The organism is Streptomyces sp. NPDC102441 (assembly GCF_044765585.1).
Lineage (GTDB): Bacteria > Actinomycetota > Actinomycetes > Streptomycetales > Streptomycetaceae > Streptomyces.
Window position 1 is genome coordinate 1 of the sequence record NZ_JBIWKH010000007.1, and the last position, 228695, is coordinate 228695.

At 70.2% G+C, this 228695-nt stretch carries 198 protein-coding genes, 7 tRNA genes, 5 pseudogenes and 1 riboswitch (1 of these 211 running past the window's edge); of the genes and pseudogenes, 61 read left to right on the top strand and 149 right to left on the bottom strand.

Annotation, left to right across the window (positions count from 1 at the left end; genetic code table 11):
• The first annotated feature begins 150 nt into the window (after positions 1–150).
• From ACIREO_RS16480 to ACIREO_RS16490, 3 genes and pseudogenes are all read left to right on the top strand, one after another.
• Positions 151–1587, top strand: coding sequence for a BNR repeat-containing protein (locus ACIREO_RS16480; protein ID WP_404110017.1), 1437 nt, complete (start codon positions 151–153; stop codon positions 1585–1587).
• A 190-nt stretch (positions 1588–1777) separates the two neighbouring features.
• Positions 1778–2818, top strand: a pseudogene (locus tag ACIREO_RS16485) (glycoside hydrolase family 2 TIM barrel-domain containing protein); the annotation flags it as partial.
• Positions 2819–2867: 49 nt separating this feature from the next.
• The gene (locus ACIREO_RS16490; protein ID WP_404111049.1) at positions 2868–4331 is read left to right on the top strand and encodes an alginate lyase family protein; all 1464 of its coding nucleotides are present in this window, start codon (positions 2868–2870) and stop codon (positions 4329–4331) included.
• 201 nt (positions 4332–4532) lie between these two features.
• Here ACIREO_RS16490 and ACIREO_RS16495 read toward each other — a convergent pair whose 3' ends face one another.
• The 6 genes from ACIREO_RS16495 to ACIREO_RS16520 all read right to left on the bottom strand — a co-directional run bounded on the left by ACIREO_RS16495 (position 4533) and on the right by ACIREO_RS16520 (position 15201).
• Positions 4533–7103: a glycosyl hydrolase family 95 catalytic domain-containing protein gene (locus ACIREO_RS16495; RefSeq protein WP_404110020.1), complete on the bottom strand. Its 2571-nt coding sequence runs from the start codon at positions 7101–7103 to the stop codon at positions 4533–4535.
• Between the two features lie 105 nt (positions 7104–7208).
• A complete protein-coding gene (locus ACIREO_RS16500; protein WP_404110023.1) occupies positions 7209–9737 on the bottom strand; it encodes a glycoside hydrolase family 2 TIM barrel-domain containing protein in 2529 nt (842 codons plus the stop codon).
• A gap of 265 nt (positions 9738–10002) precedes the next feature.
• Positions 10003–12009, bottom strand: coding sequence for a beta-galactosidase (locus tag ACIREO_RS16505; protein ID WP_404110026.1), 2007 nt, complete (start codon positions 12007–12009; stop codon positions 10003–10005).
• A 147-nt stretch (positions 12010–12156) separates the two neighbouring features.
• On the bottom strand, positions 12157–13035 hold the full coding sequence (locus ACIREO_RS16510) for a carbohydrate ABC transporter permease (RefSeq protein WP_404110029.1): 879 nt from the start codon (positions 13033–13035) through the stop codon (positions 12157–12159).
• Positions 13032–13943: a carbohydrate ABC transporter permease gene (locus tag ACIREO_RS16515; RefSeq protein WP_404110032.1), complete on the bottom strand. Its 912-nt coding sequence runs from the start codon at positions 13941–13943 to the stop codon at positions 13032–13034. The genes ACIREO_RS16510 and ACIREO_RS16515 overlap by 4 nt, the downstream gene beginning before the upstream one ends.
• Before the next feature lie 7 nt (positions 13944–13950).
• Positions 13951–15201 (bottom strand): extracellular solute-binding protein, encoded by a 1251-nt coding sequence (locus tag ACIREO_RS16520; protein WP_404110035.1) that lies wholly within the window; start codon positions 15199–15201, stop codon positions 13951–13953.
• A gap of 360 nt (positions 15202–15561) precedes the next feature.
• On the opposite strand from ACIREO_RS16520, the gene ACIREO_RS16525 reads away from it, so the two are divergent.
• The 6 genes from ACIREO_RS16525 (at position 15562) to ACIREO_RS16550 (ending at position 24420) form a co-directional block, all read left to right on the top strand.
• Positions 15562–16557: a LacI family DNA-binding transcriptional regulator gene (locus ACIREO_RS16525; RefSeq protein ID WP_404110038.1), complete on the top strand. Its 996-nt coding sequence runs from the start codon at positions 15562–15564 to the stop codon at positions 16555–16557.
• A gap of 859 nt (positions 16558–17416) precedes the next feature.
• Positions 17417–18826 (top strand): glycoside hydrolase family 43 protein, encoded by a 1410-nt coding sequence (locus ACIREO_RS16530; protein WP_404110041.1) that lies wholly within the window; start codon positions 17417–17419, stop codon positions 18824–18826.
• Between the two features lie 204 nt (positions 18827–19030).
• Positions 19031–19477: an AbfB domain-containing protein gene (locus tag ACIREO_RS16535; protein WP_404110043.1), complete on the top strand. Its 447-nt coding sequence runs from the start codon at positions 19031–19033 to the stop codon at positions 19475–19477.
• Positions 19474–21018 carry a family 43 glycosylhydrolase gene (locus ACIREO_RS16540; RefSeq protein ID WP_404110045.1) on the top strand — a complete coding sequence of 515 codons (1545 nt, stop codon included), beginning with the start codon at positions 19474–19476 and terminating at the stop codon, positions 21016–21018. The genes ACIREO_RS16535 and ACIREO_RS16540 overlap by 4 nt, the downstream gene beginning before the upstream one ends.
• Before the next feature lie 347 nt (positions 21019–21365).
• The gene (locus ACIREO_RS16545) at positions 21366–22427 is read left to right on the top strand and encodes a LacI family DNA-binding transcriptional regulator (RefSeq protein WP_404110048.1); all 1062 of its coding nucleotides are present in this window, start codon (positions 21366–21368) and stop codon (positions 22425–22427) included.
• Positions 22428–22818: 391 nt separating this feature from the next.
• Positions 22819–24420, top strand: a complete 1602-nt coding sequence (locus tag ACIREO_RS16550) for a sigma-70 family RNA polymerase sigma factor (RefSeq protein WP_404110051.1) — start codon at positions 22819–22821, stop codon at positions 24418–24420.
• 240 nt (positions 24421–24660) lie between these two features.
• Here ACIREO_RS16550 and ACIREO_RS16555 read toward each other — a convergent pair.
• A pseudogene (locus ACIREO_RS16555) lies at positions 24661–24837 on the bottom strand (IS1380 family transposase); the annotation flags it as partial.
• Positions 24838–24916: 79 nt separating this feature from the next.
• Positions 24917–25540 carry a TetR/AcrR family transcriptional regulator gene (locus tag ACIREO_RS16560; protein WP_404110054.1) on the bottom strand — a complete coding sequence of 208 codons (624 nt, stop codon included), beginning with the start codon at positions 25538–25540 and terminating at the stop codon, positions 24917–24919.
• Positions 25541–25663: 123 nt separating this feature from the next.
• Between ACIREO_RS16560 and ACIREO_RS16565 the strand changes: the two genes are divergently transcribed.
• Complete coding sequence (locus tag ACIREO_RS16565; protein WP_404110057.1) at positions 25664–27115, top strand: amidase; 1452 nt, start codon at positions 25664–25666, stop codon at positions 27113–27115.
• 443 nt (positions 27116–27558) lie between these two features.
• Here ACIREO_RS16565 and ACIREO_RS16570 read toward each other — a convergent pair whose 3' ends face one another.
• Positions 27559–28920: a peptidase C39 family protein gene (locus ACIREO_RS16570; protein ID WP_404110060.1), complete on the bottom strand. Its 1362-nt coding sequence runs from the start codon at positions 28918–28920 to the stop codon at positions 27559–27561.
• Positions 28921–29104: 184 nt separating this feature from the next.
• Between ACIREO_RS16570 and ACIREO_RS16575 the strand changes: the two genes are divergently transcribed.
• Both ACIREO_RS16575 and ACIREO_RS16580 read left to right on the top strand, forming a co-directional pair.
• Positions 29105–29719 (top strand): uridine kinase, encoded by a 615-nt coding sequence (locus tag ACIREO_RS16575; RefSeq protein ID WP_404110063.1) that lies wholly within the window; start codon positions 29105–29107, stop codon positions 29717–29719.
• Between the two features lie 367 nt (positions 29720–30086).
• Positions 30087–32000 (top strand): AAA family ATPase, encoded by a 1914-nt coding sequence (locus ACIREO_RS16580; RefSeq protein ID WP_404110066.1) that lies wholly within the window; start codon positions 30087–30089, stop codon positions 31998–32000.
• Between the two features lie 45 nt (positions 32001–32045).
• Here the strand turns inward: ACIREO_RS16580 and ACIREO_RS16585 are convergent, their stop codons facing one another.
• The 13 genes from ACIREO_RS16585 to ACIREO_RS16645 form a co-directional block, all read right to left on the bottom strand.
• Positions 32046–33131, bottom strand: a complete 1086-nt coding sequence (locus ACIREO_RS16585) for a hemolysin family protein (RefSeq protein WP_404110068.1) — start codon at positions 33129–33131, stop codon at positions 32046–32048.
• Positions 33128–34495 carry a hemolysin family protein gene (locus ACIREO_RS16590; RefSeq protein ID WP_404110070.1) on the bottom strand — a complete coding sequence of 456 codons (1368 nt, stop codon included), beginning with the start codon at positions 34493–34495 and terminating at the stop codon, positions 33128–33130. Before ACIREO_RS16590 ends, ACIREO_RS16585 begins: the two co-directional genes overlap by 4 nt.
• A gap of 187 nt (positions 34496–34682) precedes the next feature.
• Positions 34683–35162, bottom strand: coding sequence for a PH domain-containing protein (locus ACIREO_RS16595; RefSeq protein WP_404110073.1), 480 nt, complete (start codon positions 35160–35162; stop codon positions 34683–34685).
• Positions 35163–35202: 40 nt separating this feature from the next.
• Positions 35203–36051, bottom strand: coding sequence for an ATP phosphoribosyltransferase (gene hisG, locus ACIREO_RS16600; protein WP_404110076.1), 849 nt, complete (start codon positions 36049–36051; stop codon positions 35203–35205).
• 64 nt (positions 36052–36115) lie between these two features.
• Entirely contained in the window at positions 36116–36388 is a 273-nt protein-coding gene (locus ACIREO_RS16605; RefSeq protein ID WP_328539883.1) for a phosphoribosyl-ATP diphosphatase, read from the bottom strand.
• A 35-nt stretch (positions 36389–36423) separates the two neighbouring features.
• Positions 36424–36909 carry a 6,7-dimethyl-8-ribityllumazine synthase gene (ribH, locus tag ACIREO_RS16610; RefSeq protein WP_404110081.1) on the bottom strand — a complete coding sequence of 162 codons (486 nt, stop codon included), beginning with the start codon at positions 36907–36909 and terminating at the stop codon, positions 36424–36426.
• Positions 36910–36967: 58 nt separating this feature from the next.
• Complete coding sequence (locus ACIREO_RS16615) at positions 36968–38254, bottom strand: bifunctional 3,4-dihydroxy-2-butanone-4-phosphate synthase/GTP cyclohydrolase II (protein WP_404110084.1); 1287 nt, start codon at positions 38252–38254, stop codon at positions 36968–36970.
• On the bottom strand, positions 38251–38895 hold the full coding sequence (locus ACIREO_RS16620) for a nicotinamide riboside transporter PnuC (RefSeq protein ID WP_404110087.1): 645 nt from the start codon (positions 38893–38895) through the stop codon (positions 38251–38253). The genes ACIREO_RS16615 and ACIREO_RS16620 overlap by 4 nt, the downstream gene beginning before the upstream one ends.
• On the bottom strand, positions 38892–39512 hold the full coding sequence (locus ACIREO_RS16625; protein WP_404110090.1) for a riboflavin synthase: 621 nt from the start codon (positions 39510–39512) through the stop codon (positions 38892–38894). The genes ACIREO_RS16620 and ACIREO_RS16625 overlap by 4 nt, the downstream gene beginning before the upstream one ends.
• Positions 39513–40613: a bifunctional diaminohydroxyphosphoribosylaminopyrimidine deaminase/5-amino-6-(5-phosphoribosylamino)uracil reductase RibD gene (gene ribD / locus ACIREO_RS16630; RefSeq protein ID WP_404110093.1), complete on the bottom strand. Its 1101-nt coding sequence runs from the start codon at positions 40611–40613 to the stop codon at positions 39513–39515.
• A 162-nt stretch (positions 40614–40775) separates the two neighbouring features.
• Positions 40776–40906: riboswitch (FMN riboswitch) on the bottom strand.
• Positions 40907–41085: 179 nt separating this feature from the next.
• Positions 41086–41283 carry a DUF397 domain-containing protein gene (locus ACIREO_RS16635; protein WP_404110096.1) on the bottom strand — a complete coding sequence of 66 codons (198 nt, stop codon included), beginning with the start codon at positions 41281–41283 and terminating at the stop codon, positions 41086–41088.
• On the bottom strand, positions 41280–42146 hold the full coding sequence (locus tag ACIREO_RS16640; protein ID WP_404110099.1) for a helix-turn-helix domain-containing protein: 867 nt from the start codon (positions 42144–42146) through the stop codon (positions 41280–41282). Before ACIREO_RS16640 ends, ACIREO_RS16635 begins: the two co-directional genes overlap by 4 nt.
• Positions 42147–42601: 455 nt before the next feature.
• A complete protein-coding gene (locus ACIREO_RS16645) occupies positions 42602–42958 on the bottom strand; it encodes a hypothetical protein (RefSeq protein ID WP_404110102.1) in 357 nt (118 codons plus the stop codon).
• Between the two features lie 184 nt (positions 42959–43142).
• On the opposite strand from ACIREO_RS16645, the gene ACIREO_RS16650 reads away from it, so the two are divergent.
• Positions 43143–43613: a hypothetical protein gene (locus ACIREO_RS16650; RefSeq protein ID WP_404110104.1), complete on the top strand. Its 471-nt coding sequence runs from the start codon at positions 43143–43145 to the stop codon at positions 43611–43613.
• 10 nt (positions 43614–43623) lie between these two features.
• Here the strand turns inward: ACIREO_RS16650 and ACIREO_RS16655 are convergent, their stop codons facing one another.
• On the bottom strand, positions 43624–44004 hold the full coding sequence (locus ACIREO_RS16655) for a hypothetical protein (protein ID WP_404110106.1): 381 nt from the start codon (positions 44002–44004) through the stop codon (positions 43624–43626).
• Between the two features lie 69 nt (positions 44005–44073).
• Here ACIREO_RS16655 and ACIREO_RS16660 point away from each other — a divergent pair, with 69 nt between their 5' ends.
• Positions 44074–44466 (top strand): helix-turn-helix domain-containing protein, encoded by a 393-nt coding sequence (locus tag ACIREO_RS16660; RefSeq protein ID WP_404110108.1) that lies wholly within the window; start codon positions 44074–44076, stop codon positions 44464–44466.
• 190 nt (positions 44467–44656) lie between these two features.
• On the opposite strand, the gene ACIREO_RS16665 is transcribed toward ACIREO_RS16660, so the two are convergent.
• On the bottom strand, positions 44657–45196 hold the full coding sequence (locus tag ACIREO_RS16665) for a hypothetical protein (protein WP_404110110.1): 540 nt from the start codon (positions 45194–45196) through the stop codon (positions 44657–44659).
• A gap of 649 nt (positions 45197–45845) precedes the next feature.
• Here ACIREO_RS16665 and ACIREO_RS16670 point away from each other — a divergent pair.
• The 7 genes from ACIREO_RS16670 (at position 45846) to ACIREO_RS16700 (ending at position 53811) form a co-directional block, all read left to right on the top strand.
• The gene (locus tag ACIREO_RS16670; RefSeq protein WP_404110111.1) at positions 45846–46343 is read left to right on the top strand and encodes a hypothetical protein; all 498 of its coding nucleotides are present in this window, start codon (positions 45846–45848) and stop codon (positions 46341–46343) included.
• Positions 46344–46447: 104 nt separating this feature from the next.
• Complete coding sequence (locus ACIREO_RS16675; protein WP_404110114.1) at positions 46448–46858, top strand: VOC family protein; 411 nt, start codon at positions 46448–46450, stop codon at positions 46856–46858.
• Positions 46859–47016: 158 nt separating this feature from the next.
• Entirely contained in the window at positions 47017–47511 is a 495-nt protein-coding gene (locus tag ACIREO_RS16680; RefSeq protein WP_404110116.1) for an ATP-binding protein, read from the top strand.
• A 48-nt stretch (positions 47512–47559) separates the two neighbouring features.
• Positions 47560–48054: an SseB family protein gene (locus ACIREO_RS16685; RefSeq protein WP_404111052.1), complete on the top strand. Its 495-nt coding sequence runs from the start codon at positions 47560–47562 to the stop codon at positions 48052–48054.
• Positions 48051–48698, top strand: coding sequence for a hypothetical protein (locus ACIREO_RS16690; RefSeq protein ID WP_404110119.1), 648 nt, complete (start codon positions 48051–48053; stop codon positions 48696–48698). Before ACIREO_RS16685 ends, ACIREO_RS16690 begins: the two co-directional genes overlap by 4 nt.
• The gene (locus tag ACIREO_RS16695) at positions 48698–53332 is read left to right on the top strand and encodes a putative T7SS-secreted protein (RefSeq protein WP_404110121.1); all 4635 of its coding nucleotides are present in this window, start codon (positions 48698–48700) and stop codon (positions 53330–53332) included. The genes ACIREO_RS16690 and ACIREO_RS16695 overlap by 1 nt, the downstream gene beginning before the upstream one ends.
• Positions 53329–53811 (top strand): hypothetical protein, encoded by a 483-nt coding sequence (locus ACIREO_RS16700; protein WP_404110124.1) that lies wholly within the window; start codon positions 53329–53331, stop codon positions 53809–53811. Before ACIREO_RS16695 ends, ACIREO_RS16700 begins: the two co-directional genes overlap by 4 nt.
• A 112-nt stretch (positions 53812–53923) precedes the next feature.
• On the opposite strand, the gene ACIREO_RS16705 is transcribed toward ACIREO_RS16700, so the two are convergent.
• Positions 53924–55123, bottom strand: coding sequence for an ROK family transcriptional regulator (locus ACIREO_RS16705; RefSeq protein ID WP_404110126.1), 1200 nt, complete (start codon positions 55121–55123; stop codon positions 53924–53926).
• 141 nt (positions 55124–55264) lie between these two features.
• Between ACIREO_RS16705 and ACIREO_RS16710 the strand changes: the two genes are divergently transcribed.
• The 4 genes from ACIREO_RS16710 (at position 55265) to ACIREO_RS16725 (ending at position 59026) form a co-directional block, all read left to right on the top strand.
• A complete protein-coding gene (locus ACIREO_RS16710; protein WP_404110129.1) occupies positions 55265–56494 on the top strand; it encodes an MFS transporter in 1230 nt (409 codons plus the stop codon).
• A 256-nt stretch (positions 56495–56750) separates the two neighbouring features.
• Entirely contained in the window at positions 56751–58133 is a 1383-nt protein-coding gene (locus ACIREO_RS16715) for a uracil-xanthine permease family protein (protein ID WP_404110131.1), read from the top strand.
• 129 nt (positions 58134–58262) lie between these two features.
• Complete coding sequence (locus ACIREO_RS16720; RefSeq protein WP_404110134.1) at positions 58263–58457, top strand: hypothetical protein; 195 nt, start codon at positions 58263–58265, stop codon at positions 58455–58457.
• Between the two features lie 179 nt (positions 58458–58636).
• On the top strand, positions 58637–59026 hold the full coding sequence (locus ACIREO_RS16725) for a hypothetical protein (RefSeq protein ID WP_073797238.1): 390 nt from the start codon (positions 58637–58639) through the stop codon (positions 59024–59026).
• Between the two features lie 114 nt (positions 59027–59140).
• On the opposite strand, the gene ACIREO_RS16730 is transcribed toward ACIREO_RS16725, so the two are convergent.
• The 4 genes and pseudogenes from ACIREO_RS16730 to ACIREO_RS16745 all read right to left on the bottom strand — a co-directional run bounded on the left by ACIREO_RS16730 (position 59141) and on the right by ACIREO_RS16745 (position 60283).
• Positions 59141–59407: a hypothetical protein gene (locus ACIREO_RS16730; RefSeq protein WP_404110136.1), complete on the bottom strand. Its 267-nt coding sequence runs from the start codon at positions 59405–59407 to the stop codon at positions 59141–59143.
• A gap of 75 nt (positions 59408–59482) precedes the next feature.
• Positions 59483–59850 (bottom strand): annotated as a pseudogene (locus ACIREO_RS16735) (transposase); the annotation flags it as partial.
• Positions 59846–59932 carry a hypothetical protein gene (locus ACIREO_RS16740; protein WP_404111054.1) on the bottom strand — a complete coding sequence of 29 codons (87 nt, stop codon included), beginning with the start codon at positions 59930–59932 and terminating at the stop codon, positions 59846–59848. The pseudogene ACIREO_RS16735 and the gene ACIREO_RS16740, both read right to left, overlap by 5 nt.
• A 195-nt stretch (positions 59933–60127) precedes the next feature.
• Positions 60128–60283 (bottom strand): DUF6131 family protein, encoded by a 156-nt coding sequence (locus ACIREO_RS16745; protein WP_404110139.1) that lies wholly within the window; start codon positions 60281–60283, stop codon positions 60128–60130.
• A gap of 222 nt (positions 60284–60505) precedes the next feature.
• On the opposite strand from ACIREO_RS16745, the gene ACIREO_RS16750 reads away from it, so the two are divergent.
• Positions 60506–61375, top strand: a complete 870-nt coding sequence (locus ACIREO_RS16750; protein WP_404110142.1) for an SDR family oxidoreductase — start codon at positions 60506–60508, stop codon at positions 61373–61375.
• A 106-nt stretch (positions 61376–61481) separates the two neighbouring features.
• Here the strand turns inward: ACIREO_RS16750 and ACIREO_RS16755 are convergent, their stop codons facing one another.
• On the bottom strand, positions 61482–62666 hold the full coding sequence (locus ACIREO_RS16755) for a zinc-dependent alcohol dehydrogenase (protein ID WP_404110145.1): 1185 nt from the start codon (positions 62664–62666) through the stop codon (positions 61482–61484).
• Between the two features lie 570 nt (positions 62667–63236).
• On the opposite strand from ACIREO_RS16755, the gene ACIREO_RS16760 reads away from it, so the two are divergent.
• The gene (locus tag ACIREO_RS16760; RefSeq protein ID WP_404110147.1) at positions 63237–64496 is read left to right on the top strand and encodes a polyprenyl synthetase family protein; all 1260 of its coding nucleotides are present in this window, start codon (positions 63237–63239) and stop codon (positions 64494–64496) included.
• A 233-nt stretch (positions 64497–64729) separates the two neighbouring features.
• Here ACIREO_RS16760 and ACIREO_RS16765 read toward each other — a convergent pair whose 3' ends face one another.
• From ACIREO_RS16765 to ACIREO_RS16790, 6 genes are read right to left on the bottom strand one after another with little or no spacing between them, the layout of a single operon-like run.
• On the bottom strand, positions 64730–65956 hold the full coding sequence (locus ACIREO_RS16765; protein WP_404110150.1) for a beta-ketoacyl-[acyl-carrier-protein] synthase family protein: 1227 nt from the start codon (positions 65954–65956) through the stop codon (positions 64730–64732).
• Positions 65953–66213, bottom strand: coding sequence for an acyl carrier protein (locus ACIREO_RS16770; RefSeq protein ID WP_404110153.1), 261 nt, complete (start codon positions 66211–66213; stop codon positions 65953–65955). The genes ACIREO_RS16765 and ACIREO_RS16770 overlap by 4 nt, the downstream gene beginning before the upstream one ends.
• The gene (locus tag ACIREO_RS16775; protein WP_404110156.1) at positions 66177–67223 is read right to left on the bottom strand and encodes an NAD-dependent epimerase/dehydratase family protein; all 1047 of its coding nucleotides are present in this window, start codon (positions 67221–67223) and stop codon (positions 66177–66179) included. Before ACIREO_RS16775 ends, ACIREO_RS16770 begins: the two co-directional genes overlap by 37 nt.
• Complete coding sequence (locus tag ACIREO_RS16780) at positions 67220–68794, bottom strand: AMP-binding protein (RefSeq protein ID WP_404110159.1); 1575 nt, start codon at positions 68792–68794, stop codon at positions 67220–67222. Before ACIREO_RS16780 ends, ACIREO_RS16775 begins: the two co-directional genes overlap by 4 nt.
• Positions 68791–69747, bottom strand: a complete 957-nt coding sequence (locus ACIREO_RS16785; RefSeq protein WP_404110161.1) for an alpha/beta fold hydrolase — start codon at positions 69745–69747, stop codon at positions 68791–68793. Before ACIREO_RS16785 ends, ACIREO_RS16780 begins: the two co-directional genes overlap by 4 nt.
• Positions 69741–70763 carry a 3-oxoacyl-ACP synthase III family protein gene (locus ACIREO_RS16790; RefSeq protein WP_404110164.1) on the bottom strand — a complete coding sequence of 341 codons (1023 nt, stop codon included), beginning with the start codon at positions 70761–70763 and terminating at the stop codon, positions 69741–69743. Before ACIREO_RS16790 ends, ACIREO_RS16785 begins: the two co-directional genes overlap by 7 nt.
• Positions 70764–70915: 152 nt before the next feature.
• Here ACIREO_RS16790 and ACIREO_RS16795 point away from each other — a divergent pair, with 152 nt between their 5' ends.
• Complete coding sequence (locus ACIREO_RS16795) at positions 70916–78358, top strand: SDR family NAD(P)-dependent oxidoreductase (protein ID WP_404110166.1); 7443 nt, start codon at positions 70916–70918, stop codon at positions 78356–78358.
• Between the two features lie 132 nt (positions 78359–78490).
• Here ACIREO_RS16795 and ACIREO_RS16800 read toward each other — a convergent pair whose 3' ends face one another.
• The 5 genes from ACIREO_RS16800 to ACIREO_RS16820 all read right to left on the bottom strand — a co-directional run bounded on the left by ACIREO_RS16800 (position 78491) and on the right by ACIREO_RS16820 (position 84941).
• Positions 78491–80197, bottom strand: a complete 1707-nt coding sequence (locus tag ACIREO_RS16800) for a flavin monoamine oxidase family protein (protein WP_404110169.1) — start codon at positions 80195–80197, stop codon at positions 78491–78493.
• Between the two features lie 45 nt (positions 80198–80242).
• Positions 80243–81040, bottom strand: coding sequence for a carbon-nitrogen hydrolase family protein (locus ACIREO_RS16805; protein ID WP_404110171.1), 798 nt, complete (start codon positions 81038–81040; stop codon positions 80243–80245).
• A 211-nt stretch (positions 81041–81251) separates the two neighbouring features.
• Positions 81252–81710 carry an Lrp/AsnC family transcriptional regulator gene (locus ACIREO_RS16810; RefSeq protein ID WP_104790440.1) on the bottom strand — a complete coding sequence of 153 codons (459 nt, stop codon included), beginning with the start codon at positions 81708–81710 and terminating at the stop codon, positions 81252–81254.
• A gap of 129 nt (positions 81711–81839) precedes the next feature.
• Positions 81840–83300, bottom strand: a complete 1461-nt coding sequence (locus tag ACIREO_RS16815; RefSeq protein ID WP_404110174.1) for an aldehyde dehydrogenase family protein — start codon at positions 83298–83300, stop codon at positions 81840–81842.
• Between the two features lie 174 nt (positions 83301–83474).
• Entirely contained in the window at positions 83475–84941 is a 1467-nt protein-coding gene (locus ACIREO_RS16820) for a GuaB1 family IMP dehydrogenase-related protein (RefSeq protein WP_404110177.1), read from the bottom strand.
• Between the two features lie 294 nt (positions 84942–85235).
• Between ACIREO_RS16820 and ACIREO_RS16825 the strand changes: the two genes are divergently transcribed.
• Complete coding sequence (locus ACIREO_RS16825; protein WP_404110180.1) at positions 85236–86282, top strand: terpene cyclase; 1047 nt, start codon at positions 85236–85238, stop codon at positions 86280–86282.
• Positions 86283–86318: 36 nt separating this feature from the next.
• On the opposite strand, the gene ACIREO_RS16830 is transcribed toward ACIREO_RS16825, so the two are convergent.
• The 4 genes from ACIREO_RS16830 to fmt all read right to left on the bottom strand — a co-directional run bounded on the left by ACIREO_RS16830 (position 86319) and on the right by fmt (position 90702).
• Entirely contained in the window at positions 86319–87305 is a 987-nt protein-coding gene (locus tag ACIREO_RS16830; protein ID WP_404111057.1) for a sugar-binding transcriptional regulator, read from the bottom strand.
• Positions 87306–87443: 138 nt separating this feature from the next.
• Complete coding sequence (gene rpe / locus ACIREO_RS16835) at positions 87444–88127, bottom strand: ribulose-phosphate 3-epimerase (protein ID WP_404110183.1); 684 nt, start codon at positions 88125–88127, stop codon at positions 87444–87446.
• 136 nt (positions 88128–88263) lie between these two features.
• Complete coding sequence (locus ACIREO_RS16840) at positions 88264–89697, bottom strand: RsmB/NOP family class I SAM-dependent RNA methyltransferase (protein WP_404110186.1); 1434 nt, start codon at positions 89695–89697, stop codon at positions 88264–88266.
• 72 nt (positions 89698–89769) lie between these two features.
• Entirely contained in the window at positions 89770–90702 is a 933-nt protein-coding gene (gene fmt, locus ACIREO_RS16845; protein WP_404110188.1) for a methionyl-tRNA formyltransferase, read from the bottom strand.
• Between the two features lie 307 nt (positions 90703–91009).
• Here fmt and ACIREO_RS16850 point away from each other — a divergent pair, with 307 nt between their 5' ends.
• Complete coding sequence (locus ACIREO_RS16850; protein ID WP_404110190.1) at positions 91010–91522, top strand: hypothetical protein; 513 nt, start codon at positions 91010–91012, stop codon at positions 91520–91522.
• A 56-nt stretch (positions 91523–91578) separates the two neighbouring features.
• Here the strand turns inward: ACIREO_RS16850 and ACIREO_RS16855 are convergent, their stop codons facing one another.
• The 14 genes from ACIREO_RS16855 to pyrR all read right to left on the bottom strand — a co-directional run bounded on the left by ACIREO_RS16855 (position 91579) and on the right by pyrR (position 108298).
• The gene (locus ACIREO_RS16855; protein WP_404110193.1) at positions 91579–93723 is read right to left on the bottom strand and encodes a primosomal protein N'; all 2145 of its coding nucleotides are present in this window, start codon (positions 93721–93723) and stop codon (positions 91579–91581) included.
• A gap of 123 nt (positions 93724–93846) precedes the next feature.
• Complete coding sequence (gene metK / locus ACIREO_RS16860) at positions 93847–95055, bottom strand: methionine adenosyltransferase (protein ID WP_404110196.1); 1209 nt, start codon at positions 95053–95055, stop codon at positions 93847–93849.
• 240 nt (positions 95056–95295) lie between these two features.
• Positions 95296–96498: a bifunctional phosphopantothenoylcysteine decarboxylase/phosphopantothenate--cysteine ligase CoaBC gene (gene coaBC / locus ACIREO_RS16865; protein WP_404110198.1), complete on the bottom strand. Its 1203-nt coding sequence runs from the start codon at positions 96496–96498 to the stop codon at positions 95296–95298.
• A gap of 188 nt (positions 96499–96686) precedes the next feature.
• Complete coding sequence (gene rpoZ, locus ACIREO_RS16870) at positions 96687–96959, bottom strand: DNA-directed RNA polymerase subunit omega (RefSeq protein ID WP_003970369.1); 273 nt, start codon at positions 96957–96959, stop codon at positions 96687–96689.
• Positions 96960–97059: 100 nt separating this feature from the next.
• Entirely contained in the window at positions 97060–97677 is a 618-nt protein-coding gene (gene gmk / locus ACIREO_RS16875) for a guanylate kinase (protein ID WP_404110201.1), read from the bottom strand.
• A 38-nt stretch (positions 97678–97715) separates the two neighbouring features.
• Entirely contained in the window at positions 97716–98039 is a 324-nt protein-coding gene (locus ACIREO_RS16880; RefSeq protein ID WP_014157387.1) for an integration host factor, read from the bottom strand.
• 245 nt (positions 98040–98284) lie between these two features.
• Positions 98285–99124 carry an orotidine-5'-phosphate decarboxylase gene (pyrF, locus tag ACIREO_RS16885; protein WP_404110203.1) on the bottom strand — a complete coding sequence of 280 codons (840 nt, stop codon included), beginning with the start codon at positions 99122–99124 and terminating at the stop codon, positions 98285–98287.
• Positions 99121–100230, bottom strand: coding sequence for a quinone-dependent dihydroorotate dehydrogenase (locus tag ACIREO_RS16890; protein WP_404110205.1), 1110 nt, complete (start codon positions 100228–100230; stop codon positions 99121–99123). Before ACIREO_RS16890 ends, pyrF begins: the two co-directional genes overlap by 4 nt.
• Before the next feature lie 57 nt (positions 100231–100287).
• On the bottom strand, positions 100288–103596 hold the full coding sequence (gene carB, locus ACIREO_RS16895; protein WP_404110207.1) for a carbamoyl-phosphate synthase large subunit: 3309 nt from the start codon (positions 103594–103596) through the stop codon (positions 100288–100290).
• Positions 103589–104731 carry a glutamine-hydrolyzing carbamoyl-phosphate synthase small subunit gene (gene carA, locus ACIREO_RS16900; protein ID WP_404110210.1) on the bottom strand — a complete coding sequence of 381 codons (1143 nt, stop codon included), beginning with the start codon at positions 104729–104731 and terminating at the stop codon, positions 103589–103591. The genes carB and carA overlap by 8 nt, the downstream gene beginning before the upstream one ends.
• On the bottom strand, positions 104728–105321 hold the full coding sequence (locus tag ACIREO_RS16905; protein ID WP_404110212.1) for a hypothetical protein: 594 nt from the start codon (positions 105319–105321) through the stop codon (positions 104728–104730). Before ACIREO_RS16905 ends, carA begins: the two co-directional genes overlap by 4 nt.
• Complete coding sequence (locus ACIREO_RS16910) at positions 105318–106604, bottom strand: dihydroorotase (RefSeq protein WP_404110215.1); 1287 nt, start codon at positions 106602–106604, stop codon at positions 105318–105320. The genes ACIREO_RS16905 and ACIREO_RS16910 overlap by 4 nt, the downstream gene beginning before the upstream one ends.
• 2 nt (positions 106605–106606) lie before the next feature.
• On the bottom strand, positions 106607–107623 hold the full coding sequence (locus ACIREO_RS16915; protein WP_404110217.1) for an aspartate carbamoyltransferase catalytic subunit: 1017 nt from the start codon (positions 107621–107623) through the stop codon (positions 106607–106609).
• 90 nt (positions 107624–107713) lie between these two features.
• Positions 107714–108298, bottom strand: a complete 585-nt coding sequence (pyrR, locus tag ACIREO_RS16920) for a bifunctional pyr operon transcriptional regulator/uracil phosphoribosyltransferase PyrR (protein WP_404110220.1) — start codon at positions 108296–108298, stop codon at positions 107714–107716.
• 221 nt (positions 108299–108519) lie between these two features.
• Between pyrR and bldD the strand changes: the two genes are divergently transcribed.
• Positions 108520–109020 carry a transcriptional regulator BldD gene (gene bldD, locus ACIREO_RS16925; protein WP_014157378.1) on the top strand — a complete coding sequence of 167 codons (501 nt, stop codon included), beginning with the start codon at positions 108520–108522 and terminating at the stop codon, positions 109018–109020.
• Between the two features lie 170 nt (positions 109021–109190).
• On the opposite strand, the gene nusB is transcribed toward bldD, so the two are convergent.
• From nusB to ACIREO_RS16990, 13 genes are all read right to left on the bottom strand, one after another.
• Positions 109191–109622: a transcription antitermination factor NusB gene (gene nusB / locus ACIREO_RS16930; protein ID WP_073751719.1), complete on the bottom strand. Its 432-nt coding sequence runs from the start codon at positions 109620–109622 to the stop codon at positions 109191–109193.
• A 2-nt stretch (positions 109623–109624) separates the two neighbouring features.
• Positions 109625–110191: an elongation factor P gene (gene efp, locus ACIREO_RS16935; RefSeq protein ID WP_014044814.1), complete on the bottom strand. Its 567-nt coding sequence runs from the start codon at positions 110189–110191 to the stop codon at positions 109625–109627.
• A gap of 75 nt (positions 110192–110266) precedes the next feature.
• A complete protein-coding gene (locus tag ACIREO_RS16940; protein ID WP_404110223.1) occupies positions 110267–111373 on the bottom strand; it encodes a M24 family metallopeptidase in 1107 nt (368 codons plus the stop codon).
• Between the two features lie 69 nt (positions 111374–111442).
• Positions 111443–112258, bottom strand: coding sequence for a Pro-rich N-terminal domain-containing protein (locus ACIREO_RS16945; protein WP_404110227.1), 816 nt, complete (start codon positions 112256–112258; stop codon positions 111443–111445).
• A 107-nt stretch (positions 112259–112365) separates the two neighbouring features.
• Positions 112366–112809: a type II 3-dehydroquinate dehydratase gene (gene aroQ, locus ACIREO_RS16950; protein WP_404110229.1), complete on the bottom strand. Its 444-nt coding sequence runs from the start codon at positions 112807–112809 to the stop codon at positions 112366–112368.
• Positions 112806–114452, bottom strand: coding sequence for a 3-dehydroquinate synthase (gene aroB, locus ACIREO_RS16955; protein WP_404110232.1), 1647 nt, complete (start codon positions 114450–114452; stop codon positions 112806–112808). The genes aroQ and aroB overlap by 4 nt, the downstream gene beginning before the upstream one ends.
• Positions 114449–115633: a chorismate synthase gene (gene aroC, locus ACIREO_RS16960; protein WP_404110234.1), complete on the bottom strand. Its 1185-nt coding sequence runs from the start codon at positions 115631–115633 to the stop codon at positions 114449–114451. Before aroC ends, aroB begins: the two co-directional genes overlap by 4 nt.
• Positions 115634–115781: 148 nt before the next feature.
• Positions 115782–116618, bottom strand: coding sequence for a shikimate dehydrogenase (locus ACIREO_RS16965; protein ID WP_404110237.1), 837 nt, complete (start codon positions 116616–116618; stop codon positions 115782–115784).
• The gene (mltG, locus tag ACIREO_RS16970) at positions 116615–118297 is read right to left on the bottom strand and encodes an endolytic transglycosylase MltG (protein WP_404110240.1); all 1683 of its coding nucleotides are present in this window, start codon (positions 118295–118297) and stop codon (positions 116615–116617) included. Before mltG ends, ACIREO_RS16965 begins: the two co-directional genes overlap by 4 nt.
• Positions 118298–118397: 100 nt before the next feature.
• A complete protein-coding gene (ruvX, locus tag ACIREO_RS16975) occupies positions 118398–118871 on the bottom strand; it encodes a Holliday junction resolvase RuvX (protein WP_404111060.1) in 474 nt (157 codons plus the stop codon).
• An 8-nt stretch (positions 118872–118879) separates the two neighbouring features.
• On the bottom strand, positions 118880–121549 hold the full coding sequence (gene alaS, locus ACIREO_RS16980; RefSeq protein ID WP_404110243.1) for an alanine--tRNA ligase: 2670 nt from the start codon (positions 121547–121549) through the stop codon (positions 118880–118882).
• Positions 121549–121845, bottom strand: coding sequence for a hypothetical protein (locus ACIREO_RS16985; protein WP_404110246.1), 297 nt, complete (start codon positions 121843–121845; stop codon positions 121549–121551). Before ACIREO_RS16985 ends, alaS begins: the two co-directional genes overlap by 1 nt.
• Positions 121846–121852: 7 nt before the next feature.
• Positions 121853–122302, bottom strand: coding sequence for a DUF948 domain-containing protein (locus ACIREO_RS16990; RefSeq protein ID WP_404111062.1), 450 nt, complete (start codon positions 122300–122302; stop codon positions 121853–121855).
• 238 nt (positions 122303–122540) lie between these two features.
• Here ACIREO_RS16990 and ACIREO_RS16995 point away from each other — a divergent pair, with 238 nt between their 5' ends.
• Complete coding sequence (locus ACIREO_RS16995) at positions 122541–124730, top strand: ATP-binding protein (protein WP_404110249.1); 2190 nt, start codon at positions 122541–122543, stop codon at positions 124728–124730.
• Positions 124731–124744: 14 nt separating this feature from the next.
• Here ACIREO_RS16995 and rpsD read toward each other — a convergent pair whose 3' ends face one another.
• Positions 124745–125359, bottom strand: coding sequence for a 30S ribosomal protein S4 (rpsD, locus tag ACIREO_RS17000; protein ID WP_404110252.1), 615 nt, complete (start codon positions 125357–125359; stop codon positions 124745–124747).
• A 188-nt stretch (positions 125360–125547) separates the two neighbouring features.
• On the opposite strand from rpsD, the gene ACIREO_RS17005 reads away from it, so the two are divergent.
• A complete protein-coding gene (locus ACIREO_RS17005) occupies positions 125548–126249 on the top strand; it encodes a DUF2470 domain-containing protein (protein WP_404110255.1) in 702 nt (233 codons plus the stop codon).
• A 10-nt stretch (positions 126250–126259) separates the two neighbouring features.
• On the opposite strand, the gene ACIREO_RS17010 is transcribed toward ACIREO_RS17005, so the two are convergent.
• From ACIREO_RS17010 to ACIREO_RS17025, 4 genes are all read right to left on the bottom strand, one after another.
• Positions 126260–127633: a replication-associated recombination protein A gene (locus ACIREO_RS17010; protein WP_404110258.1), complete on the bottom strand. Its 1374-nt coding sequence runs from the start codon at positions 127631–127633 to the stop codon at positions 126260–126262.
• Positions 127634–127677: 44 nt separating this feature from the next.
• Entirely contained in the window at positions 127678–128313 is a 636-nt protein-coding gene (locus ACIREO_RS17015) for a vitamin K epoxide reductase family protein (RefSeq protein WP_404110261.1), read from the bottom strand.
• Between the two features lie 418 nt (positions 128314–128731).
• Positions 128732–129994: a histidine--tRNA ligase gene (hisS, locus tag ACIREO_RS17020; RefSeq protein WP_404110264.1), complete on the bottom strand. Its 1263-nt coding sequence runs from the start codon at positions 129992–129994 to the stop codon at positions 128732–128734.
• Positions 129995–130009: 15 nt separating this feature from the next.
• Positions 130010–130696, bottom strand: coding sequence for an MBL fold metallo-hydrolase (locus tag ACIREO_RS17025; RefSeq protein WP_404110267.1), 687 nt, complete (start codon positions 130694–130696; stop codon positions 130010–130012).
• A gap of 147 nt (positions 130697–130843) precedes the next feature.
• Between ACIREO_RS17025 and ACIREO_RS17030 the strand changes: the two genes are divergently transcribed.
• A complete protein-coding gene (locus tag ACIREO_RS17030) occupies positions 130844–131632 on the top strand; it encodes a peptidylprolyl isomerase (protein WP_404110270.1) in 789 nt (262 codons plus the stop codon).
• Between the two features lie 189 nt (positions 131633–131821).
• On the top strand, positions 131822–133051 hold the full coding sequence (locus ACIREO_RS17035; RefSeq protein WP_404110272.1) for a DUF349 domain-containing protein: 1230 nt from the start codon (positions 131822–131824) through the stop codon (positions 133049–133051).
• 90 nt (positions 133052–133141) lie between these two features.
• On the opposite strand, the gene ACIREO_RS17040 is transcribed toward ACIREO_RS17035, so the two are convergent.
• The 17 genes from ACIREO_RS17040 to pgsA form a co-directional block, all read right to left on the bottom strand.
• Entirely contained in the window at positions 133142–134311 is a 1170-nt protein-coding gene (locus ACIREO_RS17040) for an alpha/beta hydrolase (protein WP_404110275.1), read from the bottom strand.
• A gap of 139 nt (positions 134312–134450) precedes the next feature.
• Positions 134451–135080 (bottom strand): class I SAM-dependent methyltransferase, encoded by a 630-nt coding sequence (locus ACIREO_RS17045; protein WP_404110278.1) that lies wholly within the window; start codon positions 135078–135080, stop codon positions 134451–134453.
• Positions 135081–135159: 79 nt separating this feature from the next.
• The gene (locus tag ACIREO_RS17050; protein WP_404110281.1) at positions 135160–137820 is read right to left on the bottom strand and encodes a RelA/SpoT family protein; all 2661 of its coding nucleotides are present in this window, start codon (positions 137818–137820) and stop codon (positions 135160–135162) included.
• Between the two features lie 168 nt (positions 137821–137988).
• Complete coding sequence (locus ACIREO_RS17055) at positions 137989–138546, bottom strand: adenine phosphoribosyltransferase (protein WP_404110284.1); 558 nt, start codon at positions 138544–138546, stop codon at positions 137989–137991.
• The gene (gene secF, locus ACIREO_RS17060) at positions 138543–139670 is read right to left on the bottom strand and encodes a protein translocase subunit SecF (RefSeq protein ID WP_404110287.1); all 1128 of its coding nucleotides are present in this window, start codon (positions 139668–139670) and stop codon (positions 138543–138545) included. The genes ACIREO_RS17055 and secF overlap by 4 nt, the downstream gene beginning before the upstream one ends.
• Position 139671: 1 nt before the next feature.
• Positions 139672–141426 (bottom strand): protein translocase subunit SecD, encoded by a 1755-nt coding sequence (gene secD / locus ACIREO_RS17065; RefSeq protein WP_404110290.1) that lies wholly within the window; start codon positions 141424–141426, stop codon positions 139672–139674.
• A gap of 147 nt (positions 141427–141573) precedes the next feature.
• A complete protein-coding gene (yajC, locus tag ACIREO_RS17070) occupies positions 141574–142071 on the bottom strand; it encodes a preprotein translocase subunit YajC (RefSeq protein ID WP_404110293.1) in 498 nt (165 codons plus the stop codon).
• 168 nt (positions 142072–142239) lie between these two features.
• Positions 142240–143325, bottom strand: coding sequence for a Holliday junction branch migration DNA helicase RuvB (gene ruvB / locus ACIREO_RS17075; protein ID WP_404110296.1), 1086 nt, complete (start codon positions 143323–143325; stop codon positions 142240–142242).
• Between the two features lie 80 nt (positions 143326–143405).
• Entirely contained in the window at positions 143406–144032 is a 627-nt protein-coding gene (gene ruvA, locus ACIREO_RS17080; protein WP_404110299.1) for a Holliday junction branch migration protein RuvA, read from the bottom strand.
• Positions 144029–144562, bottom strand: a complete 534-nt coding sequence (gene ruvC, locus ACIREO_RS17085) for a crossover junction endodeoxyribonuclease RuvC (protein WP_033304357.1) — start codon at positions 144560–144562, stop codon at positions 144029–144031. Before ruvC ends, ruvA begins: the two co-directional genes overlap by 4 nt.
• Positions 144563–144681: 119 nt before the next feature.
• Positions 144682–145434: a YebC/PmpR family DNA-binding transcriptional regulator gene (locus ACIREO_RS17090; RefSeq protein ID WP_404110302.1), complete on the bottom strand. Its 753-nt coding sequence runs from the start codon at positions 145432–145434 to the stop codon at positions 144682–144684.
• A gap of 60 nt (positions 145435–145494) precedes the next feature.
• Complete coding sequence (gene pdxT, locus ACIREO_RS17095; RefSeq protein ID WP_404110305.1) at positions 145495–146127, bottom strand: pyridoxal 5'-phosphate synthase glutaminase subunit PdxT; 633 nt, start codon at positions 146125–146127, stop codon at positions 145495–145497.
• A 6-nt stretch (positions 146128–146133) separates the two neighbouring features.
• Positions 146134–147054, bottom strand: coding sequence for a pyridoxal 5'-phosphate synthase lyase subunit PdxS (pdxS, locus tag ACIREO_RS17100; RefSeq protein WP_404110307.1), 921 nt, complete (start codon positions 147052–147054; stop codon positions 146134–146136).
• Between the two features lie 160 nt (positions 147055–147214).
• Complete coding sequence (locus tag ACIREO_RS17105; RefSeq protein WP_404110310.1) at positions 147215–147760, bottom strand: hypothetical protein; 546 nt, start codon at positions 147758–147760, stop codon at positions 147215–147217.
• A 97-nt stretch (positions 147761–147857) separates the two neighbouring features.
• Positions 147858–149018, bottom strand: coding sequence for a glycosyltransferase family 4 protein (locus ACIREO_RS17110; RefSeq protein ID WP_404110312.1), 1161 nt, complete (start codon positions 149016–149018; stop codon positions 147858–147860).
• Positions 149015–149938, bottom strand: a complete 924-nt coding sequence (locus tag ACIREO_RS17115) for a phosphatidylinositol mannoside acyltransferase (protein WP_404110315.1) — start codon at positions 149936–149938, stop codon at positions 149015–149017. The genes ACIREO_RS17110 and ACIREO_RS17115 overlap by 4 nt, the downstream gene beginning before the upstream one ends.
• Positions 149935–150621: a phosphatidylinositol phosphate synthase gene (pgsA, locus tag ACIREO_RS17120; RefSeq protein ID WP_404110318.1), complete on the bottom strand. Its 687-nt coding sequence runs from the start codon at positions 150619–150621 to the stop codon at positions 149935–149937. The genes ACIREO_RS17115 and pgsA overlap by 4 nt, the downstream gene beginning before the upstream one ends.
• A 277-nt stretch (positions 150622–150898) precedes the next feature.
• On the opposite strand from pgsA, the gene ACIREO_RS17125 reads away from it, so the two are divergent.
• Together ACIREO_RS17125 and ACIREO_RS17130 are read left to right on the top strand one after the other, a co-directional pair.
• Positions 150899–153124, top strand: a complete 2226-nt coding sequence (locus ACIREO_RS17125) for an elongation factor G-like protein EF-G2 (RefSeq protein ID WP_404110320.1) — start codon at positions 150899–150901, stop codon at positions 153122–153124.
• 156 nt (positions 153125–153280) lie between these two features.
• Positions 153281–154951 carry a hypothetical protein gene (locus ACIREO_RS17130; protein WP_404110322.1) on the top strand — a complete coding sequence of 557 codons (1671 nt, stop codon included), beginning with the start codon at positions 153281–153283 and terminating at the stop codon, positions 154949–154951.
• 24 nt (positions 154952–154975) lie between these two features.
• Here the strand turns inward: ACIREO_RS17130 and ACIREO_RS17135 are convergent, their stop codons facing one another.
• The gene (locus tag ACIREO_RS17135) at positions 154976–155548 is read right to left on the bottom strand and encodes an HIT family protein (RefSeq protein ID WP_404110324.1); all 573 of its coding nucleotides are present in this window, start codon (positions 155546–155548) and stop codon (positions 154976–154978) included.
• A gap of 66 nt (positions 155549–155614) precedes the next feature.
• On the opposite strand from ACIREO_RS17135, the gene ACIREO_RS17140 reads away from it, so the two are divergent.
• Positions 155615–156292, top strand: coding sequence for a potassium channel family protein (locus tag ACIREO_RS17140; RefSeq protein ID WP_404110327.1), 678 nt, complete (start codon positions 155615–155617; stop codon positions 156290–156292).
• Between the two features lie 36 nt (positions 156293–156328).
• On the opposite strand, the gene thrS is transcribed toward ACIREO_RS17140, so the two are convergent.
• The gene (gene thrS / locus ACIREO_RS17145; protein WP_404110330.1) at positions 156329–158305 is read right to left on the bottom strand and encodes a threonine--tRNA ligase; all 1977 of its coding nucleotides are present in this window, start codon (positions 158303–158305) and stop codon (positions 156329–156331) included.
• A 104-nt stretch (positions 158306–158409) separates the two neighbouring features.
• Positions 158410–158738: pseudogene (locus ACIREO_RS17150) on the bottom strand (hypothetical protein); the annotation flags it as partial.
• Between the two features lie 193 nt (positions 158739–158931).
• On the opposite strand from ACIREO_RS17150, the gene ACIREO_RS17155 reads away from it, so the two are divergent.
• On the top strand, positions 158932–159657 hold the full coding sequence (locus tag ACIREO_RS17155) for a 3'-5' exonuclease (protein WP_404110332.1): 726 nt from the start codon (positions 158932–158934) through the stop codon (positions 159655–159657).
• 62 nt (positions 159658–159719) lie between these two features.
• Here the strand turns inward: ACIREO_RS17155 and ACIREO_RS17160 are convergent.
• Positions 159720–159791: transfer RNA gene (locus ACIREO_RS17160), tRNA-Val, on the bottom strand.
• Positions 159792–159830: 39 nt separating this feature from the next.
• Positions 159831–160277, bottom strand: a complete 447-nt coding sequence (locus tag ACIREO_RS17165) for an SRPBCC family protein (RefSeq protein WP_404110333.1) — start codon at positions 160275–160277, stop codon at positions 159831–159833.
• An 89-nt stretch (positions 160278–160366) separates the two neighbouring features.
• Here ACIREO_RS17165 and ACIREO_RS17170 point away from each other — a divergent pair, with 89 nt between their 5' ends.
• Positions 160367–162787: an SCO7613 C-terminal domain-containing membrane protein gene (locus ACIREO_RS17170; RefSeq protein ID WP_404110336.1), complete on the top strand. Its 2421-nt coding sequence runs from the start codon at positions 160367–160369 to the stop codon at positions 162785–162787.
• Positions 162788–163088: 301 nt separating this feature from the next.
• On the opposite strand, the gene ACIREO_RS17175 is transcribed toward ACIREO_RS17170, so the two are convergent.
• The 3 genes from ACIREO_RS17175 to ACIREO_RS17185 form a co-directional block, all read right to left on the bottom strand.
• Entirely contained in the window at positions 163089–163214 is a 126-nt protein-coding gene (locus ACIREO_RS17175) for a hypothetical protein (RefSeq protein WP_404110338.1), read from the bottom strand.
• A gap of 144 nt (positions 163215–163358) precedes the next feature.
• Positions 163359–163430: transfer RNA gene (locus ACIREO_RS17180), tRNA-Val, on the bottom strand.
• Positions 163431–163484: 54 nt separating this feature from the next.
• Entirely contained in the window at positions 163485–163940 is a 456-nt protein-coding gene (locus ACIREO_RS17185) for a TIGR02611 family protein (RefSeq protein WP_404110341.1), read from the bottom strand.
• Between the two features lie 190 nt (positions 163941–164130).
• Between ACIREO_RS17185 and ACIREO_RS17190 the strand changes: the two genes are divergently transcribed.
• Together ACIREO_RS17190 and ACIREO_RS17195 are read left to right on the top strand one after the other, a co-directional pair.
• On the top strand, positions 164131–164544 hold the full coding sequence (locus ACIREO_RS17190; protein WP_003959770.1) for an SsgA family sporulation/cell division regulator: 414 nt from the start codon (positions 164131–164133) through the stop codon (positions 164542–164544).
• 445 nt (positions 164545–164989) lie between these two features.
• Positions 164990–165547: a CGNR zinc finger domain-containing protein gene (locus tag ACIREO_RS17195; RefSeq protein WP_404110344.1), complete on the top strand. Its 558-nt coding sequence runs from the start codon at positions 164990–164992 to the stop codon at positions 165545–165547.
• An 84-nt stretch (positions 165548–165631) separates the two neighbouring features.
• Here the strand turns inward: ACIREO_RS17195 and ACIREO_RS17200 are convergent, their stop codons facing one another.
• The 3 genes from ACIREO_RS17200 to ACIREO_RS17210 all read right to left on the bottom strand — a co-directional run bounded on the left by ACIREO_RS17200 (position 165632) and on the right by ACIREO_RS17210 (position 167769).
• Positions 165632–165787, bottom strand: coding sequence for a hypothetical protein (locus ACIREO_RS17200; protein WP_164493806.1), 156 nt, complete (start codon positions 165785–165787; stop codon positions 165632–165634).
• A gap of 168 nt (positions 165788–165955) precedes the next feature.
• A complete protein-coding gene (locus ACIREO_RS17205) occupies positions 165956–166975 on the bottom strand; it encodes a LacI family DNA-binding transcriptional regulator (protein ID WP_404110347.1) in 1020 nt (339 codons plus the stop codon).
• 332 nt (positions 166976–167307) lie between these two features.
• A complete protein-coding gene (locus tag ACIREO_RS17210; RefSeq protein ID WP_404110350.1) occupies positions 167308–167769 on the bottom strand; it encodes a hypothetical protein in 462 nt (153 codons plus the stop codon).
• Between the two features lie 155 nt (positions 167770–167924).
• Between ACIREO_RS17210 and ACIREO_RS17215 the strand changes: the two genes are divergently transcribed.
• A complete protein-coding gene (locus ACIREO_RS17215) occupies positions 167925–168440 on the top strand; it encodes a DsbA family protein (protein WP_404110353.1) in 516 nt (171 codons plus the stop codon).
• A gap of 18 nt (positions 168441–168458) precedes the next feature.
• On the opposite strand, the gene ACIREO_RS17220 is transcribed toward ACIREO_RS17215, so the two are convergent.
• From ACIREO_RS17220 to ACIREO_RS17230, 3 genes are all read right to left on the bottom strand, one after another.
• Positions 168459–169298, bottom strand: a complete 840-nt coding sequence (locus ACIREO_RS17220; RefSeq protein ID WP_404110356.1) for a GNAT family N-acetyltransferase — start codon at positions 169296–169298, stop codon at positions 168459–168461.
• A 64-nt stretch (positions 169299–169362) separates the two neighbouring features.
• Entirely contained in the window at positions 169363–170184 is an 822-nt protein-coding gene (locus tag ACIREO_RS17225; RefSeq protein ID WP_404110359.1) for an aminotransferase class IV, read from the bottom strand.
• Positions 170181–171233, bottom strand: coding sequence for a chorismate-binding protein (locus tag ACIREO_RS17230; protein WP_404110361.1), 1053 nt, complete (start codon positions 171231–171233; stop codon positions 170181–170183). The genes ACIREO_RS17225 and ACIREO_RS17230 overlap by 4 nt, the downstream gene beginning before the upstream one ends.
• A 144-nt stretch (positions 171234–171377) precedes the next feature.
• Here ACIREO_RS17230 and ACIREO_RS17235 point away from each other — a divergent pair.
• The 5 genes from ACIREO_RS17235 to ACIREO_RS17255 all read left to right on the top strand — a co-directional run bounded on the left by ACIREO_RS17235 (position 171378) and on the right by ACIREO_RS17255 (position 171823).
• Positions 171378–171450 (top strand) — tRNA-Gly (locus tag ACIREO_RS17235).
• 37 nt (positions 171451–171487) lie between these two features.
• Positions 171488–171561, top strand: a tRNA-Cys gene (locus ACIREO_RS17240).
• A gap of 1 nt (position 171562) precedes the next feature.
• Positions 171563–171634, top strand: a tRNA-Val gene (locus tag ACIREO_RS17245).
• Positions 171635–171653: 19 nt separating this feature from the next.
• A tRNA-Val gene (locus ACIREO_RS17250) sits at positions 171654–171725 on the top strand.
• Positions 171726–171748: 23 nt separating this feature from the next.
• Positions 171749–171823, top strand: a tRNA-Val gene (locus ACIREO_RS17255).
• A gap of 151 nt (positions 171824–171974) precedes the next feature.
• On the opposite strand, the gene ACIREO_RS17260 is transcribed toward ACIREO_RS17255, so the two are convergent.
• The 5 genes from ACIREO_RS17260 to ACIREO_RS17280 all read right to left on the bottom strand — a co-directional run bounded on the left by ACIREO_RS17260 (position 171975) and on the right by ACIREO_RS17280 (position 175677).
• On the bottom strand, positions 171975–173324 hold the full coding sequence (locus ACIREO_RS17260; RefSeq protein WP_404110363.1) for an OFA family MFS transporter: 1350 nt from the start codon (positions 173322–173324) through the stop codon (positions 171975–171977).
• A 129-nt stretch (positions 173325–173453) separates the two neighbouring features.
• Positions 173454–173759, bottom strand: a complete 306-nt coding sequence (locus tag ACIREO_RS17265; protein WP_306104662.1) for a zf-TFIIB domain-containing protein — start codon at positions 173757–173759, stop codon at positions 173454–173456.
• Between the two features lie 64 nt (positions 173760–173823).
• A complete protein-coding gene (locus tag ACIREO_RS17270) occupies positions 173824–174786 on the bottom strand; it encodes a phosphotransferase family protein (protein ID WP_404110365.1) in 963 nt (320 codons plus the stop codon).
• 238 nt (positions 174787–175024) lie between these two features.
• Positions 175025–175231: a hypothetical protein gene (locus ACIREO_RS17275; protein WP_404110367.1), complete on the bottom strand. Its 207-nt coding sequence runs from the start codon at positions 175229–175231 to the stop codon at positions 175025–175027.
• A 188-nt stretch (positions 175232–175419) separates the two neighbouring features.
• Entirely contained in the window at positions 175420–175677 is a 258-nt protein-coding gene (locus ACIREO_RS17280; protein ID WP_404110369.1) for a hypothetical protein, read from the bottom strand.
• A gap of 205 nt (positions 175678–175882) precedes the next feature.
• Here ACIREO_RS17280 and ACIREO_RS17285 point away from each other — a divergent pair, with 205 nt between their 5' ends.
• Positions 175883–177199, top strand: a complete 1317-nt coding sequence (locus ACIREO_RS17285; protein ID WP_404110372.1) for a serine/threonine-protein kinase — start codon at positions 175883–175885, stop codon at positions 177197–177199.
• A gap of 45 nt (positions 177200–177244) precedes the next feature.
• Here the strand turns inward: ACIREO_RS17285 and ACIREO_RS17290 are convergent, their stop codons facing one another.
• The 8 genes from ACIREO_RS17290 to ACIREO_RS17325 form a co-directional block, all read right to left on the bottom strand.
• Positions 177245–178069, bottom strand: a complete 825-nt coding sequence (locus ACIREO_RS17290) for a TrmH family RNA methyltransferase (protein ID WP_404110375.1) — start codon at positions 178067–178069, stop codon at positions 177245–177247.
• On the bottom strand, positions 178062–179309 hold the full coding sequence (gene cobA / locus ACIREO_RS17295) for a uroporphyrinogen-III C-methyltransferase (protein WP_404110378.1): 1248 nt from the start codon (positions 179307–179309) through the stop codon (positions 178062–178064). The genes ACIREO_RS17290 and cobA overlap by 8 nt, the downstream gene beginning before the upstream one ends.
• Positions 179310–179526: 217 nt before the next feature.
• Positions 179527–182751 (bottom strand): nicotinate-nucleotide--dimethylbenzimidazole phosphoribosyltransferase, encoded by a 3225-nt coding sequence (gene cobT, locus ACIREO_RS17300; protein ID WP_404110381.1) that lies wholly within the window; start codon positions 182749–182751, stop codon positions 179527–179529.
• A 331-nt stretch (positions 182752–183082) separates the two neighbouring features.
• On the bottom strand, positions 183083–184297 hold the full coding sequence (cbiE, locus tag ACIREO_RS17305; protein ID WP_404110384.1) for a precorrin-6y C5,15-methyltransferase (decarboxylating) subunit CbiE: 1215 nt from the start codon (positions 184295–184297) through the stop codon (positions 183083–183085).
• Positions 184298–184424: 127 nt separating this feature from the next.
• Positions 184425–185063 (bottom strand): GNAT family N-acetyltransferase, encoded by a 639-nt coding sequence (locus tag ACIREO_RS17310; protein WP_404110387.1) that lies wholly within the window; start codon positions 185061–185063, stop codon positions 184425–184427.
• A gap of 140 nt (positions 185064–185203) precedes the next feature.
• Entirely contained in the window at positions 185204–186070 is an 867-nt protein-coding gene (locus ACIREO_RS17315; protein WP_404110390.1) for a MetQ/NlpA family ABC transporter substrate-binding protein, read from the bottom strand.
• Positions 186071–186140: 70 nt separating this feature from the next.
• Positions 186141–186812: a methionine ABC transporter permease gene (locus tag ACIREO_RS17320; protein WP_404110393.1), complete on the bottom strand. Its 672-nt coding sequence runs from the start codon at positions 186810–186812 to the stop codon at positions 186141–186143.
• A complete protein-coding gene (locus ACIREO_RS17325; RefSeq protein WP_404110396.1) occupies positions 186809–187864 on the bottom strand; it encodes a methionine ABC transporter ATP-binding protein in 1056 nt (351 codons plus the stop codon). The genes ACIREO_RS17320 and ACIREO_RS17325 overlap by 4 nt, the downstream gene beginning before the upstream one ends.
• Before the next feature lie 574 nt (positions 187865–188438).
• Between ACIREO_RS17325 and ACIREO_RS17330 the strand changes: the two genes are divergently transcribed.
• A complete protein-coding gene (locus ACIREO_RS17330) occupies positions 188439–188798 on the top strand; it encodes a hypothetical protein (protein ID WP_404110399.1) in 360 nt (119 codons plus the stop codon).
• 2 nt (positions 188799–188800) lie between these two features.
• Positions 188801–189262, top strand: coding sequence for a hypothetical protein (locus tag ACIREO_RS17335; RefSeq protein ID WP_404110402.1), 462 nt, complete (start codon positions 188801–188803; stop codon positions 189260–189262).
• A gap of 34 nt (positions 189263–189296) precedes the next feature.
• Here the strand turns inward: ACIREO_RS17335 and ACIREO_RS17340 are convergent, their stop codons facing one another.
• The 3 genes from ACIREO_RS17340 to ACIREO_RS17350 form a co-directional block, all read right to left on the bottom strand.
• Positions 189297–189800 (bottom strand): GNAT family N-acetyltransferase, encoded by a 504-nt coding sequence (locus ACIREO_RS17340; protein WP_404110405.1) that lies wholly within the window; start codon positions 189798–189800, stop codon positions 189297–189299.
• A 37-nt stretch (positions 189801–189837) separates the two neighbouring features.
• On the bottom strand, positions 189838–190401 hold the full coding sequence (locus tag ACIREO_RS17345; protein ID WP_404110408.1) for a sigma-70 family RNA polymerase sigma factor: 564 nt from the start codon (positions 190399–190401) through the stop codon (positions 189838–189840).
• Positions 190402–190521: 120 nt separating this feature from the next.
• Positions 190522–191682 (bottom strand): glycerophosphodiester phosphodiesterase, encoded by a 1161-nt coding sequence (locus tag ACIREO_RS17350; RefSeq protein WP_404110410.1) that lies wholly within the window; start codon positions 191680–191682, stop codon positions 190522–190524.
• Between the two features lie 232 nt (positions 191683–191914).
• Between ACIREO_RS17350 and ACIREO_RS17355 the strand changes: the two genes are divergently transcribed.
• Positions 191915–192586, top strand: coding sequence for a lysophospholipid acyltransferase family protein (locus ACIREO_RS17355; protein ID WP_404110412.1), 672 nt, complete (start codon positions 191915–191917; stop codon positions 192584–192586).
• 47 nt (positions 192587–192633) lie between these two features.
• Here the strand turns inward: ACIREO_RS17355 and ACIREO_RS17360 are convergent, their stop codons facing one another.
• Positions 192634–194181, bottom strand: a complete 1548-nt coding sequence (locus ACIREO_RS17360) for an MFS transporter (RefSeq protein WP_404110415.1) — start codon at positions 194179–194181, stop codon at positions 192634–192636.
• The gene (locus tag ACIREO_RS17365; protein ID WP_404110417.1) at positions 194178–194729 is read right to left on the bottom strand and encodes a TetR/AcrR family transcriptional regulator; all 552 of its coding nucleotides are present in this window, start codon (positions 194727–194729) and stop codon (positions 194178–194180) included. Before ACIREO_RS17365 ends, ACIREO_RS17360 begins: the two co-directional genes overlap by 4 nt.
• A gap of 109 nt (positions 194730–194838) precedes the next feature.
• Between ACIREO_RS17365 and ACIREO_RS17370 the strand changes: the two genes are divergently transcribed.
• The gene (locus ACIREO_RS17370; RefSeq protein ID WP_404110420.1) at positions 194839–195339 is read left to right on the top strand and encodes a hypothetical protein; all 501 of its coding nucleotides are present in this window, start codon (positions 194839–194841) and stop codon (positions 195337–195339) included.
• Positions 195340–195369: 30 nt separating this feature from the next.
• Here the strand turns inward: ACIREO_RS17370 and ACIREO_RS17375 are convergent, their stop codons facing one another.
• Together ACIREO_RS17375 and argH are read right to left on the bottom strand one after the other, a co-directional pair.
• Positions 195370–196341: an aldo/keto reductase gene (locus ACIREO_RS17375; RefSeq protein WP_404110422.1), complete on the bottom strand. Its 972-nt coding sequence runs from the start codon at positions 196339–196341 to the stop codon at positions 195370–195372.
• 63 nt (positions 196342–196404) lie between these two features.
• The gene (argH, locus tag ACIREO_RS17380) at positions 196405–197838 is read right to left on the bottom strand and encodes an argininosuccinate lyase (RefSeq protein ID WP_404110425.1); all 1434 of its coding nucleotides are present in this window, start codon (positions 197836–197838) and stop codon (positions 196405–196407) included.
• Between the two features lie 238 nt (positions 197839–198076).
• Here argH and ACIREO_RS17385 point away from each other — a divergent pair, with 238 nt between their 5' ends.
• A complete protein-coding gene (locus ACIREO_RS17385) occupies positions 198077–198778 on the top strand; it encodes a L,D-transpeptidase (protein WP_404110427.1) in 702 nt (233 codons plus the stop codon).
• Here the strand turns inward: ACIREO_RS17385 and ACIREO_RS17390 are convergent.
• Genes ACIREO_RS17390 through argC form a run of 5 tightly spaced genes read right to left on the bottom strand, consistent with a single transcriptional unit; the run spans position 198772 to position 203641 of the window.
• The gene (locus ACIREO_RS17390) at positions 198772–199317 is read right to left on the bottom strand and encodes an arginine repressor (RefSeq protein ID WP_404110430.1); all 546 of its coding nucleotides are present in this window, start codon (positions 199315–199317) and stop codon (positions 198772–198774) included. The two genes, ACIREO_RS17385 and ACIREO_RS17390, sit on opposite strands and share 7 nt — an antisense overlap.
• A 25-nt stretch (positions 199318–199342) precedes the next feature.
• Entirely contained in the window at positions 199343–200542 is a 1200-nt protein-coding gene (locus ACIREO_RS17395; protein WP_404110433.1) for an acetylornithine transaminase, read from the bottom strand.
• Positions 200539–201465 carry an acetylglutamate kinase gene (argB, locus tag ACIREO_RS17400; protein ID WP_404110436.1) on the bottom strand — a complete coding sequence of 309 codons (927 nt, stop codon included), beginning with the start codon at positions 201463–201465 and terminating at the stop codon, positions 200539–200541. Before argB ends, ACIREO_RS17395 begins: the two co-directional genes overlap by 4 nt.
• Entirely contained in the window at positions 201462–202616 is a 1155-nt protein-coding gene (gene argJ, locus ACIREO_RS17405) for a bifunctional glutamate N-acetyltransferase/amino-acid acetyltransferase ArgJ (RefSeq protein WP_404110439.1), read from the bottom strand. Before argJ ends, argB begins: the two co-directional genes overlap by 4 nt.
• Positions 202613–203641, bottom strand: coding sequence for an N-acetyl-gamma-glutamyl-phosphate reductase (gene argC, locus ACIREO_RS17410; protein ID WP_404110442.1), 1029 nt, complete (start codon positions 203639–203641; stop codon positions 202613–202615). The genes argJ and argC overlap by 4 nt, the downstream gene beginning before the upstream one ends.
• A gap of 226 nt (positions 203642–203867) precedes the next feature.
• Here argC and ACIREO_RS17415 point away from each other — a divergent pair, with 226 nt between their 5' ends.
• The gene (locus ACIREO_RS17415; protein WP_404110445.1) at positions 203868–204047 is read left to right on the top strand and encodes a hypothetical protein; all 180 of its coding nucleotides are present in this window, start codon (positions 203868–203870) and stop codon (positions 204045–204047) included.
• Between the two features lie 96 nt (positions 204048–204143).
• On the opposite strand, the gene ACIREO_RS17420 is transcribed toward ACIREO_RS17415, so the two are convergent.
• The 4 genes and pseudogenes from ACIREO_RS17420 to ACIREO_RS17435 form a co-directional block, all read right to left on the bottom strand.
• Positions 204144–204587, bottom strand: a complete 444-nt coding sequence (locus tag ACIREO_RS17420; protein ID WP_404110448.1) for an STAS domain-containing protein — start codon at positions 204585–204587, stop codon at positions 204144–204146.
• Position 204588: 1 nt separating this feature from the next.
• Complete coding sequence (locus tag ACIREO_RS17425; RefSeq protein ID WP_404110450.1) at positions 204589–205863, bottom strand: PP2C family protein-serine/threonine phosphatase; 1275 nt, start codon at positions 205861–205863, stop codon at positions 204589–204591.
• Positions 205860–206663, bottom strand: a complete 804-nt coding sequence (locus ACIREO_RS17430; RefSeq protein ID WP_404110453.1) for an alpha/beta fold hydrolase — start codon at positions 206661–206663, stop codon at positions 205860–205862. Before ACIREO_RS17430 ends, ACIREO_RS17425 begins: the two co-directional genes overlap by 4 nt.
• A gap of 220 nt (positions 206664–206883) precedes the next feature.
• Positions 206884–207039: pseudogene (locus ACIREO_RS17435) on the bottom strand (AAA family ATPase); the annotation flags it as partial.
• Positions 207040–207338: 299 nt separating this feature from the next.
• Here ACIREO_RS17435 and ACIREO_RS17440 point away from each other — a divergent pair.
• Positions 207339–207944, top strand: a complete 606-nt coding sequence (locus ACIREO_RS17440; RefSeq protein WP_404110455.1) for a dihydrofolate reductase family protein — start codon at positions 207339–207341, stop codon at positions 207942–207944.
• A gap of 328 nt (positions 207945–208272) precedes the next feature.
• Complete coding sequence (locus tag ACIREO_RS17445; RefSeq protein ID WP_404110456.1) at positions 208273–208905, top strand: SRPBCC family protein; 633 nt, start codon at positions 208273–208275, stop codon at positions 208903–208905.
• Positions 208906–208971: 66 nt separating this feature from the next.
• On the opposite strand, the gene ACIREO_RS17450 is transcribed toward ACIREO_RS17445, so the two are convergent.
• Positions 208972–209370 carry a DUF5997 family protein gene (locus ACIREO_RS17450; protein WP_404110459.1) on the bottom strand — a complete coding sequence of 133 codons (399 nt, stop codon included), beginning with the start codon at positions 209368–209370 and terminating at the stop codon, positions 208972–208974.
• A gap of 58 nt (positions 209371–209428) precedes the next feature.
• Here ACIREO_RS17450 and ACIREO_RS17455 point away from each other — a divergent pair, with 58 nt between their 5' ends.
• The gene (locus ACIREO_RS17455) at positions 209429–210211 is read left to right on the top strand and encodes a LysR family substrate-binding domain-containing protein (protein ID WP_404110462.1); all 783 of its coding nucleotides are present in this window, start codon (positions 209429–209431) and stop codon (positions 210209–210211) included.
• Positions 210212–210604: 393 nt separating this feature from the next.
• Here ACIREO_RS17455 and ACIREO_RS17460 read toward each other — a convergent pair whose 3' ends face one another.
• From ACIREO_RS17460 to ACIREO_RS17475, 4 genes are all read right to left on the bottom strand, one after another.
• The gene (locus ACIREO_RS17460; RefSeq protein WP_404110465.1) at positions 210605–211756 is read right to left on the bottom strand and encodes a serine hydrolase domain-containing protein; all 1152 of its coding nucleotides are present in this window, start codon (positions 211754–211756) and stop codon (positions 210605–210607) included.
• A 93-nt stretch (positions 211757–211849) separates the two neighbouring features.
• Positions 211850–212425, bottom strand: coding sequence for a histidine phosphatase family protein (locus ACIREO_RS17465; protein ID WP_404110468.1), 576 nt, complete (start codon positions 212423–212425; stop codon positions 211850–211852).
• 69 nt (positions 212426–212494) lie between these two features.
• Positions 212495–212932, bottom strand: coding sequence for a GNAT family N-acetyltransferase (locus tag ACIREO_RS17470; protein WP_404110470.1), 438 nt, complete (start codon positions 212930–212932; stop codon positions 212495–212497).
• Positions 212929–214389 (bottom strand): PLP-dependent aminotransferase family protein, encoded by a 1461-nt coding sequence (locus tag ACIREO_RS17475; protein ID WP_404110473.1) that lies wholly within the window; start codon positions 214387–214389, stop codon positions 212929–212931. Before ACIREO_RS17475 ends, ACIREO_RS17470 begins: the two co-directional genes overlap by 4 nt.
• Here ACIREO_RS17475 and ACIREO_RS17480 point away from each other — a divergent pair.
• Complete coding sequence (locus ACIREO_RS17480; protein WP_404110476.1) at positions 214388–215362, top strand: DMT family transporter; 975 nt, start codon at positions 214388–214390, stop codon at positions 215360–215362. The genes ACIREO_RS17475 and ACIREO_RS17480 overlap by 2 nt on opposite strands.
• Before the next feature lie 42 nt (positions 215363–215404).
• Positions 215405–215608, top strand: a complete 204-nt coding sequence (locus tag ACIREO_RS17485) for a DUF1918 domain-containing protein (RefSeq protein ID WP_404110479.1) — start codon at positions 215405–215407, stop codon at positions 215606–215608.
• Positions 215609–215685: 77 nt separating this feature from the next.
• Here ACIREO_RS17485 and ACIREO_RS17490 read toward each other — a convergent pair whose 3' ends face one another.
• A complete protein-coding gene (locus ACIREO_RS17490) occupies positions 215686–216921 on the bottom strand; it encodes a glycoside hydrolase family 10 protein (protein WP_404111064.1) in 1236 nt (411 codons plus the stop codon).
• A 223-nt stretch (positions 216922–217144) separates the two neighbouring features.
• On the opposite strand from ACIREO_RS17490, the gene ACIREO_RS17495 reads away from it, so the two are divergent.
• Positions 217145–218002 (top strand): 3-hydroxybutyryl-CoA dehydrogenase, encoded by an 858-nt coding sequence (locus tag ACIREO_RS17495; RefSeq protein ID WP_404110481.1) that lies wholly within the window; start codon positions 217145–217147, stop codon positions 218000–218002.
• A gap of 874 nt (positions 218003–218876) precedes the next feature.
• On the opposite strand, the gene ACIREO_RS17500 is transcribed toward ACIREO_RS17495, so the two are convergent.
• The 6 genes from ACIREO_RS17500 to pheT all read right to left on the bottom strand — a co-directional run.
• Positions 218877–222611 (bottom strand): CHAT domain-containing protein, encoded by a 3735-nt coding sequence (locus tag ACIREO_RS17500; protein ID WP_404110484.1) that lies wholly within the window; start codon positions 222609–222611, stop codon positions 218877–218879.
• Positions 222608–223576, bottom strand: coding sequence for a hypothetical protein (locus tag ACIREO_RS17505; protein WP_404110486.1), 969 nt, complete (start codon positions 223574–223576; stop codon positions 222608–222610). Before ACIREO_RS17505 ends, ACIREO_RS17500 begins: the two co-directional genes overlap by 4 nt.
• A gap of 47 nt (positions 223577–223623) precedes the next feature.
• A complete protein-coding gene (locus ACIREO_RS17510; RefSeq protein WP_404110489.1) occupies positions 223624–223896 on the bottom strand; it encodes a hypothetical protein in 273 nt (90 codons plus the stop codon).
• A gap of 312 nt (positions 223897–224208) precedes the next feature.
• Entirely contained in the window at positions 224209–224739 is a 531-nt protein-coding gene (locus ACIREO_RS17515; RefSeq protein WP_404110491.1) for an NUDIX hydrolase, read from the bottom strand.
• An 87-nt stretch (positions 224740–224826) separates the two neighbouring features.
• Positions 224827–226167, bottom strand: coding sequence for a transcriptional regulator (locus tag ACIREO_RS17520; RefSeq protein ID WP_404110494.1), 1341 nt, complete (start codon positions 226165–226167; stop codon positions 224827–224829).
• 359 nt (positions 226168–226526) lie between these two features.
• Positions 226527–228695, bottom strand: the 3' portion of a protein-coding gene (gene pheT, locus ACIREO_RS17525; RefSeq protein ID WP_404110496.1) for a phenylalanine--tRNA ligase subunit beta. The gene runs 342 nt beyond the window's last position; 2169 of the gene's 2511 nt are visible here — the last part of the coding sequence; its start codon lies beyond the right edge, outside the window; its stop codon occupies positions 226527–226529.

Sequence of the window (228695 nt, forward strand, 5' to 3'; positions counted from 1 at the left end):
TCCCGAACCCCCGCCGTCACCCTCGCCGCATAAACGGGACCGGCACCCCTAAAACCGACAGCGCGGGATTGACGAACGACATAGAGGCACCCCCCCGGCTTTCCGTCGAGTCAGGTACCCCTCCACCTCGAGCTCAGGAGTAAGTGAACTATGAAGCGTCGTACGTTGCTGGCCAGTGCCCTGCTGGGTTCTGTGGCCGTGCCCGGAGTCGCCGGAATCGGAATGGCGGGAACAGCACAGGCTGCATCCCCCGGCCCTTCGGTCATCAGGAAGGGCTCCACGCGACTCGATGCCCAGGCCGTCTACTTCGTCTCGTACGACGGGCTGGTCAACAACAACTCGTTCCAGAAGAACGGCCTGCTGACGTACAAGAGCTACCAGTACGCCGCCTGGTACACCGCAGATCGGAACGCCGTCGTCGCCCGCCGGGCGCTAGGTAAGACAACCTGGCAGGCCGTCAATATCGGGCACACGCTGCGCTACAACGACTCCCACAACGTCATCTCCATGGGCGTGTCCCACCTCGACGGCCGACTGCACCTGAACATGGACTCACACAGCGACGGATTCAGCTACGTGAAGTCGACCGCCGGGCTGCTGGACGACCCAACAGGGCTGAGCTGGACCGCGAGCCACTTCGGTGCCCCCCAGTCCACCCTGGACGGGCTCGCACTGACCTCCCAGTTCACCTACCCGCAGTTCGTCGCCACGCCCGAGGGCCGGCTCCAGCTCAGCTACCGGGCCGGTGTGTCGGGCAACGGCCGCAACGCGCTCGCCGAGTACGACGGCACGCGGTGGACGGCGCTGGGTGAGTGGACGAGTTCCACCGGCACCTACACCAGCGAGCACGGCTCCTCGACAGCCCGGAACATGTACCTGCACGGCATCGATTACGACAGCAACGGACGAATGCACGCCTTCTTCACCTGGCGCGAGCAGAACGGCGCCGTGATGTGCAGCGGCGGTGGCATCACCAACCATGACACCGGCTACGTCTACTCCGACGACCGCGGCCGCACCTGGCGCAACGGCGCCGGCACCGTCGTCGCCACCACCGGTGGATCCGACAAGGTGGCCGTCACCGACGCGGGACTCGTCATCGATCCACTGAACCCGGACCACTCCCTGATGAACCAGGAGAGCCAGGCCACCGACTCGGCCGGCCGGCCCCACGCGATCATCAGCTACGTCCCCGGTCGCTACACGCAGTGCACCACCAACTATGTCGCCGACCGCACCGCGAACGGCCGCGCCTTCCACGTCCGCAAGAGCGCCTCCGGCAGCTGGCAGAAGACGGAGATCAACGTTCCGCTGAACTCCAGCCAGCGCACCAAACTGATCCTGGACAAGTACGACAACGCCTACGCCATCCTTCCCTACGGGCGCATCGCCGGCGCCTCGTCCGCCTCCGGGCACACCGACTGGCAGGTTCTCCACGACGGCGCCGACCTCAACGCCTTCGGCGAAGTCGTCATCGACGAGACACGGATAAAGGCAGACAATGTGCTGTCCTTCATGTACCAGGAAAAGTCGAGCGGCACGACACCCTCGCCACTGCACGTCATCGATTTCGCGCTTCCCGCCTGACCTGTGGTCAGGAAGGAGCTTCTGCCACTGACATGACCGTTCAAGCAGCCTTTCTCGGCGTGCCCAGCCGTTTGGCCACCGCGCTCACCCAATTGCACGCTTCGGCCGCTGGGACGCCCACGGGACGGCTACTCGGCGACGGGCCTCGCCGCTGACATGGCCGGGCTGATCGAGCGGCACTCCAAGGGGCCGGTCATCGCACGGCATCGACGACCTCTTCGTGCACGCGGGCTACGACCACGTGACCGGCTACGGCACCCTCAGGGTCGAGGCCGGCGCAGCTGCCCGCGTGAGCGTGCCCGAGCTGGGCATCGAGATCGCGCCGGGTGAGGAGGCTCGCGTCCGCGTCGAGCCATGGACCGCGGAGGTCCCGCGCCTCTACGACATGCGGGTGACGACCCCTACGGAACAAGTGCACCAGCTCGTGGGGTTCCGCACCGTCGAGGTCAGCGACGGCCTGCTGAAGGTGAACGGGCGCCCGCTGCTGCTGCGTGGCGTCAACCGGCACGAATGGGACCCGGGCAGCGGCCGGACGCTGACCACGGAGACGATGCGCCGCGACATCGAACTGATGAAACAGCACAACATCAACGCGGTCCGCACCAGCCACTACCCGCCCGACTCGCGCTTCCTCGGGCTCTGTGACGAACTGGGTCTATGGGTGATCGACGAGTGCGATCTGGAGACCCACGGCTTCCACCAGGCCCAGTGGCGGGACAACCCCAGCGCGGACCCCGCCTGGAGGGAGTCCTTTCTGGACCGCATGCGGCGCATGGTGGAGCGGGACAAGAACCACCCCAGCATCATCATGTGGTCGCTGGGAAACGAGTCCCACACCGGCGAGAACCTGGAAGCCATGTCCGACTGGGCGCACGACCGCGACCCCGGCCGGCCGGTGCACTACGAGGGCGACTGGGACAGCGGATACGTCGACGTCTACAGCCGTATGTACGCGGGTATCGAGGAAAGCGACCTCATCGGCCGCCAGGCCGAAGAGCCCACCGCGGACGCGTCCCTGGACGACCACCGTCGCGGGCTCCCCTTCATCCTCTGCGAGTACGCGCACGCCATGGGCAACGGCCCCGGCGGCCTGACCGAGTACCAGCAGTTGTTCGAGCGGCATGCGCGCTGCCAGGGTGGCGAAGGTGGGAGGTGCCGGATGCGATGGAAATTCCCTTCCACGGTTCTGTTATCCGCGGTCGGCCCGCATGTCTCCTGTGCGTACGGCGGAATCCGACAGGAGCGAATCAGTGTCAGTGAGCCAGAACAACAGCCGCCCGATGATGAGCCGACGCAGCGTGCTGCGGGTCGCGGGAGCGGCCGGCATCGGGTCAGCCACCGTCGGCGCCGGGGCCGCGCCAGCCTTCGCTGCCCCCGCCAGAGCGGGTGCGGCGTTCGCCCACCCGGGAATGCTGCACACGCAGGCCGACTTCGACCGTATGGCGGCCAAGGTGAAGGCAGGTAGCGGGCTGTGGAAGCAGGGCTACGCCAGGCTGGCGGCCAACCCGCGCTCGGCGAGCACCTGGAAGGCGAACCCGCTCGCGACGGTGGTGCGCGGCAGCGCCGGTGACAACGTCACCACGCTGGCCTTCGACATCGCCGCCGCCTACCAGAACGCGCTGCGCTGGAAGGTCACCGGCGACACCGCGCACGCGGACGCCGCACGTGACATCCTCAACGCCTGGTCGGCCAAGCTCACCAGCCTCGAGGGCAGTGCGGACCGGTTCCTCGCGGCGGGTCTCCAGGGTTACCAGTTCGCCAACGCCGCGGAGATCATGCGCGGCTACGACGGATTCGACCTGGCCCGGTTCCAGAAGATGATGGTGAACATCTTCTACTCTATGAGCAGCGACTTCCTCACCGGACACAACGGCGCCTATGACTCCAACTACTGGAGCAGCTGGGATCTGTTGAGCGTGGCGTGCGTGCTGTCCGTCGGTATCCTCTGCGACGACCGGGCCAAGGTCGACGAGGCGGTCACGTATTTCAGGAGCGGCAAGGGCATGGGCTCCATCAAGAACGCCATCCCGTTCCTCCACCCCGGCGGCCTCGGGCAGATGGTGGAGGTCGGACGTGACCAGGGACACGCCCTGCTGAGCGTGGGCCTGCTGGGCACCATCTGCGAGATGGCGTGGAACCAGGGCATCGACCTCTACGGCTACGACGACAACCGCGTCCTCAAGGGTATCGAGTACGCCGCCAAGTGGAACCTGGGCCATGACGTCCCCTTCACCTCCTGGAGCTGGCACAAGGGCGCGCCCGGCGCGTGGGAGGGGTGGGAGACGTTCACGAAGGCGTCCGCATGGGCCCGAGGCAGTGTGCGCCCGATCTGGGAAGGCCTCTACAACCACTACGTCAACCGTCGCGGCCTCGACGCGCCGTACGTGACGGAGATCGCCGCCAAGGCCAGAGTCGAAGGCGGCGGCGGGGACTACGGAACCGGCGGTGGCCTCGACCACCTCGGCTTCGGCACCCTGGCCTTCACCCGGCCCAGGGCGATCGTCTCCGCCACGGCACCGACCCCTTCCGCGAAAGCGGGCGCGGGCAGGAGCTCTTCCGGAGACCTTTCGTCCTCCGCCACTCCGGCCCCCGGCGCCTCCGACGGCGTCAACCCGCAGGGCGGCGCGAGGACCGACCTGGCCGCCACCGGCGGGGGCGGCATCGCTGCCGTCGCCGGTGCAGGGGTCCTGGCACTCGCGGGGGGTTTCATTGCCCTGCGCCGCAGAGGCGCGGGCGGCAGCTGAACCCGGCTGCTGGCCCGGTCGACGCTTCACTGTGTGATGTCGCCGGGCTGCCCTCACGGACCGTGCGCGACGAGGACCATTTCGGCAGCCGCGGGAAGCGCTGTTCGCTCCAGGTCGGCGATCGCCGCCCTGGAGCGCCGGGCGGAACCCGCATGCCATACCGGGCCGTTGCCGCCGCGGCGGCGGCAACGGCCCGAGGAATCAGCTCCCCCGTGGGAGGGAGACCGTGATCTCGGTGCGCCGCCCGGACACCAGGGATACTTCTCTGGCATGCGGCCCCACAATGGAGCGGGCGATGTCGGCCTGGGTACGCACCGACACCATGCCGCGACGGCAGATCAGAGTGACGTCCTGCGTCGTGTCCGAGGTGACGGTCACGCTGGCGATCTGGGCCGACAGGTCCCACACCAGGTCGTGCACGCGGATTCCGCCGCGTCCTCGGATGCCGCTGATCTTCCCTTTCCGCAACTGCTCCGGCAGTGCCGGAATGAGCTCCAGTACGCCGGGCCTGGTATAAACCAGGGACTCGGCCAGCACTGCGGGCAGCGCGTGCGCGGCGTCGGCGTTGTAGACATCCAGGTCGGGGTTGTGCGATGTCATGAGTGAGCGGAACAGCATATTACTGCCGAGGATTCTCCGCAGGTTCTCGTATACCTCGGCACCGTCCTTGAGGCGCGCGGCCGCCAGGGCGCGGTGCAGGCTCCCGTGCGCCGAGAGATCGGCGTCCTGTCGGACCTTCAGGGCTTCGAGCGCGGGGAGCACCAGGTCGGGCCGCTCTTCCGGATTGATCTCGTGCAGAGGCCAGGCGGCGTAGAGGTGCTGGACGTGCCGGTGGTCGTACCGGTCTGTGAGTTCGGGCCAGCACCATTCCGCCAGGGCACCGTCCTCGTTGACCGCGTAGTCGGGCAGTTGTGCCAGCAGTTCCGTCCAGCGTTGGACACCCTGGCCCGGCCCCTGCTCGACGTCCAGGGCGTTCGCCGCGTCGACGGCGGCGGTGAGGGCGTGTCGCCCTGCCGAGACATCACCAGTGGCATTGATCGACAGGTGGACCCCCGTGCTGCCAGGGCTGTTCTCCATGGAGAAGGACGGCACGAAGACCACCCTGCCCTCGCTGTCCCTGCGGGTCAGGAAGTCTTCGTAGAACAGGGCGAGCTCCATCAGCGCCGGGGCGAGTCTGTCCCGGAGAAACACCTGGTCCTCGGTGATCTCGCAGTACTCGAGTAGCGGCTGCAGGAGCCAGTCCGCGCCGCCGGTCCAGCAGTGGCCGGGGAATTCCGCATTGTCGAAGTGCAGCATGTGACCGTACTCGCCGTCCGTACGCGACGGTGCGAGAAATCCGCGTGCGCCATAGAGGTTTCGCGCGTTGGTCCGCCAGTGGTCCAGCTGCCCGAGAACGAGGCCGAAATAACCCTCCATGACTTCGGCCAGGTCGAGCATGCTACCCCCCGCGACCTGGAGGTTCACATTCGCGTCCGTGGTGAAGTCGCCGGCCCACGCGGCGGTCCACGCTCCGGTCCAGATGCCGGTCAGCCGAGGAGGCAGAATGCCGCTGGAACTGAGAAAGAGGTAGCGACCGGAGTCGTACAGGCGCTCCAGAAGGGCCGGGTCCACGACGCTCGGCCGATGGGCCTGACGTGCGATCAACTCCGTGGTCGTGAGGCGGCGTTCCGCCGCAGCGACATTCAGGTCCAGGATCGAACGGTCGTACAGCTCCGCGTGGATCGCCGTGTGCCTCGACAGAAGCGCCTGGTAGTCGGGGTCGAGTGCGGACAGCTCACCGGCGAGGCCACAACTGTCCCAGGCCGTCTGCGTCTCGTAGCGGTCCAGCCTGGTGAGCAGGAGAAGCCTGGTCGCTGCCGTGACCACGAGATCTGATCCGTCGAGGGAGAGACTTCCGCCGTCGGCGACCACCCGGGTGAGACCTTCGTAGCCGGTTGCACCCAACCCCTCGGGATAGGCGCCCCGGAGACGCAGCCATCCTGAATCCCCCTCGATCGAGGCAAAGGTGGAGAAACGCACCTGGGTGTGCAGATGGTCGTCCGATCCCTTGCTCTTCTGCGTGTCGTCCATGTCGGTGCGCAGGCTCAAGGTGACGTCGACCGTGCCGCCCGGCGGCGGCAGAAGTTCATGGACAAGCACTCGGTCGGCACGTGAGGCGAAGAGGTTGCGCGCCCAGGTGCCCTGGGCGTCCGACCACGTGGACGTGATCTCCCCGGTGCGGAAGTTCGTGATGCGGGCGTACCGGTCGAGTCGGCCCGTCCCCTCGGTGGCAAGCCGCAGTTCGTACCCGGGGTGATAGGTCTGCGTCCAGCGCAGGTCCCACCCCTCTGCGAAGTCCCGGTTGGCACCTTCGTAGTCACCGGCGAGCGCCTTGTCCCGAACGCCCTCCAGGCGGTCGGCGAGCACCGGAGGCGTAAGAGAGCGGGTACCGTTCGGCAGGACGAAACGGTGATGGTTGAAAACCACCTTCTCCAGTGCGGGATCCCCATACAGGATCGCACCGGACTCACCGTTGCCGGTGAGGAATCCATCGGTCCATCCGGAGGCCGGGGAAAGGTCGTGAATGCCTCGCGCGGGCAACGGAGGCGGCCAGGCTCGGTCACTTCGGGGTCGGGCGAAGGTCATGTCCATCCTTAGGCAGTATGCGTAGCTCTCGGCGTCTGTCCCGGCCAGGCCTGGCCCACCGCGGGCCGCCTCCTTCGCCCTGACAGCCTGGCCACCCTGTCCCACTCCCCCGGCGTCACGCAGGTGACCGGCGCCTGGAGGCCACATGCGCGGCTCGCGTGGATCGGGAGGAGATGCGTAGGAGCGTGCCGTTGATCGGCTGCTTCGCGAACAGGAGCCGTACTTCTGCTCCCGGTTCGCTCCACCCACATGTCAGAGGTCTCCGAGAACCGACAGTTCGGTGACTCCCGGGACGGGGCCACCGTCCGGCAGGAAGCGGACGCGAACCTGAAGTGCCACAGCCTTGTCGACACAGAGGTCCCGGATGCGCGACGTCGAGGGGCTGGTCTCATTCCCGAGATCGGCGATGACGGTCCAGCTCGTACGGTCCCGGCTGGCCTCCACGACGAAATTGTGCGGGCCCGCATCAGAAAACGTGATCTGTACATGGCGCACCGTGACCAGTCGTTCCAGGTCAACGGCCACCCAGGGCCCGTCGTCGCCCTCCAAGGGCGCCCAGTAGGTGGCCGCCGAGCCGTCGTTGACATGCGGTGAAGGGTGCTCCGGAGTGCTACTGCTGGCCCTGGTCGGGTTGTCTCGCCCGAAGCGGCCTCGCAGGTCCGGGCGGAACCGGGGCGGGCGGTCGGGCACGGGTGATGATGTCGACCGGTCCAGCGGCACGGCGGAGACCCCGCTGAAGGGCGGGCCGTCCGCCGTGACCACCTCGATCACGGCGTCCTGAAGCCCGGGGGAAGTGGCCCTGATGTGCGATACGCCGGCGTGATACGAACGGAAGAAGGCAGCGGCTCGGCCGTCCCGGACCACGCATGTGTTCTCCGCTCCGTCGCCGGCCCCGAAACGTATCCTGCGACCGGTCGCGAACTCTCCTGGCCCGTTTTCGATCGTCAGAACGATCGGAGCCGTAGCCGACACCGGGCGGCCCTGCTCGTCGGCCAGGGTGACGACGATCTGGAGGTCGTCCGTCCCGTCAGAGCGTTCGAGGACTGCGCGGTCCGCCTCCAGCAGCAGCTGCGCGGGCTGTCCGGGGGTAGGCCAAGGCGGCGGCGGAAGCTGCCGGTACGCCTGGCGATACCAGTACCACGCGCGTTTGGGCAGCCGGGCGTAGTCCACAAGTCCCATGGATCCGAAGCGGTGACCAGCGATACTTCCGTGGTCGAACCCGCACCACACCACTTCGCCGCTACGCCACGGGAAGCGCCACGGGAAGGGCGACTTCTCGGTCGGCTCAGCCCCTTCGGTGAGATCACCCCATCCGGGGGCGAAGGAACCGGGCCGCTCCTCCATGACAGAGCCGTATTCAGAGACGATGCTCGGTATGCCGGGATCACGGAAGAGGTGGGCGCCGTCGCCGTTGTAGCCCGCTATGTCGCCGATGTGATCGAGATCGCCCCGCTGGGCGCCCCCCACCGCTGCGGGCCTGGTCGGATCCAGGCGGTGGGACAGCGCTACGAGTTCCCGAAGAACACGTCGCACTTCCGGCAGTACCTGAGGGTCGCAGAAGAAGGCTTCGTTACCCATGCTCCAGACCACCACCGAGGGATTGTTCCGGTTGATCCGGATCATCTCGGTGAGCTGAGCTTTCAAGCTGGCTTCGAAGCCTGCGCGATGGCGCTCGTCAACCGGGTAGGAACCCCCGCCCCACGAAGACGTGCCACCAGGGCCCGTACCCCAGAACACTCCCTCCGACCACACGAGCAGGCCCAGCTCGTCCGCGTAGGCGGTGAGGGCCGGGTCGTGGGGATAGTGAGACCCGCGCACGAAGTCGAACCCTGCTTCCTTGACCATCTCCAAGTCCCTGCGTATGGAGCGGTTGGTGACGGCGTCGCCCCAGCCCGCCTGGTCCTGGTGCACGTTCACGCCGCGCACGTAGCGATGCGCACCGTTGAGGAAGAAGCCCTGGTCAGCCGTCCAGCTGAAGTAACGGAAGCCGAACTTCGTCTCGTACTCGTCCACCACCGCTCCCTGTGCCGAAAGGAGCGTGGACACAGCCCGGTACAGAACAGGTGTTTCCGGGCTCCACAGTTGTACCTCAGGAATCACGCCCGTTGTCTGCTGCACGGTGACGGCGCCCGGGGGACAGCGGGTCTCGCCGGACTCGACGGAGGCGACCACACGGCCGTCGGGGGCGAGGACGCGGGTGACGACCTGCAACAGGGCAGAGGTTTCACCCGTGTTCCTCAGTTCCGTCGCCACACGGACCGCGGGACTGCCGTCCTCCAGTCCGGTGGTTGTCACGCACGTCCCGTACCAGTCCACATGCTGCGGGCCCATGGTCTCCAGCCACACGTCCCGGTAGAGCCCTCCGGAGAAGACGTGCTCGCCTGCCAGCGGAGCGATCTCCGGGTTCCAGGTGTTGTCGACCCGAACGGCGACGAGGTTGGGGCCCGGACGCACGTGCCTGCTGATGTCGATGGCGAAGCCCGTGTAGCCGCCTTCGTGGCAGCCTGCGGCGACACCGTTGACGAAGACCTCGGCCGTCTGGAAGGCACCTTCGAAGTCCAGCCTCACCACGCCGGCGGTCTGCGCTTCGCCGAGCACGAGAGTGCGACGGTACCAACCGGGCCCCGTGTAGAACGACGCCTCCTGGAAGTACGGGAGGCTGAAGGAATGTGGCAGCCCGACTTGCTGCCAGGCGGCGGCGTCGAAGTGCGGATCTTGTGCATTCGGAGGGTCACCGAGAGCAAAGCGCCAGTCGCGGTTGATGTTGGTCCGGTGTCGCACGCGTGTTGCTCCAAGGGTTTTCGCGGCGCGCTCTGTTACGAGCGTCGACGTGTGAGGACGCGGAAGAGACGAGGCAACGAATGTGACCGGTCGGGTCGCCGGCTCGGGGTCGGCGGGCACGAGGAACTGAGGCAGAACGATGCAAGAGGCCCCCACACACGCACCGGCTGATTCGACGCACTCGACTCAGGCGGTGTGCGGGCCCCCGGGCAGGCTGCTCGGGAGAGCACACGGCCGGGAGCCGGGTCGCGGTGAGGTGCCCGCGTCAGCTCTGACGAGGCTCTCGAACCACCGCGACCTCCCCGGGGGCCACCGTGACCGAGCCGGGCAACGGCGTGTCGGTCAGTAGTTCCACCGCATCGGCGGCGACCGTCACCTCCGCGCCCTTGCCCGCGTGATCGATCAGGAACACGTAGTCCGCGGACGGCGAGCTGCGGCGCACGACCTCCACGCCTTCGGGTACGGCGCGGACCGGGGTCACTCCGGCTTCGGCGCGGATGCGGGACACGAGGGAAGCCAGGGTCGCGGGATCCGGGCGCGTGGCAAGGTACCAAGTCGTACCCTCGCCGTACGTGTGCCGGGTCACGGCCGGCACGCCGCTCAGGGGGCCCTGCGCGTACGAGTCCACCATCTCGGCCCCTTCCAGGCGCAGGCGTTCCGACCACAGCGACGCGGTACCGCCACCGCTCAGAGCCAGCCTTTCACCGGGCCGAAGCGGGAAGAGTTCGTCCGAGCCGGCGCCCAGGGCCTCTCGAAACGCTCCAGGATAACCGCCCAGCCGCACATGGCAGTTCTCGTCCACCATTCCGCTGTTGAAGCCGACCGCCAGCGTGCCTCCGCGTCGTGCGAAGCCGGTGAGGTTGTCCGCGCCCGCGTCGTCGACCGAGTAGAGGCTCGGGGCCAGGACCAGGCGGTAGGAAGACAGGTCTGCGTCCGGGGCGACGAAGTCCACAGCCACGCCTGACCGCCAGAGCGGCTCGTACCAGGAGCGGATCTGCTCCTCGTAGCGCACCTCGGCGCTGGGCTGGCCTGGAAGTTCCACCGCCCAACGGGCGCACCAGTCCGAAACGATGGCCACCTGGGCGGTACTGGTGGTGTCGCGCACTTCGGCCAGGGACTTCAGGTCCGTGCCGAGACGCACCACATCTCGCCAGATCTGACTGTCGGTGCCGGCGTGCGGAAGCATCGCCGAGTGCCATTGCTCGGTTCCTGCCTTCGATGCTCGCCATTGAAAATACGCGATGCCGTCCGCCCCGTGCGCCACATGTGCGAGAGCTGTGCGACGCAACTGGCCCGGCTGTTGAGCGCTGTTGACATGCTGCCAGTTGACGGCGCCCGTGGAGTGCTCCATCAGGAACCAGGGGCCGCCCGCCAGCGACCGCATGAGGTCGCCGTTCATTGCGACGGCGATCTCCGGCTCAGGGTCTGCAGAAAGGAGGTAGTGGTCGTTCGCCACGATGTCGAGGTTGGGAGCCCAGCGCCGGTAGTCCACCAGATCAGTGCCCACCATGAAGTTCGTGGTGGCAGGGATCGACGGAGAGGCGACACGAAGGACCTCTCGCTCGGCCTGGTACAGCGCCAGCAACTCGTCGGAGCAGAAACGCCGCCAGTCGAGCAACTGGGTCGGGTTGTTACTGGAGCCGGACGAGCGGGGAGGCAGAATCTCATCCCAGTCGTAGTACCACTGACTCCAGAACGTCGTGCCCCAAGCAGCGTTCAGCGTTGTGAGGTCGTCGCCATATCGTGCGCGCAGCCAACGACGGAAGGCTTCCCCGCTGGTGTCGCAGTAGCAGGCATGGTTGTGGCAGCCGTACTCGTTGTGCACGTGCCACATCACCACCGCCGGGTGGCGCGCGTACCGTTCGGCCAGTGCACCGGCAATGCGCACGGCTGCTTCGCGGTAGGCGGGGCTGCTCGGGCAGAACGTCTGCCGACTGCCGTACCAGAGTGCACGGCCGTCGGAGTCGACGGGCAGGGCCTCAGGATGTGCGCGGAAGAACCAGGCGGGCGGCGCCGCCGTAGGAGTCGCGAGGTCCGCAGCGATTCCGTTCTCGTGGAGCAGGTCGAGGATTCGGTCCATCCGCGAGAAGTCGTACACCCCCTGCGCCGGTTCCAGCAACGCCCAGGAGAAGATTCCGACACTGACCATGCGTACACCGGCTTCGCGCATGAGCCGCATGTCCTCCTCCCACACCTCCTCGGACCACTGCTCGGGGTTGTAGTCACCGCCGTAGGCGATGCCGGGGACAGAGAGGACGAGCCTGGAAGTCACTGATCAGCTCCTGAGGAAAGGTCGTCGAGTATGAGTTGTGCCGCTCGCGCAGGAGCGGTCGGCCGGCTGACGCCGACGGTCCCTCGGTCACAACCGAGGCACCGGCCCCCACACCGCGCGGACAGGCGTCAGCCACTTCCGTGCCGGCTACTTGAGAGCGCCGGAGATCATGTTGGCGAAAATGGCTTTGCGGGTGAAGAGGAACAGCACAATGAGCGGGAGAGCACCGACCAACGTCCCTGCCATGACCACGCTGTAATCCATGCTGCCGTAATTCCCCTTCAGTTCCGTAAGGGCTACAGGCAAGGTGTATTTGGATGGATCGTTGAGCACGATCAGTGGCCACAGGTAGTCGTTCCAGGTCCACATGAAGCTGAAGATGCCGAAAGCGGCCAAGCCGGGCCGCATGGCCGGCAACCCGACATGCCAGTAGGTCCGCATGAGCCCGCAGCCGTCCAGCCGCGCCGCCTCGATCAGTTCGTACGGAATGGAGAGTGCTGTCTGCCGCATCCAGAAGAGTCCGAATGCAGTGGCGGCACCCGGGATGATCAGAGGCAGGAACGTGTTCATCCATCCCAGACGCGAGTAGATCTCGAACGTCGGTGCCAGAGCGACGCCGGTCGGGAAGACCATGGTCGCCAGGACGAAGCCGAACAGCCTTTCACGCCCGCGGAAGCGCATCTTCGCGAAGACGAAGCCTCCCAGGGAGCACAGGAAGCAGGTGAGGAGCACCGCGGATACCGTGACGACCAGCGAATTGACGAAAGCCGTGTCGAGAGGAACGGCTTGGGAGACCTTGGCGAGGTTCTCGAAGAACTTGTCGCCCGGGTAGAGCCGGGGCGGAAACTTGAAGACCTCCGCATTGGTACTGGTGGCCATGACGACGAGCCAGTAGAAGGGAAAGAGGCTGACCAGCGCGATCAGTGCCAGTGCGAGGTGCCTGCCGATCCCCGCCCCCCGCACGCGGCGTTCGGCTTCGGCTCGGGCGGTTCGAGGGCGTGTCCTGTCGCGCACGTCGGTACTCATGTCAGTTCGGGCTCCTTGTCCGAGTTCCTGCGCGACACGGCCCAGGAGGTTGCCGACGCAAGGGCCACCACGATGAACACGGCCCACCCGATGGCGCTGGCATAGCCGAGATCCGGCTGGGCCCCGATGGCCGGGTTCCGGCCGATGTAGTCGTACTGCAGCAGCATGAGCGTGACACCGGGCGCTCCGCTGCCGTCGCCGCCGATGAGTACCTGGGGTTCGGTGAAGACCTGTAGCCCGCTCACGATTCCGGTGAGCATCGCGAAGACGATGGTTGGGCGCAGCATCGGCAAGGTGATCGACCACAGTTGACGGGAGGCCCGTGCTCCGTCGATCTCCGCCGCTTCGTACAACTCCGGAGGAATGGCGGCCATACCTGCCAGGAAGAGAAGCACCAGGTAGCCGAATCCACGCCAGATGATCATGAGCGCGATGACGGTGTTCACTCCCCAGGTACTCGCCATCCAGTCCACCGAGGGAAGGTGAAGCCATTCCAATATCCGGTTGACCATTCCGAAATTGCTGCCGAACAGCGAGTGGAAGACGATCGCGATCACCACGATCGACGTCACCTGAGGCAGAAAGTAGATCGACTGGTAGAGACCACGGAACCGCAGCCTCCTGTTGCTGAGCAGAAATGCCACCCCGAGGGCCGCGATCGCCAGCGGCAGTTGCGAAATGGCGAAAATCTCGATCGTCGTGAGCAGCGCACGCCAGAACTGTGGGTCGTCCACGAGCCGGGTGAACTGATCGAAGCCGACGAAGCGCATAGGGCCCAGCCCGTCCCACTTGTGCAGGCTCATGTAGCCGGCAACGACCAGTGGGACAATCCCGAACACCGCGAACAACACGAAGAACGGCGCTATTGCCAGATAGTACGGGACCGTGGTCCGGTTCCACCTCCTCATCGGGGCATCATCCGTTCTTGCGCTGTTCGGCGATCTGCTCCTGGGCGGCCTTCCAGGCTGATGTGGCGGATTCCTTACCCTGGGCCACGGACGTCAAGGCGCCACTGATCGCGCCCTCGACCGTGGCGTCCTGCGGAGTCACCAGGACGGTCGGCGAGTTCTCGGCCACCTCAGCGAAGAGCGCCCCCGCCTTCTGCCCGCCGAAATACGGTTGCGGTGCCGTCAGGTCGGGATCCTTGTACGCGTCCAGGGATGACGGGAAGAGGCCGTCTTTGACATACCCAGAGGTCTGGTTGGTCGAGTTCATCATCCACTTGACGACCGCATAGGCGTCCTTCTGGTGCTTGCTGGAGCTGAGGATGGACATGAAGGAGCCCCCCTTGCTGCCCGCTCCCCCGGGCGGCTCGGCAACCCGCCACACCCCGGACGGACTGCCCGCACCGGAGATGAGGGGCGCTTCGTACGCCGGGCCGACGAAGGCGCCCAACTTGTTCTGCGCTACGGCGCTGCTCCAGTCAGTGCTGTACGGCTCGGCCTTGACACAGAGTCCGTCGCTGAGCAGGCGGGCGGAGTAGTCGAACGCCTGACGGGCGAGGGTGCCGTCACCCAGGTATGTGCCGGAGCTGTCGAACGCCCCCTGCCCCTTCTGCGCCAGTTGCAGTGCATAGATCTGCTGGGGGGCGTCACAAGCCTTGAAGCCCTCCTTGGCAGTCTTCTCCGCGACGGTCCGATAGCCGGCCCACGTGGAGGTCATGGCCGACACCTCGGAGGGACCAGTGGGCAGCCCTGCCTTGGCGAACAGGTCCGTGCGGTAGAAGAGGGCCTGCGGCCCCGTGTCGATGGGGAAGCCGATCACTCGTCCCTCGGGAGTGGTGGCATTCGCCCACTTCCAGGCAACGTAGTCCTTGGTGGGATCAGCGCCGAGACTCGTCAGATCGACGAACTTCGAGGCGATGGAGGTGTACGAGGCTATGGAGTTGCCGATGACCGCGACATCCGGCGCACCGGATCCCGTCTGCAACGCCAGCTTGAGCTTGGTCTCCAGGTCAGAGGTCCGAAGCAGCTTGATCTTCATGTCGGGAAACTGCTTCTGCACCCCCTTAACCGCAGAGGTCGGCACGGATCCCGACCCATACCAGATGGTCAAGGCGTCGGAGTCGCCGGAGCCGATTCCGCCCGAGCATGCGCTGGAGCACAGCAGAGCAGTCGTCAGCGCGAGCGCCGACGCGGACAGCGTCGGGTGTTTTCTTGATCTCATGGTGGAGCCTCTCTGGGGACCGCTTTAGCCGCCGACTTCCGTCACGGCTCCGCTCGAAGAAGCTGGAGCGGCAGGGGGTATGGGATCAGGCCAGAAGGAGGAGCAGGCGTGCCGGAGTACTGACCCAGGACACTGGAGTCAGGTCACGTGGCTGTTTTACCGGTCAAATAGCGCCGTGCCAGGAAGTTAACCGGGAGTTGCAAGCGCGTCAAGACCCTGTTGCCAGATCGCCCGAAACGGTCAACTCGCAGGAGTCGGACGCCATATGACCCATTGACGCACCGGAAGTGCTCTGCTAACTTCCCCCATCAAAGTTGATTTGACCGGTCAAAGACGAGGCGGTACCACCAGGTGACGACCATGCTCGACGTCGCACGGCGCGCGGGCGTAACCAAGCAGACCGTCTCCAACGTGGTTCGCGGACGCCAGGTCGTCAGCCCCGCGACCCGCGCCAAAGTGGAAGCGGCGATCGCCGAGCTGGGATACACGCCCAACATGGTCGCCCGCAGTCTCGCCACCGGCACGACCATGACGGTGGGATTCATCGTGCCCACGATCGCCCACCCCTTCTACTCCGAGGTCGTCGAAGAGGTCGAGGATCTGCTGGAGGCGAACGACTACCATCTGTTGCTCGCCACCACACATGGGGATGAGGCGCGCGCCCTGCGGCAGTTGGCCGGTCTCTCCAGTCGATCGGTCGACGCCTTGCTCGTGGCCGGCGATTTCGACCTGGGCGAGTATGTGACGCCTCTTCGGGAGCAGGGCATTCCTGTCGCGCTGTGCGCATGGGAGGTGGATCCACCGGACTCTCTGCCTGTGGTCACCATCGACTACGAGAAGGCGGGCCATCTGGCCGGCCGCCACCTCCGCGAGCTCGGGCATGACAGAGTCGCGGTGATCGCCGACCTTCCGGCACACCGCATCCGCGTCGGCGGCGTGAGACGTGCTCTCGCGGCCGACGGCATGTCTGTGCCCGAGGATTGGGTCTTCTCCGCTCCCGAGGCCTCGACGGAGTCTGGTTACGAGGCGGGTGAGCGTGCTGTGCCGCTGTTGCGAAGCGCCGGAATCACGGCTGTGTTCGCCTCTACCGACGCCATCGCACTCGGCGTTATGCAGGCGCTGCGCGACCACGGGCTCAGAATTCCCCAGGATGTCTCGGTCGTCGGCATCGACGACATCCCGCAGTCGGCCCATGCTCACCCCTCCCTGACCACTGTGGCCCTTCCGAAGCGGCAGATGGCCCGGGAGGCCACCGGCCTTCTCCTCCGTCGTATCGCCCAACCACAACCCGACGTTCCCTCCCTGACCCTGCTCCACCCGGAGGTTGTCATCCGAGCGAGCTCCGGACCGGCGTGAACTCGACGTCACCGTCGAAACGCCGGGGCAAATCGCTGCGGCCCGCGCCGGGTGTCCTCAACGAGACAGCGGTCTTCCAGTCGCCCTCACCGGAACGGCTGCGGTAACGGTGGAGCGGGCGGTGTGAGCCATGCATGTTCCTCTCGCAACTGTGCGCCACACCAAGTGCAGTTGACCGGTGTCAGTGGCAGCAGTGATTGCTGTCGATGGCACAGAAGAGCAGCCGAGCTCCTGTCGCAGGTGTGACCGGCGCATGGACCGTCGGCAGGACTGGAGCGAGCTCCATTGTGAGCGCTCACATACGCCGAACTCAAGACCTTTGCGCTGATTATCCGGCTCGAATCGGCCGGACCATGGCTGCATCCCCAGACATTCGGGGCCGACAGCGAGCTGCCGCGGACTTGCCGGATGCGGCCGTCGCCAGTGTCGCGACGGCCGCCCCGTCCACGACCTGCCACCGGCGAAAGCCCCGCATCACACGAGTCTCGGACCTTCACGCCCTACCCCGGCCACCGCCGAGTCCCCTACGACCTGCGGCCCTTCACCTTCCCGGCGCGCTCGACCGGCCGGACGTCGCACCGCCTCCGGCCTGGACAGCACGCCGGCACCTGTGGCACACCTGGATCCCACTCAACTCCACGTGCTGCGCGCGGTATTGACACCTTCTTTGTGAGCGTTAACAATCCTGAACGCGCGGTTCTTCGACTGTTCATCCCGTGCTACCGATCGTCCAGTGTCTGTCGGCACCCGACCACCCGACGCCGGAGTCTGCATACCCCGGCGGTCTCAACCCCCGAGGCGCCGACATGCGCTGCGGAGACCGCCCCCCTTCCCCACCCCTACGAAGCGAAGGGTCCCCATGCCTCCCCAGCGTTCCTCCCCGAAAGGCCTGCTGCTGGCCGTCCCAGGGCTGGTCGGCGTATTGCTGGCTGCACTCATCCTTCTGCCTGCACCCCGCGCCCAGGCCGCCGCGACCGCCTACGGCGGCTACGCCATGGCCTACTTCACCGAGTCCAACCAAGGGTCCGGCAACAACTACGCCCTGCATCTCGCAGTGAGCACCGACGGGCTCCAGTGGGCGCCTCTCAACCAGAACGCCCCCGTCGTCACTCCCACCGCCGGCACGAAGGGACTGCGCGACCCCTTCATCCTGCGCAAGCAGGACGGGACCTTCACCATCCTGGCCACCGACCTCAACGGCACGAACTGGGGCGAGACAAACCAGTACATCCACGTGTGGGACTCGACCGACTTGACGTCCTTCACCAACTACCGGCGTCTCAAGGTGCACTCGCTGCCGGCCACCCACGCATGGGCACCTGAAGCATTCTGGGACCCCGCTCGCAAGCAGTACGCGATCATCTACTCCGCCCACAACGGCACTCGTGACGTCATCATGGCGAACTACACCACCGACTTCACGAATCTCAGCAGCGCCGAGACCTACTTCGACCCTGGATTCGGCATCATCGACGCGGATGTCGTCGTCGGGGTCAACGGCACGAACTACCTCTACTACAAGCGCAACAACGAGCTCTACGGCGCCAAGTCCACCTCACTCGGGCCCGGCGCGTTCAACAACGGCACCTACACGGGTCCGATCGCGCACGGCGGCACCGAGGCTCCCGTTCTGGTCAAGTCGCTGACCGGCAACACCTGGCACCTGTGGGGCGACACATACACGCCCAACGGCGTCTTCTACGCCTGGCAGACCAGTGACCTCGCCACCGGCAACTGGACGCCCGTGGACCAGCGGACCTACACGCAGCCGCTGAACTCCAAGCACGCCGGGATCATCCCCATCACCACGGCTGAGCTCAATGGCCTCAAGTCGGCCTGGGGCACACCCAGCTGGAACCGACTGAAGTCGTACAACCACCCCGACCGGTATGTGCGCCACAGCAACTACGAAGCCCGCATCGACGCCTACCCCTTCGACCCCTACCTCGACTCGCAGTGGAAGATCGTGCCTGGTCTGGCCGACAGCGCGGGAGTCTCCTTCGAGTCCGTCAACTACCCCGGGCGCTTCCTGCGCCACAGCAACTACTCCGTCGTGCTGCACACGGACGACGGGAGCGCCGGCTTCGCCGCGGATGCCACCTTCTATCCCACGGCGGGGCTGGGTGACGCGGCGGCCGTCTCCTACCGCTCGTACAACTACCCGACCCGCTATCTGCGTCACAGCGACTACCAGCTGCGCATAGATCCTGTCTCGTCGTCCTCCCCCGCCACCGACCGCCAGGACGCGACCTTCCTGCTCACCAGCTGAGCCCCTGTGCGCCGGCCTGCGCGACAACGCACGCGGGCCGGCGCACGCCGTCACCGCGATCGGCAGCGCGTGGGCACCGGAGTGGCTCGCCGACGACGACGGCACGGTCAGCATCGTCGTCTCGCTCCATCTCACCAGCGAGAACGCGGGAACTCCCCCCTGCTCTCGGGAACAGTCAAACACTTCAGCATCATCAAGGAGTCCGTGAGCGGTGGCACGAGCCTTCCCACCGACTCGCCGCTATCGCTTCGCTCGGCGAACTACCCCGGTCGCTCCCTCACCATCCGCGACGGACTGCTCCACCTGGACACCGTGGACACTTCCAGCAACGCTTCCCTCAGAGCCGCAGTAACCCTCACCGTCGTACCCGGCCTCGCCGGCCCGGCCGGGTACTCACTGCCTGCGGCCGACGACCGCTACCTGCGCCACCGAGCCTTCGGACTGTGGGTCGACCCGCACGAGAACAGCGACGTCTACCGGTCCGACCGCTCCTTCGAGTCCATCGACCCTGGGCGTGACCCGCTCCGACCGGCATCACAGCATCCGACAGCCAGGGGCCAGAACCGTGACAGCGGACCGCTGTCGGGTGTCAGCGTCCATCGGCCCATCGCGCTGCCGACCGCCAACCCGTCCGAAAGGAAGCGCACATGAGGACCGCAACACCTCCCGAACCGTCGCGCCGGCTCCGTCGGCCACCATCAGGCGTCACCATCCGGCTCAAAGCGCTGCTCGCCGCGTTCGTGGTCATCGCTTCCTGCCTGGCAGGCGTCATGACCGACGGTGAACCTGCGCAGGCAGCACCGAAGTCGCAGGCTGCACCGGCGACGTTCACGAACCCGCTCAACAGCATGGGCCCGGACCCTTGGATGACGTACTACAAGGGCAATTACTACATGATGGCCACCCCATGGAACGCACCGCTCACCATGCGGAAAGCGCCCACGATCGCGGCGCTCAAAAAGGCGGCGCCCGTGCCGGTGTTCAACGACTTCCCGGCAGACCGTTGCTGCAGCGTCTGGGCTCCGGAGTTCCACCTGCTGAACGGCCCCAACGGGCCCCGGTGGTACATCTACTACTCCGCCGGGGACGGCAGCATGGAGACACAACGAGTGCACGTGCTGGAGAGCTCGGGCACTGATCCGCTCGGCCCCTACACCTACAAGGGAATGGTGTTCGGTTCCGAGGACTGGTGGGGCATCGACGGCAGCGTCGTCAACATCAACAACCAGCTGTACCTGCTCTGGTCCGGTGTATCGACGCCCAAGTGGGCAGGCTCGGACCCTCAGATCTATATAGCTCGCATGAGTAACCCGTGGACCGTCAGTGGCAGCCGCACGGCGATCTCCACACCCACCTACGACTGGGAGAAGTCAGGCGTACCCATGAACGAAGGGCCAGAGGCTCTTCAACACGACGGCAAGACATTCATCACCTACTCCGCGAGCGCCTGTTCGGGACCGGACTACAAGCTGGGCCTGCTGACCTACTCCGGAGGGGACGTGCTGAGCGCCGGCTCCTGGGCCAAGAGCGCGGAGCCCGTCTTCCAGCGCAGCGACGCCAACGGTGTCTTCGGTCCTGGCCACAACGGCTTCTTCACATCACCCGATGGCACCGAGAACTGGATCGTCTACCACGCGAACGCGGCGTCGGACCAGGGCTGCGGCGGCACACGAAGCACCCGGATCCAGAAGTTCACCTGGAACGCGGACGGGACGCCCGACTTCGGGACACCGGCAGCGAGCGGCACCGCTCTGGAGGTCCCGTCCGGTGAGCCCACGGTGACCTATCAGAGAATTACCAACCGGGGTAGCGGAAAGGTCATCGACGTTCAAGCCCCCAACACCGACAACCGAACGCCCATCGGGCAGTACGGGTGGAACGGGGCGGCCTGGCAGCAGTGGCGAACGGTGGACTCCGGAAACGGCTACACCAGCCTGGAAAGCCTCAACAGCGGGAAATGCCTCGACGTACTCGACTTCTCCACGGCCGATGGCGCGTCGGTCATTCAATGGCCCTGCCACGGGGGAGCGAACCAGCAGTTCCAGTGGGTCCCGGTCGGTGACCACTACCAGCTGAAGAATCGCCACAGCGGGAAATGCCTCACCGTTGTCGGGGGGTCGACTGCTGACGGCGCGCGCCTGGAACAGCGCACCTGCGGTTCAGGTGCCGGCTTCGAGTGGTCCCGGCAGTAGCGAAAGAGTCCCACTCCCCCCTCCGCCGAGGTCCGGCCGCACCCCGGGAAACATGAGAGGCCGCTCGAACGACACCTCACAGGCGACGTAGGCCTGGACCGGTGGAGCACCAGCTGTGCCGCAGCAACCGGGAGATTCCCAACCGCTGCGGCACAGCGTTACGTCTGCCAGGCCGCAGCCGCCCTCGACGCAGTCACCCGGGAGCCGGACAGCGGGCCAGGCTTCACCGCTCACAGCACACGGACGCCTGCCACTGCATGACGCGCGTCCCGGACCGACGGCAGCACGCCCCAGATGGCGCATGCTAAGAGTAGCTTGGGGGATCAGTTTCAAGAGAAGGGCACGGCATGGCCCGGTCGACAGACGCTGCCAGAGCACCCACCATGGCGGACGTCGCACGCGTGGCAGGCGTGTCCCACCAGACAGTCTCGCGCGTGCTCAGCGAGCATGCGAACGTGAGCGACAAGACTCGCGCCCAGGTGACCGAAGCCATCAAGCGTCTCGGATACCGCCGCAATTCAGCGGCCCGCGCGCTTGCCACCCGCCGCACGCACACTCTGGGCGTCATCGCCGTCAATACCACCCTCCACGGACCGGCGAGCACTCTTGCCGGCGTGCAGGAGGCGGCACGTGACCGCGGCTATCTCGTCTCGGCAGTCGCCCTCCGCGTAGCCAACCAGGCGGCGCTGACCGGGGCGATGGAGCATCTCACTGCCTGGGGAGTCGAAGGAGTCATCGCGATCACACCTCAGCGCGAGGCGGTCCACGCACTGACGGCCCTTCAGCCGCCCTGCCCAGTAGTGACGGTGGAGGGCGGTCACGACCTCGACCTCCCCGGAGTCTCCCTCGACCAGAGCTTCGGCGCCCGCATGATCACCGAACATCTGCTTGCCGCGGGGCACTCCACGGTGTGGCACGTCGCAGGTCCTCCGGACTGGCTGGAGAGTGAGGCGCGCACCGCAGGCTGGGAGATCGCGCTTCGCGAAGCCGGGGCGGAGGTTCCCCCACTGCTGCGAGGCGACTGGAGTCCCCTGTCGGGTTATCACGCCGGCCAGCAAATCGCTGGGCGTGTCGCCTTGTCCCCCAAGCGCCGTGCGGGTCTCACGGCAGTCTTCGTGGCGAACGATCAGATGGCTCTGGGAGTGCTGCGGGCGCTGCGAGAGGCCGGGGTTCGCACCCCGGAGGATGTCGCCGTGGCGGGTTTCGACGACATCCCCGAAGCCGAGTTCTTCGCGCCACCGCTCACCACCGTTCGGCAGGATTTCGCCGCGCTCGGGCGAAGCAGCATCGGGCTTCTCCTGGAACACATCGAGGGGACCGCATCCGGTGCGACGCACCTCACCATTGCACCGGAACTCATCGTGCGTGCCAGTACGGCCCGACGACTGGAGCCGCCGTCGTTCCCTTGAATCGCACCCGGACTGGCGGTCGACCGGTACGCAGCCGCTGAAGACCGCTGCGTGAGTGGTGCCCGGACAGACGCGGCCCGGGCTCGAGTCGATCCTCGGCTCGTCACGCCGCACCATCGCCACCGCCACGCCAACGGCTCCTGCCGACCTCGGCAGGCCCCATCGGCGTACCGCCTGGTGGTCGTTGCCCTGAGCCACTGGTTCGGCACCTCCTCGTTGTATCGTCCTCGCGCGCGCCATGAACAGGAGACTGCGCACGTGACCTCAGGTCACAGAAAATGACGCACCAAAGATGTGACTTAGGTCACTGGGTGGAAGTCGACGCAGATGCGGCCACGTCAACTCGGCACCCCATGCGGCAGCTGCGGCGACAGAGAACGAGGTGGGGCGCATGCGCTCGAAGGACATCCATGATCGACCCGACATATCAGTCGTCCTGTCAGCGCGCGAGGGCGACCCTCAAGGGTTGGAGGAACTCGTCGAGGGTTACCTGCCACTGGTCTACAACGTCGTCGGGCGCGCCATGGACGGGCACCCCGACGTCGACGACGTGGTCCAGGAGACGGTGCTGCGCGTCGTGGACAAGCTGTCCTCGTTGCGAGAACCCGAACGCTTCCGGTCATGGTTGATCGCCATCGCTGTGCGACAGGTACGCGACTGGCGCCACCGCAACCAAGCAGGTCCACAGCTGGGCTTGTACGAGGACGCCGTCCACCGAGCCGACCCGCTGGCCGACTTCACCGACGTCACTGTTCTCCGTCTGGAGCTTGCCGGACAGCGGCTGGAGGCCGCGGAGGCCACGCGCTGGCTGGAGGACGAGGACCGGGAGATCCTCTCGCTGTGGTGGCTGGAGGCGGCCGGCCAGCTCACCCGAGCCGAACTGGCGGCAGCCAGCGAACTGCCGCCCCGTCACGCCACTGTCCGAGTACAGCGGGTGAAGGAACGGCTGGAAGCCGCGCGCTCGATCCTGCGGGCCCTGGCAGCTTCACCGCGCTGCTCCGACCTGGCGGCTCTGCTGCCCCCCTGGGACGGAAGCCCGAACGCGCTCTGGCGCAAGCGTCTCCATCGTCACGTCCGCGACTGCCCCCGGTGCAGTCTTGCTTCTTCCGCCCTCATGCCTGTCGAGGGCCTGCTCGGAGGTCTGGCCCTCGTCCCACTACCGGTCGGCCTGACCGCGGCCGTCCTGCATACAGCGTTGTCTGCGCCGTCGAAGGCGACTGCAACCAGTGCACAGGCAGGCACGCGTGGCCCGGTGACCGGTGGTACAGCGCGAGCTCCTCGAACGCTGGCCAGACTCGTGGCCGGCCCTGCTGGCGCAGCAACCGCGGGAGGTGTTCTGCTGGTCGGCCTCGCAGCCTGGTATGTCACCGCGCAGAGTCACGGTCCCGATGCGTCGGCTCCGGCCACTCCGACGACATCCGTGACGGCGAATCCGGCCACTTCCCCTGCCCCGACTCCCACCCGCACCCCTACCTCGACTCCCACCCTCACGCCCACCTCTCCCTCGCCCGTCATATCGACGGCCGCCAGCACACTTCTGGGGAGCCACACCCTCCGGTCGATCTCCCACCCGGACAGATACGTTGCCCGGAGCAACGGGGTCGCCCTCGTCGCGCGAGTCGGCGCCGAAAGTCCTGCCTCCGCGCGTACCGATGCCACATTCACCGTCACCCCCGGGCTGGCCGACCGCCACTGCTTCTCGTTCAAGGACACAAATGGCGAGTACCTGCGACACTTCAACTTCCGGATCAGAAGAGACGCGAATGACGGAAGTCCCCTTTTCCAGGCGGACGCGACATTCTGCGTCCGCTCGGGCTCAGTCGAGGGATCGGTGTCCTTGGAATCTCACAACTACCCGGGCAGATACCTCCGTTGCCGCGACAACCTGGAGCTGTGGCTTGATCCCTCGGAGGAGACCGGTCGTTACCGGTCGAGCACATCCTTCGAAATCGCCGCACCTTGGGCAGTGCCTGATTCTGAACCGCGCAATTAGTGAGGGTACGGATTGGCTACGTCACTGCGCAGCCAATCATCGTATCCCTGAGTCCGGTGGACACCGACGATTCGGTCAAGCCTCGAAGTTTCATGACGGTCCGCCGAAGGAGCCGGTGGACCGTTTTCGTGCCGTGGGCTGAGGGTGGGCAGGCCGAGGGCCCGAGTGTCGTCTCGGGGTGGCGCCGGGTTCCAGTGCTCCCGTGTCGGGCTGCTGTCCTAGGGACGGGGAAATTGCTGGTCAGCCGGGGTTCGGTAGGAGCGCGAGCCGCTTGAGGGCGGCGGTTATGTGGCTGGTCCAGGGCCGGTGCCGGGCCAGGCGGAGGATCAGCCGGTGGCCGGTGGTGACGAACTGTCCGGCCGTGGTGAACAGACGGAGCCACAGACGGCGGGGCTCCCAGAGCCTGGCCTTAGAAGACGCTTTCCAGGTGAGCGGGCGCGCCAGGTCACACTCGCATGCCCACGTCGAGCGGTGGTCGGGCGGGCGGCGCGGGCGGTCAGTCAGCCGCCCTGTGTGCGCCGAGGTGGGAGCGGTGCCGGTCCACGATTCCCTCGACGATCTTCATCAGGCGGTCTCCCGTCTGATCGATGCTTCCGTTCTGTGTGGTGACCTGCGCCCCTTCGAGTACGAAGGTGATCTCGGCCGCGGCCTGCCCGGGGTCGGACATCTGCGCTTGGGTGCACATGCCGATCAGCCTGCGGGCCTGGTGGGCCTTGTGTTCCTCGATCACTTGCCGTGCCGGATGAAGGCGGTCGGGCAGCTCGGCGAGGGAGTTGATGAACGGACAGCCCCTGTATGAGATCGCCGGCAGCCCCTCGGCGATGAAGCGGGCCAGGCCCAGAATCTGCTCCTCGGGCCGGTCGGGGTATTCGGTTTCCACGCGGTCGAAGGCCGCCTGATAGTCCGCGGCGACGATCCGCAGCCACTCCGCGACCAGCGCGTCCTTGGTCTCGAAGTGCCGGTAGATCGCCATTTTGGTGGTCTCGGCCTTGTCGGCGATCGTCTGGACCCCGACCTGCCGGATCCCTTCCCTCTGGAAGAGCTCTTCGGCCGCGTCGAGAATGCGCTCACGAGGCGGCAGCTTCGCCACTCTGCTCGGCCTTCTGAGGGGCGATGCCATGACTACTCCGTCACTCCGGTCGATCGTGCGGTTCACAACCGCTCTCACGGTACCAGTTCGACCCCTTCGATACCGTACGGTATCGTCCGACACTCGACGGTATTGTTCTTGCAGGGAGCGGCAGTGAGAGTTTCTGAGTACGTGAGCTTCGACGCAGTCGGGCTGGCGGAGCTGGTGGCCAAGGGCGAGGTACTCCCCGCCGAGCTGGAGGCAGCCGCGCGCGAGGCCGTACAGGCAGTTGATCCGCGGATCAACGCCGTCGTGGAGACATGGCTGACCGACGACGAACCTGTCCCCGGCAGCACACCACTGGCCGGCGTCCCTTTTCTGATCAAAGACGTCGCGGTGGCCATGGCCGGGAGGCGGATGGAGCTGGGAAGCCGCCTGGCGGCCGGTAACGTCGCCGGCGCCGACTCCTCACTGATGCAGCGCTTCCGGCGCGCGGGCCTCGTGACGTTCGGGCGCACCGCGACGCCGGAGATGGCCTATGGAATCTCGACGGAATCAGCGTTGTACGGCGCGACCCGCAACCCGTGGGATCTGGAGCGCAGCGCGGGCGGATCCAGTGGAGGCGCGGCCGCCGCTGTCGCCGCCGGGGTGGTCCCGGTCGCCCATGGCACCGACGCCGCCGGATCGCTCCGTATCCCCGCCGCCTACAACGGCCTCTTCGGGATCAAGCCCACCCGTGGCCGGGTGTCCATGGGGCCCGACGTCGACGAGGTCTTCAACGGCCTGGCCGTGCACGGCAGCGTCAGCCGCACCGTACGCGACAGTGCGGTACTGCTCGACCAGATACGCGGCCCGGAGTCGGGCGACCCCTACTTCGCCCAGCAGCCGTCACGGGCGTACGCGGAAGAAGTCACCCGTCATCCGGGCTCGTTGCGAATCGGTGTCCTCGCCCAGGCGTGGGGCGGACGCCGCACTACCGCCCCGGTGACCGACGCCCTCTCCCGCACCGTGCGGTTGCTTGAATTCCTCGGCCACCATGTGGAGGAGGTTGAAGTCGACCTCGGCGCCGGCTGGGAGGAATTCGTCCTGGCCAGTGCTCGGCTCATGACGGTGAACCTCACCACCCTGGTCGACGGGCTGGCCGCCGCCTTCGGCCGTCCCATCGACTCCTCGACCCTTGAGCCGGCGACCCTCGCCGGCTACCACTACGGGCAGCGGGTCGGCGGCACGCAATTCCACACCGCCCTCGCGATGCGGAACCGAGTGGCCCGAAGCCTGGCGCGGTACTTCGACGCGTACGACATCCTCCTCTCGCCGACCCTGCCGGAGCCTCCCGTGTCTCTGGGCACTCATACGGAGGGTGCGGAGACACTGGACGGCCTCGGCTGGATCGAGCGCATCAATGACCTGTCGCCGTTCACCATGCCGTTCAACGTGGCAGGCACGCCCGCCATGTCCGTACCCGTGACGGCCGACGCCGGGACGGGGCTCCCGGTCGGTATGCAGTTCGCCGCCGGATACGGCCTCGAAGGCCGGCTCTTCCGCCTCGCCGGACAACTCGAACAGGCAAGTCCGTGGTCAGGCCGAATCCCCACGGTATGGGCAGGGAACCACCCAGCCCGCTGACCGAATGCGCCTGGCACGCCACAGAGAGGCATCGACGGATTCTTGCCGGTCACAGGACCCTCTCGCGGCGCACGGGACGGATGCCCTCAATGCCGAGGCGAAGCCGCGGGTATGCCGACCTCGACGTTCATTCAGACCTGAGCGGCCGTGACATCACAACGCATGAACAGAGACCCATTGAAGTCGTCCGGTCAGGTACCGCAGGGTGCGACTGGACAGGTCGATCGACGGCGGGCAGACACGAAGCTCCTGGCGGACGGTGGATCTTGGTCGTGAACCCGTCTACCAGGAGCTTCGTCGTTCCGTAGATCCGTCCAACACGCAACCGGTGCCGTCAGGTTGGCAAAGGCTCAAGGTCACCGTGGACCGGTACGGCCGCCTCACGCGGGACGGTCAGGAGCGCTGCCGTCAGGTCGTCGAGGCGGCCGTCGGTCCCTACCTGCTCAGGTCAGCCTGAGCGACCGCAGAACGCGGCGCTGGCTCGGTGCCGGGACAGCCGGCCAGTAGACATAGCAGACCCCGCCCGTACCGCCTCTGACCGCGCCGTTCGCGTCGTAGCGCTTCGTACGGAGCCAGATGTTCTCCCACTCACGCCGCCGGTAGACGCGGCGCACCGCGTCGTTGGACGGCGACGCGGGGTCGTTGGCGATCACGTCACCTTCGGCCGTGAAGCCGATGACCGTCATCAGATGACCGGAGGTCCCGTAACCCGCCCCTGTCAGCTCGCCCTCGAGGAACGACTGGGAGGTGATGACCGGGATGCCCGCGGCGACCAGCCTCTCCACGTCGGTCAGCGACCCCAGCCGAGTGACCACGGCGTTCATGTCCTGGTACGTCGCGGCGTAGGCGGCGTTGAAGGGCCAGTTGCCGCACCCCTCGTACTGGTGGTCGAAGGTGTAGCGGGCCGCGTGGCAGACCTGGGGGTCGGCGATGCCCGGCTTGACCCAGGCCAGGTCCTCGGGGGTGGGGATGCGGCCCCAGTACTCGACGATCATCTGCGAGGAGGTGGGGCTGCACCAGGCCTCGCCCCCGTTGTCGTACTCCGGGTACTCCCCCACATGGATGTTCTGCGAGTAGCGGGGCACCTCCAGCTCCCGGGCGGTGCCGGGTTCCGTGGCGGGGACGGTGAAGCGGTCGGGGATGTCCGAGGCCATGGCGCCGACCCGGTGGACCGTGGGTGTGAGGCCGGTCCCGGGGGCGCGGTGGAGGGTGAGCCTCAGACGGTAGGACACCAGCCGCAGCCCGCTCGCCGCGTCGTCCAGGGAGAGGGTGTCGGTCCAGACCGAGCTCCTGCCGTCGGTCTGGTCGTCCACGGAGGTGCGGCGGATGTCCGTGTCACCGGCGGCCCAGCGGCCCATCACGTACCAGGGCGTGTCCGTCCCGTCCGAATAGCTGCCGCGCAGCTCGATCTGGATCCAGGTGCCCTGGGGGGTGTGGGCGTTCCAGGAGGCGATCACCTCGGTGGCGGGGGTGGCGGAGCGGTGGACCGGGGAGGTCCAGGTGGCGTACTCCCAGGTGCTGGTCGTGCCGGTGTGCGGGTCGGTGTAGTCGGTGCTTCCGGCGGGAGCGGCGATCACCAGGCCCGGCCTGCGCCCGGCGACGGCGCCGGTCCCGGCGGACGAACCGCAGCGCCAGTCGGTGTACGTGGTCCAGAAGCGGTTGTCGACGAGCGAGGCTGCCACCGGTGATGAGGAGTTACGGGAGGGGGCGGCGTTCGCCGGGCCGGCGGAGGCCGCGGTGCCGGCCCCGGCCGCTGCCGCGAGCGCGGCGGTGAGCACGGTCCTGCGTGAAGTCGGTCTGGACATGGGCGAGACCCCCGGTCGTTGGCGGATTGGGGCTGCGGGTGCCGATCGGTGCGCCAACTATCGCGGGTCGAGGACGGATCCGGCCAGTGATTCGTCCCGTGCCGCGTCGGCAATATTGGTCTGGTCCACTGGCGTGACCTGGGCGGGACCGCGAGAGGGGCCCGGGCTCTCGTAGGGTGGAGAGATGAACGACCTGGCGGACCACGCGTGCCGGCTGCGCTCCCTGCCCCCGTCCTGCGGGCCGGTGCGGCTGATCGCGGTCGACGGGCACGCGGGGTCCGGGAAGAGCACCTTCGCCGACCGCCTGGCCATGTCACTCGGCGGCGCCCCCGTCCTGCGCCTGGACGATCTGGCGACGCATGAGGAGCTCTTCGCCTGGGCGGACAGGCTCCGGGCGCTGGTCCTGGACCCGCTCTCCCGGGGAGAGTCCGCGCGGTACGCCCCGTACGACTGGACGGCCCGGCGCTTCGGGCCGCTGAGGACGCTGGACCCCGCCCCCGTGATGCTGATCGAGGGGGTGGGGGCGGGGCGCGCCTCGGTGCGGCCGTTTCTCGCGGGACTGCTGTGGATCGAGGGGGACAGCGAGGCGTCCTGGGAGCAGGGCCGGCGCCGTGATGGTCCCGGACTCTCGGACTTCTGGGACGGCTGGACCGTCGCGGAGCGCCGCCATTTCGCCGCCGATCCCTCATTTCCCTTCGCGGATGCGGTGATACGGCGGATACCCCAGGGGTACAAGTGGCTGGAAGGCCCTCGCCCGACAGCGGGGACGAGTCAGATCATCACAGACAGTGAAGTTTGAGGGCGGCCGTACCGGCCGGTAGGAAAAAGCCCCGAAGGCGCCCCAACTCGGCTTGACCGAGGGGCCGTACAGGTCTTACGTTCTCAATGTGCGGCTTTTCGGAGCCCCCGCAGACGCGAAGCCCCCGGTTGTTCCCCCGTGATCGGGGGCTTCGTTCTGCCCTCCCGCCCCGCCGGACCGGGCCCTTCGCTCACCCTCGGTCACTGCCGCCGAAGCGCCGGTTACGCACTTAACCGCTCACTCCCCGTACAGGTACGATGCGTCTCGGTTGTGGTCAATTCCCGTCCGCAGCACGGTGATTAGGGGCGCCGAGCTGGGCATACTGTGCGGGCGGGACATTCTGGGGGCACGGTTTGTGGGGGACCTGATGGACATCGGCACGCCGGGCACGCAGGCCCCGGCCGACCTTGCCTGGCTGCGTGGCGTGGACGCCTACACCATGGGCGCGTACCCACAGGCCGAGGAGGAATTCAGAGCGGCGGTGCGTTTCGATCCCGGCATGGCGGACGGCTGGCTCGGGCTGCACGCGCTGCGGATCGACACCACCACGGCGTTGTTACGCATGTACCGCCATCGCGACCGCTTCGGCGAGCAGCGCACCCGCCATCGCCGCACGCTCAACTCGTGGTACTGGCTGGGGTGGTGGGTGCAGCCGGTGCTGGAGAGCCCGCGCGACCTGCTCCTCGCGCACGCCTCGCACTGGCTCGACGGCCGCCATGTGCCGGAGCTGGACCGGGCGTTGGCCGGACTCCCGCCGGTCGACGCCGATCCCCAGGTGCGTTTCCTGCACGCCTGCCGCTCCTATCTGGTCAAGGACTGGGACCAGCTGGTCCGCACCACGGAGCAGCTCATCGATGATCCGCTGCTCGGCATCGAGGCGGGGCTCTTCGGCGGGATGGCGCGGGTGCGCCTGGAGATGTACGGGCAGGCGGAGCCCCTGCTGTCCGCCGCGCTGATGCGCTGTCGCAGCGAACAGCCGCAGCGCAAGGAGCTGCGCTACTGGCTGGCGCGCGCCCATGAGGGCACCGGCCGCAGTGCGGCGGCCCTGCCGCTGTACAGGGCCGTGCACCGCGTGGACCCGGCCTTCATGGACACCTCGGCCAGGCTGGCGGCCATCTCCGAGGGGGACGGTTACGACGAGGCCGCCGATCTCGCCGCGGTCTCGCTGGCAGGCTTCGGTTCGGACGGCACGGGCCTGGAGGGCCGGACCGACGGCGACACGGCGCTCGGCACCGACCTGGTGGACGGCCGGGAGCCCTGGCTCGGCGGCGACCGGGACCCGCAGGCCCTGCCCGGTGCCGTGGTGCCACCGTCCCGGTCCGGCGGCGCCGGGGCGCGGGAGAAGCCGGAAGCGCCGCGCGCCGCCTCGTTCCCCGCGGGGCCCAGCGATCCGGTGATGCTCGCCGAGGCGCTGGCGGAGCTCGAGCGCATGGTCGGACTCGAACCGGTGAAACGCCAGGTCAAGGCTCTTTCCGCCCAGCTGAACATGGCGCGTCTGCGCGCGGAGCAGGGCCTGCCCGTGCAGCCGCCGAAGCGTCACTTCGTCTTCTCCGGGCCGTCGGGGACGGGCAAGACCACGGTCGCCCGCATCCTGGGCCGGGTGTTCTACGCCCTCGGGCTCCTCGGCGGCGATCATCTGGTGGAGGCCCAACGGTCCGACCTGGTGGGCGAGTTCCTCGGACAGACGGCGGTGAAGGCCAACGAGCTGATCGATTCGGCACTCGGCGGGGTGCTGTTCGTGGACGAGGCATACAGCCTCTCCAACTCCGGTTACAGCAAGGGCGACGCGTACGGCGACGAGGCCCTGCAGGTCCTCCTCAAGCGGGCCGAGGACAACAGGGACCATCTGGTGGTGATCCTCGCCGGCTATCCGGAGGGCATGGACCGGCTGCTCTCCACCAACCCGGGGCTCTCGTCGCGCTTCACCACGCGTGTCGGCTTCCCGAGCTACCGCCCTCTCGAACTCACCGCGATCGGCAAGGTGCTGGCCGCCGAGAACGGCGACGTGTGGGACGAGGAGTCGCTCGACGAGCTGCGCAGCATCAGCGGGCATGTGGTCGACCAGGCCTGGATCGACGAGCTGGGCAACGGCCGTTTCCTGCGCACCCTGTACGAGAAGAGCTGCGCCTACCGTGATCTGCGGCTGTCCGGTTACACCGTCACACCGACCCGGGACGATCTGGCCACGCTGCGGCTGCCGGATCTGATGCAGGCGTACGGCGAGGTGCTGTCGGGGCGTGGTCCGGTGGACCGGGGGAAGCCGGAACCCGGAGCCCTGTGAAACAGCCGCCGGGCGGCCCTCGCGGGGGCCGCCCGGCGGCGGGGATCAGCCCAGAGGCGCCATGGCCTTCGGCACCTCCACGGTGCGGCGGGGCACCGAGACACGGTGGGCCGGGTCACGGACCTCGCCCACGAGCATCTCCAGGACGTCCTCCATGGCGACCAGGCCGAGCACCTTGCCCGACGCGTCGGCGACCTGGGCGAGATGCGTGGCCGCGCGGCGCATGACCGTCAGGGCGTCGTCCAGGGGGAGCTCCGCCCGTACGGTGGCCATCGGGCGCCAGATCTGCTGCGGGACGGCCCGCTCGCCGTCCTCCAGCTCCAGGACATCCTTGACGTGCAGATAGCCCATGAAGGGGCCGCCGCCCTCCGCGCGGACGGGGAAGCGCGAGTAGCCGGTCCGTACGGTCAGCTCCTCGACGCGGCGGGGGGTGACGGAGGGGTCCACCGTCACCAGGGTCGCCCGGTCGAGCAGCACATCGGTGACAGGCCTGCTGCCCAGTTCGAGGGCGTCCCCGAGGCGTTCCTGCGCCTCCGGTTCGAGCAGGCCGGCCATGCCGGCGTCCTCCACCAGCCGGTTGAGCTGCTCACTGGTGAAGACGGCCTCCACCTCGTCCTTCGGCTCGACGTTGAAGAGCCGCAGCACGAGCGTGGCGCAGGCCCCGAGCGCGGAGGTGACGGGCCGGCAGATCCGGGCGAAGCCGACCAGACCGGGGCTCAGCCACATCGCGGTCCTCTCGGGCGCGGCCATCGCCAGGTTCTTCGGGACCATCTCGCCGATGACGAGATGGAGGAAGACCACCGAGACGAGGGCCACCGCGAAGCCGAGCGGATGGACGAGCCCTTCGGGCACGTGCGCCGCGTGGAAGACCGGCTCCAGCAGATGGGCGACGGTCGGCTCCGCGACGGCGCCGAGCGTGAGGGAGCAGATGGTGATGCCGAACTGCGCGGCGGCCATCATCTGCGGCAGGTTCTCCAGGCCGTGCAGGACCTGTCTGGCCCGGCTGGACCCGCCTGCCGCGAGGGGTTCGACCTGACTGCGCCGTACGGAGACGAGCGCGAACTCCGCGCCGACGAAGAAACCGTTCGTCAGCACGAGAAGACCGGCGAAGAGCAGCTGTACGAGGCTCATCGCACGGCCTCCAGCAGGTCCTGGGTGAGCTGTTCCGCCGGAGCCGGCGGTATGTCCGTCAGCCGGACGAAGCGGACCTGCTCGGCACGGTAGTGGCCGACCTGGCGGACGGAGATCCGCCAGCCGGGGAGTTCGGCCCTGTCACCGGGGGCCGGGATGCGTCCCAGCAGATCGGCGACCAGCCCGGCCACGGTCTCGTACGGCCCTTCGGGTACGTCGAGGCCTATCCCCCGCAGGGTCAGCACCCGGGTGCTGCCCTCCACGTCCCAGCCCGCCCGTCCGTCGTCGGCGACCACGGGTGTCAGCTCGGGACGGTCGGCGCCCTCCACGTCGTGCTCGTCCCTGACCTCGCCGACGAGTTCCTCGATGATGTCCTCGAGGGTGACGACACCGGCGGTGCCGCCGTACTCGTCGACCACGACGGCGATCGGCTGCTCGCTGCGCAGCCGCTGGAGCAGCTGTTCGACGGGCAGGGTCTCCGGCACCAGGAGCGGTGCCACGGCGATCCGGCTCACCGGGGTGCGCAGCCGGTCCTGGGAGGGGACGGCCAGGGCGTCCTTGAGGTGGACCATGCCGACGACCTCGTCGATACGGTCCTGGTAGACGGGGAAGCGGGACAGGCCGGTGGCCCGCGTGAGGTTGAGGACGTCGGCCGCGGTCGCCGACGTCTGCAGCGCGCTGACCTTCACCCGCGGGGTCATGACGTGCTGCGCGGTGAGTCCGGCGAGGGACAGGGTCCGCACGAAGAGATCGGCGGTGTCCTGCTCCAGGGTGCCGGCCTCGGCGGAGTGCCGGGCCAGGGAGACGAGCTCGCCCGGGGTCCTGGCGGAGGCCAGTTCCTCGGTGGGCTCGACTCCCAGCAGCCTGACCAGCCGGTTGGCGACGGTGTTCAGGGCGGTGATCACCGGCCGCAGGAGGGTGGAGAAGCGGTGCTGGGGCCCGGCGACGAACCGGGCGACCTGGAGCGGCCGTGAGACCGCCCAGTTCTTGGGCACGAGCTCGCCGATCACCATCTGGACCGCGGAGGCGAACAGCATGCCGATCACGACGCTCACCCCGGGTACGGCCCCTGTGGGCAGTCCGGTGGCGGTGAGCGGTCCGGCGAGCAGCTGGGCGAGCGCCGGTTCGGCGAGCATGCCGACGACCAGCGAGGTGATGGTGATGCCGAGCTGGGTGCCGGAGAGCTGGAAGGAGAGTTCACGCAGGGCGGCGACGACGGTACGGGCCCGGCGGTCGCCTTCGGCGGCGGCGCGTTCGGCGTCCGGCCGTTCCACCGTGACGAGCCCGAATTCGGCTGCCACGAAGAACCCGTTGGCGAGGATGAGAAGGAATGCCGCGAGAAGCAGCAACAGGGGGGTGGTCATGCCGCCGCCTCCGGGGAGAGGGCGGCGCAGGTACTACCGGACGATCCGTCCATTGCTGGAGGGAGTCACTCCTTGGGTCGCAGGAAGGTGCCCCGCGGCCACGAGGGCCTTCTGGTGCGGGGCGGGGCGCACCCGGTGCGCCACCGGTCCCAGAATAATCGGGATCGGGGCGTACGGGGCAGGGGGCTCAGCCGTTCTGAGTGGCGTCGTTCACTCCGCTGCCGTGGAATTCGGCGAGAGCGCGGAGTGTGCGGGCGTCGCTGATGGCTCTTCCTCTGGCGATTCCGGGCTGAATGCCCAGTGCGGGCATGCTGGTTCCGTCGCTGAGATCGAGGAAGACCCATGGGTCACCGGCGCGCAGATTGACGCGGAGGATCTCGGCCCAGGCCAGTTGGCGGGTACGGGTGATGTTGACCACCGTGATCCCCGTCGCGTCGGCGGTGATGCGTGGCCTGCTCAGCAGGGCGAGGACGCCGAAGAAGAGCAGAGCGACGAAGACGAAGCTGGTCCGCTCCCCCGCGCTGAGATTGTCCAGGGTCATCGCGACGACGGTGATGACGACGAACATCGCCGCCCCCACGGCCAGCAGGACCACCCGGGTGAGGGTGGGCCTGAAGGTGGCCGGAAGAGCGGGGAGTTCGGGCGGCCGGGGCACGGGGGCGGACATGGCGGCGCTGTCGTCCTTCTGTGTGCTGGTGTGCCGGCCGTCAGAGGCGGCAGGCGTGGATGGCCGTCGTGAGGATGGCGCGCGCACCGAGCTCGTACAGGTCGTCCATGATCCGCTGGGCCTCCTTGGACGCGACCATGGAGCGGACGGCGACCCAGCCCTCGTGGTGCAGCGGGGAGATGGTCGGCGACTCCAGCCCCGGGGTGAGGGCGACGGCCCGCTCCAGGTGCTCGACACGGCAGTCGTAGTCCATCATCACGTAGGTGCGGGCGACCAGGACGCCCTGCAGCCGGCGCAGGAACTGCTGCACCTTGGGGTCGTCCGCGTCGGCACCCTTACGCCGGATCACGACGGCTTCCGACTTCATGATCGGCTCGCCGATTACCTCGAGTCCGGCGTTGCGCAGGCTGGTGCCGGTCTCGACGACGTCGGCGATGACCTGGGCGACACCGAGCTCGATGGCGGTCTCGACCGCGCCGTCGAGGTGGACGACGGAGGCCTTGACGCCTGCGTCGGCCAGGTGCGCCGCGACGATGCCCTCGTAGGACGTCGCGATCGTCATGCCGTCGAAGTCCTTGGGGCCGGTGGCCGTGCCGGGCTTGGTGGCGTACCGGAACGTCGAGCGCGCGAAGCCGAGCTGGAGGATCTCCTCGGACTCGGCACCGGAGTCCAGCAGCAGGTCACGGCCGGTGATGCCGATGTCGAGCCGGCCGGAGCTGACGTAGATCGCGATGTCCCTGGGCCGCAGGTAGAAGAACTCGACCTCGTTGGTCGGGTCGACCAGGACGAGCTCCTTCGACTCCTTGCGCTGCTGGTAGCCGGCCTCATGGAGCATCGCCATCGCAGGCCCGGAGAGTGAACCCTTGTTGGGGACGGCGATGCGCAGCATGAGGTCGGGTTTCCTTTGTGCGGAGGGATGTACGGAAGGGTGTTCGGCTACGTGCGAGGCCGGCTCAGAGGTGGGCGTAGACGTCGTCGAGGGAGATCCCGCGGGCGACCATCATCACCTGGACGTGGTAGAGCAGCTGCGAGATCTCCTCGGCGGCGGCTTCCTTGCCCTCGTATTCGGCGGCCATCCAGACCTCGGCGGCCTCCTCGACGACCTTCTTGCCGATGGCATGGACGCCCTTGCCCACCAGCTCGGCGGTGCGGGAGGTGGAGGGGTCGCCGTCGGCGGCCTTGAGCTGGAGCTCGGAGAAGAGCTCTTCGAAGGTTTTGTTGGCCATGATGGTCCTTAGAATACGGGGTCCCGGTGCGCTGCTCAGCGCCAGGGTTCGCTGACGGTGCGCAGTGTGGCGGCGGTGGCCACGGCGGCGGTGACCGCTTCGTGCCCCTTGTCCTCGTTGGAGCCGTCGAGCCCGGCCCGGTCCAGGGCCTGTGCCTCGTCGTCACAGGTGAGCACGCCGAATCCGACGGGGACTCCGGTGTCGACGGTGACCTGGGTGAGGCCGTTGGTCACGCCCTGGGACACGTATTCGAAGTGGGGAGTGCCACCTCGGATGATCACCCCGAGGGCGACGATCGCGTCGTAACCGCGGCCGGCGAGGACCTTGGCCACCACCGGGAGCTCGAAGCTGCCGGGCACCCTGAGCAGCGTGGGCTCGTCGATGCCCAGGTCGCTCAGGGCGCGCAGGGCCCCGTCGACGAGCCCGTCCATGACCTTCTCGTGCCACTGGGCCGCGATGACCGCCACCCGGAGGTCTCCGCAGTTGCGTACGGACAGTTCGGGTGCGCCCTTGCCGCTCATGTCTCTCCTGTGCGTGTTCGTCGGTGCTTGCATGGGCCGGCGGTCGCCGGCCCGCTCTCTACTGGTTGCCGCAGGCCGATGCCGGGGCGTCGAGCCAGGGCAGGTCGTGCCCCATCCGGTCCCGCTTGGTCCGCAGGTAGCGAAGGTTGTGCTCACCGGCCTGGACGGGCATGGGCTCACGCCCGGTGATCTTGAGCCCGTGCCGCACGAGCGCGGCGGTCTTGTCCGGGTTGTTCGTCATGAGCCGCAGGCTGTGCACGCCGAGGTCGCGCAGGATCTGGGCACCCGCCGCGTAGTCCCGGGCGTCGGCGGGCAGCCCGAGCTCGAGGTTGGCGTCCAGGGTGTCGGAGCCGCGCTCCTGGAGTTCGTACGCGCGCAGCTTGGACAGCAGCCCGATGCCACGGCCCTCGTGCCCCCGCAGGTAGACGACGACCCCGCGGCCCTCTGCGGTGACGCGTTCCATGGAGGTGTGCAGCTGGGGGCCGCAGTCGCAGCGCTGGGACCCGAAGATGTCACCGGTCAGGCATTCGGAGTGGACCCGGACGAGGACGTCCTGGCCGTCGCCGATGTCGCCGTGGACGAGTGCGACATGCTCGACGCCGTCGACGACGGAGCGGTAGCCGTAGGCGGTGAACGGTCCGAAGGTGGTGGGCAGCCGGACCTCGGCCTCGCGGCGCACGGTGGGCTCGGAGCTGCGGCGGTAGGTGATCAGGTCCTCGATGGAGATGATCGTGAGGCCGTGCTTGCGTGCGAACGGCACGAGTTCCGGGAGCCGCAGCATCACCCCGTCCTCGCCCGCGATCTCGACGATGGCACCCGCCGGGCGCAGCCCGGCGAGCCTGGCCAGGTCGACGGCCGCCTCGGTGTGGCCGTCGCGGACGAGGACACCGCCGGACCGGGCGCGGAGCGGGAAGACGTGGCCGGGGCGCACGAAGTCACCGGGGCCGGCCTTGCCGCCCGCCAGCATCCGGAGCGTGGTGGCGCGGTCGGCGGCGGAGATCCCGGTGGTCACCCCGTGGTCCGCGGAGGCGTCGACGGAGACGGTGAAGGCCGTCTTCATCGACTCGGTGTTGTGCGTGACCATCTGCGGGAGTTCGAGCCGGTCCAGCTCGTCGTTCTCCATGGGCGCGCAGATCAGGCCACGGCACTCGCTCATCATGAACGCGATGATCTCGGGGGTCGCCTTCTCTGCGGCGATGACGAGGTCGCCCTCGTTCTCCCGGTCCTCGTCGTCGACGACCACGACGGGCCGGCCGGCCGCGATGTCACGGATCGCCTGCTCGACGGGGTCGAGCGAGAGGTCTTCGAGGGTGCGGTCGTGCAACCAGGTGGGCTGGGCAGTCATGCCGTGGCTCCTTCCAGAGCGGGTGTCCGCGTACGCAGCCACCAGTCGCGCATGCCCCACAGGACGAGGGCGCCGTAGACGACGTAGATGAGACCGGAGAAGGCGAGTCCGCTGTGGAAGTTGAGCGGTACGCCGACGAGGTCGACGAGCAGCCACGCGAACCAGAACTCGACCATGCCGCGAGCCTGGGCCAGCATCGCGACGAGCGTGCCGGCGAAGATGTACGCGTCCGCCCACGGGCTCCAGGAGAGCGAGGGGAACGCGGTGAAGAGGCCGCCGACCGCGAGGGTGCCGACGACGGCGCCGCCCAGCAGGTACGCGCGCTCGCGCCAGGTGGCGAAGCGTACGGCGATGGAGCCGTCCTGGGCCTGCTGCCTGCCGCGGGTCCACTGCTGCCAGCCCCAGACGGCGACGGCGACGACGATCAGCTGCTTGCCGACGCTGCCCGCCTGCTGCACGGAGACGTTGGCGGCGATCAGGACGACGCCGGACAGGAGCTGGGCGGGCCAGGTCCAGACCGAGCGGAGCCAGCCGAGGGCAAGGGCGATCAGGCCGATGGTGTTGCCGAGCATGTCCGACCAGATGATGTGCTGCCCGAAGGCCGTGAACGCCTCCGAGTTCAGCCAGTCCAGGGCGTTCATGCGACCGGCTCCCCTGATTCGGGCGCGGCGCCGTGGCCGAGCAGGCGTTCGACGTACTTCGCGAGGACGTCCACCTCGAGGTTGACCGGGTCGCCGGGCCCCTTGATACCGAGCGTGGTCAGCGCGAGGGTGGTGGGGATGAGGCTGATCGTGAAGTGGTCGGGGGCCGCGTCGACGACGGTCAGGCTCACGCCGTCGACCGTGATCGAGCCCTTCTCCACCACGTAACGGCTCAGGCCGGTGGGCAGGGAGATCTTGACGATCTCCCAGTTCTCGGAGACCCGTCGCTCGACGATGTGGCCCGTGCCGTCGACATGGCCCTGGACGATGTGCCCGCCGAGCCGGCCGCCGAGCGCCATGGGACGTTCCAGGTTGACCCGGGATCCGGTTGCCAGCGCGCCGAGGCTGGAGCGGTTCAGCGTCTCGGCCATGACGTCGGCGGTGAACTCGCTCTCCCCGAGGTCCACGACGGTGAGGCAGACGCCGTTGACGGCGATGGAGTCGCCGTGTTTGGCGCCCTCGGTCACGACGGGGCCGCGCAGTCGGAAGCGGGAGGCGTCGTCGAGCTTCTCGACGGCGGTGACCTCACCCAGTTCTTCGACAATTCCGGTGAACACTCAGTTTCCCTTCCGAGCAGGGACGGGGACGGCGGTGATGCGCAGATCGGGGCCGATACGGACGGTCTCGGTCACATCGAGGCGCAACGCCTGGGAGATGGTGGAGATTCCGGCGTCGGCGAGGGCCGCGGGGCCCGCGCCGAGGAGAACCGGGGCGAGATATCCGACGACGGTGTCGACCGCTCCCGCGGCGATGAAGGAGCCGGCCAGGACCGGCCCGCCTTCGAGGAGTACGGAACGGACGCCACGGCCGTGCAGGGCGGCGAGCAGCGCGTCGATGTCCAGGCCGGGCCCGGTGGCGGCGCGCGGGAGGCGCAGGACGGCGTCCTCGGGGAGGTGGCCGGCCTCGGCGTCGTCGGCGACCGCGATCAGGGTGGGCGCGGACGGGTCGAGGACCCGGGCTCCGGGCCGGACGGCGGTGGCGCCGGTGTCGACGACCACCCGGAGCGGCTGGGTGGCGCCCTGGATGCCGCGTACACCGAGCTGTGGGTCGTCGGCGCGGGCGGTGCCGGAGCCGACCACCACGGCGTCGGCCTCCGCGCGCAGGCGGTGGACGTCGGCGCGGGCCTCGGGCGAGGTGATCCAGCGGCTGGTGGCGTCGGCGGCGGCGATCCGCCCGTCCAGGGTCGACGCGTACTTCCACAGGACGTACGGGCGGCCGAGGCGGACCGACGTGAGCCAGGCGGCGTTGCCGGCCTCCGCCTCGTCGGCGAGGAGGCCCTGTTCCACCTGGACGCCTGCGGCGCGCAGGGTGTCCGCACCACCGGTGGCCTGCGGGTTCGGGTCGCCGACCGCGTACACGACGCGGCGGACGCCCGCCTCGACGAGTGCCTGGGCACAGGGTCCGGTGCGCCCGGTGTGGTTACAGGGTTCGAGGGTGACGAGGGCGGTGCCGCCCCTGGCCCGCTCGCCGGCCTCGCGCAGGGCGTGGATCTCGGCGTGCGGCCCTCCGGCGCGCTGGTGGAAGCCTTCGCCGGCCTGTTCCCCGGCGGCGTCGAGAATGACGCATCCGACGACCGGATTCGGGCTGGTGGCGCCGAGTCCGCGGGCTGCGAGCGTGATCGCCCGCCGCATGGCGGTTCTTTCGGCTGCGGTGGCCACCGGGTCCTCCTGCCTCTTCGGGCACGGACTCCGGGGCCTGTCGATGACGACAGATGAAGCGGAACGCAACAGGGGAACGCCGAAACCGAAGACACGGATGTGTGGACGCCCCGGGACTTCCCGGAACACATCCGCCGACGGCGGCGTACCTGTGACGGCCCGCCGCGCACTGCCTCCCATCCGGACTTTCACCGTCGGTCCAGGAATCTCACCTGGTCAACCGGCCGCTGGATGCGGACGGGTCGCGGACTATAACCGCCGGTTCGGAATTACACCGACCCCGGAGTGCGCTGCTGCTGGTACAGAAGTCATTCTGCCACGTCTGGCAACGGTCCATACAGGTGACTTCTGTGGGACGGCTCACAGAGGCCGCCTGGCGGATGATCGCCGCGAGGAGAAGGTGACGAATAGGTTCCGCGCACACGGGGGCCCCGCACGCTGTGCCAGCGCGCGGGGCCCCCGTGTGGGTGACTCAGTTTGCGGCCAGCCCCAGGAATCCCGCCCACGCCCGAACCCCAACGGTCAGCATGGGGCCGTCGAGCTGCTTCGAGTCACGTACATGCACCGCACCAGGTGACTCAGCCACCTCAACACACTGCCCGCCTTCGGCACCGCTGTAGCTGCTCTTCGACCAGAGGAGTGCCGGCTCGGGGGCCATTGCGGTGTTCATAGTTCTCCCAGCAACTTCTCGACAAAACCCAGGGTCTCTCGCGGAGTGAGAGCCTGACTCCGGATGATTCCATAGCGTGCTGCGGCGAGCTGGGTCTCGTCTCGTTTTGTCAGCAGGTTGCTGCGCCCCTGCACCTCCATGTAGACGAACTGCTCCCCGCCCTTGCGCGTGATCACGGTGAACGGGCCATCCACTCCCGCGTTGTCCTCGCGATCCAGCGGCATGAGCTGTAGCTCCACGTTCCGCAGGGAGCCAAACACGAGAAGTTGCTCAAGCTGGCCACGCATGACCGCCTTGCCGCCGAGCCGCTTCCGCAGCGCGCCCTCCTCCACGACGAAGCTGAGCAGCGGCGCGGGCCAACGGCTGAGAATTTTCTGTCGTGCGAGGCGGGCAGCCACACGCTCCTCGATCGTCTCCTCGCCTAGGAGCGGTCGGCGCATCCCGAGCACAGCACGCATGTACTCCTCGGTTTGCAGCAGCCCGTTCACGATGTGGCTGTCGTACGCACATAGCTCAACCGCCTCGGCCTCCAGCCCCGCCATATCCCGGAAGAACGCCGGGTACTGCGACCGCACCAGCTCATCCTTCAGCGCCATCAGCAGCCCGCCGGCCTCCAGCAGCCGGTCCGCCTTGTCGACGAAATCCGGCTGCGGGATGCGCCGCCCCTGCTCGAACGAGGCCACCGACTGCGCCGCGTACCCCAGCCGCTTCCCGAACTCCACCCGGTCCAGCCCCGCCCGCCCCCGCAGCAACTTCAACTGCCGCCCGAACGCGACCGCCACGCCGTTCTCCGACTTACCCTCCGGCTGCGTCCCCGACGGGCTCACCGCCCCCGCACCCATGGCCGCCTCGTCCTGCGTCATCGCCACCGCCTGTCCCACGTACGTACACGCCTCGGCCCATCACGTACAACCAGCCTGCGAAGTACGGCTCTTCGAGGTTCCGTCACACCGACGGCACCGGCCCCGGAAGGCAGCGCCCGCCCCGGCTCGTCCCACTCGGGCACCGTAACGACCCACCCTCTCGCACGCACACCATTCCCGCCGCGTTCCATCGAAGGAGTGGCCCGACGCTCGGCACCCGAGAACCGAGCTTCGAGCGCCGGAATCACATCGTTCACTCGTTGGGATTACGCGGCCGGAGGGCCGGGTCCGACGCTTGAGCTTCGGGATTCGGGGGTCGGGACGCGAGGTCCGAGATCCGAGCGATGTTGTTCACCCGGTAGGTAAAAGAAGGGGTTTGGGAAAACCTCCCCACCCTCCCTGCCCCCGTCACGGCCAGCCGGTATGACTAAATGTGATCGGCTTGCGGCGCACCGTCACGCCTGCTTACGGTGCCCCCAACGAATCGACCCCGACACGGTGCGCAAACACCAGGCCGGGGTCCGTGACCTGACCCGCCTGCCCTGACCGGAGGCGTGTCCGTCCACTGCGAGGATGGCTGGGAACGAGTGGCGGTGAGCGGCACCGTCGCAACGCCCCTCAAACGACGCCGAATTCGTTGCCCTCGGAATCCTGAGCACGACCCGCGCCAGCGCATCCTGATCCAGCACGCGCTGCGGCTGCACGGCGGGGCTCCCGGTCAGCAGCATGATGGTGGGAGTGAGCGCACAACAGGCGATCACGGCCAGGGAGAGCGCGATGACGGTACGGGCGAAGCTGCGTTGATCAGTCACGCGGACAGCGCTATCCGGCTGTCCGTGCTCATACAACCCCCGGTGGTGACCCGTAGTCGCCTCTCGGTCCCTGCAAAACGACGAAGCCCGTGAGGGTGAGTCCGGGGTGGCACCGGCCGTGGAGGACCAGACCCGCACCGGCGGGCCGCCGCTCGCCCCTGCGCTTCCGCCTATCCTCTCCCCCGTGGACGCAGACCAGTGCCTGACCCCATTGATCGAAGCGGCCTGGGAGGAGCTGGAAGGCTCCGACGCGCGCAGCCGGCACCTCGGCCTCGATGCTATCGGCGACCTCCTGGAGACGGGCCGCCTGACGCAGGACGACGCCGAGCGCGCCGTGGAACGCCTCGTCATCGTTGCGCTCTCGGCCGAGGACCACGCGGTGCAGGAGTCGGCGCTGAACGCGATCTGTACCACCTCGACGCGCTACGAGCTCCCCTATGGGGTGGTGGAGCCACTCGCTGCCGGGGCGGACGGCTTCGAACCCCTCCTCCTCGCCTACATCCTGATCATCCTCGGCGGTACTCACGATCACGCCGCGCTGCCGATCATCGAGCGATTCCGCCACCACGATCACCCCGAAGTGCGCAGGGAAACAGCGGAGGCAGTGACGGAAGTGCGCGGGTACCGGAAGTCCGTCCAGGACAGGACTCCTTAGCTCCCGGAGCTCAGAGGCCGCCCAGCTCGGCAGCGAGGTCCGGATCGCGCATGCCGGGGAAGGCGTAGCCCTCGGTCTCGTCCCACGGGACGTCGAGGTCATCCATGTGCACGCGCCACCCCGCTCCCGGCAGAGCGCGGCGCAACTCGGTGACCGAGCCCAGCACATGGTCGAGCACCGGCAGTATCTTGCCGGGATCGAGCGGCATCTTGGTGGACCCGGCAACGACCTCGTCCGGTCGGCTGTCATCACTGTCGTACAGGTACAGGCTTTCCTGGTCCTCGTACGGGAAGGACGCCATGTGGGCCGCGACGATGCGCTCGACAGCGGCCGTCTCGGCATCCGTCAGCGGCGTGGCCCGGCTCGCACAGTAGTAGAGGGAGACGCTCATGCCCTGAGCGTACTGAGGAGGTATGACAGAGCCGCCCGGCAACGGACTGGCCTGTGGTGGGATGGTGCCGTGAGCCGCACCGTGGAAGAGACCAACCGCCGCATGCTCCGGGCGCGGGACGCGATGGACCGTGCGTACGCGCAGCCGCTGGACGTGCCGGCACTGGCCCGGATCGCCCACGTCTCCCCGGCCCACTTCGCCCGTACGTTCCGCGCCACCTTCGGCGAGACCCCACACCGCTATCTGCAACGGCGCCGGGTCGAGCGGGCGATGTTCCTGCTGCGGGAGAGCGACAGGAGCGTCACGGACATCTGTTACGAGATCGGCTTCGGCAGCACCGGAACCTTCAGCCGCACGTTCAGCGACATCGTCGGCCGGTCGCCGCGGACGTACCGCAAGGAAGCGGTGTCCACGGGCGTGCCCACCTGCTTCACCAAAGCGTGGACGCGGCCGAGTACCTGAGCGGGCCTGAGGGATGTCCCGTAATACCTGGCGGGCGCGCGACGTCAGCTACGGCACCTCGCTGCGTTGTCGGAACGCCCGAATACTCCCCCAGGCTTCGCCTGGGAGGTGCCCCCATCCGTATTCGGACGCCCCTCCGCCTTGCGATGCACCGCATCTGACGCCGCACGCTGATCCGCCGGGACAGCCCTTAGTACACGTGACACTTCGGTGCCTTGCGCTGAGCTTCGGAGGATATGGCGTTGTAGCCGAAGAGTTCGATTCGCTTGTCGTACAGGCTGTCGGTGTAGATGCGGCTCAACGAGTCGGATACTTCCACGCTTTGCCTGGTCACCCGGCGCTCGGTCCCTTCCCGGAGCTTCCCCAGGTCTGTGATGTTTGTGTCCAGCTGGGTGACGTAACGGTTCCTGGCATTGGCGAGGGAGGTGTGTGGCGGCACGGGCAGCTCTGCGATATTCCGTTTCATGTCAGTCATGATGTCAATTCTCTTTTTCATGTACCCCAGGACGTTTTTCTTGTACTTATCGAAGCCGTCGACAGGCTTCGGGTGGGCGACGTACTCGATAGGGTTCGTCGCCTCGCAGAACTTGTCCGCCCACGCGATACGCGCCGCCTCAGGATCGGCGCTCGACTTACTGGGCGCTGGTTTGGCGTCGGTCGCACTGGGGTCCCTGGCGCAGCCGAGGAGGGCGGCCAGGGACAGGAGGGCGATCACTGCGTGTCGGCGCATGGTGACCACTGTGAGCCGCACACGCGATCTCCGCGGGGTACTTCACGAACTCGGCACACCCGGAGCAGTGGACTGCCCGTTCGATCTGCGCAGCCAGCGAGAGCGTGTCCTGAGCGAACCCGGGCGGGGGCGGCGGCAGTACGTCCTCCTGGTGCACGGGCTCCCAGCGCTCGATCAGCCCGTCCTTCCACCCTGACGGCGAAGGCCACGGCACACCCCACTCGGCGATCCGGGCAGGCGTCCAGACTCCCTTAGGCGTCTCAGCGGCCTCGATACCGGCTCCGCGCGGGCCAGGGCGTCCCGGACGGAATACTTCACCCCTCCGATCCTGCGCCGTACCGGCTTGCCCCGTACCCCGGGCCCGGCGGTCAGCGGTCAGCGGTCAGCGGTCAGCGGTCACGCAGGCCTTCGACGACAGCCCCCAGAACTCAACACGGATCTTCTTGTTTCTGGGGCACTTCGGCCCGGTGTGCCCGTTCCGGCCCCAGGACGTCTCCACATGGCTTCCCACCCGGGACGCCCACTTGCAGCCGCCGGTCTTCTTCGTCCCGCCGGGGTCCCCCCGTAAGGGACACGACTGCACATTTCTTCATGACGTCTTTCTCGTCGTTTTTGGGTCCGGCTGGCGAGTCGTCGATAACCTGCACGCATGACTGAGCACCCGGGGCTCTTGCTTGCCCACCTCCGAGACGTCGGGGATGCCGAACGGAAGGGGAGCTTCAAGTACGGGAAGTACTGGGAGTGGACGAACACCTACGGGGTTCAGCCCATCGACGTCCCGCGCCCCCGGACCGGCATGACCCGAGCGAAGATCCAGTGCCTTGACTGCGGCGATATTGTGCCGATTGATGTCTTCTCAAACGAGAAAACACAGCGGGTGAGGCGGAACTGGCTGATCGTCAGCATCATCGGATGGACGCTGGTGATCCTCATATCACCCTACTCCCTTTACCGTTTCTTCGAGAGCGGCGAAGAGGACTTCCAATGGCTCATCACCTTCGCCATTTCCTTCGTCGGATTCATGACTCCCGCACTAACCGGCTACAGGAAGCGGCAGCAGGAAGAAGGGGTGCGGGTACACGATCCACAGGCTCGGTTCATGCAGGGACAGACCCATTCCGCCAGCGTGGGCACCACCTTGCACTAAGGACTTGCAGATCATTAACACGTCGTCTTGATCTTGTTGCCGGGCTCGTCGGCTGAGCAGTTTTGGATAAGTTCTCGCCGGGCCCGCCGACTAGCGTGATGCACATGTTCAACGCGATCACGCACTCACAGATCTACGTCCTCGACCAGGACCAGGCCCTCGACTTCTACGTCGGCAAGCTCGGCATGGAGGTCAACGCCGACGTCGACATGGGCTTCATGCGCTGGCTCACCGTAAACCTCCCCGGGCAGCCCGACCGCCAGGTCCTGCTGGAGAAGCCGGGTCCTCCGGCGATGTCCGAGGAAACGGCCGAACAGGTCCGCGAACTGCTGACGAAGGGCGCGCTGGGCAGCGCACTCATCCTCACCACGGACGACTGCCGCAAGACGCACGAGACGCTGCTGGCGCAGGGCGTGGAGTTCACCGACGAGCCGACGGAGCGTCCGTACGGCATCGACTGCGGCCTGCGCGACCCCTTCGGCAACCACCTCCGCTTCACCCAGCCGAAGGGCTGAGAACCAGAATCGGGAGCAGGGGCGGGGCGGGGGCACCCGAATGGGTCGCCGCCGACCTGCCCCTCCTGCGTACAGGCCCTGAGCACACCGCGTACATCCATGTCGCGACAGCGCGTCACCCCTGGTCGCGTTCAGCAACGGTGCGTCAGCGTTGAGGCATGACCAGCAAGCAACCGCCCCTCCCCGTACGCACCGCACGCACCGCCCGCGCCCACTTTCCCTGGCACGACTTCACGATGCGTTTCAGTCCCACCCCGCGCGGTGCCCGCCTCGCCCGCCGCCTGGCCGGCGAACGCCTCGACGCCTGGGGCATTCCGTACGGGAGCGACGCGCACGATGCGTTGCTGCTGACAGTGGCCGAGCTCAGCAGCAACGCAGTGCGCCACGGTCACGTGTCCGGCCGCGACTTCCGCCTCCGCCTCTCCGCCGAGGGCACGGCCATCCGCATCGAGGTCACCGACACCCGGGGCGAACGCCTCCCCGCCCCCACCGACCCGGCGTCGCCCGATCAGGAGGGCGGCCGCGGCCTCCTGTTGGTCGCGGCCCTCGCCGACCGCTGGGGCTGGTATGCCTGCGCGGACGGGCCGGGCAAGACGGTGTGGGCGGTCCTGGAAGTCTCCCCGTGCCCGAAGCAGCAGGATTCCAGCCAGTAGGCGACGTCACGTTGCACTCGAAAATCCGTGCGTGTGATGATCCTGCGCATGACCACGGGTGGGGACGGGATACCGGAACAGCAGCGCAGGCGGTCACGGCTGGCGGACCTGGATGATCTTTCAGGGCCACCCCCGGAGCAGACGCCGCCTGTGACGTCACTGGAGGCCGAACAGGACCAGGTGCGTACGGCCCGGCGAGAATTTGCAGTTCTGCTGGGTGAGTTCCGGCGGACGGCGGTGCTGGTTCCGCTGGATGAGGCCGGTGACCTGTGGTCTGCGGAGCAGAACGGTGTGCGGTGGATCTGTGCGTTCTCGGACGAGGAGGCGTTGGCCCGGTTCGCTCTGGCTCGTGGTGAGGCCGGGCGGGAGTGGACGTACCAGAGCGTGCTGGGCGCCAGGTTGCTGGATGTGATGGTGCCGATGCTGCCGGGTCCTGCGGGGGTTGCGCTGGATGCGGGCAGTACGGACGGGATGTTGTTCCCGCCGGTGGCGGGCATCGTGCCGGACGCGGTTGCGGTTGATCTCGGGGGGATGCAGCAGTGAGCGGGGAGAACGCGAATCTTCAGGTGCCGCCGGAGGCTCTGGCCGAGATCGCGAAGGGGATCGATCTGGCGCATGCGGAGCTGAAGGAGCTCGGATTCATCGGTGAGGCGTCGGTGGGCCGGGGGTTCTCGGACCTCGCCTTGTCGGGGCTGGAGCTGGGGCACGGCGGGCTGACGTCGGAGTTCGAGACGTTCTGCAACCGCTGGGAGTGGGGCGTGCGGGCCCTGACGCAGAAGGGGAACGGGTTCGCGCTGGGGGTGGGGCTGTCGGCGGGTTCCTTCGCGGAGCAGGAGCAGTACGTCAAGGACTCGATCAAGATCGGTGTGAATTCCGTGAACGGGAATCCGCATGCGTCCGAGGACGAGGTCAAGGACATGAGCTGGGACTCGGTCAGCCGGCAGTCTCCTTACGACGGGGCGGACTGGAGCTGGGACTCCATGACCGAGGCCAACGACGAAGTGGGCCAGACCTGGCGGGACACGATGTACGACGGCGAGGACGCGCTGCTCGACTCGTGGGAGAACTCCGGGTTCATCTCCCCGGAACGGCGCGCAGAGATGGACGAGACGCTGAAGGAGAAGCTGGATCCGTCCCAGGAGATTCTCGATCAGGCTGAGCAACCGCGGTGGGGGCAGGGCAACTGATGACGGACTGGGGGAAGTTCGCTGGGGACCTGTACGACGGTGCGGGCGATCTGGTCGACAAGGGCAAGAAGATCGTCGGCACGGGGATCGACAAGGGCACCGATGTGCTCGGGGCGGGCCTGGAGAAGGTCGGTGCCGATGAGTGGGCGGACAAGGTCGAGGACTGGGGCGATGAGACCGCCTCCTCCCTGGGCGCGGACGTCGGGGAGCAGCAGCTCGGTCAGAGCGAGGAAGCGGATGAGCTGATCCACGGCAGGCCGGAGAAGATCAGCGCTGCCGTGAAGAACCTCCGGGACTTCCAGAAGGCGTTCGACCTCGTCGGCGGCGGGATGAAGAAGCTCGACTCCGGTCACTGGAAGGGCGAGGCCGCCGACGCCTTCCGGGCAAAGTTCCAGACGCTGCCAACCGACTGGCTGCGTGCGGCGGACGCGTTCGAGGACGCGGCCAAGGCGTTGGAGACGTTCGCGGGGTCGGTCACCAGCGCGCAGACCAAGGCCGGTGAGGCGATCGCTCTCTTCAAGGAGGGCAAGCAGGACTACGAGACTGCGGCTGCTGCCTTCAAGGAGAAGGCGGAGTCGTACAACGCGGTCCGTAACACCGACCATCCGCTCCCGCACCCGGGAACGTTCTCCGACCCGGGCGCGGCCAAGCGCCTGCGCGCGCAGGAGATCCTCCAGGGTGCCCGGCGAGCGCGTAACGACGCTGCCGAGGCTGCCAAGGGTGCGATCACCGCCGCGATGGCGCACGCTCCGAAGGAACCGACCGGTATGGACCGGGCGAAGCAGGATCTCATCGACTACGGCGTCGGCCAGGGCATGGAGCTGGCCCATGTCGGCGGTGGTGTCATCAAGGGCACGGCGGGCCTGCTGAACTTCGTCCGCTCGGTCAACCCGACCGACCCGTACAACCTGACGCACCCGGCCGAGTACTACAAGGGCGTCAACATGACGCTCGCCGGCCTCGTGACCACCGTCACCAACCCCGACCGCGCGCTGAAGAACGCCTGGGACGCGGCCAAGGGCGACCCCTCCGAATTCGTCGGCCGACTCATTCCCGAACTGATCGGGACCAAGGGCGGGGGCTTCATCAAGGGCGGCCTGCGGGCCGGAATGAAGGACCTGGTCAAGAACCCCGAGGGCAGGAACCGGCAAGGACACGAGAACGCCCCCGACTCCAACGCCAACCAGTGCAGCAAGGTCAAGTGCGCCGGAGACCCCGTCGACATCGCGACCGGCCGCATGCTGCTCCCGCAGACGGACATCGTGCTGCCGGGATCACTGCCCCTCGTCTTCGAGCGCGTCTTCGACTCCTCGCACCGGGCCGGCCGCTGGTTCGGCACCGGCTGGTCGAGCACGGTCGACCAACGCCTGGAGATCGACGCGGAAGGCGTGGTCTTCAGCTGCAACGAGGGAAGCCTGCTCGCCTACCCGCACCCGGCACCCGGCGCCCCCGTCATGCCCACGCACGGCAGGCGCTGGCCCCTGGACCGCGTGAACGACGGCTACACCATCACCGACCCGGAAACCGGCCAGGTCCGGCACTTCGTCGATCAGCCCACCGGGGAGCTGGCACTCCTGGCCCAGATCGACGACCGCAACGGTCGCTGGATCGCTTTCGAGCACGACGAGGCAGGTGCTCCAACCTCGATCGTGCACCACGGCGGCTACCACCTGAAACTGACCACGCACGAAGGCAGAGTCACCGCCCTGCACCTGGCAGGCGCCGCACCCGACGGCACCGACCAGGAGATCCTCCGCTACGGCTACACCGACGGCCACCTCACCGAAGTCACCAACTCCTCCGGCAAGCCCCTACGCTTCGACTGCGACGAGCTGGGCCGCATCACGGCGTGGACGGACACCAACGGCAGCAGGTACGAGTACGTCTACGACGAACACGACCGCTGCGTGTACCAGAGCGGTACCAACGGCCACCTCAAAGCCCATTTCACCTGGGACGACACCGACCCCGCCACCGGCCTGGGCATGACGTCGATGACGGACAGCCTCGGCCACACCAGGCGATACATGATCAACGACCGCGCCCAGGTCGTCGCCGAGATCGACCCTCTGGGAGCGGTCACCCGCTACGAGCACGACCGCTACCACCGACTGCTGTCCGTCACAGACCCACTTGGACACACCACCCGCTCCACATTCGACGAGCACGGCCGTCTCATATCGGTGGTCCGACCGGACGGGCGGGAAATGACCGCCGCTTATAATGCTCTAGGACTGCCTGTACGCATCAAAAGCGCGGACGGCACGGTCACTCGCCAGACCTACGACGATTGCGGTAACCGTACGTCAGTCACCCTTCCGTCAGGCGTGACGACCTTCTACACACTCAATGAGGCCGGGCACCTCAACTCCATGACCGATACACTCGGACACCGCACAACGGTGCGATGCGACAAAGCTGGTCTGCCCGCCGAAATCGTGGACCCTCTGGGCGCAACGACGTGCTACGAGCGCGACGCTTACGGCCGCCCGTCCTCGATAACCGATGCCCTGACAGCTATCACTCGGTTCACCTGGGCCACGGAGGGGCAACTCACCCATCGTATAGACGCCGACGGCAGCGAACAGTTCTGGACCTACGATGGTGAAGGAAACTGCCTCACGCACACCGACCCTCTGGGAGGCGTCACCACCTTCGAGTACTCAGACTTCGACCTACTCGTGGCACGTACCGGACCGGATCGAGCACGGTACGAGTTTAGCTACGACCCGCTGCTCCAACTGACCGAAGTGACGAGCCCACAAGGGCTCCGCTGGAGCTACAGATACGATCCGGCCGGTCGCCTCGCCTGGGAGAGCGACTTCGACGGCAGGGTGCTCACTTACACCTACGATGCCGCGAGCCGCCTGGTCTCGCGTACCAATGGCGCCGGCCAGACCATCCGATTCGAACGCAACGAACTCGGGCAACTGCTTCGCAAGGATGCAGACGGAGCACTCACCCGCTACGAGTACGACTCCTTCGACCAGCTGGCCGTCGCATCAGGCCCGGACGCCGCTCTGTCCCGGATGCGAGATCGGTACGGGCGCTTGAAATACGAAGTCGTCAATGGGCAGCGTCTCACCTTCGAACACGATGCTCTCGGACGCCGAAGCGGTAGAACCACGCCCGGCGGAGCTGTCAGCACCTGGTCCTACGATGCAGCGGGCCGCCGCAGGGAGCTCACGACATCTGGCCGCATACTCACCTTCGAGCGGGATGCGGGAGGACGAGAAATAGCGAGGCACGTCGACACCGCAATCACGCTCAGACACAAATTTGACATCATGGGTCGGCTTACCGACCAGCATGTGGCGGGTGCCAATCGTACCGTTCAGCGCCGCGCCTACTCGTATCGCGCTGACGGCAACCTCCTTGGCATCGACGATCAGGCCCGCGGCACCCGGACCTTCGACCTGGATGTGCTCGGCCGAGTCACTGCCGTGCACGCTCCGGGCTGGACCGAGCGATACGCCTACGACTCAGCCGGTAACCAGACCAAGGCGGCCTGGCCTGCAGCGCACCCCGGACAGGAGGCAACGGGAGCACGCACGTACAGAGGTACACGCATCAACATGGCGGGGGATGTCCGCTACGAGTACGACGAACAGGGCCGGACCGTTCTCCGCCAGAGGCGGCGACTTTCACGGAAGCCGGAAACATGGCGGTATGAGTGGAGTGCCGAGGACCGACTCACCTCTGTGCGCACGCCGGACGGCACGAAATGGCGCTACTTGTATGACCCTCTTGGGCGTCGTATAGCCAAGCAGCGCCTCGCGGAGGACGGAAGTACCGTTCTTGAACAGACTTCCTTCGTTTGGGATGACGGAAACCTCTGCGAGCAACTGACCAGCGGGCGGGGGCTGCCAAATCCCGTAATGCTTACATGGGACCACGATGGCACACGTCCACTGGCCCAATCGGAACGTGTACTTTCGGAAGGGCCATCACAAGAGACCATCGATGAAAGATTCTTCTCCATCATCACGGACCTGGTCGGCAGCCCAAGCGAACTTATTGATGAGTCGGGAGAATTGGCTTGGCGGGCACGCGCAACACTGTGGGGCACGACCACCTGGACAATTTCGAGCAGGACCTACACACCACTCCGGTTTCCCGGTCAATATTTCGACCCTGAGACCGGCCTGCACTACAACATCCATAGGTACTACGACCCTGAAACTGCCCGTTACATAACAGTTGATCCCTTGGGCCTCGATCCAGCCCCCAACGCCCTGACATATGTGACGAACCCGCACACATGGACAGATCCGCTAGGGCTGAAGCCCTGCAAGATACGCGTATCTCCTGTGGCATCCGATTGGGCCACCAAAGGCGCCCATATTCACATTCCCCTAAAGAAAAAACCCGGCCTCGAAGACGAGGTTCACGTGTTCGTCGACGACAACGGCAACATTGCGGGCGCACCGATCAGGCTCGAACATGGGTGGGCCTCGGAAAAGAGTGTCCAGGAAGCTGTGGACGCCGTGAACACCGACCCAAAGCTCCGCGCCGACCTACTCGCCAAGGCCACGTCCGCCCGCGAGCATATGCTTGATAATAACTGGGGCAACAAGAAGAACCGGGCGGACGAAATGAAAGCTCTCATCGAAAAGCTGGAGGGGTGGCCGTGAGCGCCACTGGACTGATCGCCTCATTCATTGCAACGGGGCGCCTGTACGGGGTCGGCATCGGATCTACTCTCATCGAGCTTCAGCAGGCCATCGATTTTGATTTCGTGGACATTGTGGACGAAGACGGAGATTCGATGCGCCGCGACTACGGATTCATCGAGTTCTATCTGAATCTCGACCAGGACTGGAGGGTATCCGGGGGCTCTGTCGAGCTGCACAGGCTGGCCGTCCGTAGCGATACGGCCGACCGATGGTGCATAGCTATGCGGGATCGCTTCCCCCAATACCTGACATGGGACGAGTTGTACAACGAGTTTACCAATCTCCCGGACGCCCCCTCCCTACAGAATATCGATCAAGGTGATTTTCAGGAGTATCGCGCAGCAGAAACAAAGGTGTCCGTCCTGGTCAGCAATGATCACGAGGAACGCGATGAATGGCTAGGGCATGGCGACGTGTGGAGCGTCAGCCTCGGCTGACTGCACCACACGTCGACGGTCTCCGCGTACCGCCGCTCTGTAAGAGCCCGCACCCGAGCTGAGGAGTCGCCCCGGTCCTGCGCCGGACGTGTCCCGCGCCCGCCAGGCCGCCTCATCCCCCCGCGCCGAACAGCGCGTCCTGAGCCGCGTCACGCGCGGCGAACAGCGCGCCGCGCAGGACCGCGCCGCCGCCCAGTGTCCCGGCCCTGACCTCCGTACGCAGCGGTGACATCCGGGCCAGCCGCTCCTCCACCCGCGCGGCGAGCGCGTCGCCGCCGGCGCGGCCGATCTCTCCGGCCAGGACGAGGCAGCCGGGGTCGAGGACGGAGACGACGGAGGCGGCTCCCAGCGCGAGGCGGTCGGCGAGCGCCGAGAGGAAGGCCTCACCGTCCGCGGTGCCGGCGCGCAGCGCGGCCCGGACGGCGAACGCGGCGGCGGGGTCCTGTTCCTGCTCCCCGTCCGCCGTGGGTGCCCAGGACCTGATGCCGTGGTCCACGGCCAGCCGGCATACGGCGGCCGATCCCACCAGGGAGTGAAAGCCTCCGTCGCAGTTGACCGCCGAGGGGATTCCCGAGGTGCCGGGCACCGGGAGGAAACCGATCTCCCCCGCCCCACCGGACGCGCCGCGGCGCAGTTTCCCATCGAGCATCACGGCGGCACCGATGCCGTGGCCGAGCCAGAGCAGCACGAAGGTGTCGCGGTCCCGCGCGGCTCCGATGCGGTGTTCCGCGACGGCGGCGAGATTGGTCTCGTTCTCCACGAGGACGGTGGCGGGAAGCCGTCGCTGGAGCTCCCTGACCAGGCCCCCATGCCAGGCGGGCAGCCCGCCGGTGTTCCTGAGCTCACCGCTGACCGGGTCGATCAGGCCGGGGGCGCCGATGCCGACGCTGTGCAGCGGAGCGGTACCCGCCGAGCGGGCGGTCCGCTCCAGCATCGCCACGGCCCGCTCGACGGCGGGCCGTGCCCCGGTGTCGCCGCTGATCGGCAGGGTGGCCTCGGCGAGCGTGACGCCGAGCAGATCAGCGACGGCCACGGCGACGCTGTCCGTACGGACGTCCAGGGCGGCCAGGTGTGCGCGGTCGGCGACGATCCCGTACAGCCGGGCATTGGGTCCCCGGCGGTCGGAGCCGCTCTCCCCGACGACCCGGACCAGCCCGGCGTCCTGCAGCCGGTCCACCAGATCGGCGACCGTGGGGCGGGACAGGCCGGTCAGGCCCTTCAGCTGAGTGGCCGTCAGCGGGCCGTCCTGCTGGAGGAGTCGCAGGGCGAGCCGGTCGTTGATGGCCCGGGCGGTGCTCGGAGATGCGGGCATGCCGGGATCCTTCCAGATCACTGACGGGCCGAATATTGAGGTTATTTATCAGGCAGGGTTCCTGATAGTTTACGGCCCGCACCGCGCGATGCGGCGCCGGGGACACCGGCGGGCCGGAATTTCCAGGGGAGGGCACGGCGTATGACTCAGGACTCAGCGGTCCCGGTCTTCGGTATGGAGCAGATCAGACGGGCCAGATACGCGGTCGCCGCGGTCTTCGCCGTGCACGGGGCGGTGACCGGGAGTTTCGCGACCCGGGTCCCGTGGATCCAGGACCACGCCTCCGTGAGCGCGGGCCAGCTCGGTCTCGCACTCGCCTTCCCCGCCATCGGCGCCTCGCTCGCCATGCCACTGGCCGGCAGCGTCAGTCACCGTTTCGGGGCCCGGACGGCCTTGCGCGGCCTGCTGGCGCTGTGGACGCTGGCCCTGATCCTGCCGGCCCTGGCCCCGAACCTGCTCACGCTCTGCCTCGTGCTGTTCGTCTACGGGGCGACCGCCGGAATGTCGGACGTCGCGATGAACGCCCTCGGCGTCGAGGTGGAGAACCGGCTCGACAAGTCGATCATGTCCGGGCTGCACGGCATGTGGAGCGTGGGCGCCCTGATCGGTTCGGCGGCGGGCACGGTCGCGGCGCACATCGGGGCCGACGCCCGCCTGCACCACACCATGGCCGCACTGGTGCTGACGGCGCTCGGCCTGGCCGCCTGCCAGGGTGTCCTGGACCTGCGCAGCGCGCCCGACGCGGAGCCGCCGCCGCGCTTCACCCTGCCGCCGAAGTCGGCGCTGGTCATCGGGGCGGTGGGCTTCTGCGCGGTGTTCGCCGAGGGGGCCAGCATGGACTGGTCCGCGGTGTACCTCCGGGACATCATGGGCAGTTCGGCCGGGCTCGCTGCGGCGTCGACCACGGCTTTCGCTCTCATGATGGCCATCGCCCGGATAGCCGGGGACAGGGTCGTCGACCGCTTCGGTGCGGTGCGGACCGTACGGGTCGGAGGCGTTCTGGCCACGGCCGGCGGGCTGCTCGTGGTGCTGGCGCCCGGACCGGCCCTGGCGCTCACAGGCTTCGGGATGCTGGGCCTCGGCGTGGCGGTCGTCGTCCCGCTGGCGTTCGCGGCGGCGGGACGCAGCGGAACGAACCCGAGCCGGGCCATCGCAGGCGTCGCCACCATCACGTACACCTCCGGGCTCATCGCCCCGTCGGCGATCGGCTCGCTGGCGGAGGCGACCTCACTGCTGGTGTCGTTCGGCCTGGTGACGGTGCTGGCGTTCGGCCTGGTGCTGGGCGCGGGAGTCCTGCGGGCGGGCGACCGCAAGGTCGCGGAGGGCGGCGTACCGCAGCCGGCGCCGGCCAGGAACCCGGCCGGCGGCTGACGCACCGCGAGCGGAGGGGCGGAACGACAGGTTCCGCCGGCGGCGGGGCCGAGCGCGAGGCCCAGCCGCCTCGGCACTAGCATGGCTCTGATCTTTTCCGCGGATGGACCCCAGGGCGCACCGCGGACGACAGGGCCTGCCGCGGGTGAACACCAGCCCGATGCCTCTGACCCGAATGTCCCGCCGATGACCGCTACTGTCCGAGCTCACAGGCCGGACCTCGTCACCACCCAGCAACACATCTAGGAGCAAGACCATGGCGGGCTTCGGCTGGAAGCTGCACGGCGACGGCAAGAGCCTCGCACCGGGCGAGGTCGTACGATCGGACGAGCGGCTCACCTGGGGCCGCACCGCCGGCCTCGGTGCGCAGCATGTGGTCTCGATGATCGGGGCCTGCTTCGTCGCCCCGATCTTGATGGGGCTGGACGCCAATCTTGCCGTCATGGCATCGGGTGCGGCCACCATCCTCTTCCTGCTCATCACCCGTGGCCGTATCCCCAGCTATCTCGGCAGCAGCCTGTCGTTCATCGGCGTGGCTGCCGTCATCAAGACCCAGGGCGGCGACGCGGCAACCCTCACCGGCGCACTGCTGGTCGTCGGAGCGGTCCTCTTCCTGTGTGGAGCAGTCGTCCGTGCTCTTGGCGCCCGCGTCATCCACGCAATCCTGCCACCGGTGGTCACCGGCGCGGTGGTCATGCTCATCGGGTTCAACCTGGCTCCCGTCACCGCCGGCACCTACTGGCCCCAGGATCAGTGGACCGCGCTGCTCACCATGCTCTTCACAGGCTTCGCCCTCGTCGTACTGCGCGGCTTCTGGTCCCGTATCGCGATCTTCCTCGGCCTGGCCTTCGGCTACCTGATCTCCTGGGTCTTCGACCGCGTCTTCGGCAAGATCCACTCCCCCGCCGGAGGCACCGAATCGGTCGACCACTGGCGTCTTGACCTCTCGGGAGTGGCCAAGGCCGACTGGATCGGGTTTCCCACCTTCCACGCCCCGAGTTTCTCCCTCTCCGCAGTTCTCGTGGCTCTGCCCGTCGTCATCGCGCTCATCGCCGAGAACGCCGGGCACGTGAAGGCTGTTGGCGAGATGACCGGCGACCCGCTGGACGACAAGCTCGGCACGGCGATCATGGCCGATGGTGCGGCCACTGTGATGGCGACGTCGGTCGGTGGCCCCGCCACGACCACGTACGCCGAGAACATCGGCGTCATGGCCGCCACCCGCGTCTACTCGACCGCCGCCTACTGGTGCGCCGCCGGCTTCGCGATCCTGTTCGGTCTCTGTCCCAAGTTCGGTGCCGTCGTGGCTGCCATCCCCGGCGGAGTCCTCGGCGGAATCACGGTCATCCTCTACGGCATGATCGGCCTGCTGGGCGCCCAGATCTGGGTCCGCTCCCGCGTCGACCTCTCCAACCCGCTCCACCTCGTGCCCGTAGCAGCGGGACTCATCGTCGGAATCGGCAACGTCAGCCTGACACTCACCGACAACTTCGAGCTCAGCGGCATTGCGCTGGGGACTTTGATCGTGGTCGTCGGCTACCACGCCCTTCGGGCCCTGGCGCCTGCGCACATGAAGGACGAGCCGCCGCTCACCGAATCGGACAACAGTGGGTACGACCGAGGTCTTGGCGAATCTTGATCCCAGGCGCACTCGAGGCCGTTTCTTGAACCGAGTGGGCGGCCGGGGCCAGGTCGGGAGGGTTTGGGCGCACGCGCCGGCGTCGGGGTCTGAGCGTGGAGGTTTCTGAACCCGGTTCAGGCGGGGGCCGTGGTCACCCGCGCAGTGTGCCGCCCGGCCGCTTCCGACGCTCCCGTACCCGCCCAGGCGGGTGGGCGCCGGCTGATGCCGGTCGAGCAGGGCGCCGACTTCCGCCCGTCGCCCGGCGAGCCCGAGCCCGCCCCGGCCCGACGTCCGCTCGCCCCCGGCGGCCTCACCTTCTCAGACCCGGACCGCCATATCTGAGCACTACTACCACGGGTTGCGCCACGTCCAGGACCAGCTCACCACCTAGCCCCACCGCCCGGTGCCGGCGCCACCACCTGGAGAGTGGTCGTAGCCGGCCTGGCTCCCACCTCGGATACCGTATTCCTCTACGGGGCGCCATAACGGATGTGACGCCCCCCACCGGAGGTAGTCACCGTATGAGTTCAAAGCGCAGCAAGAATCCAGCCCTGCCCGTACTTGACGACGCATTCCGACTCGCGTCGGTCAAGGACGCCGAAGAGTCCACCCGTGACTTGGCCGCGCGGCTGGCCACCACTGAGCTGCGCCGCGTTTCCCACCCGGGCCGGGTCACCTGGGAGCCCACCGATCAGGCCGAGCCCGTACCGGTCCCGCCGACTGTGGTCGACGGTGACGGGGACCTGTGGCTGCGGGACCGGGGCACTGGCACCTGGACCATGCCCGAGTTCAACCCGAAGGAGTTCCCGGCCCGCTGTGGCGAGGTTCTGACGTGGAACCAGCTTGCCTGCGAGTTCGGGCCGCTCACCGCACTGGCCGACGACCGCCGCATCGGCGGCGGCCGGCGCTGACCGCGCAGCCTTCTGGGACGACCGCGCCCCTGAAGCGCCCGTTACGGGTAGCCGGGAGCTCCAGCTCACCGCCGAGCTCGACGATGGCGGCGAGCAGGTGAGCGTGGTGGTCGGTCACGATGTCTCCATGTGGCAGCCGGATACGTCGTCGCTGTCGGCGGGGTCGGGGTGGAAGAAGCGGGTGTAGCGGAGACCGGTCTCCGGAGTGATGTTGAACACCGCGCATAGGTGCTGCTGGTCATCGCCGGTGACGGCGGCCTCTTCGAGGATTCGGTCCTCGCGAAGTTGCTGGGCGGTGACCGGGAGGCCGCGCAGCAGAGGCTGCCTCCAGCCGGTTGTGACCGGGGCCCCGAAACCACAGGGCCAGTCGTGATCCAGCACGTCCAGAGTGGTTGAACCTACGCAGCACGGGACCTCGGCCGCGAGCGTGGTGAACCCGGGATGTCGTGCTGCTGATCAGGCGGGTCGGATGGTCAGGCCGGTCTCGGCGAGACAGCCGTCTATGAGGTGGCTGCGGTACTGGATGTGCCGTAGGCCACCCGGACGGTCCGGACGAGGTGTTCTGGGGTGCTGAAAGCGACGTTCGAGAGCCATCCGCGCCGCAGGAGGGACCAGATGCCTTCGACGGGGTTGAGGTCGGGCGCGTAGGGCGGCAGGTAGTAGATGGTCAGCCAGTCGCGGGATTCGGCGAACTTTCTCAGGCCGGCTGCTTTGCGGACGTTGAGGTTGTCCCAGATGAGCACGGTGGGGGCGTCGAGTTGTTGGTGGGCGGCGATCAGCAGGTCCCGGTAGTCGCGCCAGGAGAAGCTCGTGCGCCCGTCACGGTTGGGATTGCGGGCCGCCCTCGGCCCCCGCGTCACGCCATCGCTGGACCGAACGGACACCGACCCGCAGATCTCTGGCGATCGCGGTACCGCCCTCGCCCCGGGTGGACCGCTCGGAAGCCTGGAGCCGTAACTCCTCGCGGAACTACTGCCGTTCGGCCGTCAGCCCGCCCCCTTGTGGATACCGCATGACTCCGGTGATACCGCAGCCACCGGCCAGCCGTCACCCCCTACGACACCACGCGTTCAGCCTCAGCAGATACCCCCTCGCTGACGACTACCAGTAGTGCCGACGGCCACCGACAGCATGGCCTACGGCCCCGAGAATCCACAGAACAGCCCCGATGGCAAGCAGAACTATCCCGATGGTCCACAGGATTGCGATTCCCGTCACGAAACCGATGACGAGGAGAATGACGCCGAGGACGATCATGGTGTCCTCCCTTGGTGCTCAACGCTCCTTTCAGCTTAGGCGCCACGCCGGTGGGATGCCCGTCAGGCCATTTCTTCTCGGCGCTCACCCTCGGCCGTGCGACACCCGCACTCCTCCGTACGCCGCCCCTCGCAGGCGCCGGTCCGCAAGGGCAGGGAGCATGTGCGGAAGGGCGCGAAACCCGACTGCCTGGTTCCGAACGACCGACATCGAGGAGTTTCGGTGGGTGCTGACAAGCACGTTCTGCGAGGCCGTACCGCTGTGGTGACGGGTGCCGCCCGAGGCGTAGGGAGGGCCGTCGCCTGCCGGCTGGCCGAACGGGGTGCCCATGTGGCCCTGCTCGGGCTCGAGGAAGAGGCGCTGGCCGAGGTGGCCGCTGGGCTTCCGACCCCGTCGCAGCACTGGCACGTGGACGTGACGGACGACGCGGCGATGTCAGCAGCCGCCGAGGTGATCCGTAGCCGGCTGGGCCGGGCGTCCATCGTGGTGGCCAACGCGGGGGTCGCCGAAGGCGGGCCCTTCGCCGAATCCGACCCCGACACCTGGCGCCGCGTGATCGAGGTCAACCTCGTGGGCAGTTCCATCACCGCGCGGGCGTTCCTGCCCGATCTGCTCGAGACACGCGGCTACTACCTGCAGATCGCCTCACTGGCATCGATCGGCGCGGCACCGATGATGAGCGCGTACTGCGCCTCCAAGGCCGGGGTCGAGTCCTTCGCCCAGTCCCTTCGCGCCGAGGTGTCTCCCCGGGGCGTCGGTGTGGGGACGGCGTACCTGAACTGGACGGACACCGACATGATCCGCGACGCCGACCAGCATGCCGTGCTGCGGGAGCTGCGCGCGCACATGCCTCGTCCTGCCCGCAAGGTCTACCCGGTCGGGGAGGTGGCCGAAGCGTTGGTGAGAGCTGTCGAGCGGCGAGCGCCGACGGTCTACGTCCCGAGGTGGCTGCGGAGCGTGCAGGCGGTACGCGCGCTCCTTCCGGGACTGGTCACCCGGCTCTCCCGTCAGGAACTGATGCGATCGGATTTTTCGGCGACCGGCCTGCTGGGCGCGGGCGGACGGGCAGCCGTACCCAGCCGACGTGCCTGACGGGTGACATGTCCGGACGCGGAGCCGCCCTGACAAGGGCTCCGATGCCGACGCCTGGGTCGCGATCGGTCCGGCTGGACAGGGGGCGGTTCATTCCAGCGTGGTGTCAGGGGGTGAGCAGCGTCTTGACCATGCCGTCCTGCTTCGCTTGGAAGGTCTTGTACGCCTGGGGGCCCTCTTCGAGTGGCAGCCGGTGGGTGGCGAAGCTGTCCACGCCCAGCGGGTCGGCGTCGTCGAGGAGGGGGATGATGCTGTCCACCCACCGCTTGACGTTGGCCTGGCCCATGCGCAGCTGGATCTGCTTGTCGAAGAGGGTCAGCATCGGCACGGGGTCGATGGCGCCGCCGTAGACGCCGATGACGGAGATGGTGCCGCCGCGGCGGACCGCGTCGACGGCCAGATCGAACGCCACCATGCTGTCCACTCCGGCGCGGCCCATCAGCTTCTCCCCGACCGAGTTCGGAAGCATTCCGGCGAACTGCTGGACCGCGTTGGTGACGGGTGCGCCGTGCGCTTCCATGCCGACGGCCTCGATGACGGCGTCGGTCCCGCGTCCGTGGGTGAGGCGGCGGATCTCGTCGGCGACGTCCTTGCCGTGCTCTTTGACGTCCAGGGTGTGTACCCCGTTCGCGCGGGCGCGGGCGAGGCGCTCGGGCACGAGGTCCACTCCGATGACGAGTTCGGCGCCCTGGTGCAGGGCGATGCGCGTGGCCATGTCACCGATCGGGCCCAGGCCCAGCACCGTGACGCTGCCGCGCTCGGGGATATCGGCGTACTGCACGGACTGCCATGCGGTGGGCAGGACATCGCTCAGGTAGACGAACCGGTCGTCCGGCGGGCCGTGCGGCACCTTCACCGGCAGGGTGTTACCGAAGGGCACCCGCAGGAACTCCGCCTGTCCACCGGGCACCTGGCCGTAGAGCTTGGAGAAGCCGAAGAGGGAAGCGCCCATCCCGCGCTCCTTCACCTGGGTCGTCTCACACTGCGAGTGCAGGCCCTGGCCGCACATCCAGCATGTCCCGCACGAGATGTTGAACGGGACCACCACCCTGTCTCCCGCTGACAGTGCGCTGACCTGCGGACCCGTCTCCTCGACGATGCCCATCGGCTCGTGTCCCAGGATGTCTCCCGGGTCGAGCCAAGGGCCGAGCACCTCGTACAGATGCAGATCGGATCCACATATTCCGCTTGACGTGATCTTCACGATGACGTCGGTCGGGTCCTGAATCTTCGGGTCCGGGACGTTGTCGATGCGAACGTCGCGCTTTCCGTGCCAGGTCAAAGCCCTCATGGTCGCTCCTCACATCGTCCGCTGAGTCGGCTCCCGGCCGGGGGCGGCGAGGCGGTCGGTGCCTCGGTCCCGTGAGAGGGGCCGAGTCGCGCGGCGCGAGGCGTTTGCATCCGCGGCGGCAGGAGGGGAGGCGCGTGCCCCGGCCGTTGCCTGTACCTCGATCGTCACGCTCACCTGGGGTGACCGCATGTCGATCATGCGGTGTCCGGGCGGGCTGCGTAGGCGTAGGCGTAGGCGTAGGCCACAGCTGAGGTGCATCACGCCGGTGCGGGCGTCAGGGCTGCTCTCCGGACGGTCAGCGGAACACCGGCCTCGCGAGCGATGCATTCCCCAGCCACGCTTGCATCCGGGACAGGCCAGGCCCCACCGGCGGATGACCCGAACGGGTCGGAGGCTGCAAGCTGATCGCGTGTCCGGGCCCGAGCAAAGCCTGAAGTGGCCGCGGGTCGTGGTCCCCTCGGATCACCCGCCTCCAGCTCTGCCAGATGCCAGGCAGCCCAGCCGAACGACTACGGGCACGTGCATGCAGGGCTGACGCCGCACACCGGCCCGCGAAGGAAGAGAGGTGCGATGCTCCGCAGCAGAGCTGGGGAAGACGGCTTCATCTGTCACCGGTTTCAGCCGGATACGGGAACGACGACGGCTGGTGCGGACCGTTCCCGGATCGACGACCGCGCCGGTCCGCCGAGCGCCGACGCCCGGTCCGTCGACGAGGACGTCGTCGCCGCCGTGCTGCGTACGGCACAGGCTGTTCTGCGGGACAGGGTCGCCCAGGCAGAGTCCATCGACTCCGTCTTCTCGCGGGACATTGCCGAACGTGTCGCAGACTTCACCCTTGAGGGGGGTAAACGCATGCGGCCCCAGTTCCTCTGGTGGGGCATGCGTGCATGCGGTGGGGGCAGGTCGACGGACATCGATGCGGCACTCCGTCTCGGGGTGGCCGTGGAACTCATCCAGACCTGCGCACTCGTCCACGACGACGTGATGGACGCTTCGCCACTGCGCCGGGGCCGCCCCGCTGTGCACGTCGATTTCGCGAGCCGTCCGGGTCCGGCTCCCCATTCCGTGCTCGGCGATTCGTTTGGTACGGCCGCCGCGGTACTGGTCGGAGATCTCGCTCTGGCCTGGGCTGATGACACCGTCGCGGAAACGGCGATGGCCCCGGCGACCCGACAGCGGGTGCGGGGCGTCTGGCGGGTGATGAGGAGCGAGATGGTGGCCGGGCAGTACCTCGACCTGCATGGTCAGGCTTCCGGATCACGCTCCGCAGCTCGCGCCATCCGGACTGCCTATCTGAAGAGCGCCCTGTACTCGGTGGTACGTCCACTGACGCTGGGAGCCGCCCTTGCGGGCGCCGGCGAGTGCACCACCCGTGCGCTGGCCTCGGCCGGTCGCTGCGCCGGTCTCGCCTTCCAGCTCAGAGACGACCTGCTCGGGGTCTTCGGCGACCCCACGGTGACCGGTAAGCCGTCGGGGGGTGACGTCCAGGAGGGCAAACCGACCTACCTTATGGCCGTGGCCCGGTCACGAGCGGGTGCGGGGGAAGGTGGCGGGGCTGCCCGGGCCGTTCTCGATGCCGCCGTGGGCCGGGCCGATCTTTCCGACGAGGCCCTGGCCGAGGTGCGCGACGTGCTCGTGGCCACCGGGGCGCGCGCCGAGGTGGAGGACAGGGCCGACCGGCTCATGCAGCATGCCGCCCGTCATCTGGCCGGGGCTGCCGTCCAGCCGGATGCCAGGCACCGGCTCCTCGCACTGCTGCGGAGCGTCGGCGGCACGCGCTCGACGCCGCCACGCTCCGCGACGGCAGTCCCTCCTGCGGACGCCCCCTGACCGCCGGCTGCCGGGCCCGGTCCGCTGTGGACACGCCCGGAACGGGCCCTCCCATCCGCAGAGCCTTTTCTGACCGCCCCTACAGACGGCCCGCTTCATCGACCTGCCGACGGCCCGCTCGGAGATCAGGATCGCGCAGTCCCTCCAGCACACAACCAAGATCCACTGGAACAACGGCACCGGGCACCCCCCGTAACGGCCTCTCCAGAAGGTGTCCTGACGGCTCGTATGGGTCAGGAAGCTCTGGCCAGAGCGAGGACGACGTTGTGGCCCCCGAAGCCGAAGGAATGACTCACGGCTGTACGGATGTCCTGCGGGCGTGGTCGTCCGGTGACACAGTCGATGTCGAACTCGGGAGCCGGAGCCTGCAGGTTGGCGATCGGTGGCGCTGTGCGGTGCTCGACGGCGAGCACGGTGAGTGCCGCCTCGATGGCTCCTGCCGCGCCCAGGCCGTGGCCGAGCACCCCTTTCGGTGCGGTGACGCTGGGGCGGTGCGGCAGCGCCCGGGCGATCAGAGCCGCCTCCCCCGCGTCGTTCAGCGGGGTGGAGGTGCCATGCGCGTTGACATGGTCGACCTCGTGCGCGGCCAGCCCCGCCTGTGCCAGCGCGATGCGAAGGGCCGACTCGGCGCCCTTGGCTCCTGGGTCCGGAGCGGTGGGGTGGTGGGCGTCCGAGGTGTTGCCGCAGCCCACCAGCCGGGCGCGGGAGCGGGCGCCGCGGGCAGTGGCGTGCTCCACGCGTTCCAGGACGAGGACGCCTGCGCCTTCCCCCATGACGAAACCGTCACGGTCGGCCGCGAAGGGCCGGGACGCCTCGGCGGCCGCGTCCGCACGTCGGGACAGGGCCCCCAGGCGCCAGAAGCCGGTGGTCACCAGGCGGCTGATCGTCGCTTCCGTGCCTCCGGCAACCGCGATGTCGCACTGGTCGGACACCAGTAGGTCGCGGGCCACCGCGATGGCGCTCGCGCCGGAGGCGCAGGCGGTGGCCGGCGCGAGGCTGGGGCCGTGAGCCTTGAGGTCGATGGAGACCTCACCGACCGCCATGTTCGAAATGATCTGGGGGATGGTGAGTGCCGAGACCATGTCGGCGCCCAGCTCCTCCAGGCGCCTGGACTGTTCTTCGTACACCGCGCCTGCTGGGAGTCCGCAGCCGATGACGACGGCGACCCGAGCTCCCTTCCAGGTGCTGGGATCGAGGCCGGCGTCGCGTACGGCCTCGCGGGCGGCCAGCACCGCGAATTTCGCGTCCCGCGACATGCGCCAGGCGGTACGCCCGATGCGCTGGTCCAGAGCATCGGACGAGAGCGGGACACGGCAGGAGAAGTCGACGGGCAGGCCGGTGAGCGCGGGGTCGGGGGTCGCGGTGCCCACGCCGCGACAGACCGCGCTCCAGGTGGCCTCGGCGCCTTCTCCGGCCGGAGTGATCAGACCGAGACCGGTGATGACGACGGGAGCCGTCATGACGGTGCCACCGGCCTCGCGCCGGCCGCACGCAAGGCGTCGAGGTGGTCGGCGACTTCGGCGACGGTCCTGCCGAGAGCGGTGTACTCGGCGCTGATCTTGACCGCGAAGCGTTCGTGCAGGATGAGCACCATCTCTGTCAGGGCCAAGGAGTCCATGCCCAGTTGCTCCAGAGTGGCCTGCGGGTGAATGAGGTCATCCGGGACACGGAAGGAACTGGTCAGGACGGAACAGAGGGTGTCGTAGGTTTCGGGCACGGCGAGTCCTTGCTGTCGTCGAAGGCGGAAGGTGCTGTCCGGGTGAGTTCCGCGAGGCCGGCCTCGAATCCGACCGGCGGTTCGAAGGACAGCTCACGGCGCGCCGCGGTCAGGTCGAAGTAGTGCGGTTGCAGCAGTTCCGCCACCAGGAAGCGGCTCAGGGCCAGGGTGCGCGGGCTGCGGATCATGCGCAGGCTCGTGTCGCTGACGGCAGCTGCTGCCGTCGCCAGACGTGGCGGGACGGCACACCAGCGGGCGCTGATACCCGCGGCCCGCAGGAAGTGGTGGGCGATCTCGCGCAAGGGGCGCGGGTCGTCCTGGCTGATGAAGTAGGCGCGGCCGCCGGCCTCGGGTGACCGTTGCAGGCGCTCCAGGGCGAGGAGGTGGGCGTGGGCGGCGGTGCGGAGATGGGTGGTGTCGACGAGGTTGCTGCCGTCGCCGGGCATCAGCAGGCGCCCGGCCCGTACGGCGCGGGCCAGGGCGGGGGCGAAGTGGGGGTCGCCCGGGCCCCAGATGATGTGCGGGCGCAGCGAGACGGTGGCCAGCTCCGGGCTGTGGGCCGCGAGCACCAAGGCCTCGGCCGTGGCCTTGGTCCGGGGATAGGCGGCCAAGTAGCCGGCAGGGCGGGGGAGTTCCTCGGTTACGCCCTCCAGGCCACCGGGCCGGAAGGCGACGCTGGCGGTCGAGGTGTAAACGAGGGTGCGCACCTGGTGGGCACGGCACTGTTCGATGACGTTGCGTGTGCCCACGACGTTGGTGGCCCAGTAGGGCCGCATCGGGCCGCTGACCCCTGCCAGCGCGGCGTTGTGGATGACGGCGTCGCAGTCGGCGACGGCGCGGGAGACGGCATGCGCATCGGCGAGATCGCCCAGGTGCTGTCGGACTCCCAGCTGTTCCAGAGCAGTGCTGGGGCGGCGGCCGAGCGAGGAAGTGACGATGGAGCGCGCCGTCAGCCGACGGCAGATCTCCAGACCCAGGAACCCGCTCCCTCCGGTGACCAGTACCTTCATCGCGTCCTCTTCAGCCGCTCGGCGGCCCAGCCCGCCAGCCGTGGGCGGTCGATCTTGGAGTTGTGCCGGGGATCGGTGGGAAAGCCGGGGTGCAGGAGCAGGGCGCCGACGCGGTGTCCTTCCGGGTGGCTTCTCAGGGCGGCGCGTACCGATGCCAGGGCTGCGGCGCGGGGGGTCGAAGGCATCGGCTCCACGCACAGGACGGGCAACTGGCATACGGCCGTACCGACGCCGACCAACGCGGTACGGCGAATGCCCGGAGCCGTGTCGGCCACGGTCTCGATGTCCTCGGTGGTCATGGTGAAGCCGGTACCGGTGACGAGGTGGGCCTTGCGGCCGAGGAACCACAGCTGGCCCCGGTCGTCGAGCCGGCCGAGATCTCCGGTGCGGTGCAGTACGCCGTCACCGGTGACGCTCTTCGTGGCAGCGTCCGCGTCAGGACGTGCGTGGTAGGCGGGGCTGACGGTGGGGCCGGCGACGGCGATCTCGCCGAGTCCGGTGGGGTCCGCGTCCAGGATCCGGGGACGGACGCCGGGCAGCGGCCCGCCCAGGCACGTACCGGCCTGCCCGTCGGGCGGCTGGATGCGTGAGGCCCGCAGGTCGTGGTCGTCGATCGCGGAGACGGGCAGGCATTCGGTGGCGCCGTAGACGCTGAGGATCTCGGTGGCGTCCGGCACGGCCTTACGCAACGCTTCGGCGAGGTGGAGACGTAACGGCGCCCCGAAGGACAGGATCTGACGGACCGAGGGCAGGGTGATGCCGTGGCGGACGCAGTGACCGGCGATCAGGGTGAGCACGGCGGGTGAGGCGACGATCTTGGTGACTCGGTGCTTCAGGATCGGCTCGACGAGTTCCTTCGGCGATGTGCGTGCCGGGGACAGGTGGTTCACGGCCGGGGCGAGGGTGGTCAGGCCCAGGAGCGGTCCGAGCATCGCGACCGGAGGGAACCCCGCGAGGAGTACGTCTTCGGGCCGGGGACCCAGCAGAGTGGTGAGCGCGTCGAGTTGGCCCGCCAGGGTGGCGTAGCGGTATTCCGCGCCTTTGGGACGTCCGGTGGAACCTGACGTGAAGGCGATGACGGCCAGTTCGTCACCATCAGGCTCCTGCGCATGCAGGGTCGGGACACCGCCGCCCGGCGCCCGGGTCGCCAGGCGGCGGCCCGGAACGAGCATCGGCCGGCCGGTGACCAGGGGGATGCGGATGTGGGGGCGGCCCCACCCCAGGACCTGGCGCCCGAGCTGGGCCAGTGGTTCGCCGATGAAGACGTCCGGCGCGATGTCCTGCAGGCAGCGGCGCACCTCGGCGCGTGGCTCGATCAGGACGGGTACGGCACCGAGGGAACAGAGGGCGTAGACGACGGCGGTGAGGTCGTAGGCGTCGCGGGTCATCACGACGGCCTTGTGGCCGGGCCGGACACCGGCCTGGTGCAGGGCTTGCGCGGTGCTGTGGCACCCCTGCACCAGCCGGCCGCGGCTGATCGTCCACGAGGTTCCCCTGCGGCAGCGGATGAGCGCGGTGGCGTCAGGCCGGTCGGCCAGGCGGGCGATGAGGCCTGGGGCGGTCACGGTCATCGGGTTCCTTGCAGGAAGTCACGGATGTGGTCACCGAGTTCGACTGCCGCGTCTTCCATCACGAAGTGTCCGGCCTCGGGGAACCGGTGAATGGCCGCGTGGGGACAGCGGCGGGCCCACTCCTCCAGCAGTTTCGGGGTGAACACCGGATCGCGCATGCCCCAGCCGATGAGCATGGGCAGCGCGGTCGGACCGGCGTCGGCGCCGGAAGGTTCGAGCAGCCGCCACACGGGATCCGCGTCGTCGCGCGGGATCGCACGGACGGCGTCGGTGACGGCCCGTCGCTCGGAGCGCCGGGCGACGGGCCGGAGGAAGGCGCGGCGCTCGTCCGGCCGCAGTGGGTGGTGCACTCCGGCGCGCACAGCGGTGCGCGCGAAACCGTTGGTGAGGTGCACGGCGTCGGCCACCAGTGGGTGGTCGCGGATCCAGCGCAGGTAGAACGGCAGCCGGAAGTCGCCGGGCCAGGGGAAGGCCACGGTGTTGCAGATGACCAGACGGGTCACGACTCCTGGGTGTCGCAAGGCCCAGGCGATGCCGAGCGGGCCGCCCCAGTCGTGCAGGACGAGCGTCCAGCCTCGTTCGGGCAGCCCTTCGTCCTGCACCAGATGCCGGTGGAGGAGGTCAAGGTGTTCCAGCTGGACTCCGTAGGGGTCCGGGACTCCGGCGGCCGGCCTCAGATGCCGGGACAGGCCGAAACCGGGCAGATCGGGTGCCAGGCAACGGGCGTGCGGGGACAGCCGGTCGATGAGTTTGCGCCACGCGTAGCTCCACGACGGATTGCCGTGCAGGAACAGCGCCGGCTCCCCGGAGCCGAGGTCGAGGTAATGCTGCCCGGTGGCCGGCACACGCCGCCAGTGCCGGGGGGCGGGGTAGCCGGGCATCAGCCGTTCCAGCGCTGCGGCGCGGTCCGTTTCGGTGAGTGCCGGGACGCGGCCGGCCCGTGTGCTCACCATCGGACGAGGGCCAGGCCGAAGCTGAACCCGCTGGCCACGCCGATCATCGCCACGACGTCCCCGTCTTCGACGCGGTCGGCTTCCCGCGCCTTGACCAGCTGCAGAGGGAGTGAGGCCGCCGCGCAGTTGCCGTGTTCGGCCACCGCGGGCATGCACAGGCTCTCGGGCAGGGCGAACGTGTCGAGCATCTGCCGGTACTGCGGCATGGCGATCTGGTGGAAGGCTACGAAGGCTCCGGCGCGTGCTGCGGCAAGTTCGTCGCCGGCGACGGCAAGGGTCTCGGGAAGCACATCGAGCAGCCCCTGGCGCAGGTCGCCGTTCAGACGCAGCGTGGTGTGGTCGTCGTGGACGGAGCGCTGGTGCATGGTTCCTCCGCCGGACACGGTGCAGGCTTCCCAGGCGGCGGAGTTGCTGACGAATCGCATCGCCATGATGCCGGGGCTGTCCTCGCCGGCGGGCCCCGCGGTGAGCACCATCGCGGCTCCGGCATCGGACGCGGTGTAGCCCGGCAGGGCTCTGAGCAGTGCCTGCCGGTCAGGGACGTTCCAGCGCGTCACCAGGGAGCCGGACTCTCCGCAGGCGATCAGGACGGTGCGGTAGCGGCCGGTCTCGATGAACGACGCGGCCGTCTCCATGGCGTTGAGCACGCTGTTGCACGCGTTCTTGACGTCGAACACCGGGCAGGTGGCGCCCATCTTGGCGGCCACCAGGTGTGACGTGGCAGGTTCGATCAGGTCCGCGGCGGTAGCGGCGAACAACAGCAGATCGATGTCGCCGATCCGTAGTCCGGCCTCGTCGAGTGCCTTGCGGGCCGCTGCTACAGCAAGGTCGGAAGCGTTCTCTCCGTCTCCTCTCACATGGACGCCGCGCACTCCGGTGAGATCCTCGAGCAGGCCGGGTGGCGGTGCGTAGGCCCCGCTCTTCGCGATCTTCTCGCGGATCTCGTCCATGGTTCGGTAGCGGGTCGGCAAGTGGGCAGCGACGGCTGCGATGCGAGCACGGGCGGGTTCGGGCACCGCGCAACCGTAGCGGCGCCCTGTCGCCGGTCGGACCGAAAAATCGTCCGCCGAGTGGCCTTCACCTTAACGAGTGATCTCTATTCGCTTTTCGAATCCGTGATGCCTTTCAATCCCCACAAAGTCTGCAATCGGTGTGAAAAGGCGGGGTCATGGCAGAGCGGCAGCGTGAACGGTCCGTAGCGGTGGTGGGTGTCGGTTGTCGACTTCCCGGAGGAATCACCGACCTGGACGGACTGTGGTCCACGCTGCGTGACGGGCAGGACATGGTCGGCGAGATGCCCGCCGACCGGCTGCCCAGGGACAGGATGGTCGACCCGGGGGCCGTGCGCCCCGGCCGCAGTTACACCGCCGCCGGAGGGTTCCTCGCGGACGTCGCCTCCTTCGACGCCGCCTACTTCGGAATCTCCCCAGCGGAGGCGCGGCACATCGACCCGCAGCAGCGCCTCCTGCTGGAGATGGCCGCGGAGGCACTCGACGACGCCGCCATTCCCGTCGAGTCGCTGGCAGGGTCGGACACCTGCGTCTACGTGGGGGTCTCCGACCCCGCCTACGGCACGACGCTCACACTGATGCAGGACCACAAGAGCCCGCACACCATGCCCGGTGCCACGCTCTCCATCACGGCGAACCGGATGTCGTACGCCTTCGACCTGCGCGGGCCCAGCATGGCCATCGACACCGCCTGCTCCTCCGCGTTGGTCGCCGTGGACCGCGCCTGCCGCACCCTGCACGAGGGCTCCAGCCGTGTCGCCCTGGTCGGCGGCGTCAACGTACTGAGCAGCCCCTACTCCTTCGCCGGATTCTCCTATGCGGGCATGCTGTCGCGGCGCGGACGCTGCGCGGCCTTCTCCGCGGACGCCGACGGCTTCGTCCGTGCCGAGGGCGGCGGGGTGCTCGTCCTCAAGCGTCTTGAGGACGCGGTGGCCGACGGGGACCGCATCCACGCCGTGCTCGCGGCCACCGGCAACAACACCGACGGCCGCAGCACCGGCATGGTCGTGCCCAGCGCCGAGGTCCAGGAGGCGCTGCTGCACGCGGTCTACGCTGAAGCCGGGATCAGCCCGGACGACCTGGTGTACTTCGAGGCCCATGGCACGGGCACCCAGGTCGGGGATCCGGCGGAAGCCGAGGCCATCGGCCGGGCGCTGGCCCGTCACCGGCGGAACGGCCCCTTGCCGGTCGGCTCCGTGAAGACCAACCTGGGCCACCTCGAACCCGCCTCCGGAATGGCGGGCCTGCTCAAGGCGATCCTGGTACTGCGGCACCGGATCGCGCCCGCGTCCCTGCACGCCCTTCCGCTCAACCCGGCGATCGACTTCGGCGCCCTCGGGCTGTCCCCGACGGTCGAGCCGGTCCTACTGCCCCAGGGGCAGGCCGCGGCAGTAGGCGTGAACGCCTTCGGCTTCGGCGGAGCGAACGCCCACGCCGTCCTGACTCCGCCCCCTTCCGTTCCTCGGCCCGACGCGGGGCGGCCCCCCGGCCTCCGCCCACTGCCGCTGGTCGTCTCCGCGCGCTCTCCCAAGGCTCTGAAGCAACTGGCCGCCGGGGTGGCAGAACGCTTGCGGGCCACGCAGCCCGACGAGTTCTACGACCTCGCCTACACCAGTACGGTGCGCCGCAGCGCCCACCCGCACCGCGCCGCGGTCATGGCCGCCGACCCGCAGGACGCCGCGCGGCAGCTGGACCGGCTGGTGGCAGGGGAGCCCGCCCACGGAGCGATCGTGCGAAGGAACGCGCAGGGCGGCACCGTCTTCGTGTTCTCGGGTAACGCGTCGCAGTGGCCAGGCATGGCCGCCGACCTGCTGGAGCACGAGGCGGTCTTCCGCGCGGCCGTCGAGGAGGCCGACGCCGCCCTCGCCCCGCACCTGGGCTGGTCGGTGGCCAAGGAACTGGCGTATCCCTCCCCCCGCACGTGGCAGCGTACCGAGGTCGCCCAGCCGGCCCTGTTCGCCGTACAGGTGGGCCTGACCGCGCTGCTGGCCTCGCACGGATTGCGGCCTCAGGCGGTGGCCGGGCACAGCGTCGGTGAGGTCGCCGCCGCCTACGTCGCCGGAGTCCTGACCCTGCAACAGGCGGCACTGGTCATCGCCGAACGCAGCCGCACCCAGGCCACCACGGCGGGCAGAGGCCGCATGGCCGCCGTCGGACTGGGCGAGCAACAGGCACGCGAGGAACTCCTGCGCTACGACGGTGCGCTGGAGATCGCGGGAGTCAACAGCGACCGTGCCGTGACCGTCGCCGGCTCCGCCGACGAACTGGCCTCATGGGGGCGGGAACTGACAGGCCGCGGCGTCTTCTTCCGCGAACTGGACCTGGACTACGCCTTCCACAGCCGTGCCATGGACCCCATCGAGGAACAGCTGTGCACCACTCTGGAAGGGCTGGCCCCCGGCACCGCCCGCATCCCGTTCGTCTCCACCGTCACCGGCACACCGCTGAGCGGGCCGGAACTGGACGCGCGCTACTGGTGGCGTAACGTCCGCGAGCCGGTCCGCTTCGCCGAGGCCGTCACCCACCTCGTGTCCGAGGGCGCCGGCAGTGTGGTCGAGATCGGCCCGCACCCGGTACTGCGCCCCTATCTGCGCCACACGGACATCTCCTACGTCGCGACCTTGCACCGGGACGGGGACGGCGTCCGCGAGACCGCGGGCACTGTCGCCGCGCTGCTGGCCGCCGACCCGGCCACGGACTGGCAGCTCCACTTCCCCCGCCCTGGCCAGGTGGCGGGGCTGCCCGCCTACCCGTGGCAGCACGAACGGTACTGGCACGGCACCGCGCAGGACCGCGTCGCAGGTACCAGCGGCTCCGGCGCCCTCGACCACCCCCTGGTGGGCGAGCGGATGCCTGCCCCGCACCCCGTGTGGCACGGCACCGTCGAGCCCCAGCTGGTGCCCTGGCTGGGTGACCACAAGATCGGGGACGACGTGCTCATGCCGGCCGCCGCCTATGTGGAGATGGCTCTGAGCGCGGGCCGGCGCGCCATGGAGCGCCCGGTCGAGGTGCGGCACCTGGAGATCAGCCGTCCACTGGCTCTGCCCTGGCCGGACCCGACACCGATCGCCCTGCAGACCTCCGTCACCCCCGACGACGGCGCCCTGACCATCAGCGTCCGCGAAGAACACGGCGGCGAGTGCCTGCCCGCCGTACGAGCCCAGGTCCGCACCCTGCTCGGAGCGGCGCCGCCTCCCCTCGACGTCGACGCTCTCCGGGCACGCTGTCACAGAGGCCTCGGCGGCGCGGACTTCTACCGGACGTGCCACCGCGTCGGACTGAACTGCGGGCCGGCCTTCCAGCTCATCGAGCACCTGGACGTCGGCGAGGGCGAGGTACTGGTCTCCTACCGGCTCCAGCACCCCGCTGACGCCTACACCGCCCACCCGGTACTTCTCGACGCACCGCTGCAGGCCACCGTGGCCCTGTCCGAACTCACGGCGGAATCCGCCGGCTTCCTGCCGACGGTGTTCGGATCCGTGCGCGTATGGCGCACCCCCGCACCCACCGGAATCGTGCATCTGCGCCGTCGCAGCCGCAGCGCCAACGAGATCTGCTGGGACATCACCTATGCCGACGCCGACGGCACGGTCACCGTCGAGATCGACGGCTGTCGTACCCGCCGCGGCGGCATGTCGGAACACACACCCCTGACCGTCCAGCGCACCGTTCTACGGGCCGCCCCGTACACAGACGCACCCGCGCATCCCTCTCCGCTTCCCTCTCCTGCCGAGGTGGTGCGCGCGGCCGAGCCCCGTATCACCGCGGCACGCGCCGCCCTGGACGACAGCGGCCACCACCGGTTCGTCGCCGCCGCCGAACAGGCCGGGGCCCACTGCTGGGCCAGGACGCTGCACGGCCTTCTCGCCGACCCGGCGGCCCCGTTCTCGATGCCCGACCTGGTGAGCGGAGGCCTTCGGTCCCGGCACCGCCGGCTGGTGCGGCTGATGATGCCCCTGCTGGTCGAGCACGGTCTCGCCCGTCCGGCCGGAGAGACCTGGCAGCTGACCGAAGCCGAGATCCGCTCCGAGGAACTGCTGCGCGGCCTCGTGGAGGACCACCCCGCGTTCGGCTCCGACACACTGCTCCTCAACCGGCATCTGCGCCACCTGGCCGACCTGGTGCGGGGCAGCGTCGACGCACAGGATCTCCTGCCGCCAGGGGACAGCGCGTACGACCAGCTCCGCGAGACCGGACCGTCCCACCGCTTCACCCACCGTGCCGTCCAGGCCGTTCTCGGCGACATCGTCGCCCGGTGGCCCGCCGACCGTCCGCTGCGCGTCCTGGAGATCGGTGCGACCACCGGTGCCCTGACGGCCGCCGCGCTGCCCATGCTGCCGGCCGACCGGACCCGCTACACCTGCACGGCCGCCACCGGCGCCGGTCTCACCCGCGCCGAACACCGCTTCGCCGGGCACGACTTCGTCGACTACCGCACCCTGGACCTGAACACCGACCTGACCGGCCAGAGCCTGCCCCGAGCCGGTTTCGACCTCGTCCTGGCCGGCGACGCCCTGCACGCCACCCACGACCTGGCCGCGACCCTGCGGCATCTGCACACCGTGCTGGCTCCCGGCGGGCATCTGCTGGCCACCGAACAGCACCACGCTCAGCTACAGGCCCTGCTGTTCGGCACGGTGGAGGATTTCTGGGAGCGCGGCGATCACACCCTGCGCCCCGCGTCCCGCATCCTCGCCCGCGAGGGGTGGGTACCGCTGCTGCGCCGGTGCGGCTTCCCCGACCCGGTGCGGACCGGGCCCGATGACCGCTCCGTGATCCTCGCCGCAGCCGCCCACAGCCACGCCGCCGAGACCGAGGTACCGACTCCGGTCCCTGGGGCCTCCTGGATCATCGCCGTCGAGGACGACACCGAGACGCAGACCGCACAGGCCCTGGCAGCCCTTCTCGGGGAGGCCACCGTCGTCGCCGCGTCCGAGGAGGCCGACGCCTGGGCCGGGGTGCTGACCACCGACCGCGAACCGCACGTCGTCCTGCTGCTCGCCGAACCCGGACCGCAGCAGACCGTCACCCCCCTGACCACCCGCCGCGCGGCCCTCCTGCGCGCCCTGTCCGCAGCCTGCGACAGCCTCCACGACCGCACCGGCCCACGACTGTGGCTCGTCACCCGCCCGACGGGCCTGTTCCCAGCCCCTGAGCAGCCCACGCACCCGGCCGACGCGGCCGTCTGGGCAGCGTGCCGCACACTCGCCAACGAGCGCCCCGACCTGCGCGTGCGACGTCTCTCCTTGCAACGCGCCGGGGCGACGGCCGCCGACGCACACCGTCTCGCGCGGGAAATCCTCGCCGCCGGCGACGACGAGAGCGCCCAGGAGGACGAGATCGTCCTGACCGCGCACGGCCGTTTCGTGCCCCGGCATCTCCAGCACGCGGAGGACGAACTCCCCGCCGTCCCCGCCCACACGCCCTTCATTCTGGAAGCCCGCAACCCGAGCCTGCACCGACGCCTGATCTGGCGGGAGACCGATGTCTCCGGACCCGGGGAGGGGGAGGTGGCCCTCGAGATGCGGGCCGTGGCTCTGAACTACCGCGACCCCATGCGGGCCAACGGCCTGCTGCCGCCCGAAGCGGTGGAGAACAGTCCCCTCAGCCGGGGTCTGGGAACGGACGGCGCCGGCATCGTACGTTCCGTGGGACCGGGTGTGCAGGGCCTGAAGCCCGGCGACAGGGTCTGTGGGCTCGTGCCGGCGGCCCTCGCCTCCCACGCGACGACCTCCGCCGACGCCGTCGTCCGCATCCCCGACGCGATGAGCTTCGAGGAAGCGGCGACCTTCCCCGTCGCCTTCCTGACCGTCCATCACACCCTGGTCAACCAGGCATGCCTCGGCCGCGGGGAGACCGTGCTCGTCCACGGTGGAGCCGGAGCCGTAGGCCTGGCCGTCCTGCAGTGCGCCCGCAACCAGGGTGCCCGGGTCATCGCCACCGCCGGTACGGAGACCAAGCGAGACCTGCTCCGCACGCTCGGCGCCGAACACGTCCTCGACTCCCGCAGCCTGGACTTCGTCCCCCGGGTACGGGAGCTGACCGGCGGCCGGGGCGTCGACGTCGTGGTGAACTCCCTGAGCGGCGAGGCCATCGCCCACAACCTCGACCTCCTGCGTCCCAACGGACGGTTCATCGAACTCGGCAAGCGGGACATCTACCTCAACAATCCGATGACGCTGCGCCCCTTCCACCGCAGCCTCACCTTCACCGCCTTCAACCTCGACGCCGTCATGGACTCCCCCGCCCTCCGCTCCCGTCTCATCTCGGTCTTCGACGACCAGATCAACTGCGGCTCCTACCGGCCGCTGCCCCACACGGTCTACCCCGCCGCCCGCGTCGACGAGGCCTTCCACCTCCTGCAGCACTCCCGGCACACCGGCAAGGTCGTGATCAGCTTCGACCCCCTGGACGAACCCGTCCTCGTCGAACCCGCCCCCGGCACCCTCACTCTCGACAACGACGGCACCTACATGGTCACCGGCGGGCTGAGCGGACTCGGTGCCGCCACGGCCCACTGGCTGGCCGACCACGGGGCCCGGCACCTGGCCCTGCTCTCTCGGCGCGGACCTGACGCTCCCGAGGCACCCGCCCTGCTCAAGCAACTCACCGGCCGGGGCGTACGTGCCACGGCCTACGCCGCCGACGTCACCGACGAGGCCGTGCTGCGCCGGGTCATCGAGACCGTGGACGCCACAGGACACCGACTGCGCGGCATCGTGCACGCTGCCATGCACATGGACGACGCACCGCAGTCCGAGCTCACCGATGCCCGGTTCGCCGCCGTGCTGGCGCCCAAGGCGACAGGAGCGGCACTGCTGGACCAGCTCACCGCGGACCGCGGCCTGGACCTCTTCCTCACCTACTCCTCCGTCTCCGCCACCATCGGCAACCCCGGCCAGGCCGCCTATGCGGCGGCCAACGCCTACCTGGAAGCATGTGCACGGGCCCGGCACAGCGCCGGCAAACCGGGTACGGCGATGGCCTGGGGGCCCATCAGCGAAACCGGTTACGTCGCCCGCAGCGGCATGGAGACGGCCATGGCCGAACGCGGTCTCGAACTCCTCGCCCCCGCGGAGGCCCTGACGGCCGCCGGCCACCTGCTTGCCGCCGGCACCGATGTCGCGGGAGCGGGACGCTACCGCTGGGGGACAGCGCGTCACCTGCTGCCCGCTCTGGCCACGCCACGGTTCGCCCGGCTGGTGCCGTCCTCATCCCTCGCTTCGCCGGACGACCGCAACCAGCTCCTGGGGACGCTGGCCGGTCTGCCGACCGACGAGGCAGTACAGAGGATCACCGACGCGCTCGGCCAACTCCTCGCCGGGGTCCTGCAGACCGATCAGGCCGACCTGGACCCCACCCGCCCCGTCACCGACTTCGGCCTGGACTCCCTGCTCGGCATGCAGTTCCTCGTCGGCGCACGTGATCTTTTCGCCGTCCGTCTCGCGCCGGCTGACCTGGCCACCGGACGCACCCTGAGCCACTTCGCCCGCCTGGTGCACCAGCGTCTCGACCTCCCCGGTCACGAGGCACGGACGGAGGAACAGGCCGCCCCGGAAGGGACGCCGGGCCGTACGGCTCAGCCCGTGGCCGGCATGTAGGCGTAGTCCGGAGTGAAGGAACCGGCGGATCCCTTGCAGCCGCCGGACTCCCCCGGCCTTGTGCGCGTAAGCCAGCAGGCGCGGCGGCGAAGCGATGCCTGTCCGAAGCGCGCCGCTGGGACGGCCGCCCCCTCAGCCCTCCGGTAGCTCGACCGGTGCGATCTCGTCGTAGACGTCGCCCGGGCCCGGGTTCGCCGGGTCGGTGGTACCGCCGAACTGCGTCATCACTCCCCATACGGCGTTCAGCGCGGTCTGCACGGCTCCCTCGGCCCAGCCTGCCGTCCACGATATGTCGTCGCCCGCGAGGAAGAGGCCGCGCTTGTCGTCGGGCAGCCGGTCCTGCATGAAGTGGGTGAACAGGCGCCGCTGGTAGCGGTAGTGGCCGGGCAGGTTGGCCTTGAACGCGCCCATGAAATACGGCTCGTTCTCCCAGGAGACGGTGACCGGGTTGCCGATGATGTGCTTACGGATGTCGACGCCCGGATAGATCTCGCCGAGCGACTTCAGCATGACGTCCATGCGCTCGTTCGGGGAGAGCGGCAGCCACTTCAGGCTGTCGTCGCACCAGGTGTAGGAGAGACAGATGACGGCCGGCCTGTCGGGCCCGTCGTCCAGGAGGTACGTCCCCCGCGTCATCCGGTCGGTGAGCGTCATGGACATCGTGTCCCGGCCCGTGGGTTCCCCTGTGCCGTCGACGGCCTTGTCGAGCCAGAACGGCCGGTCGACGGGCACGAACAGCTTGGACGACTCCATGTAGTGGGTGCGCTCCATCGCCGTCCAGTGGTCAATCGGGAAGAGCGCGTCGTCGCAGGCGATCTTGGAGAGCAGCAGCCAGGACTGTCCGGTGAAGACCGCCGCCCGGTAGGTGCGGATGTCACCGGTGGCGTCGGTGACCGTGATCCGGTTGCCCGCGGTGCGGTCGAGCCGGGTCACGGCACCGCGCGGCTGCCCGTCGTGCAGGGAGGACAGCGACGTGCCGGGCGGCCAGTGGACGGTCTTCTGCGGGTCGCGGTCCCACAGGCGCAGCGGCAGCTGCTGGCTGCCGCCGACGATCCCCCGGTGGTGGTCGTCGGCCTCGGTGTAGACGACGCGGAGGATCTCCAGGATCGAGTTGGGGAAGTCGGTGTCCCAGCCGCCCGTGCCGAAGCCGACCTGGCCGAAGATCTCGCGGTGCCGGAAGGACGCGAACGCGTCCGAACCGCACAGGAAGCCGTAGAAGGTCTGGTCGTCCAGCTTCTCGACGAGCTCCGCCCAGATCTCCCGGATGCGCGGGACGTCACGCTCGCGCATCGCGCGGTTCATGTCGGAGAAGTCGGCGCCTTCCTCCAGGCACGTGTTCCAGGCGTCCATCACCTCGCGGTACACCTGGGGCAGGTCGTCGATGGTGCGCGCGTAGTGGGACTCGCCCTTGAGGTCGACGACGGTCGAAGGGGTCGCCGGGGAGAGCGGGTTGGGGAACGGCTCGGTCTCCAGGCCCACCAGGTCGATGTAGTGCTGGAGCCCGGTGGACGAGGGCGGGAAGCGCATGGCGCCCATCTCGGCGGTCAGCGAGGGGTCGCAGCCGTCGAAACCGACGGTGCGCAGCCGGCCGCCGATCCGGTCCGCCTCGTAGACGACGGGCCTCAGCCCCATCTTCATGAGTTCGTACGCGGTGATGATTCCGGAGAGCCCGCCGCCGATGACGGCGACCTCGGTGCCGTGTTCGGTGGCCGGTATCTGCCCGATGCCCGCCGGGTGGGCGAGGAAGTCGTCGTAGGCATAAGGGAAGTCCGGCCCGAACATGGTGATCGGCGGCTGCGCGTCGGTGTGCTGGACGGCGTTGGGCACCGTGGACGTCATGGGGTACGGACTCCTTGCGGGGGAAGCGCGGAACGGGGCGGGTGCTCAGACCAGGGAGCCGTAAAGGCCGGGGAGGCGGTCCTGGAGATACGGGTTGGCGGCGCGGGACGCGGCGAGCAGTCCGGAGTCGGCCTCGCCGACGAGGAGTTCCTCGCCGCGGCCTGCGCGGACGCGGACCGTGCCGTCGGGGCCGGCCAGGCAGCTCAGCCCGGTGAAGTCGAACTCGCCTTCCCTGCCTGCCCTGTTGACGTATGCGATGTAGAGCTGGCTCTCGAAGGCACGGACCGGCACGACGGATTCGGCGACGAAGGTGAACGGGTGCATCAGCGCGGTCGGGACCAGCAGCAGGTCGGTCCCGGCCAGGGCATGCGCGCGTACGTTCTCCGGGAACTCGACGTCGTAGCAGATCAGCAGCCCGATCCGTACGCCGTCCAGCTCGGCCTGCACCACGGGTCGCTCGCCGGGGGTGAACCACTTCTCCTCGAAGCTGCCGAAGAGGTGGGTCTTGCGGTAGTTCGCGAGTGGCGAACCGTCGGGGCCGATGAGCTGCGCCGCGTTGAAGACCGCCTCTCCGGCCCGTTCCGGGTAGCCGTAGTGGACGGCGACGCCGTGGCGTACGCAGATGTCGGCGACCGCTCGCGCGGCGGGGCCGTCCGCCGGCTCGGCCAGCTCCGGGACGGCGTCGCCGATGGCGTATCCGGTGAGGAACAGCTCCGGGCAGACCAGCAGCCGGGCACCCGCGGTGGCGGCCCGCGCGGCGGCCTCGTCGAGCGTGGCCAGGTTGGCGTCCACGGAGCCGGCACGTCCGGAGCTCTGGAGCAGGGCGGTACGCAACGGCGGCATGGCTGACCTCGGGCGGGACGGGCGGGGTGGGGAGACGTATTGAAGGTACGGCGTGGGGCTCACGGCCGACAAGGCGCGATTGTTGCGCGTGCACCGTCGATCCGTTGCGTGGAAATCACCCCGGGCGGTGATTCGTTGCGTGTGGCGTTCTCGCGGGCCGGACGGGTGCTTTCGGTACCCCCCGCGCCCGTCGGCATGCCTGAGGACCAGGTCAGGCCGGGGGGCCGGAGGAGGAGTACCGCCGCAGCAGCGGGGAGAGGACGAGGACCGACTTGGTCCGCTCGACGTACGGCTCGCCCGCGATCCGCTCCAGCACCTGCTCGAAGTGGCGCATGTCGGCGGCGAAGACCTGCACGACCGCGTCGGCGTCCCCGGTGACCGTGGACGCGGACGCGATCTCCGGATACGCCGAGAGGCCCCGCTTGATCGCTTCGGGGGCGGTGTTGCGGCTGCAGTAGATCTCGATGAACCCCTCGGTCTCCCAGCCGAGCGCCGCCGGGTCGACCCGCACGGTGAAGCCCGTGATGGCGCCCTCGGCGCGCAGCCGGTCCACCCGGCGTTTCACCGCGGGGGCGGAGAGGCCGATGAGGGCGCCGATGTCGGCGTAGGAGCGGCGGGCGTCTTCGGCGAGGGCGTGGACGATGCGTTCGTCGAGGTCGTTCAGGCGCACTTCGGGTGGATCACTTCTCTGCGGCGGAAGGACTCGGGGGCGGCCAGGTCTTCGAAAGACCCTGGGGCCGCCCCCGAAGTAGACCACGCGCGCCCCGCGCGGGGCGCGCTCACCGCGGGGAAGGGCCGGTCAGAAGGGGAACTCCGAGCGGCCGTGCTGGACCGAGATCCACTTCTGCGTGGTGAACGCCTCGAGCATCGACTCACCGTTCAGCCGTCCGAGGCCCGAGCTCTTCTCCCCGCCGAAGGGGACGAGGGGCTCGTCGTGGACTGTGCCGTCGTTGATGTGGATCATGCCGGTGCGGATCCGCTGTCCGACCCGTACGCCCCGCTCGATGTTGCCGGTGTGGACGGCGCCGCTCAGCCCGTACGGGGTGTCGTTGGCGATCCGTACGGCCTCGTCCTCGCCGTCGAAGGGGACGAGCAGCGCCACCGGCCCGAATATCTCCTGCTGGAGGACGGGGGAATCGGCGGCGAGGCCGGTCAGCACGGACGGGCTCACCACATTGCCCTCGGCCCGGCCGTGCAGCAGCGCCGTGGCGCCCGCCTCCACGGTCTCGTCGACGAGCTTCGACACCGCGTCTGCCTGCGAGGAGCTGATCAGCGGGCCGATGTGGGTCGCGGGGTCGGCCGGGTCACCGACACGGAGGGAGGCGACCTTGGCGACGAACTTCTCGGTGAACTCCTGCTCCACCGAGCGGTCCACCAGGATGCGGTTGGCCGCCATGCAGACCTGGCCCTGGTGGACGTAGCGGCTGAAGACGGCCGCGTCGACGGCGTAGTCCACATCCGCGTCGTCCAGGACGATCAGCGCGCTGTTGCCGCCGAGTTCGAGCACCGCGCGCTTGAGGTTGGCCGCGCAGACCGTCGCGACGTGCCGGCCGATCCTGTCCGAGCCGGTGAAGGAGATGACCTGGGGGACGGGGTGCTCCAGCAGGGCGTCGCCGATCTCGGCGATGTCGGTGACCACGACGTTCAGCAGTCCGGCGGGCAGCCCCGCCTCCTCGAACACCTTGGCGATCAGCGTGCCGCCGCATACCGGGGTGTTCTGGTGTGGCTTGAGGACCACGGCGTTGCCGAGGGCGAGCGCGGGCGCGACCGACTTGAGCGACAGCAGGAAGGGGAAGTTGAAGGGGCTGATGACACCCACGACTCCGACGGGGAGCCGGTAGACACGGTTCTCCTTGCCCTCGGTCGGCGAGGGAAGTATCTGCCCGGTGGACCGCAGCGCGAGCTGGACCGCCTCGCGCAGGAACTCCTTGGCCAGGTGCAGCTCGAAGCCCGCCTTGAGCCGGGTGCCGCCCAGCTCCGCGACGATCGCCTCGCCGATCTCGGTCTCACGCTCCTCGACGACGCGCAGCGCCTTCTCCAGCACCGTCCGCCGGGCGTAAGGGTTCGTGTCGGCCCAGCCCGGCTGGGCCCGCTCCGCGGCCCGGTAGGCCTGGTCGACCTCGGCGGCCGTCGCGACGGTGACCGAGGCGAGTTTCTCCCCGCTGTACGGGTTGAAGTCGATGATGTCCCAGGACCCCTTCCCCGGCCTCCACTCGCCGTCGATGTACTGCTGGGCCAGGTCGGTGAAGAAGGAAGACATGAAATCCCTTACCGCAGAGGGGCGGGCAGCTGATTGCGGCTCATATTACTTATCCGGCAACCAAGTTGAAGGGGAGACGCGGTTCGCGACTCGGGCACGCATGCGGAAGGTGCCCCTCCCGGCGCGAACACCGGGGAGAGGCACCTGTGGAGCGGGGCCGCCGGGCCCGTGGGATCAGTTCCAGCTGGCGTGGAGCGGCTTGCCCTCCGCGTAGCCCGCGGCGCTCTGCACACCGACGATCGCCTTCTCGGCGAACTCCTCGAGCGAGTTCGCACCCGCGTAGGTGCAGGAGGAACGCACACCGGCGATGATCGAGTCGATCAGGTCCTCCACCCCGGGGCGGGTGGGGTCGAGGAACATCCGCGAGGTGGAGATGCCCTCCTCGAACAGTGCCTTGCGGGCCCGGTCGTAGGCGGACTCCTCCGAGGTGCGGTTCTTGACCGCGCGCGCCGAGGCCATGCCGAACGACTCCTTGTAGTACCGCCCGTCGGCGGACTGCTGGAGGTCGCCGGGCGACTCGTACGTCCCGGCGAACCAGGAACCGATCATGACGTTGGACGCTCCGGCGGCGAGCGCCATCGCCACGTCGCGCGGGTGGCGGACGCCTCCGTCGGCCCAGACGTGCTTGCCGTGCTTCTTCGCCTCTGCGGCGCACTCCAGTACGGCGGAGAACTGCGGCCTGCCGACGCCGGTCATCATGCGGGTGGTGCACATCGCGCCGGGGCCCACACCGACCTTGATGATGTCGGCGCCCGCCTCGATCAGGTCACGCACGCCCTCGGCCGCCACGACGTTGCCCGCGACGATCGGCACGCCCGGGTCCAGCGCCCGGACGGCTGCGACCGCGCTGATCATGGATTCCTGGTGACCGTGCGCGGTGTCCACGACGAGGGTGTCGACACCGGCGTCGAGGAGCTGCTTGGCCTTGCCCGCCACATCGCCGTTGATACCGACGGCCGCCGCGATCCGCAGCTTGCCGTCCGCGTCCGTCGCGGGGGTGTAGAGCGTCGCGCGCAGCGCGGCCTTGCGGGTGAGGATGCCGACGAGCCGGCCGCGCGCGTCGACCGCCGGGGCGAGCTTGCGGTTGGCGCCGTCGAGCTTGTTGAAGGCCTCACGGGGGTCGATGTCCGCGTCGAGCACGACCAGGTCCCTGGACATGACCTCGGAGAGCTGGGTGAAACGGTCCACCCCGGTCAGGTCGTGGTCGGTGACGACACCGACCGGCCGGTTCTCGGCGTCGACGACGACGCCGGCCCCGTGGGCCCGCTTGTGCAGGAGGGACAGCGCGTCGGCGACGGTCTGTCCGGGGGCCAGCACGATGGGGGTGTCGAGCACGAGGTGGCGCTTCTTGACCCAACCGATGACCTCGGTGACGACCTCGAGCGGGATGTCCTGGGGGATCACGACCAGACCACCGCGACGGGCGATGGTTTCGGCCATCCGGCGGCCCGCGATGGCGGTCATGTTCGCGACGACGAGCGGAATGGTGGTGCCGCTGCCGTCCGGCGACGAGAGATCCACCGCCTGCCGGGAGCCGACCGCCGAGCGACCGGGGACCATGAAGACATCGTCGTACGTCAGGTCGTAGGGGACCGAGGGAGAGGTCGTGTAGCGACCGGTGCCGGGCTCAAGAAAACGCATAACACCCATTTTTTCATACGAAACGGTGCAGGTCGTTTCCACGAAGACACAGCAATGGACCCCCGCGTTCGTCGGTTCCTCCAAGGAGGCCGCCCGGGGGCCGGGCAAGTGGAAACCTGCCTTACCCATGGACCCTACCCGAACAGGATTCGCTCCTTCGTGATCACTATCCCTGGACCGGGTGACGCAGGGTCAGGTAGCTTCAAATCCGCAGGTCCCCGTTGTGGGCGCGACCCCGCCCGCGAGCCCGGAACACCTGTCGCACGTCTGGCCGGAGAGGATGGGGATCCGCCTGTGGAGAGCGAACTGCCCGACATCTACTGCCCGTTCCCCCAGCGGACCAATCCGCATGTGAGCCACACCCGTGAGCACCTCGACGCCTGGACACGGCGCACCGGGCTCGTACACCGGGAATCGGCCAGGCGACGATTCGAGCAGGCCGACTTCGGCGCCTTCGTGGGCATGGTGTACCCGACGGCAAGCAGCGAGCACCTCGACCTGGTCGCCGACTGGTTCGTCTGGCTCTTCCTCGTCGACGACCAGCTGGACGACGGGCACCTGGGCCGCAGCCCCGGCCGCGTACGCGACGTGGTGGAGCGGATGCGAGCCGTGGTCGAGGGCGCGGCTCCCGGCCCCGGGCCGGACGAGGAGGCGCCCGCCGCGCTCATCGCCCTGGCCGACCTGTGGGAACGTACGATTCCGCAGGCCTCCCCCCACTGGCGGGCCCGCTTCGCCTGGCACCTCATGACCTATCTGACGACAGCCACCACCTGGGAGGCGGGAAACCGCGCCGACGGGGTCGTTCCGTCCGAGGCGACGTACATCGCCCGGCGCCGGCACACCGGGGCGATCCATGTGTGCATGGACCTGATAGAGATCGTGGCCGGCATAGGGGCGCCCGAGTCGGTCCACAACGACGCACTGTTCATCACGGCGCTCGAAGCGTCCTGCAACGTGGTGTGCTGGGCGAACGACGTCTACTCCTACGAGAAGGAGCAGGTGCTGGGCGAGATCCACAATCTCGTCCATCTGGTCCGTCACCACCGCGGCTACGGCAAACGCCAGGCGCTCGAGCACGTGTGCGCGGAGACAGCCTCCGAGACGAGACGCTTCCTTGCCGCGGAGGCCGAGCTGCTCGGCCTGTACCCGGAGCTGTCGGGCCTGCTCGTGCCCTATCTCGACGGGATGCGGAGCTGGATGCGCGGAAACCTGGACTGGTCGCGGCAGACCCCCCGCTACAACCCGGCGGATGTCAGCCAGTACGCGGAGCCCGGAGCGTATCTGGAGGAGTCCGTCCTCGGCGTGAGCCCGGACCACGCACGGCTGGGCGCGGGCGACTGACTCTCCCGGCACGGCGGGGAGCCAGTCGCGACCCGGTCAGTCGTCGGGGTCGGACCGCTCCAGCGCGGGGCGGCCTCCGGCGGCGAACTCCGTCAGAAGGTAGTCGGCGGCGGCGGTGTCCGTGACGAGGCTGGTGACCAGCCCCGAGCGCAGCACCGCGCCGATCGCCGCGGCCTTCCGCTGCCCTCCGGCGATGGCCACCACCTCGGGGATCCGGCGCAGCCGGTCGGCCTCCACGGTGATACACCGCTCGCCGAGATCCCGGCCGACGCGGCGCCCGTTGGAGTCGAAGAGGTGCGCGGACATCTCCGCCGCCACACCGAGCGAGGCGTAATGGGCCCGCTCCTCGTCGGAGAGCATGTCGTGGACGGTGGAGATGCCGGGCTCCCAGGAGCCGATGGAGACCGCGGCGACCGTCACCTTGTCGAAGTACTCGAAGGCGCGGGCGATTCCGGTCTGGTGGCGCAGGGCAGCCGCCGTCGCCGGATCGGGCAGCAGCATCGGAGCGTAGATCGGGTGTGCCTCACCGCCGGACACCTGCGCGGCGCGGCGGACCGCCTCGACCGAGCCTCGTTCCGCCGTGCCCGCGTCGTAGACGCCGGTCAGCTGCACGACCGTGCACGGGGGCAGCCGGTCGAGGGCCGCCGCCATGTGGATGGTGGAGCGGCCCCAGGCCAGCCCCAGCACATCGCCCTCGTTCACCAGCTCGCCGAGCAGCTCGGCCGCCACCTCACCCAGGTTCTCCGGATCGGCCGCGTCGTCCTGCTCCTCCGCCGGGGACTCGACCACGACAGCGTGCCGCAGGCCGAATCGGGCCCGGAGCGCGTCGGAGCGCTCCGCGTCCAGCTCCGCCGGTACCCGGATCTCGATGCGTACGAGATCACGCTCGAGGGCCGTCTCCAGAACCCGGGCCACCTTGAAGCGGCTGACGCCGAACTCCTCGGCGATCTGGATCTTGGACTTTCCCTCGAGGTAGAACCGGCGGGCCATGGCCGCCGCCTGCACCAGCTCCGCGGGTCCCATCCGCATGGCTGACCGACCCGCCGAGATGCCAGACACCGCGATCTCCTCACTGCTGTTCACACGCTGATACGCCGTTCATCCTGTCAGATGCGGCGATCCCTGATCAGGCCCGTCGGGCCGCGTTCATCCGAGCTTTGTTCAGTGGCCGCATGCCCAGGGTGCGGAAGCCGTGACCGTGTCCGCCTGCGCGCGCAGCGCCCGCACCGCCTGGGCCGGGTCCTCGGCCCCGTAGACCGCGGAGCCGGCGACGAACACGTCCGCGCCGGCCTCGGCGCACCGCTCGATGGTGGTGGCCGAGACGCCGCCGTCGACCTGGAGCCACAGCTCCAGACCGTGCTTGGAGATCAGCTCACGGGTACGGCGGATCTTCGGCAGCATGATGTCCAGGAACGCCTGGCCGCCGAAGCCCGGCTCCACCGTCATGATCAGCAGCATGTCGAGCTCGGGGAGGAGGTCCTCGTAAGGCTCGATGGGCGTCGCGGGCTTGAGCGCCATGGAGGCACGGGCGCCCTTCGCCCTGATCTCCCGGGCCAGCCGCACGGGCGCCGCTGCGGCCTCCGCGTGGAAGGTGACCGAGCCCGCACCTGCCTCGACGTACTGCGGGGCCCAGCGGTCCGCGTCCTCGATCATGAGATGGCAGTCCAGCGGGGTGTCCGTCGCCTTGCTCAGCGCCTCCACGATGGGCACGCCGAGTGTCAGGTTGGGCACGAAATGGTTGTCCATGACATCGACATGGAGCCAGTCGGCGCCTTCCACTGCCTTCGCCTCCTCGGCGAGACGGGCGAAGTCGGCGGACAGGATGCTGGGGTTGATCTGGGCCATGCACCCAAGCCTGCCATGCCCGGCGCCACTTCCTCGCCTCGGTACGCCCCAAAGCCTCACGGGATCATCACGGTTCGCGCATTCCCGGCTATTCCGCCTCCGTGATCACGTGGTGTGATCAGCTGGTGTGGTCGGGTCAGCCCGTGCGGCGCAGCAGCGCGAGGTACATCGCGTCGGTGCCGTGCAGATGCGGCCAGAGCTGGATGTCGGGCCCGTCGCCCAGGGCGGGGACTCCGGGAAGCAGCGGGCGGGCGTCGACCCACTCCGCCTCGAACGGCTCCCCGCCGCGCCCCTTGAGCACGTCCTCGACGACGACCCTGGTCTCCGCGAGGTGCGGTGAGCAGGTCGCGTAGCCGACGACCCCGCCGACGCGTACGGCCTTCAACGCCTCACGCAGCAGACCGCGTTGCAGGGGGGCGAAGCTCTCCAGGTCCTCCGCGCGCCGCCGCCAGCGGGACTCCGGGCGCCTGCGCAGCGCACCGAGGCCGGAGCAGGGCACGTCCATCAGGACCCGGTCGAAGGAGCCGGGCCGCCACGGCGGCCTGGTGCCGTCGGCGGTGATCACCTGATACGGCCCCGGGTTGCCGGCCAGCGTGCGCTCGACGAGCCGGGCGCGGTGCGGCTGCTTCTCCGCTGCGAGCAGGGCCGCGCCGCGTCCTGCGGCCAGCGCGGCCAGCAGCGCGGCCTTGCCGCCCGGTCCTGCGCAGCCGTCCAGCCACCGGGTGTCGCCGCCCTCGACCGGGGCGTTGGCCAGGGCGGCGGCGACGAGCTGGCTGCCCTCGTCCTGCACCCCTGCGCTGCCGTCCCGTACGGCGGCCAGGGCGCCGGGCTCGCCGCCTTCGGCCATACGCACGGCGTACGGCGACCAGCGACCGGGCAGTCCGCTCTCCTCGCCGAGTGCCTCCAGCAGTTCGTCGGGGGTGGAGCGCCCGGGGCGTGCGGCCAGCGTCACCTCGGGCCGCTCGTTGTCGGCCTCCAGCAGGTCCTCGATCCCGGCCCGGCCGCTGCCCAGGGCGTCCCAGAGGGCGGAGACGATCCACCGGGGATGCGAGTGGACGACGGAGAGGTGTTCCTCGGCGTCCTCCTCGTACGGCGGCGCGACGCGCTCCACCCAGCCGTCGAGGTCGTGCGCGGAGACCTTGCGCAGCACCGCGTTGACGAACTTGGCCCGGCCTTCACCCAGCACCACCCGCGCCAGCTCCACGCTGGCGGAGACGGCGGCGTGGGTGGGGATGCGGGTGCCGAGCAGCTGGTGGACGCCCATGTTGAGCACGTCGAGCACAGGCGGGTCGACCTCGCGCAGCGGCCGGTCGATGCAGGCGGCGACGATCGCGTCGTAGGTGCCCTGCCGACGCAGCGTCCCGTAGACCAGCTCGGTCGCCAGCGCCGCGTCCCTGGCCTCGAAATCGCCCTGGGCGCGCGCCTTCTTCAGCATCGGAGGGAGGACGAGGTTGGCGTAGGCGTCGCGCTCGTCCACGGCCCTGAGCACCTCGAAGGCGAGGAAGCGGACCGGGTCCTTCTTGGGACGCCGGTGCGGTGTGGCGGGACGGCGACGCTGCTGGTCGTTCACGTGAAAGGTGCTCCGCTGATGGTGAGGGGACGAACCCGTCCAGCGTACGTCGCCCGGGCCGGGGCCCGGGCCTCAGAGCCCCAGCAGCTCGCCGTGGGCGATGCGCACGCCGCGGGCCCAGTCGGCGGCCCTCATCGGCTTCTTGCCCTGCGGCTGGACCCAGAGGAGCTCCACTGCGTGCGAGCCGGTGCCCGCGTACACGTTGTTCTTGCCCGCGGACAGCTCGCCCGGGGCGAGATCGGTGCGGTCCAGGACGGGCACGGCCTGGACCAGCTTGAGGCGCTCCCCGCGGAAGAGGGTCCACGCCCCCGGGGCGGGGGTGCAGCCGCGCACGACACGGTCGACGCGGAGCGCGGGCGCGGACCACTGCACCTCTGCGTCCTCGACGGTGAGCTTGGGCGCGAGGGTGACGCCCTCGGCGGGCTGCGGGACGGCGTGCAGGGTGCCGTCCTCGATGCCGTCCATGGTCGCCGCGAGCAGCCCGGCGCCGGCGAAGGCGAGCCGGGTGAGCAGATCACCGCTGGTGTCGGTGGGCCGGACCTCCTCGGTGAGGACGCCGTAGACCGGTCCGGAGTCCAGCCCCTCCTCGATCAGGAAGGTCGACGCGCCGGTGACCTCGTCACCGGCCATCACCGAGTGCTGCACGGGCGCGGCCCCGCGCCAGGCGGGCAGGAGTGAGAAGTGCAGATTGACCCAGCCCCTGACGGGCACGTCCAGCGCGGTCCTGGGCAGCAGGGCGCCGTACGCGACGACGGGGCAGCAGTCCGGTGCGATCTCCCGCAGCCGTGCCAGGAAGTCCTCGTCGCGCGGCTTGGCGGGCTTGAGCACCTCGATGCCCGCCTCCTCGGCACGTTCGGCGACGGGACTGGCCACCAGCCGGCGCCCCCGGCCCGCCGGGGCGTCGGGGCGGGTCACCACGGCGGCCACCTCGTGGCGGTCGGAGGCGATCAGGGCGTCCAGAGCGGGAACGGCGACCTCGGGGGTGCCTGCGAAGACGAGCTTCATGGGTGGCGGACTGCCTCTCGGGCCGGAACGTACGTGGCGAGCAGCACACCAGTCTAGGGGGCGATCCCGAGGGCCCGCGCGGCCGGTCCGAGGGCCCGGCGGCAGGGGCGTGGCCAGGCCGGCGGGCCCGCGGACCCGGCCTGACCGCCGGGGGGCGTACGCAGATACGTGCGCCCCACACATACGCACTTACGCCCCTGTTGCGTGACCACATGGCCGGGTGACGCGTTGGTCAAGTGAGATTGACCGAAGTGGGCCGCCGCCGCGCGGTCCGATCCCTTTCAACGCCGGTTCGAGAGGCTTGTTCATGGCCGACCACGCAACCCACGACGCCCAAGCGCGTGCCAGTCTGCACCTGTTGGTGCGGGACATCGAGCGGGTCCGGCGGCAGGTGGACGCGCTGCGTACCCTCACTGCGCAGCTGGGCAACGTCTACCGTCCGCGCCGCTCCGGCCCGTCCGCGGGCTTCGTCGTCTACGGCAGGGCGCCGGCCCCGACGGTCCGGCTCGCCCAGGAGCTCCGGGACAGTGTCGAGACGCTGGTGACCGCTGCGGTGGACTTCGACCGCTCGCTGGGCTTCTCATGGGACGCGGTGGGCTCCGCCCTCGGAGTCACCAAACAGGCGGTGCACCGTCGTTACGGCGCACGCCGAGCGACTCCGCAGCCCGGGACGGCGGAGGCCGCTTCCGAGAACACGAGCCGTGCGCTGCCCGCGCCGCCCGGCTCCTCCTCCGTGCTGCCGGCCGTGCCCGCGGCCCGCTCCATGCCGCCGCAGCCGTCGGACCGCCCCGGCGCCTTCCCCGGCCCGCGCAACGGCTGACGGACGGCGTCGGAGCCGGACGTCCGGAAATTCGCGGCGCCCTGCCCGCCGCCGCGTCAGCCGATGTCCGGCGGATCGATCCTGATCCGTACGGGATCCCCGGTGCCCCTGGCCGTCCGCGCCGCCTGCGCGGCCTTCAGGGCGGCCGCCAGTGCCGCTCCCCGCCCCGGCGGGACCCTGACCAGCGCTCGCTCCCAGGTCTCGCCGGGGGGTGCGTCCCCCTGCCTGCGGGGCCTGCCGGGGGTGGCTCCGGGCACGGGCACCGGGCCGAGCACCTCCGCCTCGGTCGGCAGTCCCGCTCCGGCGAGGTAGGCGGCCACCGCCTCCGGCGGGCCGGTGACCGAAGCCATCCGGGACACCGGCGGGAAGCCGAGCTCGGCGCGTTCCGCGAGCTCGCGGCGGGCGTGGCCGACCGGGTCCCAGCGGACCAGGGCCTGCACGGGCCGCAGGGTCGGCTCGGCCACGATCACGACCGTGCCGCCCTCCGGCTGTCCCCGCACCAGCGCGGCGGCGGCCGTCCAGCGTCGCAGGGCCTCCTCGCCCGCCCGCAGGTCGGCCCTGCCGACCATCGCCCAGCCGTCCAGCAGCAGCGCCGCCGCGTAACCGCCCTCGGCCACCGGCTCCGCCCCGGGGGTACTGACCACGAGGGCGGGCCGGCCTGGCACGGAGTCCAGCACATGGTCCCGCCCCGACGTCCGCACCGGGACGGCGGGAAACGCCCGCCCCAGCTCCTCGGCGGTCCGGCGGGCTCCGACGATCTGCGCCCGCAGCCGCACTCCACCGCAGGCCGCGCAGCTCCATGCCGTCTCGGCGCGCCCGCACCAGGCGCAGTTGAGTTCCTGCTGGTCAGGCGCCTGCAGCGGTCCCGCGCAGTGTCTGCACCGCGCGGCTTCACGGCAGCGCTCGCAGGCCAGCCTGGGCGCGTAACCCCGGCGCGGTACCTGGACGAGCACAGGACCGCTGCGCAGGCCGTCGCGCACGGTCTGCCAGGCCAGGCTGGGCAGCCGCGCCGACCGGGCCGCGCCGTCCCGCGCCAGCTCCCCGTCGCCGACGGTACGCACGAGGGGGGCCGCGGTCCGCAGCTGGTCGCGGTCCGCGCGCAGCGGCAGGGCCCAGCCGCTCTCGACCAGCTGAGCGGCCTCCACCGTGCAGCTCGTGCCGCCCAGCAGGAACGCGCAGCGGCCGTGTGCCGCCCGCAGCTCCAGGACCTCCCTGACGTGCGGGAAGGGGGCGTTGTCGTCGCTGTGGCTGGAGTCCCCGTCGTCCCAGAGGGCCACCAGGCCCAGGTCGGCGACCGGGGCGAACATCGCGGCCCTGGTCCCGACCACAGCGCGCACGGATCCGCGCCGGACCGCCAGCCACTGCCGGTAGCGCTTCTCAGGTCCGGAGTCGGCGGTCAGCAGCGCGTGGCGCCCCTCGCCCAGCACAGCCGTCAGCGCGGCGTCGACCCGTCCGGCGCTCCGCCCGTCCGGTACGACGACGAGCGCGCCCCGGCCCGAGGCCAGGGTGGCGGCCATGGCGCGGGCCATCTCCTCGGGCCAGTGCGGGCCGGGCAGCGCGGTCCACACGGCCCGGGGAGCACCGCCCTCGGCCAGTGCCCGCAGGAATCCGGGGCCCTGGGCATACCTCTCCCAGGTCCCGGGCGACGGGGCGGGCGGCGGCGGCAGGGGTTCGGGCGAGGGCTTGGACTCGGCGCGGCCGTTCCTCGGCGGGACCGCGAGCTGAAGCACGTCCGCGAGGCTGCCCGCGTAACGGTCGGCGACGGCCCGCGAGAGCTCGAGCAGCTCCGGACCGAGCACAGGTTCGGGCGAGACGACGTAGGCCAGGGCCGCGAGGACCCCCTGGTAGTCCGACGTGGCGCGCCGCTCGATCAGGAAGCCGTCGATCAGCCCGCCGCCCTCGCGTCTCCCGCCGCGGACCTGACGTCCGCCGGCCCCGAACCTCACCCGGACCCGGACGCCGGGCTGCGCGTCCGCGTCGAGCTCCTCGGGGACGGCGTAGTCGAAGTACTGATCGAGGTGGAGTGCGCCCTTGTTCACCAGGACGCGGGCGACCGGCAGCTCCTCGGCGAGCGCGGCGCCCCGCCAGGTCCGCGGCTTGGCACGCGGCACCTTGGCCTGGCGCACCGTCTCCCGGATGAGCGCAAGCTGCTCCGGTGTCCCGGACCCGGGCTCTTCGGACCGCTCGTCGTCGCTGCTCACAGCCACATTCCTACCAGACACCACTGACACGTCCGGGCTCGCCGGGAACGGCCGGGACAGCACGCCGGGGCCCGGACACCTCGTAAGGTGTCCGGGCCCCGGCGTGAAGGACTGCGGGCGGTGCTAGAGCCCCGCAGCAGCGCGCAGCGCGTCCACGCGGTCGGTGCGCTCCCAGGTGAAGTCGGGGAGTTCGCGGCCGAAGTGGCCGTACGCCGCGGTCTGGGCGTAGATCGGGCGGAGCAGGTCGAGGTCGCGGATGATCGCGGCCGGGCGGAGGTCGAAGACCTCGGCGATCGCGTGCTCGATCTTCTCCGTCTCGACCGCCGCGGTGCCGAAGGTCTCGACGAACAGGCCCACCGGCTCGGCCTTGCCGATCGCGTAGGCGACCTGGACCTCGCAGCGGGTGGCGAGCCCGGCCGCCACGACGTTCTTGGCGACCCAGCGCATGGCGTACGCGGCCGAGCGGTCGACCTTGGACGGGTCCTTGCCGGAGAACGCGCCGCCGCCGTGGCGGGCCATGCCGCCGTAGGTGTCGATGATGATCTTGCGGCCGGTGAGGCCGGCATCGCCCATCGGGCCACCGATCTCGAAGCGGCCGGTCGGGTTCACCAGCAGGCGGTAGCCCTCGGTGTCGAGCTTGATGCCGTCCTCGATGAGCTGGTTGAGGACGTGCTCGACGACGAACTCACGGATGTCGGGCGCGAGCAGCGAGTCCAGGTCGATGTCGGAGGCGTGCTGCGAGGAGACCACGACCGTGTCGAGGCGGACGGCCTTGTCGCCGTCGTACTCGATGGTGACCTGGGTCTTGCCGTCCGGGCGCAGGTACGGGATGGTCCCGTTCTTGCGGACCTCGGAGAGCCGGCGCGAGAGCCGGTGCGCGAGGTGGATCGGCAGAGGCATCAGCTCGGGGGTCTCGTCGCAGGCGTAGCCGAACATCAGCCCCTGGTCGCCGGCGCCCTGCTTGTCGAGCTCGTCCTCATCACCCTCGACCCGCTTCTCGTACGCGGTGTCGACACCCTGGGCGATGTCCGGGGACTGCGCCCCGATGGACACCGAGACGCCACAGGAGGCTCCGTCGAAGCCCTTCTTGGAGGAGTCGTAGCCGATCTCCAGCACCTTGTTGCGCACGAGGTTGGGGATGTCGGCGTAGGCCTTGGTCGTGACCTCACCCGCGACATGCACCAGACCGGTGGTGATCAAGGTCTCGACGGCGACGCGCGAGGAGGGGTCCTCGCGCAGGAGCGCGTCGAGAATCGTGTCGCTGATCTGGTCAGCGATCTTGTCGGGGTGGCCCTCGGTAACGGACTCCGAGGTGAAGAGACGGCGGGACACATCGCTCCCTGTGGTTGCAGCGGCTGCTGGCTGATCATTGATGGAACACCCGGGAGCTGCGCCCGGCACATTCCGTCGACCAGTTTATCGGTCGCTTCCGGTGATTGGGGCACGTGTCTCGCCCCTTGGGAGGTCTGTGACCTTCGGCACGGTTGACGGCAGTACGACAATCCCTCCTTCCGGGTGCGGGACGCGGTCGAATGACAGGTGATTCTTCCGCCGGAGCGGCGTCTGTGCAATCTAATCGAAGCGTGCCGCCACCAGGTCCCAAACCGTGTCGGCAAGCGCTTCCTTGGGGCCGTGCGGCACAGGGGTCTCTCCACCGTCGGCCCCGAGCACGACCGCTTCGTTCTCCTCGGACCCGAAGGTCCTGCGCTCCCCCACCTCGTTCACGACGAGGAGGTCGCAGCCCTTGCGGCGGAGTTTCTCGCGGCCGTTGGCGAGGACGTCGTCGGTCTCGGCGGCGAATCCGACGACGAGCTGCCCCTCTCGGACGCGGTCCGCGGCGACCTCGGCGAGGATGTCGGGATTGCGCACGAGCGCGACGGGGGCCTGTTCCTGGCCGTCCTTCTTCTTGATCTTCCCTGTCGCGTAGACGGCGGGACGGAAGTCGGCGACCGCCGCCGCCATCACCACCACGTCGGCGTCGGCCGCCGCCTTCAGGACGGCCTCGCGCAGCTGTACAGCGGTTCCGACGCGCACGATGTCGGCGCCGGCGGGGTCGGGCAGCCCGGTGTTCGCCTCGATCAGCGTGACCCGGGCGCCACGGGCGACGGCGGTGCGGGCCAGCGCGTAGCCCTGCTTGCCGGAGGAGCGGTTGCCCAGGTAGCGCACCGGGTCCAGCGGCTCGCGGGTGCCGCCCGCGCTGATCACCACGTGCCGGCCCTCGAGGTCGGGTGCCCCGGCGCCCCGGGCCAGGACGCGCCGGCAGACCTCGAAGATCTCCCCGGGGCCGGGCAGCCGGCCCTTGCCCGTGTCCACACCGGTGAGCCTGCCGACGGCGGGCTCGATGACCACGGCGCCACGGCGGCGCAGGGTGGCGACGTTCTCCTGGGTGGCGGGGTGCTCCCACATCTCGGTGTGCATCGCGGGCGCGAAGACGACCGGACAGCGCGCGGTGAGCAGCGTGTTGGTGAGGAGGTCGTCGGCGAGGCCGTGGGCGGCCTTGGCGAGCATGTCGGCGGTGGCGGGGGCGACCACGACGAGATCGGCGCCCTGGCCGATCCTGACGTGCGGCACCTCGTGCACGCTCTCCCAGACCTCGGTCGACACGGGGTTGCCGGAGAGGGCCGACCAGGTGGCCGCCCCGACGAAGTTCAGCGACGCGGCGGTCGGCACGACCCGTACGTCGTGGCCGGACTCGGTCAGCCTCCGCAGCAGCTCGCACGCCTTGTACGCGGCGATTCCTCCGCTGACCCCCAGGACGACCCTCGGCTTCTCCACTGCGTCTCCCCGCACTCGCTGTCTCCGCGCACTCGCGTGCGGCCTCGTGACGTACGCACTCCATGCTGCCTCACCGCCCCCGGTGCGGTCCGGCGGGTGCGACGGCTACGGCCCGGGACACACCACAGGCCCGGCGGGTACCGGCCGCCGGGCCTGTGGTGAAGGTGCTTTTCCTGCTTGCCGCCTGCTTACTGCGCGGGGCCCTCGATGGCCTCGGAGGTCAGCAGGCCCGCGTTGATCTCGCGGAGCGCGATCGAGAGCGGCTTCTCGTGCACATGGGTGTCGACGAGCGGACCGACGTACTCAAGGAGGCCTTCGCCGAGCTGCGAGTAGTACGCGTTGATCTGACGCGCGCGCTTGGCGGCGTAGATCACAAGGCTGTACTTCGAGTCGGTGGCCTCGAGGAGCTCATCAATCGGCGGGTTGATGATGCCCTCGGGCGTGGTGATGGAAGAGGACACTCTCTGCCTTCCGAAGGGGATAGAGATCAAAGAGATCTTTGATCATGCTGGTTCCGCAGTGGTGATGCTCTGCGTCCGTGGAGAAGTGGGGACCGATGGATCAGTCGTCGCTGTCACGGAGGCCGGAAGCCTGCAGCATCAACGTTAGCAGCTCGCGTGCCACGTCCTCGACCGAGGTGTTGACGAGCGTCGTATCGAACTCCGCCTCGGCGGCGAGCTCGATCTTCGCCGCGGCGAGCCTGCGTTCGATGACCTCGGCGGACTCCGTCCCGCGGCCGGTGAGCCGACGCACCAGCTCGTCCCAGCCCGGCGGCGCCAGGAAGACGAGCTGCGCCTCGGGCATCGACTGGCGGACCAGCCGGGCGCCCTGGAGGTCGATCTCCAGCAGCACCGGCTCGCCCGCCTCCAGACGGTCGAGCACGGCCCGGCGCGGCGTGCCGTACCGGTTGCCGGCGAACTCGGCCCACTCCAGCAGCTCGCCGTTGGCGATCAGCTTGTCGAACTCCTCGTTGTCCACGAAGAAGTAGTGGACACCGTTGCGTTCCCCTGGGCGTGGCTTACGGGTCGTGGCCGACACCGAGAGCCACACCTCGGGGTGAACCTTGCGCATATGAGCGACGACCGTGCTCTTGCCGACCCCTGAGGGGCCGGAGAGCACGGTCAGCCGCGGACGTACGTCCGGGGGTACGGGGGACGTCCCCCGGGATGTTGCAGCCATGGGGCGATTATCCAGGTTCTCAGGGGTGCCTGAGAACGTCAGGCGGCGCTGCCGCCGAACTCACGCTCCAAGGATGCGATCTGGTTGGAGCCAAGACCCCGGACACGGCGGCTCTCGGAGATACCGAGACGCTCCATGATCTGCTTGGCGCGGACCTTGCCCACGCCCGGCAGGGACTCGAGAAGAGCGGAGACCTTCATCTTGCCGATGACGTCGTTCTCCTGGCCCTGCTTGATGACCTCATGGAGCGAGGCGCCGGAGTGCTTGAGTCGATTCTTGACCTCGGCCCGCTCCCGGCGAGCCGCGGCGGCCTTTTCGAGCGCGGCTGCGCGCTGTTCAGGGGTAAGGGGCGGAAGAGCCACGCCTACGTCACCTCGGATGTCGATCTGTCGGATACGGACCGGTGAGGAACCTGGTAGCCCCACACCTGGTGAGCCGGCGAACAACGAGTGCTCGTTGGCTCTCGACGGAGACTAGCGGCCATGGCCGCCTGAGTCAGCGAGAACAGACGAAAAGTCCTGGTCAGCCTGAGCCGACCCGGACATTTGGGCCATAACAACCCGGATTTCTGGTCAGGATTCCGTCAACAGGCTGTTACGTGGCATCGTCAGCTTTCCGAGACGGCCGTACGGACCTCGTCCGCGAACCGTCCGGCGGCTTCGCGCAGCCCTGACGCGTCCGGTCCGTGGCGCAGCACGCCCCGGCTCACGCTCGGCACCACGTTGCGCACCGCGGCACCGAACACACCGGGCAGATCCGCGGGGGTCGCACCCTGGGCGCCGATGCCGGGAGCGAGCAGCGGACCGTTGATCGCCAGATCCACACCCGCGTCCCCGAGCGTGGCACCGACCACGGCGCCGACGGAGCCGAGCGGCACCGCCCCCGCGTTCTCGGCGGCCATGTGGTCGAGCATCACCTGTGCCAGCGGCCGTCCGTCCGCGGCGGTGGCCCGCTGGACCTCCGCGCCCTCCGGGTTGGAGGTGAGGGCGAGCACGAAGACACCCGAGCCGGAGATCTCGGCCGCGTCCAACGCCGGGCGCAGCGAGCCGAAGCCCAGATAGGGCGAGACGGTGACCGCGTCGGAGAAGAGCGGCGAGTCCTTGTCGAGGTAGGTGGCCGCGTAGGCGCCCATCGTCGAGCCGATGTCGCCGCGCTTGGCGTCCATCAGCACGAGGGCTCCTGCCGCGCGGGCCTCCTCGACGGCCTTCTCCAGGACTGCGATGCCGCGCGATCCGAAGCGCTCGAAGAACGCGGACTGAGGCTTGAGCACGGCGACCCGGTCGGCCAGTGCCTCGACGACCGTACGTGTGAAGCGCTCCAGCCCCGCGACGTCGTCGTTCAGGCCCCAGGAGGTGAGCAGGGAGGAGTGCGGGTCGATGCCGACGCAGAGCGGCCCACGGGAGTCCATGGCGCGGCGCAGGCGGGCGCCGAAGGGTTCGAGGGTCACTGCATGACCTTTCGTGTCTCGGCGCCGACGGCGTCGGCGAGCGTGGCGTACGGGGACGCGGCCAGGCGGGCGGCCAGCCCCTTGTGGACCGCCCGGGCGTAGAACGGGCCCTCGTAGATGAAGGCGCTGTAGCCCTGGACGAGCGTGGCACCGGCCAGGATGCGCTGCCAGGCGTCCTCGGCGTTCTCGATGCCCCCGACACCCACCAGGGTGATCCTGGTCCCCACACGGGCGTACAGGCGGCTCAGGACCTCCAGGGAGCGCTCCTTGAGGGGTGCCCCGGAGAGCCCGCCGGTCTCCTTGACCAGGGACGCGCCGGACCTCAGGCCGAGGCCGTCGCGGGCGATGGTGGTGTTGGTGGCGATGATGCCGTCCAGACCGAGCTCGACGGCGAGGTCGGCGACCGCGTCGACGTCCGCGTCCGCGAGGTCCGGGGCGATCTTGACGAGCAGCGGGACCCGCCGGCCGGTGACGGTGCGGTCGGCGGCCTCGCGCACCGCGGTGAGCAGTGGGCGGAGCGCCTCGGTGGCCTGGAGGTTGCGCAGGCCGGGGGTGTTGGGCGAGGAGACGTTGACGACGAGGTAGTCGGCGTGGGCGGCGAGCCGCTCGGTGGACTTCACGTAGTCGCCCACGGCTTCGTCCTCGGGGACGACCTTGGTCTTGCCGATGTTGACGCCGACGGTCGTACGGAAGACCGGGGTGCGCGCGGCGAGGCGCTCGGCCACGGCCGCGGAGCCCTCGTTGTTGAAGCCCATGCGGTTGATCAGCGCCCGGTCGGCGACGAGGCGGAACAGCCGCTTCTTCGGGTTGCCGGGCTGCGGCTCGCCGGTGACCGTGCCGATCTCGATGTGGTCGAAGCCGAGCATCGACATGCCGTCGATCGCGATGGCGTTCTTGTCGAAGCCGGCGGCGAGCCCGAAGGGACCGTGCATCCGCAGGCCGAGGGCCTCGGTGCGCAGCTCCTCGTGGCGGGGGGCGAGCGCGGCGGCGACGCAGGTGCGCAGTACGGGGATCCGGGCGGCGAGGCGGATCCAGCGGAACGCCAGGTAGTGGGCCTGCTCCGGGTCCATCCGCTTGAAGACCAGCTGGAAGAAGAGTTTGTACATCACACTGTCCTCATGAAGAGGGGGACACCGTTTCCGGTGTCCCCCTTGTCGTCCTGGCTAGTCGCGGGCCGCGGTCAGACGTTCCGCGTGTTCCTGGAGGGAACGCACGCCGACGTCGCCGTGGTTCAGCGCGTCGATGCCCTGGACGGCGGCGGCGAGCGCCTGGACCGTCGTGAGGCACGGCACGGACCGGGCGACGGCCGCGGTGCGGATCTCGTAGCCGTCGAGCCGGCCGCCCGTTCCGTACGGGGTGTTGACGATGAGGTCGACCCCGCCGTCGTGGATCAGCTGGACGATGGTCTTCTCGCCGTTCGGGCCCTCGCCCTCGGACTGCTTGCGCACGACGGTGGCGTTGATGCCGTTGCGCTTGAGCACCTCGGCCGTGCCGGAGGTGGCCAGCAGCTCGAAGCCGTGGGCGACCAGCTCGCGCGCCGGGAAGATCATGGTGCGCTTGTCGCGGTTGGCGACGGAGATGAAGGCGCGCCCCTTGGTGGGCAGCGGGCCGTAGGCGCCGGCCTGCGACTTGGCGTACGCGGTGCCGAACACCGAGTCGATGCCCATGACCTCGCCGGTGGAGCGCATCTCCGGGCCGAGGACCGTGTCGACGCCGCGGCCGTGGATGTCGCGGAAGCGCGACCACGGCATGACGGCCTCCTTGACGGAGATCGGCGCGTCGAGCGGCAGGGTGCCGCCGTCGCCCTGCCTCGGCAGCAGTCCTTCCGCGCGCAGTTCCGCGACGGTCGCGCCCAGCGAGATGCGGGCGGCGGCCTTCGCGAGCGGGACCGCGGTCGCCTTCGAGGTGAAGGGGACGGTCCGCGAGGCGCGGGGGTTGGCCTCGAGGACGTACAGGATGTCGCCGGACAGGGCGAACTGGATGTTGATCAGTCCGCGTACGCCGACGCCCTTGGCGATTCCCTCGGTCGAGGCCCGCAGCCGCTTGATGTCGTTGCCGCCGAGGGTGATCGGGGGCAGCGCGCAGGCGGAGTCGCCGGAGTGGATGCCGGCCTCCTCGATGTGCTCCATGACGCCGCCGAGGTAGAGCTCGGTGCCGTCGTAGAGCGCGTCGACGTCGATCTCGATCGCGTCGTCGAGGAAGCGGTCGACCAGGACCGGCCGGGTGGGGCTGATCTCGGTGGACTCGGCGATGTAGGAGGAGAGGCGGGTCTCGTCGTAGACGATCTCCATGCCGCGTCCGCCGAGCACGTAGGACGGGCGTACGAGGACGGGGTAGCCGATCTCGTCCGCGATGGCCTTGGCTCCGGCGAAGGTGGTGGCGGTGCCGTGCTTCGGGGCCGGCAGCCCCGCCTCGGCCAGTACACGGCCGAAGGCGCCGCGGTCCTCGGCGGCGTGGATGGCCTCGGGGGACGTCCCCACGACCGGCACGCCGTTGTCCTTGAGGGCCTGCGAGAGGCCGAGCGGGGTCTGGCCGCCGAGCTGGACGATGACACCGGCGAGCGGTCCGGCCAGCGACTCGGCGTGCACGATCTCCAGGACGTCCTCGAGCGTGAGCGGCTCGAAGTAGAGCCGGTCGGAGGTGTCGTAGTCCGTGGAGACGGTCTCCGGGTTGCAGTTGACCATCACGGTCTCGTAGCCCGCATCGCTCAGCGCGAAGGAGGCGTGGACGCACGAGTAGTCGAACTCGATGCCCTGGCCGATGCGGTTCGGGCCGGAGCCGAGGATGATCACCGCCGGCTTGGTGCGGGGCGCGACCTCGCTCTCCTCGTCGTAACTGGAGTAGAAGTACGGCGTCTTCGCGGCGAACTCGGCGGCGCAGGTGTCGACCGTCTTGTAGACCGGACGGATACCCAGCGCGTGGCGGACCTCGCGCACGACGTCCTCGCGCAGACCGCGGATCTCACCGATCTGCGCGTCGGAGAAGCCGTGCCGCTTGGCCTCGGCGAGGAGCTCGGCGCCGAGGAGGTCGGCGGCGGCCAGCTCGTCGGCGATCTCCTTGATCAGGAAGAGCTGGTCGACGAACCAGGGGTCGATCTTCGTGGCGTCGAAGACCTCTTCCTGGGTGGCGCCGGCGCGGATCGCCTGCATCACGGTGTTGATCCGGCCGTCCGTGGGACGGACCGCCTCGGCGAGCAGCTCGGCCTTGTCACCGGGCTCGCCGGTGAACGAGAACTGCGAGCCCTTCTTCTCCAGGGAGCGCAGGGCCTTCTGGAGGGCCTCGGTGAAGTTCCTGCCGATCGCCATGGCCTCGCCCACCGACTTCATGGTGGTGGTGAGGGTGGAGTCGGCGGACGGGAACTTCTCGAAGGCGAAGCGCGGGGCCTTGACCACGACGTAGTCGAGGGTCGGCTCGAAGGAGGCCGGCGTCTTCTCGGTGATGTCGTTGGGGATCTCGTCGAGCGTGTAGCCGACGGCCAGCTTGGCGGCGATCTTGGCGATCGGGAAGCCCGTGGCCTTCGAGGCGAGCGCCGAGGAACGGGAGACGCGCGGGTTCATCTCGATCACGATGATCCGGCCGTCGGCCGGGTCGATGGCGAACTGGATGTTGCACCCGCCGGTGTCGACGCCGACCTCGCGGATGATCGCGATGCCGATGTCACGGAGCCGCTGGTACTCACGGTCGGTGAGCGTCATCGACGGGGCGACGGTGATCGAGTCGCCGGTGTGCACGCCCATCGGGTCGAAGTTCTCGATGGAGCACACGACCACGACGTTGTCGTTCTTGTCGCGCATCAGCTCCAGCTCGTACTCCTTCCAGCCGAGGATGGACTCCTCCAGGAGCACCTCGGTGGTGGGCGAGAGCGTGAGGCCCTGTCCGGCGATGCGGCGCAGCTCCTCCTCGTCGTGGGCGAAGCCGGAGCCGGCGCCGCCCATGGTGAAGGAGGGGCGGACGACGACGGGGTAGCCGCCGAGGGTGTCGACGCCCCCGATGACGTCGTCCATGGTGTGGCAGATGACCGAGCGGGCGGACTCCCCGTAACCGATCTTCTCCTTGACCGCTGCGACGACTCCCTTGAAGAGGTCGCGGTCCTCGCCCTTGTTGATGGCCTCGACGTTGGCGCCGATGAGCTCGACACCGTACTTCTCCAGGACACCGTTCTCGTGCATGGAGATGGCGGTGTTGAGCGCGGTCTGGCCGCCCAGGGTGGGGAGGAGCGTGTCGGGGCGCTCCTTGGCGATGATCTTCTCGACGAACTCGGGGGTGATCGGCTCGACGTACGTGGCGTCGGCGATCTCCGGGTCGGTCATGATCGTCGCCGGGTTGGAGTTCACCAGGATGACGCGCAGGCCCTCGGCCTTGAGTACGCGGCAGGCCTGGGTGCCGGAGTAGTCGAACTCGGCGGCCTGCCCGATGACGATCGGACCGGAGCCGATGACCAGGACGGACTGGATATCGGAGCGCTTAGGCACGCTGGTCCTCCATCAGGGAAACGAAGCGGTCGAAGAGGTACGCGGCGTCGTGCGGGCCCGCGGCTGCCTCGGGGTGGTACTGGACGCTGAAGGCCGGCCGGTCGAGCAGCTGGAGGCCTTCGACGACCTGGTCGTTCAGGCATACGTGGGAGACCTCGGCGCGGCCGAACTCCGTGTCGGAGACCTTGTCGAGGGGGGCGTCGACGGCGAAGCCGTGGTTGTGCGCGGTGACCTCGACCTTGCCGGTCGTACGGTCCTGCACGGGCTGGTTGATGCCCCGGTGGCCGTACTTCAGCTTGAAGGTGCCGAAGCCGAGGGCGCGGCCCAGGATCTGGTTGCCGAAGCAGATGCCGAAGAGCGGGGTCTTCCGCTCCAGGACCCCCCGCATGAGGGCGACCGGGTGGACGGCGGCGGACGGGTCGCCGGGGCCGTTGGAGAAGAACACGCCGTCGGGCTTCACCGCGTACACCTCGTCGAGGGTGGCGGTGGCCGGCAGGACGTGCACCTCGATGCCGCGCTCGGCCATGCGGTGCGGGGTCATGCCCTTGATGCCGAGGTCGATCGCCGCGACCGTGAACTTCCTGGTGCCGACGGCGGGGACGACGTACGCCTCCTTGGTGGCGACCTCGGCCGCGAGGTCGGCGCCGCTCATCTCGGGGGCCTGGCGCACCTTGGCGAGCAGGACGCCCTCGTCCTCGATCGCGTTGCCGGAGAAGATGCCGACGCGCATCGCGCCGCGCTCGCGCAGATGGCGGGTGAGCGCGCGGGTGTCGATGCCGCTGATGCCGACGACGCCCTGGCTCTCGAGCTCCTCGTCCAGCGAACGGCGGGAGCGCCAGTTGGAGGGGGTCCGGGCGGGGTCGCGCACGACGTAGCCGGAGACCCAGATCCGCTTGGACTCGGGGTCCTCGTCGTTCACGCCCGTGTTGCCGACGTGGGGGGCGGTCATGACGACGACCTGGCGGTGATACGAGGGGTCGGTCAGGGTTTCCTGGTAGCCGGTCATGCCGGTGGAGAACACCGCCTCGCCGAAGGTCTCCCCCACGGCCCCGTAGGCGCGGCCGCGGAAGGAGCGGCCGTCCTCCAGGACGAGTACGGCGGGAGCCTTTCCGGCTCCCCGGGTGGAGATCGTCATCGTGCGATGCCTTCCGTCGTGCTGGTGGTGGTGAGGTGATTGACCGCGTCGACCCACGCCTGGTGTTCGGCCGAGTGGTCCGAGCGGAAGCCGGAGTCGATCAGCGTCTCGCCGTGCGCCCAGGTGATGACCAGCAGGCCGCCCTCGGGCAGGACCTTGCCGGCGAGCGCCTTGTCGAGCCTGGCCTCGCGCAGTGCGGCGGCCGGTACGAAGAAGTCGGCCGCCCCGGGGCGTACGACGTCGAGGCCCTGCGCGGTGAGGGTCAGGTCGACCCGGCTGCGGGTTCCGAGGCCGTGCGCCACGATCCGGTCGAGCCACTGTCCGGCGGTCGTCGAGGCGTGGTAGCGGCCGGTCAGTGTGAGCAGCGCCTCGCCGTCCGCGAACCCTTCGGGGGTGGCCGGGAGCTCGGGCAGACCGGACTGCAGGCTCCCCCGCCACTTCCATCCCTGGCGCATCAGCCAGTAGACGAACGCGATGAGGACGACCAGTCCGAGGACCCAGCTGATGCGGGCGGACCAGTCCGTCACTTCGGCCGACTTCTCTTCGGCGGCCAGCTGGTACAGCTGAAAGTTGGGGCGGAGTGTTGTCACGCGAGCTTCCCGTCGACGACCGTGGCACGGCCCCGCAGGAAGGTGTGGGTCACTCGGCCGGGCAGCTCGCGACCCTCGTACGGAGTGTTGCGGCTGCGGGAGGCGAAGCCCGCGGGGTCCACAGCTCCACGGTATGCCGGATCGACCAGGGTGAGGTTGGCGGGCTCACCCGCCGAGACGGGCCGGCCGTGTCCTTCGAGGCCGCCGATGGCCGCGGGGCGGAACGACATGCGGTCGGCGACGCCCTTCCAGTCGAGGAGCCCGGTGTCCACCATCGTCTGCTGGACCACGGAGAGCGCGGTCTCCAGGCCCACCATGCCCATGGCCGCGGCGGCCCACTCGCAGTCCTTGTCCTCGTGCGGGTGCGGTGCGTGGTCGGTGGCCACGCAGTCGATGGTGCCGTCGGCGAGCGCCTCGCGCAGGGCCATGACGTCGGCCTCGGTGCGCAGGGGCGGGTTCACCTTGTAGACGGGGTCGTAGGTCCGTACGAGTTCGTCGGTCAGCAGCAGGTGGTGCGGGGTGACCTCGGCGGTGACGTTCCAGCCCTTGGACTTGGCCCAGCGGACGAGCTCGACGGAGCCGGCGGTCGACAGGTGGCAGATGTGCACCCGGGAGTCGACGTGGGCGGCGAGGAGCACATCGCGGGCGATGACCGACTCCTCGGCGACGGCGGGCCAGCCGCCGAGGCCGAGCTCGGCCGAGACGACGCCCTCGTTCATCTGGGCGCCCTCGGTGAGGCGGGGCTCCTGGGCGTGCTGGGCGACGACGCCGCCGAAGGCCTTCACGTACTCCAGCGCGCGGCGCATGATGACGGCGTCGTCGACGCACTTGCCGTCGTCGGAGAAGACCTTCACTCCGGCGGCGGAGTCGTGCATGGCGCCGAGCTCGGCGAGCTGCTTGCCCTCCAGGCCGACGGTGACGGCGCCTACGGGCTGCACGTCGCAGTAGCCGGACTCCTTGCCGAGCCGCCAGACCTGCTCGACGACACCGGCGGTGTCGGCGACGGGGAAGGTGTTGGCCATGGCGTGGACGGCGGTGAAGCCGCCTGCTGCCGCCGCCTTGGTCCCGGTGAGGACGGTCTCGGAGTCCTCGCGTCCGGGCTCGCGCAGATGGGTGTGCAGGTCGACGAGGCCGGGCAGCAGGATCTGGCCGGCCGCGTCGATCACGGTGGCGTCGCCGGCCTCGATGCCGGTGCCGGTCCCCACGATGGTCTCGCCGTCGATGAGGACGTCCTGCGGCTCGCCGCCGAGGACCTTCGCACCACGGATCAGGATCTTGCTCATGGTTACTTGTTCTCCTCGGTACGGGCGGAGGCGGAGGGCAGAGCGGTCTCGGAACCGCCGAGCAGCAGATAGAGGACGGCCATGCGGGTGGAGACGCCGTTGGCGACCTGTTCGACGGCGGTGCAGCGGTCGGAGTCGGCGACCTCGGCCGTGATCTCCATGCCGCGGACCATGGGGCCGGGGTGCATCACGATGGCGTGCTCCGGCATCTTCGCCATGCGTTCGCCGTCCAGGCCGTAGCGGCGGGAGTACTCCCGCTCGGTCGGGAAGTAGGCGGCGTTCATCCGCTCACGCTGCACACGGAGCATCATGACCGCGTCCGACTTCGGCAGCACGTCGTCGAGGCGGTAGCTGACGTCGCAGGGCCACTGTTCGACACCGACCGGCACGAGGGTGGGCGGGGCCACCAGGGTGACGTGCGCACCGAGCGTGTGCAGCAGGTGCACGTTGGAGCGGGCCACGCGGCTGTGCAGGATGTCGCCGACGATCGTGATGCGTCGGCCTTCGAGGTCGCGGCCGAGGCCCGCGTCGGCCCCGACCAGCCTGCGGCGCATCGTGAAGGCGTCCAGCAGTGCCTGGGTGGGGTGCTCGTGCGTGCCGTCGCCGGCGTTGACGACGGCGCTGTCGATCCAGCCCGAGGTCGCGAGGCGGTACGGCGCTCCGGAGGCGCCGTGCCGGATGACCACGGCGTCGGCACCCATGGCCTCCAGGGTCAGCGCGGTGTCCTTGAGCGACTCGCCCTTGGAGACGGACGAGCCCTTCGCGGAGAAGTTGATGACGTCGGCGGAGAGCCGCTTGGCGGCGGCCTCGAACGAGATCCGCGTCCGGGTCGAGTCCTCGAAGAAGAGGTTGACGACCGTTCGTCCACGCAGGGTGGGCAGCTTCTTGATCGGCCGGTCCGCGACCCTCGCCATCTCCTCGGCGGTGTCGAGGATCAGGACGGCGTCGTCGCGGGTGAGGTCTGCGGCCGAGATGAGGTGACGGGGGGTCCGGGGGTTTTCCCCGGGAGGGCGCAGCATCTGGGAGTCTCCGTGAAGGGTGGAGGGATCAGGCAGGCGGGCGTGCGGCAGCGGCCGTGCGGCCGGTGGGACGCACGGGACGGGACTCGGCTACTGCTCGCCTGCCGGGACGGTCTGCTTGACGCCGAGCAGCACGGCGTCGCGGCCGTCCTCCTCGGCGAGCTGGACCTTGACCGTCTCCCGCAGCGACGTGGGGAGGTTCTTGCCGACGTAGTCGGCACGGATCGGGAGTTCGCGGTGGCCTCGGTCGACGAGGACCGCGAGCTGTACGGCGCGGGGCCGGCCGATGTCGCCGAGCGCGTCGAGTGCGGCGCGGATCGTGCGGCCGGAGAAGAGCACGTCGTCCACCAGCACGACGAGACGGCCCTCGATGCCCTCACCGGGGATCTCGGTGCGTGCCAGGGCGCGCGCGGGGCGCATCCGCAGATCGTCGCGGTACATCGTGATGTCGAGTGACCCGACCGGCGTCTTCAGGCCGGTGATCTCTTCGAGCTTTCCGGCGAGCCGACGGGCGAGGAAGACCCCGCGTGTCGGGATGCCGAGCAGCACCACGTCGTCGGCACCCTTGGCGCGTTCGACGATCTCGTGGGCGATTCGGGTCAGTACCCGGGCGATGTCGGGAGCCTCGAGAACGGGGCGTGCCGCATTGCCGGTCTGGTCATGCTGTGCGTCCATAAGAAACGGACCTCCTTCTCCGCCTCACTGGACGGACGTTAAAGGACGTCGAAATTGCGTCATCCACGTTACCAGGGCTTGTGCGAGGCCCTGGCCCCGCCCCCGGGAGGCCGCAGTCCGGACCTTTCGGCTTGACGCAGCCAAGTAACGCTGCGTAACCTCACAGTGAGTTACCAGCCACGCGGCCCAGCCGCAGAATGTTCCAGCGTCCGGGGAGCCTTATGTCCAGCGAATACGCAAAGCAGCTCGGGGCCAAGCTCCGCGCCATCCGCACCCAGCAGGGCCTCTCCCTCCACGGCGTGGAGGAGAAGTCGCAGGGCCGCTGGAAGGCCGTCGTGGTCGGTTCCTACGAGCGCGGCGACCGCGCCGTGACCGTTCAGCGCCTTGCCGAGCTGGCCGACTTCTACGGCGTCCCGGTGCAGGAGCTCCTGCCCGGCACGACCCCCGGCGGTGCCGCCGAGCCGCCGCCGAAGCTCGTCCTCGACCTTGAGCGCCTCGCCCATGTGCCGCCGGAGAAGGCCGGACCGCTGCAGCGTTACGCGGCGACGATCCAGAGCCAGCGCGGCGACTACAACGGCAAGGTGCTGTCCATCCGCCAGGACGACCTGCGCACCCTGGCCGTGATCTACGACCAGTCGCCGTCCGTGCTCACGGAGCAGCTGATCAGCTGGGGCGTGCTGGACGCCGACGCGCGTCGCGCCGTGGCCCACGACGAGGGCTGACCACCAGCTCCACCGAGAAGACGCGCCGCCGGGCCGGCGGGGTCACGAGGACCCCGCCGGCCCGGCGCTTTCTCTTGCCCCCGCCGTCCGCCCCGGACCGGCCGGCACGCCGAAGGGCCCACGGTCGCGTGCGACCGTGGGCCCTTCTTCCGGCTCCTCGCCGTCGGGGGCTACTGCTCCCGGCGGAGATTCGGCTTGAGGTCCTTGAACCGGGCCAGCAGGCCGTTCACGAAGGTCGGGGAATCATCCGTGGAGAACTCCTTGGCGAGCTGAACCGCCTCGTCGATCACCACGGCGTCCGGGGTCGAGTCCATCCAGATCAGCTCGTACGCTCCGAGCCGCAGGATGCTCCGGTCGACGACCGGCATGCGGTCGATCTCCCAGTCCACGGCATAGGTCACGATGAGGTCGTCGATCCGGTCCGCGTACTGCGCGTACCCCTCGACCAGCTCCATCGTGAATTCACCGACCGGCGGCTGACGGTCGTCGGTCCGCGAGAGCCGTACCCAGTCCGCGAGGACCGTCTGCACGGACTCACCGCGCTGGTCGGCCTCGAAGAGGATCTGGAAGGCGCGCTTGCGGGCCTTGTTCCGGGCAGCCACGGTTAGCTGTTCACCCGGCCGAGGTAGTCGCCCGTACGGGTGTCGACCTTGATCTTCTCGCCGGTGGTGATGAAGAGCGGGACACCGATCTCGTAACCGGTCTCCAGGGTCGCGGGCTTGGAACCGCCGGTGGAGCGGTCGCCCTGGACGCCCGGGTCGGTGTGCTGGATGGTCAGCTCGACCGCGGCGGGCAGCTCGACGTAGAGCACCTCGCCCTCGTGCTGGGCGACGGAGGCGGTGAAGCCCTCGATCAGGAAGTTGGCGGCGTCGCCGACAGCCTTGCGGTCGACCATCAGCTGGTCGTACGTGTCCATGTCCATGAAGACGAAGTACTCGCCGTCCATGTACGAGAACTGCATGTCACGGCGGTCGATGGTGGCCGTCTCGACCTTCACGCCGGCGTTGAACGTCTTGTCGACGACCTTGCCGGAGAGCACGTTCTTGAGCTTGGTGCGCACGAAGGCGGGGCCCTTGCCGGGCTTGACGTGCTGGAACTCGACGACGGACCAGAGCTGGCCTCCGTCGAGCTTGAGCACCAGGCCGTTCTTGAGGTCGTTCGTGGAAGCCACGGTTGCGGAATCTCCTGGACTGAAGCTGGTGGACGACAAAGGATGCGCGCCCGGAGTCCTCCGCGAGGAGTTCTCCTAGAGCGCGAGCAGCTCCTTGGTCGTAATGGTGAGTAGCTCGGGTCCGCCGTCCGCCTCAGGGCGCACGACGAGCGTGTCATCGATCCGGACACCGCCCCGGCCCGGGAGGTGGACCCCCGGTTCGACGGTGACCGGCACACAAGCGTCCAGTTTACCCATGGCTGTCGGTGCCAACTGCGGGTCCTCGTCGATTTCGAGCCCGACCCCGTGCCCGGTGCTGGGCTGGAGGCAGTCCGAGTGACCCGCGGAGTCCAGGAGATGGCGGGCCGCGTGGTCCACGTCGCGGTAGGCGGCCCCGGGGATGAGAGCCTCCCGTGCAGCCCTCTGAGCGGCGAAAACAAGGTCGTAGAGCTCGATCTGCCAGTCCGCGGGGCTCGTCCCGATGACGAAGGTCCGGCCGATCTCGCAGCGGTACCCGCGGTAGTTCGCTCCCAGGCAGACCGAAAGGAAATCACCTTCCTCGACCCTGCGGTCGGTGGGCCGGTGGCGGCCCTGCCCGGAGTGCGGGCCCGTCCCCACCGAGGTGGCGAAGGCCGGGCCGTCGGCGCCGTGGTCCACCAGCCGGCGCTCCAGTTCCAGGGCGAGGTGGCGTTCGGTGCGCCCCACCAGGATCGATTCGAGCAGTTCGCCGAGCGCCTGGTCGGTGATCTCCGCCGCGATCCGCAGACAGGCGATCTCCTCCTCGTCCTTCACGAGGCGCAGCTGCTCCACCGTGCTGCCGAGGTCGCACAGGCGCAGCTGCGGGGCGACGGAGCCCATGGCGCGGTGGCGGGAGACCGTCAGGTCGTGTTCCTCGACCGACAGGGAGTCGGCGCGCAGGCCTCCCGCGAGTTCGGCCGCCGCGACGACCGGGTCGCCGTCGGCCTCGGGCAGGACGGTCAGTCGCAGCCCCTCGTCGGGGCGCCCGTGGGCGGGGTCGCCGGTCGGCGCGCGGGGGCAGAGCAGGACATCCTCTCCGGGGCCGAGCAGCAGCACGGCGCCCGGAGGGGCTCCGCCCGCCAGGTAGCGGACGTTGGCGGGGCGGGAGACCAGGGCGGCCGCGGAACCGGCGGCGGCGTACCGGTCACGCATCAGCCCGCGTCGGACGGCGTACACCTCTGACATGTTTCCGAGCCTAGGAGCGGTGGCCCGGCCCCGCCCGGTCTGCGCACCCGACCGGGCGCCGCACGGTCGCTACCAGGCCGGCGGGCTGGCTATGGAGCGCGCCAGGACGTCGTCGAGGACCCGCGCGGTCGTCTCGACGTCATAGGTGGAGTTGTCGATGATCGGCAGACCGGAGCCGTACCAGCCGGCCATGCGGCCATGGATCCGGGCGACCTCCTCGTCGGAGAGCCGGCGGTTCCCGCTGCGTGCCGCGTTGCGCTCAAGGACGACCTCCAGGCCGGGCAGGAGGACCACGGGCAGCAGGCCCGGACCCACGTGACGCTTCCAGCCGCCGAGGCCGACGACGGGCCGGTCGGGGAAGACCGCGTCGTCGAGGATGCAGGAGATGCCGTTGGCCAGGAAATTACGGGCGGCGAAACCGCAGGTGCGCCGGGCCAGGCGGTACTGGGCCTCGGACTGGTCGTTCCATCCGGCCTGCGGGTCGGCGAAGCCGGAGCAGACCCATTCGCGGACGTCGTCCAGCGACACATGCGCGGTGGGCACCCGGCGGCGGCCCGCCCAGAGCTTGGCGACCGTGGTCTTTCCCGCTCCCGCGGGGCCGATCAGCAGCACGGCCAGGGTCGCGGCACCGGTGCCCGCCTCCGCGGGCGGCGCGGGCAGCGGGACGGGACCGCCGGGCGGCAGCTGCATGTGCCCGGTGGTCTCCCTGGAGGGAGGGACAGGGGCGTGCTGGGGCCCGGGCGGCTGCGGCTGAGGCCCGGCCGCCATGGGAGGCGGAGGCGGCCCAGCCTGGCCGGGGTGGCCCGATTGCTGGGCCTGGTGCGTCCACGGCCCGGTCCCGGGACCCTGGGGCGGCGGCAGCGGAGCCCCCACTGCGTGCTGCATCCGGTGCCACTCCGTCTCGTACAGGCAACTGGCGCTGGTCGACGGCAACCGTACCTCCCCCGGCCGCCACTCGGTGAACGGGCGGGGGAGGCACGAAGTGCCCGGTGTCAGTCCGTCAGTTCGTCGGCCAGGGCCCGCAGGGCGAGCCGGTAGGAGCCGATCCCGAAGCCCGCCACGGTCCCGGTGGCCACCGGGGCGACCACCGAGGTGTGGCGGAACTCCTCTCGCGCGTACGGATTCGAGATGTGCACCTCGATCAGCGGGGCGGTGCGCTGGGCCGCCGCATCGCGCATTCCGTACGAATAGTGTGTGAAGGCACCCGGGTTGAGGACGACCGGAATCGAACCGTCCGCCGCCTCGTGGAGCCAGCGGATCAGCTCGCCCTCGTCGTTGGTCTCACGGACGTCGACATCGAAGCCGAGTTCCTTGCCGAGGACCCGGCAGGTGTCGACCAGGCCGGCGTATGACGTGGCCCCGTACACATCGGGCTCACGGGAGCCGAGACGCCCGAGGTTCGGGCCGTTGAGCACGAGGACCCTGCGGGTCGTCATGCGGAGACCTCCCCGAAGGCGGCGAGCAGGACGGCCGGGTCGGGGCCCTCCAGCACGGTGGGCTTGCCGATGCCGTCCAGGACGATGAAGCGCAGCAGGTCGCCCCGCGACTTCTTGTCGACCTTCATGTTCTCCAGGAGCTTGGGCCACTGGTCACCCCGGTAGGTGAGCGGCAGCCCGACGGACTCCAGGACGGCGCGGTGCCGGTCGGCGGTGGCGTCGTCGAGGCGTCCGGCCAGCCGGCCCAGCTCAGCCGCGAAGACCATGCCGACCGAGACGGCCGCCCCGTGGCGCCACTTGTAGCGCTCGTTCTTCTCGATGGCGTGGGCCAGGGTGTGCCCGTAGTTGAGGATCTCCCTCAGGCCGGACTCCTTGAGGTCGCTGGAGACGACCTCGGCCTTGACCCGGATGGAGCGCTCGATCAGCTCCGCGGTGTGCGGTCCCGCGGGCGTACGGGCGCCCTGGGGGTCCGCCTCGACGAGGTCGAGGATCACGGGGTCGGCGATGAAGCCGGCCTTGATGATCTCGGCCATGCCGGAGACGTAGTCGTTGACCGCCAGCGAGTCGAGCGCGGCGAGGTCGCAGAGCACGCCGGCCGGCGGGTGGAAGGCGCCCACGAGGTTCTTGCCCTCGGCGGTGTTGATGCCGGTCTTGCCGCCGACCGCGGCGTCGACCATGGCGAGCACGGTGGTCGGTACGGCGATCCAGCGGACCCCGCGCAGCCAGGACGCCGCGACGAAGCCCGCGACGTCGGTGGTGGCGCCGCCGCCGACGCCGACGATCACGTCGGTGCGGGTGAAGCCGGTCTGGCCCAGCGCCTTCCAGCAGTAGGCGGCGACCTCGACGGTCTTGGCCTCCTCCGCGTTCGGCAGCTGGATCGCGATGGCCTCGTAGCCCTGGGAGGCGAGATCCTCACGGACCGCCTCGCCGGTCCCGGCGAGCGCCTCGGGGTGCAGGACGGCGACCCGCTTGGCACGGTCGCCGATGAGGTTCGGCAGCTCACCGAGGAGCTGGCGGCCGACGAGCACCTCGTACGGGTCGGTGCCTGCCGTGCCGGCGATCTGGATGCGCGTGGTGCCCTGCTCGGTCATGCGTGTCTTCTCCTGGTCGGACGGTACGGGCCCGTCTGTACGCTCCGGCAGTTCCAGTGCGTCGAGGATCGCCTGGGCGACCTCTTCGGGAGCGCGTTCGTCGGTGGCGACGGTGACGGCGGCCACCTCTTCGTAGAGAGGGCGCCTGGCGTCCATCAGCTCGCGCCACTGCCGTCGCGGGTTGACGGCGAGGAGGGGGCGGGCCGTGTTCAGCCCGACCCTCCGGACGGCCTCGTCCACGTCCATGGAGAGATAGACGACCGGCCGGCCCGCGAGCAGGACGCGGGTCTCCGCGTCGAGCACGGCGCCGCCGCCGAGCGCGAGGACACCGGTGTGACCGTCGATCGCGTCGCGCACCGCCTCCCGTTCCAGAGCCCGGAAACGCTCCTCCCCCTCGTCGAAGAAGATCTCCGGGATCGCCTTGCCCGCCGTGGCCACGACGTCGGCGTCCGTGTCGCGGTAGGCGCTGCCCAGCCGTTCGGCGAGCAGTTCACCCACCGTGGACTTGCCGACACCCATCGGGCCGACGAGGACGATCAGCGGGCCGCTCACCGGATCTGGAGGTGGGAGAGGAACGACTGCACGTTGCGGTGGGTCTCGGCGACGCTGTCGCCGCCGAACTTCTCCGCCACCGCGTCGGCCAGCACCAGGGCGACCATCGCCTCGGCGACGATCCCGGCGGCCGGAACGGCGCACACGTCGGAACGCTGGTGGTGTGCCTTCGTCGCCTCGCCGGTGACGACGTCGATCGTGGCGAGCGCGCGGGGCACGGTGGCGATGGGCTTCATCGCGGCGCGGACCCGCAGCAGCTCACCGGTGGTCAGCCCGCCCTCGGTGCCGCCGGAGCGGCCGGAGGTGCGCCTGATCCCGTCGGCGGTGGCCACGATCTCGTCGTGCGCCTTGGAGCCTGGCACCCGGGCGAGGTCGAAGCCGTCGCCGACCTCGACACCCTTGATGGCCTGGATGCCCATCAGTGCGGCGGCGAGGCGGGCGTCGAGCCTGCGGTCCCAGTGGACGTGCGAGCCGAGGCCGACGGGGACGCCGTAGGCGAGCACCTCGACGACTCCACCGAGGGTGTCGCCGTCCTTGTGGGCCTGGTCGATCTCAGCGACCATCTCCTTCGACGCGTCGGCGTCGAGGCAGCGCACGGGGTCGGCGTCGAGCCGCTCCACGTCGGAGGGCTTGGGGTAGACACCGTAGGGCGCCTTGGCCGCGGCCAGCTCGACGACGTGCGAGACGATCTCGATGCCCGCGGTCTCCTTGAGGTAGGAGCGGGCGACGGCGCCGAGGGCGACACGCGCCGCGGTCTCCCGGGCGCTCGCGCGCTCCAGGACCGGCCGGGCCTCGTCGAAACCGTACTTCTGCATCCCGGCCAGGTCGGCGTGACCGGGCCTGGGGCGGGTCAGGGGGGCGTTACGGGCCTGGGCTGCCAGCACCTCGGGGTCGACCGGGTCGGCCGACATGACCTGCTCCCACTTGGGCCACTCGGTGTTGCCCACCATGACGGCGACGGGCGAGCCCATGGTCAGGCCGTGCCGGACTCCGCCGAGGAAGGTGACCTCGTCCTTCTCGAACTTCATCCGGGCGCCGCGCCCGTATCCGAGCCGTCGCCTGGCGAGCGCGTCCGCCACCATCTCCGTGGTGACGGGGATACCGGCGGGAAGACCCTCCAGCGTCGCCACCAGTGCGGGGCCGTGCGACTCTCCGGCGGTCAGCCAGCGCAACCTGCTCAACGGTGCTCCTCATGATCGCGCCTGTAACTGCAACGGCGCGACCGGGTGCGCGGCCCTGGCCCGCCGCCCCCGATCCTCCCACGATCAGGAGGGCGGGCCTGCCGCAGGTCCAGCAGACGGACGTTTCACGGCCCTTTCCGGACCGGCCCTACGGGCGTTCCCGCGCCGCGAGAGCCCGCTCGCCCGCGGTCCGCATGGCGCCGAGCGGGCCGGGGCTCCGCCCGGTCATCAGCTCGACCTGCAGAACCGCCTGATGGACGAGCAGGTCGAGGCCGCCGACGACCGTCCCCCCGGCGAAGGACCAGCGGGAGGCGAGGGCCGTCGGCCATGGCTCGTACAGGACGTCGAACAGGGTCCCGGGTGCGGCCGGGACGGCGTCCGCCAGGGCGTCCGTGGTGCCGGCCGGCGTGGTGGCGATCACCAGGGGTGCGTGCAGGGCCTCACCGGCCGTGGCCCAGTCCGAGATCCTGACGTCGAGACCGAGGCGCTCGCCCCAGCCGCGCATCTCGTCGGCCCGTGCCGCGCTGCGTACGTAGGCGGTGACCGGGCCCGTACAGATCGCGGAGAGGGCGGCGAGCGCCGAGGACGCCGTGGCTCCGGCGCCCAGGACGGCGGCGGATTCGACCTTCTCGACCCCGCGTTCGTGCAGGGCGGCGGCCATGCCGGGGATGTCCGTGTTGTCGCCGATCCGGCGGCCGTCCTCGGTGAGGACGACGGTGTTGACGGTCTCGACCGACGCCGCCGTGTCACTGATCCCGTCCAGCAGCGGGATGACCGCCCGCTTGAGCGGCATGGTCAGGGAGAGCCCCGCCCAGGACGGATCCAGCCCTTCGACGAAGGCGGGGAGCGCGGCCTCGTCGACGTCGAAGCGCTCGTACGACCAGTTCTCCAGGCCGAGCGCCGCGTACGCGGCGCGGTGCAGGACGGGCGAGAGGGAGTGGGCGATGGGCGAGCCGAGGACGGCCGCCCGGCGGGTTGAACTCACTGGTCCGCCTTGCTCTCTTGGTACTTCCTGCGGTTCCGCTCGTGTTCCTCGTTCGTCACGGCGAACAGCGTCTTGTCCGCGCTGACGGACACGAAGTAGTACCAGGGGCCGGACGCGGGACTGATCGCCGATTGCAGCGCATCCGCGCCCGGATTGGTGATCGGGCCGAGCGGGAGCCCCCTGATGCTGTACGTGTTGTACGGATCGTCGATTTTCCGGAGGTCGTCGACGGCCCCCACGTCCAGCGTGCTCTCGTCCCGGATGTAATTGACCGTCGAGTCGAATTCAAGCCTGCCGACTGTTTCGAGGTTTGCCGGCTCGAGCCGGTTGTACACGACCCTCGCGACCTTGTCGAAATCGTGCTTGTACTTGCCCTCTTTCTGGACGAGGCTCGCTACGGTGATGACGTCGAGCGGCGAGTCCAGGTTCAGCTTTTTCGCGTTCTGCTCGAGATCGAGTTTCCCGTATTCCTTGTTGGCCCGGGTGACCATCTTCTTGAGGGCGTCTTCGGGCTTCGAATCCTTGGGAACCGCGTATGCGGCCGGGAACAGGAAACCTTCCAGCGGGTCCTTGATCTTGGGATCGTCATCTGCCCATTCAGGCAGTCCGAGGCTCTCGGCCTTCGTCTTCGCGACCTTGGCCGTGGTGCCGGCCTTCAGCTCGAGCCTTTTGTCGATCGCCGCATAGATACCGAGGGTGCTCGTGCCCTCAGGAATGACCAGTGCGTTCTGGCTCTTCGGGTTCAGCATCAGTTCGATGGCACTGTCGGCGGACATCTCCTTCTTCAGGAGATAGACACCTGCCTGAAGGGAGCCCCCCTTGGGATTCCCGTTCTGCGCCGAGACGAAGGCGTCGACGGATTTCACGACACCCGCCTTCTTCAGGATGTTCGCGATCTCGTTGCCCAGGGCGCCCTCGGGGACCTCCACCTCGACCGAGTCCGTGCCGGAGCCCGCGTAGTCCGGGGCCTCGCCGAACTGGCTCTGGTAGTACGAGTAGCCGACGTAGCCCACCCCGCCGAGACCGGCGACGAGGACCGCGGCGACGCCCAGGCAGGCGCAGCCGTTGCGGCTCTTCTTCTTCCCCTTGCCACGACGCTCGCCGCCGCCCCGGCGGGACTCGCGCGGGTCGTCGTCGTATTCGTCGTCCTCGCGGGAACCGCGCGGGTCGTCCGGTGCGTCCACGCCGGTGAAGAAGGGATGCGTCTCCTCCGGCTGTACCTCCGGATCCCAGTCCTGGCTCTGCTGCCGCGCGGGCTCCTCGCGATGCCCCGGGGGCTGCGGCGGAGGGTAGGCCTCGGGGGTGCCGTAGTAGTCGCCCTGGTCGCCGTAACCGGCGTTGTCGTACTGCGGCTGCTGCGCCCCGTACGGCATCGCAGCGTGCTGGCCGGTGTCCCAGCCGCCGTCGTACTGCGGCTGCTGTTGGGCATACGGGTCCTGCGGCGCGCCGTACGGCTGCTGGTGCTGCTGGGCGTACGGGTCGTGCTGCGGCTGCTGCTGGGCGTACGGATCCTGCGGGTAGCCCTGCTGGGCGTAAGGGTCCTGCGCGTAGGGCTGCTGCTGGCCTTCGTACTGGCCCTGGCCGTGGGCAGCCTGCCGGCCTCCCCATCCCTGGTCCCCGTACAAGGGGTCCTCGGGATGCCACGGTTCGGAGCCGGAGCCCCGGCCATACTCAGTCATCGATCCCCTTGAGCCGCGAGACGACGCTCCGTCTCTTCGCTTTGCTGTGCGGTGTCTGTTCGAACACCGGCGCATCGCGCGGAACGTTACCGTATCGCGATCAGACAGCCACCTCGACGCCCTCACCTGGTGGGGTGCCTGACGCCCGTTCGGACTCCAGAGCGTTCTGAAGGATCACCACAGCGGCAGCCTGGTCGATGACAGACCGGCCCTTCTTGGACTTCACGCCCGAAGCGCGTAGCCCCTGAGTGGCCGTCACTGTGGTCATCCTCTCGTCCAGAAGACGTACAGGAATCGGTGCGATCGCACGGGCGAACACCTGGGCGAAAGCGCGGACCTTGACCGCTGCCGGGCCTTCCCCACCCCCCAGGGAGCGGGGCAGGCCGACGACGACCTCGATCGGCTCGTACTCCGCGACGATCTGCCCGAGCCGCCGCTGGGCGGCCGGGACGTCGCGTCCCGGCACGGTCTCCACCGGTGTGGCGAGGATCCCGTCGGGGTCGCACGAGGCGACCCCGATCCGGGCGTCACCGACGTCGACGGCGAGCCTGCGCCCACGCCGCATCTGCGACATACCGGGCGTCACGCCGTCTCGGTGACGAGGCGTTCGACAGCGGCGACGGCGTCGCCGATGGCGTCCGGGTTCTGGCCGCCGCCCTGGGCGACGTCCGGCTTGCCGCCGCCTCCGCCACCGAGGGTCTTGGCAGCGGTACGGACCAGGTCACCGGCCTTGAGACCACGCTCACGAGCGGCCTCGTTGGTGGCGATGACCGTCAGCGGGCGGCCGTTGGCCGTGGTGAACAGGGCCACGACGGCCGGCCGGCCGCCCTGGATGCGGCCGCGCACGTCGAGGACGAGCTTCCGCAGGTCGTCGGCCGAGGTGCCGTCCGGCACCTGCCCGGTGACGAGGGCGGTACCGCGTACGTCCTTGGCCGACTCCACCAGCCCGGCGGCGGCCTGGAGGACCTTCGCCGCGCGGAACTTCTCGATCTCCTTCTCTGCGTCCTTCAGCTTGCCGAGCATGCCGGAGATCTTCTCGGGAAGTTCCTCGGGGCGGCCCTTGAGCAGCTCCTGGAGCTGGGCGACGACCGTGTGCTCCTTGGCGAGGAAGTTGTACGCGTCGACACCCACCAGGGCCTCGATGCGGCGTACGCCCGAACCGATGGAGGACTCGCCGAGCAGCTTGACCAGGCCCAGCTGGGAGGTGTTGTGCACGTGCGTGCCGCCGCACAGCTCCTTGGAGAAGTCCCCGATGGTGACGACCCGGACCCGCTCGCCGTACTTCTCACCGAACTCCGCGATGGCGCCCTGCTTCTTGGCGTCGTCGATGGACATGACCTCGGCCTGGACGTCGAGCTCCCGCGAGAGGACCTCGTTGATCTTCTGCTCGACGTCGGTGAGGACCGTGCCGGGTACGGCGGCCGGTGAGCCGAAGTCGAAGCGGAAACGGCCGGGCGAGTTCTCCGAGCCGGCCTGGGCGGCCGTCGGGCCGAGCGCGTCGCGCAGTGCCTGGTGCGTCAGGTGCGTGGCGCTGTGGGCGCGGGCGATGGCGCGGCGGCGGGTGTTGTCGATGGCGGCGAAAGCCGAGGCGCCGACCGTCACCTCGCCGACCTGGACCGAGCCCTTGTGGACCGAGACACCGGGGACCGGCTGCTGTACGTCGCGGATCTGGATGACGGCGCCGGTGTCGAGCCTGATGCGGCCCTGGTCGGCGAGCTGGCCGCCGCCCTCGGCGTAGAACGGGGTGCGGTCGAGGACGACCTCGACCTCGTCGCCCTCGGTGGCGGCGGGCGAGGGCACGCCGTCGACGAGCAGGCCGACGATCTTCGACTCGCCCTCGTTGCTGGTGTAGCCGGTGAACTCGGTGACGCCGGAGTTGTCGGCGACCTCGCGGTAGGCGGACAGGTCGGCGTGCCCGGTCTTCTTGGCCTTGGCGTCGGCCTTGGCGCGCTCCCGCTGCTCCTTCATCAGACGGCGGAAGCCGTCCTCGTCGACGGAGAGGCCCTGTTCGGCGGCCATCTCCAGCGTGAGGTCGATCGGGAAGCCCCAGGTGTCGTGGAGCAGGAACGCCTTGTCGCCGGCCAGGACCGTCTTCCCGGAGGCCTTGGTCTCGGTGACGGCGGTGTCGAGGATGTTCGTGCCGCCCTTGAGGGCCTTGAGGAAGGCGGCTTCCTCGGCGAGGGCGACGGTCTCGATGCGCTTGCGGTCGGTGATCAGCTCCGGGTACTGCTGCCCCATGGTGTCGACGACGACGTCGACGAGCTCACGGACGACCGGGCCGGTGGCGCCCATGAGGCGCATGTTGCGGATGGCACGGCGCATGATGCGGCGCAGGACGTAGCCACGGCCCTCGTTGCCCGGGGTGACGCCGTCGCCGATGAGCATCACCGACGTACGGATGTGGTCGGCGACGACGCGGAGGGAGACGTCGGAGCCCTGCTCGGCGCCGTAGCGCACGCCGGTGAGCTCGGTGGCCTTGTCCATGACGACGCGCAGGGTGTCGGTCTCGTACATGTTCTGTACGTCCTGCAGGATCATGGCGAGGCGTTCGAGACCGAGACCGGTGTCGATGTTCTGCGACGGGAGGTCGCCGAGGATCGGGAAGTCCTCCTTGCCGTCGCCGGCGCCGCGCTCGTACTGCATGAAGACCAGGTTCCAGATCTCCACATAGCGCTCGTCGTTGACGGCGGGGCCGCCCTCGACGCCGAACTCGGGGCCGCGGTCGTAGTTGATCTCGGAGCACGGGCCGCAGGGACCGGGGACGCCCATGGACCAGAAGTTGTCCACCTTGCCCAGGCGCTGGATGCGCTCGGCCGGCACGCCGATCTTCTCGCGCCAGATCTGCTCGGCCTCGTCGTCGTCCAGGTAGACCGTGATCCACAGACGGTCGGGGTCCAGGCCGAAGCCGCCGTCGGCAACGGAGTTGGTGAGGGCCTCCCAGGCGAACCGGATGGCGCCTTCCTTGAAGTAGTCACCGAACGAGAAGTTGCCGCACATCTGGAAGAACGTGCCGTGCCTGGTGGTCTTGCCGACCTCTTCGATGTCCGGCGTACGCACGCACTTCTGCACGCTGGTGACGCGCGGGGCGGGCGGCTTGACCTCGCCGAGGAAGTAGGGCTTGAAGGGCACCATGCCCGCGGGGACCAGCAGCAGAGTCGGGTCGTCCGCGATGAGCGACGCCGAAGGCACGACGGTGTGACCGCGCTCCTCGAAGAAGCTCAGCCAGCGGCGGCGAATTTCAGCCGACTCCATTAGTGGTCCTCATTCCGGTTGTTCGAGTTGTAGGGAAGTGTTCGGTGGACGGCGGGTTCGGGTTCGGCCGGCGCCTCGATGCCGAGCGCACCGCCCAGTTCGGCCTCGCGCCTGACCATGCCCTCACGCACGTCGAGGGCGAAGTCCTTGAGCTTGTGACCTGCCTCGAGCGCCTTGTCGGCGGCCTGCGCCGCGAGGCTCTCGGGGGTCAGCTGCCGGATCTTGCGGTTGACCTTGGTGGTGGCCCAGACACCGGCGGCTGCGCCGGCGGTGAACCAGAACGTACGGCGGAACATCGCTGGTTCAGTCCTTCTGTCCGCGGGAGCTTCGGCCGTTCCGCTTCCTGCCACGGGCGGACGGCACGGTACGGCCGACAATCACGGTACGGCGGGAGGTCCGGCGGGCCGGCTCCGCCTCCGCGGCGGCACGACGGCCGAGCGCCTGCCGCACCCCGTAGCCGAACGCGGCGACCTTCACGAGCGGGCCGCCGAACGTCGACGCGACGGTGGTGGAGAGCGCCGAGGCGTTGGAGGTGACCTCCTGGACGTCGCTCGCGATGGCGTCGACCTTGTCCAGCTGGGTCTGTGCGGTACGCAGCGTGGCGGAGGCGTCGGCGAGCAGCGGAACAGCCTGCTCGGTCACGTCCGCCACCAGCGCGGTGGTCGCCCTGAGCGTCTGGGCCAGTCTCACCAGTACCACGGCGAGGAAGGAAACCAGGATCGCCCAGAAGACAGCCACCAGGATGCCGGCCACCTCTCCACCGGACACAGTGCACCGCTCTCTGCTCGTCGCCCGCATCGGCCAGAACCTCTCCTGGCCGGTATCTGCCTGTCGCTGCCCGGCAGGTGCGTGCTGCCACCACTGCCGATCGTCGTCCCCCGAGCCTATCGCGCCGCACGCCGGACGCCGTACCGCATTACGGGCGGCGGCGCGGGTCCTGGACGCGGGGAGATTGTACGGAGAGCTTATGTGCCAGTACTCTGCGTGTTTCATGCGACGCCCTCAGCGCCCTTGCCCCATGCCCGACGACGCGGAGCCCGCCCCCGTACGCGGAAATCTTCCGGCCGAGCTGAACACCTTCGTGGGACGCGACAGCGAACTGGCCGAACTCGAGCCGCTCCTGAGGCAGTCGAGGCTCGTCACCGTCGCCGGGGTCGCCGGGGTCGGCAAGACCCGTTTCGTGACCAGGGCCGCCGCCCTTATGGAGAAACGGTACTGCGATGGCGTCTGGATCGCCGAGCTGTCGGACGTCCAGGATCCCGGGCTGCTCGAACACGCGCTGGTCGACGCGCTGGGCCTCACCGACCACACCAGCAGGCCGCCTCGCACCCTGCTGGTCGAGCACTGCGCGGAGCGCCGGCTCCTGCTCGTGATCGACGGCTTCGAGCACCTCGCCGACGCCTGCGCCGGGCTCGTACGGGAGCTGCTCCGCCGGGCTCCGGACCTTCAGGTGCTCGCGGCCGGCCGGTGCCCCCTGAGAGTGGACGGCGAACTCACCTTTCCGCTGATGCCGATGACGGACGACGACGCCCTGGAGCTCTTCACCCGGCGCGCCGCCGCGGTGCGCCCCGGGTTCCGGCCGGCGGACGGCGACCGGGACACCGCTCGGGAGCTCTGCCGCCGGCTCGACGGCCTCCCGCTGGCTCTGGAGCTCGCCGCGGGGCGCCTGCGGGCCCTGTCGATGGAGCAGGTGCTGCACCGTCTCGACGACCGCTTCCGGCTGCTGACCGGGGGAAGTCCGAGCGCGCTCCCCCGCCACCAGACGCTGCGCACGGCCATCGGCTGGAGCCATGAGCTGTGCACGCCCGAACAGCGGCTGCTGTGGGCGCGGCTCTCGGTGTTCGCCGGCCAGTTCGACCTGGAGGCCGTCGAGTACATCTGCAGCGGACCCGGCCTCCCGGCGGACTCCGTGCTGGACGTCCTGGACGAGTTGCTGGCGCAGTCCGTGGTCCTGCGCGAGGACTCGCCGGCCGGCAGCCGCTACCGGCTGCTGGACACCGTGCGGGAGTACGGCGCCGACTGGCTCCGGGCGACCGGGGACGCCGAGCGGCTGCGCCGCAGGCACCGGGACTGGTATCTGGGGCTCGCCACCTGGTGCGAGCTCGACTGGTTCAGCCCGAGGCAGTCGGAGGCCGCCGCCCGGATCGACAGCGAGATGCCCAACCTCCGCCGCGCGATGGAGTGCTCGATGGAGAGCCCGGAGGAGGTCCATCTCGCGCAGTACCTGGCGGGCACGCTCTGGTTCTACTGGGTGGGCTGCGGACGGCTCTCGGAGGGCCGCCACTGGCTGGACCACGTCCTGGAGGCGGAGTCACCCTACGACCACTCACGACTGAAGGCCCTGTGGGTGCTCGGGTACGTAGCCGTACTGCAGGGGGATCCCGTCGGCGCGGTGTCGGCCCTGCACGAGTGCCGCGAGGAGGCCGAGCACTCGGGGGACGCCACCGCCGTGGCCTACGCCGTGCACCGCACGGGCTGCCTCGCGATCGTCACGGACGACCCGGTCCGTGCGGAGGAACTGCTGCGCGAGGCACTCGGGCGTTACCGGGACATCGGTGAGCTGAACAGCAATGTACTGATGGCACAGGTCGAGCTGGCCATGGCCGTGGCGTTCCGCGGGGACCTGGACGCGGCCGCGGCGATCTGCGACGAGGTCCGCGAGATCTGCGAGGACCACGGCGAGCGGTGGTCCCTGGCATACGCGCAGTACGTCCTGGGCTTCGCGGCGCTGCGGTCAGGGGCGAGCGGACGGGCGCGCCGGATGCTCGGGGAATCCCTGTCCATCGCACACACCTTCCATGATCTGCTCGGCACGGTCCTCTCGCTGGAGCTGCTGGCCCTCATCACTGTGACCGAGGGCGACGCGGTGGAGGCTGCGCTGCTCCACGGTGCGGCGGACCGGATCTGGCCGTCGGTGGGCCTGCCGCTGTTCGGCTCCGTCCACTACGGCCGGCCCCGGGCCGAGTGCGAGGAGCGGGCACGGGCGGAACTCGGCGACGAGCGGTACGAGGCGGAACGGCGCTCGGGCCGCCGGCTGGACACCGAGGCGGCGGTGGCACGGGCGCTCGGGGCGGGGAGGGGCACGGTCCCGAAGGGAACACCCGGTGCCGGAGCGGCCGGGGAAACGCGAAGGCCCGCCGCCTCCCGTACAACAGGGAGGGGCGGGCCCGAGCTCGGTTGAGAGCTACGCCTGGATCAGCGGGCGTAGTACTCGACGACGAGCTGCTCGTCGCAGATGACCGGAATTTCCTTGCGGTTCGGGTCACGGTCCAGGCGGAAGGCCAGAGCCTTCAGGTTCACCTGGAGGTAGCGCGGGGTCTCACCGTCGGTGTCGTAACCACCCTCGCGGGCCACCTGGAAGGGGACCTTGGAGCGGCTGCGCTCGCGGACCATCACGACGTCGTCGGGGCGCACGCGGAAGGACGGCTTGTCGACCTTGCCACCGTTGACCTCGATGTGGCCGTGGACGACCATCTGACGGGCCTGGTAGATGGTCTTGGCGATACCCGACCGCAGGACCAGGGCGTCGAGACGGCGCTCGAGCTCGATGACCAGCGCCTCGCCGGTCTTGCCCTCGGCCTTACGGGCGCGGTCGTAGGCGCGCGCCATCTGGCGCTCGCTGATGTCGTACTGCGCACGCAGACGCTGCTTCTCGAGCAGACGGACCTTGTAGTCCGAGTTCTGCTTGCGGCCACGGCCGTGCTCGCCCGGCGGGTAGGGGCGGGCTTCGAAGTACTTGACAGCCTTCGGCGTCAGGGCGATGCCGAGGGCACGCGACTTCTTGACCTTGGGACGCGACTGGTTAGGCACGTTCTCCAGACCTCCGTTGTAGGTTAGGTTAGGCTTACCTTACTCAAGGAGATCGCATGTCTCGCCCTGGGAACACCACACACGTCACGGACAGCACAGACAGCGGCAGCACACCAGAAGGTGCTGCTACGACGGAAGGCCGATCTGATCGTGGTCAGCCGCGTCCCAGCGGGCTTGAAAACACTCGGATGCCGTCAGCAGCCGAGCGCACACGAACTCTCGTACAGAGTACCTGCTCCGCGGTGCTGCTCGTACCCGGGCTGTCGGTGATCCACCCGGACCAGCTGATGCCCGACAGCAGGAGCATCGGTCCCGAGGGCGATCTGTTCCTCGGTTTCCCCACGGATTCCCCGGTCGTACGGGCCGCGACGCGCGCGCAGGCCGACGAGCTGACCGCTGTGCTGGAGATCACCGATGTCGCCCCGGTCTCCGTCCCGCACCGGATCCGCGGCCGCGTCCGGATCGCCGGCTGGCTCACCGCCGTGCCGGGGCTCGCGCAGCCCGGCCGCATGATGCTCCGTCTGGAGACAGGGGAAGCGTCCGTCGACGATCTGTGGGGATTCGAGGAGGTGGAGCCGGAGGCGTTCCGGGACGCCGTCGCCGATCCGCTGGTCGGCCACGAGGCCGAGCTGCTCCAGCATCTGCACGCCGCGCACAGCGAGCAGATGGCCACGCTCTCCGCGCTGCTCGGCGACCGGGCCGAGTGCGGCTGCGCGGAGCACCGGCTCGGGGCCGTCCCGGTCGCTCTCGACCGCTTCGGCCTCCGGGTGCGGTTCGTCGAGGACGGGGATGCCCGCTTCGACGCCCGGTTCGAATTTCCCGACCCCGTACGCGACGTCACCGAGCTGCGCCGCGCGATGCACACCCTCTTCGAAGCCGCGGCCTGCTGAACTGCGGCCGTCACGAAGACGCCGGACCGCCCTGCTCCCCACGCCCGAGCCGCTCACGCACCCGGTCCGCCACATCGGCGTAGCGCGCCTCCGCGCCGTACCGCGTGGGCTCGTAGTAGCGCTTGCCGCGGACGGCTTCCGGGGCGTACTCCTGGGCGGCGATGCCGCCGGGCACATCATGCGGGTAGACGTAGCCCTGGGCGTGGCCCAGCTTGGCGGCGCCCTTGTAGTGGCCGTCGCGCAGATGGGCCGGGACCGGGCCGGCAAGGCCCCGGCGCACGTCCTCCTGAGCGGCGGAGATGGCCAGTGTCGCCGCGTTCGACTTGGGGGCGAGCGCCAGCGCGATCGTGGCATGGCTGAGGGTGAGCGCAGCCTCGGGGAAACCGATCATGGCGACGGCCTGGGCCGCCGCGACCGCTGTGGGCAGCGCCGTCGGATCGGCGAGCCCGATGTCCTCACTGGCGGAGATCATCAGCCGCCGGGCGATGAAGCGCGGGTCCTCCCCCGCCTCGATCATCCGGGCCAGATAGTGCAGTGCCGCGTCCACGTCGGAGCCGCGGATCGACTTGATCAGCGCGCTCGCCACGTCGTAGTGCTGGTCGCCGTCGCGGTCGTACTTCACGGCTGCGCGGTCGACGGTCTCCTCGAGCGTCGTGAGAGTGATCTCCGCGTCGCGCTTGGCGAGGGCCGCGCCGGCCGCCGCCTCCAGTGCGGTCAGCGCACGCCGGGCGTCGCCGCCCGCGATGCGCATCAGATGCGCCTCGGCGTCCTCGGGCAGGGTGACCGCACCGCCCAGCCCCCGCTCGTCGGTCATGGCCCGGCGCAGGAGCGAGCGCAGGTCCTCGTCGGTCAGCGGCTCCAGGGTGAGCAGCAGGGAGCGCGACAGCAGCGGGGAGATGATCGAGAAGTACGGATTCTCCGTGGTGGCCGCGATGAGCGTGACCCAGCGGTTCTCCACGGCGGGGAGCAGCGAGTCCTGCTGGGCCTTGGAGAAGCGGTGGATCTCGTCGAGGAAGAGGACGGTCTCCTTACCGAAGCCGCCGGTGGCGCGGCGCGCGCCCTCGATGACGGCCCGGACCTCCTTGACGCCGGCGGTGATCGCGGAGAGCTCGACGAAGCGCTTGTTGGTCGCCTTGCTGACCACGTACGCCAGGGTTGTCTTGCCCGTGCCGGGCGGTCCCCAGAGGATCACCGACGAGGGGCCTGCTGGGCCACCGCCGGCCTCACCGACGAGTCGGCGCAGCGGCGAGCCCGGCTTGAGCAGATGCTGCTGGCCGACGACCTCGTCCAGCGTACGAGGACGCATCCGGACAGCGAGGGGGCTGCTGGACGGGTCCTTCTCCTGGCGGTCTTCTGCGGCTGCGGTAAATAGGTCGGGCTCCACGCTGTGAAGCCTATGTCACCCCACTGACAGGACCGGCGGCCGCGTCAGCTGGTCCAGAAGTCCCACCAGCGGGTCAGGATCAGCATGCCGATGATCCCGATCCAGAGGACCGGCGGCACCCAGTGGAACTCGGTGAGGGTGTTCCGCAGCCAGGCGGGGGCGGGCAGGATGCCGTGCTTGATGTTGTGCGTGGTGACGTAGCAGAACATGAAGATCGTGGCGACCCAGGCCAGGCAGCACCACAGGCAGAGCGAGTTGATGTTGTACAGCGACTGGTACTGCAGCCAGGTGCAGAAGCCGACGCCGAACAGCGTGCCCGCGTTGAGGCCCAGCCAGTACCAGGCGCGGAAGCGGGCACCGGCGAGGAGCGCCATGCCGATGCCGATGACCACCGAGTAGGTGCCGATGCCGAGCATCGGGTTGGGGAAGCCGAAGGCGGAGGCCTGTTCGCTCTTCATGATGTTGCCGCACGCGACCACCGGGTTCAGGCTGCAGCCCGGGGTGAAGCTCGGGTCCTCGAGCAGCTTGAACTTGTCGATCGTGATCACCCAGGCGGCGAGCAGGCCGGCCGCGCCGGTGATAACCAGCAGCAGGGCGAGCGCACGGCTGCCGCCATAGGTCTTCGCGCCGTCGTCCTCGTCCTGTCGGGAGGAGGGGTGGTCTACCGCTGCCATCGTCATATCGCCGTTCCATCACTGAGTAGCCGGCCGGGCACGGTCATTGTGCCGCACCGCCGCTGTGGCCAGCCGTTCGATCGGCATAAAAGTGCGCGAGGACGGCCCTGCGCCCGGAGGTCCACGAGTACACCCGCGCCCGGCCGGCCACGCCGTGGAGGACCGGGGGCCGAGCGAGCGCTCCGGGCGCCCTGACCGCCGTGAACGGCCGCGACCTGGGCATCCTGCGCGGCGAGGTGTCCGGCATCCCCGGCCGGAGGGTGCCGGGTGGAGCACACCGTCGCCGGACGCCGGACGACGGCTCCGTATCGGAGTCTCCCCACAAGGTGAATGTGGGCACCCGGAGTTGACGAGGACACCGTGGGACGCGCTGTGCCCGCCCGGACGCGGCCGGGCGGGCACAGCGGTCGGCGCATGGGGGAGGTCAGGCCAGCTTGGCCCGCACCGTGGCGACGAGCGTGTCGAGCGCGACCGGCTCCTGGTCGCCCGACTCCATGTCCTTGAGCTGGACGTTGCCCTCGGCGAGGTCCCGCTCACCGGCGACGACGGTGTAGCGGGCGCCGGAGCGGTTGGCGCTCTTCATCGCGCCCTTGAGCCCGCGGCCCCCGAACGCGAAGTCCGTGGCGACACCGGCCTTGCGCAGTTCGGTGACCAGACCGAAGAGCACCCGCCTCGCCTCGTCGCCGAGCGGCACCGCGTAGACGCTCGTGGTGGCGGGGATCTCCGGCTCGATGCCCTCCGCCTCCAGAGCGAGCACCGTGCGGTCCACACCCAGCGCCCAGCCGACGGACGGCAGCGCGGGGCCGCCGATCATCTCGGAGAGGCCGTCGTAGCGGCCGCCGCCGCCCACCGCGGACTGGGAGCCCAGTCCGTCGTGGACGAACTCGAAGGTGGTGCGGGTGTAGTAGTCGAGGCCGCGGACCAGCTTCTCGTCGTCCTCGTAGACCACGCCGGCCGCCGTCAGCAGATCACGGACCTCCTCGTGGTACGCCTTGCAGGCGTCGCAGAGGAAGTCGCGCAGCATCGGGGCACCGGTCAGCTGCTTCTGGACGGCGGGCCGCTTGTCGTCGAGCACCCGCAGCGGGTTGATCTCGATGCGACGCCGGGTCTCCTCGTCGAGATCGAGGTCGCGCAGGAACGTCTGGAGCGCCTCGCGGTAGACGGGACGGCACTCCTTGTCGCCCAGCGAGTTCAGCAGGATGCGGAACTCGCGCAGGCCCAGCGAACGGTAGGCCTGGTCGGCGAGGATGATCAGCTCGGCGTCCAGCGCCGGGTCCTCGGTGCCGATGGCCTCGGCGCCGACCTGCGAGAAGTGGCGGTAACGGCCCTTCTGCGGACGCTCGTAGCGGTAGTACGAACCGGAGTACCAGAGCTTGACGGGGAGGTTGCCCGCCTTGTGGAGATTGGCCTCCAGCGCCGCGCGCAGCACGGACGCGGTGCCCTCGGGGCGCAGCGCGAGCTTGTCGCCGCCCTTGGTCTCGAAGGCGTACATCTCCTTCGAGACGATGTCGGTGGACTCGCCGACCCCTCGCGCGAAGAGGGCGACATCCTCGAAACCGGGCGTCTCGATGTAGCCGTACCCGGAGTTCTTCAGGGGTGCGGAGATCGCCGCACGCACCGCGAGGTACTTCGCCGAGTCGGGCGGGATCAGGTCGTACGTGCCCTTGGGGGCCTGGAAGGTGCTCACGGTTGTTCTCTCTCGTCACATTCCTCGGCGGGGCGCTGCCAGACCGTTCATGTACGGATTGGAGGCGCGCTCGCGGCCGATGGTCGTCTGGGGGCCGTGGCCGGACAGCACCACGGTCGAGTCGTCGAGCGGCAGGCACACACGGGCCAGCGACTCGATCAGCTCGGCCTGGTCGCCACCGGGCAGGTCGGTGCGTCCGACGGAGCCGGCGAAGAGCAGATCGCCCGAGAAGAGGACCTGCGGCACATCCGCGGCCTCGGGCATCCGATACGTCACCGACCCCTTGGTATGGCCGGGCGCGTGCGCGACGCCGAACTCCAGGCCCGCCAGTTCCAGGCGGGCGCCGTCGGTCAGCTCCTTGACGTCGTCCGGCTCTCCCACGGTCAGCTCGCCCATCAGCGGCATCCCGATGGAGCGTCCCAGCCCCTTCTCGGGGTCGCTCATCATGAAGCGGTCCTCGGGGTGGATCCAGGCGGGGACGTCATGGGCGCCGCACACGGGGACGACCGAGGCGACATGGTCGATGTGGCCGTGAGTGAGAATGACGGCGACGGGCTTGAGCCGATGCTTCTTCAGTGCGTCCTCGACGCCCTGGGCGGCCTGGTGGCCCGGGTCGATGATCACGCACTCCTCACCGGCGGCGGGGGCGACCAGATAGCAATTGGTCCCCCAGGCCCCGGCGGGGAACCCGGCAATGAGCACGTTCGTCCTTAGTGTTCGTCCGACGAGGAGGGCTGCGGAGGGGAATGCGGCAGATCAGAGACTACCGGCGCTCCTCATTCCACAGCTAACCCATATACCGTACGGGCATTCCAGGACCGATCAGACGACGTACAAGGAGACCATCCGGTGGTCAGCAGCGATCAGCGGCGGCGGCAGCTCGCCCGGGAGAAGTTCGAGCGGCAGCAGCAGCGCCGGGAGGAAGCGCGCCGGAGGACCAGGCGTCTCACGGCGATCATCGCTTCGTCGGTGGCCGTGGTGGCGGTCATCGGTGTGGGCGCGTATCTCTCACTCGGCGACGACGACTCGAAGACCTCGGCGGACGCGGCCGCGAGCGCCAGCCCGTCGGCATCGCCCTCGGCGAAGGAGAGCAGTAGCCCCGAGCCGGCGATGAAGATCGACAAGAAGGCGAAGTACTCGCTGTCGTTCAAGACGAGCCAGGGTGACATCGGCATCGCGATGGACGCGGCGAAGACCCCGCACACGACGAATTCGTTCAAGGCCCTCGCGGACAAGGGGTACTTCGACGACACGAAGTGTCACCGCCTGACCACGGAGGGAATTTTCGTGCTGCAGTGCGGTGACCCGAAGGGTGACGGGACGGGCGGCCCCGGCTACACCATCCCGGACGAGAATCTGACCGCGCTGGGCAAGGCGGGCGCCGACGGCGCGGTGACGTACAAGGCGGGCACCGTCGCGATGGCGAACACCGGCCAGCCGGGGACCGGTGGCAGCCAGTTCTTCCTGGTCTACAAGGACACCAAACTGCCGCCCCAATACACGCCGTTCGGCACCATGGACGATGCGGGTCTGAAGGCCGTCAAGAAGGTCGCCGAGGCAGGCGTCGCCGGTGGGGCGGGCGACGGTGCCCCGAAGAAGACCGTCACGGTCGAGAAGGCGACGGTGGACAAGGCCTGACCGTACGCACGGCCGCCCGGCCCAGGTCCCTGGAGCGCACCGGAGAATTTCAGCCGCGCTGAGTGCGGACAGCCGGGTGGCCGGTCGCCTAGATTGGGCGTTGTGCAGGGCGGGCGCTGCCCGCCCCAGGAAACTGTGGACGATGCACGGGGGGCGAACCCCCTCGATGCATCAGGTGGAGGAGGCGCTGTGAGCAGCGACCCGTGGGGCCGTGTCGACGAGACGGGCACCGTGTACGTGCGTACAGCCGAGGGCGAGCAGGTCGTCGGATCGTGGCAGGCCGGTTCCCCCGAGGAGGCTCTGGCCTATTTCGAGCGCAAGTACGAGGGCCTGGTGGTCGAGATCGGCCTCCTCGAGCGGCGGGTGAAGACCACCGACCTGTCGGCGAAGGACGCCACGGCGGCGATCGACCACCTGCGTCAGCAGGTCGACGAGCACCATGCCGTCGGTGACCTCGCCGCGCTCGGCAAGCGGCTGGACGGGCTCGTCGCGACCGTCGACTCACGCCGCGAGGAGCGCAAGGCCCAGAAGGCGAAGCAGGCCGACGAGGCCCGCCAGGCCAAGGAGGCGCTCGTCGTCGAGGCCGAGGAGCTGGCGCAGAGCGAGCAGTGGCGGTCGGCGGGTGAGCGTCTGAGGGCGCTCGTCGACACCTGGAAGGGGCTGCCTCGTCTGGACCGCAAGTCCGACGACGAGCTGTGGCACCGCTTCTCGCATGCCCGTTCCGCCTTCTCCAAGCGCCGCAAGGCCCACTTCGCCGCACTGGACGCCCAGCGCGAGGAGGCCCGCAAGGTCAAGGAGAAGCTGGTCACCGAGGCCGAGTCGCTCTCCGGCTCGACCGAATGGGGTGCGACGGCCGCGCGTTACCGCGACCTGATGACCGAGTGGAAGGCGGCGGGCCGCGCCCAGCGCGAGGCCGAGGACGAGCTGTGGAACCGCTTCCGCGGGGCCCAGGACGTGTTCTTCGCGGCCCGCAGCGGTGTCTTCGCCGAGCGGGACGCGGAGCAGGGCGAGAACCTCAAGCTCAAGGAGGAGCTCGCCGCCGAGGCCGAGAAGTTGGTTCCGGTGAAGGACCTGAAGGCGGCCAGGGCCGCGTTCCGGTCCATCAACGAGCGCTGGGAGGCCATCGGCCACGTCCCGCGTGACGCCCGCCCGAAGGTCGAGGGCCGGGTGCAGGCGGTGGAGCGTGCGCTCCAGGAGTCCGAGGAGTCCGAGTGGCGCCGGACCAACCCGGAGGCGCGGGCACGCGCCGCGGGTCTGACCGGTCAGCTCCAGGCGGCCGTCGACAAGCTGCGCACCCAGATCGACACGGCACGCGCCTCGGGCAACAACGCGAGGGCGGACAAGCTCTCGCGCGAGCTCGAGGGCCGGCAGGCGCTGCTGGACCAGGCGCTGAAGGGCCTGGAGGAGTTCGGCGGCTGAGCTGAGCGGCGTACCCGTTCCACGGGAGGGGCTTTCGTACGTGACGCGTACGGGAGCCCCTCCCGCGTGCCGGACCCCGAGGACACGGCCCTAGGGCCGGGGCTCTCTCTCCCGTGATCTCGCCCAGGCGGTGAAGCCCTCGATCGCGTCGACCAGCGCTTCGAAGCGGAGCGAGTGGTACAGGTCGAAGGCATGGTGCCCACCGCGCAACTCGGCGTAGACGACGGCGTTCGAGGAGGTACGGCGCAGCTCGTCGGCAACCGCCCGGATGCCGGACACGGGCACCAGGGGGTCCAGGTCGCCGTGTGCGATGAACAAGGGAGGCGCGTCGGGCCTGGCGTGGCCCAGGGGCGAGGATTCGGGGCCCTGGTCCCAGTACGTGCCCAGGAAGCCGTTCAGGATGACCGCGCCGGTGACCGAGGTGTCGGCGTCCTCGAAACCCGGCTGGAACGCGGGGTCGTTGGGGGTCAGGGCGGCGATCGAGGCCATGTGGCCGCCGGCCGAACTGCCCGCGACGAACAGGGTCGACGGATCGGCCCCGTACTCGTGGGCGTGCTCCCGCACCCAGGCGATCGTCTTCTTCAGGTCGATCAGATGGTCGGGGTGGCGGACGTCGGGCTTCAGCCGGTAGTTGGCGCTGACGGTCACCCAGCCCCGGCCGGCCAGCCGGTGGAGCAGGGGGAGCGACTGGGTGTTCTTGCGTCCCCCGTCGTAGCCACCGCCGTGCATGTGGATCAGCACGGGCGCGCCTTCCGGGCGCGAGCGGTGGTGGTAGAGGTCGAGCAGGTTACGGCGGCCCGCGTCGCCGTAGGCGAGGTTCGCCACGCGCCGGACGTCCCACCGGCGCCGGAGGATGGGCAGGACCAGGATGCGGGCCCACGGGAGCCGGCGCCGGAGGCCGTCGGCGAGGTCGGGGGCGACGGTGGCGCGCCACCCGTCGCCCAGCCCCTCGGCCATGGCACGCTCGATCCTCTCCCGCTCCCCCCACGCGCGGTGGGCGACGACCGTGAGTCCGGGCACGGTCACGGCGGCCAGCCCGACGATCGCCCAGGCACCCGCCGAGTCGATGTCGCCCTCGGCGAACGCCAGCGCCGTCGGGAGCAGCAGCAACCAGAGGAAGGCGGCGAACGGCAGCTCGTTGGCGGCCAGGCCGAAGAAGTAGCTCGGGCGGCCCAGCGGGTGCTCCCACGGCACCGGCGCCAGCGCGCACAGGGTGCCGATCGCGGCGATCGCAACAGTGACCAGATATCCGAAAGGCACGGAACCTCCTGGGACGACAGCTGACTCCGCTGTCTGCGAGCACTCCCTCGGTGGAGGGTCGCGCGCCTCAGTCTCCCGCCGCACACGCGGAGCATCAACGACGAATCCGGCAACGTCCCATAACCCAGAGGTGAAACACCTAGGGGCGGCGGGCCAGCAAGTGGGTGTCGAGGAAGCCCCGTTCGGAGGCCGGGTCGTGGAGCAGCCGGGCGAACGGGACGAGCCCGGCCCCGGCCAGCAGTTCGGCGAACCGGTCCGCCGGCCAGCTGTAGGCGGGCGCCACCTTGTGGTCGAAGCGGACCGGTTCGGGCCCCTCCGTCCCGAAGAACGAGGCCATGAGAAGGCCGCCTGGTGCCAGGACACGCGCCTGCTCGGCGAGCAGCGCGGGCAGCTCCCCAGGAGGGGTGTGGATCATCGAGTAGTGGGCCAGCACGCCGCCGAGCGTCCCGTCCTCGACCGGCAGGGCCTCCATCCGCGCCTCGTCGAACCGCAGCGCCGGATGGGCCCGCCGGGCGTGGCCGACCATGCCCGGGGAGAGGTCGAGCCCGAAGGCGTCCAGTCCCTGGTCGTGCAGCATGGCCGTCAGATGTCCGGGCCCGCAGCCGACATCGGCCGTCCGCGGGTTCCCCGTCCCGCGCACCAGCTCGGCGAAGGTGCCGATCATGGCCCGTGCGAACGGCTGCGTCTCCAGCCGATCGGCGAACAACGACGCGTACAGCTCGACGACCCCGTCGTAGGCCGTCCTGGTCTCATCCTGGTGCTCCGCCACGGGAAGGAAGTTAACACCCGCCGTTCGCAGTGCTCCCGCACCCGTGCCGAATCCCGCCCTGCCCTCGCGGACGCCGTTCCTAGGGCCGGCGGGCAGAGGTGACCCGGTAGACGTCGTAGACGCCCTCCACGCCGCGTACGGCCTTCAGGACGTGTCCCAGGTGCTTGGGGTCGCCCATCTCGAAGGTGAAGCGCGAGGTGGCCACCCGGTCACGGGAGGTCTGCACCGCGGCGGACAGGATGTTCACGTGCTGGTCGGACAGAACCCTGGTGACGTCGGAGAGCAGCCTCGATCGGTCCAGCGCCTCGACCTGGATGGCGACGAGGAAGACCGACGACTGGGTGGGCGCCCATTCGACCTCGAGGATCCGCTCCGGCTGCTGCGACAGCGAGTCGACGTTGACGCAGTCCGCCCGGTGCACGGAGACGCCGCTGCCCCGGGTGACGAATCCGATGATCGGATCGCCGGGAACGGGCGTACAACAGCGGGCCAGCTTGACCCAGACGTCCTCGACGCCCTTGACGACCACACCCGGATCCGCCTTGGCCCGGCGCTTGCTGCGGCCGTGCGAGGGCGGTGAGCTCTCCGCCAGGTCCTCGTTGGCGGCGTCCTCGCCGCCGAGCGCCTGGACGAGCTTCTGGACGACGCCGGCCGCTGTGACATGGCCCTCGCCGATCGCCGCGTACAGCGACGAGATGTCGGGGTAGCGCATCTCGTGCGCCAGGGTGACCAGGGAGTCGCCGGTCAGGATCCGCTGGATCGGCAGGTTCTGCTTGCGCATGGCCCGCGCGATGGAGTCCTTGCCCTGCTCGATCGCCTCGTCGCGTCGCTCCTTGGAGAACCAGGCGCGGATCTTGTTGCGCGCCCGGGGCGACTTGACGAACTGGAGCCAGTCGCGGGAGGGCCCGGCGCCTGCCGCCTTGGAGGTGAAGACCTCCACCAGATCACCGTTGTCGAGGGTCGACTCCAGCGGTACGAGCCGTCCGTTGACCCGGGCTCCTATGGTCCGGTGGCCGACCTCCGTGTGGACGGCGTACGCGAAGTCGACCGGCGTCGCACCGGCGGGCAGCGCTATCACGTCGCCCTTCGGCGTGAACACGAAGACCTCGTTGCGTGACAGGTCGAAGCGCAGGGACTCCAGGAACTCGCTGGGGTCCTCGGTCTCCTTCTGCCAGTCCAGGAGCTGGCGCAGCCACGCCATGTCGTTGACGGTGTCCTGGCCGCGTCCGGTGCTCTTGGGTACGTCGGTACGCACCTTGGAGGCACCGGCGGAGGGCTCCTGCTTGTACTTCCAGTGCGCGGCGATGCCGTACTCGGCGCGACGGTGCATGTCGAACGTACGGATCTGGAGCTCGACGGGCTTGCCGCTGGGACCGATCACCGTGGTGTGCAGCGACTGGTACATGTTGAACTTGGGCATCGCGATGTAGTCCTTGAACCGCCCGGGCACCGGGTTCCACCGGGCGTGGACGGTGCCGAGCGCCGCGTAGCAGTCACGGACCGTGTCGACGAGGACGCGGATGCCCACCAGGTCGTAGATCTCGGCGAAGTCGCGGCCCCGCACGATCATCTTCTGGTAGACGCTGTAGTAGTGCTTCGGCCGTCCGGTCACGGTGGCCTTGATCCGGGCGGCGCGCAGGTCGGCCTGGACCTCGTCGGTCACTATGGCGAGGTATTCGTCACGCTTGGGCGCGCGCTCGGCGACGAGGCGGACGATCTCGTCGTACATCTTCGGGTAGAGGATCGCGAAGGCGAGGTCCTCCAGCTCCCACTTGATGGTGTTCATGCCCAGGCGGTGAGCCAGCGGCGCGTAGATCTCAAGGGTCTCGCGGGCCTTCTTCTCCTGCTTCTCCCGCTTGAGATAGCGCATGGTGCGCATGTTGTGCAGCCGGTCGGCGAGTTTGATGACGAGGACCCTGGGGTCCTTGGCCATGGCGACGACCATCTTGCGTACGGTCTCCGCCTGGGCGGCCTCGCCGAACTTGACCTTGTCGAGCTTGGTGACGCCGTCGACCAGCAGCGCGACCTGGTCGCCGAAGTCCTTGCGCAGGGTGTCGAGGCCGTACTCGGTGTCCTCGACGGTGTCGTGCAGCAGCCCCGCCATCAGCGTCGCGGGGTCCATGCCGAGCTCGGCGAGGATGGTCGTGACGGCGAGCGGATGGGTGATGTAGGGGTCGCCGCTCTTGCGCTTCTGACCGCGGTGCCAGCGCTCCGCGACCTGGTAGGCCTGCTCGATCTGCCGCAGTGTGGCGGACTCGATCTTGGGGTCGTTGCCGCGGACCGTACGCAGGAGGGGCTCGAGGACCGGGTTGTACGGACTGGAGCGCTGTACGCCCAGACGGGCGAGGCGGGCCCGGACGCGGTTGGAGGAGCCGCCGGAGCGCGCGGGTGAGGTGGGCGGGGCGGCGGCGGACCGGGCCGGGGGCTTCGCGGCGGGGGCCGGTGCCGGGGGCTTCGGCGCCGCGGGTCCTGAGGCGGGCGTCGCCGGGGGCGTGGGCTCCCTGCCGGAGGACGGCGAGGCCTTCGTGCCGGGCGGGGGCGCCGGCTTCGTCCCGGGAGGCGGAGTCGGCTTCGCCTCGGCGGGCGTCCGGTGGGCCGGTGCCTCGGCGGGGCCCTGCGTGTGCCCGCCTTCGGGACCGGGCGTGCCCGCTCCGTCGGGCTGCGCCTTCCCGGGCGTGGCGGAGGCCGCCGCGGGCCTTTCGGGCTGCGGGGCGGCGACTGGCTGGGCCTCGTCTGGCAAGAGCGCTCCTCGTGCGGATCCGGGCTACCGGAAAGCCCATGGTATCGACCTCTGGGCAGGTCCTCGCCCGGGGACTGTGGAACCCCTCACAACGCGGGACGGGTACCCGGATGTTCCCGGATACCCGTCCAGTACGTCCCTACGCGCGCTTCGGCAGCGCGGTGCAGGTCAGAGGGTGATCAGAGCCTCCAGCGGAGCGTCCCGCAGGCCGGGCTCGAGCCGCGCGCGGCCGGCGAGGAAGCCGAGCTCCATGAGGACCGACACCCCCGCGACCCGTGCACCGGCCCGCCGGATGAGCTCCAGCGAGGCCTCGGCGGTGCCGCCGGTGGCCAGGACGTCGTCGATGACCATGACCCGGTCGTCGGCGGACAGGTCCTCGGCGTGGATCTCGATCTCCGCCGTGCCGTACTCCAGCTCGTACGTCTGCCCCAGCGTGGCACCGGGCAGCTTCCCGGCCTTGCGCACGGGCACGAACCCGATCCCGGACCGGACCGCGACAGGCGCGGCCAGGATGAAGCCGCGGGCCTCGAGGCCGACGATCTTGGTGGCCCCGTGCCGTACGCACAGCTCCGCGAAGAAGTCGGTGAGCGCGGAGAAGGCGACCGGATCGGCGAGCAGCGGGGTGATGTCCTTGAACATCACCCCGGGCTTCGGATAGTCCGGAACGTCACGGATCCGGCTGAGCAGGAGATCCCGGGTGGCATCGGTGACATTCGTGCTGGTCATCGACGGTTCCTCGGGGTCCGGCCGTGGCCACCGGCCTGCCGGCGCTGGCCGACGACGGCACCCGCGGTCGGGGTGTCCTCGTCGGACCCGTCGGACGCGTCGAGCTCGCCGGCCCGGTCGTCGCGCTCGTCCTCGGCGGGCTCGCCCTTGGCCGCCGCGGCGGCACGCTTGGCGAGGATCCGCTTCTTCAGTGCCTTTATCTGCGGCTCGCGTTCCTTGAGGTCGGCGACCAGCGGGGTGGCGATGAAGATCGAGGAGTACGCACCGGCGGCGAGACCGACGAAGAGCGACAGCGAGATGTCGTTCAGCATGCCGGCGCCGAGTACGCCGCCACCGATGAACAGCAGACCCGCGACCGGCAGCAGGGCGACGATGGTGGTGTTGATGGAACGCACCAGCGTGCCGTTGATGGAACGGTTGGCGATTTCGCTGTAGGTCCAGCGGGTCTGCTTGGTGATCCCCTTCGTGCCCTCCTTGAGGCTGTCGAAGACGACGACCGTGTCGTAGAGGGAGTAACCCAGGATGGTCAGCAGACCGATCACCGTGCCGGGGGTGACCTCGAAGCCGACGAGGGCGTAGATGCCGACGGTGATGGTGATGTCGTGGATCAGCGCGACGAGCGCGGCGGCGGCCATCCGCCATTCGAAGGCGATGGCCAGGTAGACCACGACGAGGACCATGAAGATGCCGAGGCCGGTCCAGGCCTTGTTGGCGATCTGCTCACCCCAGCTGGGGCCGACGAGGTCCGCGTTGATCTTCGCCTCGGGGACTCCGAGGTCCTCGGAGAGCTGGGCCTTGATCTGGTCGGCCTTCTGGGTGTCGACCTCGGTGATCTGGATCCGGAGCCCGCCGTTGCCGAGCTCCTGGACGATCGCCTCGTGGCCGGAGGCCGCGACCGCGTCCTCGTGGGCCTGGGAGACGGACACCTTGGCCTTGCTGTCGGTCGTGAAGACGGCACCGCCCTTGAACTCGATGCCCATGTTCAGGCCGCTGACCGCCAGGCCGAGGATGGCCGTGATGGTGATCAGGATCGAGACGCCGTACCAGATCTTGCGCTTGCCGATGAAGTCGTAACCGACCTCGCCACGGTAGAGCCGGGCGCCGAGATTGCCGAGTCGCGACATCTCACGCCTCCTTCGGGTGGTCGGTGCGGGCGTTGACGCGACGGGAGCGGCGCAGCGGCGGCTTGGCGCCGAGCCTCTTCGGGTCCAGGCCGGACCACGGGTGACCGCTGGCGAAGAACTTCGTGCGGGCCATCAGCGTCATGACGGGCTTGGTGAAGAGGAACACCACGACGACGTCGAGCAGGGTCGTGAGACCGAGCGTGAACGCGAAGCCCTGGACCTTGCCGACGGTGACGAGGAAGAGCACGGCCGCCGCGAGGAACGACACGAAGTCGGAGACGAGGATGGTGCGCCGTGCCCTGGGCCAGGCGCGCTCGACGGCCGGACGGAGCGTGCGCCCCTCACGGATCTCGTCGCGGATGCGTTCGAAGTAGACGATGAACGAGTCCGCTGTGATTCCGATCGCCACGATGGCACCGCAGACGGCCGGGAGGTTCAGCGCGAAGCCGATGGCCGGGCCGAGCAGGGCCATGATCGTGTACGTCAGGACGCCGGAGACCAGCAGGCTGAGAAGCGCGATGAGCGCCAGACCGCGGTAGTAGGCCACCAGATAGATGACGACCAGGGCGAGCCCGATGGCACCGGCGATGAGACCGGCCTCCAGCTGCTCGCCGCCGAGGGCCGCGGTGACGGTGGTGACGGTGTCCTCGCTGAAGGACAGCGGGAGCGCGCCGTAGGAGAGGACGTTGGCCAGGTCCTCCGCCGACTGCTGCGTGAAGCTGCCGGAGATCTCGGCGCTGCCGCTGAGCGTCTCGTTCACCTGGGGTGCGGAGACGACCTCGCCGTCGAGGGAGATCGCGAACTGGTTCTGCGGGGACTGCTGCGCCGACAGCTTCTTGGTGATCGTCTGGAACTTCTTGGAGCCCTTGTCGGTGAACTCCATCGAGACGAGCCAGATGCCGCGCTGCTGGTCGATCTGGGCCTTCGCGTCGTCGACGTCCGTACCGGAGACCTCGGCCGGGCCGAGGAGGTACTTGGCGTCACCCTCGGAGCTGCACGCGACCGTGGGGTCCTCGGGCTTGACTCCGTCGCCTGCCTTGGCGCGGGCGGCGGCGTCGGTGCAGTCCAGCGCGGTGAACTTCTTCTCGAGCGCCGCGGTGGCGGGGTCGGGAGTCTCGCTCGCCGCGGGGGCGTCCGATCCGCCGGAGGCGCTCGCTGACGGGGTCGGCGTCGCGTCCTTCTTCAGGGCGTCGGTGACGGCGCGGCCCTGGGTGGTGGCGCTCGCCGAGGGCGTCGTCCTCGAATCGGAGGCTGTATCCGGGTCGCTCGCCTTCGCACTGGACGTGGCGCTCGGCTTCCCGGAACCGCTCGCGGACGGGCTGGCGGAACCCTCAGGGGTCGGTGCGCCGCCGGTGACCGTGAGTACGGGCCGGAAGTAGAGCTGGGCGGTCGTGCCGACCTGCTCCCGGGCCTGCTTCGAATTCGTCCCCTTGGGGATGTTGACGATGATGTTCGAGGGGCCCTGGGTCTGAACCTCGGCCTCGGAGACACCCAGACCATTGACACGGCGCTCGATGATGCTGACCGCGGTGTTCATGTTGGTCTCGTTGATCGCGTCAGGCTTGCCGGGCTGGCTCTTCGCCTTGAGCGTGATCGATGTGCCGCCGGCCAGGTCGATGCCGAGCCGGGGCGTGGTGTGACCGGACAGGAACATCCCGCCGGTCAGGGCGACCATGGCGATCAGGATCAGAGCCAGGGCACGGCCCGGCTTGCCCTGTCCACCGGTTGAACCCCGGCCTTTCTTCGGTGCTGCCACCTTTTCGTTTCTCCCTGTCCAACCGCCCCGCGCCGGGTACGCGCCCGAGCGGCCACGAAGTGTTGTGGGGACCCGCCCCCGCAGAAGACCGCACGGCCCGTGAGACGCCGGACACCTGTGGGTGTCCGGCGTCTCTGGGTCGTGGAACTACTTCGCGTCGCCCTCGTCGGCCTTGGCGTCCTTGACCTCGGAGCTCTTGACGTCGGAGCCCTTGGACTCGGCGACCTCCGGTGCGTCGTCCTCGGCCTTCTTGCCGAGGTCGATCTTCGCGTCGTCGTCGGCCGCGTCCTCTTCCGAGGACTCACCGTCGGTGAGCGAGGAGGCGTCGTCGGGCACGACCGTGCCCTCGGCGTCCAGCCCGTCGTCGCCGTGGACGATGCGGTTGTACTCCGCGTCGTCCAGGACGGCACCGATGGAGTTCTTGGCGAAGATGGCGTGCACGCCGGGGGCGATCTCGAGGAGAACCGTGTCGTCCTGGATCTCCTTGACGGTGGCGTACATGCCTCCGATCGTCCGGACGCCGGTACCGGGCTGCATGTCGTTGCGCATCTGCGCAGCCGCCTGCTGCTTCTTCTTGGCGGACCGGGTCATCAGGAACATGGCCCCGATGAGCACGATGAAGGGGAGGAGGGTCACGAGACTCACGGGACGGAACTTCCTTCGCACGACCACGCTGGTTTCACGCGGCCTGGTCTACGGGGGTGGGTACACCGACCTGAACGGGCGGCATCGGCGGAGTCTAAGCGAGTCCGCATCATTGGAACAACGTCCAGCATGGCACCGTCGTTCCCCTGCTGGCCAACCCGTCCTGTATCACTCCCCGAACAGGCCCTGTTGTCCCTTTACGACATGCTGGGGAGGTGTGAGGCCGAGGTGAGCCCATGCCGCGGGGGTGGCGACCCTGCCCCGCGGGGTCCTGGCCAGCAGTCCTTCGCGTACGAGGAAGGGCTCGGCGACCTCCTCGACCGTCTCACGCTCCTCGCTCACGGCCACGGCGAGGGTGGAGAGTCCGACGGGGCCTCCTCCGAAGAGTTTCAGAAGGGCGCTGAGGACCGCGCGGTCCAGCCGGTCGAGTCCCCGGGCGTCGACCTCGTACACCCGCAGGGCCGCGGCGGCGATGTCCCGGTCGATCCGTCCTTCGGCCTTGACCTGGGCGTAGTCCCGGACACGGCGCAGCAGCCGGTTGGCGATACGGGGCGTGCCCCGGGAGCGTCCGGCGATCTCGGCGGCGCCCGCTGTGTCTATGGAGACGTCGAGCAGACCCGCCGATCGGTGGATGACCCGCTCCAGCTCGGTGGGGGCGTAGAACTCCATGTGCCCGGTGAAGCCGAAGCGGTCGCGCAGCGGAGGCGGCAGCAGTCCCGCCCTGGTGGTGGCGCCGACGAGGGTGAACGGCGGGAGTTCCAGCGGAATGGCGGTGGCGCCCGGGCCCTTGCCGACGATGACGTCGACCCGGAAGTCCTCCATCGCCATGTAGAGCATCTCCTCGGCCGGCCGCGACATGCGGTGGATCTCGTCGAGGAAGAGGACCTCGCCCTCCTGGAGCGAGGAGAGGATCGCGGCGAGATCGCCGGCGTGCTGGATGGCCGGGCCTGAGGTGATCCGGATCGGTGCGCCCATCTCGGCCGCGATGATCATGGAGAGGGTGGTCTTGCCCAGGCCGGGGGCTCCGGAGAGCAGGACGTGGTCGGCGGTGGCGCCCCGGGCACGCGCGGCCTTGAGGACCAGGTCGAGCTGTTCGCGCACCTTCTCCTGACCGATGAATTCGTGGAGGTCCTTCGGGCGCAGGGCGGCCTCGACCGCGGTGTCCTCGCCGTCCGCCCCGGCGGCCACCAGGCGGTCGTCCAGCCGCTCGTCCGTGAGGTCGCCGGTGTCGGACCCGGTTTCGTCCCAGTTCATCTCGTCAGTCCCGCCTCGGGTGTTTCGGTGCCGGTCCGTGCGGTGCTCCGGCCGGCGTACGGGGCGCGTGGCCCCTCGGGTCAGCGTGCGCGGTTGAGTGTCTGCAGGGCGGCGCGCAGCAGCTGCGGCACGGGAGCCTGGCCGCCCTCGGCGATCGCGGCCTCGGCCTGCGGTGCCACCGCGGTCACCGCCTCGTCCGCCTCGCGGGTGGCGTAGCCGAGGCCGATCAGGGCCGCCTGCAGCTGGTCGCGCCAGGAGCTGCTGACGGCGGTGCCGATGCCCTGCTGCCCGATGTGCGCGCCGAGCGGTTCGCCGAGCCGGTCCTTGAGCTCGAGGAGGAGCTTCTGGGCGCCCTTCTTGCCGATGCCGGACACGGCGGTGAGCGCCTTCTCGTCACCGGTGGCGACGGCGATGCGCAGGGCGTCCGGGCTGTGGGTGGCGAGCATGGCCTGGGCGAGCCGGGGGCCCACACCGCTGGCGGTCTGGAGCAGCTCGAAGATCTGCCGCTCGTCGTCGTCCGCGAAGCCGTAGAGGGTGAGCGAGTCCTCCCGCACGACCAGGGACGTGGCCAGTCTCCCCTCCTTGCCGATCCGCAGACCGGCGAGGGTTTCGGGAGTGCACTGGACGGCCATGCCGATGCCGCCGACCTCGATCACGGCCGTGGCCGGGCCGAGGGCGGCCACCGGGCCGGAGACGAAGGCGATCATGCGGTACGGCCTTTCAGCGTGCGGTGGGCGGCGACGGCCTGCTGCAGTCGGTTCTGCGCGGGCGCGCGCCAGATGTGACAGATGGCGAGGGCGAGGGCGTCGGCGGCGTCGGCGGGTTTCGGTGGCGCGTCGAGCCGCAGCAGCCGGGTCACCATGGCCCCGACCTGGGCCTTGTCGGCGCGTCCTGATCCGGTGACGGCGGCCTTGACCTCGCTGGGGGTGTGCAGGGCGACCGGGATGCCGCGGCGGGACGCGCAGAGCATGGCGACGGCGCTGGCCTGGGCGGTGCCCATCACCGTACGCACGTTGTGCTGGCTGAACACCCGCTCCACGGCGACGAATTCGGGCCGGTGCTCGTCGAGCCACCGCTCGATGCCCTGCTCGATGGCGACGAGCCGGTGGCCGAGCTCCGCGTCGGGCGGGGTGCGCACGACTCCGACGCCGACCATGGTGAGCGGCCGGCCGGCGACTCCCTCGACGACTCCGACGCCGCACCGGGTCAGCCCCGGGTCCACACCCAACACCCGCATGAATGGGCCCCCTCCGCCGCTCGGTCATCTGTTCCCGCAGGCTATCGGCTACCACTGACAATGCGACGGGCCGACGGGGTGTGTCCCGTCGGCCCGTCGGTGCACTGCGTGCCGCCGCCTCAGGCGTCGACCTTCTCCATGACCTCGTCCGAGACGTCGAAGTTGGCGAAGACGTTCTGCACGTCGTCGCTGTCCTCCAGCGCGTCGATCAGCTTGAAGATCTTGCGCGCGCCCTCTTCGTCGAGCTCGGCCTGCATGGTGGGGACGAAGTTGGCCTCGGCCGAGTCGTAGTCGATGCCGGCCTCCTGCAGCGCCGTGCGGACCGCGACCATGTCGGTGGCCTCGCTGAGCACCTCGAACGTGTCACCGAGGTCGTTGACCTCCTCGGCGCCGGCGTCGAGCACCGCGCCGAGAACGTCGTCCTCGCCCAGCTCGCCCTTGGGGACGATCACGACACCCTTGCGGTTGAACAGGTACGAGACCGAGCCCGGGTCCGCCATCGAACCGCCGTTGCGGGTCATGGCGACGCGGACGTCGGACGCGGCACGGTTGCGGTTGTCGGTGAGGCACTCGATGAGGACCGCGACGCCGTTCGGACCGTAGCCCTCGTACATGATCGTCTCGTAGTCGGCGCCACCGGCCTCGAGACCGGCACCGCGCTTGACGGCCGAGTCGATGTTCTTGTTCGGGACCGAGCTCTTCTTGGCCTTCTGAATGGCGTCGAAGAGGGTCGGGTTGCCGGACAGGTCGGCACCGCCCGTGCGGGCCGCGACCTCGATGTTCTTGATCATCTTCGCGAAGAGCTTGCCGCGCTTGGCGTCGATCACGGCCTTCTTGTGCTTCGTCGTAGCCCATTTAGAGTGGCCGGACATCTGCCTTCTCCTTCCCGTCACCAAATCGATCCGAACCCGAGAGATCCTACCGGGACCGGATCAGCCCGCGGCGCGCACCATGTCGGTGAAGAGTGCGTGCACCCGGTGGTCGCCGGTCAGTTCCGGGTGGAACGACGTGGCGAGGGCGTTTCCCTGGCGTACGGCCACGATATGCCCGCCGTGCACCGCGACGACCTCCGCGCGGGCACCGACGGACTCCACCCACGGGGCCCTGATGAAGACGCCGTCGACGGGCCCGCCGGGCACGCCGTCGACGTCGACGGCCGCCTCGAAGGACTCGTTCTGCCGCCCGAAAGCGTTACGTCGCACGATCATGTCGATACCGCCGACCGTCTCCTGGCCGGGCATGGGGTATCCCCTGCTCGAACGGAGTTGAGAGCTTGGGGAAGGGTCGAGGATCTTGTCGGCGAGCAGGATCATGCCGGCGCAGGTGCCGTAGACCGGCATCCCGGCGGCCACCCGCTCGCGCAGCGGTTCCAGCATGCCGAAGAGGACGGCCAGCTTGGACATCGTGGTGGACTCGCCGCCGGGGATGACGAGCCCGTCGACCTCGGCGAGCTCCTCGGGCCGCCTGACCGCCCTGGCCTCGGCGGACACCGAGGCCAGGGCGGTCAGATGCTCCCGTACGTCGCCCTGGAGGGCCAGGACTCCGATGACAGGGGTGTCGGTCATCGGTCCTTACCAGCCGCGGTTGGCGTAGCGCTCGCCCTCGGGCAGCGTGTCGCAGTTGATGCCGACCATGGCCTCGCCGAGGTTGCGGGAGGCATCCGCGATGATCTTCGGGTCGTCGTAGAAGGTGGTGGCCTTCACGATGGCGGCGGCGCGCCTGGCGGGGTCACCGGACTTGAAGATGCCGGAGCCCACGAAGACGCCCTCGGCGCCGAGCTGGCGCATCAGGGCCGCGTCCGCGGGGGTGGCCACGCCGCCGGCCGAGAACAGGACGACGGGCAGCCGGCCGAGCTCGGAGACCTCCTTGACCAGCTCGTAGGGAGCGCGGAGGTCCTTGGCGGCGGCGTACAGCTCGTTGTTGTCGTAGCCGCGCAGCCGGGCGATCTCGTTCTTGATCTGGCGCAGGTGACGGACCGCCTCGACGACGTTGCCCGTACCCGCCTCGCCCTTCGAGCGGATCATGGCCGCGCCCTCGGCGATACGGCGCAGGGCCTCGCCCAGGTTGGTGGCGCCGCAGACGAAGGGGGTGGTGAAGGCGAACTTGTCGCTGTGGTTGACCTCGTCGGCCGGGGTGAGGACCTCGGACTCGTCGATGTAGTCGACGCCCAGGGACTGGAGCACCTGGGCCTCGACGAAGTGGCCGATGCGGGACTTGGCCATGACGGGGATGGAGACGGCCTCGATGATCTCCTCGATCATGTTGGGGTCCGACATCCGGGCCACGCCGCCGTCCTTGCGGATGTCGGCCGGCACCCGCTCCAGCGCCATGACGGCCACGGCGCCCGCGTCCTCGGCGATCTTCGCCTGCTCGGCGTTGACGACGTCCATGATCACGCCGCCCTTGAGCTGCTCGGCCATGCCGCGCTTGACTCGGGCTGTGCCGGTGGCCGGGGTCTCGGCGGACTGCGGGGTGGTGGGAAGCGTGGACACGGATCGACCTCACTGTGGTGGAGAGACGCTGGATGGTGCAGCACCGAGCAAACGCTCCGGGAGCGGTCCACAGCAAGGGCCAATGAACACCCCGTGGACCGCTCCGCTCTCCTCCCGGCCGCCGGCCGGTCCGTCTCCGGGCAGCCGGCCCGGTCCGCTCTCAGCTGCCGGGCCGGTCCGCCAGTGCGACGGGCGGCTCGTCGTCCATCTCGAACGCGAGCGGGAACGGGGCGTGCCCCGCGAGCCGGAACAGCCGCACCGTCCGGTGTCTGCGCAGCGCGCGGGCGGCGCGCACCGAGTCGTTGTGGAAGCGGCGGGCCATCGGTACGCGGCGTACGGCGGCGGCCAGTTCCTTCGCCGTGTCCTCGCCGCCCGGGAACTCCTTCACCGCCTCGACCTGCGCCGTCTCACCGAACACGGCTCGCAGGGCGGTGCTCAGCTCGCTCTCGGCGACCTCGCGCTCCTCCTCCTCGGCCTGCCGCGCCGCGTGTGCGGCCTCGTAGAGCACGATCGACGCGGCGGGGTCCAGGACCCCGGCCGTGGCGAGTTCCTGGGTGACCGAGGCACGGCGCAGCAGCTGGGCGTCGAGCGCCGCCCGGGCCGCGTCGATTCGGGCGTGGAGCCGGTCGAGCCGCCCGGCGGTCCAGCTGAGATACAGGCCGATCGCGATGAGCGCGACGACGGTCCAGATGAGGATTTCGATCACGGGCGGCAAGGCTACCGTCGGAGGCCCCCGTCCGGACCCGCCGGTACGCCCCGGGCCTGCCGGGCGGGCTCACCCGGCCCGCGGAAGCTCCGGGCGCTCAGTCCCTGGCGAGGCCGAAGCGTGACCGGAGCCCGGTGCGTTCGTCGGTGTCCACGGCCGCCGCCCCGTCCGTCACCGTCTCGTACACCGACAGGATGTCCGCGCCGACCGTCGTCCAGTCGAAACGGCGTACGTGCGCGCTGCCGCGTTCCCGCAGCCCCGCACGCCGCTCCGGGTCGCCCAGGAGCCGGATCGCCGCCGAGGCCAGCGCGTCCGCGTCCTCGTTGGCGAACAGGTCACCCGCGGCTCCCTGGTCGAGCACCTGAGCGAACGCGTCCAGGTCGCTGGCGAGGACCGGCGCGCCTGCCGACAGGGCCTCGACCAGGATGATGCCGAAGCTCTCACCGCCGGTGTTCGGTGCGACGTACACGTCGACGCTGCGCAGCAGCCGCGCCTTGTTCTCGTCGCTCACCATGCCGAGGAACTCGACACGCGAGCGGAGTTCCTTCGGCAGGGAGGCCACCGCCTCCTCCTCGTCACCGCGCCCCGCGACCAGCAGCCGCGTCTCCGGGCGGGCGGCGAGGATCGTGGGGAGCGCCTTCATCAGGACGGGCAGTCCCTTGCGCGGCTCGTCGATGCGCCCTATGAATCCGAGTGTGCCGCCCTGCCACTCGGCCTTCGGCTCGGCCCGGGCGAAGAAGTCCACGTCGACGCCGTTGGGGATGACCACGGCGTCCCCGCCGAGGTGCTCGACCAGGGTCCGCCGGGCGTACTCGCTCACGGCGATGCGCGCGCTGAGCTTCTCCAGCGCCGGCTGGAGGATCGGGTACGCCGCGATCATGACCCGGGAGCGCGGATTGGACGTGTGGAACGTGGCCACGATCGGCCCCTGCGCCGCCCAGCAGGTCAGCAGGCCCACCGAGGGCGTGGTGGGCTCGTGGATGTGGATGACGTCGAAGGTGCCGTCGTTCAGCCAGCGCCGGACCCGGGCGGCGGTCATGAAACCGAAGTTCAGCCTGGCCACGGAGCCGTTGTACCGGACGGGCACGGCACGGCCCGCGGACACGACGTACGGCGGGAGCGGCGTCTCGTCGTCGGCGGGGGCGAGCACCGAGACCTCGTGGCCGAGGCGGATCAGATGCTCGGCCAGGTCGCGGATGTGGAACTGCACCCCGCCCGGAACATCCCAGGAGTACGGGCAGACGATGCCGATCTTCACGGTGATTCCCCCTGGGGGTCCAGATCGGAGAGCCAGAGCCGCTGCAGCATGTGCCAGTCCTCCGGATGCTCGGCGATCCCGGTGGCGAAGGCGTCGGCCAGCGCCTGTGTCATGGAGGACGTCTTCTCGGCGCGGGTGCCTGTCCCGGGTTCGGCGACAGGCGGGTGGATCTGTGCCCGCATGACAGGGGTGCCGTCGTACCAGAGGGTGACGGGCATCAGCAGGGCACCGGTCTGCTGGGCCAGCAGCGCCGGTCCTGCTGGCATGCGCGCGGTGTCGCCGAAGAAGTTCACCTCGACGCCGGACACCGACAGATCGCGGTCGGCTACGAGACAGACCAGGCCTCCGGCCCGCAGCCGCCGGGCCAGGGTCCCGAACGCGGCCCCTCCGCTGTGCGGCAGGACCTCCATGCCCAGGCCCTGGCGGTAGGCCACGAACCGGTCGTAGAGGGTTTCGGGCTTGAGCCGCTCGGCGACCGTCGTGAAGGGCACCTTCAGGTCCGTGGTGACCCACGCGCCCGCCAGGTCCCAGTTGGCCAGGTGCGGCAGCGCGACGACGACTCCCCGGCCCTCGTCGAGCGCCTTCGTGAGCCGGTGGGTGTCACGGACCTCGATGGACGCTCTGATGCGCTCCGGGCTCCAGGTCGGAAGCCGGAAGGACTCCATCCAGTACCGCATGTACGAGCGCATGCCGGCCTTCGACAGCTCGGCGAGCCGGGCGGCGTCCGCGTCGGGCACCACCCGGGCGAGGTTCGACTCCAGCCGCAGCACGGACTTCCCGCGCCGTTTCCACACCTGGTCGGCCAGGGTGCGGAAGAGCGCGGCGGCGGCCGGCTCCGGAAGCTTCTTGACCGCGCCCCAGCCGAGGCCGTAGAGCCCGTCGGTCAGCCGTCCCTTCAGGTCGGATCCGGTACCGCTCACTGCGCGGCCTCGCTCCCCTGTCCCGCCGTCCCGCCCTGGGCGGAGGCCGCGGCGGCATCGGCCTCGGCCGACTCCCTGCGCACGGTCACCACCCGCTGGACCAGCGTCACCAGGCTGCCCGCGGCGACGATCCACAGCGCGATCGGCAGCAGGACCTGGATCCCGGGCACCCCGAAGCCGTGCAGGCCGGCGAGGCCTGCCGCGACCAGCGAGATCACGAGCCGCTCGGCGCGCTCCACCAGCCCGTTCACCGCGACGGGCAGACCGATCGACTCGCCCCGGGCCTTCGTGTACGAGACCACCTGACCGCTGGCCAGACAGAAGATCGCGACCGCGCACAGCACGTTGTCGTCGCCGCTGCCCGCGTACCAGAGCGCGAACCCGGCGAAGATCGCCCCGTCCGCCACCCGGTCGAGGGTCGAGTCGAGGAACGCGCCCCACCGGCTGGAGACACCGGCCTGCCGGGCCATGTTGCCGTCGACCAGGTCCGAGAAGACGAAGACCGTGATCACGATCGTGCCCCAGAAGAACTCCCCCATCGGGAAGAAGACCAGCGCACCTGCCATCACTCCGGCCGTACCGACGAGTGTGACCGCGTCGGGACTGACTCCCAGGCGGAGCAGCAGAGCGGCGAACGGTGTGAGGACACGCGTAAAAAATGCACGCGCGTACTTGTTCAGCATGGCCTTCCCGACGTTCGGTGGGCGCCGCGGCCCTTTCGGCCATCGGCTGGCCCATCGTAGTCACGAGCCGTGCCGTGCAACGGCGGGGCACCCCGTCCCGCCGGATGTCCCGGAAGTCATGCTCGGCCGTGTGCGACGTATGGACGGCTTCCGGTACGGGTGAAAAGCTCGAATGACCGCGGGCGTCGCCGAAGCCGCCGCGGCGGCTCCGTCCTGCCCGTGCATCCACTCCCCCAGCTCTTGCGGCACTGCGCCAACCGATCGGGAGGCACGCATCATGGGCGACAGGACACATACGCACACCGGAGCCGCCGGCAGAGCGGCGACGGCCGTCCGGCCCGCGTCCGTACGGAACGTGGTGCTGGTCGGCCACAGCGGCTCGGGCAAGACCACTCTGGTCGAGGCCCTCGCGCTGACGGCCGGGGCACTGAACCGGGCCGGCCGGGTCGAGGACGGCGCCACCGTCTCCGACCACGACGAGATCGAACAGCGCCGGCGACGTTCCGTGCAGCTCTCGCTGGTCCCCGTCGAATGGGGCGGCTACAGGATCAACCTGCTGGACACCCCCGGCTACGCCGACTTCGTCGGGGAGCTCAGGGCCGGTCTGCGCGCGGCGGACGCGGCCCTCTTCGTCGTCTCGGCCGCCCAGGAGGCCGACGCCGTGGCAGGAACCACCCGCGCGGTCTGGGAGGAGTGCGCGGCCGTCGGGATGCCACGGGCGATCGTCGTCACCCACCTGGACACCGCGCGCACGTCCTTCGACGAGATGACCCGGATCTGCGGCCGGATCTTCGGGCACGACGACCCCGACGCCGTGCTCCCCCTCTATCTGCCGGTGCAGGGGCCCGAGGGCCCGGACGGACACCCCCCGCTCACCGGGCTCACCGGACTCCTCACCCAGCGGGTCTTCGACTACTCCTCGGGCGAGCGGCAGGAGACACCGCCCGCCGGCGATCAGCGGGGACCGCTCCGGGAGGCCCGTGACCGGCTCATCGAGGGGATCATCGCCGAGAGCGAGGACGAGACGCTGATGGACCACTACCTCGGTGGTGGGGAGATCGGCGTCACGACCCTCGTCGACGATCTGGAACGCGCGGTCGCGCGCGGCTCCTTCCACCCTGTCCTCACCGCCGCGCCCGCCGCCGACGGCGCCCGCCAGGGAATCGGCACCGTCGAGCTCCTCGACCTGATCACCCGGGGGTTCCCCTCCCCCGAGGAACGCACGCTGCCCGCCGTCACCACCCCGGACGGCGCCCCGCGCCCCGCCCCCGTCTGCGATCCGGCGGCGCCGCTGGTCGCCGAGGTCGTGAAGACCGCGTCCGACCCCTACGTGGGACGGGTCTCCCTCGTCCGCGTCTTCTCCGGCACCCTGCGCCCCGACGACACGGTGCACGTGTGCGGCCACGGCCTCACCGGCCCCGGAGGGGCCACCGGCCCCTGCCACGAGGCCGACGTGCGCGTCGGGGCTCTCTCCGCGCCTTTCGGCAAACAGCAGCGCCCCCTGGACAGCTGCGTCGCCGGAGACCTGGCCAGTGTCTCCAAGCTCGGCGGGGCGGAGACCGGGGACACCCTCTCGGGCAACGGTGCCCCGCTGCTGATGGAGCCGTGGAGGATGCCGGACCCGCTGCTCCCGCTCGCGGTCCGAGCCCACAGCAAGGCCGACGAGGACAGGCTCTCCCAGGGACTGGCGCGCCTGGTCGCCGAGGATCCCACCATGCGTCTGGAGCAGAACCAGGACACCCACCAGGTCGTCCTGTGGTGCATGGGCGAGGCACACACGGACGTCGCGCTGGAACGCCTGCGCAGCAGGTACGGCGTGCAGGTCGACGCCGAGCCCCATCGCGTGCCGCTGCGTGAGACGTTCGCCTCCCGGGCGCTCGGGCGGGGCCGGCACGTCAAGCAGTCCGGCGGCCACGGCCAGTACGCCATCTGCGAGATCGAGGTCGAGCCGCTGGCGCCCGGTGCGGGCATCGAGTTCGTGGACAAGGTGGTGGGCGGTTCGGTGCCGCGGCAGTTCATCGCGTCCGTGGAGAAGGGCGTACGCGCCCAGGCGGCCCGTGGCGTGGCGGCCGGGCACCCGCTCGTCGACGTACGCGTCACCCTGCTCGACGGGAGGTCCCACTCGGTGGACTCCTCCGACGCCGCCTTCCAGACAGCGGGCGCGCTGGCGCTGCGGGAGGCCGCGGCCGACACCCGTGTCCAGCTTCTCGAACCCGTCGCGGAGGTCGGTGTCCTGATTCCGGACGACTACGTGGGGGCAGTCATGAGCGATCTCGCGGGTCGCCGTGGACGGGTCGTCGGCACCGAACAGGCAACCGGTGAACGCACGCTCGTGCGCGCCGAGGTGCCGGAGATCGAGATCGGCAGGTACACCGTCGACCTTCGCTCCCTGACGCACGGCACCGGACGGTTCGACCGGGCGTACGCCCGGCACGAACCGATGCCTCCCCAGCTCGCCGACCGCATCCGCGAATCGGCTGAAACCGGAGCAAAGGTGAACTAGCCGCCCGGACATGGCGGCTTTCGCCCGTCCCCGGCCTCGTCGGCGGGCTGGCTCGCCGCCCGGACGATACTCTGTGGGCCCAGCTCAGAAGGTGTGCGAAGTACGGTAGTTGGGAACAGCCGCAGGAGCAGACCGTGCGGGCGAGTGGGGGCGGCAGTGGCCAACGACGGATTCGATTTCTCTCCCGGAGCGCAGATCCCGCTCCAGGGTTCGGGGGGACAGGCGGTGGCGACCAACGCCCTCGCCTCCGCCGCGTACCGCGACAGCGATGTGGCGGAGATCCTCAAGGCCAACAGCGAGTGGCACAAGTCCGAGGTGAAGACGGGCGAGTCCAAGCTGTTCAAGTCCGGCTATTTCAAGCCGAATCTCGGTGAGGCGTTCTCCCGGGCCGTCCAGGAGCGCATGCTCGGCGGCGACCGCAAGGCGCTCATCCAGTCCTTCGGCACGGACCCGCAGACCGTCGTCGAGCACTGCCTGTCCGCGACCCGGCTGCGTAAGGCGCGCGACTCGAAGCTGACCCTGATCACCGCTGTCTTCGGCTTCGTCTTCCTGCCCGGCCTCGTCCTCTGGGTCCTCGCCTTCCGGCTGCGCGACGCCCTCAACAAGTCCAAGGACAAGTTCTTCCAGGCGCTGGGCGGGTTCCTGCTCCTGGTGCTCGGCGGCGCCGCCGCGTTCTTCCTGATCGTCATGCCGCTCACCGGCTTCCCGGCCCTCTACCTCCGCGCGGCCGCCGTCGCCCCGCTGATCGGCTGGCTGCTCGCGAAACGGATCGCGGAGACCTCGGTCAGGGACCTGCGCGCCCGCTGGGACGGGCTCCTCTCCGGGACCGGCGTCAGCGCCAAGATCCCCGAGGCCGTGCCCAAGAACCCCAACGAGACCGCCCGCGAGGCCCTGCGTCAGGGCCTGGAGAAGCTCTCCGCCGAGCAGCAGTCCAACGCCGTCTTCTACGCCGGCCCCAAGGGCATCCTCGGCATGGGGACCCGCTGGGGCAGCTGGCAGCTCGCCGAGGAGCTCACACCGCAGGACCCCACCAAGGAGATCCACCAGTTCCGGAGCTGGGACGTCGTGCGGGCCATCCACGACCAGCTGAAGATGCTGGAGCGCGGCCCCCTGAACACCGGCGGCTTCCCGACGCCCTCGGTCAAGCACTGGGTCGTCTCCCCCGTCGGCGAGAACGCGGACTCCGTCTCCCGTCCCGAGGGCGAGGACGTCGCCACCTTCCAGATCAAGCCCCACGAGATACAGCGCATCTGCAACCACCAGCAGTTCGGCAGCGGCAACCGGCACTACCTGGGCGTCCAGTTCACCCTCTGGGACGGCCAGCTGGTGATCACGATGCTGATCACCGTCACCGTGCTCCACGAGACGCTGCGGATCGAGGTCACCGGGCACGCGCTGGGCCCCGTCCACGGACTCTTCCTCACCAAGCCGGAAGCGGCGACCAAGACGGTGAAGAAGGCCGTCAGGTTCTGGGAGACCCGCAAGATCACCCTCCCCCTCGTCAAGGCGAGCGAGGTCGTCAGGCTCGCCCTGCGCGCGCCCTTCACCTGGTATCCGCCGCTGCTCGACTACCTGGGCGGCAAGATCGTCCTGCCCGAACCCTTCGGCCTGCGGCACGCCTGGGCGGCCAAGCCGTGGGGCCACCGCTTCATGGCCGACGACGCCATGCGGACGGCCACCCCGGTCCTGCGCGTCGTCCACTCCGCGACGATGCGTGTCCTCAAGGAGCACGGCGTCGACACCGAGCGCTTCGACAACCGCTCCATGATCCTCAGCGGCCTGGTCCAGGACCCCGCCCCGAGGAAGGCCGACGTCTACGACGCGTGACCCCGCCCGGGACGGGCCTCCCGCTCAGACGGACAGCGGCTCGGCCGGCCACACACCGGCCAGCATCGTCCGGGTGTCCCCCAGCAGCTGCGGGAGCACCTTCGTGTGCCCGACGACCGGCATGAAGTTGGTGTCCCCGCCCCAGCGCGGCACCACATGCTGGTGGAGGTGCGCGGCGATACCCGCACCGGCCTCCGCACCCTGGTTCATCCCGATGTTGAAGCCGTGCGCCCCGGAGGCGGCCCGCAGCGCGACCATGGCGCGCTTCGTGAAGTCGGCCAGCTCGGCGGTCTCCCGACCGTCGAGCTCCGTGTAGTCGGCCACATGCCGGTACGGCACCACCATCAGGTGTCCGCCGTTGTACGGGTACAGATTCAGCACGGCGTAGACCCGCTCGCCCCGGGCGACGATGAGCCCGTCCTCGTCGGACTTCGAAGGAATCTCGCAGAACGGACAGCCGTCCCCGGCTCCCGGGCCGCTCGGCTTGCTCTCACCCTGGATGTAGGCCATCCGGTGGGGCGTCCACAGGCGCTGGAACGCGTCGGGCGTCCCCACTCCGATCTGCTGTTCCGGCTCACTCGTCATGCCGGTCAGCATATTGCGTCACTCCTGCCGCGCGTGTCGCCGGGGGCGACCCCACCGGCGCACGGCGATGCTGACGCCATGAGCGTCCGTCCCACGGCCCCCGCCCCCGACCGGCTCAAGGACTGGGAGCAGCGCACCGAGGTGCCGCTCTTCGCCGCTGCGCTGGTCTTCCTCGCCGGTTACGCGGTCCGCGTCCTCGCCCCCGTGGGCGCCCAGCCCTGGCGCGACATCGCCCTCGCCCTCGTCTCCGCCACCTGGCTGCTCTTCGTCGTGGACTACGGCGTGCGGTTACGGCTCAGCGGCCTGGGCCTCCGATTCGTGCACCGCCACTGGCTGGACACAGCGGTTCTGCTCCTGCCGCTGCTGCGCCCGCTGCGCATGGTCAAGGTCTACACGGCGGTCCAGCAGCGCAGGCAGGGTCCCGGGATGAGTCTGTACGCCCGGGTGATGACGTATGCGAGCCTCTCCGCCGCGCTCCTGGGTTTCTCCGCGGCGCTCGCGGTCTACCACCAGGAGCGGGGGGCGCCCGGCTCCACCATCCGCACGTTCGGCGACTCGCTGTGGTGGGCGTGCGCGACGCTCACCACGGTGGGCTACGGCGACGCGGTGCCGGTGACCCCGGTCGGCCGGGTGATCGCGGCGTTCATGATGGCGTGCGGGCTGGCTCTGCTCGGGGCGGTGACGGGGTCGTTCTCGTCGTGGCTGGTGGAGGTGTTCCAGCGGGAGGACGAGAAGAGGCCCCCGGGGAGCGCGTAGCTCTCCGGGGGCCTCATCGGCCTCAGGGGGCGGGGATCACACCTGCACGCGACGCTCCACCACGTCGACGAGCTTGGCGATCGCCTCGTCACGGGCGATGCCGTTCTCCTGCGACCCGTCGCGGTAGCGGAAGGACACCGTGCCCGCGTTCATGTCCTCGTCACCGACGATGATCATGAACGGCACCTTGGCCTTCTGGTGGTTCCTGATTTTCTTCTGCATCCGGTCGGACGAGGCGTCCACCTCGACCCGCAGCCCCTTCTTCCGCGCCTCGGCGGCGAACTCCTGGAGGTACGGGATGTGGGTGTCGCCGATCGGGATGCCGACCGCCTGGACCGGGGCGAGCCAGACCGGGAACGCGCCCGCGTAGTGCTCCAGGAGCACCGCGAAGAAGCGCTCGATGGAGCCGAACAGGGCGCGGTGGATCATGACCGGGCGCTGCTTGGTGCCGTCCGGGCCGGTGTACTCCAGGTCGAAGCGCTCCGGCAGGTTGAAGTCGAGCTGCACGGTCGACATCTGCCAGGTACGCCCGATGGCATCTTTGCACTGCACCGAGATCTTCGGCCCGTAGAACGCGGCGCCGCCCGGGTCCGGGACCAGCGGGAGGCCCTGCTTCTCCGCGACCTGACGCAGCGTCTCGGTGGCCTCTGCCCAGGTCTCGTCGCTGCCGACGTACTTCTCCGGGTCCTTGGTGGACAGCTCCAGGTAGAAGTCGGTCAGGCCGTAGTCGCGGAGCAGGTTCAGGACGAAGGTGAGCGTCCGGTCAAGCTCCTCGGCCATCTGCTCGCGGGTGCAGTAGATGTGCGCGTCGTCCTGCGTGAAGCCGCGCGAGCGGGTCAGGCCGTGGACGACACCCGACTTCTCGTACCGGTACACCGTGCCGAACTCGAAGAGGCGGAGCGGCAGTTCACGGTAGGAACGGCCACGCGCGTCGAAGATCAGGTTGTGCATCGGGCAGTTCATCGGCTTGAGGTAGTAGTCCACCCCGTCGTCGAGCTGCATGGGGGGGTACATGCCGTCGGCGTACCAGTCGAGGTGGCCGGACTTCTCGAAGAGCTTGCCCTTGGTCGCGTGGGGGCTGTAGACGAACTCGTAGCCCTCCTCCTCGTGGCGGCGCCGCGAGTAGTCCTCCATGGCCCGGCGGATGACGCCGCCCTTGGGGTGGAAGACGGCGAGGCCGGGCCCGATCTCGTCGGGGAACGAGAAGAGATCCATCTCGGTGCCCAGGCGGCGGTGGTCCCGCTTGGCCGCCTCCTCCAGGAACGTGAGGTGAGCCTTGAGCTCGTCCTTGGTGGGCCAGGCGGTCCCGTAGATGCGCTGGAGCATCGGGTTCTTCTCGCTGCCCCGCCAGTACGCCGCCGCGTTCCGCATCAGCTTGAACGCGGGGATGAACCGGGTGGTGGGAAGGTGCGGGCCCCGGCAGAGGTCACGCCAGCACAGTTCGCCGGTCTTCGCGTCGAGGTTGTCGTAGATGGTCAGCTCGCCGCCGCCCACCTCGACGTCCGCGCCGTCGTCCGTGGAGGCGGAGCCCTTGATGCCGATGAGCTCCAGCTTGTACGGCTCGTCGGCGAGCTCCTCGCGGGCCGCCTCGTCGGTGACGACACGCCGGGAGAACCGCTGGCCCCGCTTCTGGATCTCCTGCATCTTCTTCTCGATGGCCTTGAGGTCCTCGGGCGTGAACGGCTTCTCGACGTCGAAGTCGTAGTAGAAGCCGTCCTTGACCGGCGGGCCGATGCCCAGCTTGGCCTCGGGGTGCAGCTCCTGCACGGCCTGCGCCATCACGTGCGCGGTGGAGTGCCGCAGGATGTTCAGGCCGTCCTCGGAGGAGATCTCGACGGGCTCGACGACCTCGCCGTCCTTGAGCTCGTACGCGAGGTCCCGCAGCTCGCCCCCGACCCGCGCGGCGACGACGGTGCGCTGCCCGGGGAAGAGCTCGGCGGCCGTCGTGCCCGTCGTCACCACATGCTCTTCCCGCTCGGAATCGCGTTGGATGATCACACGGACGTCTGACACCGGTCTCTCCTGACTGAGGGGGTGCGTCGCTTTCCTCTTTTGCGCGCGCAGGAGGAATCGTACCGAGCCGAGGGGCCTCGACGCGAAAGGGATACCGGGGCCGCCTACTCCTCGTCCCCCGTGCACGCCTCCTCGAAGAAGTCGACGTTCCCGTGGAGCGGCTTCATCAGCCTGTCCCGCTCCGCCTCGTCCACCTGTACGGGCGTGACCTGCGAGGCACCGCTGAGCCTCCGGAAGCCGCCCCAGCCGCACGACCACTCCGGTGATCCGTACGGGAACGGCGGGTTCCTCCTGCGGATGGCGCACTCCTGCCAGCCGCAGGGCGGGAAGATCGCCCCGGGGAGAATCCGACAGGCTCGGGGCTCGCGGGGCAGCCTTCGGGTGTTCCGGCGGCCGGCGCCCGGGCGGCGTGATCCTGGCGCCCGTGAGCGCCATGGCTCCGCGCCTTCCGGCTGCCGACCGGTTGCCCGGTCTCCGCCGGCGGGCTGGTCAACTTCCGTGCCCGTCACTTGTGTTGTCACCGCAGGAGCCGGGCCGTGAACGGCGTATCCGGCATACGGCGCGGGTATCACCGAACCGGGCAGAGGAATCCCGTCATCTGCCGCGCAGGTGCGAGGAGTTCGGGGATGATGCAGTGGTTCGAGGGGCCGCTGGCCGCTTTTGACACCGAGACAACAGGCGTGGATGTCGAGGAGGACCGGATCGTGTCGGCCGCTCTCGTCGTCCAGGACATGGCGGGCGGGCGGCTCCGCGTCACCCGCTGGCTCGTCAATCCGGGAATTCCGGTGCCGCCGGGCGCCACCGAGATCCATGGTCTGACCGACGACCATCTGCAGCGCAACGGCCGGTGGCCCGCGCCGGTCATGGAGGAGTTGGCCCGGGCGCTGGCGGAGCAGTGTGCGACAGGACGGCCGCTGGTCGTGATGAACGCGCCGTTCGATCTGACGCTGCTGGACCGGGAGCTGCGTCGGCACCGGGCGTCGTCCCTGGCCGGCTACATGGGGAACAAGCCGCTGTGTGTGCTGGACCCGCGGGTGCTGGACAGGCACCTGGACCGTTATCGCAAGGGCCGTCGCACGCTGACGGACCTGTGCGAGCTGTACGGGGTGACGCTGGACGGCGCTCACGACCCGGCGGCCGACGCGGCGGCGTCACTCGAGCTGGTGCGCGCGGTGGGGCGGCGTTTCTCCGCCCGGCTGGAGCGGCTGTCACCGGCGGAGATGCACTCGCTGCAGGCGGTGTGGCACGCGGCTCAGGCGCGCGGGCTCCAGGCGTGGTTCGAGAAGAACGGTGCGCCGGAGGCCGTGGATCCGGCGTGGCCGTTGCGTCCGGAGCTCCCCGCGGCGGCCTGACCGGCACCGGGGTACGCGAAAGCCGGCCCGTCGATGACGCTGACGGACCGGCTTTTCCCGGGTGGGCGATACTGGTTTCGAACCAGTGACCTCTTCGGTGTGAACGAAGCGCTCTCCCACTGAGCTAATCGCCCGGGAACGGGTTGAACCATACAGGGCCCGGCGGCCTGCGTTCAAACCGCTTGGAGCCATGCCGCCAGTCCGCGGCGTCCGGCGCGCATCATCAGGGTGTGGTTGGCGCGGAAGACGAGGCGCCCGGGGACGGCGAGCCGGCGCAGCAGCGCCCTGCGCACGTCGGACTCCTGCTCGTACGCCACGCGGCTGCCGCCCTCGTGCGGGGTGACGGTCCAGCGCGACCAGCCTTCGAGGTCGCCGCTCATCGCTGCTTCGAGTGTCCGTGACGCGGGGTCGTTGCGACGCTGCCGCAGCGTCAGGACGAGGTCGTACGGGAGGGACGAGCGGAAGCGCGCCCTGGCGGTGGAGTCGTCGGTGCGGCTGGTCTCGCGGACCTGCGGCCACCACCGGGGGTAGTCCTCGACGCGTTCCAGGGCGGCGTACACGGTGTCGGGCGGCGCGGGCAGTTCCCAGACGCTCGTGAAGCGGTAGTGGTTCCAGTCCATGCTTCCAGTCTGCGCGTTCCCCTACTCAGACGCGGAACTGAGTAGGGGAACGCATGCACGAGTGTGTGGTGGCCGCCACACTCCGGTACATGAGACATGTGCCGCCGCCCGCCGAGGAATTGACTCTCCTCGATCATGAACTGGCATGGCTGGACGCCCGCCGGCTGCAGTTGCTGAGCCGTCGCGCCTGGCTGCTGAGCGTGCAGCGCGCGCCGGCCGCTCCGTCCCCTCTTCCGGCGCCCGCCGCCCGGCCGTACGCCACTGCCGTTCCGTACGCCCCGGCGGCGCCCGCGCACGGTACGCAGAACGTGCTGCTGGTCCTCGGTGGTCTGCTGCTGACGGTCGCGGCGGTCGCGTTCACCCTGTTCAGCTGGGGCGAGATGGGCATCGCGGGCCGTTCGGCGGTGCTGGCGGCGGTGACGGCGGGCGCACTGCTCGCGCCGGCGCCACTGCTGGCACGCAAGCTGCCGTCGACCGCGGAGGCGGTGGCCGCCCTGGCCCTGGTGCTGACGGTGCTGGACGCGGTCGCCCTGCACGCGGTCGCGTCTCCAGAGACGGACGGGCTCGTGTTCTCGGCGGTCGCGTCGGCGGTGCTGGCGGCGGTGTGGGCCGTGTACGGGCTGCTCCTCGGCCGGCTCAGGGTGCCGCTGCCCGCAGCCGTGGTGGCGGGGCAGGTGCCGCTGGTGCTGACCGCCTGGGCGGCGGGCGCGTCCGCGTCCGGCTTCGGCTGGGCGCTCCTGGTGACGGCGGGGGCGGACGTCGCGGTGGCGCTGCGGGGCCGGGGGCTCGCGGCGCGGGTCACTGCGGCCGTGGGGGCGTCGGTGACCGGGGCGGTCGCGCTGCCGATCGGTCTGGGGCTGTCCGTGTCCGCCGATGGCCCGCTCGCGGCGGTGGGCCCGGGGGCACTGCTGCTGGCGGGTGCGGGGGTGGCCCTGTCGGGGACGTGGCGCGCGCCGAAGGAGTGGGCGGTGGCCGCAGGTGCGGTGGCGGGTCTGGCCTCCGTGGCAGCGGTGGGCGGTGTGCTGCGTACGGGACTGCCGTGGAACTGGTCGGTCGTGGTGTATCTGCTGTGCGGCATCGCGTTGTTGCCGGTGCGGCGGCTCCGGGTCCCGGAGCCGGTGGTCCGGGGTGTGCTGGGGGCGTCCGCGGCGGTCGCGGCGGGTGCCCTGGTGTGGGCGTTGCCTGTGGTGGCCGCGGTGCTGCTGGGGCCGGTGTCCGTACTGGCGGATGTGTGGTCCGGGGCGCCGGAGGGGTTCCGGGGGGCGCTGGGGCCGTCGATGCGGTGGTCCGCGTCGGCCGCTTCCCCGGTGGTCCTCGCGCTGGTGGCGGGTGTACTGGCGGCACTGTGTCTCGGACGGGTGCGGGGGACGTCCGTGCCGTCTCCTCCGAGGTGGCGGGTCGCCGCGGGGGCCGGGGCGACGGTCCTGGGCTGGGGTGCGGTGCCGGCGCTGCTCGCGGTGGCCGGTGTGCCGTACGCGGTGGCGGTGGCCGTGGAGCTGCTCCTGGTGGCGGGGCTGCTGGCGCTCTCGGTGCGGCGGATCTCCGGCGCCGTCTCGATGACCTCTCTGGTGTGCGGCCTCGTGGGTGCGGTGAGTGCCGGGCTGCTCGCGCTGGCCGCCGAGCCGGCCACGTACGCGGTGTTCGGGGTCCTGCTGGTGCTGTTCGCGGGTGCGGCGGCCCGGTCGAAGGCGGTCGTGGCGCAGTCGGTGCTCGCCGTCGGTTCGGTGCTGTGCGCGATCGTGGTGGCTTCGGCCGCGGGGGCGTCGCTGGGGTGGAGCGCCCCGCAGTCGGCTCCGGTGGTGCTGGCCGTCCCGGCGGTGACGGTGCTGCTCGGGGCCCGGCTGCGGGTCGCCGCGGTGGCGTTGTCGCTGGAGGCGGCGGGGGCGTTCGGCGCGCTGGTGGCCGTCGGGCTCGCGCTGACGGACGCGCCGTTCCTCGCGCTGGTGCTGTCGCTGTGCGGGGTGCTGGCAGCCGGGACAGCGGTGCGGGCCGAGCGCCGGCCTGCCGCTGGATACCTCGCGGCGGCGCTGTTCGTGGCGGCGACGTGGGTGCGGCTGGCCGTTTCGGGGGTGGCGGCCCCCGAGGCGTACACGCTGCCCGTGTCCGTGGCCGCGTTCGTGGTGGGTTGGCTGCGGTGCCGCAGGGGCCCGGCCGTGTCCTCCTGGGTGGCGTACGGTCCGGCCCTCTCGATGACGATGGCGCCGAGCCTGGTGGCGGCGTGGACCGATGCCGGCTGGCTGCGGCCCCTGCTGCTGGGCGCGGCGGCTCTGGTGGTCACGCTGGCAGGCGCCCGGCTCCGGCTTCAGGCCCCGCTGGTGCTGGGCGGTTCGGTCCTGGCACTGGTCGGCCTGCACGAGCTGGCCCCGCACGTGGTGCAGGTGCTCGACGCGCTTCCCCGCTGGGCGCCCCCGGCGCTCGCCGGGCTGCTGCTGCTCGCGGTCGGTGCGACCTACGAGCAGCGGCTGCGCGACGCGCGCCGGGTGCGGGAGAGCCTGGGACGGATGCGTTAGGGCATCTTGTCCCCAGGGGCGAGGAGGGGCTCGCCGGAGTCGACGTCGGCGCACATCGGGTCACCGACGCATTCGTCGGCGGGCGCGGCCGGAGCGCGGTAGGCCTACCGGAGTCAGAGGTCGCGTGAGAGCTCCGAGTCGTCCCAGGCGTGGCAGTCGGCTCGTAGCGCGCTGGTGGCGGGCGGGGTAGTGAGCTGCCGCGGGGCAGGAGTGAGTGGGAGTGCCTGGCAGCGGTGCGGTGTTGGGTGCGGGCCGCCCCGGTCGGCATACGTGTCCTGGCCCGGGCCGTCGTGGCGGCGGCTCAGGTCCATGGGTTCGGGCGGGAGAGCCCCGAGCCGCAGCCGGCCGCGGTCAGGCCGAGACCGGCCGCAGAGAGGCCGGCCAGCTTCAGCATCTGCCGCCGGTCCATGCCGTTGTTACGAGACATAGCACACGCGCGTCAACGGTTAGGACGAAATTTCGGCGACCGGACGACGGGGCGAACAATGGCACCGGGCGGCGGTGGCGGGACCACACGGAAACGCCGATGACCCGGAAGCTTCTCAGGAGCTTCCGGGCCATCGGTCCGGGGTGGGCGATACTGGGTTCGAACCAGTGACCTCTTCGGTGTGAACGAAGCGCTCTCCCACTGAGCTAATCGCCCCGGCGCACCGCACACATTACCCCATGTCAGCGGCGCCTCCGGACCATCACCGGCTCACTGCTCGATCTTCCAAGGCATCACTATGCCGAACTTCCAGACGTAGATCCCGACCAGCACCGCGATGATCACGAGCCCGACCGTGGTGAGGATGATGTTGCGCCGCCGGACCTTGGGATCGAGGGCACGCTGAGCGGCTTCGGTGACCTTGCGCCGGGTCCAGCGCAGGACGAGCTGCGCCCAGACGAACTCGGTCGCCCAGATCGCCATACCGCCGAAGATCACCAGCCATCCCGGACCGGGCAGCGGGAGCATCACGATGCCCGCCCCGACCACGGCGAGGCCGACGACGAAGATCCCGACCTGCCAGCTCAGGTGGAGCACCCTCGACTCCTTGATGAACCCGGGCGCCCGTGAGCCCAGCTCACGCTCCGCCGTCAACCCGTCCCCCGCGGCGGAACCATCGGCCGCCGTCACGGCGACCTCTTTCCGCTCGTCACTCTCCGCGTTCATGAAGCCCAACCTACCGGAACCGCGATCGTCACCGGAATGGACGCATGACCCAAAGTTACACACCGCCGCACGGGCGACCTGAAGCATCACAAATAGGTCAGAGGGGTTTACAACGGCACCGTAGGTGGCATGTCGATTTCGCCGACGTGCGAATCCCCGAGCGCACACTGAGCGAAAGGCCCTGGCGCTTATGAACACCACGGTCAGCTGCGAGCTGCACCTGCGCCTCGTTGTGTCGAGCGAGTCCTCACTGCCTGTACCCGCGGGCCTGCGGTATGACACGGCCGATCCCTATGCCGTGCACGCCACCTTCCACACCGGAGCGGAGGAGACGGTCGAATGGGTTTTCGCCCGTGACCTCCTTGCCGAGGGGCTGCACCGGCCCACCGGCACCGGAGACGTCCGCGTCTGGCCATCACGTAGTCACGGCCAAGGCGTCGTCTGCATCGCACTGAGCTCCCCGGAGGGAGAAGCCCTGCTGGAAGCCCCGGCGCGGGCCCTGGAGTCGTTCCTGAAGAGGACCGACGCCGCGGTCCCGCCCGGCACCGAGCATCGTCACTTCGACCTCGATACGGAGCTCTCACACATCCTGGCCGAGAGCTGAGCCAGGCCGAGAGCTGCGGGACGCCGTCCGACTCGGGGAGACGGCGTCGCGCGGAAAACCTCATAGGGCAGACACCGGCGCCGTCGCCGCGGAACCCACCGCGGCGGCGGCGCCTCCGTGCGCGGGCAGGCGGGAGGCCGTCGGGCCCGGGGGCAGGCGGGCCCGGGGGCAGGCGGGAGGCCGTCGGGCCGGGGCGGGTGCACGCGGACCGGCCCGCGGCGGGCTTCGCCACATACGCATCATCCGCACCACCCGCCCCGCCTCTCCCGCCCGAACCGCCTCAGGGGCCACCAGAAGGCCGCAGGCGCCCCGACCGTCGGCCCGGCCGGGAAATGGGACCTCACTCCCCCACCGAGCCCGCACCGGCCCCTGAGCGCCTCCGCCGAGCCAGTAGAGTCAGCCCGCATCGGCGGACACCCGTCCGCCGGAGGCCAGGGAGCGAAGCGTGCTGATCCCACACGACACCCGGATCGCCCTCGAAACGGTGGTCGATCTGGTGAACACCGCACCGGAGAGCGAATCGGGCGACGAGCTCGCGGAGCTCACCGCGCTCTACGCCTTCGCGGAGCGCCACCGCGTCAGCGGCGTGGACACCCTCGGCGACAAGGACCTGCGCGCCGTGCAGGACGTCCGGGCCCGGTTCGCCGAGATATTCGCCGCGCCCGACGCCCGCACTGCCGCGGACCTCGTCAACAGCCTGGTGGCCGCGGCCGGCACCACCCCACAGCTCACGAATCACGACGGCTACGACTGGCACGTCCACTACTTCGCGCCGGACGCCTCCGTCGCGGACCACCTCGCGGCCGACTGCGGCATGGCCCTGGCCTTCATCGTCGTGGCGGGCGAGCAGGAACGGCTGCGGCGCTGCGAGGCCCCTGACTGCCGGGACGCCTTCGTCGACCTGTCGCGCAACCGTTCCCGCCGCTACTGCTCCAGCCGTACCTGTGGCAACCGGCTCCATGTCGCCGCTTACCGGGCCCGGCGCCGGGAAGCCGCGCGCTGACCCTTCGCAGGCGCGCAGCGCGGCCGCTTTCAGGGAGGAGGGGACGACCCTGCGGGGCGGTGGATATCCGGGCCCGGCGGCCGCTCACAGCAGAAAGAGGTCGTGCAGGGCGGCCATCAGCAGCAGGCCGCCGACCACCGTCAGAAAGATCATCAACGGGGGCTGGGAAAGCGCGAAAAGGCAGCCACGCGGCTCTTCGGCAGGGGGTGCGGGGGCGTCGCCCCGGGATGTGTCCACCATCTCGTAGTGATCATGACGCAGAGTGGCCCATGTTGGCGATCAACCAGGCCTTTCGCAGGGCGAGTTCACCCATTCCAGGAGGAACGGAATCGCTCCCGCGTCCGACGGCCCCTCACGCGTTCGCTCCGCACGCCTCCCGCCGGTGCGCCGCCTCGCCCCCGGCCCGCCTCAGCGCGGGGCGGCGCTGGAGGCGCGTACGACGAGTTCCGGCTGGAGAACCACGCTTCGGTGCCGGTGGCTGCCGCCCTCGTCGTCCGCCTCCTCCAGGAGAAGCTCCGCCGCCATCCTGCCCATCACCACCGCGGGCTGCCGGACCGAGGTGAGCGGCACGGCGGCGGCCGCGGCGAACTCGATGTCGTCGTAACCGACGATGGCGACGTCCTGCGGCACCCGTACACCGGCGGCGTACAGCGACTGCAGGACACCGAGCGCCAGCAGGTCGTTGGCGCAGAAGACGGCGGTCGGCCTGGGTACGAGCCCGAGCAGTCTGGCCCCGGCGTCGCGGCCGGCCGCCACGTCCAGGCGGTCGGAGGGGATCTCGACGAGCGCCTCGGGACCGAGCCCCGCCTCGGCGAGCGCCGCGAGGGCACCCTCGCGGCGGTCCCTGATCTGGTGGAGATCGCCGGGTCCGCTCACATAGGCGACGGAGCGGTGGCCGGCCGATACGAGATGTCCGACGGCGAGCATGCCGCCGCGTACGTCGTCCACGGAGACGGCACAGCTGTCGGTGGACGACGCCACCCGGTCGACCAGCACATAGGGAATCCGGTGGCGGGCGAAGGCTTCGAGGTTTCCGCCGGTGGCGTCGGCGGGGGTGACCAGCACCCCGCAGACCCGCTGCTCGGCGAAGAGCCCGAGATACTCGGCCTCCTCCTCCTGGCTCTGGCCGCTGTTGCAGACCATCACGCCGAGGCCGGCCTCCCGGGCGGCACGCTCGGCGCCGCGTGCGATGTCGACGAAGAACGGGTTCCCCATGTCCAGCACCAGCAGGGCCATGATGCGGCTGCGGCCCGCCCTGAGCTGCCTGGCCGACTCGCTGCGTACGTATCCGAGTTCCTCGATCGCCGCCAGCACACGGGCCCGGGTGTCGGGAAGCACCGCCTCGGGACGGTTGATCACATTGGAGACCGTGCCCACCGAGACTCCGGCCTGCCGGGCCACGTCCTTGATCCCTGCCACACGCCCCACTTGCCCTGCCCCACTGATGCGTCCGGCCACCGCGCGTCGGCGCCGGTCCCTGGTCCACGGACAGACTTACAGCACCGTCCGTCGTGCCGTCGCCCGGGCCGCGCCCGCCGGATTGAATTGTTTCAATCCGCTCGGGACGCTAACCGCATCCACGGGACACCGTCAAGATCGGGGCGCCGCTACCCGAATATACCGAGGCCTGGGACGGACGCGAGCACTTCCGAGCCCCGGGCGCCGCATGAATCGATTCATGACCCGCAGGCCACTCGGCCAGCCATGTGACCGGGTCCCGGCGGGCAGACGGTCCGATGCGAAAGGTCCGATGCGGCCGGTCAGATCCCGTGCTTCTTGAGGATCGCCTCGATGTCACTGAAGTCGTCACCGGGCGCGGCCGCCTGCTGCTTCTTCTTCGGCCTCTCCTGCGCCTGCGGGGCCGTCGCCCCCGCCCCGGAGGTCAGCGAGGGTGAGGACGCGGCCGGGGCGACCGCGCCGCCCTGCTCCGCCGCCCGCGCGGCCTTGCGCTCCTTGCGGGTCGAGCCGCTCCGGCGCTCCACGGCACGTGTGGTCATGAAGAGCAGCCAGGCCACGGCCAGCAGCCCGAAGCCGATCCAGACGCTCGGCTTGAAGACGATTCCGGACAGCCACTCGACGACGCCGGTCATCACCAGGCCGACGGGCACCAGCGAGTAGGCGGCGATCCGGGTCGCCGTGAGGAACCGCTTTCGGTACGCGGTGATCGCGGCGATACCCAAACCGGCCGCCGACACCGCGGAACAGATGGTCTCGGCAAGCATCGGAGCCTCCAGCGATCGGGTTACGTCCCTTCCATCCTGCACCGACCACTGCCGCAGGGGCCACGGTGCACGACCACATCAGGGACATTTCAGGGCCGCGCTCCTCCCCAGGTCCCGATCGGGGCGGCCCCGCTCCGGCCTGGAAGACTGATCCCATGAGCGAATCCCCCTCCGCAGCGCCGGTCGTCCTCGACCTCTGGTGCGAGCTCGAGTGCCCCGACTGCCACCAGGCCCTCTCCGACGTCCACGCCCTGCGCGCCCGGTACGGCGACCGGCTGGAGGTCCGGCTGCGTCACTTCCCGCTGGAGAAGCACAAGCACGCCTACGCGGCGGCACAGGCCGTCGAGGAGGCCGTCGACCAGGGCAAGGGATGGCCGTACATCGAGGCCGTGCTGGCCCGCACCGCCGACCTCACCCGCGCCGGTGAGCCCCTGCTGCTCGAAGTGGCGGGCGAACTGGGACTGGACGCCGAGGAGTTCGACACCGCTCTGATCGACGGCCGGCACCTGTTGATCGTGGACGCGGACCAGGCCGAGGGCAAGGCCATCGGTGTCACCGGGACCCCGACGTACGTGATCGGCGACGAGCGGCTGGACGGCGGCAAGAGCCAGGAAGGGCTGCGCGCGCGCATCGAGGAGATCGCCGACCGTCTGCTCGCCGGCCAGGACTGACCCGGTGAGCAGAGCCGGCTACAGCGCCTTGGCCAGGTTGTACTGCGTCACCTCGTAGCCGAGCGACTCGTACAGCCGCAGGGCGGGGGTGTTGGACGCGAAGACGTGCAGGCCGAGCAGCCCGAGGCCCGCGTCGAGGGTGATGTCCTCCGCGAGGTGCATCAGCGCCCGGCCGTAACCGCGCCCCCGGTGCTCCTCGCGTACCTCCACGTCGAAGACGTAGCCGAGGTCGTCGCCACCGTCCGGGGCCTCGCGCCGGGCCACCCAGACATGGCCGACGACAGCGCCTTCGCGGACGAGGACATGGAAGTACATGCCGGGGGTGGCCAGGCCGTCCGGCAGGTTCGTCGCGTGGTCGGTCTCGACCTTACGCCGGGCCTGTTCCTCCGGAACTCCGCGCTCCATCCACTCGCGCGCGTACGTTCCGGCGCTGGTGGCCGCCCACTCGGCGTACTCCCGCTCCGTCATCGGCCGTCCGGAGACCCCTGCCGGCAGCGCCGGGGCGGTGCGCCGGAGGGTCTTCAGCATGTTCCGGCTGCGCTCCGTGTAGCCGAGCACGACCGCCAGGCCCCGGGCTGCGGCGTTGCCCGCGGGGGCGACCAGCCGGACCTGGGTGCAGCCCCAGCCGCGCAGCACCTCCTCGGCGGCGAGCGCGGCGATGGTCCCGCGGCCACGCCTGCGGTGCGCCTCCTCGATGCCGAGCGACTGGAGTACGCCCGCCGAGGCGCCGAAGGCCGGGTCGGTGGAGATGCCGACGGCGCCCACCGGCCGCCCGTTGTCGCACACGTCGTACGTGCGAGCCCGCGCGCCGTCGGCGCCTTGCTGGACCGGCTCGGCCGGCCGGATGGTCGTGGTCATCAGTGTGTTCTATCCGCTGGACGGCGGGCCGTCATCCTCTTTACGGTCCGGATATCCGCCGTGCTCACGGATCGAGGTCGTCCGCCGCCCGCTCGTCGAAGACCCGCATGGCCTTCGCCGTCACGGGCCCCGGGGCACCGGGCAGCTCCCGCGCGTCGACCCGGTGGACCGCCTGGATGTCGCGGAGCGTGGAGGTCAGGAAGATCTCGTCGGCCCGCTCCAGGACCTCCAGCGGGAGGTCGGTCTCCTGCGCGCCCGTCCACTCGATGGCCAGGGCACGGGTGATCCCCGCGAGGCATCCCGAGGTGAGCGGAGGCGTGTGGATCCGGCCGTCGAGGACGACGAAGACGTTGGAACCGGTGCCCTCACAGAGCTGTCCGACCGTGTTGGGGAAGAGCGCCTCCGAGGCGCCCTGCTCATGGGCCCGCGCGAGGGCGACGACGTTCTCCGCGTACGAGGTGGTCTTGAGGCCCGTCACCGCGCTGCGTTCGTTGCGCGTCCAGTCCACGGTCGCCACGGCCGTGCTGTCGGGCCGGCGCACCGTCTCGCCCACGGCGACGACCAGGCTGGGGCCGGCGTCGCCGCGGTCGGAGCCGAGCGGCGAGAGGCCGCCGGTGAAGGTGATCCGGAGCCGGCCGAGCTCCATGGGATCGGCCTCGATGACGGCCGCCACCGCACGGCGCACCTCGTCGTGATCGGGGTCGGCCAGGCCCAGGCCCCTGGCCGACCGCGTCAGCCGGCCGAGGTGCCGGGTGAGGGCGAAGGGGCGGCCCCCGGAGACCCGGACCGTCTCGAAGATGCCGTCGCCCACGGTCAGCCCGTGATCGAGCACGGACAGCCGCGCGTCATCAGCGTCCCGCAGTCCGCCGTTGACCCAGATCCTCATGACGCGGTCCTTCCGGTTTCCTCGTGGACGCCCGACGCTACAGCGAGCAGCCGGGAGGCCTTCAGCTCGGTCTCGGCCCATTCGCGCGCCGGGTCGGATCCCCAGGTGATGCCGGCTCCGGTTCCGAAGCGGAGGAGGGGGGCGGGCCCGGCGTGGTCGATCCAGAAGGTCCGTATGCCGACCGCCAGTTCCGCGGTGCCCCGGTCCGCGTCCACCCAGCCGACCGCTCCGCAGTACGGGCCGCGGGGGGCCGTCTCCAGCGCCCCGATGATCCGGAGCGCGCTGGACTTGGGCGCCCCGGTGACCGACCCGGGCGGGAACGCCGCGGTGAGCAGCTCCGGCCACCCGGCGCCGTCGGCCAGCCGTCCGCGCACGGTGGAGACGAGGTGGACGAGCCCTGGGTGCTTCTCCACGGCGCAGAGATCGGGAACGCTCATGCTGCCGGGCAAGCAGACACGGCCCAGGTCGTTGCGGACCAGGTCCACGATCATCACGTTCTCGGCGTGGTCCTTCTCCAGCAGATCGTCCTCGGTGCGCCCGGTGCCCTTGATCGGACCCGATTCGACGGTCCGGCCGGCACGTGCGAGGAAGAGCTCCGGAGACGCGGTGGCGATCTCCACTCCGTGCTCAGGGAGCCGGATCGTGCCCGCGTACGGCGCCGGGTTTCCGCGGGCGAGCAGGGCGGTGAGCGCGTCCACGTCGGCCCGGGGGCCGGGCAGCGGCGCGGACAGGACCCGGCAGAGGTTGGCCTGGTAGACCTCGCCCGCCGCGATGTGTTCACGGATCCGTCGTACACCCGCCATGTAGGCGTGCTCGTCGAGCGAGGACGTCCAGTCCTGCGGGGCGGGCCCCCGCCAGGCCCCGGACACGGGGAGGGGGACCTCCTCGGACCTCACGGTGGCGAAGCGGGCACAGACGAGACGACCTTCGAAATCGCCACACACCGCCCAGAAACCGGATGATTCAAGAGCGGCGGGATCACTGGTGACATCCAGCAGACCGGAGGCGACGAGGCCACCGAAACGGGCAAGGGGGGTGAGGTCGCGCACGTGACCGAGTCTAGAGCGGCACGCGGTGACCTGCGACGGGCTGTGGTGGTGCAGCACGCTGCACAAACGCGTTTTTGTGCTGGCCCGGGAATCCGCTAGAGTTCAACACGTCGCCGGGACGCGCAAGCGCTCCGGGAAAGACAAGCGGACGTAGCTCAGTTGGTAGAGCGCAACCTTGCCAAGGTTGAGGTCGCCAGTTCGAACCTGGTCGTCCGCTCGCAGAAGGTGGGGGATCTTCCCGAACCCCCATCCCTGGTGGAGTGGCCGAGAGGCGAGGCAACGGCCTGCAAAGCCGTCTACACGGGTTCAAATCCCGTCTCCACCTCCAAGGACGATTAGCTCAGCGGGAGAGCACTTCCCTGACACGGAAGGGGTCACTGGTTCAATCCCAGTATCGTCCACCGGTCCGCGAGGATCCCCGCGCGATTAGCTCAGCGGGAGAGCGCTTCCCTGACACGGAAGAGGTCACTGGTTCAATCCCAGTATCGCGCACGTAGTACACGCAGGGTCACCCTGCGCGATTAGCTCAGCGGGAGAGCGCTTCCCTGACACGGAAGAGGTCACTGGTTCAATCCCAGTATCGCGCACCAGCCGAAACCCCCGGTCGTCTCGACGACCGGGGGTTTTGTCGTGGGCGGGGCGGGTCAGCCGGTGAAGAGCTGGGTGGCCTTGCGGACGAGTTCGTACAGTCCGTAGCCGAAGGGCACGGCGACCCAGAGCCAGACGAACACCATGAGCGGCTTACGACTGCTGGTGGACACGGGGGCTCCCTTCCGGTGCCTCGTGGAAGCGTGCGTGGACCGGACGTATGCATTCGTTGGCGACGAAGCCAACGATCAGCAGCCCGATCATGATCGTCAGGGAGGTCGTGTAGAGGCTGGGGCCGCTGTGCCCTGCCCGCTCCCCCGCGTCCGCGACCCGGTTGACGATGAGCGGGCCGAGCACGCCGGCCGTGGACCAGGCGGTCAGCAGACGGCCGTGGATGGCTCCCACCTGGTAGGTGCCGAAGAGGTCCTTCAGGTAGGCCGGGGCGGTCGAGAACCCGCCGCCGTAGAAGGAGAGGATCACCAGCGCGCAGCAGATGAAGAGCGGCTTGGAGTCGTTGCCCAGCTGGGCGATGACCACGTACATGAGCGCGCCGACACCGAGGTAGATCCGGTACATGTTCTTGCGGCCGATCAGGTCCGAGGTGGAGGACCACAGGAGCCGCCCGCCCATGTTGGCCAGCGAGAGCAGGGCGACGAAGCCCGCTGCGGCGGAGACCGAGACCGGGGTGGCGGTGTCCGCGAAGAAGTCCTGGATCATCGGCACGGCCTTCTCCAGGATGCCGATGCCCGCGGTGACGTTCATGCAGAGGACCACCCACAGGCACCAGAACTGCGGTGTGCGCAGGGCGTTGCGGGCGGAGACCTGGGCGTTGGTGACGAGCCTGCGGGTCTCCTGCTTCGGTTCCCAGCCGTCGGGGAGCCAGCCCTCCGGCGGCACCCGCACGAGAAGGACGCCGAGCGCCATGAAGGCGGCGTAGACGACACCGTGGACGAGGAAGGCCGTGGCGATGCCGGAGCGGTCCGTGCCGAAGCTCTCCAGCATTCCGGTGGACCAGGGCGAGGCGATGAGGGCGCCGCCGCCGAATCCCATGATGGCGATGCCCGTCGCCATGCCGGGGCGGTCCGGGAACCACTTGATGAGGGTGGAGACCGGTGAGATGTAGCCGATCCCCAGGCCTATGCCACCGATGAAGCCGTAGCCGAGCACGACGAGCCAGTACTGGCCGGTGGACGCGCCGAGCGCGGCGACGAGGAAGCCGGAGGCGAAGCAGACGAGGGAGACGAACATCGCCCAGCGCGGGCCGTTGCGTTCGACGAGGGTGCCGCCGAACGCGGCGGAGAGGCCGAGCATCACGATGCCCAGCTGGAACGGGAGAGCGCTGGCGGTCCCCGAGAGATCGAGAGCGGATTCGAGTGGGGGCTTGAACACGCTCCAGGCGTAGGCCTGTCCGATGGAGAGATGCACGGCGAGCGCGGCGGGCGGCACGAGCCAGCGGCTCCACCCCGGGGGCGCGACAGTTCGGGACCTGTCGAGGAAGTTCATGGACCCGAACTTTAGGCTTCAACCATGGCCGTGACCAGATCATGAACGGAAGTCCGTCGACCGTATGCAATGCGGGTCCGGGCGCCGGGCCCGGACCCGCCCTGCGGCACTACCCGCGCGGAAGGCGGATCAGGAGCTGAACAGCATCCGGCCGAAGCTCTTCTGGCGGTGGTGGCCGCCGTAGTGACCACCCTGGTGCGGCGCTCCCCAGGCGGGGGCCGGCGCAGCGGGGTAGGCCTGCTGGGCGGGATAGGGCTGCTGGGGGGCGGGCGGCGCGGGCGGGGCCTGCTGCGCCCACTGCGACTCCAGGCGGGTCAGGGACTCAAGCTCGCCGTAGTCGAGGAATATCCCCCGGCAGCCGCTGCACTGCTCGATCTGGACACCGTTGCGGTTGTACGTGTTCATCTGGGCATGGCACTTGGGGCACTGGATCATCGAACGGGCTCCTCATGTCGTGTCGGCGTCGCCGGGATTCATGCCCGGCGACGAACGCTTCACCCTACGACGCGTATTCGGACGCCAACTCGGGCGGGAGGGACGCAATTCGGACACATGCATCGATCATCAACTGTTCCATCTCATCCGGACTGCGGTCCTCCGCGGTGGACTTGGCCAGAGCGACGGCAGCCGTCTGCACCGTGAGCGCTCGCGCCGCGACGTCCAGCTCGGGCCACGGGTCCCCCTCGGCCCGCACGGCCGGGCCGCCGGACGCCCGGTAGGTGTCGAGGAAACGCAGCCAGATCGCGGGCGGCAGCAGCCCGGCCGCGTACCAGGCCGCGGGGCGCGCAAGGTCCCAGGCGGGATCACCCAGGCCCGCGTCGTCGATGTCGATCAGCAGCCAGGGACCGTCCTGCGCCGGGTGCCGCACGAGCTGGCCGAGGTGCAGATCGCCGTGGCAGAGGAAGCCGTCGCGGTGCGCGGGCGTCGGGTGCTCGGCGCGGGCCCAGCCGGGCAGCCCGTGCCAGGCGGCCAGTACGGGGCCGGCGGCCGGGTCGCCTGGGCGTGCCGCGCGCATCCGTGCGACGGCCCGGGCGGCCTTGACCGGTCCGCGCATCGGCGGGAGCGGATGGGGCGCGGGAGTTCGGTGCAGCCGGGCCAGGAGGACGGCGGCGTCCTCCCAGGGGGCGGCGTCGGGGTCCGAGGGGTCGACGGGCGCGCCGTACGGCCAGAGGCTCACGGTGCGGCCCTCCGCGCTGCCGGGCGGCCCGTCCGGGGAGGGGAGCGGCGGGAGCAGGATCCCCGCCAGCCGGGGTGCGGCGGCCAGGGACAGGCGGGCGGCGAGGGCGGGGGGCTCCGAGTCGGGGGCGTGGGCCTTCGCGACGGCCGGGCCGCTGCGGACCACGGTGCCGTCGGGCCGGTCCGCGAGCACCTGGGGCGGGGCACAGGCGCACGCCGTCGCGTCGGCATGGGCGCCGGCGTGCGCGAGGTCGCCCAGCGCGCGTACGAGAGGGGTGGTGGTCATCGGATCGGCTCCCGCGGCGGTCATCGGCCGGCCCACGGCCGGTCCCGGCGGCGATCGTACGCGGTCTCCCGGAAGGGGTTCGGCCTACACGGTCTCCCGGAAAGGGCCCGGACAGCGCGATGTCCGGCCAGCTCCCCAGCTGGCCGGACAAACGCTGCCGCCCGCCGCACCCCCGTCCCCACGGGGCTGTTGGCCGGATGTCCCGGTCCGAACCGCTCTTCCGGACCCGGGGCGCCGCTCAGCGCCCCAGCATCACGCCCACGGACGACGCCTGTGTGACCACTGCGTCCCAGCCGCCGAAGACGACGACCAGCAGGGCCGCCAGAGGAAGAACCATGGCCGTCGCCACCAGCGGGTGGCGCGTGCCGGACGTGCGTACGCCGAACGAGGCGTATGCCCTGCGTCCCTGCGTGCGGAGGATGGTCCGCGTCGCCGTGTCCGCCATGGTTCCTCTCCTGACCTGTTGTGGAGCGGCGGGCGCCTGGCCTCGGGGGACGAGTTCCACGCCCGCCGCTTGACTTCAACATTAGGGAGGCGGAACCCCCACGGCGTCATGCCCGCGTACCGAATGCCGGGCCTCCCGGAGGATGAGCCGACCGCCTTCGGTGTACTCCTCTGGGTGGAGATCAGGCGCTAGACCCTGGGGACATCCCCGAGGGGGCGCTCGGAGGCGTCCTCCCTGGGGACCGGCTGTTCGACCAGGGCCAGCACCCTGGTCGCCATGAAGCGGGCGGTACGGACAACTGAGCCACTTCGGGTGACTTCACTCACTTCCACCACCCCTCGGCGGACCGCTGTCTCCACCCGGCGGCCCGCTCTGGAGGCCACCACCTCGTACGTCCTGGTCGTGTCACCGGCGTCCACGACTATTTCCACACGATCGCCCTTCATTGATCCAATCCCCCTTCTGCGACGGTCCTTTGAGATCTCGCACGGGCCACGGAACCTGGATCCCCGGCTCCATGACCACTCCTCAATTCTCCCATCGGGCACTGACAATCGATGGGCCGGCGAGGGCGCGGCCTCTGAGCACGCCGCGCCACGGGTACGTAAGCTGTGCCTCGTCAGGCGGACCGGCAGCGGGGATGGGCAGACGATGGCGATGATGCGGCTCCGGCGCGAGGACCCGCGTGTCGTCGGCTCGTTCAGGCTGCACCGGCGGCTCGGCGCGGGTGGCATGGGCGTCGTCTACCTGGGTTCCGACCGACGGGGCCAGCGGGTGGCGCTCAAGGTGATCCGGCCGGATCTGGCGGAGGACCAGGAGTTCCGCTCGCGCTTCGCGCGCGAGGTGTCCGCCGCGCGCAGGATCCGCGGCGGCTGTACGGCACGACTGGTGGCCGCCGATCTGGAGGCGGACCGGCCGTGGTTCGCGACGCAGTACGTGCCGGGCCCCTCGCTGCACGACAAGGTCATCGAGGAGGGCCCCCTGTCGGCCGCCGAGGTGGCCTCGATCGGGGCGGCGCTCTCCGAGGGCCTGGTGGCGGTGCACGAGGCCGGTGTCGTCCACCGCGACCTGAAGCCGTCCAACATCCTCCTCTCCCCCAAGGGGCCCAGGATCATCGACTTCGGTATCGCCTGGGCGACCGGGGCCAGCACGCTCACCCACGTCGGTACCGCCGTCGGCTCCCCCGGTTTCCTGGCGCCCGAGCAGGTGCGCGGTGCGGCGGTGACTCCCGCGACGGACGTGTTCTCGCTGGGCGCCACCCTGGCCTACGCGGCGATGGCGGACTCGCCCTTCGGGCACGGCAGTTCCGAGGTGATGCTCTACCGCGTGGTCCACGAGGAACCGCATCTGTTCGATGTGCACGACGCGCTCGCCCCTCTCGTACGGGCCTGTCTGGCGAAGGACCCGGAGGAGCGGCCGAGCACCCTTCAGCTCTCCATGCGGCTCAAGGAGATCGCCGCACGCGAGGCGCAGGGCCTGCAGGAGCGCCGGCCGCCCGCACAGCGGAGCGCGCAGGAGCTGGACCGGCCGACCGGCCGGCTGGAGGGGCCGTACACCGAACAGGTGACCCGGCACACGGCCGGAGGCCCCGCTCAGGAGCCGCGCGGGCGGCACCCCGCACCGTCGCGCCCTGCGGCTCCCCGCACCGGTGGAGGCTCGCAGTCCCGGGCCGCTCGGGGCGGCCCACGCCCCGGCCGGCAGCCGCACCCGTCCAAGGGCACGAACGGCAGGCAGGCCTCGCGACCCGGCGTCCGGACGACCTCGGCCGGGAAGAGCGGGAAGCGACGGCCTGCCAATCCACGGCTGCTGCGTCAGAGGCTCGTCGTCTTCGTCGTGGTGACGCTGCTGGTAGCGCTGGGTATCGCGGCCGCCCAGGGGTGCCAGGGACCGGCACGCGGGCTGGGGGGCACGCCGTCACAGACGTACGACGGGGCCTCCGCCCACCCTGCACGGGTGGACGGGACCTGACCGGCTCGGGCGGATTCCGTCCGGGTCAGGCGGATTCGGCCCGGGTCAGGCGGATTTCGTCCGGGTCACGTAGAAGGCGACGGCGGAGGCCGCAGCGACGTTGAGTGAGTCCACTCCGGCGTCCATCGGGATACGCACATGAGTGTCGGCCTCGACGAGTGCGCCGGGGGTGAGCCCGTCGCCCTCCGTGCCGAAGACGAGCGCCAGTCTCTCGTGCCTTCGTGCGGCGAGTTCGTCCAGGGTGATCGACGTGTCGCTGAGGCAGAGCGCGGCGGTGGTGAAACCGGCCTCGCGAAGCAGGCCGACATCCTCGGGCCAGGACGTCAGCCGGGTCCAGGGGACGTGGAAGACGGACCCCATCGAGACCTTGACCGCCCGCCGGTAGAGCGGGTCGGCGCAGCGCGGGGTGAGCAGGACGGCGTCGACGCCGAGCGCTGCCGCGTTGCGGAAGGCGGCTCCGACATTGGCGTGGTCGACGATGTCCTCGAACACGGCGACCCGCCGTACGTGCCCCCGATCCGGGGACAGGAGCGTGGAGACGCCGGGGAGTGGCTTGCGCTGCATGGAGGCGAGTGCCCCACGGTGCACGTGGTAGCCGGTGACGCGTTCGGCGAGAGCCGGTGTGACCGCGTAGACCGGTGCCGTGGCCTCATCGATCACGTCGCGCATGACGTCGGTCCACTTGGCGGAGAGCATCATGGACCGCATCTCGTATCCGGCGTTCCCCGCGCGCCGGATCACCTTCTCGCCCTCGGCGATGAAGAGGCCCTCGGCGGGCTCACGCCGGCGCCGGAGCTCGACGTCGGTCAGGCCGGTGTAGTCGCCCAGACGCGGGTCGTCCGGGTCGTCGACGGTGATGAGTTCAGCCACGGGGTGCTACTGACGTGCCGACGGCGACGACCTCGCCGATGACGATGACGGCCGGGGGGCGTACCTCTTCCGCGACGGCTCGCTCCCCGACGTCCGCGAGGGTCGCGTCGACCCTGCGCTGCGCGGCCGTGGTGCCCTCCTGGACGAGGGCCACCGGGGTGTCGGGGGACTTGCCGTGGGCGATGAGGGCCTGGGAGATGGCGCCGATCTTGTCGACGGCCATCAGGAGGACCAGGGTGCCGCGCAGCTGCGCGAGCGCCTTCCAGTCGACCAGGGACCGCGGGTCGTCGGGTGCCACATGGCCGCTGACCACCGTGAACTCGTGGGCGACACCTCGGTGGGTGACGGGGATCCCGGCCGCTCCCGGCACGGAGATCGAGCTGGAGATCCCAGGGACGACCGTGCAGGCGATGCCCTCGGCGGCCAGAGCCTGTGCCTCCTCCATGCCACGGCCGAAGACGAACGGGTCGCCGCCCTTGAGCCTGACCACGGATCTGCCCGCCTTGGCGTGGTCGATCAGCGCCTGGTTGATCGCCTCCTGCGCCATGTACCGGCCGTACGGGATCTTCGCGGCGTCGATCACCTCGACGTGCGGCGGGAGCTCGTCGAGGAGATCACGGGGGCCGAGCCGGTCCGCGATGACCACGTCGGCCTCGGCGAGCAGACGGCGGCCACGGACCGTGATCAGGTCGGGGTCGCCTGGGCCGCCGCCCACCAGCGCGACGCCGGGGGCGCGGGTGCGGTGGTGCGGGGCGGCGAGGGTGCCGTCGCGCAGTCCCTCCACGATCGCGTCGCGGACCGCGGCGGAGTGCCGGGGGTCGCGGCCCTGCGAGGTGGTGGTGAGGACGGCGACGGTGACGCCTTCGCTGCGGCCGGTGGCCGGCGTCCAGGCGGTCGCCGCCTCCGCGTCGTCGCTGCGGACACACCAGGTGCGGGTGCGCTCGGCCTCGGCGGACGCGGCGTCGTTGGCCGGGGCGTCGGACGACGCGACGAGGGCGTACCAGGTGTCGGCGAGGTCGCCGTCCTGATACCTGCGGCGCTCCCACCGGATCTCACCGGTGTCGGCCATCGCCTCGACCGACGCGGTCGCGGACGGGGAGACAAGGGTGATGTCGGCCCCGGCCGCGATGAGGGCGGGCAGCCGGCGCTGCGCGACCTGGCCGCCGCCGACGACGACGACGCGGCGCCCGTTCAGGCGCAGTCCGACGGGGTAGGCAGGGTGATCGTCATGCTCGGCCATGGCGGTGCTGGCTCCTCGTGCGATGCGGAGTGCTGTGGCCGCTGCGGCGGTGGAGCGGCTGTGACGTGCGGTTTCGGGGTGGGGCGGGGTTCACGATACGGGGTGGGGCGGGGCGCCCGTGGCGGACCTGATCCCCTCCCCGCCCCTTTCCGTGACCGGGGCTCCGCCCCGGCCCCGCGCCTCAGAACACCGGCGCGGCTGGGAGGTGTGCCTCGTACTACTTCTCCGTGACGCCCGCGGAGTCGAACGTCGCCACCTCGTGCATCGCGCGGGCGGCGCTCTGCACGATGGGGAGCGCGAGCAGCGCGCCCGTTCCCTCGCCCAGGCGGAGGTCGAGGTCGACCAGCGGGCGCAGGCCCAGCTTGTTGAGGGCGGCGACATGGCCGGGCTCCGCGCTGCGGTGGCCCGCGATGCACGCGGCGAGCGCTTCGGGGGCGATCGCCCGGGCGACCAGTGCCGCCGCGCCGGCGCTCACACCGTCCAGGATCACCGGCGTACGGAGTGAGGCGCCCCCCAGCAGGAAGCCCGCCATGGCGGCGTGCTCCAGGCCGCCGACCGCGGCCAGTACGCCGATGGGGTCGTTCGGGTCGGGCTGGTGCAGGTCCAGGCCACGTCGCACCACATCGACCTTGCGGGCGTGCATCTCGTCGTTGATCCCGGTGCCGCGGCCGGTCACCTCGGCGGGGTCCATGCCGGTGTAGACACAGATCAGCGCGGCCGACGCCGTGGTGTTGGCGATGCCCATCTCACCGGTGAGCAGGCCCTTGTTGCCTGCCGCCACCAGGTCGCGGGCGGTCTCGATGCCCACCTCGACCGCCGCGAGCACCTCTTCGCGGGTGAGCGCGGGGCCGGTGGTGAAGTCGGCCGTTCCGGCACGGATCTTCCTGGGAAGCAGGCCGGGCGTGGCGGGGAGTTCGGACGCCACACCGACGTCGACGACACAGACCTCGGCGCCGACCTGGTTGGCGAAGGCGTTGCAGACGGCGCCGCCACCGAGGAAGTTGGCGACCATCTGGCCGGTGACCTCCTGCGGCCACGCAGTGACGCCCTGGGCGTGGACCCCGTGGTCGCCGGCGAAGATCGCGACGGCGGCGGGCTCCGGGATGGGAGGCGGGCACAGCCGGGAGAGCCCGGACAGCTGTGCGGAGATGATCTCCAGCATGCCGAGCGCTCCGGCCGGCTTCGTCATCCGCTTCTGACGTTCCCACGCCTCACCGAGCGCCTTGGCGTCCAGCGGGCGGATGCCGGCGATGGTCTCCTGGAGGAGGTTGTGCGGCTCCTCGCCGGGCAGGGCGCGCCGGCCGTACGTCTCCTCGTGGACGACCCAGGACAGCGGACGGCGCTTGGACCAGCCCGCCTGTGCCAGTTCGGGCTCCTCGGGGAATTCGTCGACGTATCCGACGCAGAGGTAGGCGACCACTTCGAGGTGCTCGGGCAGACCGAGCGCTCGGACCATCTCCCGCTCGTCGAAGAAGCTGACCCAGCCGACCCCGAGGCCCTCGGCGCGGGCCGCGAGCCACAGGTTCTCCACGGCGAGCGCCGAGGAGTACGGGGCCATCTGCGGCTGGGTGTGACGCCCCAGGGTGTGGCGGCCGCCACGGGTGGGATCGGCGGTGACGACGATGTTCACGGGCGTGTCGAGGATGGCCTCGATCTTCAGTTCCTTGAACTGCTTGGCCCGGGCCTTGGGCAGCGACTTGGCGTAGGCCTCGCGCTGGGTCTGTGCCAGTTCGTGCATGGAGCGGCGCGTCTCCGCGGAGCGGATGACCACGAAGTCCCAGGGCTGGGAGTGGCCGACGCTCGGCGCGGTGTGCGCGGCTTCCAGGACGCGGAGGAGGACCTCGTGCGGGATGGGGTCGCTGCGGAAGCCGTTACGGATGTCGCGGCGTTCACGCATCACCCGCAGGACGGCTTCGCGCTCGGCGTCGTCGTAGCCGGGGGCGGGGAGTGAGGCGGGGGCTGCGTCTGCGTCGGCGTCGGTCTCGGCACCGGCTGCGGCCTCGGCCGCCTCTGCTGCGTCCGCTGCGTCTGCTGCGTCGGGGAAAGGAGCTTCCTCGACAGGGGCAGGGGCCTCGACAGGCGAAGCCTCTGCCGCCAGGGCCTCGGCTTCCAGAGGCCGAACATCCGGGATCAAAGCTTCCGGGGTCTCGGCCTCCGGCGTCTCGATGATCTCGGGCCCGGTGCCGGGCTCCGGCTCGGCCAGGATCTGGGGCCCGGCCTGCGGTACGACGACGGGCTCGGGCTCCGCGATGGGTTCGGGGGCCTGCTCGGGTTCCGCGACGGGCTCGGGCATGATCCCGGGCTGATCCGCCTCGGGGTGCTGGACGGCAACCGGCTCCGGCGTCTCCGTGGCCTCGGGCGCGGACGGTACGGGCTCCTGAGCGGGCTCGGGCTCGGCAACCGGGACAGCGATACCGGCCACGGGCGTCGGGGCGAGGTGTGGAGTGGTCGGTACGGAGCCCTCGACGGGCACGAACTGTCCCAGCGGCTCAGCCGGGGCGGCGGCCTCGACGGGAGCATCGGCCTGGACGGGCGCCGGGACCTCTGCCAGGGCCTCCGCGGGAAGCATCTCGGCCGGCCGAGCCGCCGACTCGACGGGAGTCTCCTGCGTCACGGCGGCCGTCGGCTCCGGAGCGACCGTTTCTGCGGGCGCGACGGGCACAGCGGGCGCGACAAGCGCGACGGGTTCGGCGAGCGCGGCAGGCGCGACGTGCTCGGCGGACGCGTCAGGTTCCACCACCGGCTCAGGCTCCACGACCGGCTTGGACTCCGCCACCGGCTCAGACTCCGCCACCGGCTCGGCGGCAGCAGCCGGCTGGGGCACCGTGACCGGCTCAGGCGCCACCGGCTCCGGCGCGACAGCCGGCTCCGGTGAGCCCCAGGCGGGAGCGCCCTGCGGAGGGATCTCGCCCAGCTGCGGGCCCGGCAGCACGGCCGCGCTGTCCGCCGGGATGTCGAAGTACTCGGGTCCGGCTGTCGGCGGCCCCGCGTGCCGCACGGGCATCGGGTTCTGCGGGCCGGCCGGCCCACGGTCCGCGAGCGAGCGGACCACTCCCCCGGACGGAGTCCCGCCGTAGGAGGGCGCCTCCGTGGACGCGGGCCTCCGGTGCAGCGGGCGCCGGGCCGGGCCGGCGGCGGCCGGGACCTGCACGGGTGCGTGCGCCGGGAGCTGTACGCCGTTGAGGTCGGCCACGCCGGACCCGTGTGTGCCGTTCACGGCCTCGCCGTGCGTCGGGAACTGCTCGGGCAGCCCCGCCGCCGCGGCCGGAGCGTCGCTCCAGGCGCCCTGGGGCGCGGGCATCAGAAGAAGGTCGTCGTCCTCGGGTGTGTGCTCGGAGGGTTCGAGGTAGGTGTAGGCGTCCGGGGCGGGGATGCCCGGCTGCTCCACCATGCCTGCGTTCTCCGGCAGTCCCTCGCCCGGGATCTGGCCGGTGTCAGTCATGCGTACCCCTCGCCCATCGTCAGTGCTCCTTCGCCCTTCGCCCGGGATGCCCGAACCACGGCACGCCGGTGCTCGTCAACAAGAACGAGCGGGCTCCCCGCGCGGCACGAAACGCGCGCGGAGGTGTACATTCTCGCGGCCGTTCGCCGCCGCGACAGACAGTTCTGCCTCGGCTCGCTGTGGACTGCGCCACGTTGCGCGTCCCCCGGTTACGCCGTACCACATCGCGGACCAAAACGGTCCACTTTTCCGGACATTGACGAACGAACCGTCGAACAGCCGGGCGCGGTACAACAATCGGTCAGCCTACCTCGCGCTCCCCGCGAACACCTCAGGGGGCGAGATCGGAACGCACCGCGGAGAGCATGAACACGACGGAGCGTTCGCGTTCCACCCAGGCGGAGGTGTCCAGTTCGACGGACTGGAGCAGCGCGCACTCGACCGCGTATCCGTTCTCCGAGAGGGCCGCGCCCAGCGCTTCCGCCTCGTCCCGGTTCGAGGCATGGGTGACGACGCGTTCCGGCCGCCGGTCGGCGACCGCCCTGACCACGGGCACCCCGCCGCCGCCGATCCGTACGACATCGGGCTCGGGCAGGCTTTCCAGGACGTGTGGGGCCGTGCCCCTGACGACCTGTACGCCCACCTGGAAGGTACGGGCGGCCTCCGTCGTGCGCGCACACGCGTCCGGGTCGCGGTCCACGGCGAGCACGGCGGCGCCGAAGCGGGCCGCCTCCACGGCGAGGGCGCCGCTGCCGGAGCCGATGTCCCAGAGCAGGTCGCCGGTGCGCGGTCCCAGACGGGCGAGCTGGGCGGCGCGCAGCCCGGGGAACTCCCCTTCACCGGTCTCCTCCGCGGCACCGTACGCCGCGGGGGGCAGGGCCCAGCCGCGGACGCCCTCGGGGTGGCGGCCGGCGATCCAGGCTCCGTTGGCGGTGGTCTCGGGGCCGCCGCCGATGACGATGACGACATTGGGATCGCGCCAGGTGTGGTCGGCCGTCTTGTCGGAGGTCAGGACGGTGACCTGTTCGCGTACGGTGCCGAGCTCCTCGCAGATCACGAAGGTGCGGTGGACGCCTTCGAGCAGCAGCGCGAGCTCCGCCGGGCCGGCGCCCGGGGACGTGAGCACCGCCACCTTGTGGTGGGCGCGGATGACGTTGACCGCGCGGCGCAGGGTGCGCGGGTGGGCGACGACGATCTGCGCGTCGTCCCACGGCATGCCGGCGCGGGCGAAGGCGGTGGCGACGGACGAGACGGCCGGGACGACCTCGACCTCGAGTCCGTGTTCGGGCTTGCGCAGGGTGCGTACGACGCCGAAGAACCCGGGGTCTCCGTCGGCGAGGACCACGGCGCTCCCGCGGTGGCCGGCGATCCTGCGGGCTGCGAGGTCGACGCTGCCGAGGCGGATCCGCTCCGCCCGCCCGGGGATCTCCGGGAGGGCGAGGTGGTGGGCGGCACCGGCGACGAGCGTGGCGGCCGCGAGCGCGGCGGTGGCCGCGCCGGTCAGTGGCGAGCCGTCCCAGCCGATCACCGTGACCCGGTCGGCCATCGTCGTCAGTCTCCTGGGGTGTGAGCAGGCGGGGGCTCTCCGCGGGATGGGCGGAGCATGGGTGAGCGTATCCGGTCCGTACCAACACCCTGCCGGGGGCTCCCGGCCCGACCTGAGCCGTACGAGGTCAGTTCCAGTCGTTGTACGTGCCGTAGCCGCCGGCGTCGGCCAACTGCTCGGCGACGCCCTCCAGGTCCTCGGGCAGGAGCCCCCACACGATGAGGTCGGTCCTGATGTCGGTCCACCCTCCGTCCTCGGTGGCGGTCCTGGCTATGCGGGCGTTGCGCAGGACCCCCTCGCTGATGCACCCCAGCTTCTGCGCGACCTGCTGGGAGGCGGTGTTCCCGGCGGGGGTGCGCAGCTCGATCCGTTCGAAACCCTGGTCGCGGAAGAGCCACTCGGCGAGGGCCAGCACGGACTCGGGGGCGTATCCCTCACCGCGTGCCCAGGGGGCGGTGATGTAGCGGACCTCGGTGGCCAGGGTGCGCCGGTCGGTGTTGAGGAGCCGGACGGAACCGACGAGGCGCTGGGTCAGGAATTCGGTGACGGCGAAGACGATGCCGTTTCCCTGGGAGCGTTCGGCGGGCGCGATCCTGCGGACCCACCGTTCGGCGTCGACCTGGGTGTACGGGTGCGGGGCGTCGGTCCAGGCGGTGACCAGCTCGTCGTTCATCATCTCGATGTACGCCGGGACGTCCTCCATGTCGAAGGGGCGCAGCACCAACCTGTCCGTGCTGATGGAGATGGACGGGAAGGTGGTAGTCATGCGCAGCTCCATGCCGAAGACCGTGTAAAGGCACCAGCATGCAGCATCGGACCGGGAATGCGCATGGCCGGGTCCGCACGGCGGAGCCCCGCACACCCTGGGGCGGGTGTGCGGGGCCCGTGGCAAGTAGTACGCGGGGGTCAGGACTTGGCGGGTGCACCGAAGGCGGGGATGATGGAGCCCTTGTAGGTGTCCTCGATGAACTTCTTGACCTCGTCGGAGTTCAGGAGCTTCGCGAGCTTCTGGACACGGGGGTCGTCCTCGTTACCGTCCTTGACGGCCAGGAAGTTGGCGTAGGGGTTGCCTTCCGCCTTCTCCAGCACCAGGGAGTCCTTGCCCGGCTTGAGGTCGGCCTCGATCGCGTAGTTGCCGTTGATGACGGCGGCGTCGACGTCGTCCAGGGCGCGGGGCACGGTCGCGGCCTCGATCTCCTTGAACTCCAGCCCCTTCTTGTCCGTGATGTCGCTGATCTTGGCGTTGGTGCCCACGCCGTCCTTGATGGTGATCAGCCCGTTCTCGGCGAGGAGCTGGAGCGCGCGGCCCTCGTTGGTGGTGTCGTTCGGGACGGCGACCGTCTGGCCTGCCTTGATGTCCTTCACGTCCTTGACCTTCTTGGAGTAGAGGCCGAGGGGCTCCAGGTGGACGTTGACGACCGGCACGATGTGGGTCTTGTTCTTCTTGTTGAAGTCGTCCAGGTAGGGCTTGTGCTGGAAGAAGTTGGCGTCGACCTGGCCGTTCTCGGTGGCGGTGTTCGGCAGGACGTAGTCCGTGAACTCCTTGACCTCCAGCTTGAGGCCGGCCTTGTCCGCCAGGTTCTTCTTGACGTAGTTCAGGATGTCGGCGTGCGGCGTCGGGGACGCCGCCACGACGAGGGCCTTGGAGGTGTCCGCACCGGCTCCGGTCTCGCCCTTGGCGGCCGGGTCGGAGTCCGTGCCGCAGGCGCTGAGCCCGAGGGCGAGGGCGGCGGCTGCCGCTGCGGCGGCGGTGATCTTGATGTTCTTGCGCACGAAGAGTGCCTCTTTCCGGTGGTGGTGGTGCGCCCGGACAAGGAGTTCGGGCTTCAGGGGGAGAAGAAAGTCAGGAGGTGGTGCGGCCCCGGCGGGTCAGCAGGCGCTGTGCTCCGTCGCCGATGAGCTGGACCACGGTCACGATGACGATCAGCAGCACGACGGTGATGAGCATGAACTGGTTGTCGAAGCGCTGGAATCCGTAGGTGACGGCCTTGGAGCCGAGTCCTTCGCCGCCCACCGCGCCGGCCATCGCGGAGTAGCCGATGAGCACGATCACGGTGGTGGTGACGCCCGAGACGAGCGAGGGCAGCGCCTGCGGCAGCAGGACCTTGCGGACGATCGTCGGGACGGACCCGCCCATCGACTGGACGGCCTCGACGAGTCCGTGGTCGACCTCGCGCACCGCCGTCTCGACGAGCCGCGCGAAGAAGGGGATGGCGCCGATGGCGAGCGGCACGATCATCGCGGACGGGCCGATGAAGGTGCCGACGACCCAGGTGGTGAAGGGGATCAGGGCGATCAGCAGGATGATGAACGGCAGCGAGCGGCCGATGTTCACGATCACACCGATGACCTTGTTCACCACGACGTTCTGCAGCAGTCCGCCCTTGTCGGTCAGGACGAGCAGAATGCCGAGCGGCAGCCCGCCGGCGACGGTGACGAGCGTGGACCAGAGCACCATGTAGAGGGTGTCGATGGTTCCCTGCGAGAGCAGCGGCTGCATTTCGGACCAGGTCACTTCGCCACCTCCTTGGTGAGCGGGGCGGGGATGCCGGTGGCGGTGGGTTCGCCGTCCACGACCTCGGCCTGGAGTCCCTGCTCGCGCAGGAAGCCGATCGGTACGACGTTCTCCTCGAAGCGGCCGGGCAGCTCGATGCGCATCCGGCCGATCTGCTTGCCGCCGACGGTGTCCATCGCCGCACCCAGGATCGAGATGTCGATGTTGTACGTACGGGAGAGCTGTGAGATCACCGGCTGGGCGGCGGCCTCGCCGTGGAAGGTGACGTCGACGACGGTGGAGCCGGGGCCGGAGGCGCTGCCGCCGACGGGGAAGAGCTCGTGGGCCAGTTCGGAGCCGGGGGTGGCCAGCAGCGATCCGACGGTGCCCGACTCGACGATGTGGCCGTTCCTCATCAGCGCGGCGGAGTCGCAGACGGTCTTGACGACGTCCATCTCGTGCGTGATGAGCAGGACGGTGAGGCCGAGCTCCTGGTTGAGGTCGCGCAGCAGCTGCAGGATGGAGCGGGTGGTCTCGGGGTCCAGCGCGGAGGTCGCCTCGTCGGAGAGGAGCACCTTCGGGTCGCCGGCGAGGGCGCGGGCGATGCCGACGCGCTGCTTCTGCCCGCCGGACAGCTGACCGGGGTAGGCCTTCGCCTTGTCGGCGAGACCGACGAGGTCGAGGAGTTCGAGGGCCTTGCGGGTGCGTGCCTGTCCGGAGATGCCGAGGATCTCCAGGGGGAGCTCGACGTTGTCGCGTACGGTGCGCGAGTCCAGCAGGTTGAAGTGCTGGAAGACCATGCCGATGCGGTTGCGGGCCCGGCGGAGCTCCTTGCCCGCGCGCCTTCCGCTGCCGGCGAGGGCCGTGAGGTCCTGTCCGGCGACCGTCACGGTGCCCGAGGTGGGGCGTTCGAGGAGGTTGACGCAGCGGATGAGGGAGGACTTGCCGGCGCCGCTCTGCCCGATGACGCCGTAGACCTCGCCTTCACGGACGTGCAGGTCCACGCCGTCCAGGGCGGTGACCTCTCGGCCGCGTGACTGGTAGACCTTCGTGAGGCCCGAAGTGGTGATCACAGGGTTTCCGTCGCTGTCGAGTGCACGGCGCGGTGTCCGCCGGGCACGGGGCATTCGTCTGATGAGACTGTTCTCAGTGGTCGACCGGTGGGAGTCTCGGCATGGTCCGGCCGCGGCGGAGCCGCCGGGCGCGTGGCACGGGCGGGCCGGCTCGATCCGCCGGGTGCGGACGGCGCGGGCCCAGTCTCGCTTCGGGGCGCGAGGCTCAGGCGGGGGCCCTCAGAAGGCGCGCATTCGACACATACAACGAGCACCGGGCGTCGGGATCGCCTCGGTCGCAGGGCTGCGGTAGCTCGTCGTGGTCATGGCCCAAGTAAAACAGACGTAACGTTCCGGCGATCCCCCGTGTCCGTATAGCGGACGGCGGTGGATACATGCGCCCCGTGGCCGGGATCGCCTCGGGCACCGGCTTGACCTGCGGAAACGTGAGACGTTCCGGCCGCCTCGCCATCACCGGGTCGATCATGCTGTGCGCACCCTGTGGCAAAGGCCACGCTCCCTGGACACCGCCCGCGTCCGCCCGGCGTCCGGGCCGCACGCGGCGGCTCCGCCGGTCCGTAATACCCTCGACCTCATGCTTGACGCCCTGACGGTCGCGGTCGCCGTGACCGCGCTCGCCCTCGCCGCCTGGTGCGGATTCGCCGCCTACCGGGACCAGCCCACGAAGGACTGGCACTTCATCGGCATGGCGGTCGTCTCCGTGCTGGCGCTGGCACAGCTGCTCGTGGGAATCGTGCAGCTGGCGCGCGGCGAGCGGCCCGACCAGGGCATGACGATCTTCATCGCCTATCTGATCGGCGCGTTCGCGGCCGTGCCCGCGGCGGGTTTCCTGTCGCTGTCGGAGCGGACCCGCTGGGGCTCGGTGACCGTGTCGGCCGGTGCGGTCGTGCTCGCCGTCCTCGAAGTACGGCTCTACGACATCTGGGGAAACTGACCTTGAGCGACACCGACCGCACGGGCACACCCGCCTCCCCGGCCCCGCAGCAGGACGCGCCTCAGCAGAAGCAGCAGTTCGACCTCGGCACCGGGCCGGGGCGGGTACTGGTCTGGTTCTACGGGGTCTTCACCGTGGCCGCCGCGTCCCGCTCGATCGTCGAGATGATCCTGGACTTCGGCAAGGCGCCCCTCGCGTACGTCCTCTCGGCCGTCGCCGCCGTCGTGTACGGCTTCATCACGTACTCGTTGGTGCGGGGAGGGGAGAAGGCCCGCAGGGCGGCACTGGTGTGCTGCGCCGCCGAGCTCGCCGGTGTGCTGATCGTCGGCACCTGGACGCGCCTGGAGCCGTCCGCCTTCCCGGACAGCACGGTGTGGTCGGGATTCGGCATGGGCTACCTGTTCATCCCGGTGATCCTTCCGGTCACCGGGATGATCTGGCTGCGCCGCGCTCGTCGCGCCTGACGTCAGGCGCGACGGGAGCCGTCAGGCATCCGGTTCAGGCACTGGTCACATAGGCCGGCGCGGTGGCGTCCTTCTCCAGCAGGACCAGCCGGACGCCGTCACCCCCGGTGGTGTTACCCACCTGGGCGTAGCCCGCCTTGCGGTAGAGCCGGAGATTCCCTTCGCTGCGCTCCCCGGTGTGCAGGCGGAAGCGGGTGGCCGAACGCCCGTCCGCCAGACCGGATTCCGCGGCCCGCAGGAGCCGGGTCCCGAGGCCGTGGTTACGGAGCCGGGGGTGGACGCAGAGCTTGCCGATCCGGCCGGTGCCGTCCGCGTCGGTGAAGCCGCGCACGGAGCCGACGACTTCGTCGCCGAGCCTGGCCACGAACACCAGGTCCGTGGCGAGTTCGTCCCTGACGGAGTCCAGGGTCTGGACGAGTGGGTCGATCCGGTAGTTGCCGTAGAGCTCCGCCTCACTCTGGAAACAGAGGTACTGGAGTCTGAAGATCTGCTCGACGTCCTGTGCTGTCGCCGCCGAGATGGTCACGCTCATGCCCATGTGTGCATGCCTCCCGCTCACCTGGTCCGCCGGTTGTCTACCGCTCCATTCCCCGCAGTTCAGGAGCTACAACCTCCGCCGCCAGCATTCTGCGCAGACATCCAAGGCATCGGGAACGCATAGGGCCCAAACTCCCCTGTGACATACCCAACTCCCCTGCGATTTCCCGGTATGTCGGATCGTGCGGAGCCAGCATCGCCTCGAGTAACCGTGGGCACCTGCCGGGCAGCCGGCCCACCGCGGCGCGCAGCGCACGCCGTTCGTCGGCTCCCACCGTGATCCGCTCGGGGGAGCCGGCCCAGTCACCCGGAGGCTCACCCGCGGTGTAGGCGCGCTCGCGCCGGACCCTGCGGCGGGCGACGCGGGCCTCGGCCCGTACGGCGGCGCGGACCCGGCGGGCGGGGTCCGCGAGTGCCTCCCGGCCCGGCTCCAGAAGCCTGAGCCACACCGACTGCTCCAGGTCCGCGGCCTCGATCCCGGCCGCCTGGGCCTCGGCGCCCGCCTCGGCGCGCACCAGGGCGTGCAGGGCGTGCACCAGGGCGCGCCCGGCGTCGCCCGCACCCTCGGCCGGGGGTGCCGGAACATGATCAAGAAGAGTCATGCACCGTCAACGCTCACCGTGCCCGGTGGGTTGCCGCACCGGGAGAGCTCCACCCGACCGGGGCATGCGGGCCGGGCGGCTGACGCGCCCGGCCCCGTACCGGGCACCGGCCTCCGGGCCTCAGCCCTCGAAGTCCGCGGCCGCGAGCAGTGCGGTGTCCGGGTTGTCCGAGAAGATCCCGTCGATCCCTGTCGCGAAGTAGGCCTGGAAGGCGCCGAACGCGTCGCCGTACGCGTTCGGGTCCGTGCCGCGCCTGAAGCCCGCGGGCAGGAACGTGTTCTCGTTGCGCATCGTGTACGGGTGCAGGACCAGGCCCCGCTTGTGAGCGTCCGCCACCAGGGTGGTGGGGGTGGTCAGCCGCCCCTCGCCGTCCTTGGGGATGACCAGGTCGAGCGTGGGGCCGATGCCCTGCGCGAAGGACGCGATCCACTTCAGGCCGGCGGGCTTCACCAGATCGGCGACGGTACGGGGGTCACCGGCCTCCACGAAGTCCCAGGGCCGTTCCGTCGGCCCGGACAGCAGGACGACGCGGGGAGTGGCGACGAGCTCCGCCATCCGCCGCATCGAGCCCGGCTCGAAGGACTGGAGGATCAGCGCGGAGTTCGCCCGGTGCCGGCCGTGGCGGCGCAGCAGCTCGGCGAGCGGCTCCTCCAGGCCGAGTCCGAGGCCCTTGAAGTAGGTGGGGTGCTTGGTCTCGACGTAGAGCCAGACGGGCTCACCGCGCCTGCGGCCCTCCTTGTCGGCCCAGCGCAGGACCTCCTCGAAGGTGGGGATCTCCCAGCGGCCGTCGTACAGCGTGTTCTCCTGGCGGTTGCCGGGGATGCGCTCCTTGGCCCGGAGGGTCTTCAGCTCGGCGAGGGTGAAGTCCTCGGTGAACCAGCCGGTCAGGGACACCCCGTCGACCTGCTTGGTCGTCCTGCGGTTCGCGAACTCGGGGTGCTCGGCCACGTCAGTGGTGCCGGTGATGTCGTTCTCGTGGCGGCAGACCAGATGGCCGTCCTTGGTCGGCACGAGGTCCTGCTCGACGATGTGCGCACCCAGGTCCAGGGCCAGCTGGTAGGAGCCGAGGGTGTGCTCGGGGCGGTAGCCGCTGGCGCCCCGGTGGCCCACGACGGTGGGCACGGGCAGGTCACGGTAGCCGCCGTGGCCGCCGCCTCGTCCGTCCGGGGCGCCACGCCCGGCGGCGTTCGCCGTGCCGGCCGCTCCGAGGGCCGTGGCGCCGAGGACGGCCGCCCCGAGAAGGGTCCGCCGGCCGGGCCCGGTCTGCGCGCGCTCTGTCATGAATGCTCCTCGCAAGTGATGTCTGGCACCTTCGGGCGAGGCCTGATCGTAGACAGCTACGCCATCGGTGGGGCGGACCATGGACGAACATGGCGGAAACACACGTCAACACTGCGTATCCGCCGGGTGAACCCGATGTGCGGAGAGGCAGTACCCACGAGTATCGTCCTCACCTGCACAGACCCTCGCGAATTCCCGCCCCGGCCGCCCGGCCACGACACCGGAGGATGCGTTGTCCCGACTCACGGTCATCAAGGCAGTGCTCGGACCGATCCTGCGCCTGCTCTTCCGGCCACAGGTGGAGGGCGCCGAGAACATCCCGGGTGACGGCCCGGTGATCCTCGCGGGCAATCACCTGACGTTCATCGACTCGATGATCATGCCGATCTGCTGCGACCGGCCGGTGTTCTACATCGGCAAGGACGAGTACGTCACGGGCAAGGGCCTGAAGGGCCGGCTGATGGCCTGGTTCTTCACCGGCAGCGGCATGATCCCGGTGGACCGGGACGGCGGCCGCGGCGGTGTCGCGGCGCTGATGACGGGCCGCCGGGTGCTGGAGGAGGGCAAGGCCTTCGCCATCTACCCCGAGGGCACCCGCTCCCCCGACGGCCGGCTCTACCGGGGCCGTACGGGTATCGCGCGGCTGACCCTGATGACCGGCGCGCCGGTCGTGCCGTTCGCGATGATCGGCACGGACAAGCTGCAGCCGGGCGGCGCCGGCCTGCCCCGCCCGGGCAAGGTCACGGTCCGCTTCGGTGAGCCGATGGAGTTCTCGCGCTACGAGGGCATGGACCGCGACCGGTACGTCCTGCGTGCGGTGACGGACTCCGTGATGACCGAGGTGATGGAGCTGTCCGGCCAGGAGTACGTCGACATGTACGCCACCAAGGCGAAGGCCGCCTGAGCCGTACGAGTGCATCCGAGTGGCCCGGCGCGAGCGCGCCGGGCCACTCACTCGTCGGGGATGATCCCGTCCTCCAGCTTCTGGTCGCGCAGCAGGAACCACGCGGCGACGGCGGTCGCGAGGAGTACGACGGCACCGACCGCCGCCGACACCCGCAGTCCGTTGACGAACGCCTCCTGGGCGGCGGCGACGAGCTCGCTCCCCTGGTGTGCCGGGAGGTGCTCCGCCGTCTCCACGGCTCCGCCGAGCGACTCGTGGGCCGCCGTCGCCGCGGCGGCCGGGGTGCCCTCGGGGGTTCCGAAGCCCTTGTAGACGCCTGTGACGATGGACCCGAGCAGCGCGATGCCGAGGGCCGCGCCGAGCTCGTACGCCGTCTCGGACACCGCGGACGCGGAGCCGGCCTGTTCCTTCGGGACGCTGGAGAGGATCACGTCGGAGGTGACGGTGAAGGCGAATCCCGCGCCGACGCCCACCACCAGGAGCAGGACCCCGATCAGCGGATAGCCGGTCTCCTTGTGGATCACCGTGACCACGGCGAGCGACACGCCGATGGCCCCCAGCCCGACGGCGACCACGGAGCGCACGGAGTAGCGGCGTGCGACCCTCCCCGCCAGCAGCCCGGCGGTCACCGCTCCGACCGCCGCGGGCAGTTCGGCGAGCCCGGCCTCGAGCGGGCCCCTTCCCTGGACCAGTTGCAGGAACTGGGAGAGGAAGAAGACGATCCCTGACAGGCCCAGGATGGTCAGGAGATCGGCGAGGACCGCGCCTGAGAACCCCCGGTGGTGGAAGAGCCGCATGTCCAGCAGCGGGGCGGGGAGCCTGAGCTGGCGGCGCACGAACCAGGTGAGTGCCAGTACGCCTCCGACGGCCGCCGCGCCGGTCCCCCAGCTCACGCCGTGGGCGGCGGCCTCCTTGATGGCGTACACGACGCCGATCATGCCGACCAGGGAGAGCGCCACGCTGAGCAGGTCCCAGGGCCCCGGGGCCGGGTTCTTCGACTCGGGGATCATCTTGATGCCCACGACGACGAGGACGGCCATCACAGGCAGGTTGATCAGGAAGACCGAGCCCCACCAGAAGTGCTCCAGCAGGAGCCCGCCCACGACCGGCCCGACGGCGGCCCCGGCCGAGGCCATGGCGCCCCAGATGCCGACGGCGAGGCTGCGTTCGCGTGGGTCGTGGAAGAGATTGCGGATCAGGGCCAGCGTGGACGGCATCAGGGTGGCACCCGCGACACCGAGCAGCGCCCGGGCCAGGATCATCATCTCGGGGCTCGAAGCGTAGGCGTTGAGCACGGAGACCGCGCCGAAGGCGGCGGCACCGGTCAGCAGAAGCTTCTTCCGGCCGATGCGGTCGCCGAGGCTGCCCATGGAGACCAGGAGTCCGGCGATGACGAAGGAGTACACATCGCCGATCCAGAGCAGTTGGGTACCGGTCGGTTCGAGATCCTCGCTGAGGAACGGCGTCGCCAGTCCGAGGACGGTGGCGTCGACGGCGACGAGCAGCACGGCCAGGACGAGGACGGTGAGGGCGATCCACCGGCCCGGATGGTGCAGGTCGCCCGTGACGCCTGCCCTCGAATAGGTGCTGCTCATTTCTCCACGCTCCGGCGTGCTCCGCCCAGGAGCAACTCGGCGATCATGTACGGGAAGTCCTGCGCGGCGACCCTGCCCGTCTGTACGGACCAGGCGCAGCTCCCGATCAGGCCGTACAGTGCCTCGGTCAGCCAGGCCGGGGTGAGGTCGATCCTGAGTTCGCCGCGCTCCTGGCCACGCCGGAAGAAGGCCGAGACCCGGGCGTCGAGACGGTTCCACCCCTCGTTGACGTCGTCGCCCTCGAAGAGCTGGTTCTCGGTGACGAGGAACGCCAGCAGCCCCGCCCCCGGCTCGACGGCCGCGATCAGCCGCCGCAGTCCGTCCTCGGCCGTGCCCTCGTCGAGCGCGGCGGAGTCCAGAGCCGCCTCGAACTCCCGGATCCCGAGGTCCTCGAGCGCTCCGACCAGGGCGTCCCGCCCGGCGAAGTGCCGGTGCAGGGTGGCTCGGCCGATGCCCGCCGCCCGGGCGACCTCGTCCATGGTCGCCGTGGATCTACGGGTCAGCAGGGCGGCGGCGCTCCGGAGCACCTGCTCACGATCGAGAGTCATGAGACGACACTAACCCAAATGAGACGCCTACGTCTCAACCACTCGCCCCGCCCGAACGGAGCCGGGAACGATCCACCGGTGCCGGGCTGTCCGGGGGCACCATGGCGCCATGAAGCCGCTGCTGCTGATCGACATCGACGGCCCGCTCAACCCCTATGCGGCACTGGCGCGCCGCACCGTCCCGGAGGGGTACACGCTCCACCGGATGCGGCCGACGGGGTGGCAGACGGGGGTGGCGCTGCCCGTCCTGCTCAGCCCCGGACACGGGGAGGAGCTGCTGGCTCTCGCCGACCGGTACGAACTCGTCTGGGCGACCACCTGGAAGGACGAGGCCAACGAGTGGGTGGGCCCGCGCATCGGGCTGCCGCCGCTGCCGTACATCGACTGGCCCTCGATGCACACGGCCACGGTCGACGGGACGTACTGGAAGACGCACCACGTCGTCGACTACGCGGACGGCAGGCCGTTCGCGTGGGTCGACGACGAGATCTCCGGCCCGGACACGGCCTGGGTCGCCGCGCACCACCCGGGGCGGGCCCTGCTGCGGCGGGTCGACCCCTGGGTGGGGCTGGTGCGGGCGGACTTCGACGCCCTCTCCGACTGGGCGTGAACGCGCCGCGGCCGGCCTGGCGCCGTCCGCTCAGTTCCAGGGCAGTGAGGCCCGGTGACGCCAGTACGCCTCCGGCTCCTCCACCAGGGCGGCCAGCCGGTCCAGCCGGCCCGGGTCCAGGTCGAGCAGCGGCGCGTGCAGATTGGCCGCCAGCTGGGTGACGGTGACCGCGCCGGAGAGAACGACTCCCACCCACGGCTGGTGGAGCACCAGGGCCAGGGCGACGGCGTCCGCGTCCAGCCCGGCCTCGGCGCCGATCTCCCGGACGACGGCCGGCGCCTCGGTCCCCGCGAGCCGGCCGTTGGCCATGGCCTCCTTGACGATGACGGTCAGTCCCGCGTCGTGGGCATCGGCGAGTGCCGCTCCGGCGGAGGTGTCCAGGGCGTTGTAGGTGGCCTGGACGGTACGGAAGAGGGGTTCGCCGTCCACGGTCACCGCGGTGGCGGCCCGGATGGCGTCGCTCTGGCCAGGACCGCTCGTGGAGAAGCCGACCGTGGTGCCTCCGGCGGCCAGCTCGGCGAGACGCGCGTGCAGGTTCTTGTCGCTCAGTGCCGGGCTGTCGGCGGTCACCGAGTGGATCTGGTAGAGGTCGAGCCGGTCGCCGAGCAGTCCGGCCGTCTCGGCGTGCTGGCGTTCGAAGGTGGCCAGGCCGTGGTCCTTCACCTCGTGCGCCTCGGCGTCGACACGCCAGTCGGCGGTGTAGGTGTAGCCCCATTTGCTGCCGATGACCACGTCCGTGACCTCGGGGTGGGCGGTCAGCCACTCGGCGAGGAACTCCTCGGCGCGGCCGTAGGAGCGGGCGGCGTCGAGATAGCGCACACCCTGGGCGTAGGCCGCGTCCAGGAGTTCATGGGTGCGGGCGCGCAGCGCGTCCACGCCCCGGTCGCCCGGCAGATCCCGGTCACGGTGCGGGGTGATGTAACCGGGCCTGCCGACGGCGGCCAGGCCGAGCCCGATGCGGTAGGTCGGGGTGGTCGCTCGGTTCAGGCGGGCGAAGGGCATCGCGGGCTCCTCTGGGTCGGTTCCGAACGCCTTCCCGTCAACGTAGCCCGCGATGCCTGCGAATCATCCGCGCGCGGTCGCCCAGGCGTGCTGCGTCACGAGGTCGGCCTTCACCTCGGCGAGCTGGACGGCGACGGCCGAGGGGGCCGTGCCGCCGCGCCCGTCGCGGGAGGCCAGCGCGCCGGGCACGTTCAGGACGGTGCGCACCTCCGGGGTGAGGTGCTCGGAGATCTTCGCGAACTGCTCGTCCGTCAGCTCGTCGAGCTCGATGCCCTGCTGCTCGCACACCTTCACGCACTCACCGGCGACCTCGTGCGCCACCCGGAACGGGACGCCCTGCTTGACCAGCCACTCCGCGATGTCCGTGGCGAGCGAGAAGCCGGCCGGGGCCAGTTCCTCCATGCGCTCCCGGTTGACGGTGAGCGTGGCCATCATGCCGGTGAACGCGGGGAGCAGGACCTCGAGCTGGTCGCAGGAGTCGAAGACCGGCTCCTTGTCCTCCTGGAGGTCACGGTTGTACGCGAGCGGGAGGGCCTTCAGGGTCGCCATCAGACCGGTCAGGTTGCCGATGAGGCGGCCGGACTTGCCCCGGGCCAGCTCGGCGATGTCCGGGTTCTTCTTCTGCGGCATGATCGACGACCCGGTGGAGAAGGCGTCGTGGAGGGTGACGAAGGAGAACTCCTTCGTGTTCCAGATGATGACCTCCTCCGCGATCCGGGAGAGGTTGATGCCGATCATCGCGGTGATGAAGGCGAACTCGGCGACGAAGTCCCGGGACGCGGTGCCGTCGATGGAGTTGGCGACCGATCCGTGCTCGAAGCCGAGGTCGGCCGCGACCGCCTCGGGGTCGAGCCCGAGGGACGATCCGGCCAGCGCGCCGGAGCCGTACGGCGAGACGGCCGTCCGCTCGTCCCACTGCCGCAGCCGCTCGGCGTCCCGCATCAGGGGCTGCACATGGGCCAGCACATGGTGGGCGAACAGGACGGGCTGGGCGTGCTGGAGGTGCGTGCGGCCGGGCATGGCCACGTCGGGGTGCGCCTCGGCGAGCCCGACGAGGGCGCCCTGGAGCTCGGCGATCAGCCCGCCGATGATCCGGGCGTGGTCGCGCAGGTACATACGGAAGAGCGTGGCGACCTGGTCGTTGCGGGACCGGCCGGCGCGCAGCTTCCCGCCCAGGTCCGGGCCGAGGCGCTCCAGGAGTCCGCGCTCCAGGGCGGTGTGGACGTCCTCGTCGGCGATGGTGCCGGTGAACGAGCCGTCGGCGACGGCGGCTTCGAGCGAGTCCAGGCCCTCGGCCATGCGGGCCAGCTCGTCGGCGGTGAGCAGCCCCGCCTTGTTGAGCACGCGCGCGTGGGCACGGGAGCCCGCGATGTCGTACGGCGCGAGCCGCCAGTCGAAGTGGACGGAGGCGGACAGCTTGGCCAGCGCCTCGGCGGGGCCGTCGGCGAAACGGCCGCCCCAGAGGCGTACGTCGCTGTTGCCGGTGCCGTTGCTCACTGCGTGCTCCTCGGAAGTGCAAGGGGTGTGCGTCCGCCTCATGGCGCGCTCACGAATGGCATAACTATGCAATGGTCCGTATGTTTTGTCAAAGCTGCAGGTCAGCGTCTGCGGGTCGGCCGGCTGCGGGCCGAGTGCCTGCCGCTTCGCGTCATACCCGCCCCGCCACGGCGTATCGGAGGGCCGTACGGAGCACACGCGGTGGAGGCGCGCGGCCACGCACCGTACGGTCCGGAGCATGCACAGATTCCTGGTGACCGCGTCGGTTCTGCTGGCCCTGGCCGGTTCGCTCGCTGCTCGGCCGGCCGAGCAGCGGCCCCTGCCGGAGCGGCTGGCCGACACAGGCGGCGGTACGCAGCTCATCACCGCCGAGGCCCCCGGCACGGACTCCGTCACGGGCAGGGTCACCTGGTGGGACCGGCGCGCGGGCGGCTGGACGGCGGCGGGGTCGGTGCCCGCCCGCTTCGGGGCGAACGGCCTGGCCGAGGGCGCCACCCGCACCCAGGGCACGAACACCACACCCACCGGGCTGTACGACCTGCCGTACGCCTTCGGGACCGAGGCGGCCCCGGCCGGCACGCGCTACCCGTACCGCCGGGCGGGCGAGAGCTCGTGGTGGTGCCAGGACAACGCCTCCCGGGCCTACAACCGCTGGGTGGAGCCCCGGCCCGCCGACTGCCGCGCGGACGAGGCCGAACACCTCGTCGCCTATTCCACCCAGTACGCCCGTGCGCTCGTCATCGGCTTCAACTACCACCGGCCGGTACGGGGCAGGGGTGCCGGGATCTTCCTCCACGTCGACGGAAAGGGCGCGACCGCCGGCTGTGTGTCCGTGCCGGCGGCCGCCATGGACCGGATCCTCGCCTGGGCGGACCCGGCCCGCCGTCCGCACATCGCGGTCGGGACGGCGTCCGGCCCGACCGCGATCACCCGCTACTGAGGACCGCGGTCGTTCTGGGCCAGCCGCAGCAGATGGTCGGCCAGCGCCTGGCCGCCGCTCGGGTCACGACTGATCAGCATCAGCGTGTCGTCCCCGGCGATCGTGCCGAGGATCGCCTGGAGTTCGGCCTGGTCGATCGCCGAGGCGAGGAACTGGGCGGCGCCCGGCGGCGTGCGCAGCACCACGAGGTTGGCCGAGGCCTCCGCCGAGATGAGCAGTTCGGCGGAGAGTCTGCGCATCCGCTCCTCCTTGGCCGACCCGCCGAGCGGCGCCTGCGGGGTACGGAAACCGCCCTCGCTCGGCACCGCGTAGATCAGCTCGCCGCCGGTGTTGCGGATCTTCACCGCACCGAGCTCGTCCAGGTCACGGGAGAGCGTCGCCTGGGTGACGCTCAGCCCGTCGTCCGACAGGAGCCTGGCCAGCTGGCTCTGCGAGCGCACCGGCTGACGGTTCAGGATGTCCACGATCCTGCGGTGGCGCGCCGTGCGGGTCTGCGGCACGGACTGCCCCGCGTGGTCGGATTCCTGCGCCTCGGTCATCGTCGTCGCCTCATTCTCCGGATGGTCACTCTCCGGATCGTCCGTCCCCGTAAGCCGCGTCGAGAGCTCCCGGCAGGATCCGCAGGAACGCGTCCACCTCGGCGTCACCGATGATCAGCGGCGGCATGAGCCGTACGACGTCGGGGGCGGGCGCGTTCACCAGGAGTCCGGCTCCCTGAGCCGCCTGCTGCACCTTGGGTGCGAGGGGCCCGGTGAGCACGATACCCAGCAGCAGTCCCGAGCCGCGGACGTGGGAGACCAACGCGTGGCCGAGGCTCTCGACGCCGTCCCTGATCCGCTCGCCGAGCCGCTTCACGGTGTCCAGCGTTCCGTCGGCCGCGAGCGTGTCCAGCACGGCGAGACCGGCGGCGCAGGCGACGGGGTTGCCGCCGAACGTCGTGCCGTGCTGACCGGGCTTCAGCAGGTCGGCCGCGGCGCCGAACGCGACGGTGGCGCCGATCGGCAGCCCGCCGCCGAGCCCCTTGGCCAGGGTGACCACGTCGGGCTCGACGCCCTGGTGGGCCTGGTGCTCGAACCAGTGGCCGCAGCGGCCGATCCCGGTCTGCACCTCGTCCAGGACGAGCAGTGTTCCGGTGGCCCGCGTGATCTCCCTGGCGGCCTCCAGATACCCCTTGGGCGGTACGACGACGCCGTTCTCGCCCTGCATCGGCTCGATGATCAGCAGGGCCGTGTCGGTGGTCACCGCAGCCCGGAGCGCCTCGATGTCGCCGTACGGCACGTGTGCGACGTCGCCTGGCAGCGGCAGGAACGGGTCGCGCTTGCCGGGCTGGCCGGTCAGGGCGAGGCTGCCCATGGTCCGGCCGTGGAAGCCGCCGTCGGTGGCCACCATGTGCGTACGCCCGGTGAGCCGGCCGATCTTGAAGGCCGCTTCGTTGGCCTCGGCGCCGGAGTTGGAGAAGAAGACCCTGCCCGTCCGGCCGAAGAGCGTCAGGAGCCGCTCGGCGAGCGCGATGGGCGGCTCGGCGGTGTAGAGGTTGGAGACATGACCGAGGGTGGCGATCTGCGTGGAGACGGCCTCGACCACCGCGGGGTGGGCGTGGCCGAGCGCGTTGACCGCGATACCGCCGACGAAGTCGAGGTACCCGGTGCCTTCCGCGTCCCACACACGGGCACCCGCGCCGCGCACCAACGGCAGTTGCGGGGTGCCGTAGTTGTCCATCAGCGCGCCCTGCCAGCGCTGTGCGAACTCCGCGTTGTCTGTCATGACTCCCCCTCTGCGTCGTGCCGTACGACGGGGGTCGCGTCGGGCACGACCATCGTGCCGATCCCCTCGTCGGTGAAGATCTCCAGCAGGATCGAGTGCTGGACGCGGCCGTCGATGACCCGTGCGGTCTCGACACCGTTGCGTACGGCGTGGAGGCAGCCCCGCATCTTGGGCACCATGCCGCTGGAGAGGTCGGGCAGCAGCTTCTCCAGCTCGGTGGCGGTGAGGCGGCTGATGACGTCGTCGCTGTTCGGCCAGTCCTCGTAGAGGCCCTCGACGTCGGTGAGGACCATCAGCGTCTCGGCGTCCAGCGCGGCGGCGAGTGCGGCGGCCGCGGTGTCGGCGTTGACGTTGTAGACGTGGTTGTCCTCGGCGGAACGGGCGATGGAGGAGATGACCGGGATCCGGCCGTCGTCCAGCAGTGCCTGGATCGCCCCGGTGTCGATGGCGGTGATCTCGCCGACCCGGCCGATGTCGACGGCCTCACCGTCGATCATCGGACGGTGCTGGGTGGCGGTGATCGTGTGGGCGTCCTCACCGGTCATGCCGACCGCGAGCGGGCCGTGCTGGTTGAGCAGTCCGACGAGCTCGCGCTGGACCTGCCCGGCCAGCACCATCCGTACGACGTCCATCGCCTCGGGTGTGGTGACGCGGAGTCCGGCCTTGAACTCGCTGACCAGGCCCTGCTTGTCGAGCTGGGCACTGATCTGCGGGCCCCCGCCGTGCACGACGACGGGCTTGAGGCCGGCGTGCCGCAGGAAGACGACGTCCTGGGCGAAAGCGGCCTTCAGCTCCTCGTCGATCATGGCGTTGCCGCCGAACTTGATGACGACGGTCCTGCCGTTGTGCCGGGTGAGCCAGGGCAGCGCCTCGATGAGGATCTGCGCCTTGGGCAGCGCGGTGTGCTTCCTCGCGGCGCTCACGAGCTGTACGCGCTGTTCTCGTGGACGTACTCGGCGGTCAGGTCGTTGGCCCAGATGACCGCCGACTCGTCCCCTGCCGCGAGGTCCGCGGTGACCCTGACCTCCCGGTAGCGCATGTCGACCAGGTCGCGGTCCGCGCCGACGCCGCCGTTCTTGCAGACCCAGACGTCGTTGATCGCGACGTTCAGCCGGTCGGGCTCGAAGGCGGCCTTCGTGGTGCCGATCGCGGAGAGGACCCGGCCCCAGTTGGGGTCCTCCCCGTGGATGGCGCACTTGAGGAGGTTGTTACGGGCGATGGACCGGCCGACCTCGACGGCGTCGTCCTCGGTCGCCGCGTTGATCACCTCGATGCGGATGTCCTTGGAGGCGCCCTCGGCGTCGCCGATCAGCTGCCGGGCGAGGTCGGCGCAGACGCTCTGCACGGCCTGGTCGAACTCGGCCTGCGCCGGGGTGATTCCGCTCGCCCCGGAGGCGAGCAGCAGCACGGTGTCGTTGGTCGACATGCAGCCGTCGGAGTCGACCCGGTCGAAGGTGGTGCGGGTGGCGGCGCGCAGCGCGGTGTCGAGCGCGGGCTCTTCGACGTCGGCGTCGGTGGTGAGGACGACCAGCATGGTGGCGAGGCCGGGGGCGAGCATGCCCGCGCCCTTGGCCATTCCGCCGACGCTCCAGCCCTCGCCGCCCGCGACAGCGGTCTTGTGGACCGTGTCCGTGGTCTTGATCGCGATGGCGGCCTTCTCGCCGCCGTGTTCGCTCAGGGCGGCGGCGGCCGTCTCGATGCCGGGCAGGAGCTTGTCCATGGGAAGGAGCAGACCGATCAGCCCGGTCGACGCGACCGCGATCTCGCCGGCGCTGTGCCCGGCGAGGACCTCGGCGGCCTTCTCCGCGGTGGCGTGGGTGTCCTGGAAGCCCTGGGGGCCCGTACAGGCGTTGGCTCCACCGGAGTTGAGGACGACGGCGGTCACTTCGCCGCCCTTGAGGACCTGTTCCGACCAGAGGACGGGCGCGGCCTTGACCCGGTTGGAGGTGAACACACCCGCGGCGGCGCGGCGAGGCCCGTTGTTGACCACGAGGGCCAGGTCCGGGTTACCGCTGTCCTTGATCCCGGCGGCGATGCCCGCCGCCGTGAATCCCTTGGCTGCCGTGACGCTCACGGTGCGACTCCGATCGTGGAAAGACCTGTGTCCTCGGGAAGTCCGAGGGCGATGTTCATGCTCTGCAGGGCGCCTCCGGCGGTGCCCTTGGCGAGGTTGTCGATGGCACTGATCACGATGATCCGCCCGGCAGCCTCGTCGTGGGCGACCTGGATCTGCACTGCGTTGGATCCGTATACGGCGGCGGTGGCGGGCCACTGCCCCTCGGGCAGCAGGTCGACGAAGGGCTCGTCGGCGAAGGCCTTCTCGTACGCCGCGCGGAGCGACTCGGCGCTCACCCCGGGCTTCGCCTTCGCGCTGCACGTCGCGAGGATGCCGCGGGGCATGGGCGCGAGGGTCGGGGTGAAGGACACGGACACGGGCTCACCGGCCGCGGCGCCGAGGTTCTGGATCATCTCGGGGGTGTGCCGGTGGACCCCGCCGACGCCGTACGGCGACATGTTGCCCATGACCTCGGAGCCGAGCAGGTGCGGCTTGGCCGCCTTCCCCGCGCCCGAGGTGCCGGACGCGGCAACGACGACGGCCTCGGGTTCGGCGAGGCCGGCCGCGTACGCAGGGAAGAGTGCGAGGGAGACAGCCGTCGGGTAGCAGCCGGGCACGGCGATGCGCTTGGTGCCTTCCAGCGCCGCGCGGGCACCGGGCAGCTCGGGCAGACCGTAGGGCCAGGTGCCGGCGTGCGTCGATCCGTAGAACTTCTCCCAGTCGGCGGAGTTCTCCAGCCGGAAGTCGGCACCCATGTCGACGACGAGCACCTCGTCACCGAGCTGCTCGGCCACGGCGGCGGACTGCCCGTGCGGCAGGGCCAGGAAGACCACGTCGTGCCCACCGAGCACCTCCGCCGTGGTCGGCCGGAGAACGCGGTCCGCGAGCGGCCTCAGATGCGGCTGCAGCGCACCGAGCCGCTCCCCCGCGTTGGAGTGGCCGGTGAGGGCCCCGATCTCGACCTGTGGGTGGGTGAGGAGCAGACGGAGCAGTTCCCCGCCGGCGTATCCGCTCGCCCCTGCCACTGCCACACGTACCACCATCGGAATTCCTCCTCATTGATGGCATGACTATACGCACCTATGCAGTTTTATGCAAAGACGGGGGCGGCTCGGAGTGACCGTCGTCCCGGCCATCGCATCGGTGCCGGTTCGCGGGTTCACCTGGCGGGCGGGGCAACGGCACGTCCCGGGTTGCAGTACCTGCTGGCCACGAGGCGGATGCATTGCTTTGAGCGCTTGGCCGAACGGAACCTGCCGGAGGCGCCCGATGTCCGACCGCCTCGGGCTCCAGGGGGAACTGCTGGAGCTGGTCCGGGAGCGTCCTCAGCGGTTCGGCGAGCTGACGGAGGCCACCTCGCTGCCGGCGGTGGCCCGCACCCACGTGGTTCACCTGCTCCGGCACCGCCGCCTGGCGATGGATCTGACTGGCTTCGTAGGTGCTCGTTGACTCCCTTTGTAGGTGAGTTCTGGCTCCACTTTGGGTGGCGCCAGGCCAACGCTGCGGCGCAAGCTCGTCCGCATCCGCAGCCCCGAGGAACCCCGCTCACCGCCGAGGAAATCGACCTGCGCGAACGCCTCCAGGCCCAGCCCCACCCGAACGTCGTGATGCGACGTCAACTGTTTCCCGGGTTGGATCAGCACGCTGCGGAGCTGGGGTGGTGGCCGCTGAGGCGTCCGGGTGGATGGTGAAGACCCGGTCCAGGCCGACGGTGTGCAGGATTCGGGCGGTGTTGTCGGGGACCGCGGCCAGGGCTATGCCGCTGCTTTGTTCGATGGCCAGGTTCCGGGCGGCCAGCAGAGCGGTGATGCCGCTGGAGTCGCAGAATTCCAGGCCGGCCAGATCCAGGACCATCAGTTGCCCGGCGGCCAGGGTGAGGTTGCCTACGGCCTGGCGGAGTTCGGGTGCCGTCCTATGGTCGAGGTCGCCGGTGATCTCCAGTACGGGGCCGGTGGCCGCGTCGCGGGAGGTGATGGTCAGTGGGGTCATCTCAGGTCTCACTCGCAGGGATGGGAACGGAGATCGGATGCGCAGGCGGCACGCCGAGGGTGAGCAGCGCGGTGTCGTCGTCGAGTCCGTCGCCGAAGCTGGTGAGGAGCCCGGTCAGGGCGGTGACCAGGGCTTGGGGGCCCGTCGGCGGCTGTCCGGCGGTGAAGGTGCGCAGGGCGTCCTCGCCGTACAGCTCGCGTTCGGGTCCGGTGCGGGCCTCGGTCAGGCCGTCGGTGTAGAGGAGCAGGGTGTCGCCGGGGAACAGTTGGGTGCGGGCGGCGGTGAAGTGGACCTGGGGCAGGACGCCGATGAGCATCCCGCCGGGGGTGGGGAGGTAGTCGGCGGTGCCGTCCGCGCGCTGGATCAGTGCCGGGGGGTGGCCGCCGGAGGCCAGGTGCACGCCGACCTGGCCGTCGCCGGGTTTCAGGACACCGAATATGGCGGTGCAGTAGCGGGGGTCGCCGCTTCTGTACCGCTCGTGCAGCACGGTGTTCAAGGTGGTCAGCACGGTGACGGGGTCCGGGTCGTGCAGGGCTGCGGTGCGCAGGGTGTAGCGGGTCAGCGAGGTGACCGTGGCGGCCTTGGGGCCCTTGCCGCACACGTCGCCGAGGAAGAACGCCCACCGGCCTGCGTCCAGGGGGAACAGATCGTAGAAGTCTCCGCCCAGCAGATCCGCAGAGGCCGTGTGGTAGTAGGAGCCGGCCTCCAGACCCGGAACGGTGGGCAGCTGGGCGGGCAGCAGGTTCTGCTGAAGGACGGCGAGAGCCTCCTGGAGCCGCTCACGGTCGGCCTCGGCCTGGCGGCGCGCTTCCTCCGCCGCCTGGCGACTGCGCAGCAGCTCAGCCTCGTAGCCACGGCGCTCACGGGCGTCGAAGACGGTGGTGCGGACAAGCATCGGCTCGCCGTCCTCACTCACCTTCACCTTCGAGGCGATAAGCACCGGCACCCGCTGACCGGCGGCGGCTTTGATGTCCAAGGCGATGCCGCTGACCGCGCCGCTCATCTGCAACAGCGGCGCGAAGTGCGTCTCGTGGTAGAGCCTGCCGCCCACCGTGAGCAGATCGGTGAACCGCATCCGCCCCACCACCTGGGACCGGGACAGGCCCAGCCAGTCCAGCAAGGTGGTATTGATCTTCGCGATGGTGCCGTCCATCAACGTCGACAGGTAGCCGCACGGAGCCTGCTCATACAGCTCCTCCGCGCTGTCCTCCAGCAGGGAGATGAACACCGCGTCGGTGGCATCCCCGTCCGGCTCCTGACCGGTGCGGCACATCATCCACTGGCTCCGATGAAGCTGGTGATCGCCCCGGCTGTGGCCTGCGGGGCGCTCAGCTGTGGGCAGTGCCCCGTCGCCTCCAGCGTCACCAGGCGGCTGCCCGGGATCGCGGCGTGAACGTAGGCGCCGACCTCGCGGGGGGCGATCACGTCCTGCTTGCACTCAAGCACCAGCGTCGGCACGACGACCGCCTTCAGGTCGCCCCGGCTGTCGGACAGGAACGTCGTACGGGCGAAAATCCGGGCCATGTCCGGGTCGGTCGCGCAGAACGAGGCCGTCAGCTCCTGGCCGAGCTCCGGGCGGTCCGCGTTCCCCATGATCACCGGGGCCATCGCCGCCGACCAGCCCAGATAGTTCGACTCCAGCGACTCCAGCAGCTCATCAATATCGTCCGCGCTGAACCCGCCCCGATACCCCTCCTCATCGATGTAACGAGGCGACGGGGCGACCATCACCAGACGGGAGAACCGCTGCGGCGCCTTCGCCGCCACGAGCACCCCGACCATCGCACTGACCGAATGCCCCACGAAGGTCACATCCCGCAGGTCCAGCTCCTCACAGACTTCCAGCACATCCAGCGCATAGCCCTCCAGCGAGCCGTAGCGCCGCTCATCCCAGGCCGAAGGGTCCGCCCCGCCCGAGCCCACGTAGTCGAAGAGCACCACACGGAAGTCCTCGGCCAGAGCAGGGAGCACCAGGCGCCACATGTTCTGGTCACAGCCGAACCCGTGCGCCAGCAGGAGCACCGGCCCGTCCACACGGCCGGTGACGGTGACATTGTTCCTGCGACGGATATCCATACCCGGCAGTCTCCCAGTTTCCCCCACCTGAAGCGGGGGTGGGGCGGGGCGTCTCGTTGCCCTCCTGGTGTCATGGCCACCGCCGAGGCAGCAGCGCTCGGGCTGCCTCGTACCGCGACCATGATCAGCTACCTGGCGTCGACGGCTGCATCGCTGGTCCCCAAGACCGGTTGGGGTCGCGGGCCATAGAGGGCGCAGACGTTGGCCTGCCGGCCGGGAGTCAGCCGGCAGCCTGCTGTGCTGCGGCCTGTTGTTCGGCGCGGGCGCGGGTGGCCGCCAGCCGGTAGGAGTCGGTGCCGGTCCCGATGATATTCCCGCCGAACGTCAACCGGTCCACGATGGCCGCGCAGAGCCTCGGGTCGGTGAACGTCTTGGTCAGCAACACGATCGGAAAGGCGTCCGTCAGCATCGACGTTCGCGCGATCCGGCTCTAGCTGACCCCGAGCACGCCCGAAGCTGTGTCCCGCGCGTGCACGTAGTTGGCCAGGCAGACCACCTACGCCGCTCAGTCACATATCTGAGACCGAGCGCTTCAGTCGGCCCTGAGCGTCTTACGTGGCCCCGGCTGAGCGTGACGGTTGGCCGGGCCGCTTTCTCGGCACTCCACAGCGCGGCCGATGAGTTTATGGCTCCCGGCCGGTCCAAGCTCGTGACACCTCAGGAAAGGACACCGCCATGTCGGAGCTTCTCGTCGACTTCATCACCTCCCTCGACGGCCATGCATCGGGAGAGGGGTGGCCCGGGTTCTGGGGCCTCGAGGGCCCGGAGTACCTCGCATGGCTCGGCGAGCAGCCCGAGGCCACCCATCTGATGGGAGCGAACACCTATCGCCAGATGTCGGGCTTCGCCGCAGGCAAGGTCCCGAATGGCCAAGACGAGTTCAGGCCCGAGGAAGAGGCGTCCGTCGACGAGCTCACGCAAGCGTCCAAGGTGGTGTTCTCCTCCTCACTCGAGGAGCCACTGACGTGGGCCAACTCCACGCTCGTCCGCGACGACGCCGTCGAGGCGGTCCGCGCCATGAAGTCGAGTGGCTCGGGGCTCCTCAGCACGATCGGCAGCCTCAGCCTGTGCCGGTCCCTGCTACGAGCCGGACTCGTCGACCGCTTCCGGGTCGTGATGTTCCCGGTGATCACCGGGGCCACGGGCGAAGAACGCATCTACGACGGTTATCCGGACGTCGCCCTCGAGATGATCGAGCACCGCACCTTCGACGGCCGCATCCAGCTGGTCGAGTACGAGCCCCGCGTGCTCGAGCACCCGCCGCTCGGCTTCCCTGCGTGACTAAGACCGTCCGGCAAATGGTGGGCGGAAGAAGGAGCGGGGCTGGGTGCGTGCAGTTGCACGGCAGAGGATTGAGGCAACGCGGAGCGATTGGGGTCTCCCCTGGTCATGGGGGTCCCCCCGCTCGAGCGGAGCCGAGAGCGGGGGAGAAGCCGAGACCTTGGGGAAGATTGACGACAACGCCGATGGGGGTCCCTTGAGGATCCACGCTCGGAGGCCTGCCGACATGCTCGCTCACAGTGAGCGGGTGCGGCAGAACACCGGTTACATGGTCCCGGGCCGACGGAGCGCGGCGCGAGCGCGGATACAGGGAAGGACGTGAGCGGCCATGGGCGAGATCCTCGACGAGATCAGCCGTGTGCACCGGGAGGTCGGCACGCGCCGTGTGGCCTCGGAGGAGGCGGGCACGGTGCTGTTGCGGCGCACCTTCGACGCCGGTGCCGCCGATGTCTGGGACGCGGTGACCTCGCCGGAACGGATCGCCCGGTGGTTCCTTCCGGTGACCGGTGAGTTCCGTGTCGGCGGCGGCTACCAGCTGGAGGGGAACGCCGGCGGCGAGATCGTCGAGTGCGTCCCCCCGGAGCGGCTGCGTGTGTCCTGGTCGGCCGGTCCGGACCCCGGCTTCAGCGAGGTCGAGGTACGCCTCGCGCCGGAGGGCAGCCACCGGACGGTGTTGGAGCTGGAGCACGCGTCCGTGGTTCCCGAGGAGTTCCGGAGCCAGTTCGGGCCGGGCGCGGTCGGGATCGGCTGGGACCTGGCACTTCTGGGGCTCGGATGGCACCTGGCAGGCGACGGGATCAGCCCGGAGGACGCCGTGGAGTGGCAGAACTCACCCGAGGCGAGGGGGTTCGTGGCGCGCTCGGGCGAGGAATGGGGCCGCGCCTTCGCCGCTTCGGGCGCGGACCCGGAGACCGTGACAGCGACGACGGTGGCGACGATCGAGTTCTACACGGGGGCCTGAGGGCCCCTTCGTCCGGGCCGGCGCGGCCGGGGAACGTTCCCGCCGGCGCACACCGTGGCCGGAACGTCAGTCGCGGTCGGTCTGCTCGGCGCGGGCCGCGTCGCGCTCCTTGATGCGTACCGCCTCCTTGCGGACCTCCGCCTGGGTGGCGCGCTCCTTCTGCAGCCACTCGGGGCCGTCCTGCTTCAGGGCGTCGATCTGCTCGGTGGTGAGGGGCTCCGTGACACCGCCGCGCGCGAGGCCGGCGATGGAGACGCCCAGCTTCGAGGCGACCACCGGCCGGGGGTGCGGGCCGTTGCGGCGCAGCTCCTGCAGCCACTCCGGAGGGTCGGCCTGCAACGCGGCCAGCTCGGCGCGCGAGACGACGCCCTCCTGGAACTCGGCGGGGGTGGCTTCGAGGTACACACCCAGCTTCTTCGCCGCGGTGGCGGGCTTCATTGTCTGGGTGGTCTGGTGCGACGTCATGGTGTCCAGGGTATCGAGCATGTGCGCCGCCTCCGACCACGGCCGGTAACCTGGCGGGGTGACAGGCTCGGAAGTACCCCCTGCGTTCCGGCTCGCCTACGTCCCGGGCGTGACCCCGACCAAATGGGTGCGGATCTGGAACGAGCGGCTGCCCGGCACCCCCCTGACCCTGGTCGGCGTGCCCGCCGCCGAGGCCGCGGGTCTGCTGCGCGACGGCGGCGCGGACGCCGGTTTCGTGCGGCTGCCCGTGGACCGTACGGACCTCAGCGCGATCCCTCTCTACACCGAGACGACCGTGGTCGTGATCCCCAAGGACCATGCCGCGACGGCCGTCGAGGAGATGTCGGCCGAGGACCTCGCCGACGAGATCGTGCTGCACCCCCTCGACGACACCCTCGGCTGGGAGCGCCCGCCGGGCCGGCCCGCGCTGGAGCGGCCCGCCACGACGGAGGACGCCGTCGAGCTGGTGGCGGCGGGGGTGGGGCTGCTGGTCGTCCCGCAGTCCCTGGCCCGGCTGCACCACCGCAAGGACCTCACCTACCGGCCGCTGACCGGCGCCGCCGAGTCGCGGATCGCGCTGTCGTGGCCGGAGGAGAGGACGACCGACCTGGTGGAGGAATTCATCGGGATCGTCCGTGGGCGGACGGTCAACAGCACCCGGGGGCGCCCCCCGACTCCGCCGCAGCCCAAGGGCAAGCGCACCGACAAGAAGAGCAGCGCCCCGCGCAAGCCTGCGGCGGGCAAGACCTCCCGGGGCGGCTCCGGCGGCACCGGCGGCACCGGCGGCGCCAAGAACCCCAAGGGCGGCGCCAAGCGCGGAAAGCCCCGCCGCAGGCCGTAGCGGTCGGACCGGCCCCTGCCCCGTAGTACTTCGGAGCTACGGGCGAAGTGCACTCCCCGGCGGGACTCCGACCACGCGGGCTGCTCCATAACTTCGGTACCGGATTCAACGAGACCCGCTCTCCGACCTCGACCCGCCGACGCCCGCCGACGCCCGCCGACGCCCGCCGTCGTCACCTTCGGCCTCGCCCAGTGCAGCGGGGCAGCGGAAGTTCCACCGTCGTACGGCCGGGTTCCCCTGCCCGGGCGCCGGAGTCGTGCCATGTCCAAGCTGAAAAATATGACGGGGGGTCGTGGCGGCGCTGCGGCTGCCGCGCAGGCCGCGCGAGGATTAGTGGACCGGTGTTCGCGTACGAGTCGGGGCTGGTCCGCCCGGCGGGCTACCGACCACCGCTCACAGGGCCTCGTACACCGCGTCGACCAGTGCCATCTTGCGCGGGTCGTCGGCGACGGCCGGGCCCATGCGGTTCATGACGTAACCGAGTGCGATCCCCGCCTCCGGGTCGGCGAGACCGCAGGAGCCGCCCGCACCGTCGTGGCCGACGGCGCGCGGGTTGGGGCCGTACGACGCGTTCGGGCCGCTCAGCCAGACGCCGAGGCCCAGCTCGGTCTCGTGGGCGAAGCCCGCCCCCAGGACCAGGTCCCGGCAGCTGCCCTGCCCCTCGCGGACCCGCTCGGCAGCCTCCTCGGACAGGATCCGGCGGCCGTCGAGGCTGCCCCGCCCGGCGAGGATGCCGTAGAGGGAGGCGACCGCCCGGGCGGTGCCGTGGCCGTTGGCGGCGGGGATCTCGGCCGCGCGCCACTCGGGGGTGTTGGCGGCGGCCGTACCGGTGCCGGGGTTGAGCAGGGAGGCGATGGCCATGGGTTCCATGGTGGCGAACAACGCGGCCTGTTCGCGGCGGACGGCCTTCGGCTGGACGAGCTCGGCGACCCGGCCGGCGTCCTTCTCCGGGAGGCCGACCGTGAAGTCGATGCCAAGCGGTCCGGTGATCTCCTTCCGCAGGAACTCCCCGGGGAGCAGGCCGGTGATCCGGCGGACGACCTCGCCGACGAGGAAGCCGTACGAGATCGCGTGGTAGCCGGAGCGGGTGCCCGGCTCCCACCAGGGTTCGGTGGCCGCGAGCCGGGCCGTGGTCAGCTCCCAGTCGTAGAGCTCGGCCAGGGTGTGCGGCTCGCGCAGGCCGGCGACCCCCGAGCGGTGCGAGAGGAGATGGCGTACGCGTACGGATTCCTTGCCCGCGGCGGCGAATTCGGGCCAGTAGTCAGCCACCGGGGCGTCCAGGTCCAGGAGGCCGCGGTCGACGAGGACATGGGCGCAGAGCGCGGTCGGGCCCTTCGTCGTGGACCAGACGTTGACCACGGTGTCCCGCTCCCACGGGCGGGTCCGTTCCCCGTCGGCCCAGCCGCCCCAGAGGTCCACCACGGGGCGGCCGTCGAGCAGGACGGTGACCGCCGCGCCCAGCTCGTCGCGCTCGGCGAAGTTCGCCGCGAACGCGTCACGCACCGCGGCGAACCGGTCGTCACAGTGGCCTTGGATCTGCGGCACGGGTCTCTCCTCGTCTCGGCTCTCCGCACCATACCGACTGGTCGGACCGGCGGGAAGGCGCCGTACGCACCGTTCCTTCGACCGGTGGCTTCGTCAGCGTGGCAACGCTTCCATGCTGAGACTCCAGCGGCCGGGCAGTCCGGTGATCGTCACGGTGGAGAGCGGGCGCACGTCGACGTTCCAGTACGTCGACGGCGGGGCCTTGAGGGCGTACACGAGGGCCGCCCGGACCACGGCGGGTTCGGCGACGGCGACGACGGCGCCCTCACGGACCGGGCGGGTGTCGAGCCAGCTCCCCACCCTGGATATGAAGGCGAGCAGGGATTCACCGCCGTGCGGGGCCGAGCGCGGATCGGCGAGCCAGGCATCGACACCCGCCGGCTCGCGGGCGGCCACATCGGACAGGGTCAGGCCCCGCCAGCGGCCCATGTCGCAGTCGCGCAGCGCGGGCTGGACCAGTGGGGCGAAGCCGAGGGCGTCGCCCGTGGCGCGGCTGCGCGGGGTGGGCGAGCAGTAGCGCAGCTCGGCGGCGCCGAGCCTCACCAGTGTGTGGGCGGCGAGCTGGACCTCGCGCCAGCCGGTGTGGTCGAGGGGCCGGTCGTCGTCGAAGCGCTCGGCGAGGAGGGCGGAGCTGCGCGCCGCGGCGACCAGGGACACCCGAACACTCATGAGCGAGATCGTGGGGCCCGGCGCCGCGCCGGTCAAGAGGGCGTTGAACGCCGGGCGGAGGTCTGTGCCTCAGCCCACCTGGAGGGCCATCCACATGTCCGGTTCGGCGAGCGGGGTGAATCCGAGCTTCGCGTAGACGCCGTGGGCGTCCTTCGTGGCGAGCAGGAACCTGCGTACCCCCAGCGGCGCCAGCTCGTCCCGGACGGCGGTGACGAGCCGGGTGCCGAGACCCTGGCCGCGGGCCGCGCGGTCGACGTACACGTCGCACACCCACGCGAAGGAGGCACGGTCGGTGACCACACGGGCGTAGGCGGTCTGTTCGCCCGAATCGGGGTCGTAGGCCCCGAAGTTCAGCGATCCCGCTATCGCCCGGTCCTGCTGCTCACGGGTGCGCCCCAGGGCCCAGTAGGCGTCCGTGGACAGCCATTGGTGGATGCGGGCGATGTCGAGCCGCGCGGGGTCGTCGGAGATCTCGTGGCGCCGTCCGGCGCTGTCGTCGTCATTCACCCGGGGAGGTTATCGCTCCGGCCCCGCAGGTCGTCGACGGCGGTGCGGAGCCGGCGTACCCCCTCGGCGATCTCGGCGGGGCCCGAGACGGCCGCGAAGCTCAGCCTGACGTGTCCGGCGGGCGGTTCGGCGCAGTGGTAGGGGCGGCCGGGGGCGATCGCGACGCCGGCCCGCATCGCGGCGGAGACCAGTGCGGGTTCCTCGGCTGCCGGCCCGGGGAGCCGGAGCCAGATGCTGCCGCCGCCCGACGGCACGTGCGCCAGGGTGAGTTCGGGGAGCCGGCTGCGCACGGCGGCCGTCATCGCGGTGCGGCGGCTGCCGAGCTCGGCGGCCACGGTACGCAGATGGCGCTCCCAGGCCGGGGAGCTCACGAGTTCGAGCGCGGCCTCCTGGATCGGGCGCGGCACGAAGAAGCTGTCGACGACCTGGATCGCGCGCAGCCGTTCCCGCACGGGTCCACGCGCGGCCAGTGCTCCCACGCGGAGGCTGGGCGAGGTGATCTTGGTGAGGGAGCGCACATGGACCACGACGCCGTCCGGGTCGTCGGCGGCCAGCGGCTCGGGCAGCGGGCCGGCGTCGTCGTGGACGAGGCGGCGGGCGAAGTCGTCCTCGACGACGAAGGCGCCCGCCCGTCTCGCCGCCCGCACGACGCGCTCACGCCGCTCGGGGGCGAGGACGAGGCCCGTCGGGTTGTGGAAGAGCGGCTGGCAGACGAAGACCTTGGCCCCGGTGGAGCGGAAGGCGGATTCCAGCAGGTCGGGCCGGACCCCGTCGGCGTCCATGGGAACGGGTACCGGCCGCAGGCCCGTGGCGCGGGCGGCGGCCAGCATGCCCGGGTAGGTGGGCGACTCGACGAGGACGGGGGCACCGGGCGGGGCGAGCGCCCGCAGCGCGGTGGCCAGGGCGCTCTGCCCGCCCGCCGTGATCAGGACGTCGGACCCGGTGAGCGTGGAGCCGATCTCGCGGGCGAACCAGGCGCGCAGTTCGGGCAGCCCGCAGGTGGGCGGGCGCCCCCACGCACCGGGCCGGCGGCCGGCCCGGGCCAGGGCGGCGGCGAGAGCCCGCTCGGGCTGCAGGCCGGGGTGGAGGTAGCCGCCGTTGAATTCGATGACGCCGGAGGGGGGTTCGGCGAGGGTGACGAGGACGCCCGACGCGTCGACGGTGCGTGGCACGACCTCGGGTCCGCCGCCCCCGCTGAGCGAGACCTCCTGCCAGGAGGTGTCCCCCGGAGCGGGCGCGGGGGTGCGGGTCTCGGCGCGGAAGGCTCCGGATCCGGGGCGGGTGACGACGAGACCTTCGGCGGCGAGCTGCGCGACGGCCCGGGAGACGGTCACCGGACTGACCTTGAAGCGCTCGACGAGTGACCGACTGGACGGCAGCTTCTCACCGGATGAGTAGCGGTTCAGCTCATCCCTCAGAGAAGTCACCAGTTCAGCAGCGCTGCTACGCTCATGCATGAGAGCAGAGAATAGCACTACTGATCAGGTGACGATAGCGGTTGATGTCGCTTCGCCGACGGTGCGCCGGGGCCCGGGAAGTGGCGTCCTGCTCGCCGGGCTGGGCGTCCTCGCCTTCTCGCTGACCTTTCCCTCCACGGTGTGGGGGCTGGAGAGCTTCGGCCCCTGGTCCCTGGTCGCGCTGCGCAGTGTGCTCGCGGCACTGATCGCGGGATGCGCGCTGCTCATCGGCCGGGTGCCGGTGCCCGCGCGACGCCACCGGGCCGGCCTCGCGGTCGTCGCGGGCGGCGTGGTGGTGGGGTTCCCTCTGCTGACCACGCTTGCGCTGCAGACCACCACGAGCTCGCACGCGGCCGTCGTGGTGGGGCTGCTGCCGCTGACGACCGCGCTCCTCTCGGCGCTGCGCACCGGGTCCCGCCCACCACGCGCCTTCTGGGCCGCGGCACTGGCCGGCGCTGCCGTGGTGATCGCCTTCACGGTCCAGCAGAGCGGCGGGAAGCTCTCCGGCGGTGATCTGTATCTGTTCGGGGCGCTGCTGGTCTGCGCGGCGGGATACACCGAGGGCGGCAGGCTGGCCGGGGTGATGCCGGGCTGGCAGGTGATCGGCTGGGCCCTCGTCCTCGCCCTGCCGCTCTCGGTGGCCGGCGCCGCCGTGGCGCTGCCCTTCGAACCGGCCCACCTCACGGCGCACGGGGTCATCGGGCTGGTCTGGGTGGCCGCCGGATCGACCTTCCTCGGGCTGTACGTCTGGTACCGGGGCATGGCCGAGATCGGGGTCCCGCGAGCCAGTCAGCTCCAGCTGGCACAGCCGCTGCTCACCCTGGTCTGGTCGTTCCTCGCCCTCGGTGAGGAGGTGTCCGCCGCCGCCCCGGTGGCAGCGGTGGCCGTCCTCGTCTGCATCGCCGTCACCCAGCGTGCGGGGAGGCGCCGCGGTGCGCGACGCACGGGAGCCGACACGTCCGTGCCGACATAGACTTGTCGACATGGACCGCCACCCGTGAGGAGGTCACTCCCGATGGAGGCACACACGGGCGACCGGCTGCTGACGCACGGCAGGACCGTGGGACAGCACGACCGGGTCGCAGAGATCATCGAGGTGCTGGGCGACGGGGGCAGTCCCCCGTACCGTCTGCGCTTCGAGGACGGCCATGAATCGATCAGGTCGCCGGGCCCCGACAGCGTCATCCAGCACACCGCCCCCGAGGACCGGCACCGCTAGAGCGCGTGGACCGGGGGCACGAGTGGCCCCCGGCGCGCGCGTCCGGGCCGTGGGCGGCGTCGGCCCGGCGGCTCCGGTCAGCGGGGTGTGCGGGCCCGGACCTGGTAGTGGTCGGCCACCACCCGGGCCATGGCCCCGACGGGGTCGGTCTTCACCTGCTTCGCGGAGAAGAAGATGTGGCCGCCCACCTCCGGATGGTCCGCGTCGAGGTCGAGGTGGCGGGAGAGTTCGGCCGGGTCCTGCCAGGCGGCGGGCTGGGCAGGATCACCGGCTTTGTAGAGCGCCTCCCCGACGTACAGGCCGACTCCGGTGCCGCGGACCGTCTCGGCCCACCACGGCAGCAGCTTCGCGTAGTCGGCGGCGGCGAAGCCGATGTTCCAGTAGATCTGCGGACAGATGTAGTCGATCCAGCCCTCCTTGACCCACTTCCGGGTGTCGGCGTGCAGGTCGTCGTAGGTCTGCACGCCGCCCGCCGTGTCGGAGCCCAGCGGATCGGTCGTCGCGTTGCGCCACACCCCGAAGGGGCTGATCCCGAACGCGACCCCGCTCCTGACCTCCTTGATACGTTCCGCCGTCTCGCGCACCAGCCGGTCGGTGTTGTCGCGGCGCCAGGCCGCCTTGTCCGCGAAGTCCTCGCCGTAACGCTCGTACGCGGCGTCGTCGTCGAAGACCTGGCCTGCGACCGGGTAGGGGTAGAAGTAGTCGTCCCAGTGCACCGCGTCGACGGCGTAGCGGCTCACCGCGTCGAGCATCGCGTCCTGGACGAACTCCCTGACCTCGGGCAGCCCCGGGTTGTAGTAGAGCTTCCCGCCGTACGGCAGGACCCAGTCCGGGTGCAGCCGGGCGGGGTGGGAGGCGACGAGTCGCGAGGGGTCCGTGTGGTTCGCGACCCGGTACGGGTTGAACCACGCGTGCAGCTCAAGACCGCGGGCGTGCGCCTCGCGGACCGCCGTACCCAGCGGGTCCCAGCCGGGGTCCTTCCCCTGGACACCGGTGAGGCACTGGGACCACGGCTCGTACGAGGAGGGCCACAGCGCGTCGGCGCTCGGCCGGACCTGGAGAACCACGGCGTTCAGCCGCAGTGCGACCGCCCGGTCCAGGTGGGCGATCAGCTCCGCCTCCTGGGCCGCGGCGCTCAGGCCCGGGGACGAGGGCCAGTCCAGATTGGCCACCGTGGCGATCCACACCCCGCGGAGCTCGCCCTGGTCCGCCCTGCGCCCCCGGCTTCCGTACCGGGGCGATGCGGATCCGCGCACGGCGGCGGCATCACCCGCTGTGATGAGCGCGGCCACCGTGCCCGCCGCACCCATCACCAATGACCTCCGGCCCATACGAGGCATCTGTGCACCCTTTCATCTCTCTGTTCCTGTGTGTCACACCGGCAGGCGTGACACAGATCATGCCTGTGCCCGGACTCCCCGACCCGCAGCTCACCGGAGCCGGATCGCGGAGTAACGTCGTGGCGTCGAGGCGGGCACCGGAATCAAACGGGACTGCCGCACGAAGATCAGCGAAAGGCACGAGGTGACGGACTCTATGGCCGACATTGCACGCGTCGGAGTGGTGGGCTGTGGCCAAATGGGCGCAGGCATCGCGGAGGTGTGCGCGCGCAGCGGCCTCGATGTCAGGGTGGCCGAGACCACCGGCGAAGCCCTGGAGATAGGGCGTACCCGGCTCCACAACTCGCTCTCCAAGGCCGCCGAACGCGGCAAGATCACCACGGAGGAGCGCGACGAGACCCTCGGCCGCCTCAGCTTCACCACGGACCTCGGCGAGTTCGCCGACCGCGACCTCGTGATCGAGGCCGTCGTGGAGAACGAGCAGGTCAAGACCGAGATCTTCCAGGTCCTCGACCAGGTGGTGACTCGGCCTGACGCGATCCTCGCCTCGAACACCTCCTCGATCCCCCTGGTGAAGCTGGCCGTGGCGACCTCCCGGCCGGACCACGTCATCGGTATCCACTTCTTCAACCCGGCCCCGGTGCAGAAGCTCGTCGAGCTGATCCCCGCGCTGACGACGTCCGACGAGACCATAAAGCGTGCGGAGTCAGTCGTGCAGACCGTGCTGGACAAGCACGCGATCCGCGCCCAGGACCGGTCGGGCTTCGTCGTCAACGCCCTGCTGATCCCGTATCTGCTCTCGGCGATCCGGATGTTCGAGTCGGGCATCGCCAGCCGCGAGGACATCGACAACGGCATGGAGATGGGCTGCGCCCACCCGATGGGCCCGCTCAAGCTCGCCGACCTGATCGGCCTGGACACCGTGGCCTCGGTCGCCGACTCGATGTACGCGGAATACAAGGAGCCGCTGTACGCCGCTCCCCCGCTGCTCCAGCGGATGGTGGACGCAGGCAGGCTCGGCCGCAAGACGGGCTCGGGGTTCTACGCCTACTGACCGTCCTACCGACAGGCCCGGCGCTCACGCCGCCGGGCCTGTCGGGGACGCGTTGCCCGAGGTCAGATCCATGTTCGGCCGACAGTGCCTCGTCTCCTGCTGCCGATCTGGTGCGCGGGCCGCACCCGGGGCCGGTGCGGGGCACCCGGATCGCCTCCATCACGGTGGTGACCGGGTGCAGTCGTGGGCAGCAGCTGCCGGACCAACTCCCGGGCGCGATCGGATAGTTCACGGCGACGGACCACCGGGCCATGATCCACCACTCAAGATCTCCTGAAGACACGGCCTGGTTGTAGTGAACTCCGGCCACGTTGTGGGTATTTGTGTTACGTTGCTCTACTTGCCTCGCGCGGCGCCGAGGCCCCACCCCCTTCTGTCGTCGGCAGGCTGCCTCCCCACGTCGGACCGGTACGGACCCGGACGCCGCATGACGTCCGGTCCCGTTGCGGAGGAACTGTGTGGCACAAGAGATCCGAGTCCAGCCCCGTTCTCGCCGGCGACACAACGGACGAAGGAACGGTCGCCGGCTTCGGCTATGTCCGCTCCGGGAGGCCGAGGTCCGCGTGCGACAGGAGCACGGCCGCAGGGCCGTTCCGAGCTCTGCGGCCGGGACCGGGAAAGCAGACCCTCCTCCATTACCGCGCCGCCCGGAGGCGCAAGGGCTCGAAAGTCGCCATGTCCGCCCGCTTCGTGTTCCTGCGGGCCCGCCTCGCACCCCCGCCCCGGCCGAGCCGGCGCCGTCCGGACCCGGATCAGTACCCGCGCCATCGCCGCCCGGCTCCCCGCCGCCCTCGACCGCGTCCGGGAACCGAGCCGGCAGGCCGACCGCCTCGCCACCCTCGCGCCGGCCACTCCGCGCGTCCCCGCCCGTTGCTCAGCGGCCCACGACCACCAGTCCCGCCCAGAACGCCGGGTCCGCCGGATCGTGGCCCGAGGCCGTGAGGGCGTTCAGCAGTTCGGCCGCGAGCCGCCGCACGTCGGCCGGCATCGACGTGGGCGGCTCCCGCACCGGGCCGGCCATCCAGAGCTGCGCCTGACGCAGCGCGTCCACCGGCGCGTGGCCCGTGCGGAGCCCGTGGTGGAACAGGAGGTCGACGAGGGCCGTCGCGTGCAGCCTCACCAGCCACAACGAGCCCAGCACGGACGACGCTCCCCCGGCCAGGAACGCCGCCGCCATGGTGAACGACTCGTCCTGGTGGCGGCGCGGCAGGCCGTTCATGCACGAGGCCAGGGAGACGCACAGCCCGGGCCCGTCCGGCGGCACGGGGAACCGCTGCGCCGCAATGGTCTGCACGGACAGGCGGTCGATGTCCCCGGCCGGCGTCCCGTCCGGGCCGAGGACTGCGCCGAAGGCGAGGTGCGAGCGCCAGCTGTCCGACGGATCGGGCAGCAGGTGTGCCGAGACGTCCACGATGCCGTGCGAGAGGGCGGCCCGCCGGATCTCGTCGAGGACCTCCGCGGGCCGCGTCGTGCCGTCCGGGCCGCGGACCGGCCGGCCGGACGGGCGGCCCGCCTCCGGCGCCAGCAGGCGCGGCCTCGGGTACAGCCGGTGCAGCGCCCTGCTCGACGAACTCCGGGCCTGGGCCCCCGTCAGCCCCAGGACCAGCAGCGCGCCGTCCCCAGCCCGGACGGGGGGCTGCCCGGCCGCGGCGACGAACATCCGGGCGGAAGGGGCGGTGGACAGCACCAGCCGGTCGACCGCCCGGCCCGGGCGCCCGCCTGCCCCCGGCAGCCGTGCCGCGCTCCACGGCACCGCGGCCAGCGCCCCGAGCGGCACCAGCACCAGCCGAGGCAGGCAGTCGGCCCCGGCACCCCTGGCGTCCCGCGCCAGATGCTCCACCACCGCCCGCCCCGCCCAGTCGCACACCTCCTCCAGACGGGCCCGCCAGGCGTGCTCGACCGCATCCGCCCTCGGCGCGGAGAGCAGCAGTTCCAGGGCGCCCGTGTAGGCGTCCAGGGAGGAGGGGTCCGCCAGGCCGCTCAGGGGCATCCAGCGGACGCCGCCGTCGCTCCGCACCCGCAGCGCGCCCCCGGAGACGGGCGAGTTCTGGGTCGGCAGCAGGTACACCAGCTCGTGGTTGCCGGTCCTGCGCAGCGCCGCCGCGATCTCCGGCACCGGGACCGTCCCCAGCAGCGTGTCCAGGGCGCCGTGTTCCTCCAGCACCGCCCGCACCCGGGCGCCGAGGCGCTCGGGCACCGGATGTTCGGCGTACGAGTCCCAGGCGTCGCCGCCCGCGCCCTCCCCAGGGGCGGTCCCGCGCCCGGTCGCCGCCCCGTCCGGCCGGTGACCCGCCCGGTTCTGCCGAAGTGCGGCGTCCCGCCAGCCGCGCCACTCCCCGGCCAGATCGGCGCGGCCGAGCCCGGACAGCGTGCTCAGTACGTCGACGGTGACCATCTCCGTGTGCAGGGCGAGCGCCCGGCCGCGCTCCAGCATCCCGACGGCCTCTTCCAACGCGCCGTCCGCGACGCACCAGGCGGCGACCTCTCGGGAGAGCGGCCCGGCCCGTTCCGCCGTCAGCACGGCGTCGGCGGCGACCTCCTGCACCAGCGCCCGGCGCGCCAGCAGACCGAGGGCCTCCCGCCCGAGCCGGCGGGACCGCTCGCGCCCCGCCCGGCCCCCTGCCGCCGACGACTGTCCGGGCCGCGCGGCCCGGACCAGCAGATCGCCGAGCCCGGCTGGAGCGGGGCTCACCGCGCGGTGTGCCCGGGCCAGTTGCATCCGCAGGTCCACGGCGAGGGTGTCCACCGCGTCCGGCCGAGCGGCCACGGCCTCCTCCATCCGCCGCAGCCGCCGGTCCCGGTCTCCCGGGTCCTCCGCACCGCGGGCGGTGCGAGCCGTCAGGGTCTCGGCGTAGAAGTGGACGGTGCGCACGGTGTCCTGGAACGGCGGGCGGGACGCCACGTCAGGCCGTTCCACCAGCAGGCCGATGGCGTCGGTGGGCGGGCGGGCGGCGCCCGGCTGGGCCGTCGGCGCCTGGGCCTCGACGAAGCCGACGATGTGCAGCAGCAGTTCCCGCCCGGCGCGCTGCGGAGACCGCTCGTCGGTGCGGCTCAGGGACTCCGTCAGGACCGTACGGGCCTCGGACAGCAGCGCGTACCGCTCGCCGCCGCCGGGCGGGCTGCCGCCGTCCGTGTAAGTGGCGGCCATCAGCAGCGACCAGCCCAGGGTGTGCTGGACCAGCGCCAGCAGTTCCGGGCTGTGGTCCTCCCGCACATCCGCCAGCCGCCGCGCCCGGTCCACGCACAGGCGCAGCAACTGCCGTGTGCGGACCGCGTGCCCGACCCGGTCCACCGCGGGGGTGGCCTCGTCGCCGGTGCCGGTGCAGTCCGCGTCGTCGGCCCCCGCGTGGTAGTGGAAGGCGGTGTGGACCTGCGCGAAGACGGCGTCCAGGACCAAGCGGTGCATGGGGTCGGCGGGGTGCTGGGCCCGTGCCCGGCGCAGCATGGCGAGCGCGGACCGGATGTCGCTCAGTGAGCCCTCGCCCGAGCCGCGCAGGGACAGGAGCTGCACGAGGGCGAGGTTGATCGGCGCCGTCATCGGATGTCCCGGCGGCAACAAACCCCGGACGCCGTCGAGTTCGTGGACGACCGCCCCGATGTCGCGCTCCCGGACCGACCAGGTCCCGATCACCTGGGTGCGGGCCAGGGCCCTCGCCGCCAGGGCCTCGGGCCATTCCGGCGAGCCGGGGTCCATGGTCCGAACGGCGCGCTCCAGTGCCGCTACCGCGTCGTGGAGGCCGAGCCCTTCGACGTTCTCGCCGACCGTGATCGCCCGCAGCAGCTCGGCGCCGAACCGGGCGGCGGCCAGCGGATCGTCCTGGGCGGCCTGCCAGACGGCCCGGTGGGCCAGGGCGAGGTCCGCGGCACCCGTGGCCCGGGCGGCGTCCCCACCGGTGTGCACCTGGGTGGCGAGCGCGGCCCCGGCGGCGCGCATCTGCGCCCGCTGCGCGTCGTCCAGGCGGCTGCCGGGCCGGGCCAGTTCCTCCGCGGTCGCCCGGGCCGCCTCCGCCTCGCCGGGGCTGTCCCCGCCGTACTCCGCGACGCGCTGCGCAAGGACCACGTAGCGGAACATCCACTCGTCCCGCCGTGCGTCCTCATCCGGGAGGAGGCGTAACGCCCGCCGCATGAGGTCCTGGTGGGCGATCCTGCTCCGGACGAACCGCTCGGGAGCCTCCCGCGGCGGGATGCCGTCGCGCCGGACGGCAAGCGAGCGGCGGACATGGTCGGCCGACTCGTGGACCACGTGCGTCAGGTCGAGCAGGGCGAGGTAGGCGTCCCGCACCTCGGCGTCGGTCATGGGCGGTTCGGTGATGTGCCGGACCGCGCGGAGCAGCCGGCGGCAGGCGCCCAGGCAGTCGGAGGCCCGCAGGAGCCACGTGTCCAGCGCCCGCGCCTCGTCCGGCGAGGGCACGTTGCCGACGGCCCGGGCGCAGGCGTCCGCCACCGCCTGCACCGTGTCGTACCAGCCGGTCAGCTCCGCCGTCGGGTCCGCCCCGGCGTGCGCGCCCTGCTGGACGAGGCGTTCGGCGTGGTCCGCGGCGGCGTGGAGGGCGGCCGCCAGGTCGCTGTCCCGGCCGCGCTCCCGCGCCGGGTGGCTGTAGTCGATCACGGGACCGGCGGCTCCTCGGGCGGCGGACGTTCGAAGGTGATCTGCGGTGCGGGGTGGCCGGTGCGCCGGAGGTAGGCGGTGAACGCCTCGCCCGTCCGCTTCTCGTCCACCGTGTCCTCGGGGAGCGGCCAAGCGGCCGCCGCGTAGAGCGCGTCCCGGTGGCGCAGCAGCGCCGCCTCCACGGTGTCCGCGTAGTCGTCGACGCCGTCCCCCAGCCCGGCAAGGAGCAACGCGCCGACCACGGCGCCCGCGAGGGCGGCCAGCGCGGCGGGCCACAGGGCGACGCGGTCCAGCAGGGCGAGCGGCAGGGCGGTGACGACGGTGAGCGCCGCCCAGACCAGGTTGCGCGCCCGGCCCAGCACCTGATCCGAGGCACGCTCCAGATCGCGCCGGGCGGGCTCGTCGAACACCTGCTGGAGCAGCGGCCAGCAGAGCTGGGCGTCCAGCCGGTGCCGCCCCAGGATGCGTTCGCCCATGGCGGCAAAGCTGTCGCCGATCCTGGTCGGCGCCGTCAGCACGTCCTGCACGGGGCGCCGGTGCAGCTTCCGGCGCGCCTCGGCGGCGGCGCGGCTCGTCCACGGCTCCTCGGCCTGGGCGGTGAGCCGCTGCTTCGCCCCCACGCGGCCGGCGACCCCACGGGCGACCAGTGCGGCGACCGGTCCGCGTACGGGCAGCGCGGTGCCGGACAGCAGATGCACGAGCGGTCCCGCCAGGGCCGTCACCACCAGGGAGGCGCCACTCGCGGCGACGACCGCCAGCACCCCGAGGGCGGCGAGCGCCAGCGGCTCACCGCTGCCGGCGTCGCAGACCACGGCGGTGGGGCCAGATGCCTGACAGCCGCCCGCCGGCGGCTGCCAGGGGCGCAGCAGCAGCAAGGCCACGGCGGCGAACGCGTAGGCGCCCCCGCTGATCAGCGCCGTCCAGCGCTTCGCCGGCCCTGACGCCAGCGCCGAGATGATCCCCACGGCCTTCCTCCTGGTGTCTGCCCCGCCCCGGCCCCGTCAGCGCCGGCTCAGCCCCGCGCGTCCCGCCGCCGGTAGACCAGTTCCGCCCCGCACGTGCACAGGAGCTCGCCGTCCTGGGGGAAGTCCATGCTGCCCGGCTTGTCGGTGGTGCAGGGCGTGGCGTCCCCTGGGTCGCGGGAGCACTGCCAGCTGAAGGGGGAGCCGCCCACCGCCTGCGACGGCGGCACGAGGGCCAGCCGGCCGTCCGCCGCCGCGACGTCCAGCGGCTCGTCGCCGCCGAACCAGCCGTCGGCGTCCTCGTCGTGATTGCGCTGCCCCATCCGACCCCCCGAGATCACGGCCGTACGGCGTTCCGCCACGCACTGTAGCCCGGTGGCCCGAGCACGGTCCATGGAGCGGCCAATTCTCCCGAATGACCGTCACAGACCGCGCAGAGGGGCTGACTGCAATCCGACACGGTCACCAGCCGCTCCGGGGGACGTCGACGTCAGCACGTGGCCGGCCCCCGCAGCCGACCCCGCCGGCACCCCCACGTTCTGGATCCGGTTCACCGTCGCCCTCCGGCCCGGAGGTGCGGTGATCGCACGGGCGGCCGGAGCCTCCTGGCCGGCCCGCCGCATCGGCATGTGCGGTCAGCCCAGACGCATGTGATGGAGCATCAGCAGACCGGCCACCATGCCGGCCGCCGGTATCTCACCACGCGCGATCATGTCGGGCACGAGTTTGAGCGGGACCCACTCGCGGCGCGAGGACTCGAAGTCGTCCGCCGGATGGCCCGTGTACGTCGCCTCCCGGGACCAGAAGAGATGGTGCCGGGCGTCGACGAGGCCGTTGGCCGGTTCCACGGTCATCAGCGGATGCAGCTCGCCGGGCCGCCATCCTGTCTCCTCCTCCATCTCCCGTGCGGCGGCTGCGGCGATGTCCTCGCCGTCCTCGACCACTCCCGCGGCGAGTTCCCAGCCCCAGCTGTCGGTGATGAACCTGTGCCGCCAAAGGAGCAGGACCTCGTTGGCCTCGTTGACGACGGTCGCCGCGGCGACGGCCCGGAGCCGGATGACGAAGTGGTCCAGATGTCGGCCGTCGGGGAGAACGACATCCGCCAGGTTGACCCGGAACCAGCGATTCTCGTACACGGTCTGTTCGTTCAGGTTCGCCCACTGCACAGTTCTGCCACCTTCCGACTGGTCGATGGCAACATCGGAGCAGGGCCCGTCCCGCAGGGGAACGCGTGGCGGCTCCCCGGACGAGGCTCACAGAGGCACGCGCAGCGCCCCGTCGATGAGGCCGGCCGCCGCTTCGGCGTCGGCGCTGCCGCTCGCGGCCAGCTGTCCCCGTACGGAGCGCAGCCGGTCCCGGAGCCGCTGGGACTCCATGCCCCGGGCGCGTTCAGCCATTTCCGAGGCCGTGCCGGCCGCCTTGTCCGCCTCTCCCTGGAGCAGTTCGAGCTGGGTGAGCATGGCGAGCCGGTGCACGGTCCCGCGGTCGTGCGCCGGGGAGCGCACGGCTGCCGCCGCGTGCTCCCGGGCACCGGCGAGATCCCCGAGACAGAGGAGCGCCTCCGCCACCTGGACGTTGACGAGACCCGGCTGGACATACCCCGTCTCGTCCGGTTCGCCCCCGCTCCGGATGCGGCCGGCCTCGGCCTCGGCGCGGCGGATGCACTCCAGGGCGCCGCGGTGGTCGCCCAGCTGGGCGTAGGCCTTGGCCTGCATCGCGTGCAGATCCGTGGCCAGCGCCGGGGTGATGTGACGGCCGGCCGCTCGGAGCGCGGCCTCGGCGAAGGCGACGGACCGGCGGTATTCGGCCAGGTGCAGCGACTGGTTCACGAGCAGGGCGATCACATAGCCGCCGAGCCCCCGGTCCCCGCTCGCCTTGGCCAGGCGCAGGGCCTGGTGGAAGTAGCGCTGGGCGAGTCCATGGGCGTCGGAGTCATAGGCACAGATGCCCGCGACTGCCACCAGTCCGGCGGTCGCACGGTGGAGTCTGCGGCCCGTCGCATCGCTGTAGCCTCCGCGCAGCAGCGGCGCCGTCTCGGCGTTGAGGAAACCGACGATGCGGGACCTGGTCGCGATGCCGCCCGCCTTTCGGTACATCTGTTCGTAGTGTGCGCGGGCCGCGCGGAGCATCACTATGTCCGCCATGCTCACGCGCAACGGCCCGGGGCGTGAGACATCGGCGTCCTCGGGCGGGTTCTCCCACTCCCAGACGGGCATCACCGCTGTCGTGCCCGTGACGGCGGGTGCGGTGGCGAGGTGGGGACGCTGCTGTTCGTCGGAGCGCCACAGGGCCGTCGCGTGCTCGACGAACCCCGAGAGGCCGGCGCCCTGGGCGGCCGTGTGCATCCCGGGGATCCCCATGCCGGCGTCGTCGAGCGTGACGGGCCGGCCCAGCCGGGCTGCGAGGACTTCGCAGATCAGGTCCGGGACCTGCCCGCGCGGGCGCTGGCCCTTGAGCCAGCGCGCGACCGCCGTGTGTTCGTAGCGCAGGCACAGCCCGCGGGTACGGCCGGCCTGGTTGACATGGCCGGCGAGCCCGGCACGGGACACACCCGCCTCGTCGATCAGGGATTCGAGCAGGACGTTGGGCTCCATTGCCCCCCCATGTGCGCGTCGCAATGAGCCTAGTGGAGCACGATTCACACGGGGTGTGAACGGAATGCCCGAACCATCCTGCTGTGCGCTCTGCCGCGCCGGTGCACCGCTCGGTTGAATGAGTTCCTCGCAAGAGGCGGCCGGGTCGTCGGCTCCCCCTCGTAACAGTTCGACGACCCGCACCCGCGCCGTTCGTTCTGCCGGCCTGCCCGACACTCCGTGGCAGGACGGACGGCGCCGGACCGTACAGCCCACTGCCCCGATGACAGGAGGCCCGTGTGCGGTCCCCGGGCCGTCCGGCGAGAACAGAAGGGGCGTATCCGGTGACCGGATACGCCCCTTCTCACAGGGCAGTGCACCTAGGCGCCGCGCAGCACCGCACCGGTGCGCTCGGTGGCCAGGGCGACCGCGGTGTCGCGGGCGGCGGAGGCCTCCTCCACGGTCAGCGTGCGGTCCGGGGCACGGAACCGCAGCGCGTACGCCAGGGACTTGTTGCCCTCGCCGATCTGCTCGCCGGTGAAGACGTCGAACAGCCGCAGCGATTCGAGCAGGCCGCCCGCGCCTTCGCGCAGCGCCTTCTCCACCGCGTCGGCGGGCACGTCCGAGGCGACGACGAGCGCGACGTCCTGGGTCGCCACCGGGAAGGTGGAGATTCGGGGCGCCTGGAGCGCGCCGTCGACGGCCTTCTCCAGGACGTCGAGCTCGACCTCCATGGCACAGGTCCGCTCGGGCAGGTGGAGTTCCTTGACGACACGCGGGTGCAGTTCGCCCGCGTGTCCGAAGAGGGTCTCCTCGCCGTCGACCGTGACGTACAGCGCGGCGCAGCGGCCGGGGTGCCACGGTGCGTGCCGGTCGGCGCGGACCGTCACCTCGACGCCCGCCTCAGCGGCGATGGTGCGCGCCGCCTCGACGGAGTCCGCCCAGTCGGCGGGGCGGCCCCTGCCCCACCAGCCGGCCTGCTCGCGGGCGCCCGCGAGTACGACGGCGGCGCGGCGCGGCTGACGCGGCAGTGCCGCGTCCAGTCCGGCGATCTCCTCGTCGGTGGGACGGCGGTCGACGGGCAGCCGTACGGCCTTGGTCTCCTCGCCGGTGGGCCTGAAGACCAGGCCCGTCTCGAAGAGCGCCAGGTCGTGGCTGCCGCGGCCGTCGTTGCGCCGCAGTGCGCCGAGCAGACCGGGCAGCAGCGTGGTGCGCAGCGCGGGCTCCTCGTCGGAGAGCGGGTTGACGAGCGTGACCGTACGGCGGCGTGCGTCGTCCTTCTCCAGGCCGAGCTGGTCGAGGACGGCGTCGCCGATGAACGGGTAGCTGAGCGCCTCGACGTAACCGGCGCCGGCGAGGGCACGGCCGATGCGCCGGTGCAGCCGCTGGCGGTCGGTGAGCCCGCGTCCGGACGGCGGCGTCGGCAGGGTCGACGGGAGGTTCTCGTAACCCTCCAGCCGGATGACCTCTTCGGCCAGGTCGTTCGGCTCGGCGAGGTCGGGGCGCCAGGACGGCACCGTGACGATCAGCTCGTCCTGTCCGTAGACGTCGCAGCCGACCTGCTGGAGACGGCGTACGACGGTCTCCCGGCCGTACGCGACACCGGCCACCCGGTCGGGGTGGTTCGCGGGCATCGCGATGGTGCGGGGTGCGGACGGGGCGGTGATCTCCGTGACGCCGGCCTCGGCCGTGCCGCCCGCGAGGAGCACCAGCAGGTCGACCGTGCGCTGCGCGGCAGCGGCGGCGGCCATCGGGTCGACACCGCGCTCGAAGCGCTTGGACGCCTCCGAGCTCAGCTTGTGGCGGCGTGCGGTCCGGGCGATGGCGATCGCGTCGAAGTGCGCGGCCTCGATGACGACCTCGGTGGTCCCGGTGTCCTCGGCGTGGTCGGCGATCTCGGTGTCGGCGCCGCCCATGACGCCCGCGAGGCCGATCGGTCCGCGGTCGTCGGTGATGACCAGGTCCTGGGCGTCCAGGACACGCTTGGCGCCGTCCAGCGTGGTGAGCTTCTCGCCCTGCTGGGCGCGGCGCACACCGATGGTGCCCGCGACACGGGTGCGGTCGTAGGCGTGCAGCGGCTGGCCGAGCTCCAGCATCACGTAGTTGGTGATGTCGACGGCCAGCGAGACGGTGCGCATCCCGGCCTTCTGCAGCCTGCGCTGCATCCAGATCGGGGAGCGCGCCTCGGGCCGCAGGCCGGTGACCGTACGCGCGGTGAAGTTGCTGCATCCGAACGGGTCGGACACCTTCACCGGGTAGCCGTGCGCGTTGGGCGGGGGCACGTCCAGGAGGGCCGGGTCGCGCAGCGTCAGCCCGTACGCGATGGCGGTCTCGCGGGCGACCCCGCGCATCGAGAGGCAGTAGCCCCGGTCCGGCGTGACGGCGATGTCCAGGACCTCGTCGACGAGCTCCAGGAGCTCGATCGCGTCGGTTCCGGGCTCGTACTCCGGCGGCAGCACGATGATGCCGTGCGTCCCGTCGTCACCCATGCCGAGCTCGTCGGTCGAGCAGATCATGCCGTGCGAGGTCTTGCCGTACGTCTTGCGCGC

Bases quoted from the DNA above. Each gene is read 5' to 3' on its own strand.
- ACIREO_RS16480 (WP_404110017.1), top strand. From the start codon at position 151: ATGAAGCGTCGTACGTTGCTGGCCAGTGCCCTGCTGGGTTCTGTGGCC.
- ACIREO_RS16490 (WP_404111049.1), top strand. From the start codon at position 2,868: ATGATGAGCCGACGCAGCGTGCTGCGGGTCGCGGGAGCGGCCGGCATC.
- ACIREO_RS16495 (WP_404110020.1), bottom strand. From the start codon at position 7,103: ATGTGGCCTCCAGGCGCCGGTCACCTGCGTGACGCCGGGGGAGTGGGA.
- ACIREO_RS16510 (WP_404110029.1), bottom strand. From the start codon at position 13,035: ATGAGTACCGACGTGCGCGACAGGACACGCCCTCGAACCGCCCGAGCC.
- ACIREO_RS16515 (WP_404110032.1), bottom strand. From the start codon at position 13,943: ATGAGGAGGTGGAACCGGACCACGGTCCCGTACTATCTGGCAATAGCG.
- ACIREO_RS16520 (WP_404110035.1), bottom strand. From the start codon at position 15,201: ATGAGATCAAGAAAACACCCGACGCTGTCCGCGTCGGCGCTCGCGCTG.
- ACIREO_RS16525 (WP_404110038.1), top strand. From the start codon at position 15,562: ATGCTCGACGTCGCACGGCGCGCGGGCGTAACCAAGCAGACCGTCTCC.
- ACIREO_RS16530 (WP_404110041.1), top strand. From the start codon at position 17,417: ATGCCTCCCCAGCGTTCCTCCCCGAAAGGCCTGCTGCTGGCCGTCCCA.
- ACIREO_RS16540 (WP_404110045.1), top strand. From the start codon at position 19,474: ATGAGGACCGCAACACCTCCCGAACCGTCGCGCCGGCTCCGTCGGCCA.
- ACIREO_RS16545 (WP_404110048.1), top strand. From the start codon at position 21,366: ATGGCCCGGTCGACAGACGCTGCCAGAGCACCCACCATGGCGGACGTC.
- ACIREO_RS16550 (WP_404110051.1), top strand. From the start codon at position 22,819: ATGCGCTCGAAGGACATCCATGATCGACCCGACATATCAGTCGTCCTG.
- ACIREO_RS16560 (WP_404110054.1), bottom strand. From the start codon at position 25,540: ATGGCATCGCCCCTCAGAAGGCCGAGCAGAGTGGCGAAGCTGCCGCCT.
- ACIREO_RS16570 (WP_404110060.1), bottom strand. From the start codon at position 28,920: ATGTCCAGACCGACTTCACGCAGGACCGTGCTCACCGCCGCGCTCGCG.
- ACIREO_RS16575 (WP_404110063.1), top strand. From the start codon at position 29,105: ATGAACGACCTGGCGGACCACGCGTGCCGGCTGCGCTCCCTGCCCCCG.
- ACIREO_RS16580 (WP_404110066.1), top strand. From the start codon at position 30,087: ATGGACATCGGCACGCCGGGCACGCAGGCCCCGGCCGACCTTGCCTGG.
- ACIREO_RS16585 (WP_404110068.1), bottom strand. From the start codon at position 33,131: ATGAGCCTCGTACAGCTGCTCTTCGCCGGTCTTCTCGTGCTGACGAAC.
- ACIREO_RS16590 (WP_404110070.1), bottom strand. From the start codon at position 34,495: ATGACCACCCCCCTGTTGCTGCTTCTCGCGGCATTCCTTCTCATCCTC.
- ACIREO_RS16595 (WP_404110073.1), bottom strand. From the start codon at position 35,162: ATGTCCGCCCCCGTGCCCCGGCCGCCCGAACTCCCCGCTCTTCCGGCC.
- hisG (WP_404110076.1), bottom strand. From the start codon at position 36,051: ATGCTGCGCATCGCCGTCCCCAACAAGGGTTCACTCTCCGGGCCTGCG.
- ACIREO_RS16605 (WP_328539883.1), bottom strand. From the start codon at position 36,388: ATGGCCAACAAAACCTTCGAAGAGCTCTTCTCCGAGCTCCAGCTCAAG.
- ribH (WP_404110081.1), bottom strand. From the start codon at position 36,909: ATGAGCGGCAAGGGCGCACCCGAACTGTCCGTACGCAACTGCGGAGAC.
- ACIREO_RS16615 (WP_404110084.1), bottom strand. From the start codon at position 38,254: ATGACTGCCCAGCCCACCTGGTTGCACGACCGCACCCTCGAAGACCTC.
- ACIREO_RS16620 (WP_404110087.1), bottom strand. From the start codon at position 38,895: ATGAACGCCCTGGACTGGCTGAACTCGGAGGCGTTCACGGCCTTCGGG.
- ACIREO_RS16635 (WP_404110096.1), bottom strand. From the start codon at position 41,283: ATGAACACCGCAATGGCCCCCGAGCCGGCACTCCTCTGGTCGAAGAGC.
- ACIREO_RS16640 (WP_404110099.1), bottom strand. From the start codon at position 42,146: ATGACGCAGGACGAGGCGGCCATGGGTGCGGGGGCGGTGAGCCCGTCG.
- ACIREO_RS16655 (WP_404110106.1), bottom strand. From the start codon at position 44,004: ATGAGCGTCTCCCTCTACTACTGTGCGAGCCGGGCCACGCCGCTGACG.
- ACIREO_RS16665 (WP_404110110.1), bottom strand. From the start codon at position 45,196: ATGCGCCGACACGCAGTGATCGCCCTCCTGTCCCTGGCCGCCCTCCTC.
- ACIREO_RS16670 (WP_404110111.1), top strand. From the start codon at position 45,846: ATGACTGAGCACCCGGGGCTCTTGCTTGCCCACCTCCGAGACGTCGGG.
- ACIREO_RS16675 (WP_404110114.1), top strand. From the start codon at position 46,448: ATGTTCAACGCGATCACGCACTCACAGATCTACGTCCTCGACCAGGAC.
- ACIREO_RS16680 (WP_404110116.1), top strand. From the start codon at position 47,017: ATGACCAGCAAGCAACCGCCCCTCCCCGTACGCACCGCACGCACCGCC.
- ACIREO_RS16685 (WP_404111052.1), top strand. From the start codon at position 47,560: ATGACCACGGGTGGGGACGGGATACCGGAACAGCAGCGCAGGCGGTCA.
- ACIREO_RS16695 (WP_404110121.1), top strand. From the start codon at position 48,698: ATGACGGACTGGGGGAAGTTCGCTGGGGACCTGTACGACGGTGCGGGC.
- ACIREO_RS16705 (WP_404110126.1), bottom strand. From the start codon at position 55,123: ATGCCCGCATCTCCGAGCACCGCCCGGGCCATCAACGACCGGCTCGCC.
- ACIREO_RS16710 (WP_404110129.1), top strand. From the start codon at position 55,265: ATGACTCAGGACTCAGCGGTCCCGGTCTTCGGTATGGAGCAGATCAGA.
- ACIREO_RS16715 (WP_404110131.1), top strand. From the start codon at position 56,751: ATGGCGGGCTTCGGCTGGAAGCTGCACGGCGACGGCAAGAGCCTCGCA.
- ACIREO_RS16725 (WP_073797238.1), top strand. From the start codon at position 58,637: ATGAGTTCAAAGCGCAGCAAGAATCCAGCCCTGCCCGTACTTGACGAC.
- ACIREO_RS16745 (WP_404110139.1), bottom strand. From the start codon at position 60,283: ATGATCGTCCTCGGCGTCATTCTCCTCGTCATCGGTTTCGTGACGGGA.
- ACIREO_RS16755 (WP_404110145.1), bottom strand. From the start codon at position 62,666: ATGAGGGCTTTGACCTGGCACGGAAAGCGCGACGTTCGCATCGACAAC.
- ACIREO_RS16760 (WP_404110147.1), top strand. From the start codon at position 63,237: ATGCTCCGCAGCAGAGCTGGGGAAGACGGCTTCATCTGTCACCGGTTT.
- ACIREO_RS16765 (WP_404110150.1), bottom strand. From the start codon at position 65,956: ATGACGGCTCCCGTCGTCATCACCGGTCTCGGTCTGATCACTCCGGCC.
- ACIREO_RS16775 (WP_404110156.1), bottom strand. From the start codon at position 67,223: ATGAAGGTACTGGTCACCGGAGGGAGCGGGTTCCTGGGTCTGGAGATC.
- ACIREO_RS16780 (WP_404110159.1), bottom strand. From the start codon at position 68,794: ATGACCGTGACCGCCCCAGGCCTCATCGCCCGCCTGGCCGACCGGCCT.
- ACIREO_RS16785 (WP_404110161.1), bottom strand. From the start codon at position 69,747: ATGGTGAGCACACGGGCCGGCCGCGTCCCGGCACTCACCGAAACGGAC.
- ACIREO_RS16795 (WP_404110166.1), top strand. From the start codon at position 70,916: ATGGCAGAGCGGCAGCGTGAACGGTCCGTAGCGGTGGTGGGTGTCGGT.
- ACIREO_RS16800 (WP_404110169.1), bottom strand. From the start codon at position 80,197: ATGACGTCCACGGTGCCCAACGCCGTCCAGCACACCGACGCGCAGCCG.
- ACIREO_RS16805 (WP_404110171.1), bottom strand. From the start codon at position 81,040: ATGCCGCCGTTGCGTACCGCCCTGCTCCAGAGCTCCGGACGTGCCGGC.
- ACIREO_RS16815 (WP_404110174.1), bottom strand. From the start codon at position 83,300: ATGTCTTCCTTCTTCACCGACCTGGCCCAGCAGTACATCGACGGCGAG.
- ACIREO_RS16820 (WP_404110177.1), bottom strand. From the start codon at position 84,941: ATGCGTTTTCTTGAGCCCGGCACCGGTCGCTACACGACCTCTCCCTCG.
- ACIREO_RS16830 (WP_404111057.1), bottom strand. From the start codon at position 87,305: ATGGGACCCGCGGAGCTGGTGCAGGCGGCGGCCATGGCCCGCCGGTTC.
- rpe (WP_404110183.1), bottom strand. From the start codon at position 88,127: ATGGCCCAGATCAACCCCAGCATCCTGTCCGCCGACTTCGCCCGTCTC.
- fmt (WP_404110188.1), bottom strand. From the start codon at position 90,702: ATGAAGCTCGTCTTCGCAGGCACCCCCGAGGTCGCCGTTCCCGCTCTG.
- ACIREO_RS16850 (WP_404110190.1), top strand. From the start codon at position 91,010: ATGGCCGACCACGCAACCCACGACGCCCAAGCGCGTGCCAGTCTGCAC.
- gmk (WP_404110201.1), bottom strand. From the start codon at position 97,677: ATGGCTGCAACATCCCGGGGGACGTCCCCCGTACCCCCGGACGTACGT.
- ACIREO_RS16890 (WP_404110205.1), bottom strand. From the start codon at position 100,230: ATGTACAAACTCTTCTTCCAGCTGGTCTTCAAGCGGATGGACCCGGAG.
- carA (WP_404110210.1), bottom strand. From the start codon at position 104,731: ATGACGATCTCCACCCGGGGAGCCGGAAAGGCTCCCGCCGTACTCGTC.
- ACIREO_RS16910 (WP_404110215.1), bottom strand. From the start codon at position 106,604: ATGAGCAAGATCCTGATCCGTGGTGCGAAGGTCCTCGGCGGCGAGCCG.
- ACIREO_RS16915 (WP_404110217.1), bottom strand. From the start codon at position 107,623: ATGCTGCGCCCTCCCGGGGAAAACCCCCGGACCCCCCGTCACCTCATC.
- pyrR (WP_404110220.1), bottom strand. From the start codon at position 108,298: ATGGACGCACAGCATGACCAGACCGGCAATGCGGCACGCCCCGTTCTC.
- bldD (WP_014157378.1), top strand. From the start codon at position 108,520: ATGTCCAGCGAATACGCAAAGCAGCTCGGGGCCAAGCTCCGCGCCATC.
- ACIREO_RS16940 (WP_404110223.1), bottom strand. From the start codon at position 111,373: ATGTCAGAGGTGTACGCCGTCCGACGCGGGCTGATGCGTGACCGGTAC.
- ACIREO_RS16945 (WP_404110227.1), bottom strand. From the start codon at position 112,258: ATGCAGCACGCAGTGGGGGCTCCGCTGCCGCCGCCCCAGGGTCCCGGG.
- aroQ (WP_404110229.1), bottom strand. From the start codon at position 112,809: ATGACGACCCGCAGGGTCCTCGTGCTCAACGGCCCGAACCTCGGGCGT.
- mltG (WP_404110240.1), bottom strand. From the start codon at position 118,297: ATGACTGAGTATGGCCGGGGCTCCGGCTCCGAACCGTGGCATCCCGAG.
- ruvX (WP_404111060.1), bottom strand. From the start codon at position 118,871: ATGTCGCAGATGCGGCGTGGGCGCAGGCTCGCCGTCGACGTCGGTGAC.
- alaS (WP_404110243.1), bottom strand. From the start codon at position 121,549: ATGGAGTCGGCTGAAATTCGCCGCCGCTGGCTGAGCTTCTTCGAGGAG.
- ACIREO_RS16985 (WP_404110246.1), bottom strand. From the start codon at position 121,845: ATGTTCCGCCGTACGTTCTGGTTCACCGCCGGCGCAGCCGCCGGTGTC.
- ACIREO_RS16995 (WP_404110249.1), top strand. From the start codon at position 122,541: ATGCGACGCCCTCAGCGCCCTTGCCCCATGCCCGACGACGCGGAGCCC.
- ACIREO_RS17005 (WP_404110255.1), top strand. From the start codon at position 125,548: ATGCCGTCAGCAGCCGAGCGCACACGAACTCTCGTACAGAGTACCTGC.
- ACIREO_RS17015 (WP_404110261.1), bottom strand. From the start codon at position 128,313: ATGACGATGGCAGCGGTAGACCACCCCTCCTCCCGACAGGACGAGGAC.
- ACIREO_RS17055 (WP_404110284.1), bottom strand. From the start codon at position 138,546: ATGACCAGCACGAATGTCACCGATGCCACCCGGGATCTCCTGCTCAGC.
- secF (WP_404110287.1), bottom strand. From the start codon at position 139,670: ATGTCGCGACTCGGCAATCTCGGCGCCCGGCTCTACCGTGGCGAGGTC.
- ruvB (WP_404110296.1), bottom strand. From the start codon at position 143,325: ATGAACTGGGACGAAACCGGGTCCGACACCGGCGACCTCACGGACGAG.
- ruvA (WP_404110299.1), bottom strand. From the start codon at position 144,032: ATGATCGCCTTCGTCTCCGGCCCGGTGGCCGCCCTCGGCCCGGCCACG.
- ruvC (WP_033304357.1), bottom strand. From the start codon at position 144,562: ATGCGGGTGTTGGGTGTGGACCCGGGGCTGACCCGGTGCGGCGTCGGA.
- ACIREO_RS17090 (WP_404110302.1), bottom strand. From the start codon at position 145,434: ATGTCCGGCCACTCTAAATGGGCTACGACGAAGCACAAGAAGGCCGTG.
- pdxT (WP_404110305.1), bottom strand. From the start codon at position 146,127: ATGACCGACACCCCTGTCATCGGAGTCCTGGCCCTCCAGGGCGACGTA.
- pgsA (WP_404110318.1), bottom strand. From the start codon at position 150,621: ATGCTGAACAAGTACGCGCGTGCATTTTTTACGCGTGTCCTCACACCG.
- ACIREO_RS17125 (WP_404110320.1), top strand. From the start codon at position 150,899: ATGGGCGACAGGACACATACGCACACCGGAGCCGCCGGCAGAGCGGCG.
- ACIREO_RS17135 (WP_404110324.1), bottom strand. From the start codon at position 155,548: ATGCTGACCGGCATGACGAGTGAGCCGGAACAGCAGATCGGAGTGGGG.
- ACIREO_RS17140 (WP_404110327.1), top strand. From the start codon at position 155,615: ATGAGCGTCCGTCCCACGGCCCCCGCCCCCGACCGGCTCAAGGACTGG.
- ACIREO_RS17155 (WP_404110332.1), top strand. From the start codon at position 158,932: ATGATGCAGTGGTTCGAGGGGCCGCTGGCCGCTTTTGACACCGAGACA.
- ACIREO_RS17165 (WP_404110333.1), bottom strand. From the start codon at position 160,277: ATGGACTGGAACCACTACCGCTTCACGAGCGTCTGGGAACTGCCCGCG.
- ACIREO_RS17170 (WP_404110336.1), top strand. From the start codon at position 160,367: ATGAGACATGTGCCGCCGCCCGCCGAGGAATTGACTCTCCTCGATCAT.
- ACIREO_RS17175 (WP_404110338.1), bottom strand. From the start codon at position 163,214: ATGTCTCGTAACAACGGCATGGACCGGCGGCAGATGCTGAAGCTGGCC.
- ACIREO_RS17185 (WP_404110341.1), bottom strand. From the start codon at position 163,940: ATGAACGCGGAGAGTGACGAGCGGAAAGAGGTCGCCGTGACGGCGGCC.
- ACIREO_RS17190 (WP_003959770.1), top strand. From the start codon at position 164,131: ATGAACACCACGGTCAGCTGCGAGCTGCACCTGCGCCTCGTTGTGTCG.
- ACIREO_RS17200 (WP_164493806.1), bottom strand. From the start codon at position 165,787: ATGGTGGACACATCCCGGGGCGACGCCCCCGCACCCCCTGCCGAAGAG.
- ACIREO_RS17210 (WP_404110350.1), bottom strand. From the start codon at position 167,769: ATGCTTGCCGAGACCATCTGTTCCGCGGTGTCGGCGGCCGGTTTGGGT.
- ACIREO_RS17215 (WP_404110353.1), top strand. From the start codon at position 167,925: ATGAGCGAATCCCCCTCCGCAGCGCCGGTCGTCCTCGACCTCTGGTGC.
- ACIREO_RS17220 (WP_404110356.1), bottom strand. From the start codon at position 169,298: ATGACCACGACCATCCGGCCGGCCGAGCCGGTCCAGCAAGGCGCCGAC.
- ACIREO_RS17225 (WP_404110359.1), bottom strand. From the start codon at position 170,184: ATGAGGATCTGGGTCAACGGCGGACTGCGGGACGCTGATGACGCGCGG.
- ACIREO_RS17260 (WP_404110363.1), bottom strand. From the start codon at position 173,324: ATGAACTTCCTCGACAGGTCCCGAACTGTCGCGCCCCCGGGGTGGAGC.
- ACIREO_RS17265 (WP_306104662.1), bottom strand. From the start codon at position 173,759: ATGATCCAGTGCCCCAAGTGCCATGCCCAGATGAACACGTACAACCGC.
- ACIREO_RS17270 (WP_404110365.1), bottom strand. From the start codon at position 174,786: ATGACCACCACCCCTCTCGTACGCGCGCTGGGCGACCTCGCGCACGCC.
- ACIREO_RS17275 (WP_404110367.1), bottom strand. From the start codon at position 175,231: ATGGCGGACACGGCGACGCGGACCATCCTCCGCACGCAGGGACGCAGG.
- ACIREO_RS17280 (WP_404110369.1), bottom strand. From the start codon at position 175,677: ATGAAGGGCGATCGTGTGGAAATAGTCGTGGACGCCGGTGACACGACC.
- ACIREO_RS17285 (WP_404110372.1), top strand. From the start codon at position 175,883: ATGGCGATGATGCGGCTCCGGCGCGAGGACCCGCGTGTCGTCGGCTCG.
- cobA (WP_404110378.1), bottom strand. From the start codon at position 179,309: ATGGCCGAGCATGACGATCACCCTGCCTACCCCGTCGGACTGCGCCTG.
- cobT (WP_404110381.1), bottom strand. From the start codon at position 182,751: ATGACTGACACCGGCCAGATCCCGGGCGAGGGACTGCCGGAGAACGCA.
- cbiE (WP_404110384.1), bottom strand. From the start codon at position 184,297: ATGGCCGACCGGGTCACGGTGATCGGCTGGGACGGCTCGCCACTGACC.
- ACIREO_RS17310 (WP_404110387.1), bottom strand. From the start codon at position 185,063: ATGACTACCACCTTCCCGTCCATCTCCATCAGCACGGACAGGTTGGTG.
- ACIREO_RS17330 (WP_404110399.1), top strand. From the start codon at position 188,439: ATGCTTGACGCCCTGACGGTCGCGGTCGCCGTGACCGCGCTCGCCCTC.
- ACIREO_RS17340 (WP_404110405.1), bottom strand. From the start codon at position 189,800: ATGGGCATGAGCGTGACCATCTCGGCGGCGACAGCACAGGACGTCGAG.
- ACIREO_RS17345 (WP_404110408.1), bottom strand. From the start codon at position 190,401: ATGACTCTTCTTGATCATGTTCCGGCACCCCCGGCCGAGGGTGCGGGC.
- ACIREO_RS17350 (WP_404110410.1), bottom strand. From the start codon at position 191,682: ATGACAGAGCGCGCGCAGACCGGGCCCGGCCGGCGGACCCTTCTCGGG.
- ACIREO_RS17360 (WP_404110415.1), bottom strand. From the start codon at position 194,181: ATGAGCAGCACCTATTCGAGGGCAGGCGTCACGGGCGACCTGCACCAT.
- ACIREO_RS17365 (WP_404110417.1), bottom strand. From the start codon at position 194,729: ATGACTCTCGATCGTGAGCAGGTGCTCCGGAGCGCCGCCGCCCTGCTG.
- ACIREO_RS17370 (WP_404110420.1), top strand. From the start codon at position 194,839: ATGAAGCCGCTGCTGCTGATCGACATCGACGGCCCGCTCAACCCCTAT.
- ACIREO_RS17375 (WP_404110422.1), bottom strand. From the start codon at position 196,341: ATGCCCTTCGCCCGCCTGAACCGAGCGACCACCCCGACCTACCGCATC.
- ACIREO_RS17385 (WP_404110427.1), top strand. From the start codon at position 198,077: ATGCACAGATTCCTGGTGACCGCGTCGGTTCTGCTGGCCCTGGCCGGT.
- ACIREO_RS17390 (WP_404110430.1), bottom strand. From the start codon at position 199,317: ATGACCGAGGCGCAGGAATCCGACCACGCGGGGCAGTCCGTGCCGCAG.
- ACIREO_RS17395 (WP_404110433.1), bottom strand. From the start codon at position 200,542: ATGACAGACAACGCGGAGTTCGCACAGCGCTGGCAGGGCGCGCTGATG.
- argC (WP_404110442.1), bottom strand. From the start codon at position 203,641: ATGGTGGTACGTGTGGCAGTGGCAGGGGCGAGCGGATACGCCGGCGGG.
- ACIREO_RS17415 (WP_404110445.1), top strand. From the start codon at position 203,868: ATGTCCGACCGCCTCGGGCTCCAGGGGGAACTGCTGGAGCTGGTCCGG.
- ACIREO_RS17420 (WP_404110448.1), bottom strand. From the start codon at position 204,587: ATGACCCCACTGACCATCACCTCCCGCGACGCGGCCACCGGCCCCGTA.
- ACIREO_RS17425 (WP_404110450.1), bottom strand. From the start codon at position 205,863: ATGATGTGCCGCACCGGTCAGGAGCCGGACGGGGATGCCACCGACGCG.
- ACIREO_RS17430 (WP_404110453.1), bottom strand. From the start codon at position 206,663: ATGGATATCCGTCGCAGGAACAATGTCACCGTCACCGGCCGTGTGGAC.
- ACIREO_RS17440 (WP_404110455.1), top strand. From the start codon at position 207,339: ATGTCGGAGCTTCTCGTCGACTTCATCACCTCCCTCGACGGCCATGCA.
- ACIREO_RS17445 (WP_404110456.1), top strand. From the start codon at position 208,273: ATGGGCGAGATCCTCGACGAGATCAGCCGTGTGCACCGGGAGGTCGGC.
- ACIREO_RS17450 (WP_404110459.1), bottom strand. From the start codon at position 209,370: ATGACGTCGCACCAGACCACCCAGACAATGAAGCCCGCCACCGCGGCG.
- ACIREO_RS17465 (WP_404110468.1), bottom strand. From the start codon at position 212,425: ATGAGTGTTCGGGTGTCCCTGGTCGCCGCGGCGCGCAGCTCCGCCCTC.
- ACIREO_RS17480 (WP_404110476.1), top strand. From the start codon at position 214,388: ATGAGAGCAGAGAATAGCACTACTGATCAGGTGACGATAGCGGTTGAT.
- ACIREO_RS17475 (WP_404110473.1), bottom strand. From the start codon at position 214,389: ATGCATGAGCGTAGCAGCGCTGCTGAACTGGTGACTTCTCTGAGGGAT.
- ACIREO_RS17485 (WP_404110479.1), top strand. From the start codon at position 215,405: ATGGAGGCACACACGGGCGACCGGCTGCTGACGCACGGCAGGACCGTG.
- ACIREO_RS17495 (WP_404110481.1), top strand. From the start codon at position 217,145: ATGGCCGACATTGCACGCGTCGGAGTGGTGGGCTGTGGCCAAATGGGC.
- ACIREO_RS17510 (WP_404110489.1), bottom strand. From the start codon at position 223,896: ATGGGGCAGCGCAATCACGACGAGGACGCCGACGGCTGGTTCGGCGGC.
- ACIREO_RS17520 (WP_404110494.1), bottom strand. From the start codon at position 226,167: ATGGAGCCCAACGTCCTGCTCGAATCCCTGATCGACGAGGCGGGTGTG.